A 230,686-nucleotide genomic window follows, 5' to 3' on the forward strand; every position below is an offset into this window, starting at 1 on the left:
TGGGCCCCGGCGCGGTGCTGCGCGGCTGCGTGATCGGCCGCAACAGCAGCCTGCGCCGCGATGTGCGCATCGAGGAGGGCAGCGTGCTGGGCGCGGGCTGCGTGGTGGAGGAGGACGCCCACGTCGCCGCCGACGTCCTGGTCTACCCGGGCAAGACCATCGAGGCGGGCACCACCGTCAACGACAGCCTGGTCTGGGAGTCGCGCGCCACCAAGTCGCTGTTCGGGCCGCGCGGGGTGCGCGGCGCCCTCAACAGCCAGGTCACCCCCGACCTCGCGGTGCGCCTGGCCAGCGCGTTCGCCACCACCCTGCCGCGCGGCGGCCAGGTCACCGTGGCCCGCGACCACGGCGTGGCCGCCCAGGTCCTGCTGCCCGCCATGATCTCCGCGCTGCGCGCGGCCGGCCTGGGCGTACGCGATCTGGGGCACGTGCCGCTGCCGCTGGCCCGCCGGCACACCGCCGAGGACAGCCACGGCGCCATCGTGGTCACCACCACCCCCGGCAGCGAGGAGAGCGTCGACATCCTCTTCCTGGACGCGCACGGCATCGACCTCTCCCCCACCGCCCAGCGCGGCCTGGAACGGGTCTTCTCCCGGCGCGAGTACCGGCGCGTGCTCTCCGGCGAGATGGGCCGCCTGCAGGCCGCGCCCACCAGCATCGAGGAGTACGCCGACGAACTCACCGCGCGCCTGGGCACCCTGGAGGGCCCCGGCCGGCGCCTGAAGGTCGTGGTGGACGCCGCCTGCGGCAGCACCGCCCTGACCCTGCCCGCCGTCCTGGGCCGGCTCAGCATCGAGGCGCTGACCGTCAACAACGCCCTGGTGCCCGCCTCCTCCACCGAGACCCCGGCCGAACGCCGCGCCGCCCTGCACACCCTGGGCCACTTCGTGGCCACCTCCGGCGCCGACTTCGGCGTGCGCTTCGACCCCACCGGCGAACGCCTGTCCCTGGTCGACGAACAGGGCCACATCATCGCCGACGACCGCGTCCTGCTGCTCCTGGTCCGCCTGCTGACAGCCGAGGCCGGCGGCGGGCGCACCGCGGTACCGGTCACCGTCAGCCGCGCGGTGGAGCAGACCGCCCTGGCCCACGGCGGGCAGGTGCGCTGGGTGGCCACCGCGCCGGGCGACTTGAACCGCGCCGCCGCCGGCGGCGGCTTCATCCTGGCCGCCGACGGCGACGGCGCCTTCGTCCTGCCCCAGTTCAGCATCTACGCCGACGGCGTCGCGGCCTTCGTCAAGATCGCCGCCCTGCTCTCGGCGGACCACACCACGCTCAGCGAGCTCATCGCCCCGCTGCCCGCCGTGCACGTGCGCCAGCGCGACCTGCCCACCGCCTGGCGCATCAAGGGCCAGGTCATGCGCACCGTCGTCGAGGCCGCCAGCGGACGGCAGATCGACACCACCGACGGGGTGCGCGTGCTGGAGGACGACGGCCGCTGGGCCCTGGTCCTGCCCGATGCGGCCGCCCCCATCACCCGCCTGTGGGCCGAGGGCCCCGACCCCGCGGCCGCCGACGCCCTGCTCGACGAATGGAGCGCGGCCGTACGCGGCTCCGCCGCCGCCTGACCCCCGCACCCCCGCGCAGCCGCCCGCCCCCGCCCCCGCACACCGGGTGCGGGGGCGGGGGCGCGGACAGCCCCGAAGGGGGTCAGGTGCCGTGCAGGCGGGTGCGGGTGCCCGGCAGCGGCTTGGGCACCGCAGCGGGCAGCGCCACCCCGGGCGGGGCCGGGGTCGTCATGTCCCACAGCCCCTGCCCCGCCCCCGCGCCCGGCCCGGCCGGCACCGCCGGCACGGACGGCACGGACGGCACGGACGGCGCCGCGGCGGCGGCGATGGCCTCCTCCACGGCCCGGGTCAGCTCATCGGCCGTGGGCACCCCGTCGATGCGCCGCTGCCCGGCCACGATCACCGGCACCATCGTCACCTGCGCCGGGCCCCGGGCATGGGCCAGGCTCTGCTGATGGGCGCGGGCATAGCGCGCCGACATGATGGCCGCGCGGAAACCCGCCCGGTCCAGGCCCGCCTCCACCGCAAGCCCGGCCAGGACCGTGGGATCGGAGATGTCCTGCCAGTGGTGGAAGTAGGCGCCGAAGACCAGGTCGGTGTAGCGGGCCCCGGCCCCGTGCTCACGCGCGTACTGATAGCCCAGCAGCGCCATCCGCGCCCGGCGCAGCGGGGTGCCCGGCGGCCCGGCCAGGTGCACGCCGCGCTCGGCGCCCAGTGGGCGCACCGAGTTCTCCCACACCCCGCGCGGGTACTCCCCCGCCTCCTCCACGCAGTTGGGGTTGACCTCGAAGGGATGGAAGGCGGGCGCGGCGTCCTGGCCGTGCAGGGCCTTGGCCAGCACATGCCGGGTGATCAGGCTGTAGGGGCAGATGAAGTCGAACCAGACGTCGACCGTGACAGTCATCGGGCCTCACTTGGACGCGGGAGCAGAACAGGAGTTGCCAACAGCCCCGGGAGCACCGGGAGTTCCAGGAGGACGGCAAGCCCCGGAAGTTCCGGGAGTGCCGGGAGTTCCAGGAGGACGGCAAGCCCCGGAAGTTCCGGGAGTGCCGGGAGTGCCGGGAGTGCCGGGAGTGCCGGGAGTGCCGGGGGTTCCGGGAGGGCGGGGGGTGCGGGGGGTGCGGCGGGGGGCGGCGTAGCGGCGCAGCAGGGGCTGCTCGACGGCCGTGTGCAGCACCCAGGCCGCCAGCAGGGTCAGGGCGCAGGCCAGCAGGAGCAGGCCCGCGGCCGCCCCGGTGCTGAACGTGCGGTGCTCGCCCAGCGCGCGGTGGCCGTGGAACTGGATCAGGCGGTGCAGCAGGTAGAAGGCGAAGGACAGCTCCCCCAGCCGTACCAGCAGGCGGCCGGCCAGCAGGGTGCGGGCCCCGCTCAGATCGGCGCGCGCGCCCGCGGCGACCAGCCAGGCCAGCGGGGCCGCGCCCAGGGCGGCGATGCCGTAGGCGACGGGCAGGGCCAGCGCCAGCAGGTAGGAGGCGGCCAGCGCCAGCACCGGCAGCGCCAGGCCGCCGCGGGCGCGGAAGCGGCCGGTGGCCACCAGGCGGGCCATCACCATGCCCAGGACGAATTCCGCCGCCCGCACCGGCGGGAAGGCCAGCAGGAACCAGTACTGCCCTTCGCTGATGGCCAGCCAGGACATGTCCGCACCCGGGGGCAGCAGCACGCCCGACAGCACCGGGAACGCGGCCACCAGGGCCGCCAGGGCCGCGGCCCACCACCACAGGCGCTCGGCGCGGATGCGGCGCACCCCCGCCCACAGGGCGGGAAAGGCCAGATAGAACAGGGCCTCCGCGCTCAAAGACCAGCTGACCGGGTTCGCACTGAGGATGACGTCGACATCCGGCTGCCAGGCCTGCACCAGCAGCAGGTTGCGCAGCAGCCCGGGCCGGGGCAGACCGGCGGCCGCCAGCAGCGCCACGGCGGCCGCCAGCGTCACCAGATGACTGGGGTAGATCTTGACCAGGCGGCGGCGCCAGAACGCCCGCCAGGTGTCCTTGGAGCGGGCGGAGAAGGCCAGCACGAAACCGCTCAGCACGAAGAAGAACGACACGCCCGTCCAGCCCGCCTGGCTGACCGCCCGGGCGAAGGCGTCGTTGACCTGCCGGTCGGCGAAGAGGTTCTCGTAGGAGGCGTGGAAGCAGAACACCAGCAGCGCCGCGGCGAAACGCATCCCGGTCAGCGACGGCAGCCGCCCCGCCCGGACCGGCTCCCCGCCCACACTCACGCTCACCCCCATGGCGTCACGGACACCCCAGGCACCCATGGCACGTCACCTCACAGCACAGACACAGACACAGACACAGACACAGCACGACAGGGCCCGCGGCACAGCCCGCAGCACACTCCGCAGCGGGGCCGGGGGCGGGGTGTCTCACGGCCGCGGGCCCGGCAGCGCACCGGCGGGGGCGGGGGTGCGCAGCAGGCGGGGCAGCAGGGCCAGCGCGGCCAGCGCCAGCAGGGCGGCGACCGCCAGGCCCGCACCGAAAGCACCGGACGCGCCGGACGCGGTGGACGCGGTGGGGCTGTCCGGGCCGGCCTGGGCGGTGAAGGCCAGGCCGGTGAGGGTGACGCCCAGGGCCATGCCGAGCTGGGCGGCGGTCTCCAGCACCCCCGAGGCCGCGCCCGCCAGCGGGGCGGGCACCTCGCGCAGCGCGGCGGCGAACAGCGGGCTGACCCCCAGGCCCTGCCCGAAGCCGATGACGGCCAGGCAGCCCAGGAGCACGGCGGTTTCGGGCCGGCCGGCCACCGCGGCGGCCAGCAGGGCCAGGGTGCCCGCGGCGTTGAGGGCGTAGCCGGCCGCCAGCAGCCGGGTGCCGATACGTTCCTGCAGCCGCGGGGCCAGCAGCGAGGCGAGGACGAACGCCAGCGCCAGCGGGGTGAAGCACAGCCCCGCGCGCAGCGCGCCGTAGCCCATGGTGCTCTGCAGGTGCCAGGTGAGCAGGAAGAACAGCCCGGCGTTGCCGGCGAAGAAGGCCACCGCGAGGGCGCTGCCCGCACGGAAGCGGCCGCGGGTGAACAGGCCCGGGTCGATCACCGCCTGCCCGCCGCGGCGGGCCAGGGCCCGCTCGTAGGCGGCCAGGAGGGCGGCGGCGGGCGGGAAGGCGGCCAGCATCGCCACGCTCCACGGCGGCCAGTGCGCGCCCTGTCCCAGGGTCAGCGGTACCAGCAGCAGGGCCAGGACGGCGCTCAGCAGCAGGGTGCCGCCCGCGTCCAGGCCCGCGCCCCGGCGGGCGGGGGCCGCGCGGCGGGGGGCGGGGGGCAGGGTCAGGGCGGCGCCCAGCAACAGCAGCAGCCCCAGGGGGACGTTGAGGAGGAAGACCGGGCGCCAGGACATCCCGAACAGGTCGGCCTGCACCAGCAGGCCGCCCAGGAGCTGGCCGGCCACCGAGGCGCCGCCGATGGCGGCGCCGAAGGCGGCGAAGGCGCGGGCCCGGCGGGCGCCGGCGAAGGCGGTCTGCAGCACCGACAGGACCTGGGGGTAGAACAGGGCCGCGCCCAGCGCCTGCACCGTGCGAAAGGCGATCAGTGCCGGGGCCGAGCCCGCCAGGCCGCAGGCCAGGGAGGCCGCGGTGAACACCGCAAGGCCCGTAAGGAACAGCCGCCGGAAGCCGTAGCGGTCGCCCAGGCGGCCGCCCGCGACCAGGAACAGGCCATAGGCCAGCAGATAGCCGGAGACCGTCAGCTGGGCCTGGGCGAAACTGGCGCCCAGATCCGTGCGCACGGCCGGCACCGCCACGTTGACGATGAACCCGTCCATGATCGCCATGAAGGTGCCGCCCAGGACCACCGCCAGCAGCCAGCCGCGGCGCCGCGCGCCCGCGCGTGCGGGCACGCGGCGGCCCACAGCGGCAGCGGGGGCGGGGGTGGGGGTGGGGGCAGAGACGTCTGTGTCCGCCACGGGGCAGCTCCTTGCAAAGACACCGGACAGCAGGGGGGTTCAACAGCAGGGGGTTCAGGGGGTGTCTCCCAGCCTCGGGCGCCCGGCGGCGGCGCGGCAACGCCGACTTGCGCAAGACGCAGCCGCCTACAGGCCGCGCCCGCGGCGGATGCCGTACAGGGCCAGCTCCCAGATGCGGGCCAGCTGTTCGGGGGCGCTCTTGTAGGTGTCGCAGCCCTGCGGTCCGCAGCTGCGCAGGTAGGACTCCACGCCGGCCACCAGGTGCTGCACCAGGGCCAGGACGGTGCGCGGGTCGCAGCCCGCGCGCAGCTGGCCCGCGGGCATGGCCTCCAGCAGTTCCTCGATGGCCGGCAGCCAGGCCCGCGGCCACGGGGCGGCGTCCTGGGCGCCCTCGCGTTCGCGGCTCAGGCGGGCCGCGGCGCGTACCGCGGGTTCCTCCTGGAGCAGGGCGGCCAGCTCCAGGGTGACGTCCACGACCGTCTCCAGGGCCGCCTCGCGGCCGTCCAGCAGCCGCTGGACGGCGTCGCGGGTGGTGGTGAGCCCGCGCAGCTGCACGGTGTCGGCCAGTTCGTCCTTGGTGGGGAAGTGGAAGGTCAACGCGCCCATGGAGATCCCCGCCGCCTTGCTGATCCGGCCAAGGGACGTGCCGTGAAAACCGGCGTGGTCAAAGGCCACGGCGGCTGCCTGCACCAGAGCCTCGCGGGTGCGTGCGGCGCGTTCCTGTTTCACTGTCGACTCCCTTGGGGACGTGGGACACCCCCGCGCACCACAGCGCGGCGCGGGGGGCGAAGGCGGTACACGAGCGGTCAAGTCCCGGCACACGGCCGGCAGCCACCGGCGGGCCGCCCGGCCCGGCCCGCGCACCGCCCCCGCCCCGCACACCGCGCACACCGCCCCGGCCGGAGGGGCCGCCCCGGCCGGGCGGGCGGGTGTCCGGGCCGGGCGCCGGGCGGGCGGGCACCGGGCCGGATGCCGGGCTGGCGGGCCGGGGGGTGCCGCTCGCCCGCCGGTGCGTGCGGCAGGCCGTCCCGTACGCTGCCCCCACCGGCGAAACCAGTGCAGACGGCAAGACCGGCGCAGCCAGCAGAACCGGCGGGACCCGTGAAGACAGCGGAGACGGCGGGACCGGCGCAGACGGTGAAGGCGCGGCGGGGCGGCGCCTGTTGACGCCCGCGGGCACCGGCCGCCCGCGGGCGCGGGCGCGGTGGGGCGGCGCGGACGGCAGGGGTGCGGACGGCGGGGGTGCGGGCCTGCGGGCGCGGCCCGCCGGTGCGCAGGCCACAGCCCCGGGACCGCGCCCTGCGTCCGCCGCAGCGGGCGGCGGGCCGCCGGGCACGCGGGCCCGGTGCGGCGGTGCGGGCGCCCTGCTTTGGGGGGCGGGTGCCGTGTGCGGCGCGCTGCGCGTCACCGGAGCCCTCCTTCCACCACGACCGACGTACCGGACTTTGAGCTTCCGACGCAGGAGGGGACACCACAACGCCAACGTGGGAAAGCCTCAGGCCTTTTTCTCTCCCCACTCCCCCTCTTTCCGCAGTTTTTCGCCCTTTCGTCCGACCAGACACCGAAAGCCCGGACTCTCCCGGCAATCCCCCAAAACACCACACCGCCCCCACGCCCGCGCCCCCACCGGAGCACGCACCGGACCCGGCCCGGCCCGGAAACGGAGTACGGAGTACGGCACAGCGCACGGCACACGGTGCGGCACGGCGCAGGGTGCGGGGCGGAGTGCGGCACGGGGTGCGGGGCGGGGCGTGCGAGGAGCGCGGGACGGGGCGGGAGGCGGCGGGAGGGGAGCGCCGGGGTCCGGGGGGCGTTCGCGCGGGCGTGAAGTCCCGTGCGGGGCACTGGAGTTCACCAAGTCGCACCGGTGCGCTCCCCTCTCTCGAAAACAAAGCGAACGTTCGCTACGCTTTTTGGGTCGGACACGTCACGGAGGGGAACGACCATGGCCGGACAGCAGCAGGTGGGGGTGGCGTCAGCGGCGGGGGGCGGTGATCCGCTGTCCGCGTTCGCCGCGGCGCTCTTCGGGCATCTGCCGCGCGCCGATCAGCGGCGCTGGGCGCAGGGGTATCTGCAGGGGCTGCTCTCGACGCCGGGCAAGAAGTCGGTGCGGCGCCTGGCGGCGGCGATCTCCGATTCGCCCACCGCCTCGCAGTCGCTGCAGCAGTTCATCAACGCCAGTCCCTGGGAGTGGGATCCGGCCCGCAAGGAGCTGATCCGCTATGTGGAGCAGCGGGCCGCCCCGCGGGCGTGGATCATCGCCACCGCGGTGCTGCCCAAGCGCGGGGGGCACTCCTGCGGGGTGCACCGCAGGTTCGTGCCCGAGGCCGGGCGCACCATCAACTGCCAGCTGGGGATCGGGGTGTTCCTGTCGCTGGGCGAGCTGCAGCTGCCGGTGGACTGGCGGCTGATGCTGCCCGAGCAGTGGAACGCCGATGAGCGGCTGCGCGAGCGGGCCCGTATCCCGGCCGTGGCCCGGCACCGGCCGCTGTGGGCGCACGCGGCGGACCTGGCGGGCTCGCTGGCCAGGCACACCCGGCACGCGCCCGCGCCGGTGGTGGCGGACATGAGTGACCACACCGATGTCGCGCAGCTCATCGAGCAGCTGCACCGCCAGGGCCGGGCGATGGTGGTGTCGGTGCCGCCGGGGATGGGGGTGTGCCCGGCGACCGCCCGCACCACCGCCTCGCACCTGGGCGCCCACAGCCCGCACGGCGCGCGGCAGTTCCTCTACCAGCACAGCACCCGCCATCCGCATGTGGTCACCGTCACCACGCCCGAGCACGGCCAGCGCCACATCCGGATCCTGTCCGGCCTGATCCGCCTGCCCGGCACCACCCACACCCTGCGGATCTTCACCCAGTGGCGGCCCAGCCTCCAGCGCCCGGCCCGGGTCTGGGTCTCCAACCTGCTGGACGCGCGCCTGGACGAGCTGATGTCCCTGGCCCAGCTGCACGCGCGCACCCGGGCGACCATGACCCATCTGGAGCAGGAGTGCGGGCTGCTGGACTTCGAGGGGCGCTCCTACCCCGGCTGGCACCATCACATGACCCTGGTCTCGGCCGCCTACGCCTACAGCCGGCTGTGCGCGCCGGCCGCCGACCAGCCCCTGCCCCGCACCGCCTGACCCACCCCCCGGCCGGTCCCCCGCCCCCGGGACCCGGCCCCCGGCGGGGCCCCCGGCCCACACCCGGCCCCGGGGCCCCGCCCCCTTCCCCCCGCCCCTGCCCCTGCCCCTGCCTGGTTGCGCCGCCCGGCGGCCGCAGCCGCCCTGAGCCCAGGGCGAGTTGCCACCCCCGCCGCCCCGCCGCCCCGGGGCCGGGGTCCGGGGGCCGGGGTCCGGGGCCTTCGTGCGCCGCCGCCGTCGCCACCGCCGCCGTCGCCACCACCGCCGCCGCCACCACCGCCGCCGCCGCCGTCGCCGTCGCCGCCGTCGCCGTCGCCGCCGTCGCCGTCGCCGTCGCCGTCGCTGTCCAGGCCTGGGGCCGCCCTCGCCCTCGCGGGTCCGGGGTCCAAGGCCGCCCCGCGCCCCCGCCGTCCGGAGACCGCAGCCGCCCCACACCTACCCCCGTCCGGGGACCGGGGCTGCTGCCCGCGCCCACCCGCCCGGGGCACAGGGCCCGTTGCGCGCCCTCACCCTCGCCCGCCTCCGGCCACCCGCTTTCGGCCTTCGGGGCCTGAGGCCGTGACCGCGCCTCCACCCGCCCCGGGCCCGGGGCGCCTTGACCACCCAAGGCCGGAAGGCGTTCCCCCACCGCCCGGGGGCCGGAAGGCCGGTCCTTCGCCGCCCGGGGCCGGAAGGCCGGTCCTTCGCCGTCCCGGCCCCCGGGCGGCCCGTCGCGCCTTCGCCCGCCTGGGGACTAAGGCTGCCCTGGGCCCGCACCCGTCCGGGGCCCGGGGGCCCGGGGGCCCGCGTGCGCCGTCGCTGTCGCCGTCGCTGTCCAGGCCGCCGTCACTGTCCAGGCCTGGGGCCGTCCCCGTCTTTGCCGGTCCGGGGCCCAAGGCCGCCCCGCGCCCTCACCATCGGCGAACCGGGGCCGTTCACGCCCCTCGTCCGGGGACTGCGGCCGTCCCGCACCCCTCACCCACCCGGGGGCCAGGGCCCGTTGCCCGCCCCCACCGCCCGGGGGCCCCGGGGGGCGTCCCCCGCCTTCGCCGGTCCGGGAGGGGCCCGGGCCCCCGCCCTCATCCTCACCCGTCCGGGAGCGGGCCGGGGGGTGCCCCTCGTCCTCGCCGGTCCGGGGACCAAGCCACACCCCTCCACCCGCCCTGATCCCAGGGCGGGTTGCCCGCCCTCACCGCCCGGGACCCGGGGGCGCCCGCGCCTTCACCCGCCCGAAGACCGCGCCGTCCGGGCCCAGCTCGGCGCCGGGCCCCGGCCCGGGCCTGCCATAAAGGGCACACCTCCGAGCCCGGCCCCGGCACCCCTGCCCCCTCCCGGCCGGGGCGGGTGCGCGGCGGAGCCCGGGCGCGGCGCGCGCCGGACCGCACGCCCTGCTTCACATACGCGGGCCAGGCCCCGGAGCGGCACACAGCAGACCCGGACCTGCCACGGTGCACCCCAGGCAACACCCGGCATCCGCCCCGGCCCAACTGCCGGTCACGGCCGGTCCGGCACGGGCACGGCCCGCTGTACCGCCCGGCCCGGCCGCGCACGGCCCGCTGCCGCGCACGGCCGGGCCGGGCGCGGGGCACGGGCGCGGCGCGGCCGGGCCGGGTACGGCGCGGGGCCGGGCTCCGCGCGCGCCAAGGCCGGGGCCCCGGCGGGGCGCGGCCCCGCCGGGGCCGGGGTGCGGCGGGGACTCAGGCGGCGGTCCAGCCGCCGTCGACGGCCATCGCGGCCCCGGTGACGAACGAGGCACGGGCGCTGCACAGCCACGCGGCGGCCTGGGCCACCTCCTCGGGACGGGCCATGCGCTTTTGCGCGGAGCGGGCCACGAAGGACTCCTCCAGCGCGGGCACCTGGGTCAGCACGTCGTCCATCAGCTCGGTACGGGTACTGCCCACCACCAGCGCGTTGACCCGGATGCCCTGGCGGCCGTACTCCTCGGCCGCGGCCCGGGTCAGACCGATCACCCCGTGCTTGGCCGCCACATACGGCGCCGCCGCCCCGGTGGCCACCACCCCCGCGACACTGGCGGTATTGACGATCGCACCCCCGCGCCCGCTCTCGAGCATCTGCGTGATCTGCGCCTTCAGGCAGTTCCAGGCCCCGCGCAGATTCACCTCCACGATCCGGGCGAACACCTCGTCGTCCGTCTCGTGCAGCCGGGTGCCCGCGGTCGCCCAGCCCGCGTTGTTGAACGCCGCGTCCAGACGGCCGAAGACATTGACCGCCTCCTTCACCGCCCGCGCCGCGTCCTCGGCGACGGTGACGTCCCCCGGCACCGCCAGCGCCCGCCCCCCGCCCGCCGTGATCTCCCCCACCAGCGCCCGTAACCGCTCCTGACGCCGCGCCATCAGCACCACCGCCGCACCCTCCGCCGCGAACAACCGCGCCGCGGCCGCACCGATCCCGCTCGAAGCCCCCGTAATCATGACCGTCGCCCCGCCCAGCAGATCCCGCCCCGCTCCCAGACCATCCCTCACCGGAAAACCCCTCCCCTATATGTGAAATCCGCTTCGACAACCGCTTCGCCACCCGCCGCGAAACCCACGGCGAAACCCGCGGCGAATCCCCGGCCCCCTGCCCCTACGAAACCCGCACCCGCCCCACACCTGCCGGACCCGCCGCACACACCCGCCCCGCCCGGCCCGGCCGCACACACCGGCAGCAGAAACCTTTCCCCGCCCCAGGCCCCCAGACCACCCCGCCAACCGGCCACCGCACCGGGCACACAGCACCGGCACACGCCCCCCGCACCCCACGAACAGCACGGGACCACAAGCAGGACCACGAACAGGACCACGAACAACGACCGGAACAGGAACAGGAACACGAACAGGAACAGGGCCCGGGGCCGGGGCCGGGGCCCGGGGCCGGGCGTACGGGCGGCAGGCCGCGTCCCGGGCGGGACGGACCGCCGCGCAGCGCACCCCCGGCACCCCCGGCACTCCTGGCACCCCCGGAGAACCGGCACCCCCGGCACTCCTGGCACCCCCGGAGAACCGGCACCCCCGGCACTCCCGGCACCCCCGGAGAACCGGTGCCCCCGGAGCACCGGTGCCGGGGACATCCCCGGGACGGAGCGCCGGCGAAAGGCACCGAGCACAGGGCACGCAGCGCCGGGCACGGGGGGGGCGGGCACGGAGGGGGCGGGCTGCGGCAGGCGCGCGGCAGGCCGCCCGCGCCGCGGCTAGCCGAAGAAACGGGCATGGCGCCGGGCCCAGTCGGCAAAACCCGCCGGAGCGCGGCCCGTGACCTGGCGCACCCCCGCGCTCACCCCCGCCTTCGCCCCGGCCCGCTGGCGCTCGGCGCTCTCCAGCAGGGCCCGCGCATAAGGCTCCGGATACCGGCCGCGCCACAGCCGCCAGGCCTCCTCCACCCCCATCTCCTCAAACCGCAGCGCCCGCCCCAGCACCCGCGCCAGCACCCGCGTCTGCTCCCGCGCGCACACCGGCCCCGGCCCCGTCAGCTCATAACAGCGCCCCCCGTGCCCGGGCGTGGTCAGCACCCGCGCCGCCACCGCCGCCACATCCCCCGGATCCACACACGCATTCACCGACGACCCGTACACCGCCCGCACCACCCCCCGCTCCCGCACCGACGGCGCCCAGGCCAGCGCCTTGGACATAAACGCCCGCGGACGCAGCACCGTCCACGCCAGACCGCACTCCCGCACCCGCTGCTCACACACCCGCTGCCAGCACGTAATCACATCCCCCGCCCCCGCATCCGTCACCGCCAGCGCCGACACCTTCACCACATGCCCCACCCCCGCCCGCACCGCCGCCTCCAGCACCCGCTCATCATGATCAGGACGCAACGGATCACTCGTGATCAGCAACAACGCCTCCATCCCCGCCAACGCCCGCTCCAACGAGGCCCGGTCACCGAAATCAGCACGCACCAAAACACCCCCCACCCCCGCCCGCACCGCCGCCCGCGGATCCCGCGTCAACGCCCGCACATAACACCCCGCCCCCACCAACTCCCCCACCACCAACCGCCCCACCGTCCCCGAAGCCCCCGCCACCACCACCCGCACACCACCCCCACCACCAGCAGAACCCCCGCCGCCAGCACCACCCCGGCCCACCACACCACCCCAGGCAGCCACCCGGCCAGCACCGCCCGCCCAGGCAGCCACCCGGCCAGCACCGCCCGCCCAGGCAGCCACGCGGCCAGCACCGCCCGCCCAGGCAGCCACGCGGCCAGCACCGCCCGCCCGGGCAGCCACGCGGGCGGCACTGCCCGTGCGGGCGGCCGTGGCCGTCCCCTCGTCCGCCGCGTCCTGGACCGTGTACGGCCCTGCCGGTAACGACACCCCGCCCCCCGCTTCCTCTTCGTCGGCTACCGGCCCCGGCCGGGATCCAGATCGATCGCGGCCGCGGCCTGCGCCCGCGCGATACCCGGCAGCAGCAACTGCCACATATGCACGATCCGCTGCGGCAACGCCGCCGTCGTCCCCGTCAGATGCGCATGCTGCTGCGTGCCCGTCATCGCCCCGACCACGAACTCCGCCACCACCTCCGGCTCCACCCCCGGCGCCAGCTCCCCCTGCTCCCGCGCCACCTCCAGCCAGCCCTGGAAAATCTTCTCCCACTCATAGAACGACGTATCGTCCTCGATCCCGTGACTGCGCTGCTCCACCGCCAGCCGCACCCCCGCCCGCAGCAACGGATTCACATTCAGCTGATGCGCCCACACCAGCGACAGATCCACCAGCCGCTGCAACCCCTGCGAATGCACCCGCGGCACCATCACCTCCGGCTGCGCACGGATCACCGCACGCGCCAGCGCCTCCTTGTTCTCGAAATGGAAATACACCGCCCCCAGCGTCACCCCCGCCCGCCGCATGATCTCCCGCATACTCGCCCCCCGGTACCCCAACTCATCAAAAGCCAGCGCCGCCGCCCGCAGAATGTCATCCCGGGTCTTCACAGCACGCTCCTGCTTGGGCTCCACCATCGAGCGTCCCCTGCCCTTCCTCGCCACAAAAACGAACGGCCGTTATTTTACGCCCCCGCCCCGCCCCCACACCAGGCCACCAACCCCACCCAAACCCACCCCCACACCCACACCCCCGCCCCGCCCACCGCCACCGCCACCGCCACCGCCACCGGGCAGGTCCAACCACCCGGCCCCGTCCCGGCCAGGCGGAAGACACCGGCACAGCCGCGGCAAGAGCAGAACACCGGACACAGCGACACCGCACAGCCAAACCCCAAAACAGCACAGGGAAGGCAACCAGCCGGACACCGCAGGCCAAGACCACAGACAGGAACCGAAGAGACCGCACGACGGCCCACCAGAACGCAGCCCACGGAACCCAAGACACCAGCCAGGAGACCCAGGACGCCACAGAGGGCCGGGACGCCAGCCAGCGGCGCCGACCAGGAGGGACGCCCACCACCCCACCACGAAGCCACACCACCCCATGACACACACCAACACCACAACCAGCAGCACAGGCGAACCACCGCAGACCCGCCCCCTCCCCCGAGAGGGGCTGCGGGTTCCCGGACAGGCCGCCCGCGACGGCCCCGGCACGGCCCCGCCCGGCCCAAAAGCGGTCCCGACGCTCCCCGGCCGCCCGCAAGACGAGCTCACCCTCAGCCCCCGACGGCAGCGCCCCGCACACCCGCAACTCCCGCTCCCCCTAAACGACATACGACAGCAGCGACAGCAGCACCGGCCCGCACCGCGCCGCAGAACAGCGCACGGCACGCCGGGCGCCCGCCCCACCGGCCAGGCCCCGGGCGCCCCGCGCCCCCGACCCGCCCCCGACCCGCCCCCGGCCCCGCCCCGGGCCGCTCCAGGCCGCCAAGGGCCCGCCCGGCAGCACCCGCAGACGCGTGCATCCCTGCGCACGCCCGCACCGCACAGACCCGCCGTCGAACCGGCGTTGACCGCCCATTGACCCACGCCCGCTCCACTGCGTACGTCAACCCCCCATTCACCCAAGACCCCGAAGGACTCTCATGATCAAGCACATAGCCATCGGCGCAGCAACAGCCGCCCTGTGCGCCCTGGGCACCACCACAGCCCTCACCGACACAGCCGCCGGCAACACCGCCCGCCCGGCCGCCACCCACACCGCCACACCCGCACACCAACCCGCCACCAGCCCCGCCTCGAACTCCGCCACCACCCCCCCAGACACACCAACACCACCCGGACACCCACCACATGACCACCACCAGCTGGCTCGACAAACCCCGCCCCGGCGAGCTGTAACCCACCACACACCCCACCAGCCCCACCAACGGCCGGCGGGGCACCCACCCCCACCACACAGCACCCAAGCAAGAAACCCGCCACACAAACAGCAGAACCACACCCGGCCAACGGGACAGACAGACACGGCCCTGCCACCCGGGCAGGACACAGCACGCCGAACCAAGAAGCACCCACCCCTTCCAGCCCCTGCAGACCAGCAACTAGCAGTCCAGACAAACCAGACCAGCACCAGCACCAAACAAGTCGGCGCCGCCACCGACACGTTCAGCCACCCAGCCCACACACCACCAGCAGCCCTACCCTGCCCCGCCCCCGCGCCCTACAGCCCGGCCAGCACCACAACGGCAAGCCGCTCGCGAGCACGGCAGGCCCGGAGAAACCCCCAACCACACCAGCCCGAAGCCCAGCACCACAGTGGAGACACTCCCGCAAGAACCACACACCACCACCCCTCCAACCTCGGCACACACCCCCAAAACTCCGTCGGCGCACCCGCCAGGACCACCAGCAGGCACAGCCCCCGCGCCCGGCACACGAACGGCGAGAAACACAACCACCACTCCCACCCGAACGGAACCGGCTCCGGCCCGAGCCAGAACCGGGGCCGGGGCCGGGGCCGGGGCCGGGAGAACGGGCAACCGCCAACGACGCGACGGGAACTTGCCCTTACGGGCTGACCCGCAATACGCCCCGCCTGAACGCCGGACCTCTCCTGCCGGCGGGCAGGACCTCCGCCGGACCCGCCGCCACCGCCGCCGCACCAGCAGGCAGGCGCCAGAGACCAACTACGAGGCCCACTGCCAGTGCACACCCAGCACAACCACCAGCAGCGGCCGCCCACACCCGAGCGCCGTCCACGCGACCAGCAAGGCCCGGCGCCGCCGTGACGAGGCCACCAGCCCCCGGCCCGACGGCGGGAAGAAATCGATCTTCACGCCTGTTCTGCACCAGCAGTGAACAACTCACCATGCTGAACGAAAGGGCGGGGCCATGCCGGAAAAACTGAACGAGCAGACACGCACACTGCTGGACGGAAGGAACTTCGCCACCGTCGCCACACTCAACCGCGACGGCGCCCCGCAGACCTCGGTGGTCTGGATCGCAAGGGAAGGCGACACCGTCCTCTTCTCCACCACAGCGGGGCGCCTCAAAGCCAGGAACCTCGCCCGGGACCCGCGGATCAGCCTCACCGTCTACGACACCGACAACCCCTACCAGTCCATCGACATCCGGGGCACCGCCGAACTGATCGAAGACCCGCAGAAGACACTGCCGCACACCCTCTCGCACAAATACCTCGGCGAGAACCCGCCGCCCGAACCCGACGACGTACTGCGCCTCATCGTCCGCGTGACACCCACCAAGATCACCGGCTTCTCCGTCTGACGGACCCCCCGCGACCGGCCCCGGCCACAGACAGGCACAGAGCGAAGGCCGCGCCAGCCACACCACACCGAGCCACGCCGGGCCGGGCCGGGCCGCAGCACGAACCGGCCCTCACCAGCTTCGCTGTCCGGCCACCGCCCGGGATGCGCCTTGCGTGCCCCGGTCCCGGCGAGGGCGGGGGGACACCACAAGCCCGGACCCGCGTGAGGGGCGTCCGGGCCGTGCGGTTCGGCGGTGTCCTGGCCGCCGGAGGTCAGGCGGCCAGGGCCTGGTGCAGGGCGTCGAGGCCGTCCGCGTATATCCCGGCGAACAGCTCCTCGGCCTCGGTGTCGCTGACACCGTCAGGGGTGAAGCGTCCGGACCACTGGACCTCGGCGAGGTCGTCCCGGTCCTCGACCGGGTGGACGCGCAGGGTGGAGAGGTAGCCGGTGACGGGGAAGGGGGCTTGAAGGATGGCGTAGGTGTAGTGGCGCTCGGCCTCGTTGAAGCCGACCAGCCGCTCGATGATGACGTCGCCGTCGGGGTTGGCCAGCTTGCGGACGCGGCCGCCTTCGAGCGCGGTGCTCTCGGGGATGTAGGGGAGCCAGTCGGGCAGGGCGCCGAAGCCGCCGATGAGGTCCCACACCTTCTGCGGGGAGGCGGGCAGGACGCGGCTGACGGACGTGGAAGCCATGATTGTTTCTCCTGAGGATGGTGCTGCGTGTGCGGGGGAGGATGAGGGTCAGGCGTTGTCGGGGAGTGGGGCGGTGGGGCTGATCAGGCCGCTGGTGCGCAGGTCGGTCCAGAACGCGGTGGGGATGTTCTCGTTCAGGGCGGCGGTGTCTTCGGTGATGCGGCTGGGGCGGGTGGCGCCGGGGATGACGGCGGCGGTGGCGGGGTGGGCCAGGGAGAACTGCAGGGCGGCGGCCTTGATGCTGATCCCGTGGCGCTGGGCGAGGGTCTTGAGCTTGCCGACGCGCTCGATGATCTCCGGCGGGGCCTGCTGGTATTCGAAGTGGGTGCCCCCGGCGAGGATGCCGGAGCTGTAGGGGCCGCCGACAACCATGTCGACGCCCTGTTCCTGGGCCATGGGCAGCAGGCGCTGGAGGGCGTGGGTGTGGTCCAGGAGGGTGTAGCGGCCGGCCAGGAGGAAGCCGTCGGGGCGGGGCTCGTCCAGGGCGAGGGTCAGCTCGATGGGCTCGGTCTTGTTGACGCCCAGGCCCCAGGCCTTGATGACGCCTTCCTCGCGCAGGCGGGACAGGACGCGGAAGGCGCCGGTGCGGGCTTGTTCGAACGTGCTCAGCCACCGGTCGCCGTGGAAGTCCTGGGCGATGTCGTGGACCCAGACGATGTCCAGGCGGTCGGTGCCCAGGCGCTTGAGGCTGTCCTCGATGGAGCGCTCGGTGGCGTCGGCGGTCCATTCGTGGACGATCTTGTTGGGGTTGCCGTGCGCGAACAGTCCGCCCTTCTCGCCGAAGTCGGGAGCGGCGCTCTCGTGCTCGTCGAGGATGACCCGGCCGACCTTGCTGGACAGGACGTAGGAGTCGCGGGGGCGGGCGGAGAGGACCTCGCCCAGCCGTGTCTCGGCCAGCCCGGCGCCGTAGAAGGGGGCGGTGTCGTAGAAGCGGATGCCCTGGTCCCAGGCCGCTTCGACCGTGGCGCGGGCCTCATCGCCCGGAATCGCGCGGAACATGTTGCCGAGCGGGGCGGTACCGAAGCCGAGCCGCCCGGGCAGAAGGGACGTGATGCCCATGAGGAAGATCCTTCTCTCGATGACGATACGCGGCATTGAGGAGGTTTCTCCTGGTCCGCGTCTCTTGCTCCACCGAGGTTAGGATCGTGCAGTCAGACTGTCCAAGACTCGCTTGGACACACTTGAGTCCCCCGAGGTCTTACATGCTTGACCTGCGACAACTCCGCTATTTCGTGACCGTGGCCGAAGAGGAACACGTCGGGCGGGCCGCCGAGCGCCTGCACATCTCGCAGTCCCCGCTCAGCCGGCAGATCGCCCAGCTGGAGAAGAACCTGGGCCTGACGCTCTTCGAGCGCAGCCAGCAGCGCATCCGGCTCACCTCCGACGGCCGCGTCTTCCTCGCCGAGGCCACGGCCCTGCTACGGCACGCGGACCGCCTGGAAAACCTGGGCCGGCGCCTGGGCCGCGGCGACGAGGGCGGCCTGTGCATCGGATACGTGGGCGACGCCATGCACACCGGCCTGCTGCCGCGGGCCCTGCGCACCCTGAACCAGGAGCGCCCCGGCATCCACGTCGCCCTCTACGACCTCACCGCCGCCCAGCAGTTCGAGGGCCTGCGCCAGCGCAGCCTGGACATCGCCCTGGTCCCCCAGGCCCCGCCCGAGCCGGATCCCGACCTGTGCAGCACACTGCTGCTGCAGGACCCCCTGCTGCTGACCATGCCCAGCGGCCACCCGCTCGCCGGCGCGGCCGAGATCTCGCCCGCCGACCTCGACGGCCAGCCGTGGATCGCCGTCCAGGACAGCCAGGACCACATCGGGCGGGACGACTTCGTCGCGGCGTGCGCCGCCGCCGGATTCACCCCCGACATCCGCTTCGAGGCGCCCGAACCCCTCACCGCGCTGGGCCTGGTGGCGTCCGGGCTCGGCAGCGCCTTCGTGCAGAAGAGCATGCTGCACGAAGGCCTCTCGGGCGTGAGGGTCCGCGAACTGCCCTGGTTCCAGAGGTCTGTTCCCCTGTGGGCCGTATGGCATCGGACCGATCTGCGCCCGGTCGTCGCCTCGTTCCGCACCACGGTCCTGGCCGCCGGAGCCGAGGACGCCACAACCCACCACTGACCCAGAAGGCATGGCGAGGCGTCAGGCCCATCCCGAAGCCCCCCCATGGCGCGCCCTGCCTGCAAGCCGCCCGCCCCATCAGGCCATGCGGCCGCGGACAACCGGGCAGCCGGCAGCCGGGCGGCAGCACCACCCCCGCACCCGCTCCCCGGCGAGCCCCCAGGGACAAGCCCCCGGCCGCCGCCCACGACAGCCGAACCGCCCCGCCCGCCCCGCCGCCGAGCGACGTCGCTCCGGAGACCCGCGCAGACACCTCGACGAGCGGGAGAGCGCCCTCCAGCCCCGGCCGATCCGGGCCCGGCACCAGCGGAACACCATCCGCCCGGCCCCGCCGCCCTGGCCTGACCAGCCGCCGCGCCCCCCTCACACCGCGCAGGACCTTGCCATGAGCTCCTCCACCAGAGCGCTCTTGGACGCAGAGCAGGCCGCCCCGCCCTCGCTGCCGGCCGTAAACCGCTGAGCCAAAGCCATCTTCCACGCGCTGCAGCGCCGGACTTCCGCGGGCCGCAGCCGCAGGCAGTCACGGAGCAGCACGTGACCAAGGCGGGGCTTTGTGCCCGCGCCCCCGCCGTACAGATGGTGCCCGAAAGCTCCAGGCGGGGTGGGGAATGCCTCCCGCCCCTGAATCCCGAGGCCGCCTTCGTGCTGGCAGCCCTGCCCTGCGAGCCCAGAGACCAACTCGGGCACGGACGCCTCCCCGGACAGCACGATACCGAGGTCGACGACCGGCTTGGCGGCACATCCGGGCACGCCCGTACCGCCGACGTGCTCGATGGACAACGCCAGACCCGCGACGTGAGGAGCCGGCCGCTGCCGCAGATCCTCCAACCGCTCGGACCATCGGGGGCCGCAGGCGCTCACCACGATCTCGTCCGTCATGCCGGCAGTCCCTCAGGGGCGCCGGAGCCCCATCGCATTCCTCAGGGGTCTGCGGCCAGCGCCTACCCGGTCGCTGGCCACTCCATACGGTGGGCGTTGCGTGCTGTCACCAGCGGGCGACAAGAGTCTCCTTCTTACCCCGGTTCCGGTAAAGCCATGTGGCGCCCGGAGCAGCAGCCCCGGTCAGGTAACCGACGATGGGCTCCCGCTGGGCTGCGCTGTCCAGTTCGCCAAGCAGTTCCAGGGCATCGGGCATGGAGAAGAAAGCCACTTGTTCGATGTCGCCGTCCTGCGGCGTCAGGTCCCCCGACCACTGCTCGACCTCGAAGGCCGCGGCCAACGCCGAGGGGTGCCGCTCGGAGTCGACGTGCACGAGGAAAGCAGTCCGCGCCGGATCACCGATCAGCAGCCCGGTCTCCTCCTCAAGCTCGCGCCGAAGAGCTTCATGCAGAAGCTCCCCGTCCTCGACTCCGCCACCGGGCAGCGACCACAGCAGCGCGCCGTCGGCACCGAGACTCTCTCGCACCAGCAGAATCTCGTCGCCCCGGCGGATGATGCCGATGACCAACTGCACGCGGGGTATAGCGTCCTTCGCCTCTTCAGCTGTCATCACCTGACGATACGTGATCCGCTCGGCCACTCGCCGAGCCCCGCACTGCTCACGAGAGACAAGGCGTCATCGCAGACCAGCCATCAGATGGATCACAGGTTCCCGAGCCAGCGATGTCCCGGGTGAACACGGATGAGAAGACCGGCCAGCGCCGAGCGCTGAGCTGACGTCATATGCGGCAGGGCCGCGTTGAAGTCCTCCTCATCCTTGGGGCGTACGTGCTTGGCCTTGAACAGCAGGACCAGTTCCGGCGCCAGGTAGGGGATTCCGTCCGGGGTAAGGCGGACGATCTCGCTGTAGGGAAGCCGGATCGTCTCATCGCGCCGGCAGATCCAGGTCCTGCCGTCGTGAGGTTCGCGGAACACATCAAGCAAGTAGCCGCCGGTGGCCGGCTCGCGCAGCCAGGTCTGGTGTGTGGCGGCCAACACGCCCGGTGTGGCGTTCTCCCAGATCCGGCCGCTGCCGACCGCATCGAAGACATATCCGGGAAAGCGGCTGCGAATCTCGGGGAACTCCGCGGCCGGGACCGCGATCTCGATGTCCCCGTGCTCGCGCGTCTGCGTACCGCGGAACAGATCCAGCGCCCAGCCAGCGGCGACACACCACAACGCGGCGACCCCGGCCAGGCGCTGCGCAACCTCACCCGGAGTCCAGCAGGACGACCACCTTGCGTCCAGGGCATCGAGCCCGGCAGCCGACAGCTCGACGCCCCCACGGGGAAGTTGCTCACTCACCCGAAGGAACCTACCAGCGGGAGGGAAGCGACCCCGCGGAATTCCTCCCGGGCAAGCCGACCCATCCGCGCCTTCCGGCGTTCGGCAGACCGGCCAAAGCCCCCCACCCCTCCCGGCAAAAGCACCCGGCAAGGTTCGAAGCGAAGGCGAAAGCACAGCACGGGCACCCCACTCACCGAGCATCAGGGGCCATGAGGACCAAGCACAGCCACCCCCACGCAAACACCACCTCCACACCGACCGGAACAACACCGAAGACGGCCAGAGTGACACCGCACCTCACAACACCGGGACCACACCGCACCGCACCGCACACACCGGACAGGCACAACACCCCACAGCAGACACAGACACCCCAGAACACCCACACACCCGGGGACACCCAGACACCCAGACACCCGGGGACGCCCGGGGACACCCGGACACCCGGACACCCGGATACCCGGACACCCGGACACCCGGGAATGCCCACACACCCGGCGGGGTGCGCAACCACCAGGCGGCGCTGACGCACCCTCACACCAGGGGCAGGGGGCGGGAAGCTGCCACCCGCCCCCACCACGGATGACGACCTTCCACTTTCAGCCACCCAACCGCCCCTCACACCCCGCCCCGCACCCCCAACTCCCCGCCCCGGGCGAACAGTTCCGGTCAACTCCGCCACCACCCCGCCCCCGCCGCACCCCGCACCGGCACTCGCCGCGCCTCCGGGTGCACCCGCCCGACGAGCCGCCCTTCCCCCACCGCCCCGCACCCCGCCCCCCAGCCACGGCACCCCGTGCCACGGGCAGGATCCGGACACCCCTCGACAACAAAAAGAACACTCGTTATGTTGCTGGACGGCGAGACAGCGCCAACCGAGCACAAGTGCAAGCGGTCACTCGCAACCACTCAACGGGGGCTCACCATGCCTGTCACCCAGCACCTCACCCACACACCCGCACACCCCGCCCACACACCCGCACAACCCACCCTCGCACCCCACCACGTGCACAAACACAACCCCGCCGAAGTCCTCCTCACCGGCTACGACACCCTGCGCCCCGACACCTACACCGTCACCGCCCAATGGCCGACACACCACCCCTTCTACACCCCCACCCCCCACCTCAACGACCCCCTCCTGTTCATCGAAACCATCCGCCAGTGCTTCCCCCTCCTCGCCCACAACGCCTACCACCTCCCCCACAACCACCACCTCATCTGGCAATACCTCACCGCCGACATCAACCCCCACGCCATGCACCACACCCCCCACCACCCCACCCACCTCACCCTCTACATCACCTGCTCCGACATCCGCCGCCGCACAAACGGCCACCTCACCGCCCTCACCCTCCACGCCATCGCCCTCCGAAACGGCACCCACCTCGGCACCGCACAAACCCGCTTCTCCGCCCACTCCCCCACCATCTACCAACGCATCCGCAGCAACCACCCCAAACCCCCACCACACCCCCACCCACCCCACCCACGTCAACCGCCGAAACCCCCACGACGTCGTCCTCCACCCCCAACCCCACCACTGGACCCTCCGCAACGACACACCACCCACCCCACCCTTCGACCACCCCGTCGACCACACCCCCGGCATGCTCCTCCTCGAAGCCGCCCGCCAAGCCACCCACGCCACCCACCACCACACACCACCCAACAGCAACACCAACCGCACCCAGCAGCCACAGCCCGGACACAGCCACCACCACAAACACTGGACCTGGACCGAGCCGGACAGGCACCGCCACCCTCACCCGCACCCCCACCCACACACACCCCGCCTCACCACCACCCACCCCACCCCCCTACCCACACATCCACGCCACCTTCCATCCACACCCACCCCCACCCACATCACCACCACCAGCACCACCGACACCCACACCACCGGCACCGACACCCACACCACCGGCACCGGCACCGGCACCGGCACCGGCACCGGCACCGGCACCACCCACATCACCGCCACCCAGAACAACCAAACCGCCTTCACCAGCACCATCACCACCACACCCCACCCCTAGACACAACCCACCCACAGCCCCACACCCACCCACCAACAAACAGCCACAGCCAGACAGCCGCGACATCAGCGGACAGCACAACGGCCAACCCGCCAGGCCCAGTTAGCCACGCTCCCCCTGCGCATACGCCCTATTCGCAATGGCTAACGCGACCTCCCCGCTGGGCAAGCCATAGACCCGATGGCCAGCCGCCCAGCGGGCCTCCGCGGACAAGCGAGCCCCTTCCCCCGAAGCGGAAGGAATGGCCTACTCCGCTCATCCGCCAACAGATCGTCCCAAACTTCCCACTCGTCACCCGAGCCTCGCCGTACCCGCCCCGTCGTCACGTCAGGGACCGTTGCAGTACTGATTACGGCCCACTTGGCGGCGCCGGGGCGCCGCGTGGATTTCGGCGGTCGGGGGGCGGCGGAAGGACGTATTCACAGGCCACACGGCACGTGCTCGTCGGTGGGGCGTCCGTGGGTGGTAACCAGCCGGTGGACTTGGCTTCAAAGCTTGCGCACAAATTGCACACACACCCCTCTCCAGACGGGCTCCGATGGTCTATGTTGACCGTGCTTCGCCTGCGTGGTCACGAGGCAACGGATAGTGATCTGCGGGTGCGGCGCCACGGAAGGCCAGCATTGCCGTCTCGGGCGGCGGACGTGGGGGTGATCAGTACTTGGGGCCCGGGCGACGGCCTCAGGCATGAGGGGGGCAACCTGGAATTCGACGGGTTCCCGCATGCCTGGAAGGGCCGGCAGGGCGTACGCGTCCGCCGCCCGGGTGGGGTGGTCAAGTAGCGCTGCAACAACCGGGATGTCATCGCGGAGGGCGACGGCGTCCCGAGGGGAGGAACGGTGCGGCGCGGGGGGCTGGGGGCCTCCCGAGGGGTGGACCAGTGCGGGGGGCGGGGGCCTCCCGAGGGGGGAGGAACCATGTGGAGCGAACACGTCGAGCCCACTGGCGACCTGCGGGGGGCTGTACAGCCGGGGGAATTAGTCAGCCCGTTCTCACCGGCGCGCGGGCGCCCGGTGAACGGGGCGCTCAGCCAGCCCGCGATCGACTGGGAGCAGCGGTACCGGCGTACCGTGATCACCAGCGACACCGTCGCCACAGCCTTCGTAGTGGCGGCGATCGGCAACTTCTTCGGGGCCCGGGACGCGGCCAACTGGCATGAGAAGTGGGGCATTCTCGCCTTCGGCACCGAGCTGCTCGTGCTGGGGGCCCTGGCGGTGAGCCGCTCGTGGGCTCCGGCCGTGCTCGGCCAAGGGGCCGAGGAATTCCGGCGGCTCGGACGCTCGCTGTTCGCGGCGACCGTCGTCCTGGCGCTCGGCGGGATCGCCTTCACCTCGCGCAACATCAAACTCTGGATCTTCGTCGCGATACCGGCGATCGCGATCATCACCATGACGGCGCGGTATCTGCTGCGCCTGTGGCTGCACAAGCAGCGCAAGGAAGGCCGGTGCCTCAGACCGGTGCTCGCCGCCGGGAGCCTGGCCACCGTGCGCGATCTGATCACCCGGGCCCGTAAGTTCCCGCACCTGGGCTGGCGGGTGGAGGCGGTCTGCACGACGGACGGTCTCGGCCCCGACGGTGACCACCTGGACGGCGTGCCGGTCGTCGGCCGCCTCGCGGACGTCGCGGGCCACGTACGCCGTGACGGCTACCGCGTCGTCGCGGTCACACCGGACCCGCACTGGTCGCCCGACAGCCTGCAGCGCCTCGCCTGGAACCTCGAGGGCAGCGATGCCGAGATGGTCGTGGCGCCCGTGCTGATGGAGGTGGCAGGACCGCGGCTGCACGTCGACGCGGTGCTCGGGATCCCGCTGCTCCGGGTCAGCATGCCGACCTTCACCGGGGGCCGCCGAGCCGTCAAGGAGGTCGTCGACCGGATGGGTGCGGCCATCCTGCTGCTGCTGTTCGCGCCCCTGATGGTGCTGGTTGCGCTGCTCGTCCTCCTGGACAGCCGGGGTGGGGCGTTCTACCGGCAGCGCCGAGTCGGCAAGGACGGCCGGGAGTTCACCATTCTGAAGTTCCGCACCATGGTCGTCGGCGCGGACGGGGCGCGGGCCGCGCTGGCCGAACGCAACGAGGGCGCGGGACTGTTGTTCAAGCTCCGCAGGGATCCGCGGGTGACCCGGGTGGGAGCGGTGCTGCGCCGGTACTCGCTCGACGAACTTCCGCAGCTCTTCAACGTACTCACGGGATCGATGTCGCTCGTCGGCCCGCGGCCTCCGTTGCCGGAGGAGTCCGCCGCGTACGGCCCGGACATCCGGCGGCGGCTGCTCGTCAAGCCCGGGCTCACCGGCCTGTGGCAGATCAGCGGGCGCAGCGACCTGCCGTGGGTGGAGGCGGTCCGCCTCGACCTGCGGTACGTGGAGGACTGGTCGCTCGCTCTGGACACAGTGATCTTGTGGAAGACCCTGCGGGCGGTGCTCCAGGGGCAGGGGGCCTACTGATGCGGGGAGTTCGTCGTCCGGCCGGTACACGGAAGGCAGGCCGGAAGGGCGTGCCTGGGGGGGAGGAACGGGTTATGAGAGTCAGCGTCCTGGGGCTCGGTTACGTGGGCTGCGTGTCGGCCGCGTGCTTGGCCAGCATGGGGCACGAGGTCATCGGCGTCGACGTGAACCAGGTGAAGGTCGACCTGGTCAACGACGGCAAGGCCCCGGTGATCGAGGAGCGGATCGGCGAGCTCACCGCCGAGGTGGTGCGGTCCGGCGCCTTACGGGCCACGCGCGACGTCCGTGAAGCGATCATGGGGAGTGAGGTGTCGCTGGTCTGCGTGGGTACGCCCTCGGAGGCCAACGGCAGCCTGTGCACCACGTACTTGGAGCGCGTCACCGAGCAGATCGGGGCCGCGCTCGCCGAGCGGGGCGGGCGGCACACGGTCGTGTTCCGCAGCACCATGCTCCCGGGCACCTGCCTGAACCTGCTGGTGCCGATCCTGGAGAAGTACGTGGGCGGCACGGCCGGGGTGGACTTCGGGGTCTCGGTCAACCCGGAGTTCCTGCGCGAGGGCACGAGCGTGCGGGACTTCTTCGACCCGCCGAAGACCGTGATCGGCGAGCTCGACCCGGCGAGCGGCGACGCGGTGGCGGCGCTGTACGAGGGCCTGCCCGGCGAGGTGTTCCGGGTGCCGGTGCCGACGGCCGAGGCGATCAAGTACGCGGACAACGCCTTCCACGGCCTGAAGATCGGCTTCGCGAACGAGCTGGGCGCGGTGTGCCAGGCGCTCGGGGTGGACTCGCACCAGGTGATGGACGTGTTCCTGGCCGACCGCAAGCTGAACATCAGCCCCGCCTATCTGCGGCCCGGCTTCGCCTTCGGCGGCTCCTGCCTGCCCAAGGACCTGCGGAGTCTGGTGTACGCGGCGCAGCGGGCCGACGTCTCGGTGCCGATCCTGTCCCATGTGCTGCCCTCCAACGCCGACCATCTGCAGCGCGCGGTGGAGCTGGTCGAGCGCACCGGCAAGCGGCGGGTGGGCCTGTTCGGGCTCTCCTTCAAGCCCGGCACCGACGACCTCCGCGAGAGCCCGCTGGTGGAGCTGGCGGAGCGGCTCTTCGGCAAGGGGTACGAACTCAAGATCTACGACGCCAACGTGAGCCTCTCCCGGCTGATCGGGGCGAACCGCGAGTACATCGAGACCCGCCTTCCGCACCTCGCGCAGTTGCTCGCCGACTCCGTCGACGAGGTGCTCGAACACGCCGACGTATGCCTGGTCGGGACCAAGGATCCGGCGGTGCTCTCGGCGCTGCCCCATGGTGACGGACCGGTGATCGTCGATCTCATCCGCCTTCCGGACGCCGAGGAGCGCCGGGCCGAAACGGGGTACTTGGGTCTTGCTTGGTAATACGACCAGCGGCGGCGCGCCTGCCCGGCGCGCGCTGATCCTGGTGGAGAACCTGTCGGTGCCGTTCGACCGGCGGGTGTGGCAAGAATGCACGACGCTGCGCGACGCGGGTTGGGAAGTGCACGTCATCTGTCCCCGGGGGACCAAGCGGGACACGGAACTGGAAGCGGAGATCGACGGGGTGCGGATCCACCGCTACCCGTTGCGCGCGGCCGCCGGCGGACCGGCCGGCTATCTGCGGGAGTACGGCTCGGCGTTGTGGCACACGCTCCGGCTCGCCCGGAAGGTCGGCCCGGTCCACGTGGTCCACGCCTGCAATCCGCCCGATCTGCTGTTCCTGCCCGCGCTCTGGCTGAAGCGGCGCGGCGCGCGGTTCGTCTTCGACCAGCACGACCTGGTGCCCGAGCTGTACCTCTCGCGGTTCGGCCGCGGCAAGGACCTGCTCTACCGCGCCGTGTGCGCGCTGGAACGGCGGACCTACCGGGCCGCGGACATCGTGCTCGCGACGAACGAGAGCTACCGGGACGTCGCGGTGCGCCGTGGCGGACGGCGGCCCGAGGACGTCTTCGTGGTGCGCAGCGCCCCCGCGACCGACCGGTTCCAACCGGTGGCGCCGGAGCCGGAGTTGAAGCGCGGCAAGCCTCATCTGCTGTGCTACCTGGGCGTCATGGGGCCGCAGGACGGCGTCGACTACGCCTTGCGGGCCCTGGCGAAGCTGCGCGACGAGGTCGGGCGGAGCGACTGGCACGCGGTGTTCGTCGGCGCGGGCGACGCCTTCGACGCGATGGTGGCGCTGTCCCGGCAGCTCGGCCTGTCCGAGCAGGTGCAGTTCACCGGGCGCATCCCGGATGCCGACCTGGTGCGCTACCTGTCCACGGCGGACGTCTGCCTCTCCCCCGACCCGCGCAATCCGCTCAACGACGTGTCGACCATGAACAAGGTCCTGGAGTACATGGCCATGGGCCGGCCGATCGTCTCGTTCGACCTGAAGGAGGCGCGGGTCTCCGCCGGTGACGCCGCCGTCTACGCGCCCGCCAACGACGAGGCCGCGTTCGCCGAGCTCGTCGGGCTGCTGCTCGACGACCCCGAGCGGCGGACCCGCATGGGCGAGATCGGCAAGGAGCGGATCAGCGGGGAGCTCTCCTGGCGGAACTCCCAGCGTTCGCTGCTCGCCGCCTACACAGCTGCCTGCCGTGACCATGCTCCGGTGCCGGCGGGCGACGCCCGGTCCGGACACGGAAGAGGCCGCACCGTTGAGCGATGACACCATACGCCTGGTCACGATCGGGCGGATCCTCCGCCGTCGCTGGCGGCTCCTGGCCATCCTCACGGTGGTGGGCGCGCTCGTCGGCTACGGCACCTCCCTGCTCTTCCCGCCGCGCTATACGACGTCGACGTCGGTGCTGCTGCCGGGGCAGTGGGAGGAGCGCGAGCTGCTGACCCAGGCGGAGATCGCCACTAGTTCGACGGTGGTCGACCGTACGGCCGCCGCGCTGCGCTGGGACGGCGTCAGCGGCAGCGACCTGCGGGGCCGTGTGAGCGCCAAGGCCGCGGACGGGAACATCATCAAGGTCTCCGGTACGGCGGAGACTCCGGAGCGCGCGCAGCAGCTCTCCGACCGGTTGGCCCATCAGTTCGTCTCCTTCGCCGCGCGGATCGCGGGCGACGGCTCCGACTCCGGGGCCGCCACCGGGCCCGAGACCCTGCGCAAGAAGGTGGCGGAGACCAACCGCCGCATCACCGAACTGGCCAATGCGGCGGATCCGGGGCAGACCGTGGAGAGCGTGCAGGTCCGCACCGAGCTCGAGAAGTTGCGTACGGCGCTGGCGGAGGCCATGAAGAAGCTCGACGAGGCCGACCCGGCGACCAGCAAGGCGGGCATGGTCGTCATGGGCCCCGCGGCCCGGCCTTCCGGTGAGGCGCCGCCGACGAGGATGCAGCTCACCGTGGCCGGGGCACTGCTGGCCTTCGTGTTCTCGGTCATCGGCCATCTCACCGCGGCCCGGGTGAACCGTCGGCTGCGCACCGAGCCGGAGATCGCCGCGGCGCTCGGCTCGGTGCTGCTCGGCACCGTCGACGTACCGGGTGAGCGGTCCGCGAACCGGCCCAAGGGCCGTGGTCTGCGGGCCTGGGTCCGCTGGTTCCTCGGCGTCGACACCCGGTGGGACCTGCCGACCCCGCAGTCGTCCGGCGACGAGGCCAGCAGACAGGTCCGCTACCGGCGGGTGTGCGCCCGCCTGCGGGATCTGGTGCCGGCCCCGCGGCGGCTGCTGGTCCTCGTACCGGACGGCGACGAGGTCGCCCGCCGGGCCGCCGGGCAGCTCGTGGCCGAGGCCAAGAGCGATCCGCTGCGGGTGGTGGGGGTTTCGATGTCCCGGCCGATGGTGCCGGACCGCGACATCGAGTCCGGTGTCCTGGTCGTGCTCAGCGCGGGCACCTGGACCGCGGGGGACCTCGCGGCCGTGGCCGAGGCGAGTGCGGACGCGGGGCACGAGGTCGTCGGCATCGTCGTGGCCGGCCCGGTCCGGGCCCGTCAGAAGGAGAAGGCCGGCCGTTCCGCGCGGCGCGCCACGCCCGCCATCGCGGTGGGCGACGACGCGGGGGGAGGTGCGGTGTGAGGGGCAGGACAACGGAGTCGCCGACGGCCGCTCCCCTCCTCGATCTGCAGACGCTGGTGGTGGCGGTGCGCAGGCGGCGCCGCCTCTGGTCCTCGCTCGCGGTCCTCGGGCTGCTGGCCGGCGCGGCGTTGGCGGTGCTGCGGCCCCCGCCGCCGAGCGCGATGACCAAGGTCCTGGTCGCGCACAAGGAGGACCAGCCGAACGACACCGGAACGCTGATCCGCACCGATGTGGAGCTCCTGGGAACCACCCGGATCGCCGCCAAGGCGCTGCAGGCCCTGAAGTCCCCGGACAAGCCGGAAGACTTCATGCGGGACTACCGGGGCACCGGCCTGACCAACAACCTGCTGCGGATCGATGTGACGGCCGCCAGCGAGGCGGACGCGGTGGCCCGGGCCAAGGCGCTGGCGAACGCGTTCGTCGCGGACCACGTGCGGCGGATGCGGGAGGCCGCGAAGGCCGAGGCCGAGGCCCTGCTGGAGCAGCGTGACCGGATGCGGAAGGAACTCGCCGAGGTCAACAAGGTGATCGGCGGCCGGTCGCCGCAGAGCGGGGAGAAGGCGCCGGCGAACATGGAGTCGCTCTTCGCCCGCCGGGCCGAGCTCAGTTCGCGGATCGCCGACTTCGCCCAGCGCGCCGAGGAGGCACGCGTCGGCACGCCCCGGCTCATCTCCGGCACGCAGATCGTGGACGACCCGCGCGCGGTGGCGCACTCCCTGCCCAAGGCCGCGGGCACGAACGCCGTGATCGGGGCGGTCCTCGGGCTCGTCCTCGGGCTCTCGGTGGCCGCGGTCGGCACGGTGGTGGCGGACCGCCCCGTGCTGCGCCGGGAGATCGCGGCGAACCTGGGCGCCTCGGTCATCGCGGAGCTGCGCCGCACGCGCCGCAGACCGGCCCGGCTGTGGCAGCGCCGCCGGACCCGTACGGCACACGAACGGCTCACCACGACGCTGGTCCGCACCGTGCGCAACTCCACGGAACCGGTGTCGCTGCTCGAACTCGGCTGTGCGCGCAGCACGAGCGTGCTCGCCCTGAACGTGGCCAGAGCCCTGGCGGCGGAGGGTCCCGTGGTCGTCGTCGACGGGCTGCCGGGGCCACAGCTCGCCAACAGCCGCAAGGAGTCGGGGGACCCCGAGGTGGTCAGCGGCGAGCGGGCCGCGACCGTGTCGCACGAGGTGCGCAGGATCGGCGTCGGCTCGGTGGCGCCCGGCACGGCGTGGACCGATCTGCAGTACCTCGGCGGTCAGACCGTGCTCGTCGTGCGGGCCGGGCACGGCAGTGCGGCATGGCTGCACACCGTGGCGCGGCAACTCGCGGACCAGTGCGTTCCCGTGATCGGTGTGGTGCTGATCGACCCCGATCCGCGGGACAGGACCGACGGCACGCTGTGGGACGGGCCGCACGCCGCGCTGCGGGGCCCTTTTGAGCGGCGGGCCCGGCAGAACGGAACGGGTCAGCCGCGCACGGAGCGGCCGCCCCGGCAGAACGGGACGGGCGGGCCGCGGACGGAGAGACCGTCGAGGCCGGCCGCGCGGGTCCCGGACAGCGACCAGGAGGCGCGGTAGGACATGTGTGGTATCGCAGGCACGTATCGATGGCCGGACGGGAAGGTCGTGACCGACCGGCTCACCGATGTCCTCACCCATCGCGGTCCGGACGGGGCGGGCAGGTACAGCCATCCCGCCGGTGACGGCGAGGTGCACCTCGGGCACCGCCGCCTCGCCATCATCGACCTGTCGGAGACCGGCGCCCAGCCGATGGTCTCGGGCGGCCTCGCCCTGACGTACAACGGCGAGCTGTACAACGCGCCGGAGCTGCGGGCCGAGTTGGCGGCCGCCGGGGTGCGCTTCCGCGGCACCTCCGACACCGAGGTGGTCTTTGAGGCCTGGCGGCGCTGGGGCACGGACTGTCTGCCCCGCCTGCGCGGCATGTTCGCGTTCGGGATCTTCGACGAGCGCACGGGTGACCTGGTGCTCGCCCGTGACCAGCTGGGCATCAAGCCGCTGTTCCTGCTGCGGCGCGGCGAGGGTCTGGTGTTCGCCTCCGAGCTCAAGGCGCTCGCCACCGCCACGGGCGGGTCGCTGGAGGTGGACCACGGGGCGCTGGTGGCCTCGCTCCTCTACTACTGGGTGCCGGACTCGCGGTGCGCGTACCGCGAGGCGGAGAAGCTGCCGCCGGGGAGCTGGCTGCGGTGCCGGGCCGACGGCAGTGTGGAGCGCGGCCGGTACTGGCACCTGAAGGACGTCGCCGCCGAGGGCCGGGAGCGGGCCCTCAGCGGTGAGCGGCCCGACCTGGCCGCGATCGTCGAGGAGTCGACGCGTCGGCACCTGCTCTCCGACGTGCCCGTGGCGACCTTCCTCTCCGGTGGTCTCGACTCCAGCTGGCTGACCGCGCTCGCGGCCCGCCACCAGCCCGGGATCTCCGCCTACACGATCGGGTTCCGCGCCGAGGACGCCAGGTTCGAGGCGATGCCGGACGACCTGCGCTACGCCCGGCAGGTGGCGCGGCGGTTCGGCGTGGACCTGCACGAGATCGAGATCGCTCCGAACGTGCTCGACCTGCTGCCGCAGATGACGTACCACCTGGACGAGCCGATCGGTGATCCCGCGGCGATCAACACGTTCCTGATCTGCTCGGCCGCCCGGGAGGCCGGGGTCAAGGTGATGCTCTCGGGGATGGGTGCCGACGAGCTGTTCGCCGGGTACCGCAAGCACCTGGCCAACCTCATCGCGGTGCGCTACCAGCGGGTCCCGCGGCCGCTGCGGCGCGGCGTGTCCAGGGCCGTGGACCGGCTGCCGGTGGCCACGGCCCGCCGGGGGTACCGGTCGGTGCGGTTCGCGAAGCGGTTCCTGTCCTTCGCGGATCTGCCGGAGGAGACCGCGTTCCGGCGCAGCTACACCATGTACGACCAGGACGAGCTGCTCGCCCTGGTCGATCCGGACCTGGCGGGGACGGTCGACGACGTGCTGACGGAGCACGCGGACGTCTACGAGGACAACGACCTCGACGACTTCGTGAACCGCATGTGCCTGGGCGACGCGCGGATGTTCCTGCCGGGCCTGAACCTCACGTACACGGACCGGTCCAGCATGGCCGCGTCGACGGAGGTGCGGGTGCCGTACGTGGACGTCGAGGTGGTCAGGGCGGCGTTCGCGGTGCCCGGCGATCGCAAGATCGTCGGGCGGCAGGGCAAGGCCGTCCTCAAGGAGGCGGCCACCTCGATCCTGCCCAAGGAGATCGTCTACCGGCCCAAGGGCCTGTTCAGCGCCCCGCTGCGCGCCTGGATGAGCCGGGACCTGGCACCGCTGGTGCGCGAGGTGGTGCACGACGGTGAGCTGGTCCGTTCCGGGCTGCTGCGCCGGGACGCGCTGGCGCGCATGGTCGCCGAGGACGCCGCCGGGCAGCGGGACTTCTCCAAACATCTGTGGCATGTGCTGACCCTCGAGTACTGGTATCGCGACGCGACCTCTGGGTCCGGCCAGAGCACTCGGTTAACGGCTTAGGAATTTCAGAGGAGTTCGGGTGAAGCAAGTTGTACAGAACTACAAGAGCGGCGAGCTGGCGGTGCTCGACGTGCCGGTGCCGGGGTGCAAGCCGGGCGGTGTGCTCGTCCGCAGCGCCTACTCGCTGATCTCCACCGGGACCGAGCTGATGAAGGTGTCCGAGGCCGGCATGTCGATGCTCGGCAAGGCCCGTTCCCGCCCCGACCAGGTGGCCAAGGTCATGCAGAGCGTGGCCACCAACGGGGTGCCCGCCACCTACCGCAAGGTGATGGGCAAGCTGGACTCCTACACGCCGCTGGGCTACTCGCTGTGCGGGGTGGTCGAGCAGGTCGGCTCCGGGATCGACGACGTGAAGGTCGGCGACGTCGTGGCCTGCGCGGGCAACGAGCACGCGCTGCACGCCGAGCTGAACTGGGTGCCGAAGAACCTCTACGCCCCCGTGCCGGACGGCCTCGCGCCGCGGCATGCCGCCTTCGGCACCGTCGGGTCGATCGCGATGCAGGGCGTCCGCCGGGGCGAGCCGCAACTCGGCGACGTGGCCCTCGTCATCGGGCTCGGCCTGATCGGGCAGCTGGTGGTGCAGCTCCTCGCCGCCTCGGGGGTCCGTGTCGTCGGGGTCGATCCCGACCCGGCGCGCTGCGAGCTCGCCGAGCGCCTGGGCGCCGCGGCCTGCGGCGATCCCGGGGCCGCGGCCGTGGAGGCGGCCGTCGCCGAGCTGACCGACGGTCACGGCGTGGACCAGGTGTACCTGGCCGCCGGTGGCGGCAGCAACCAGCCCGTCGAGCTGGCCGCCCGGCTCTGCCGGGACCGCGGCCGGGTCGTCGACATCGGCAAGTGCCGCCTCGACCTGCCGTGGAACGCGTACTACGAGAAGGAGCTCGACGTCCGGTTCTCCCGCAGTTACGGCCCCGGGCGCTACGACCCGGAGTACGAGCTGGAGGGCCGTGACTACCCGATCGGCTATGTGCGCTGGACCGAGCGCCGCAATCTGGTGTGCTTCCTCGATCTCGTCGCGCGCGGCAGCGTCGACGTGGAGCCGCTGGTCTCCCACGTCGCCGACTTCGACGACGCCGTCGAGACGTACCAGCGGCTGGGGGACGGCGACCTGAAGGCCGTGGCCGTGCTGTTCCGGTACCCCGACGCACAGCCGGCCGAAGCGGAGGCACCGGCGGTGGCCGTGCCCGCGGTGAGCGTGCGCCGGGGTCCGGTCCGGGCCGCCGGTTCGCCGGTGAAGCTGGCGTTCGTCGGCGCGGGGAACTACGCGACGTCGATGCTGCTTCCGCACCTCGCGCAGCGCGAGGGCGTCGAGCTGTCGACCGTCGTCACCACGACGGCGCTGTCGGCGGCCAACGCGCGCCGGAAGTTCGACTTTGCCGATGCGACGACCGATCTGGACGCCGTGCTCGGTGACGAGTCCATCGACGCGGTGTTCGTGGTCACCCGGCACAGCTCGCACGCCGAACTGACCCGCAAGGCGCTGCTGGCGGGCAAGGCGGTGTTCGTGGAGAAGCCCCTGGCCCTCACCGAGGACGAGCTGGCCGGGGTCCTCGCGGCGGTGGAGGAGTCCGGCAACGACCGGCTGCAGGTGGGCTTCAACCGCCGCTTCGCACCGCTGCTCCAGGAGGCCAAGGAGCGGTTCGGCGCCCGGACCGGTCCGGCGAGCCTGCGCTACCTGGTCAACGCGGGCCGGCTCCAGCACGGCAGCTGGTACCTCCAGCAGGGCAGCGAGGGCTCGCGGTTCGCCGGTGAGGGCGGGCACTTCATCGACACGGCGAGCTGGCTGCTGGGGGCCGACCCGGTCTCGGTGTACTCCGTCGCCTCGTCGGGCAACGAGGACCTCCAGGTGGTGCTGCGCTACCCGGACGGGTCCACCGCCACCATCAGCTACGTCACCACCGGTTCGGCCGCCTTCCCCAAGGAGACGCTGGACCTGGTGGCCGACGGCAAGGTGCTGCAGCTCGACGACTTCGTCCGCGCCTCGGTCTACGGGCGCAAGAAGTGGGTCTCCTCGCGGCTGCCCAAGGCCCGGGACAAGGGCCAGAACGCCGAGCTGGCCGCGTTCGTCAAGGCCGTGCGGAGCGGCGGGCCGATGCCGGTGCCGCTGGAGTCCCTCGTCGCCACCACGGCGGCCACCCTCGCCGTGGGGGCGGGCCTGGCCGGTGGCGCCCCGGTGACGTTGGCGAGGACGCGATGACGGTGAGTTCGGGGAGCGCGGGCTGGTACCTGCGGCGCCTCTCCCGGATGGGACCGCGGGAGGTCGGCGGCCGGGCGGGCGACGCGGTGCGCAAGCGGCGGTGGCGGTCGGCGCGGCCGCACTGCCCGCGCGTGACCGGCGCCCGGTTCACCGCGACGCTGCCCGCGGGGACGTTGGCCGCGGTGGCGCCGGACGCCGCGAAGCGTCTCGTCGCCGAGGCGGACCGGCTGCTCGACGGACACGCCACGTACTTCGGCGTTGACCGCGACGACCTGGTCGACCCGGACTGGTGGTACGACCCGAAGACCGGGCGCCGGGCCCCGTGGGGCTACGCCTTCGACGTGCCCTACCGCGACGAGGACGCGGCCGGGGACATCAAGCAGATCTGGGAGCTGTCCCGGCATCAGTACCTCACCGTGCTGGCCGCCGCCTACGCGGTGACCGGGGACGAGCGGTACGCCGAGCGCGTGGCCGCGCACCTGCGGTCGTGGTGGGCGGCCAACCCGCCGCTGCGCGGGGTCCACTGGGTGAGCGGCATCGAGCTGGGCATCCGGCTGCTCTCCTGGGTGTGGGTCCGCCGGCTGCTCGACGGCTGGGCGGGCGCGGCCGGTCTCTTCGAGGACAACCCGGTGGCGCTGAACCAGATCTGGCACCACCAGCGCTGGCTCGCCGCCTTTCCCAGCCGGGGCTCTTCGGCGAACAACCACGTCATCGCCGAGGCCGCCGGGCAGTTCGCCGCGGCTTGCGCGTTCGGGTGGTTCCCCTCCTCGGCGCGGTGGCGGGCCGACGCGCTGCGGTCGCTGGAGCAGCAGCTGCGCGGCAACACCTTCCCCTCGGGCCTCAACCGCGAGCTGGCCACCGAGTACCACGGGCTGGTCCTGGAGCTGGGTCTGGCCGCGGTGGCCGAGGCGGACGCCGCCGACGTGCCGGTGCCCGCCTCGCTCCGCCTGGTGCTGCTGCGGATGACCGACGCGCTCGCGGCCGTCGTGGACAACCGGCTGCGGCCGCCGCGCCAGGGGGACGCGGACGACGGACACGGTCTGGTCGTGGACGGCGCGGGCACCCACCGCTGGGGCTCGCTCCTGGCCACCGGGGAGGCCGTGTTCGGGCGGCTCGCCTGGTGGCCGGAGGTGACCGGCACCGATGTGCGCACCCCGCTGCTCGCCGCGCTCGTCCGGCCGTACGCGAGCGGGGCGAGCGCACGCCCGGTGAGCCGTCCCGCCCACTTCGCCGACGCGGGCATGACCATCCTGCGCGGTGCGGAGGAGATCTGGTGCCGCTGCGACGGCGGTCCGCACGGCTTCCTGTCGATCGCCGCGCACGCCCACGCGGACGCGCTGTCCGTGGAGGTGCGGCACGACGGGGTGGACGTGCTCGCCGACCCGGGGACGTTCTGCTACCACGGGCAGCCCGCGTGGCGGCAGTACTTCCGCTCGACCATCGGCCACAACACCCTGGAGCTGGACGGCGGTGACCAGTCCGTCTCCGGCGGCCCGTTCCTGTGGACCCGGCACGCCCGGACGCGCGTCCTGGCCGCGGACACGTCCGACGAGGCCGTGGCGCGCTGGTCCGCCGAGCACGAGGGGTACGAGGGCTCCGTGCACCGCCGCCGGGTGGAGCTGACGGCCGCGAGCCGGGAGCTGAGGGTGGTCGACGAGGTGCGCGGCCCGCGCCGGGCCGTGCGCCTGGCGTTCCACCTCGGTCCGGCGATCGCCGCCGACCTGGTGGGGAACTGGGCGCTGCTGACCTGGACGCGGGACGGCGAGGAGCGCTCCGCGGTGCTCGACCTGCCCGGGGAGCTGTCCTGGCGGGCGCACCGCGGCGAGAGCGAGCCGCCGCTCGGCTGGTACTCCGCGGGCTTCGGCCGCAAGGAGCCCGCCACCACGCTCATCGGCAGCGGGTTCACCGACGGCGCGGAGGGGTTCACCACCGTGCTCAGGTTCCGCGGCTAGGGGGCGCGTGGTGTTCAAGAGGCGGCACTGGGCGCTGGCGGCGGCACCGCTGGCGCTGGCCCTGCTCGCGACGGCCGGCTGCGACAGCGACAGCGACAGCACGTCGGGCTCGCGGGCGAAGTCGTCCGCCGCGAAGCCGTCCGCGACCGTGGCCCGGGTGTGCGCCAAGCCCGCGGCCGGCCCGGCGAAGGCGCCCGCGGGCGCGGTGACGGTCGACCCCGCGGTGGTCGGTGACCTGGCGGCGAAGACCAGGAGCAACCCGCCGCACACCACGTTCTGGCTGCGACCGGGCAGGCACCGGCTCGAGCGGGACCGCTACGCCCAGGTCATGACCAAGGAGGGGAACCGCTACCTCGGTGCGCCGGGCGCGGTGCTCGACGGCCGGAAGGTCAACCAGTACGCGTTCAGCGGCAAGGCCCGCGACGTCACGATCCGCCATCTGACCGTGGAGCGCTTCGTCGCGCCGAACAACGAGGGCGTGGTCAACCACGACATGGCCGACGGATGGGTCATCGAGCACGCGAAGATCCAGTACAACTCCGGTGCCGGGCTGATGGCCGGTGCCCGCCAGCGGGTCCGCGCCAGCTGTCTGCGCGGCAACGGGCAGTACGGGATGAACGCCTACAAGACCGGTGACTCCATCCAGCACCTGGTGGTCGAGGGCAACGAGGTGGTGGGCAACAACACCGACGACTGGGAGCGGCGCAAGCCCGGCTGCGGCTGCACCGGAGGGATCAAGTTCTGGGCCGTCAACGGCGCCGACATCCGCGGGAATTGGGTGCACGACAACCGCGGCGCCGGGTTGTGGGCGGACAACAACAACAATGACTTCCGCATCGAGAACAACGTCCTCGAAGCCAACGACGGTGCCGCGCTGATGTACGAGACCAGCTATAACGCGGTCATCCGGAACAACACGATCCGGCGGAACAACTGGGTCGAGGGCCGCAAGTACGCCCAGCGCGACGACGACTTCCCGTACGCGACGATCTATGTGTCGGAGGCCGGTGGCGAACCGCGGATCAAGGCCCGCACGAACAAGATCGAGATCTACCGGAACGTCCTGGAGAACAACTGGTCCGGGATCACCCTGTGGGAGAACGCCGACCGGTTCTGCAACAGCCCGGCCAACACCTCGACCGGCTACTGCACCTTGCTGGTGAAGGACCTCGACCGCTGCGCGCGGCCGGGGATCGCCACCGCGCCGCTGTACGCCGACTGCCGGTGGAAGACCCAGCGGGTGGACATCCACGACAACCGCTTCGTCCTGGACACCGCCGTCGTCAAGTGCACGGAGGAGTGCGGCCGCATGGCGGTCCTCGCCAACTACGGCACGTATCCGAAGTGGTCGCCGTACAAGGGCAAGCGGGTCGCCGACGCGATCACCCACAAGCAGCGCAACCGCTGGCACGACAACGTCTACCGCGGGCCGTGGAGCTTCGTCGCGGGCGACCAGAGCCGGAAGCTGGAGACGGGGCAGTGGCAGAGCGCGCCGTACCAGCAGGACGCCGGCAGCACCTTCGACGCCCAGGCCGGTGGTTGAGATGGGCGGGGACCTGATGCGCGGCGGGCCGCCGAACGGTCCTGACACGGCGGGCGCACGGCCCGAGGTGGAACAACGCCCGGAGGCGACGCCGAAAGCGGTCGGGATCGTCTGGGCGCTGCTCGGTCTCAACACGCTCGGTTCCGCCGGGGCGAAGACCATCCTGCCGCTGCCCCGCTCCCTCATCCAGATGGCCACCATGGGCGCGCTGGTCTCCGCCTTCGCGCTGGCGCTCGCGCTCAACCTGCGGCTGCGCATCCGGCCGAGCGCCTTCGTGTTCCTGCTCACCCTGCTCCTGGTGCCGAGCGTGATCTCCAGCGCGGATCTGGAGGGCGGGTTCGGCGCGCTGTTCCGCTGTTTCCGGTTCGCTCTCTTCGTCGGCACGCTGTGGCTGCTCAGCCGCTGGTGGGACGGGGGCATGACGTTCGTCCGCCATCACATCCGGATGTACTTCGCGGTGCTCGTCCTGGTGGCCGCGGGCCTGGTCGTCGCACCGGGCACGGCGAGGCCGGAGTACTACGGCGGGCGCCTCGTCGGCGCGTTGTGGCCGCTCACCCCGCCGCAGATCGGACAGTACGCCGCAGTGATCATCGGGCTCACCGTGCTGCTCACCCTCGGCCGTCTGACGACCGGCGCCAACGCGGCGATGATCATCGTGCCCTCGCTCGTCCTGCTCGCGCTGACCCACACCAGGACGGCCACGCTCGGCCTGATCGTCGGGTTGGTGCTCGCGATCGGCTCGCTCGTCCTGACCAGTGCCGCCGCCCGCCGGTTCTTCGCCTGGACGGTGGTGTGCGCGACGGTGGCCACGGTGGCGTTGAGCTCCGCGCTACAGGCGTGGTTCATGCGCGGGCAGAGCAAGGAGGGCCTCTCCAACCTCACCGGGCGGGCCAAGGTCTGGGACGCCCTGCTCGCCGCGCCCCGGACGACCGGGGAGAAGGTGTTCGGCACGGGCCTGGGCGACAAGTCCTTCGGCGGCCTTCCGATCGACAACAGCTGGCTGGCCGTCTATCACGAGCAGGGCCTGATCGGCATCACCCTGGTCGCGGCGTTCATCGGCATCCTCGGCGGGGTCGCGCTGCTGCGGCCGCCGTCGCTGCCGAGGGCCTGCGCGATCTTCCTGATCAGCTACTGCGCGATGTCCTCGTACACCGAGGCCGGGCTCGGTGACGCCTCGCCGTATCTGCTGCATCTGGCCCTGGCCGCCTCGCTGTTGGTGCCGGGCGCCGCGGCCCCGTCCCTCGCGACGGCCGGGGTTCCCGGTCCGGCGGCCGAAGTCCCTCGACGACGTATCCCGCGATGGGCCCGGAGGTAAGGGTGAGCATGCACGTCCTTGTAGTACACAACCGTTACTCATCGGCGCAGCCGAGCGGCGAGAACAGGGTCGTCGACGAGGAGGTGGGGCTGCTGCGCGCGGCCGGTCACCGGGTCGACGTGTTCGAGCGGCGCAGCGACGACATCGCCGACCGGTCCCTGCTCGCCAAGGCCGCGGTGCCGCTGCTCGTGCCATGGAACCCGGCGGTCCGCTCGGAGCTCACCGCCCGGCTCCGCGCCTCGCGGCCCGACGTGGTGCACGTCCACAACGTCTTTCCGCTCCTGTCGCCCGCGGTCCTCGCCGCCTGCGCCGACGCCGGTGTGCCGACCGTCGCCACGCTGCACAACTACACCCAGGTCTGCCCGCCCGGCACGCTCCAGCGGGACGGCCGGGTGTGCACCGAGTGCGCCGGGTCGCGGGTGCCGCTGCCCGCCGTCCGGCACGGCTGCTACCGCGGCTCGCGGCTCGCGACGGTGCCGCTCGCGGTCAGCCTGTCGGTCAACCGGCGGCGGTGGTGGTCCGGCGTGGAGCGGTTCTTCTGCATCTCCGCGGCGCAGCGCGACGTCCTGGTGCGGACCGGCATGCCGGCCGAGCGCCTCTCGGTGAAGCACAACTTCGTGCCCGACCCGGGCGCCTGCCGCACGGGCGACGGGGAGCACGTGCTCTTCCTCGGGCGGCTCGCGGAGGCCAAGGGCGTGCGGCTGCTCATGTCCGCGTGGGACGAGGTCGCGGCGCGCGGCGGTGTGGGCGTGCCGCTCGTGCTCGCGGGCGCGGGGCCGCTGGAGCGGGAGGTGACCGCCTGGGCCGCGGGCCGGGACGACGTGCGCTACGTCGGCCTGTACGACCCCGAGGAGTGCCGCAGGGCGGTCGCGCGGTCGGTCGCCGTGGTGGCGCCCTCGATGTCCATGGAGACGTTCGGCCTGGTGGTCGCGGAGGCGATGGCGGCGGGGGTCCCGTCCGTCGCGGCCGGTCACGGCGCCTTCGTCGAGCTCGTCGAGGACGGAGTGACCGGGTTGCTGCACCGGCCGGGCGAGGTCGCCTCGCTCGCGGACTGCATCCGCCGGGTCGCGGCCGACGGGGGCCGCAACCAAGAGATGGGCCAGGCGGCCCGGCGCCGTTACGAGAAGGACTTCAGTCCTGTCGTCGGCCTGGAGCGCCTGGTGGAGGGGTACCGCGCCGCGATCGCGGGGCGGTCGGGCGGCGGGGACAGCGCGCCGCCGTCAGGAAACACGAGCACTGGCTCGCGGCGGGGCATCCGCGCGAGCAGGGATGGGGGCAGTAGATGACACGATGCCGACTCTGTGGCTCGGCGGCGCTGGCGAGCGTCGTCGATCTGGGGGCGACCCCGCCGTGCGAGAGCTTTCTCGCCGCGGACCAGCTGGATCAGCCGGAGCCCGCGTACCCGCTGCACCTGCGGGTGTGCACCGACTGCTGGCTGGCGCAGATCCCCGCGCTGATCACACCGGAGGAGACGTTCAAGGAGTACGCGTACTTCTCCTCCTTCTCCACCTCCTGGGTGGAGCACGCGCGCACGTTCGTCGCCGACGCCGTGCGACGGGTGGGGCTCGGCGCCGAAGGCTCCGACGCCTTCGTGGTCGAGGTGGCGAGCAACGACGGGTACCTGCTGAAGCACGTGGTGGACCGGGGGATCCGCTGCCTCGGCATCGAGCCGTCGGTGAACGTCGGTGCCACGGCGCGGGACGCGGGCGTGCCCACGCTCACGGAGTTCCTGTCGCCCCGGACCGGCGCGGCCGTCCGCGCCGAGCACGGCCCGGCGGACCTGGTCGTGGCCAACAACGTGTACGCGCACATCCCCGACGTGGTCGGGTTCACCCAGGGGCTGCGCGCCCTGGTCGCCGACGACGGCTGGGTCTCCATCGAGGTGCAGCACCTGCTGACCCTGATCGAGGAGAACCAGTACGACACGATCTACCACGAGCACTTCCAGTACTACACGGTGGCGTCCGCGATCCGGGCCCTCGCCAGCGGCGGGCTCGCGCTCGTGGACGTGGAGCTGCTGCCCACGCACGGCGGCTCCATCCGGCTGTGGGCCCGGCCGGCCGAGGTGGCCGGTGAGCCGTCCCCCCAGGTGTCCGACGTGCTGGCCCGGGAGAAGGCCGCCGGGCTCCAGGAGCTGTCCGGGTACACCGAGTTCGGCGCGCGGGTGGCCAAGGTGCGCCGGGACCTGCTCAAGTTCCTCATCGAGGCGGCCGAGCGCGGCGACACGGTGGTCGGCTACGGCGCCCCGGGCAAGGGCAACACGCTCCTGAACCACTGCGGCATCCGGCCCGACCTGCTCGCGTACACGGTCGACCGCAACCCCTACAAGCACGGCAGGTACACCCCCGGCACCCGCATCCCGATCCTGTCGCCCGAGCGGATCGCCGCCGACCGGCCGGACTACGTCCTCGTCCTGCCGTGGAACCTGCGGGCCGAGCTGGTCGAGCAGCTGTCCTACGTGCACGAGTGGGGCGGCCGCCTGGTCTTCCCCATCCCGGAACTGAGCGTCGTCGAGGCCACGTCGTTGAAAGAGAGCACAGCATGAAGGTCGTACTGTTCTGCGGCGGTTACGGGATGCGGATGCGCAGCGGTGCCTCCGACGACGTGCCCAAGCCGATGGCGATGGTCGGCCCGAGACCGCTGATCTGGCACGTCATGCGCTACTACGCGCACTTCGGGCACACGGAGTTCATCCTGTGCCTCGGGTACGGGGCGCAGCACATCAAGGACTTCTTCCTCACCTACGAGGAGACGGCGTCCAACGACTTCGTGCTGCGGGGCGGGAAGACCGAGCTGCTCTCCACCGACATATCCGACTGGACGATCACGTTCGCGCAGACCGGCGTCGAGTCGCCGATCGGGGAGCGCCTGCGCCGGGTGCGCCACCACCTGGACGGCGACGAGATGTTCCTCGCCAACTACGCGGACGTGCTCACCGACGCTCCCCTGCCGCAGATGATCGACTCCTTCGCCCGGCGCGACGCCGGTGCGTCGATGATGGTGGTGCCGCCGCAGTCCTCGTTCCACTGCGTGGAGCTGGGTGAGAACGGCATGGTCGGGGGGATCACGGCGGTGAGCGACATGCCGCTGTGGGAGAACGGCGGCTACTTCGTGCTCCGCCAGGAGGTCTTCGACCACATCCCCGAGAACGGGGACCTGGTCGCCGACGGCTGCGCCCAACTGGCCAAGCAGGGGCGGCTCGTGGCGCACCAGCACCGCGGCTTCTGGAAGCCGACCGACACCGTCAAGGAGCGGGCCGCGCTGGACGCCGCCTACGCCCGGGGCGACCGTCCGTGGGCCGTGTGGGAGCAGGGCGGCGCGGCCACCGGCGCGCTCGGCGGCAGGGCCGGCGCCGAAGCGAGGACCGCGTGATCCGGCTCGGGGCCGGGCGCCTGGACCGGATCGCGGCGGTGGGCGCGCACTGCGACGACATCGCCATCGGCGCGGGCGGCACCCTCCTGACGCTGTGCCTCGCGCGGCCGGGCCTGCGCGTCGACGCCCTGGTGCTCTCCGGCGGCGGCACCGAGCGCGAGGAGGAGGAGCGGGCCGCGCTCGCCGCCTTCTGCCCGGGCGCCGACCTGCGCCTGACCGTGCTCAAGCTGCCGGACGGCCGGATGCCCGTGCACTGGGACGAGGCCAAGGCCGCGGTCGAGGAGCTGCGCGGGCAGACCGACCCGGAGCTGGTCCTGGCCCCGCGCACCGACGACGCGCACCAGGACCACCGCGGCCTGGCGCAGCTGATGCCCACCGCGTTCCGCGACCACCTGGTCCTCGGCTACGAGATCGTCAAGTGGGACGGCGACCTCGGCCGTCCGGCGGCGTACCAGCCGCTGTCGACGGAGGTCGCCGAGCAGAAGGTGCGGCTGCTGCAGGAGCACTACCCCTCGCAGCGGCACCGTCCCTGGTACGACCGGGAGGCCTTCCTCGGCCTGGCACGGATCCGCGGCATCGAATGCCACGCGCGCTACGCCGAGGCGTTCGCCGTCACCAAACTCACTCTGAACCTGGGGAACTGAACCATGCGCGTACTTCTGACCGGGCACCAGGGCTACCTGGGCACCGTCATGGCCCCGGTCCTCACGGCCGCCGGGCACGAGGTCGTCGGCCTCGACTCCGGCCTGTTCGCGGACTGCGTCCTCGGCCCGGCGCCCGCGGACCCGCAGGGGCACCGGGTGGACCTGCGGGACGTCACGGCCGAGCACGTGGCCGGGGTGGACGCCGTGATCCACCTGGCCGCGCTCTCCAACGACCCGCTGGGCTCGCTCGCGCCGGAGCTGACCTACGACATCAACCACCACGCCTCCGTGCGCCTCGCCGAGCTGGCCCGCGACGCCGGAGTGCGGCGTTTCCTGTACGCGTCGACGTGCTCGGTGTACGGCGCCGCGGGCGACCCCGACTTGTCGAACTTGGTGGCCGAGGACGCCCCGCTGCGCCCGGTGACGCCGTACGCGGAGTCCAAGGTGCGGGTCGAGGACGACCTGCACGCGCTCGCCGACGGCGACTTCACCCCGGTGTACATGCGCAACGCCACCGCCTTCGGCTACTCGCCCCGGCTGCGCGCCGACATCGTGCTGAACAACCTGGTGGGCCACGCGCTGCTGTCCGGCGAGGTCCTGGTGCTCTCCGACGGCACCCCCTGGCGCCCGCTGGTGCACGCCGCCGACATCGCCCGCGCGTTCACGGCCGCGCTGACCGCGCCGCGCGAGGCCGTGCACGACCGGGCGTTCAACATCGGCAGCGAGGTCAACAACGTCACGGTCGCCGAGATCGCCGAGCAGGTCGCCGACGCGGTGCCGGGGGCGAAGGTGAACATCACCGGGGAGAGCGGCGCCGACCCGCGCTCCTACCGCGTGGACTTCTCCCGGTTCCGCGCCGCGATCCCCGGCTTCGACTGCGAGTGGACGGTGCGCCGTGGCGCGCTCGAACTCGCCGAGGCCTACCGGAAGCACGGGTTGACCCGCGAGGAGTTCGAGCAGCGCTTCACCCGGCTCGCCGTGCTGCGCGCGGCCTCCGACGCCGGTGCCGTCGACGACACCCTGCGGCGGCGCCGGTGACCACCACGCTCGGCGCACAGATGCACGCCCTGGTGGAGCGGATGTACCCGCTGTGCCGGAGCATCACCGGCGACGGCGTGCGCGCCACCCTGGACATCGTCGGGGAGTACGTCCCGCTCCAGGTGCACGAGGTGCCGACCGGGACGCAGGTGCTCGACTGGACGGTGCCGCAGGAGTGGAACATCCGGGACGCGTACGTGGCCGACAGCTCGGGCAACCGGGTCGTCGACTTCGCCGCGTCCAGCCTGCACGTGCTCGGCTACAGCGTGCCGGTCTCGACGACCCTGCCCCTGGCCGAACTCCGCGGCCACCTGCACACCCTGCCGGACCACCCGTCCTGGGTGCCGTACCGCACCAGTTACTACAAGCCGGAGTGGGGGTTCTGTCTGGCACAGGAGACCCTGGACGGGCTGCCGGACGGCGACTACGAGGTGTGCGTCGACTCCACGCTGGCCGACGGCCACCTCACCTACGCCGAGCACGTGGTCCCCGGGCAGGTCGCCGACGAGGTGATCGTCTCCTGTCACGTCTGCCACCCGTCGCTGGCCAACGACAACCTGGCCGGCGTCGCGGTGGCGACGTTCCTGGCCCGGGCCCTCGCGGAGCGGGCGCCGTACTACACCTACCGGTTCGTCTTCGCGCCCGGCACCATCGGGGCGATCACCTGGCTGGCCCGCAACGCGGACCGGATCGACCAGGTCAAGCACGGCCTCGTCCTGGCCTGCGCGGGTGACCGGGGGCAGCTGACGTACAAGCGGAGCAGGCGCGGCGACGCGGAGATCGACCGGGTGCTGACGCACGTGCTCGCCGCCTCCGAACGGCCGCACCGCGTCACCGAGTTCACGCCGTACGGCTACGACGAGCGGCAGTACTGCTCGCCCGGGTTCGACCTCGGTGTGGGCTCGCTCAGCCGGACCCCGTACGCCGGGTACCCCGAGTACCACACCTCGGCGGACGATCCGGACTTCGTCTCCCCGGAGGCGATGGAGGACACCCTCGCCGTCTGCCGCGAGGCGTTCACGGTCCTCGACCGCAACCGGCGGTACGTCAACCTCAGCCCGTACGGCGAACCGCAGCTCGGCCGCCGTGGTCTGTACGACGCGCTCGGCGGCCGCAGCGACACCAAGCAGGCCCAGATGGCCATGCTCTGGGTGCTGAGCCTCTCCGACGGCGAGCACAGTCTGCTCGACGTCGCGGAGCGCTCCGGGCTGCCGTTCGACACCGTCGCCGCCGCGGCCGACGCCCTGGGCGCCGCCGAACTGCTCAAGGCGTGACGCCCATGACCACCGAAGGGGAGAAGACGAAGGCACCGGCCGGATCCGCCAGGCGCGCCCTCGTCGGACGGCTGTCCTGGGGGCTCGCCGACCAGGCGGCGTCCAGCATCTCCAACTTCGCGGTGGGCATCTACGTGGCCCGCTCGCTGGGGGTGACCGCGTTCGGCGTGTTCAGCCTGGCCTGGGTCACCTACGGCGTGGTGCTCAACGTCTCCCGGGGCCTGGCCACCGACCCGCTCGTGGTGCGCTTCAGCGGCGTGCCGGCCGCGTCCTGGCGCACGGCGGTGGCCAGGTCGTCGGGGACCGCGCTGGGTGTCGGTGCCGCACTCGGCGCGGTGTCCCTGGTGGCGGGGCTCGCTGTCGGCGGCCGTGTGGGGCTCGCGTTCGCCTGCCTGGGCGTGGTCCTGCCGGGGCTGCTCCTCCAGGACGCGTGGCGGTTCGCGTTCTTCGCCGCGGGCACCGGGCGGAAGGCGTTCGTCAACGACCTCGTGTGGTGCGTCGCGCTCGTCCCTGCCATGGTCCTCGCCGCCCGTGCGGGCAGCGTGGCCGCCTTCGTGCTGGCCTGGGGCGGGTCCGCCGCGGTGGCCGCGGTGTACGGCTGCTTCCAGTCCGGCATCCGGCCCCGGTCGGCCGGGGCGCGCGAGTGGCTGCGCGAGCACCGGGACCTCGGCTCCCGCTACCTCGTCGAGAACGTCAGCAACAGCGGCGCGAGCCAGCTGCGGGCCTACGGTCTCGGCGCGATCGTCGGGGTCGGCGCGGTGGGGGTGACCCGGGGAGCGGAGCTCCTGCTCGGCCCGTTCATGGCGGTCCTCATGGGGCTCTCCCTGGTCACCGTCGCGGAGGCGGCCCGGGTGCTTCGCAGGGCCCCGCACCGGCTCGGGGCGTTCTGCTTCCTGCTCGGCGGCGGGCAGGCCGCCGCCGCGCTGCTGTGGGGCGCGGCGCTGCTCCTCGTGCCGGACCGGTTCGGCGAGCTGGTGCTCGGCGGCGTCTGGCACTCCGCGTCGGAGCTGATCCTTCCGGCCGCGCTCGGTGTCGCGGGCGCGAGCCTCGGCACCGGCGCGGCGGCCGGTCTGCGCGCGCTCGCCGCGGCCCGGCGCAGCCTGCGCTGCCAGCTGATCGCCTCTTCCTGTTACGTCGTCGGCGGGCTCGGCGGCGCGGCCGTGGCCGGCACGGTCGGCTCGGCCTGGGGCGTCGCCGCCGCCACGTCGATCGGCTCCGCCGTGTGGTGGCTGCACCTGCGGTCCGCCCTGCGCGAGCGCCACCACTCCCCCATTCCCGAAGTGAGGACGTCATGACCGCCCATCCCCGGTTGAGCATCGGCCTGCCCGTGTACAACGGCGAGGAGTACCTCGCCGAGGCGCTCGATGCCCTGCTCGGCCAGACCTACGAGGACTTCGAGCTGGTCATCTCCGACAACGCCTCGACCGACGGGACCCAGGAGATCTGCCGCAAGTACGCCGCGCAGGACACGCGCGTCCGCTATCTGCGGCTGCCCCGGAACATCGGCGCGGCGCCGAACCACAACTACGTGTTCACCCAGTGCCACGGCGAGCTGTTCAAGTGGGCCTCGCACGACGACCTGTACGCCCGTGACCTGCTGCGGCGCTGTGTGGAGGCCCTGGACGAGCGGCCGGAGGTGATCCTCGCGCACGCCGACCAGGCGGTCATCGACGAGGAGGGGCGGGTGAAGGTCCCGTACGCGTACACGCTCGCCACCGACTCCCCGCGCGCCCCGGAGCGGTTCCGCAGCATGCTCTTCGAGCCGGGCGGCGACGACTTCTACGGGGTGATGCGGGCCGATGTGCTGCGCCGGGTGAGGCCGCACAACAGCTACCACCACGCGGACCGCACGTTCGTCGCCGAGATCGGCCTGCGCGGGCCCTTCCACCAGGTGCCGGAGCTGCTGTACTTCCGCCGCGACCACCCCACGCGCGCCGAGCGGGCGAACCCGTCCAAGCGTTCCCGGTGCGTCAATCTGGACCCGCGCCGGGCGGGTCTGCTGCACCCGACGCCGCGGCTGCTCGCCGAGTACGTCTGGGGCTTCGTCGCGGCGGTCCGGCGGACGCCGCTGTCCGCGGCCGACCGGCGCGCGTGCTACGGCCACCTGGCCGCGTGGGCGGCGAGCCGGGCCCGGCCGGGCGCCGGGGAGCGGGTCGAGGACCGCGCCCCGGTCGACCCGGCGAAGCTCGACGTCTCCCTCGACGCGCTCGTCGCCGGGCGCGAGGGGAAGCGGACGTGACGGCGGTACGGGTGGGAGTGTTCGGCCTGCTCGGCTCGGGCAACCTCGGCAACGACGGGTCGCTGGAGGCCGTGCTCGGCTATCTGCGCACCGAGCACCCCGAGGCGGTCGTGGACGCGCTGTGCGGCGGGCCCGAGCTCGTCGCGGCCCGGTACCGGATCCCCGCGACGCGGCTGCACTGGTACCGCGGGGAGTACCGGACCGCGTCGCGCGCGGGCGCGATCGCGGGCAAGGGCCTGGGCAAACTCGTCGACGCCGTCCGCACCGCCGCCTGGGTGCGCAAGCACGACGTGGTGATCGTGCCGGGCATGGGCGTCCTGGAGGCCACGCTGCCGCTGCGGCCCTGGGGCTTCCCGTACGCGCTCTTCCTGCTCTGCGCGAGCGGCCGGGTGCTGCGGACCCGGGTCGCTCTGGTCGGCGTCGGCGCCGCCCCGATCGCCGACCGGCCGACCCGGGCGCTGGTGCGGCGGTCGGCGCGGCTCGCCGCGTACCGGTCGTACCGGGACGCGATGTCGCGTGACGCGATGCGGGAGATGGGCGTGGACACCGCGCGCGACGGGGTCTACCCGGACCTCGCGTTCGCCCTGCCGACGCCCCCCGCGGGCACGCCCTCGGGCACGGTCTGCGTCGGCGTCATGGCCTTCCACGGCGGCAACGACGACCGCGCCCGCGCCGAGGAGATCCACCGGCGCTACCTCGACGGAGTGACCCGGTTCGTCCGCGCCCTCGTCGAGGACGGCAGGCCGGTCCGGCTGCTCACCGGGGACGGGGTCGACGCGACGGTGGTCACCGCGATCCGCGAGGCGGTGGACTCGCCGCTGGTCACCGCGGCCGAGGCGGCCTCGCTCGCCGACCTGATGAAGGAGGCGGCGGCCGCCGACGCGGTGGTGGCGACCCGGTACCACAACCTGATCTGCGCGCTGAAGGCGGGCACACCGACGCTCGCGCTCAGCTACGCGGCGAAGAGCGACGCCCTGATGGACCGGATGGGCCTCGGCGCGTACTGCCACCCGGCCCGCGAGGTCGACGCCGACCGGCTCCTCGAACAGTTCCGGGCGCTGGAGAAGCAGTCGGCGGAGCTGCGCCGGACCCTCACCGAGCGGAACGAACTCGCCGCCCGGCAACTCCAGGACCAGTTCGCCGAGTTGACCACGGCCCTGTTCCCTGCGACCGACCACGCCCACGCCCTGCGGGAGACCCCATGAAAGCAACCGAAGTCCCGGAGATCGACGGCGCGTTCCTGTTCGAGCCCACGCCGTACGCCGACGAACGCGGCTTCTTCTGCCGCACCTTCGACGCCGACGTGCTCCGCTCGGTGGGCCTCGACCCGAACGCGTTCATCCAGGACAGCGTGTCCCGTTCGGTCCGTGGCGTGCTGCGCGGCATGCACCTGCGCTCCGGGAGGGGCGAGGCCAAGCTGGTGCGGTGCTCGTACGGGAAGATCTTCGACGTCGTCGTGGACCTGCGGGCCGACTCGCCGACCTATCTCAACGTGGCCACCTTCGAGCTGTCCGGCGAGACGCAGAGGACCCTGTACATCCCGGCGGGGTGCGCACACGGCTTCCAGGCGCTGACCGAGACCACCGACACGTCGTACCGGATCGACCGCCCGCACGACCCCGCCGAGGACGTGACGATCGCCTTCGACGACCCGGAGCTCGACATTCCGTGGCCGCTGCCGGTCACCCTGATGTCCCAGCGGGACCGGGAGGCGCCGAGCCTCGCCGAGGTCCTGAAGCACAGCGAGAAGTGAGGCCGTCGTGGACACCCGACACACCGAAGGGGCCGCGGAGTTCACCCTGCCGCGGTCGCGCAGCGCGAACGAGCGGCTGCACGCGCTGATCCCCGGTGGCGCGCACACCTACGCCAAGGGCGACGACCAGTACCCCGAGGACCTGGCCCCGGTCATCAGCCACGGCCGGGGCGCCCACGTGTGGGACGTCGACGGCAACCGCTACGTCGAGTACGGCTCGGGGCTGCGCTCCGTCAGCCTCGGCCACGCCCACCCGCGCGTGACCGAGGCGGTGCGGCGCGAACTCGACCGGGGCAGCAACTTCGCGCGGCCGTCCATCGTGGAGGTCGAGGCCGCGGAGCGCTTCCTGGCGACGGTGCCGACCGCCGAGATGGTGAAGTTCGCGAAGAACGGCTCCGACGCCACCACCGCCGCGGTCCGCCTCGCCCGCGCCGTCACCGGGCGCCCCCGCGTCGCCCGCTGCGGCGACCATCCGTTCTTCTCCGTCGACGACTGGTTCATCGGCACCACGCCGATGTCGGCGGGCATTCCGGAGGCGACCACCGAACTCACCGTGGCGTTCCCCTACGGCGACCTGGTGGCCACGGAGGAGCTGCTCACCCGGTACCAGGACGAGATCGCCTGTCTGATCCTCGAACCCGCGGGCCACACCGAGCCTCCGCCCGGCTATCTGGAGGGCCTGCGCGCGCTGGCCGACCGGCACGGCTGCGTCCTGGTATTCGACGAGATGATCACCGGTTTCCGCTGGTCCGAGGCGGGCGCCCAGGGCCTGTACGGCGTCGTCCCCGACCTCTCCACGTTCGGCAAGGCGCTGGGCAACGGCTTCGCCGTCTCCGCCCTCGCCGGGCGCCGCGCGCTGATGGAGCGGGGCGGCCTGCGCCACTCCGGCGAGCGGGTGTTCCTGCTGTCCACCACGCACGGCGCGGAAACGCACTCCCTGGCCGCCGCGATGGCCGTGCAGGCCACCTACGCCGAGGAGGGTGTCACCGCGCGGCTGCACGCCCTCGGCGAGCGGCTGGCCGCCGGTGTGCGCGACGCCGCGGCCGGGATGGGTGTGGGCGACCACCTCGTCGTCCGGGGCCGGGCCAGCAACCTGGTCTTCGCCACCCTCGACGAGAGGGGGAAGCCGTCGCAGGAGTACCGCACCCTGTTCCTGCGCCAACTCCTCGCGGGCGGGGTCCTCGCCCCGTCGTTCGTGGTGAGCGGCGCGCTCAGCGACGCCGACATCGACCACACCGTCGACGTGGTGGCCGACGCGTGCGCGGTCTACCGAAAGGCCCTGGACGCGGGCGATCCCACGCCCTGGCTCGGTGGGCGGCCGGTGAAGCCGGTGTTCCGCCGCCTGGTGTGACGCGGCGTCAGAGCTGTTCCTGCCGACCGGCGTCGGCCGACCGGTCGTCCGTGCGGTCGGCCAGCCGGTCGGCGGTCCGGTCGATCAGCCACGCGGTCGCCGGTACCACCACCAGGGCGGTGCACCAGCCGCCGAGGACGTCGGTCGGGTAGTGCGCGCTGAGGGAGACCTGTGCCCAGCCCATGGCGGCACCGGCGACCAGCGCCGCGGCGAGCACCAGGAGCGTGCCGGCCGTCCTGCCGAGGCCGAGCCTGCCGGTCGCGACCAGCGCAAGGGCGAGGGCGAGCGTGGTCAGGAAGGCGGTGTGTCCGCTCGGGTAGGACAGGCTGCCGCCGTGGATGGTGCGTCCCGCCAGGTGCTTGCCCAGCGTCGTCGTCGCGACGGCCAGGAAGGCCCCGGCGACGACGAGCACCGCCGCGCGAGGGTGCCGCAGCAGCAGGCAGCCCGTCACGGCGGCCACGACGAGGAGCGCCGCTCCGGCGGGCTCCCCCAGGAAGTCCGTGGCCAGCGCGACGCGCCGCCACGGCGGCCCCACGCTGTCCGCCGTCGGATCGACGATCCAGGTGTCCACCGCGCCGGACTGGCTGTGGTCGGCGTACATGAACCCGATCACGACGGCCACCAGCGTGGCGAGGGCCGCGACCAGCGCGAGCCCGGCGCGCAGCGGTGGGGGCAGCACCGGGGGCGCCGTCCGGCCGTTCACCCGCTCACCGCGTCCGGTACGTGGCGGCGGTCCAGCCGTTCCCGTTCCGCTCCGGCCAGGCGTTCCAACGCGAGCCCCCCGTCGTGTCCGACGCACCTTCCAGCGGCCGTGACCGCGCCCGCTGCAGACCCGCACGGCTCCGTGGGAGCGTCAGGCTGCGCGGCCCCAACTCAGAGGTCCGGCCCTCGTCTTGGCCACCCTAACAACCCGATCGCGGCAAACCGCTGTTTCCCCGGCCTTGGCGGCCACTGATCGGCCGGGCGGTCGCTTGTCGGCCGGGGCTGTGCTGGTGAGGCTGGTAGGAGACCAGTCGTCACCAGTAGCCCACGGGGGTCGAGTCGATGAGTCTCACCGTGCTGCACAGTGCCGTCGTAGAGCCGGAGCACCGTTTCGAGTGGTGGCGCGACCTGATCAGCCAGGACGTCGCGCCCACCCGGATCACCACCGACCACGCCGAGGACTTCCCGGCCACCGCGGGCATGGCACAGCTCGGCGCCGTGCGGCTCACCGTCATGTCGTTCCCCGCCATCAGGTCGGAGCGCACGCCCGCGCTCATCCGGTACTCCGACCCCGAGGACTACCAGCTCACGCTGATCCGGGGCACGGAGATGTGGATCACCCAGGACCGCAACGAGGCCAGGATGGCGGCCGGTGACCTGGTGCTGTGGAGCACCTCGCTGCCGTTCGACGGAAGGGGCCTCGCGGGTTCGCACGACGGCATCTCCAAGGCCATCATCCTGCACCTGCCGCGCACCGGTCTGCCCCTGCCCACGGCCAAGGTGGACCGGCTGCTCGCGAACGCCGTGCCCGGCCGCACCGGCATGGCGGGCATCCTCGCCCGCCACCTCCTCGGCGTCACCGAGGACGCGGCCCATCTGGAGGAGTCCGCCGCGGCGCGGGTGGGCATCGCGACCTGGGAGCTCGCCACCGCGTTCCTCGGGGACTGGGCCGACGCCCGCGACCGGGTGCCGCCCGAGTCCGGCGACCGGATGCGGCTCGCCCGCGTCGACGCCTTCATCGACGCCAACCTCTCCGACCCGCGGCTGACCCCGGCGGCGATCGCCGCGCACCACCACCTGTCCGTACGCACCCTGCACTGGCTGTTCCGCCACCGCGACGAGACGGTGGCGGCCACCATCCGGCACCGCCGCCTGACCCGGTGCCGCGCCGACCTCGTGGCCGACCGCTACGCCGCCGTGCCCATCCACACCATCGCGGCACGGTGGGGATTCACCAGCGCGGCGGCCTTCAGCCGTGTCTTCAGGAGGGAGTACGGGGTGACTCCGCGGGAGTTCCGCGCGACGGCGGGCGGTGCGGGTGGTGCGGGCGAGGAGTGACGACGCGGCGCGTCAAGCCGGGCCCGGCGCCGACAGCACCGATTCCGCCGTCACGGGGTCGGCCGGGACGCCGACGCCCTCGATGTCGACCTCCATGGCCTGCCCGGCTCGGGCGGGTCCCTCCCCGGCAGCCACGAGGTCATGGTTTCCCTGACCCGGCCCTGATGTTTTCCGCCCTGGCCCCCGATCGCCCCTGAGAAGTCCCCGACTTGACCCGGATATGCCCCTGACAGGGGCATCGCAGGAGCGGCGGTGCGCCTAACGTGACGACGGTGCCCCGGCCGGGTCCGTCTGCCCGACACAACCGCTCTCTTCATGAGGTGAATCCATGCCGTTGAGGGACAGATCCGCTGTGCGGCGCATCGCCGCGCGGGGCACGGCCATGGCCGTGGGGGCCGCCGTCGCCGTCTCCGGCCTCGCCGCCGCTCCGGCGGTGCACGCGTCGCCGTCTGCCGCCGGGGCCCTGCGGTGGGAGCCGTGTGACGCCCCGGCTCAGCCGGGAGCCGAGTGCGCCGCTCTTTCGGTGCCGGTCGACTGGGCCCACCCGGGCGGGCCGAGGCTCGACCTGGCCGTGGCCCGCCGCAAGGCCACCGGCCCCGGCGCACACGTCGGCTCGATGGTGTTCGGCCCCGGCGGGCCGGGCGATTCAGGTGTGGACAGGGTGATGCGCGGCATCAGCCGGTTCAGCCCCGAGGTCCGCCGCAGGTTCGACATCGTCAGCTTCGACCCGCGCGGTGTGGGCGGCAGCAACCCGGTGGCCTGCTCCGTCGACCTGCTTGCCCAGCGCCCGTCACCGGAGCTGAAGAGCCAGGCGGACTTCGACGCCACCATGGCGTACAACAGGCGGCTCCGTGCCGACTGCCGGGCCCGCACCGGCCCGGTGTTCGACCACCTTGACACCACCCAGACGGTCCGGGACCTGGACGCCCTCCGGGCCGCCCTCGGCGAGCGGAAACTGACCTTCCACGGCAGCTCGTACGGCACGCTGCTCGGGGCGCAGTACGCCGAGACCTACCCGCGCCGCGTGCGCGCGATGGTGCTGGAGAGCGTCATGGACCACAGCGTCCCGACCACCCGTGGCTTCCTTCGCGCCGAGGCGGCCACGGCGGAGGATTCCTTCCAGGAGTTCGTGAAGTGGTGCGACGCGGCTGCGGACTGCGCGCTGCACGGTCGCGACGTCCACGACGTCTGGCAGGGCCTGCTGGCCCGGGCCGGGCGCGGCGAGCTGGAGGACCCGGCGAAGCCCGGGACCTCGCTGTCACCTTCGGACCTGGTCAACAAGGTCGCGTTCCGGAAGTTCTACCAGGCCGACTTCGCGGGCCTGGCCACCGCGATCGCGGGGATGGACGCGAGCAAGCCGCTGCCCTCGTCGCCCACCTCGATCGCGCCGCTGCCGCCGGCCACCCCGGTCTTCTGCTCGGACTGGCACCTGCCCGTGCGCGACTACCAGGAGTACGCCTCGCTCGTCACCATGACGAACACGACCGCGCCAGACCTGCCGCACCTCTTGCCGATCCAGATGGCAGCGGCATGCCTGGGCGCGCCGACCCCCAACCCGCAGCACCGCCTGGACACACACGGTGCCCCACCGATCCTGGTCTCCAACGCGCTGCACGACCCCGCCACCGGCTACCCGTGGGCGGTCTCGGTGGCCCGGCAGCTCGGCCGCAGCGGCGTGCTCCTCACCTACGAGGGCCACGGCCACGGCAGCGTCACCAGTGGCCCGTGCATGGAGGGCGCCGTGGACAGCTACCTCACCGACCTGGCGGTCCCGCCCCGGGGCACCAGCTGCCCCGCGCTGCCGTCCTGGCCGTCGAGGTGAGTAACCGGCTGCGCTAGGTCTGCACAGCGGCGCCCGGCACGCACGCTCATGGCGCTGCCGAAACGCCTCGGTCGACCGGCGTGGGGTGCGGTCCGGGGTAGACCGGCGTGGGGTGTGGTCCGGGATCGTGGTTGCCGACCAGATCACTCCTCCAGGGGAAGGCACTCGGCGAGCAGGTCGACGACGTCCCGCCAGGCTCGCTGCGCGTGCTGCGGGTGGTAGCCGACCCCGGGGCGCACGGTGTGGTCGACCGATGGGTGGTGGAAGGCGTGCAAGGCGCCGCCGTAGACCACCAGGCGCCAGTCGACGCCCGCAGCCTGCATCTCGGCGGTGAATGCCTCCCGTTGCGCGGGCGGCATGATCGGGTCCTGCGACCCGACCCCGGCCCACACCGGGCAGTGAATGCGCGCCGCCTCGCCCGGCCGGCCCGTGGTCAGCGCGTTCACTGTCGCGATCGCGCGCAGGTCGACGCCGTCGCGCCCGAGTTCCAGCGCGATCGCGCCTCCGGTGCCGTAGCCGACGGCGGCGATCCGGTCCGGGTCGGTCCGCGGCTCGGCACGGAGCACGTCGAGCGCCGCATGGCCGATGCCTCGCATCCGGTCGGGGTCGGCGAGCAGCGGCAGGCAACGGGCCAGCATCTCCTCGGGATCACCCAGATAGCGCCCGCCGTGGAGGTCGAAGGCCAGCGCCACGTACCCCAGCTCGGCGAGTGCGTCGGCCCGGCGGCGCTCGACGTCGCTGAGCCCCACCCCCTCGGGCCCGACCAGGACCGCGGGCCGGCGACCGCCACCGGCCGGGAGCGCGAGATGCCCGACCATCGTCAGGCCGTCGGCCGCGTATGCGATCGTGCGCGTAGTAACAACCATCGTCATGAACCTGGACTGTAGTGATCATCGAGCCCGGTCGGGCCGGTGTTCTCCCGCTGGCAGAAGGCAGGTCCCGTGACCCCGCGGCGGACGCGGGCCCGGGTGATGCTGACCGGTTCGACCTGGGTGCGGGCGGCGATCACGATCCATGTCCAGCGGCCTGCCGCCTCGGGGGTGTGGTTTGGCGGGGCGGGCCCCAGTCGGCCGTACCGCCAGCGTCCAGGGTGCTGCCCACGTCGATGACGGTCTCCAGGGCGTCGGGGAGCAGGTCCTTCTCCCGGTACCAGTCGCCGAGATGGTCGGGGGTGACGTGTTCGAGGTACTTGCCTCAGTCACCGATGCTCAGCTGGATGCGGTGCTCGTGGATGTGCTCCCAGTCCATGACCAGGCGGAACCGGCGGTGGGCCTCCAGGCGTTCCGCGTCGGCCGGCTCCTGGCCGCGCTGGACGCGGGCGTCGCCGGACTCCACGAGCTCCGCGAGGGCGAGTCGGACGTCGTCGACGTCCTGGCCGGTGGCTGTCGCCAGGCGGTCCAGGGAGGTGAGCGTCTCTTCCGGTTCACCCAGGTCGTCGGCCAGGTGGTTGATGAGGGTGTCGACGAGGGGGCCGGTGCGCATCGTCCAGCGGATCCCGTCGAGGCGCTCGGTGAGTTGGGTGTCCAGGGGCAGCAGGTCGCCGGGCAGCGGGAGCGCGGCGGGCATGGACCACCGGGTGCCGTCCGGCGTCTCCTCACGGCTGGCCAGACCCCATGTCAGGAAGAGCTCGGACAGGTCCCGCACCGTGGCGGGCACCGGGAACCCGGCCGTCGTCAGCATGGCGCCGAACTGCTCCCAGCGTGCCGCCTCGCACGCCTCTCGGCCCTCTGGCGCGGCCTCGTCGTCCCACTCCTCATCGGGCCAGGAGAAGGTGAGCGGGCCGTCGAGGTCGCCGCCGATCATGTCCCAGTGACCACCGAAGATCTCTAGGACCAGGTCGTCCAGTGAGCCGGCGAAGCCGGGCTGGCACGCGGTCCCGATCAGCATGGTCAGCGCAAAGCCCTGGCGGGGCAGGACGTGGTCCCAGCCCGAGGCGAACCAGTCGTTGTGCATCGCCAGGTCCCGGCGCGGGCCGGGCACAGACGGGTTGTCAGTCATCCGCACCTCTTCCTCAGGAACACTTCGATACTCGCAGCGTACGCAGCGAAGCGCCGGGCGATCTCACGAACTCCCCACCCGGGCCCGGCGGTCGGGGCCACGCGCAGTCGCTCGCGGAGGCGGCGTCCGCGGCCGCGACACCACCCGTGCCGCCTCGGCCGGGGTCGCCTGGTGGCGAGCGCGTGGCGGGTGAGGCCGGGCCGCCCTGGACATCGAGCAGCGACAAGACCATCGGGCGCCATCGTGCACGCGTCCCCGTCATCCGTTCGAGTTGGATCAGCACGAGAGCCGATGTCCCGCTGGGGCGGGGGGCGTGTCGCTCCTAGGGGCTGCGGGAGTCCACCCCCTGGGGCCAGGCGTCGAACCAGCGTGCTGTCAGCTGCAGTTGCAGCAGGCGGTGACGCCGCAGCAGGAGTCGCTGCCCGTGCTCGCCTCAGCCCTGTTGCTGACGGTGGGCTTCGTTGCGCGGACGATGGCGGAGTGCATGCCGTCGGCGACCGCGTGGGTGGGGCTGAGTTCGATGGTGGTGAACCCGGCGGCTTCGAGGCCCTGGCGGTACTCGGTGAAGGAGAGGGCGCCGGCGATGCAGCCGACGTGGTCGCCGCGCTCGGCGCGCTGCTCGGGGGTGAGGGTGTCGTCGGCGACGACGTCGGAGATGCCGATCCTGCCGCCGGGCTTGAGGACGCGGAACATCTCGGCGAAGACAGCGGGCTTGTCAGTGGACAGGTTGATGACGCAGTTGGAGATGACGACGTCGATGGTGTTCGCGGGCAGCGGGATGGCCTCGATGGCGCCCTTGAGGAACTCGACATTCGTGGCGCCGGCCTGCTGCTGATTCTCGAGCGCGAGGGCGAGCATCTCCTCGGTCATGTCGAGCCCGTACGCCTTTCCGGTGAGGCCGACGCGGCGGGCGGAGAGCAGGACGTCGATGCCGCCGCCGGAGCCGAGGTCGAGGACGCGCTCGCCTTCGTGGAGGTCGGCCACGGCGGTGGGGTTGCCGCAGCCGAGGGAGGCGGCGAGGGCCTCGGCGGGAAGGGTGTCGCGCTCGTCGGCGGCGTAGAGGGCGGAGCCGAAGTTGTCGTCGATCTCGATGGCGTCGGGGCCGCAACAGGCGGTGCCGCCCTCGGTGACCTGCGCGGCGGCTGCGGCGTAACGCCAGCGGACGGTCTCGCGCAGGTCGGCACTCGGCTCGGTCATGGCGGTGACTCCTCGGGGTCGGGGCGGGGCCCGTGCAGGCCATATAGACATCTCTCGATGCAACCTTGCGACCTGAATCGAAGACTGTCAACATAGAAGCATGTCAAAACAAGAGCTGGTGGTGCTGGGCCAGGACGAGGCAGGCTGCTGCCCGACCCTGCTGACCGCGCCGATGGAGCAGGACCAGGCCGTGGAACTGGCGAAGGTGTTCAAAGCCCTGGGCGACCCGGTCCGCCTCCGCCTGCTGTCGATGATCGCCTCGCGGGAGGGCGGGGAGATCTGCGTGTGCGACCTGACCCCGGCCTTCGATCTGTCACAGCCGACGATCTCCCATCACCTCAAGCTCCTGAAGCAGGCCGGGCTGATCGACTCCGAGCGCCGCGGGACGTGGGTGTACTACCGGCCCCTGCCTGCGATGACGGACAAGCTCGCGGCCGTCCTCACCCGCCCCCAAGGGGCCGGTCGCCCGTCCCCGAGCATCTCGGCCTCGGCGGCCTCGTGAGCGGATCGACCACCGCCTCCGCCGGTTCGGTGGCCGCGCGCTTGTCGCTGGTGGACCGGTTCCTGGCGGTGTGGATCCTCGTGGCGATGACCGTGGGCCTCGGACTCGGCCGTCTGGTGCCGGGCCTGGGCGACGCACTGGCGAAGGTGACGGTCGTCGGTGTCTCGCTGCCGATCGCGCTCGGTCTGCTGGTGATGATGTACCCGGTGCTGGCCAAAATCCGCTACGACCGCCTGGAGAGCGTCACCCGCGACAGGCGCCTGCTGGTCCCCTCGCTGGTCGTCAACTGGCTCCTCGGCCCGGCCGTGATGTTCGCGCTCGCCTGGATCTTCCTGCCGGACCTGCCGGAGTACCGGACCGGCCTGATCATCGTCGGGCTCGCCCGCTGCATCGCCATGGTCATCATCTGGAACGACCTGGCCTGCGGCGACCGTGAGGCCGCCGCCGTCCTCGTAGCGCTCAACTCCGTGTTCCAGGTCTTCGCGTTCGCCGCTCTGGGCTGGTTCTACCTCTCGGTCCTGCCCGGGTGGCTGGGTCTGGAACAGACCGCCCTGGACGTATCGGTGTGGGAGATCGCCTCCAGCGTGCTCGTCTTCCTCGGCATCCCTCTGATCGCCGGATTCCTGACCCGCCGACTGGGCGAGAGGGCCCGGGGCCGGACCTGGTACGAGACCAGGCTGATCCCCCGGATCGGGCCGTTCGCCCTGTACGGGCTGCTGTTCACGATCGTCGTGCTGTTCGCCCTGCAGGGCGAGGCGATCACCTCCCGGCCCCTCGACGTGGCGCGGATCGCGCTGCCGCTCCTTGTGTACTTCGCCCTCATGTGGGCCGGTTCCATGGCCGTCGGCAGGGCCGTCGGGTTGAGCTACCCGCGGGCGGCCACGCTGGCCTTCACGGCTGCGGGCAACAACTTCGAGCTCGCGATCGCGGTGGCGATCGCCACCTTCGGCGCGACCTCCGGCCAGGCCCTGGCCGGTGTCGTCGGTCCGCTCATCGAGGTGCCGGTGTTGATCGGGCTGGTCCACGTCGCGCTCGCCGTCCGCCGCTTCTTCCCCCAACCCGCCTCGGCGACCGGCCCGTCGGCCGCCTTCAAGGAAGAGACCTCTCGTGTCTGACACCGCCTCCGGCAGGCCGTCCGTGCTGTTCGTGTGCGTCCACAACGCCGGACGCTCCCAGATGGCCGCCGCCTTCCTCACGCACCTGTCCGGCGGCCGGGTGGAGGTCCGTTCGGCCGGGTCCGCCCCGGCCGAGACCGTGAACCCGGCGGTCATCGAGGCGATGGCCGAGGCCGGAATCGATCTGTCCACCGAGGTGCCCAAGGTGCTGACCTCCGAGGCGGTCCAGGCGTCCGACGTGGTGATCACGATGGGCTGCGGGGATGCCTGCCCGGTCGTCCCGGGCAAGCGGTATGTGGACTGGGCGCTCGCAGACCCGGCCGGTCAGGGCGTCGACGCGGTCCGCTCGATCCGGGACGAGATCGAGGCACGCATCCGCACTCTGCTCGCCGACCTCCTTCCCTCGCGGTGACGCCTCGCCGGCGCGTCAGCTGCAGGAGCCCATGGCCGGATCCCGGGGAACGGCAGCGAGGCGGACCGCAGTCGGCGTGCCAGTAGTGGACCGAGGCCCGCGCAGCCGGGCGGCCTCCTCGTTCTGGGCGCCGATGCGCTTCAGGCATCGGCGGCGGGTGTGAGTAGGGTGATCGTTGGTACTGCCGTGACTGTGGCCAGCACATTCGCTGAGCCGGCAGCACTGGCTCGTAGGGAAGACGACGGCGTGCGGACGCCGTCACCAAGGGGGATGTTGATGCGCAAGATCACGGCTGCGATGGCACTGGGTCTGTCCGTCGTGCTGCTGTCAGGCTGCGGCAAGAGCGACTCGAAGTCCGATGACCCCAAGGGGTCGGGGCAGCAGTCCAGTAAGAAAGCGGAGCCGGAGAAGGGCAAGGACGGCAAGGCCCCGGCGCCCGAGGCCAGCGGCGTCGACGGGACGTGGAAGCCCATCAACAAGAGCCCGATCGCAACGATGACGATCAGCGGCAACAAGGTCACCACCACCGGCAAACTCGCCTGCCCCGGCACCCTCAAGCCCGGCAAGAAGAAGTCGACCATCGCCCTGAACTGCACGTCGAAGGACCCGGAGCGCTCCCGCGGCACCCTGGAGCTCGCCAAGGACGGCAGCCACATCTACGTCGAGTGGGACGGCGCCGCCTGGGGCGGCATGATCGACTCTCTGCGCCGGGCCTGAACCCGGAAGGTTCGCGGCGACTCCTGGTCGCGGGCTGGCCGCCGTCGCCGCAGGCGGACCGTCGTCGCCGCGGGCTGGCCGTCGGCGCCGCAGGCGGACCGTCGTCGCCGCGGGCTGGCCGTCGGCGCCGCGGGTGAGCCGTCGCCGCCGCGGGCTGGCGGTCGGCACCGCGGGTGAGCCGTTGTTGCCGTAGGCGGGCCGCCGTCCAGGGCGGCCCGCCTACTCCGGCCAGTCGGACTGCTTGATGACCTCGACGAAGTCGCCGCGCTGGAAGCCGGGGACGTAGTGGGCGAGCACGTCGGCCTTGACGTTGCCGAAGGTGGTCTCCGGGCGGTCCTTGATGCCCTCGGTGAACGCGGCGAGGATCCGGTTCTTGAAGTCCGGGCGGGGGTGGGCCGCCACCACGGCCGCGCGCTGCTCGTCGGTGAGCGTGTGGTAGCCGATGCCCAGGACGTCCAGTTCCACACCGCGGGTGACCAGGGCGACTTCGGGGGCCATGCGCAGCGGGATCTCCGGCGTGGTGTGCAGGGCGATCGCCGTCCAGACGCGGTCGGCCGCCTCGGCGGCGATGCCGTGGGTGGTCAGGAACCGGCGGGCCTCGTCGGCGCCGTCGATCTCGAAGCGCCGGTCGGTGCGGCGGAAGCGCTCGGTCAGCCCGAGGTCGTGGAACATCGCCCCTACGTAGAGGAGTTCCGGGTCGAAGGCAAGTCCCTGCTCCCGGCCCCGCAGCGCCCCGAACAGGAACACGCGCCGGGAGTGGTCGAACAGCAGCGGCGAGGCCGCCTCACGGACCAGCTCCGTCGCCTCGCGCGCCAGGGCGCTGTCCGGGATCCGCACACCCGCGATCTCTTGCCTCATGATGGCTCCTCTCGTTCGTCTCGGCCGTTGGCCCCGGCCGGTGATCTCCTCCAGATTCGCTGCATGCCCTACCCTGGCGCCATGTCCTCAGCGCCGTGCGAACCACAGATTCAGACATGACCCGACGCGTGGGCTTCGTGGTGTTCGACGGGGTGACCCTGCTCGACGTCAGCGGTCCCCTGGAGGTCCTGCACCAGGCGTCCCGGCTCGGGCACGCGTACGCGTACGCGCCGGTGCTGATCTCCCCTCACGGCGGTGACATCGCTACGGCGTCCGGGCCGACGCTGGCCGCCACCACCCCAGCGGCCGACGCGGGCCCCCTCGACACCCTCGTGGTCGCCGGGGCCGACCACCTCGCCGAACCGGGCCCCGAGGACGAGCTCCTCGCAGCCGTACGCCCGCTCGCCGCCCGGACGGCACGGATCGCCTCCGTGTGCAGCGGCGCCTTCGTCCTGGCCGCCCTCGGCCTGCTCGACGGGCGCCGGGCCACCACCCACTGGCGTCACGCGGCCGTCCTCGCCCGCCGCCACCCCCGCGTGCGCGTCGAGCCGGACGCCCTCCACGTGACGGACGGCCCGTATGTCACCTCCGCGGGGATCAGCGCGGGGATCGACCTCGCTCTCGCCCTCGTGGAGGACGACCACGGAGCGGACGCGGCCCGGGAGATCGCCCGTGAGCTGGTCGTGTTCATGCAGCGGCCGGGCGGGCAGTCGCAGTTCTCCACCGCGCTGGCGACCCCGCCCGCGCGCAGCGGGACGCTGCGCTCGCTGACCGCCGCCGTGCTGGCCGACCCTGGCGCCGAGCACAGCCTGCCCGCCATGGCCGCGGCCGCCGCCGTCAGCACGCGGCACCTGACCCGGCTGTTCCGGACCGAGCTGCACACCACCCCCGCCCGCTGGGTCGAACGCGTCCGCCTCGACCGCGCCCAGCAACTCCTCCTCGACGGGCACAGCATCACCTCGGCGGCACGCCACAGCGGCCTCGGCAGTGACGAGACGCTCCGCCGCGCCTTCGCCCGTCACCTGGGCACCACACCGACCGAGTACCGCAGACGCTTCACGAGCGCGCACCGCCCCGACGTCACCGGCTGACGTCCGCGCGGCCGGGGCCGTCAGGAGCGGCAGGGCCCTCCCGGCGGCGCGCCACCGCGTTCAGGGAGCGCAGGGCCAGCAGCAGGACGCCGATGTCGTCCAGGTAGACGGGGTCCGGGAGCAGGTCCACCGGAGAGATCGCGTAGAGCACGGCGCCCCAGAAGACCGCCTTGTGCTCCATCGGAACTCCCGCTTCGCGCAACCGGCGCCGGGTGCGCAGGAGCCGCAGCAGCAGCACGAGTGCGACAGCTGCCGCCGCCACGAGCACGACCGCCACGAGCACGAGCAGGGCCACTGGCCAGTGGTGAGCACTCACGGTTCGCCTCCGGCTGTCCGGCCCGGCCTCCTGTGGCGCGGGCCGCGTGTCGCACGACGGGTACCCCGACGGCTCACGCCCCACGCGAGGGGGCGGGCAGATGGCGGTGCAGCCAGGGAGCGGTGGTGAGGACGAACAGGCCGAAGACGAGCAGCAGGATGACGTCGGCCGTGCCCGCGCCGAGGGTGCTGTGCCGCACCCCGTACACCGCGTACAGGTTGGACGCCAGGTCGGCGAGCATCGTCAGGCAGGTGAGGTACAGGCCGCCTCGGCGGGCCTTGAGGAGCAGGACGCCGGAGAGGGAGTCGAGGACGATCAGCGCGTTCCAGAAGGCGTTGAGCCACATCGGCGCCCAGGCGCGGGAGCGGAAGCCCCACAGCACGAGGTCGACGACGTGCACGCACGCGCCGTACAGCATGACGGCGCCGATGACGACGGCCACGGCGCGGGGCGCGGGGGGCAGGGCGCGCAGCCCCCGGGGCGGGCGGGGCGGACCTGGGGGGTACGGCGCGCGGCGGCGCGCCGGGGAGCTGTCCCCGGCGCGCCGCCGCGCCTCGTCGCTTCGCTGGTCCACCTGCGGTGGCTCCTCCTCCTGTCGCTGCCCGGCGGCCGGTCGCCGTCGGGCAGACACCCGTCGTCCCTGCTTTCCCGTCACACGGGGTCGGCCTCGCGGACCGGCTCGTGCGCGGTGCCGGTGGGCGTGGGCGGGGCCGTCCACCGCTGCTCCTGGCGCGTGAAGAGGTATCCGGCCGCCGTGAGGACGACCGCCGCCATCACGACGAGCAGTACCTTGAAGTTCACCACAGCGATGAGGGCGGCGCCGCAGGCCATGGCCAGCATCTGCGGCAGGGTCATCATGAGGCTGAACCCGGAGTAGACCCGGCCGACGAGTTCGGGCGCGGTGTGGCGCAGGCCGACCGTGGTCAGGCCGACCACGATCCACGGCATGCTCGCGCCGCACAGGACCATCCCGGCGCTGACCGCGGCGACCGCCGGAACGGTCTGCAGCAGCGCCCCGGCCGAGAAGGCCACCATGCCGAGGGCGACCAGTCTGCCCTCGCCGACGCGCCGTCCGATGCGGGCCGCCGTGATCCCGGCCGCGATGGCACCGGCGCCCTGCCCGGCGAGCAGTACGCCGAGGAAGGACGGGGGCCGTCCGAGGCCGTCGTCGACGACGGCGAGTCCGACCGTCTCGGCCAGGCCCATGGCGACCATCGTCAGCGCCGACGCGATGGTGAGCTGGCGCAGGACGACCGTCCTCGCGAGGTGCCGTACGCCTTCGGTGATCTCCCGCCGCCAGCTGTCGCCACTGCGTTCCGGAGTGCTCTCCCGGTGGCGGACCGCCGCCAGGAAGGCGACGGCGGCCAGCATCAGGGCGATGTTCACACCGACCACGGCGTGCGCGCCGAGTGCCGCGTACAGGCCCGCGCCGGCGAGCGGGGAGATCAGGCGCAGGCCCTGCTTGACCGTCTGCGTCAGCGCGTTGGCGTCGGCGAGCCGGTCCTCGGGCACGAGCACGCGCAGGAAGGCCGCCTGCGCCGGGTCCACGAAGCTGTACGAGAGGCCGTAGAGCAGCATCACCACGTAGATGAGCCAGACCTGCCCGCTGTCCTGGACCAGGAGCAGCGAGGCCACCACGGCGCCCGTACCGAGGTACAGGCCCATGAGGAGCGGACGTCTGCGGTGCCGGTCGGCGGTCATGCCGCCGACCGGTGCGCAGAGCGTCCCCACGATCACCAGGAAGAAGGTGAACGCGGCGGCGGAGTTGCTGCCCGTCAGCTCCTTGACCCAGATGCCCGCCACGAGCCAGAGCATCGTGTCGCCGAGGATCGCGCAGAGCTGTCCCAGGATGAGCCACCGGACAGTTCGGTCGGCCAGGAGCCGTCCCATGCGTTGTGCTTCCCTTCGTGGTGGTGGCAGGTCGTGCTCACGCGTCGCCGTCGAGGGCCTCGGCCAGGACCGCTCCGATCGCGGCGGCTCCCTCGGCTCCGAACAGGTCGGCGTGGCGGCAGTCGACGGGGTGGTCGGTGATCGCGCCCGCCACATGCGGCTGCCAGGCCTCCCGCGCGGTGACCGCATCGGCCGGGCGGCCGCGCGTCGCGGTCACGAACAGGACGTCGCAGTCGACGCTGCCGGGCGTGTGGTCGCGGATCAGGCGGCTGCTGTGCACGGCCGTGTCGAGCACGGCCGCCACGGTGGCCTCGTCCAGCTGGAGGCGCCGGGCCTGCTCCGCGCGCAGGAGCGCGAGCACGTCACGGCGGTCCGCGCCGCGCTCGGCCAGGTCGCGCACCGCGCTCCCCGCTCCCGGCAGGAGCGCGGCGAGCACTTCCTCCTCGGCTTCCGCGTCGAGGACGGCCGGGTCCTTGACCGCGTCGTCGGCCGGATAGGAGTCGAGCAGCGCGAGGAACGCGACCTGCTCGCCGTCCTTCTCCAGGAGCCGGGCCATGGCGTGCGCGACGGTCCCGCCGAGCGACCAGCCGAGCAGGTGGTACGGGCCCGTGGGCTGCACGGCCCGCACGCGGGCAACGTAGTCCTCGGCCATCTCCTCGATGGAGGCGGGCCTGGCGCCCGGCTCCGTGATGCCGCGCGCCTGGAGGCCGTACACCGGGCGCTCCGCGTCCACGTGCCCGAGCAGAGCCGCGTAGTTCCAGCTCAGCCCGAGGACGGGGTGCACGCAGAAGAGGGGTGCCGCGCTGCCGGTGGTGCGCAGGGGCAGGAGCACGTCGAGGCCGTTGTCGGCGGTTCCTTCGCCGAGCCGCGCGCCGATCCCGGCGGCGGTCGGGGTCTCGAACAGCGCCCGCAGTCCGATCTCGACGCCGAACGTCCTGCGCACCGCGCCCATCAGGCGTACGGCGAGCAGCGAGTGCCCGCCGAGCGCGAAGAAGTCGTCGTCGGGACCGACTTCCGGCACGCCGAGGGCGTCGGCGAACAGTGAGCACAGCACCAGTTCCTGCGGGCTGCCCGGGGCACGCCCCGCGCCCCCGACGGGCAGTGCCGGGGCGGGCAGGGCCCGCTTGTCCAGCTTCCCGTTGGGTGTCGTCGGCAGCGCGTCGAGGTGCACGAAGGCCGAGGGCACCATGTAGTCGGGCAGCAGGCCCATGGCGTACGCGCGCAACCGGGCCGGGTCCGTCGCCTCCCCCGTCTCCCCCGTCTCCGGTACGACGTACGCCACCAGGCGCCTGTCCCCCGGCCGGTCCTCACGGACGACGACGGCCGCTTGCCGCACGTGCTCGTGGCGCAGGAGTACGGCTTCGATCTCGCCGGGTTCGATGCGGAAGCCACGCAACTTGACCTGGTCATCGGCCCGGCCGACGAAGACCAGCTGACCGTCCGCGTCCCAGCGCACCAAGTCGCCGGTGCGATACATACGCTCGCCCGTGGCGAACGGGTCGGCCACGAAACGCTCGGAAGTCAAGCCCGGACGCTTCAGATAGCCGCGCGCCAACGCCTCACCAGAGACGTAGAGCTCACCCACGACACCCTGGGGAACCACACGCAGACGGCCATCCAGGACGTACAGGCGCGTGTTCCACACCGCACGGCCGATCGGGACCGAGCCACCCACTGCACCCGCACCCGTGCCGAAGGCGACCTGGATCGTCGTCTCCGTCGGACCGTACAGATTGACCGGCCCCACACCCCACACATCCACCGCCGAGGCGGCAAGGGAGGCACGCAGCGGCTCACCACCAGCGAACACCCGCCGCAGAGACGCCACTTCACCCGCCCCCGGCACCTCAAGCACCGCCGCGAGCAAGGTGGGCACGAACTGCGCGACCGTCACCTCATGCTCCCGCATGAACCCGACGAGCCGCTCCGGCTCCTTGGCCACCTCATCAGAAGCCACCAACACCGCAGCCCCCGACACCAACGGCAACCACGACTCCCACACCGCCGCGTCAAACCCCGGAGACGTCCGCGCCAGCACACGATCCCCGGACCCGACACCGAACTCCGCTCGCATCCACAACATGTGATTCACCGCAGCACCCTGCGACACCACCACACCCTTCGGACGACCCGTCGAACCCGACGTATAAATCACATACGCGCCATCCCCACCCGACACCGCAGGCAGTTCGGCGGGCGCCGTGCGATCCTCGCCGACGGCGACTCGCGGGAGGTCGGCGGGCACGAGGCTCGCCGTGTCCTCCGCCACGACGACCGCGACCGGCCGCGCCTCGTCGAGGACTCCGGCGATACGTTCCAGGGGCAGGCCCGCGTCCAGCGGCAACCACGCCGCACCCGACAACGCCACACCCACCTGCGCCACCACCCAGCCCACCGAGCGCGGCACCACCACACCCACCACGGACCCGGCACCGGCACCACTCGCCACCAGCCGCGCGGCCAAGGCACCAGCCCGAGCCCACAACTCCCCGTACGACAGCGCCGTTTCACCATCCGCAACGGCCACCACATCAGGATGCGCAGCGGTCTGCTCCCGCAGCAGCGACAGCAGCGTCGCCCCCTCAGGGGTCTCGGTCGTGTTCCCCGTGCCCCACGCGGCCAGCCGGTCGCGTTCGTCGTCCGCGAGCAGTTCCACGTCACTGACGCGGGCCTCGGGCTCCGTCACCGCACCGGCCAGGAAGCGCCCGAAGGAGTCGGCGAGGAAGCGCGCCGTGGCGGCGTCGAACAGGTCGGCGGAGTACTCCAGCTCGCCGTCCAGGTCCTGCCCCAGGGTGAGGGAGAGGTCGAACTTGGCGGCCGTGGCGGCGACGGGTTCGGGGCGGGCGGTGAGGCCGTCGAGTTCGGTGTGCGGCAGCTCCGTGTTCTGGAGGGTGAGCATGACCTGGAAGAGCGGGTGACGGGCCATGGACCGGGCCGGGTTGAGGGCCTCCACGAGGCGCTCGAAGGGCAGGTCCTGGTGGGCGTACGCGCTCAGGTCGCGGTCACGGACGCGCTCCAGCAAGGTGTGGAACGTGGGGTCGCCCGATACGTCGGTGCGCAGGACCAGGGTGTTCACGAAGAAGCCCACCAGGTCGTGGGTGGCTTCGTCGGTGCGCCCCGCGACGGGCGTGCCGACCGGGATGTCATCGCCGCAGCCGAGGGCGGTCAGCCATCCGGCCAGTGCGGCCTGGAGCACCATGAAGACGCTGGTGTGCGTCTGCCGGGCCAGGTCGGTCACGCGCTCGCGCACCTCGGCCTCGATGCGCAGCGGCACGCTGCCGCCGCGGCCCGTGGGCCGCGCGGGCCGCGGCCGGTCGGCGGGCAGGGCGAGCTCCTCCGGGAGTCCGTCCAACGCCGCCTTCCAGTAGGTGAGTTGACGTGCGGCCAGGCTGTCGGCATCGCCTTCGTCGCCGAGCAGTTCGCGCTGCCACAGGGTGTAGTCGGCGTACTGCACGGGCAGTTCGGGCCACGCGGGGGCCAGGCCCGCACGGCGGGCCGCGTAGGCGGTGGTGAGGTCGCGGACGAGGGGGGCCGTGGACCAGCCGTCGGTGACGATGTGGTGCAGGACGAGCAGCAGGACGTGCTCGTCGGCCTCGAGCCGGAAGACGGTGGCGCGCAGCGGCGGCCGCTCGGTGATGTCGAAGGTGGCCGCGGCCTCCCGCGCCAGGGCGGCGTACAGGGCCTCCTCGTCGTCGCGCACGTCCGTGAGGCGCACGTCGGGCGTCGCCGCGTCCACCGCCCGGACGACCTGGTGCGGCTCGCCCCCGGACTCGGGGAAGACGGTCCGCAGGCTCTCGTGCCGGGCCACGACGTCGGCGAGCGCCCCGCGGAGCGCGTCGAGGTCGAGGGTGCCGGTCAGACGCAGCGCCATCGGCACGTTGTAGGTGGGTGTGGGACCGGTGAACGCCTCCAGGAACCACAGGCGCTGCTGGGCGAAGGAGAGCGGGAGGCGTTCGGGGCGGGCGGCGGGGAGCAGGGCGGGGCGCCCGGACTCGTGCCGCTCGTCCAGGGCCGTGGCGAGCGCGGCGACGGTGGGCGCCTCGAAGAGCGTCCGCAGCGGCATCTCCGTACCGAGGACGGTGCGGATCCGGCTCGCGAGGCGAGTGGCGAGCAGCGAGTGGCCGCCGAGCGCGAAGAAGCTGTCGTCGATGCCGACCCCCGGCACGCCGAGGACCTCGGCGAACAGGCCGCACAGGATCTCCTCGCGGGGCGAGCGCGGGGCGCGCCCGGCCTCGGCGGCCGCGAACTCCGGCTCGGGCAGGGCCTTGCGGTTGACCTTGCCGTTGGGCATCAGGGGCAGCGCGTCGAGGGCCATGAACGCCGACGGCACCATGTAGTCGGGCAGGCTCGCGGCGAGGCGCTCGCGCAGGGCGGCGACGCGGTCGGGGGCGCCGACGGCGTAGGCCACGAGGCGCTTGTCCCCCGCCTCGTCCTGGTGCAGGCGTACGACGGCCTTGCCGATGCCGGGCTCCGCCTCGATCGCGGCCTCGATCTCGCCGAGTTCGATGCGGAAGCCGCGCAGCTTGACCTGGTCGTCGGCGCGGCCGAGGAAGACGAGCTGGCCGTCGGCGCCCCAGCGCACCAGGTCGCCGGTGCGGTACATGCGCTCGCCCGTGGCGAACGGGTCTGCCACGAAGCGCTCCGCCGTCAGGCCCGGGCGCTTCAGATAGCCGCGCGCCAGGCCGGTGCCGGAGACGTACAGTTCGCCGACGACGCCCGGCGGGACCAGGCGCAGGCCCTGGTCGAGGACGTAGACGCGCTTGTTCCAGATGGGGCGGCCGATGGGCGGGATGGTGGGGTCGGCGATCGGGTCGCTCATCGAGGCGCAGACCGTCGCCTCGGTCGGGCCGTACGAGTTGATCATGCGGCGGTCGCGGTACCAGCGCCGGACCAGGGCGGGCGAGCTGGCCTCGCCGCCGACGATCAGGGTGCCGCCCTTGGGCAGCGACCCTTCGGGCATGACGGCGAGCCCGGCGGGCGGCAGGTCGATGTGGGTGATGCCCTGCTCGGCGACGAGGGCGACGAGCGGGTCGCCCGGCATCATGCGCTCCAGCGGGGCGATGACCACGCGGGCGCCGCTGAGCAGCGCGGACCACACCTCGGAGACGTGGCTGTCGAAGCTGAGCGAGGAGAACTGCAGGACGCGGCTCTCCGGCTTGGTCGCGTACCACTCGACCTTGGACCGGCCGAGGCTGGGCAGGCCCGCGTGGGGTACGACGACGCCCTTGGGCCGTCCCGTGGAGCCCGAGGTGTAGATCAGGTACGCGGGGTGGTGCGCGCGCAGCGGCGCGGCCCGGTCGGCGTCGTCCAGGTCGGTGGTGGCGTACCCGGCGAGCTCCGTGCGCAGGGCGGGCGCGTCGAGGACGACCGCGGTGCGCCCGTCGAGCGGCAGTCGCCCGGCCACCTCGGACACGGTGACGACGAGCGCCGGGTCGGCGTCGTCGAGCATGTACGCGATGCGGTCGGCCGGGTACTCGGGGTCGACCGGCAGATAGGCGGCGCCGGACTTCAGGACGGCGAGCAGCGTCACGAGCATCCGCTCGCTGCGCGGCATCGCCAGGGCGACGAACCGCTCCGGGCCCGCGCCGCGCGCCACGAGGAGCCGGGCGAGGCGGTTCACTTCGGCGTTCAGCGCCGCGTACGACAGCTCCGTGCCTTCGTAGGCCACGGCCACGGAGTCCGGGGAGCGGCGCACCTGGTCCTGGAGGAGTTCGTGGATGAGCCCGTCCGGGATGTCCTGGCGGGTGTCGTTCCACTGGTTCAGGAGCAGGTCGCGTTCCGCGGGGGTGGCGAGGTCGTGGTGGGTGACGCGCCGGTCGGGTGCGGCGCACACCGCTGCGAGGAAGGCGGCGAGGCGGTCCGCGAACGCCTGGGCCGTGCCGTGGTCGTACAGGTCGGCGGAGTAGTCGACCGAGCCCGTGATGCCGCCGGGCGCGCCGTCGGTGAAGGTCTCCCCCACGTCCACGGACAGGTCGAACTTGGCTCCTCCGCGCGGCAGTTGCTCGGCGGTGACGCGCAGGCCGGGGAGGTCCATCGCGGGCAGGTCGGTGTTCTGGAAGGCCAGCATGACCTGGAACAGCGGATGGCGGCCCAGCGAACGGACCGGGTTCAGGACCTCCACCAGGCGCTCGAACGGGACGTCCTGCTGTGCGAACGCCGCCAGGTCCACTTCCCGCACCCGGCCGAGGAGTTCACGGAAGGTCGGGTCACCGGAGACGTCGGTGCGCAGCACGAGCGTGTTCACGAAGAAGCCGACCGCGTCCTCCAGAGCTTCGTCCGTGCGGCCCGCCACCGGTGAACCGATCGGCACGTCGTCCCCCGCGCCCAGACGGGCGAGGAGGGCGGCGAGTGCCGCCTGGAGGACCATGAAGACGCTGGTACCGCTGTCCTGGGCGAGCCGTGCGAGGCGTGCGTGCACGTCGGCGTCGACGGCGAAGGGCACGCTGCCGCCCCGGTCGCTCCCCGCGTTCGGGCGTACGCGGTCGCCGGGCAGGGTCACTTCCTCCGGGAGTCCCGCCAGCGCGGTCTCCCAGTACGCGATCTGGCGCGCGAGGACGCTGTCGGGGTCGCTCTCGTCGCCGAGCAGCTCGCGCTGCCACAGGGCGTAGTCGGCGTACTGCACCGGCAGCGGCTGCCACGCCGGAGCGCGGCCCTCGGCACGGGCCGCGTACGCCAGTGACACGTCCCGGGCCAGCGGCGCCAACGACCAGCCGTCACCCGCCACATGGTGCAGCACCAGGAGCAGGACGTGGCTGTCCGCCGCGACCGAGAACAGCACGGCCCGCAGCGGCAGCTCCGCAGCGAGGTCGAAGCCTTCCTGGACGGCGGCGCTCAGCGCGCCCGCAAGTGCGTCCTCGGCGATGTCCGTGAGGGTGAGCGGCACCGTCGCGGCCGTGGTGACGCGCACCACCTGCTCCGGTTCGCCGTCCCGCTCGGGGAAGACGGTGCGCAGGCTCTCGTGCCGCTCCATGACGTCGGCGAGCGCGGCACGCAGGGCTGCGGGGTCGAGACGGCCTGTCAGCCGCAGCGCCAGCGGCATGTTGTACGCGCCGCTGTCCGGCTCCAGGCGGTTCAGGAACCACAGGCGGCGCTGGGCGTACGAGAGCGGGAGGCGCTCGGGCCGGGTGGCCGGGAGCAGGGCGGGACGGTCCTCCGAGGCGGCCTGGTCCAGGGCGGCCTGCTCCAGGGCCGCGGCGAGGGTGGCCACGGTCGGCGCCTCGAAGAGCGTCCGCAGCGGCATCTGGACGCCGACGGCGGTACGGACACGGCTGGCGAGCCGGGTCGCGAGCAGCGAGTGCCCGCCCAGGGCGAAGAAGTTGTCGTCCACGCCGACACGCTGCTCGTCCAGGGCGAGCACGTCCGCGAACAGGGCGCGCAGCAGTTCCTCACGCGGTGTCGCGGGCGCGCGGCCCGCCTGGGCCGGGGCGAACTCGGGCGCGGGCAGGGCCTTGCGGTTCACCTTGCCGTTGGGCAGCAGGGGGAAGGCGTCGAGGGCCACGACGAGCGACGGCAGCATGTACTCCGGCAGCGTCCGGGCCAGGGCCGTGCGCAGCCCGGCTGCGGCGTCCGCCTCGCCGACGACGTAGGCGACGAGGTGCCGCTCCCCCGCGGGCGTCGAGTGCGGCGCCACGACGGCGCGGGACACCCCGTCCAGGGCCTCGATGGCGGCTTCGATCTCGCCGGGTTCGATGCGGAAGCCACGCAGCTTGACCTGGTCGTCGGCCCGGCCGACGAAGACCAGCTGACCGTCCGCGTCCCAGCGCACCAAGTCGCCGGTGCGATACATACGCTCGCCCGTGGCGAACGGGTCGGCCACGAAACGCTCGGAAGTCAAGCCCGGACGCTTCAGATAGCCGCGCGCCAACGCCTCACCAGAGACGTAGAGCTCACCCACGACACCCTGGGGAACCACACGCAGACGGCCATCCAGGACGTACAGGCGCGTGTTCCACACCGCACGGCCGATCGGGACCGAGCCACCCACTGCACCCGCACCCGTGCCGAAGGCGACCTGGATCGTCGTCTCCGTCGGACCGTACAGATTGACCGGCCCCACACCCCACACATCCACCGCGGAAGCGGCAAGGGAGGCACGCAGCGGCTCACCACCAGCAAACACCCAACGCAATGAAGCGACTTCACTCGCCTGCGGCACCTCAAGCACCGCCGCGAGCAAGGTGGGCACGAACTGCGCGACCGTCACCTCATGCTCCCGCATGAACCCAAGGAGCCGCTCCGGCTCCTTGGCCACCTCATCAGAAGCCACCAACACCGCAGCCCCCGACACCAACGGCAACCACGACTCCCACACCGCCGCGTCAAACCCCGGAGACGTCCGCGCCAGCACACGATCCCCGGACCCGACACCGAACTCCGCTCGCATCCACAACATGTGATTCACCGCAGCACCCTGCGACACCACCACACCCTTCGGACGACCCGTCGAACCCGACGTATAAATCACATACGCGCCATCCCCACCCGACACCGTGGGGGCCTCGGCATTCGCTGCCTGCTCGTGGTCCAGGACGACGTGGGTGAGCTCAAGCGGCACGAGGCCTGCCGTCTCCTCGACCACGACGACCGCGACCGGGCAGGCCTCCTCCAGAACCCCGGCGATGCGCTCCGGCGGCAGACCCGCGTCCAGCGGCAACCACGCCGCACCCGACAACGCCACACCCACCTGCGCCACCACCCAGCCCACCGAGCGCGACACCACCACACCCACCACGGACCCGGCACCGGCACCACTCGCCACCAGCCGCGCGGCCAAGGCACCAGCCCGAGCCCACAACTCCCCGTACGACAGCGCCGTTTCACCATCCGTAACGGCCACCGCATCAGGATGCGCGGCGGTCTGCTCCCGCAGCAGCGACAGCAGCGTCGCCCCCTCGGGGACCGCCACCTCGTTGCCCTGTCCGGCTGCGAGCGCGGCCTCGTGCTCGCTGTCCGTGAGGAGTTCGAAGGTGCCGAGACGGCGGTCCGCGTCCTTCACCGTGGCCGTCAGGAACGTGGTGAGCCGGTCGGCGATGCCCTGGGCCGTCGCCCGGTCGAAGAGGTCGGTGGCGAAGTCGAGCGTGCCTTCGAGGCCCGCGGCGACACCGTCCTCGTCGTGCCGTTCCCGCAGGTTGACCATGAGGTCGAACTTCGCGGCGACCGGTGCGCCCGGCCCTTCCTCGACTCGGAGGCCGGGGAGGTCCACGACGGGCAGCTCGGTGTTCTGGAAGGCCAGCATGACCTGGAACAGCGGATGACGGCCCAGCGAACGCACCGGGTTCAGGACCTCCACCAGACGCTCGAACGGGACGTCCTGCTGCGCGAACGCCGCCAGGTCCACTTCCCGCACCCGACCGAGGAGTTCACGGAAGGTCGGGTCACCGGACACGTCGGTGCGCAGCACGAGCGTGTTCACGAAGAAGCCGACCGCGTCCTCAAGAGCTTCGTCCGTACGGCCCGCCACCGGCGAACCGATCGGCACGTCGTCCCCCGCGCCCAGGCGCGAGAGCAACCCCGCGAGGGCCGCCCGCACCACCATGAAGACGCTCGCCCCGCTCACGCGGGCGAGGTCCACGAGCCGGGCGTGGGCCTCGGCGTCCACCGTGAAGGGCACGGTGTCGGCGCGGTGGCTGGGACGGGCGGGGCGGGGGCGGTCGACGGGAAGCGGGAGCTCCTCCGGGAGGCCCGCCAACGCGTCGCGCCAGTAGGCGACTTGGCGGGCGAGGAGGCTGTCGGGGTCGCTCTCGTCGCCGAGCAGCTCGCGCTGCCACAGGGCGTAGTCGGCGTACTGCACCGGCAGCGGCTGCCACGCCGGAGCGCGCCCCTCGGCACGGGCCGCGTACGCCACCGACACGTCCCGGGCCAGCGGCGCCAACGACCAGCCGTCACCCGCCACGTGGTGCAGTACGAGGATCAGGACGTGGCTGTCCGGGCCGGTCGCGCACAGGCGCGCGTACACGGGAAGGTCGGTGGCGAGGTCGAAGCGGTGGCGGGCGGCCTCGGCGAGGTCCGCCGCCAGGTCGGCCTCGGCGCACTCGCGTACGTCGAAGGGCACGGTCGCGCGGCCCGGGGGCAGGACCACCTGGTGCGGTGCGCCGTCGCGCTCGGCGAAGACGGTGCGCAGGCTCTCGTGGCGCTCGACGACGTCGGCGAGCGCGGCGCGCAGGGCCTCGCGGTCGAGGCGGCCCGTCAGGCGCAGCGCGAGGGGCATGTTGTAGGCGTCGCCGCCGGGCTCCAGGCGGTCGAGGAACCACAGGCGGCGCTGACCGACGGAGAGCGGGAGGTGCTCGGGGCGCGGGGTCACGGCGCGCACGGCGGGCCGGGTGCCGGTGGCGCCCTGGCGCGCGCGGGCGGCGAGGCCCGCGACCGTCGGGGTGTCGAAGACGGCGCGCAGCGGCAGTTCCACGTCGAGGGCGGCTCGGACGCGGCTGATCACGCGGGTGGCGAGCAGGGAGTGGCCGCCGAGCGCGAAGAAGTCGTCGTCGGCGCCGACCCGCTCCAGGCCGAGGACCTCGGCGAAGATGCCGCAGAGGGCTTCCTCGGTGGCGTCGGCCGGGGCGCGGCCCGTGCTCGCCGCGGTGAACTCGGGGGCGGGCAGGGCCTTGCGGTCCAGCTTGCCGCTGGGGGTCAGGGGCACGGCGTCGACGGCGATGACCGCCGAGGGGACCATGTAGTCGGGGAGCGCGGCGGCCGCGTGGGCGCGCAGCGCCGCCTCGTCGCCGGGGTCCTCCCCGTGCACGTACGCGACGAGGAGCTCGTCGCCCGCGGCGCGCTCGTGGACGACGACGGTCGCCCAGGACACGCCGGGGGCGGTGGCGAGCACGGCCGCTGTCTCGTCGAGTTCGACGCGCAGGCCGCGCAGTTTGACCTGGTGGTCGGCGCGGCCGACGAAGACGAGGTGGCCGTGGCGGTTCCAGCGGACGAGGTCGCCGGTGCGGTACATGCGCGCGCCGTCCGCGAAGGGGGCGGCCACGAACCGCTCGGCGGTCAGGCCGGGGCGTCCCGCGTAGCCGCGGGCGAGCTGGTCGCCCGCGAGGTACAGCTCTCCGGTGACGCCGGGCGGCACGGGGCGCAGGGTGCGGTCGAGGACGTACACCTGGGTGTTCCACACGGGGCGGCCGATGGGGACGGTGCCGCCGGTCTCCTCGGGGGACGCGCGGTGGTAGGTGACGTCGACGGCGGCCTCGGTCGGGCCGTACAGGTTGTGCAGGCGGGTACCGGCGGGGCCGAGGACGGCGTGGAAGCGGGCGGCGAGGTCGGCGGGCAGGGCCTCGCCGCTGCACACCACGTGGCGCAGGCTCGCGCAGTCGGCGGCGGCCGGTTCGTCGACGAAGGCGTGCAGCATGGACGGCACGAAGTGGGTCATGGTGACGCCGTGGCGCCGGACGGTCGCGGCGAGCCGGGCGGGGTCGCGGTGGGCGCCGGGCTCGGCCATGACGAGGGTCGCGCCGCAGAGCAGCGGCAGGAAGAACTCCCACACGGACACGTCGAAGCTCGACGGCGTCTTCTGCAGGACGCGGTCGGTGGCGTTCACGTCGTACTCGGCGCGCATCCACAGGAGCCGGTTGACGATCGCGTCGTGCGGGACGGCGACGCCCTTGGGGCGGCCCGTGGAACCCGAGGTGTAGATCATGTACGCGGCGTTGCGGGGCCGCAGGGGGGCGGTGCGCTCGGCGTCGGTCAGGTCGTGGGTGGCGTACCGCTCCAGCTGGGCGCGCAGGGCGGGGTCGTCGAGGACCAGGGGTGCGGGCGTCGGCGGGAGCTGGGCGGCCAGGCCTGCGGTGGTGAGGACGGCGACGGGGGCCGCGTCGGCCAGCATGTACGCGATGCGGTCGGCCGGGTAGTCGGGGTCGACGGGCACGTAGGCCGCGCCGGACTTGAGGACGGCGAGGAGGGCCACCATCAGCTCGACGGAGCGGGGCACGGCGAGCGCGACGGTCGTCTCGGGTCCGGCGCCCAGGGCGACGAGGTGGCGGGCCAGCTGGTGGGAGCGGGCGGAGAGCTCCCGGTAGGTGAGGGTCTCGTCGCCGAAGACCAGGGCGGGGGCGTCGGGGGTGCGGGCGGCCTGCTCCTCGATGACGGCCGGCAGGGTGGTGGCGGGGACCTCGCGCGCGGTGTCGTTCACGCCGGCGAGGACCCGGTGGTCCGCCGGTGTGGCGATGTCGTGCCGGGCGAGCGGCAGGTCAGGCGCGGCGCACACCGCGGCCAGGAAGGCGGCGAGCCGGTCCGCGAACGCCTGGACCGTCTCGCGGTCGTACAGGTCGGCGGAGTAGTCGACGCAGCCCGTGATGCCGCCGGGCGCACCCGCGGTGAAGGTCTCCCCCACCTCGACGTGCAGGTCGAACTTGGCTCCGCCGCGCGGCAGTTGCTCGGGGGCGACGCGCAGGCCCGGCAGGTCCACGACGGGCAGGGTGGTGTTCTGGAAGGCCAGCATGACCTGGAAGAGCGGGTGGCGGCCCCGCGACCGTGCCGGGTTCAGGGCCTCGACCAGGCGCTCGAACGGCACGTCCTGGTGTGCGAAGGCGGCCAGGTCCGCGGCGCGGACGCGACCGAGGAGTTCGCGGAAGCTCGGATCGCCGGACACGTCGGTGCGCAGCACCAGAGTGTTCACGAAGAAGCCGACCGCGTCCTCAAGGGCCTCCTCCGTGCGGCCCGCCATGGGCGAGCCGATCGGCACGTCCTCGCCCGCGCCGAGCCGGGCGAGGAGCGCGGCCAGGGCCGCCTGCACGACCATGAAGACGCTCGCCCCGCACTCCTGGGCGAGCCCCGCGAGGCGCGCGTGCACGGCGGCGTCCACGGCGAAGGGCACGCTGCCGGAGCGCTCGCTGCTCACGGCGGGGCGCGTCCGGTCGCCCGGCAGACCCGCCTCGTCCGGCAGTTCGGCGAGGGCGCCGCGCCAGTAGGCGATCTGGCGGGCCATCAGGCTGTCCGGGTCGCTGTCGTCGCCGAGCAGCTCCTGCTGCCACAGCGCGTAGTCGGCGTACTGCACCGGCAGGGGTTCCCACCCGGGTGCCCGGCCCCCGGCGCGGGCCGCGTACGCCACCGACACGTCCCGGGCCAGGGGCGCCATCGACCAGCCGTCACCGGCGACGTGGTGCAGCACCATCAGCAGGACGTGGCTGTCGGGCGCGACCGAGAACAGCTCCACGCGCAGCGGCAGATCGGCGGCCAGGTCGAACCGGTGGCCCGCCGCGGCGGTGAGGGCTTCCCCCAGCTCGTCCTCGGAGCAGGAGCGTTCGACGATGTCGAGGCGCACCTTGTCCATGCGCAGGATGCGCTGGCGCGGTTCGCCGTCGCGTTCGGGGAAGACGGTGCGCAGGCTCTCGTGGCGTTCGACGACGTCGGTGAGGGCGGCGCGCAGCGCCTCGCGGTCGAGGCGGCCGGTGAGGCGCAGCGCCAGCGGCATGTTGTAGAGCGCCGTGCCGTCCTGGAGGCGGTTGAGGAACCACAGGCGGCGCTGGGCGTACGACAGCGGGATCATTCGTCCTCCTCGGGACGGCGCATGCGGCGCAGGACGGGGCGGCTCGGGCGGCCCTGCTCCGTGGTGGTGCTTGCTGCGGTGGCGGCGGCCTGCGCGAGGCGGGCCACCGTGGGGTTCTCGAACAGGGCGCCGAGCGGCAGGTCCACGCCGAGGGCGGCGCGGATGCGGCTGATCACGCGGGTGGCGAGCAGGGAGTGACCGCCGAGGACGAAGAAGTCGTCGTCGACGCCGACCCGCTCCAGGCCGAGGACCTCGGCGACGATGGCCGCGAGGGTCTCCTCGCGGTGGTCGCGCGGGGCCCGGTAGGCGGTGTGCTCGTCCGCGCGGACGTCGGGCGCGGGCAGCGCGGACCGGTCGAGCTTGCCGCTCGGGGTGAGCGGCAGCGCGTCCAGGGTGATCAGGTGCGCGGGCACCATGTAGCCGGGCAGGGCGCGGGCGGCGTGCTCGCGCAGCGCGCCGGGGAGTCCGGCGTCCGGGGTGCCCTCGGGGACGACGTACGCGACCAGGCGCAGGTCTCCGGCGGGGCCCTCGGCGGCGGTGGCGACGCAGTGGGCCACGGCGGGGTGCGCGGCCAGGACGGACTCGACCTCGCCGAGTTCGATGCGGAAGCCGCGGATCTTCACCTGCTGGTCGGAGCGGCCGAGGTAGGCGAGCTGGCCGTCGGCGGTCCAGCGCACCAGGTCGCCGGTGCGGTACAGGCGGGCGCCGGGCGTGAACGGGCTGGCCACGAAGCGTTCCGCGGTGAGCGCGGGGCGCCGCAGATAGCCGCGGGCGAGTCCGGCGCCCGCGAGGTACAGCTCGCCCGCGACGCCCGGTGGCACCGGGCGCAGGTGCGCGTCGAGGACGTACACCTGGGTGTTGCGCACCGGCCGCCCGATCAGCGGGGTTCGGGCGCCCTCGGTGTCGGCGTGCCAGGCGGTGGCGTAGACGGTGGCCTCGGTCGGCCCGTAGATGTTGGCGATCCGGCCGCCGGGGACGGCGGCGCGGAGGTCGGCCACGGCCTGCGCGGAGAGGGCCTCGCCCGCGAGGACGACGGTGTCGGCGGTGACCTTGCCCGCGGCCCCGCCCAGCACACCCGCGAAGGCCGAGGGCACACCGCTGAGCAGTGTGCCGTCCCAGCGCGGGAGTTCGCCGAGCGCCAGCAGGTCCCGGACGATCTCGACGCGGCCGCCGCAGGCCAGCGGCCCGAACAGCTCGAAGACGGAGACGTCGAAGTTGAGGGACGTGGCGCAGAGCGTCTTCGCCAGGCGCTCGGGGCCGAACTCCTCGACCGCCCACAGCGCGAGGTTGACCGCGTTCGCGTGCGGCACCACGACGCCCTTGGGCCTGCCGGTCGAGCCGGAGGTGTAGATGGCGTACGCGGAGTGGCCGGGGAGCAGCGGGGCGCGGCGTTCGGCGTCGGTGAGCGGGGTCGCGGGGTGCGCGGCCACGGCGGCGGCCGTCGCGGGATCGTCGAGGACCAGACGCGGCACCTCGGCCGTGGCGGGCGCGGTGGCCGCCGTGGTGACGAGGAGCGCCGGACGGGCGTCGCCCAGGATGTGGGCGATCCGGTCGGCGGGGTAGGCCGGGTCCACCGGGACGTAGGCGGCGCCCGCCTTGAGCACGGCGAGGACGGCTACCAGGGTCTCGGCGGTGCGGGGCAGCGCGAGGGCGACGAAGTCCTCGGGTCCCGCGCCGCGCGCGACGAGGTGGCGGGCGAGCCGGTTGGCCCGCTCGTCGAGCTGGCGGTAGGTCAGGGCGGTGTCCGCCGCGAGGACCGCCGCGGCGTCCGGGGTGCGGGCCGCCTGCGCCTCCACGAGGGCGTGCAGGGTGGTGGGCGGGGTGGGGCGCGCGGTGTCGTTCCAGCCCTCGACGATCAAGGCGTACTGCTCGGGGGCGAGCACCGGGGCGGCGCCGACGGGGTGGTCCGGTGCGGCCGCGGCCGCCTCCAGGAGGCGGGCGAACGACGCGGCGAGGCCTTCGACGGTGGCGGCGTCGAACAGGTCCGTGGCGTACTCCACCTCGCCCTCGATGCCGAGGGCGGCGCCGTCGTCGGCGTACCGCTCGGTGAGGCTGAAGGCGAGGTCGAACTTGGCGGAGGCGCCACCGGCCCGCTCGACGGTCGCGTCGAGCCCGGCGAGGCCGACCTCGGCCGCCGTGGTGTTCTGGAACGTCAGCATCGTCTGGAACAGCGGGTGGCGGGCCATGGACCGGGCCGGGTTGAGCTGCTCCACGAGGTGTTCGAAGGGCACGTCCTGGTGCGCGAACGCCGCGAGGTCCGCCTCCTTCACCCGGGCCAGGAGCTCACGGAAGGTCGGGTCGCCCGACACGTCGGTGCGCAGCACGAGGGTGTTCACGAAGAAGCCGACGAGGTCGTCGAGCGCGACGTCGGTGCGCCCGGCCACGGAGGTGCCGAGGACGATGTCGGTGCCCGCGCCCCACCGCGACAGGAGCGCGGCGAGCCCGGCCTGTACGGCCATGAAGGGGCTGGCGCCGCCGTCGCGGGCGAGGCGTGCCAGGGCGGCGTGGGTGTCGGGCCCGAGCCGCACGGGCACGGTCGCGCCCCGGTGGCTCGCGGTGCGCGGGCGCGGCCGGTCGTAGGGGAGCTGGAGCTCGTCGGGTGCCCCGGCCAGCTCGGTGCGCCAGAACGCGGTCTGCCGCGCGGCCGGGCTGTGCGGGTCCGCCGCGTCGCCGAGCAGCTCGCGCTGCCACAGGGCGTAGTCGGCGTACTGCACCGGCAGCGGCTCCCACCCGGGCGCCCGGCCCTCGGCGCGGGCCGCGTACGCGAGGGAGACGTCCCGGGCGAGCGGGCGCATGGACCAGCCGTCGGCGGCGATGTGGTGCACGACGAGCAGCAGGACGTGCTCGTCGGCGTCGACGCCGAACAGATGGGCGCGCAGCGGGAGTTCGTCCGTGAGGTCGAACTCGCGGGCGATGGCGGCGGCCAGCTCGTCGTCCAGACGGGCGCGCGGGCAGTCGCGGACCTCCGGCTCGACGGGCGCGGCGGGACGCACGAGCTGCTGCGGTTCGCCGTCGGTCTCCGGGAAGACGGTGCGCAGGCTCTCGTGCCGTGCCACGACGTCGGTGAGGGCCGCCCGGAGCGCCGCGCGGTCGAGGGCGCCGCGCACGCGCACGGCGAGCGGCATGTGGTAGGCGGCGGAGCCGCCTTCGAGGCGGTTGAGGAACCACAGGCGGCGCTGGGCGTACGACAGGGGTACGGCGGCGGGCCGGTCGGTGGCGGTGAGCGGCGGCCTCGCGTCGCCCGCCGTGGCGGCGACGCGGGCCGCGAGCCCGGCCACGGTGGGCTGCTCGAACAGGTCCTTGATCTGCACCTCGGTGCCGAGTTCGGCGCGGATGCGGCTGGTGAGCCGGGTGGCGAGCAGGGAGTGCCCGCCGAGGTCGAGGAAGCTGTCGTCGATGCCGACCCGCTGCACGCCGAGCACGTCGGCGAAGAGCGCGCACAGCGCGGCCTCCCGCTCGGTGCGGGGCGCGCGGCTGCTCGCGGCGGCCTCGAAGCCGGGGCGCGGCAGGGCCTTGCGGTCGAGCTTGCCGCTGGGTGTCAGTGGCCAGCTGTCGAGGGTGAGGAACGCCGAGGGCACCATGTGGGCGGGGAGCTCGACGGTGAGGTGGGCGCGCAGCGCTTCGCCGTCCGGGGACGGGGAAGCGGACGGGGACGGGGCCAGGGACGGGGACGCTTCGGCGGGCAGGACGTACGCCACGAGCCTGCCGTCGACGACGGCCACGGCCGCCTGTCCGACCGCGGGGTGTGCGCTCAGGGCGGCCTCGATCTCGCCGAGTTCGACGCGCTGGCCGCGGATCTTGACCTGGTGGTCGGAGCGCCCGGCGTAGCGCACGCGGCCTTCGGCGTCCCACGACCCGAGGTCGCCGGTGCGGTACATGCGGGTGCCGGGCGGGCCGTAGGGGTCGGCCACGAAGCGTTCGGCGGTCAGGGCGCGCCGGTCCAGGTAGCCGCGGGCGAGCTGGGTGCCCGCGAGGTAGAGCTCGCCGGTGACGCCCGGGGGCACCGGGCGCAGGGCCGCGTCCAGGATGCGGATCTGGGTGTTCCAGACGGGGCGGCCGATCGGCACGGTGCGCGGTACGTCCTGCTGGGGGCAGGTCCAGTGGGTGACGTCGACGGCGGCCTCGGTCGGCCCGTACAGGTTGTGCAGCGGGGCGTCGGAGATCTTCCGGAAGTCCTCGACGAGGTCGGCGGGCAGCGCCTCGCCGCTGCTGAAGACGCGGCGCAGACTCGTGCGGCCCCGGGCGGCGGGTTCGTCGGTGAAGGCCCGCAGCATCGACGGCACGAAGTGCGTGGTGGTGACGCCGGTGTCCTGGATGAGCCGGGCGAGGAGCGCGGGTTCGCGGTGCGCTCCGGGCGGCGCGACGACGATCGAGGCGCCGCTGATCAGCGGCCAGAAGAACTCCCACACCGAGACGTCGAAGCCCGACGGGGTCTTCTGGAGCACCCGGTCGGTGGCGTCGAGGCCGTACTGGTGCTGCATCCACAGGAGGCGGTTGACGATCGCCGCGTGCTCCACGACCACGCCCTTGGGGCGGCCGGTGGAACCGGAGGTGTAGATGACGTACGCGGGGGTGCGGCCGGTCGGCCGCTCCGTGTCCGGATCGGTGGCGGGGCGGGACCGCACGCGCGCCATGACGTCGTCGCCGTCCAGGGCGAGGGCCGGGACGTGGCAGGGCAGCCCGGGGGCGAGCGCGGTGCTCGTCAGGACGAGGTCGGGCGCGGCGTCGGTGAGGATCTGCGCGGTGCGCGACGCGGGGTGGTCCGGGTCGAGCGGCACGTAGGCCGCGCCGGTCTTGACGACGGCGAGCAGCGCGAGGACGAGCTCGGGCGAGCGCTCCAGGGCGACGCCGACCTTCGTTTCCGGGCGGGCTCCGCGCTCGCGCAGGTGGTGGGCCAGCCGGTTGGCGCGCGCGTTGAGTTCGGCGTACGTCCAGGTGGTGTCGCCGTGGTGGAGGGCGGGCGCGTCGGGGGTGCGTGCGGTCTGCTCCTCGACGAGGGCGGGCAGGGTGGTGTCGGGCACCGGGTGCGCGGTCGCGTTCCACCGGGTGAGGACCTGGTCGCGCTCCTCGGGGGCGAGCAGGTCGAGGCGGGCGAGGGGGGTGTCCAGGTCGTCGGCCAGGGCTTCGAGGAGCCGGTGCAGGCGCAGGCCGATGCGTTCGGCCTCCTCGCGGCCTAGGACGTCGGGGCGGTGGTCGAGGGCGATGCGCAGGTGCCCGCCGTCGTGGTGGCCGGGCAGCACGACCAGGCGCAGCGGGTAGTGCGCGCCGTCGTGGACGGTGACGTCGGTGACGGCGAGTCCGCCGCCTGGCAGCCGCAGTGCCGCCATGTCCACCGGGTAGTTCTCGAAGACCAGGCAGGTGTCGAAGAGGGCGCCGAGGCCGGTCGCGGTGTGCAGGTCGGTGAGGGCGACGTGGTGGTGCGGGGTGAGCGCCGACTGCTCGGCCTGCACCGCGCCGAGGAGCTGGGCGGGGGTCGCGCCCGGCGTGGGGCGCACCCGGACCGGCACGGTGTTGATGAGCAGGCCGACGACGTCCTCGGCGCCCGGCAGGTCGGCGGGGCGGCCGGAGACGGTGGCGCCGAAGAGCACGTCGTCGCGCCCGGTGAGCGCGCCGAGCAGGATGCCCCAGGCGCCCTGCACCAGCGTGTTCAGGGTCAGGCCCCGGCCGCGCGCGGCGGCGAGGAGGCGCTGGGTGAGGTCGGCGGTGAAGTCGAAGGACACCCGCTCGGGCCGCTGGGGCAGGCCGGCGCCCGTGGGGGCGGCGATGAGGGTGGGTTCGTCGACTCCGGCGAGCGCGTCCGTCCAGGCGCGCAGCGTCTCGTCGTGGTCCTGGCGGGCGAGCCAGCCGAGGTGGTCGCGGAAGGGCCGCACCGCGGGCAGGGTGCGGGCGCCCTGGGTGTACAGCGTGAACAGCTCGCCCATCAGGAGCGCGGTGGACCAGCCGTCGAGGACGACGTGGTGGTTCATGAGGACGAGCACGTGCCGGTCGGCGGCGAGCCGCAGCAGGCCGAAGCGGACGAGGCGGGGCGTCGAGACGTCGAAGCGCTCGGCCCGGTCCGCGGCGAGGATCTCGTCGAGACGGCCGCGCTGGGCCGCCGGGTCCAGATCGCTGAGGTCCGTCTCCCGCCAGTCCAGGGGCACGTCGCGGGCCACGACCTGCGTCCAGGTGCCGTCGTCGCCGCGCTGCCGGAACGCGCTGCGCAGGACCGGGTGGCGGCGCACCAGCTCCTGCGCGGCGGCGCGCAGCGCCCCGGCCGCGGTCGCGTCGAGGGAGCCGGTGAGCTCGAAGGCGAACTGCGCGGTGTACACGTCGGCACCAGAGGTGTCGTACAGCGCGTGGAACAGGAGCCCTTCCTGGAAGGGCGTGACGGGCAGGACGTCCTCGACACCGCCGTAGGCGGGAGTGAACTCCGCCTCCAGGGCGTCGATGTCGGGCTGTGTCAGGGCGACGAGGTCCAGGTCGGACGGTGTGTGCCCGCCCGCGCCCGGGGTCTGAGCATGCCGTACGAGGGTCTCCAGGGCGCGCTGCCAGGTGTCCGCGAGCGCGGCGACCTCGTGTGCGTCGAAGAGGTCGCCGGGCCAGCGCCAGACCACGCCCAGCTCGTCGCCGCCGTCGCCGGTCTCCCGGGCGATGACCTCGATCTCCAGGGTGTGGGCGAGGGGCATCCGCGGGTCGGCGCCGCCGTGGAGTCCGTCGGCGTCGACGGCCCAGGCGAGGTCACCCACGTCGCCCGCCACGCCCGCGCCTTCGGTGACGAGGCCGGACGTGCGGCCGAGGTAGTTGAAGCCGATCTGCGGGTGCGGTCGTGTGCCGAGCACGGCGGCGGTGTCCGCGTTGAGGTAGCGCAGCAGGCCGTACCCCAGGCCGTGGTGGGGCAGGGCGCGCAGGTGCTCCTTGACGGACTTGATGAGGTCGCCGGTGGCCGCGCCCCCGGTCCACACGCTCGCGAGGTCGCCGGGCGTGTCGAGGCGGACCGGGTACAGGGAGGTGAACCAGCCGACGGTGCCGGTCAGATCGGCCGCGAGGCCACCAGGGGCTTCGGCGTCCCCGAGGGACCTCAGGGACTCCGTCTCACGGCCGTGCCCCTCGACGTCGACGCGGACCGGCCCCGGCGCGCGGCCGGTGGCGCCCCGCCAGTCGGTGACGGCGAGCGCGAGGCCCGCCAGGAGCACGTCGGTGGTGCCCGCGTGGAAGGCGGCGGGCACGGAGGTGAGCAGCGGGACCGTCAGGTCGGCGGGCAGGGTGCGGGTCAGCCGGGCCTCGGTGGCCACGGTGTCGCGGGCCCGGTCCAGCGGACGGCGGCCGAGGGGCTGCTCGTCCGCGCCGAGGACGTCCTGCCACAGGGCGAGTTCGGCGGTGTGCTCCGGTGCGTGGGCGAGGCGTACGGCCTGCTCGGCCCACTCCTTGAGCGGGGTGGTCGGCGGAGCCGGGTCCGGGGCGGCGCCCCGCGACTCGGCCTCGTAGGCGGCGACGAGTTCGGGCACCAGGATGCGCCAGGAGACGCCGTCGACGCACAGGTGGTGCAGGACGAGCACGAGGCGGCCCGGCGTGTCGGGGCCGCGGTCGCACCACACCGCTTCGACCAGTGCGCCGTCCCGGGGCGCGAGGCGGCGCGCGGCCCGCTCGCGCTGGTCGTCGGCGAACGCGCGCAGGGCGTCGCTGTCCAGGTGCGCCGCGTCGACGCGCGTGACGCACTCCTTGGCGGACACCGTGTCGCGCGGGGTCACCGCCAGCTGCCAGGCGCCGTCCTCGTCGGTGAGCCGCAGGCGCAGCGCGTCGTGCCGGTCGAGCAGGTGCTGCACGGCGCGGACCAGGGCCTGTTCGTCGAGGTCCGCCGGGACGCTGAGGACCGCCGACTGGTGGAACGCGTCGATGGGGCCGCCGCGTTCGCGCAGCCACTCGACGATGGGCGTGGCGGGCACGGGGCCGGTGCCCGCGTCCGGGTCGCGCTCGGCCGCGGCCGGCTCCTCGGTGCCGCAGACGCGGGCGAGGGCGGCGACGGTGCGGTGCGTGAAGACGTCGCGCGGCGTGAACACCAGGCCCGCGGCGCGCGCCCGGCTGGCGAGCTGGATCGCCATGATGCTGTCACCGCCGGCCTCGAAGAAGCCCTCGTCGACGCCGACGGACTCGACGCCTAGCACCTGCGCGTACAGGGCACACAGCGCCGTCTCGGCCGGGGTCGCCGGGGCCCGCCCGGTCTCGGCCGCGGTGAAGACGGGCTCGGGCAGCGCCCTGCGGTCGACCTTGCCGTTGTGGGTGAGCGGCAGCGTGTCCAGGGCGACGAAGGCGGCGGGCACCATGTACGAGGGCAGGTCGCGGGCGGCGTACGCGCGCAGGTCGTCGAGGTCGAGGGCGGCGGCCGCCCCGGCCCTCTCCGCGGCGAGGGGCCCGGCTTCCCCGGCGGGCGGGGCGCCCTCCGCGCCACGCGACGCGGCCTCCTCAACGACGACGCGCGACGCGGCCTCCTCGGCGACGTCGCGTGACCCGGCCTCCTCGGCGACGACGTAGGCGACGATGCGCTTGTCGCCGCGCGGGCCGGTGCGGATGTCCACGGCGGCGTGGGCGACGCGCGGGTGCGCGGCGAGAGCGGACTCGATCTCGCCCGGTTCGATGCGGAAGCCCCGGATCTTCACCTGGTCGTCGGCGCGGCCGACGAACTCCAGGTCCCCGTCGGTGTTCCAGCGCACCAGGTCACCGGTGCGGTACATGCGCGACCCCGCGGCGGCGAAGGGGTCGGCGACGAAGCGTTCGGCGGTCCTGCCCGCCTGCCGGACGTAGCCGCGGGCGAGGCCGATGCCACCGGCGTACAGTTCGCCGACGCTGCCCGGCGGCACGGGCCGGAGGCCCTCGTCGAGGACGTAGGCGCGCATGCCCTGGAAGGGGCGGCCGATGGGCAGCGGGTCGGGCACCTCGGCCTGCGGGGGCAGCCGGTGGTGGGTGATGAAGGTGGTGGCCTCGGCAGGGCCGTAGCCGTCGACGACGGTGAGGTCCGGGCAGGCCTCGCGGATCCGGCGCACGGTCGCCGCGGGCACGACGTCGCCGCCCGCCCACAGCTCGGTGAGCCCCTTGAGGCAGCCGGGGTCCTCCTCGGCGACGAGCCGGAACAGCCCGGCCGTCAGCCACAGCGAGGTGACGCGGTGCCGGGCGAGGGTGGCGCCCAGGGTGGGGATGTCCAGTTCGCCGGGGGGTGCGACGACGACCTCGCCGCCGCCCAGGAGCGGCACCCACACCTCGTACGTGGCGGCGTCGAAGGCGGCGGGCGAGTGGAGGAGCACCCGCTGCTGCGCGCCGCCGCGCCAGACGCTGTCGAGGGCGAGCCCGAGGATGTCCTCGTGCGTGATGGCGACGCCCTTCGCGGCGCCGGTCGAGCCGGAGGTGTACATCACGTACGCCAGCTGCGCGGGGCGGCAGACGACGTCGGGCTCGTCGACGGGCTGTCCGGCCAGGACGGCGGGGTCGTCGACGGCGAGGGCGGGCACACCGAGCGCACGGGCCCGCTCGGCGGTCGTGCGGTCGCAGAGCACCAGGGAGGCTCCGGTGTCCCGGGCCATGGCGCGCAGGCGCTGGTCGGGGTGGCGGAGGTCGACGGGCACGTAGCAGCCGCCCGCCTTGACGACGGCGAGCAGGGAGACGACGAGGTCGGCGGTGCGCTCCTGGAGCACGACGACGGGGGTCTCGGCGCGTACGCCGAGTGCGCCGAGCCGGTGCGCCAGCTGGTTGGCGCGCTCGTCGAGCTCGCGGTAGGTCAGGCGCTCGTCGCCCGAGGTCACGGCGGTCGCGTCCGGGGTGCGCAGGACCTGTGCGCCGAAGCGCTCGGTGAGGGTGGTGGCCGTGGGGTCCTCGCGGTGCGGGGTGCTGATGCCGCCGGTCAGGACGTGGCGGCGCTCGGCCGGTGTGAGCAGTTCGGTGCGGCCGACCGTGGCGCCGGGGTCGGCGGCCGCCGCGCACAGGAAGGAGAGCAGGCGCTGCTGGTGTCCGGTGGCCTCGTCGGGCGTGTACGAGGCGGCGTTGGCCTCGACTTCGAGGATGATGCCGTCGCCGCCGTGGTCCTGCACGACGACCGAGAGGTCCTCGGCGGGCCCGGCGAGGTAGGTCTGGGCGCCGACGGCGTCGCCGAAGCGCAGTCCACCGCCGAACGGCAGGATGTTGACCTGCGTCGTGAACAGGGCGTCGGTGGTGCCGAGGTCGGCGCGGATCTCCTCGGACAGGTAGCGCTGGTGGCGCAGTGCGCGCTTGGCCTCGGCGGACGCCTGCCGCACGAGGTCGGTCCAGGCGGCGCCGGGGTCGACCTCCAGGCGCAGCGGTACGACGTTGGAGACCATGCCGGGCGTGGCGCGCAGGGCCGCGTTGGTGCGCGCGGTCACGGGGAGGCCGAGCACCACGTCCCGCTCCCCCGTCATCCGGTGCAGATATCCGGCGGTGGCGGCGATGACCAGGGCGGGCAGGGCGCTGCGGGCCGTGCGCGCGGCCTGCCGCACGGTGTCCGCGTCCGCGGTGCCGATGCGTCCGACGCGGCGCGTCGCACGGCCCGCGGGGGCGACGGGCCGGCCCGAGAGCGCGAGGGGCGCCGGCAGGTCGCGCAGCCGCTCCGCCCAGTAGGCGCGGTCGTCGTCGTACGCCGCTGAGGCGCGGTAGTCCGCGTCCTGCGCGAGGAGCTCGGGCAGCGTCCCGAAGGTGCGGTCCGTCGGCTCCTCGGCGCGGGCGTACGCCGTGTAGATGTCGGCCGCGCGGCCGCTGATGAGGGCGCCGGAGTAGCCGTCGGTGACGAGGTGGTTCCCCTGGAGGTAGAGCAGGTGCCACTCCGGGGAGAGCCGGAGCACGGCGACCGTGAACAGCGGCCCCGCCACCAGGTCGACCGGGCGCTCCACGGACTCCCGCATCCACCGCTCGGCGGCCTCGCGCGGCAGCAGTTCGCCGCTGAGGTCGACGTAGGGCAGCTCCCAGTCGCCGGGGCGCTCGCGCCGGACCTGCACGGCGGTGGCGCCGCTCTCCTCGAACCGCACGCCGAGGGCCTCGGTCTCCGCGATCGCCTGCCGTGCGGCCCTGAGGAGCAGCTCGGGCGTCAACGGCCCGCGGATATCGGTGTATTGGGCGACGTTGTACGCGCTGCTCACCGAATCCAGCTGCTGCGCGAGCCACACGCCGCGCTGCGCGCGTGAAAGCGGCGAACGGTCCAGGCCAAGCATGACTAGCTCCCCCGTAATTCCTTTGCAGCCCGCTCGTCCCGACACGGGCGCCATTGCTGTGCAGACGCGGTTATGCGTACGCCCGATAGAGCGGGCGCATGAATACTCAACCAATCATTGAGCAATTGATTAAACGCAGGTGAAGGCGGCGACGGCAGCGACGGGAACCGCTACTGCCGCGCCGCGTCACACCGTGTTCAAGAACCCGCGGATTCCGTTTCCCGCACCAGGCTCAGCGGGCGCATATCGGCCCAGCTCTCCTCGACATGGGCGAGGCAGGCCTGGCGGGCGTCCGGCCCGAACTGCGCCTCCCAGCCCGCGGGGACCTCGATCGTCGCAGGCCAGAGCGAGTACTGGCCCTCATCGTTCACCAGGACCAGGTACTGGGCGTCATCGTCTTCAAATGGATTGCTCACACTGCACCTCTCGGCATGCACGGAGAGGGACGCGGGCGGGGACACACCTGCCCAAACACACAGCAAGCCGCGCCTGAACAGACGTCAGGCAGCGGTCATTTACTTCATGCCAGAGCGGCAAAATCCCCCGTAAGCGGCCGTTGCACACGATGGTGACGGCTCCGCACATCCCCCAAGTTCTGTTACTCAAGCGCCCGTTACAGGTCGCTCGACCAGCCTGCACTTCCCCCGTTCTCGGCGGCGATGATCACACTACGTGGGACGCGAATCAAGTTCAACCGTGACCGGCATCACGAAACACCGGGTACACATGGGCGAGTTAACCGGGAGAAGAGTGGGTACAGGAACCGTTAAATCCAGGAAATGCCAATTGACGGCTCACGGGCGACTGCGGTAGCGGGCCGCGCCGCGAAGCGCGTGCGCACCGACGACAAAGGCGGCCCGCACCGGATGACTTCCGGTGGGGCCGCCTCGTGTGCGGGCCTCAGTACCCGTCCCTCGCGTGCGGGCCTCAGTACCCGTCCCTCGTGTACGGGCGGGCCTCAGTACCCGTCCCTCGCGTGCGGGCTTCCGTGCTCGTCAGCGGACGTCGACGTAGTCCTCACGTCCGTGGTCCGCGTAGTGGGAGGCGTCCGTGTCGGTGTAGCGCATCTGCCAGGTGCCGTCCTGCCGCGCGGTGAACTTCTTGCTGAACGTGCCGTCGCCGAGCGTCTTGGTGCTGCCCAGCTCCTTCCACGCGGACCCGGCCGTCGCGGCCTTGAACCAGACGCGGACCTTCTGCCCGGCGTACGGCCGCCAGGTGGATCCCGACTTGCGCATCAGGCCTCCCTTGGCCGTGACCTTCGCCCCCTTGCGCACGCCCTCGGGCGTGACCCCGTCGTTCCACACCCGCGTGTACGCGCGTCCCAGCTTGGCGCTCGACCCGTCCACGTCGGCGTTGACGAGGCGGAGCCGCCAGTGCCCGCCCGCGTCGGCCTGCTGCGGCGAGGACGCCGTGAAGGAGGCGCCGTACGCGGCGTCGAAGGTGCCGGTGCTCGACCAGGCCCCTCCCTCCGGGCGGCGGTCGATGGAGACCTTCGCCGTGGCCCCCTTCGGATACGTCCCCCGGGTGACACCGAGCTTTCCGGTGAAGGTGACCTTGCGGTACTTGTCCACCTTGCCCTCGACGTTCGACAGCTTGCTCGTCCGCGGGGGCTCGGCCACCGTGAAGGTGTGCGGGGACGGCGGCGTGAACCAGTTCGACGCGGTCGGCCGGACGCTCACCTGCCCGCCCTGCTTGACCGTGTACCGCGTGGTGAAGCGGCCGTCCTCCCCGCTCCGCACGGTGCCGTCGGTGCCGACGTTCACCTCGGCGGCCAGGGGCTTCTCCGTGCCGTCGTCCGCGATGCGGGTGAGCTTGCCGCGGACCGGAATGTCACTGCCGTACGGTGCGGTGACCGTCCCGGCGGGCGTGTCCACCTTGAGCTTCAGCGCCTGCTGCTGGAAGGGCAGAGCGAGGGACTCGTACTGCTGGTCGAACATGTACTCGTACGTGGTGTCGGTGCTGCGCTCGTTGAAGTACGTGGTGGACGTGAACCGCCCCGTCTCGTCCGTCCACACCCAGCCCTCCCTGCGGGCCTCGCGGGCGCGGTAGTACATGCCCACCCCGGCGAACGGCTTCACCTCGTGGGTGGCGGGGTCCTCGGCCACCAGGGATCCGGAGACGTCGAGCACGGAGTGGTCGTAGGAGATCCGCGGGTGGCTGCTGCTGAGGGTCAGCTTGGGGTTGAGACCGTAGTTGAGGAATCCCGTCGACCGCTGTACGACCTCGTTCGGCCGTCCCTCCCTCGCCACGACGTCGATCACGTAGGCACCCATGGCGGGCAGGGTGACCGGCCCGGACCGGAAGGTGTCCTCGAAGCACTCGCTCGTGTCCGGGCAGGCCTCGGTGCCGTCGAGGCGGAGGCTGGCGAGGACCTTGGTGTCGTCGGGCGCGTGGATCTTGAGCGTGACGTCCCTCGGGTGGAAGCGCGAGGACAGGTGCTCGTAGAGGGCGTAGACCTTGCCGCCCTCCAGCAGGGTCTCCGTACGGCTGCGGGAGCCGCCGTCACCCGCGTGTGCCGCAGGCACGGCGACCAGTGTGGCAGCGCAGGCCACGAGGCTCGTGGCCAGCACCGCCGAGAACTTCTTCAAGGCTCCCCCAATGGGTGTTCCTGTTCGTGTCGCGGCTATGACCCGTGAGGCGGGCGGATGGTTGTGCGACCCCTGGGGCCTGCCGGCACCGCGCTGAGCTGGGCGGTTGACCGCGTGGTGAGCGAGCGCCTCGACGGCCGCCAGGTCGGTAAGGCCGGTTCTGCCGCTGGCGGTCATGTGGCGCCGGGCGTAGAGAAGGAAGCTCACCTTCTGGCACCCCCTGGGGAGACGCCGTGGACAGGACCATCGACAAGGCAACATTCCGGGACGCATTCAAGAACCGGTCCCTCGTGCCCGGTGACCTGCCGCCGGGCCCGGGTCGACGCCTCGCCGAGCAGGCCAACGCGACGGCGGGGCCCACCGACGCCGCGCTGCGCACGAAGGCCGAGTTCGGCACGTTGTTCGACCTGCTGGTCGCCGGGCAGCACGACGGGGAGGCCGCGGACGGGAAACTCGTACTCCGCGATCCGCAAGGGAAGTCCACCGAGGCCGGGAAGGCCGTGGACAGCTTCGTGGCGGCGGCGCGGGACAAAGCGGAGTTCTTCGCTCACGACCTGTATCAGGTCAAGGTGACCGGCTGGCCGCCCGGTGTCCTTACGGCGGACGAGGTGACGGTGGCACCGCCGGGTGCGCGGCTGACGCTCGCCCGCAGCGAGTCCCCCGGCGAACTGCTGCTCTCGACGCCCGCTTTCTCCCTGGTCAACAGCGGCAATATGACAGCGCGTGCGCCCAAGCGGTCCTGGAAGGTGGACTTCGAGGTCGGGGAGAGCGAGGACCGGCTGCACGGCATGGAACGAGTCAACCTCAAGGCGATGTACAACGACCCCTCGCAGATGCGCGAGGCCGTCGCGTGGCGGCTCCTGGAGCGCGCGGGGATACCCGCCTCGCAGCACACGTACGCGACGCTCTTCCTCAACGACCGCTACATGGGGCTGTTCTCCGTCATCGAGCAGGTCGACAAGAAGTTCCTCAAGGACCACTTCGGCAAGAACTCCGAAGGGAACCTCTACAAGGCGTACTGCGGTGACATCGGCTGCGCGACCCTGGAGCACCGCACCGGCACGGGCGGCTCGGACGGCGGTCACCAGTACTTCACCGCGGGCAGCCCGGCGGACGACAGGACGTACCGCCTCAAGACGAACGAGGACGATCCGGCCGCCAACACCTACGACGACCTCGCCGCCCTCGTCCGTACGGTCAACGGCGTCGAACTGCGCGGCAGCGAGGGCGCGTTCGCGTCCGACGCCTTCCGCTCGTCCGTCGAGGGAGTCCTGAACGTGCGGGCCTTCCTGCGCTGGGCGGGCGCCAACGTGCTCCTCGGCAGCTGGGACAACTACTTCGCGACGCCGTCGAACTACTACCTCTACAACTCGGGGCGGCTCGGCGACGCGCGGGGCTTCACGTCACGCCCGTACTTCACGTTCATCCCCTGGGACTACGACAACAGCTCAGGCGTCGACTTCTTCTCGACCCAGTGGCAGTACACGGATCTGCTCGACTGGCCCGCGATGACGCGCGGCTACTGCCGGATCACGCACGCCCCGCACGAGGTGTCACAGCTGCCGCTGTTCACCAACCTGCTGCGCCACCACGACTTCTGCCAGTACTACCTCGACCACCTGGAGTACCTGCTCGACACGGAGTTCGACCCCGGCCGTGTCGCCGCGCTGATCGGTGCGGAGGGCTCCGGGGGCGAGGGCCTGTGGCAGCGCATCGCGCCCTCGGCGTACCTCGAGTCGGCCAGCCCGCACGGACAGCCCTCCACCGGGCGGCAGTTCACCAACGACGAGGTGTACCGGGCCGCGTACCGCCAGTGGGAACTCAGCCGCGGCGCCCAGTTCACCTACGGGATCTACCACTACACACGGATGCGCTACGACAGCGCCCGACGTCAGCTCGCCGAACTCCGCAAGACCTACCCCAACGGCGCCAGCGGTGCCGTCTTCCCCGGCACCATGGAGGCCCTGCCGTCATGACCACCGCCAAGAAGCAGCCGAAGAACAACAAGGCCCCGGAGCTGCGCCTCGTCAAGGAGGCCAAGATCCGGGAACTGGTCGGCGACAGCGCGGGCGGCCGCCTCGAAGCGAGCGGCGTGCTCTACCGCGACGGCGTCTTCCTCGTCGTCTGCGACAACCTGACGTCCCTCATCAGGATCAGCAGCGAGCTGTCACCGAAGTCCCCGGAGAACGGCGTCCTGCCAGTGGCGGGCGGGCGCAAGGGCGCCGCGAGTTCCCAGCGCGGCAAGGGGACGGCGGCCGAGGGGTACGAGGATCTCGCTCACGACCCGGTCAAGGACCGCTACTTCACGCTCAGCGAAGCTGTTCCGGTCAAGCCCAAGGGTTTCCGCGCCCGCGTTCAGGAGCACGACAGCCGACTGCGGCCCCGGGGCTCGGCGTGGCTCGACTTCCTGCTGACGGACGCCAACAAGGGCATGGAGGGTCTGGAGTGGGTGGAGCGGAACGGGGTCGGGCACCTGCTCGCCCTGTGCGAGGGCAACCGCTGCACGGGCGGCAAGGAGGGTCGGCGGCCCGGCGGCGGCCGCATCCAGGTCTTCCGCCGCGGCACCGACCAGTGGGACCACACGGACACGGTACGGCTGCCCGCGTCCCTGCCCTTCGAGGACTACAGCGGCCTGTCCGTCCGCGACGGCCGCATCGCCGTCCTGTCGCAGGCCTCGTCCGCTCTCTGGGTGGGCCGCCTCGCCCCGAAGAAGTGGCAGGTCGACGAGGGCACGGTCTACCGCCTCCCCACGGACACCGAGGGGCACACCGTCTACGGCACCGCCGAAGGCGTCTCCTGGGTCTCGTCCGACCACGTGGTGGTGGTGTCGGACCGGGCGAAGAAGGGCGCGGCGAGCGACCCGTACCGCGCGAAGGACCAGTCGATCCACCTCTTCCTGGTCCCGGCGGCGACTGGGTAGGACCCGCCGGAGCGTCGCCGTTCCCGCCGTCGCTCTGACGCCATCCCACCAGAGGGGCCGAGCGCCCGGACCGGGCCGCGCCGCGTGCGCCGCGTCCGCCGCCAGTGCCGGGGCCACCTGGGGGGCCGGTCAAGGCGAGCCGCAATCCCGTGGAACCCATCTGCGCGGCGTGGAATGATCTTCGACGACCGCTGACGAAAGAGAAGGCTGGGAACGTGTACGTACCGTCATCTGCACGAGCTCTCGATGATGACGAGCGTGAGCTCGTGGAGCTGGCACGCCGCACCGTGGACGCGCATACCGACGCCGGGCCCGACGAGGACGGGATCCACACGATGGGCGCCGCGGTCATGGCCGCCGACTACCGGATGTTCGCCGGTGTGAACCTCTACCACTTCACCGGCGGGCCCTGCGCCGAACTCGTGGCTCTGGGAGCCGCACGAGCCCAGGGCGCCCGCCAGATGCGCTGCATCGTCGCCGTGGGAAACCACGGCCGCGGAGTCATCGGCCCGTGCGGGCGCGACCGGCAGGTCTTCGTGGACTACTACCCCACCATGCGCGTCATCGTACCCACGCCCGCGGGGCCCAGGTCGGTTCTCGCCGCCGACCTGATGCCGCTGACGCAGCGATGGACCCCGGAAGGCATGAACGGTCTCGACCCATCGGTCTACCAAGACCCCGAGACGGCCGGTCCCCCGATCATCCGGTTCAACCCCCGCTACCTCGACGACGTCCGCTCCGGCGCCAAGACCAAAACCACCCGCTTCCGGGACCCGGCCCAGCTCGGTCCGGCACGGCTGGTGTTCGAGAGCGACCCCGAAGTCGTCCTCCCGGCAGAGGTGACCGGCATCAGGCACTGCCTGCTCAGCGACCTCACCAACCAGGACGCCCAAGCCGAGGGACTCACGACCGCGACCGAACTCCGGGGAGTCCTCAAAGGCCACTACCCGGACCTGGCGGAAACCGACGAAGTCGACGTGATCACCTTCCAGATCAGCGACAGGACAGGGGCCGCTTGAACCGCGGAGGCACCAGTGAAGCGCTGGATTCCTCACGCCTTCGGCAGGCATCGCTGACCGGTGCCGGGCGCGGGAGATCCGCCGGCCCTTCAGCGGGGCCGGCGGCGCGGTGGCTCCCGGTCAGACGGTCGGGTGGAAGGTAGAAGGTTTCGTTCGCGACGGGAACTGGCCGATCTGGGCCGGCCATTGGATGACCCACGGCGCCTCCGCGCAGTGGGGCCCCGCCGGGCGGCCACCGCCGATGGCCCGGTCACCTTCCCTCGTCGAAGGCCATGCCCAGGAGCTGGGCCCGGGAGGCCACACCGAGCTTGGGGAAGGCCTTGTAGAGGTGGTAGCCGACGGTGCGGGGGCTGAGGAAGAGACGGGCGCCGATCTCTCCGTTGCTCAGGCCTTGGGCCGCCAGGCGTACGACCTGCTGTTCGCGCGCGGTGAGGGTGGGGTGGTCGGAGGTTCTGGCGGGGGCGGCCGCCTGGGCGGAGCGGTCGCCCGCCGCGGCCAGTTCCATACGGGCCAGCTGGGCCCAGGGCCGGGCACCGATCCGGCGTAACTGGATCTCGGCGAGGCGCAGTTGTTCGCGGGCGAGCTTGATGCGGCGGTCGCGGCGCAGGCGTTCGCCGTACAGGAGGCGGGTGCGGCCCGTCTCGAAGGGTGAGGTGTCGGCCTTGTCGAGGGCGGCGGTGAACAGCTCCTCGGCGCGGTCGCCCTGGGCGAGCAGGGCCTGGCAGCGCAGCCGGGCCGCGAGCAGGTGCGGTCCGTCGTGCGCCTGTGGGCCGCCCAGGCGGCGCATCGCCTTCTCCGCGCGCTGGTGCTGGCCCGCCCGGGTGGTGGCCTCCACGTAGTCGGGCAGGACCAGGCGGCGCAGCATGAAGTGTTCGGCCGAGCCGCCCGGCGCACAGACCTCACCGAGGACCTGCGCGGCGTGTGCGGGGCGGCGCTCGGCCAGGCCGTTGAGGCCGAGCGCCCAGTGGGCGAGCGTGACCGCGCTGGCGATGCGGCGCGGCACGGCGACGTCGAGGGACTCCCGGGCCAGGCGCAGGCAGCGGGCGCTGTCGCCCTGGGCTGCGGCCATCCAGGCGAGCATGGCGCGCAGATGGCTCGCGGCGCCGAGCTGGCCGGTCTCCCGCGCGAGGGTGAGCGCCTCGCTGCCGTTGGCGGTGGCGTCGGGCCAGGGCCCGGTCACCAGTTGGAGGGCGACGAGCGGGGCCAGGGACATGGGCAGGGCGCCGATCGCGCCGTGGCGGCGCAGGGTGTCCACGGCCCGCTCCAGGTCGTCGCGCCAGGGCAGGGTGGCGTTCAGGAGGTGGGGCAGGAACGTCGGAGGCCATACCCAGGGGTGGGGGTCGTCGGGGTCGAGCCAGGTCTCGGGGATGCGGGCGCCGCGTACGTCAGCGCCACCGCCGCCGTCACCGTCACCGCCGTCGCCGTCACCGCCACAGCCACCGTCGCCGTCACCGCCGTCACCGCCGTCACCGCCACAGCCGCCGTCACCATCACCGCCGCCGTCACCGCCGTCACCGCCACAGCCGTCACCGTCCGCACTCGCGGGCGTGGGCGCGGTGGTGGAATCGGCGGCGAGACCGCTGAGGTAGCGCAGGTGGCAGCCGAAGGCGTCGCGGGCACCGCGTGCCGCGGCGGCCTCCGCCCCTGCCGCCTCCGCCGCGGCCGTCGTGCCCGCCACAGCCGTCGTGTCCGCCGCGGCCAGCTCGTCCAGGACGCCCGCGATGTGCGCCAGGCGCCCGGGATCGTCCGCGACCCACGCCGAGCGGGCGGCCATGGCCAGGGACTCGCGGGCGAGGTGCGGGTCGGTGTCCTGGACCAGCGCGGCGCCTTCGAGGAGGGTCGCGCAGGCCCTTGACGGGTCGCTGGAGGCGTGCGCGATGGCGCCTCGCACCTGCATGAGGCGGGCGCGCAGGGCGGGTTGGTCGGCCAGCGGCTCGGCCTCGGTGAGCAGGGCGTGGGCCTGGCCGGCCTCGGCGGCGGTCCAGGCGCAGTCGGCGGCGTCGATCAGCAGACGGGCCCGCAGGCCGTTGGACGGCGCCAGGTCGGCGGCGCGGCGCAGCGCCTTGGTTGCGGTGGCGACGCCGCCGCTGCCCCGCACCCGGTCGGCGAGTTCGGCGAGGAGGTGGCAGACCTGTGCGTCGGGGCCCATCGCGGCCGCGGCCCGGTGCCAGACGTGGCGGTCGTCGCCGGGGTCGAGGGCCTCGGCCAGGGCGATGTGGGCGGCGCGGCGGCCGCTGAGGGGGGTGCCCTGGTAGAAGGCGGAGCGGACCAGGGGGTGGCGGAAGCGCAGGCGCTGCTGGTCGAGGTCGAGCAGTCCGGCGCTCTCCGCGGCGCCCAGTTCGTCCATGGCCCGGTCGGTGTCCTCGGCGGCGCGCAGGACGACGGCCAGGTCACCGTCGCCCTCGGTCGCGGCGAGGACGAGGGCGTTGCCGGGGCGGGTGAGGAGGCCGTTGACGCGGTGCCGGTAGAGGCGCTGCAGGCGTTCGGTGAGCGGGAGCTCCTCGGGCAGGACCGCGGCGCCGTCGAGCTGGGGGCGGCTGAGGGCACGCGGCAGCTCCGCCAGGGCGAGGGGGTTGCCGTCGGCCTCGCGCAGGAGCCGGTCGCGGATGGCGGGGGCGGCTTCCGGCAGGTGGTGGGTGAGCAGGGCGCGGGCGGCGGCCGTGTCCAGGGGGCCCACGCGCAGTTCGGGCAGGCCCGGCGCGGAAAAGGGGCGGGAGCCTTCGCGTACGGCGAAGACGATCCCCACGGCCTCCTCGCCCAGGCGGCGGGCGACGAACAACAGGGCGTCCGTGGAAGAGGTGTCGAGCCATTGGGCGTCGTCGATCAGGAGGAGCACCGGGCCGCTCTGGGAGGCCTCGGACAGGAGGGTCAGCGCGGCGAGGGCGACCAGGAACCGGTCGGCGGGGGCGCTCTGGAGGCCGAAGGCCGCACGCAGGGCGGCACCCTGGGGCGGCGGAAGCCGGTCCACGTCGGGGAGCAGGGGCAACAGGAGCTGGTGCAGGGCGGCGAAGGAGAGCTCGGTCTCGCTCTCGACGCCGATCGCGGTCAGTACCGTCGCCTCCGGCTTCAAGGCGTGCCGCAGGTGCTGCAGCAGCGCGCTCTTGCCGATCCCGGCCGGCCCGCGTACGACGAGGGACCCGCTGTGCCCCTCGGTCAACGCGGTGGCGACGCGCGCAAGTTCGTGCTGTTCCCGCTCCCGACCCACGAACATCCCAGATTGCCCTCCGCTGTGACCGCCCCCGTCGACTGATGCATTGACTGATGCACCTCGGTCTATCCCGCCCCGCGTGACGGATGGCCGGAGGTTTATGCCGCCATGTTGCAGAATTCCTGCCCCCTGCGCCGCCCGGAGAGGCTCGTCGTCCGACAGATGCCCGGGCGCCCCCTCCCGGCGGAGAGTGGCTGCCGAGGCCGGGCGCCGGTGCTCTGCACGGAGCAACGGCGGGGCCACACAAGGCTGTTCTCACAAGGAATGCACGCCTGGGCATGGGTGGACAAATGTCGGTATCTGAAATCGGTTCGAATCACGTTCAACAGGAGGAGGAGGTGTCGCAGTGCGGGCCGTCGGGCCCGTTCGAAGTCGTGGACGGCTGTCTTGATCCCGTCGCCGTCCTGGCGGCGGTGCGCACGGTCATCGCCGGTCAGACCTGGCCCAGGGAACCGGCCCGGCTGTACGAGGAGGGGCCCGGCCGGTGCGCGGTGCGCGTGGAGGGCACCGTCCTGACGGTGCGCAGCGCTCCCCTGCCCGCCGGACCGCCGGGAACGCTCGACGCCGTGGCGTCCGCGGCGGGCGGGCACCGGGTGCTCGTGTCGGCGTCCGGGCCGCTGCCGCCGCGCGCCCAGTCGGTGTTCGCGGCGCTCGTGGAGGAGCTGGGGCGGGGCGCGCGGTGCTACACGCAGGCCGAGGCCGACTCGATCGTGGCGGCGATGCCGCTGCTCGGCCGCTACGACGCTCCCGAGCCCGCCTTCGCCGACTGGGCGTTGATCTTCCGCGACCACTACGTGGAGAACAGCGTGGGCCTGCTGCTCGCCATGGAGCGGGCCGGGATCGCCCCCGAGTGGATCTACGCCCTGTCCAAGGGCGACCGCACGCTGCACCGGGACCGGGTGCACGCGTGGTTCCTGCACCGCGGCTACGCCAGCGACGTCCTGGACAACTCGGTGATCAACGGGACGGCGGACGAGGCCGCCCGGGCCGAGGCGCTGGCCGTCGACGCCCGCGTGGAAGACTTCATCCGCCGGGCGCACGCCGTCGGCCGCAAGGTCCTCGTCATCGACGACGGCGGGCTCCTCGCCCAGGGCCGGGGCAGCGACAACGGTCTCGTCGAGCCGGTGGACGCGGCCATCGAACTGACCGTCAGCGGTCTCAAGCGCATCCACGACGCGCCGGGGCGACTGGCCGTGCCCGTCCTGAACATGGCCCGCTCGCAGCTCAAGTCGCGCCTCGGCTACAACGAGATCGCCGACTCCTGCGTGCGCCGGCTGCGCGCGATCGTGCCCGGGGAGAAGTTCATCGGCCGCCATGTGCTGGTCCTCGGCTACGGCACGCTCGGCAACCGCGTGGCGCACGCCCTGCGCGCGCTCGGCTGTCGCGTCCACGTCGTGGATACCGACATCCTGGCGCTCATCACGGCAGCCGAGGACGGTTTCGAGACGCACCGCACCATCGCCGAGGCGCTCACCGAACACCGTCCCTTCCTCGTCATCGGCAGCAGCGGCGGCACGGCCGTCACCGAGCGGGACGTCCCGCTGCTCGCCGACGGCACGCTCCTCGCCGGCTTCGCGACCAAGGACTTCAGCGTGCTCAGCGAGGGCCGCTGCGGCGCGACGTCGACGCCCGTCCCCTACGTGGGCGTACGTCACCACCTGCCGCACGGCGCGACGGTCACGCTCCTCGGCGACGGCCGCTCGCTCAACCTGTACGAGTACGAGGGCATCGCCAACCGCGGGTACGACGCCTACCGGGCCGGAACCCTGCTCGCGGCCAAGCGCCTGTGCCGGGACGTGGACTCCTTCACCCCGGGGGTGCACCTCGACGTCGTCGACGAACTGATCGACGAGGCCGGTCTCTTCCCCGCGTACTACGACTGCTACCTGCGCGAAGGGCGGCCCGCGGGCGCCGGGCCGGGCGACACCGCGACGCCGGAGGGAGACGCGTATGTCCGGTAGGACGCATGTGTGCGTCGTCGGCTACGGCGTCGCGGGACAACTGCACCACCGGCTGCTCAGCGGGCTCGGCGTGCGCGTCTCGGTCGTCGACCCGGCCGCCCACCGCCTCTCGCCCTCCCTGCCCGCCTTCACCCGGATCGAGGACGTGCCGCGCCGGACGCCGGTCGACGTCTGGTCGGTGTGCACGCCCACCGCCGCGCACGTGGAGACGGTCGCCGCCGTCCTGGACCGGGACCCGCGCGCCCGCCTCCTCGTCGAGAAGCCGGTGTGCCGCTCCTGGGAGGCCGCCGACCTGGCCGCGCTGCTCGCCAAGTACGACGAGAGCCGCCTGGTCGTCATGAACCAGTACGCGCACGCCGCCGCGCCCGGCATCCTCAAGGCCGCGCGCAAGGAGTGGGCGCCGGGCCACCCGATCGACGCGGTGCGGATCGCCTTCGGCAAGGACCGGCGCGCGGACATCGCCTCGGGCCGCTTCGTCGACCGCGACTACGGCGTGTTCGGCTACGAGTGGCTGCACATGCTCGCCCTGCTCGGCACGGTCCTGCCGCCCGGCGTGCACGACCGCTACCTGGCGACCGACCCCGGCGCCCACGACCTCGGGGTCGCCCACGACCCGGAGCTGACGAGCGTCGCGGCCCACGACAGGACCCGCCCGCAGGACGGGCCGGCCGTGGAGCTGTACTCGACCATCGTCGGCCCGCAGGCGGGGCCCGGCTGCCCCGTGCCCGGCTGGTGCCCGCGGACGCCCCCGGGTGCCGAGAGCAGGCAGCGCCTCGTACGGGTCGACGCCGGTCCGGTGTCCTTCAGCCTCGAACTGGACCCAGTCGGCCTGCCCGGCGGCACTCCCCTGCCGCGCAACATGCACCGCCTGACCATGCGCCGGGCCGAGGGCGCCCGCGAGTGGCTCATCCACGACTCGCCCATGGAGAACGCCCTGCGCTGGGCCCTGTCCACGCTCTTCGCCCCGGGCGCGCACCCCGCGCCCGACCTGCGTGGCATCACCCGCATCAGCCGGCTCGCGGCCCGAGCGCGCGCCCAGGAACAGCTGCCCGTCGGCGCGCCGGCACCGGCGGCACCCCGAATCCCCACCGTGGAAGTGAAGCCGTCATGAGCAGCGTCTGCCTCGTCATCCCCAGCAACCCCTTCGACCGGTACTTCATCCAACTCCCCCTGGACGCGGTGACCGCCGCCGGTCAACTGCGGGCCGCGGGCCACTCCGTGACCATCTGGGACCAGCGCCTCCAGGACGCCCCGGCCGACGCGGGCCCGTTCGACGTCATGGTCGTCTACAGCGCCATCGCGGACCGGGCCCAGTGCTACCCCTTGGACCTCGGCCCGGTGCGGGCGGCCGTGGAGCGGGCCGTCGCCCGCTTCCCCACGGCCCGTACGGTCGCGGTCGGCCCGCACGGCACCCAGCTGCCCGAGTCCACCCGCGCCGACCTGGCCGTGGACCACGTGGCCGTCGGCGAGACCGACTCGGCGACCGTCGGCGCCGTCGCCGACCTGCTCGCGGGCGTCGAGGACCGGATCCTGTGCGACCGGAGCACGCCGCACAACCTGCTCGACTCCCCGGCCCCGCGCCCGAAGCCCTACCCGGCCGTCCCGCTGGACTCCTTCGCCTTCCCCGCCTTCGACCTGGTGCCCACCGCCGACTACACCGCCGAGGTCATCTCCGGCGGCCTGCCGCTGCCCGGCCCGTGCGGAATGGTCCTGGCCGCCCGTGGCTGCACGTACGGCTGCACCTACTGCCACCTGCCGTTCGGCACCCGCATGCGCACCCAGCCCCTGGACCGGGTGGTCGCGGAGATCGACGCCCAGCAGGAAGCCGGCCTCAAGTTCGTGTTCTTCCTGGACTACGTGTTCGGCATCAACCGCACCTTCTACGGCGACCTGTGCCAACGCCTCGAAGGCCGCGACCTGGGCTGGGTGGGACAGACCCGGGCGGAGATGGTGCTCAAGAGCGATGTGACGCAGTGGGCGCGGGCGGGCTGCCAGGGCATGTGGCTGGGCGCCGAGTCGCCCGCGGTCGCCGACACCGGCGTGCACAAGCGGGTCACCGAGGAGCAGATCAAGCAGGCCGTCCTGAAGCTGCGCGACGCGGGCATCGTGCCGTTCGCGTTCGTCCTGATGGGTCTGCCGGGCGACGAGGCGTGCATCTCGGGCCGCCTCGTCGACTGGGCCGCCGACCTGCCCGCCTGGTTCGGCATCAACCAGCTCTTCCTGCGGCCCGGCACCACGCTGTACGACCAGCTCGCGCCCGCCCACAACGGCGGCCGGACACCGACGACCTGGCGCGAGGTGGAAGAGGTCACCCGGCACTACCGCGCCACCTACCCGACCGACCTGGACGCCCAGCAGCAGCGCCTGACCGAGCTGCCGAACTTCCTGGGCAACTCCATCGTCCCGACGGCGGGGTGAAGGACATGCTCCGCTTCGGCATCATCGGCTGCGGTGTGCTCGGCTCGTTCCTGGGCCGACTGCTCACCCACGAGCGGGAGGGCCTGCCCGGCGCCGCCCGCCTGATGGCGGTGGCCGGTCGTGACCCGCAGCGCACCAAGGACACGGCCGCGGCCCTGCGCTGTGATCCGCTGACCGTCACCGACCTCCTGGACAGGCCCGACATCGACGCCGTGGTGGTCTGCACGCCGAGCGGCACGCACGCCGACGTGGGCGTACGGGCCCTGCACGCGGGCAAGCACGTCCTCGTGGAGAAGCCGGTCGACGTCACGCTCGACGCCGCCGACCGGCTGCTCGACGCGGCACGGGACAGCGGCCTGACCCTGGGGGTCGTCTCCCAGCACCGCTTCGACCCGGCCGTCCGCCTCGTCAAGTCCGCCGTGGACGAGGGCCGGTTCGGGAAGCTGACCTCCCTCGTCGTCGAGCTGCCGTGGTGGCGCGAGCAGTCGTACTACGCCTCCGGCTCCTGGCGCGGCACCCCGGACCTGGACGGCGGCGGCGCCCTGATGAACCAGGCGGTGCACCTGGTGGACCTGGCTCAGCACCTGGCAGGACCGGTCGCGGAGGTCGCCGCGCACACCGGCCTCCTCGCCCACCACGACATCGATGTCGAGGACGTGGCGAGCGCCAGCCTGCGCTTCGCCGGGGGCGCCCTGGGGGTGCTGCTCGCCACCACGGCCGCCTATCCGGGGCGCACCTCGCGCCTCGCGGTGCACGGGGACCGCGGCAGCGCGGTCATCGACAACGACGAGCTGGTCTACTTCCACGCGGCCCGCGAGGGCGAACGGGCCGCCGCCTACGGCGCGTTCGGGGCGGGCAACCAGGTCGCCGACGTCCTGCCGCCGCGGCGGGCCGAGCCGCCGCGCGACCGGGCCGGGCTGCTCTACCAGCCGCACCGCGACCAGCTCGCCGACTTCTGCGCCGCCGTGCGCGAGGGCCGTCCGCCGCTGGCCGACGGGGACGGCGCCCGCCGTGCCCTGGAGGTGGTCACGGCCGTCTACGCCTCGGCCCGCGCGGGAGCCCCCGTACGCACCGGGCGCCCCGCCCCGCCCAGCAGTTCACCCGCCCCCGAAGGGACCTCGCCGTGACCGAGACCGCCGCCTCCGCCCCGCCCGCCTCCCGCTCGGCCCGGACCGTCGAGCGGCCCGCCACCGACGCCGAGCGCAAGGCCGCGCTCGCCGGGCTCTTCGACCGCAGCGCCCCCACCTACGAGCGGGTCGGCGTCAACCACTTCGCCGACCTCGGCCAACGACTCGTCGCCCTCGCGGACGTGCTGCCCGGCGACCGGCTCCTCGACATCGGCTGCGGCACCGGCGCCGTCCTCGTCCCCGCGGCCCGGGCCACCGGCAGCACCGGCAGCGCGGTCGGCGTCGACCTGTCGGCGGGCATGGTCGCGCGCTCCCGTGCGGCGCTGCGCGAGGCGGACCTCAAGCACGCCCACGCCGTGGTCGCGGACGCCGAGACGATCGACTGGAGCCCCCAGGAAGGCGTGGCCCCGCCCGCGAACGGCTCGCTGGACGTCGTCTTCGCCGGCATCTCCCTGTTCTTCCTGCCCCATCCGCGCCAAGCCGTGGCCCGCTACCGGGAGTTGCTCGGTCCCGGCGGTCGGCTCGCCCTGTCCTGGTGGGGGCGGCCCGACCCCCGCTGGGATCCGGTCTTCGCGGCCAGCGCTCCCTACGGGCGCGGCGGTTCCTCGCACGCCCTGCCCGAGGACAGCCCCTTCCGTTCCGTGGAGGCGCTGCACGCGGTGCTGGAGGAGGCCGGTTACGCCACGGCGGAGACCGTCGAGCAGTCGTGCGTGACCCGCTTCCGGGGGGCGCACCAGTGGTGGGACTGGGTCTGGTCCACCGCCGGGCGGATGTTCTGGGAGGGCGTGCCCGCGGAGTCGCGCGAGCGGGCCGAGGCGGCGGTCAACGCCGAGCTCGACCGGCTGCGGGCCCCCGACGGAAGCCTCACCACCACCTCGACGGTGCGCTTCACCGTCGCGCGGGCGCAGCGGGCGCCGGACACGGGGGCGATGCGGTGACGGGGGTCGGTGCGGTGACCGGGATCGGGGACGTGACCGGTGTCAGTGACGTGGCCGGTGACGTGGCCGGTGTCGGTGACGTGATGCGGGCCGACGCCGCGCCGCGGGCTCAAGGGGCGCCTGCGGCAGACGCGCCGAGCCCGCTCTTCTCCGCGCGGTGGCTCCGACGCGCCGCCGACCTGACGGCCGCCGAACCGCTGGACGAGGGCTCGGCGGTGCGCCTCGGCCTCTGTCTGACGGACGCTCCCGCCGAAACCGCCGAGCGCGTCCTCGTTCAGGCCGATCTGTCCACCGGGCAGCTGCGGTTCAGCAGCGGGGACTGGGGCGAGCGGCCCGCTCTGGTGCTCACGCTGAGCGTCGCGGACGCCGCCGTGTTCCTCTTCGGCGACGGGGTGCGGCGGGTGCGGCTCTTCGAACGGGACGGGGTGCGTCTGGAGGGTGTGTTCCTGTTCGTCTTCTTCCTGGACCGGATGCTCCAGCAGGACCGGGCGGGCGTCCTGGCGCGGCTGCGCGCGGTGACCGCGGACCTGCCCCCGGCCGGGGATCCCACACCGCACGGCCGCCGCCCGCGCCCGGCGCCGGGCCGAGCCGCGACCGTGGAGCGGGAGTACGAGGAGGAGCACGAGGAAGAGGCCCGCCGCCGGGCCGAGGAGATCCTGCCGGGCACCCTGGCCGTCCTGCGCGCGGAGCTCGGCCGCAGCACACCGGGTGCCCAGCTCGCCGTCGTCCACCGCGCGTCGGGCACCCGCCTGTCGGTGGCCCTCGGCGACTGCCGCCCCGGTGTCCCCTTCACCCGCGCCGCCCTGCCCATCTGGTACTGCTGCTCCAAGTCGGTGGGTGCCGCGGCGGTGGGGCAGCTGTGGGAGCGGGGCCTGCTCGATCCGCTGGCGCCCGTCTCCGCGTACCTGCCGTGGTTCACCGGCGACGGCAGGGAGAGCGTCACGCTGTACCAGCTCCTCACCCACACCTCGGCCGTGCCCATGGGCCTCGATCCGCTGCACGGCACCATGGCCGCTCCCCTCGCCCTGCGCCGGGAACGGCTGCGCACGATGACGGTGCCGCCCGACGCCCGGCCGGGCACCCGGATCGCGTACGCGCCGTGGTGGGCGTGGTTCCTGATCGCCGAGGTGGTCCGGACGCTCGACGGGCGCGACTACGAGCGCTACCTCGCCGAGGAGGTCCTCGCACCCTGCGGCATGGACGCCACCCGAGTCGTGCTCAGCCCGCCGGAGTACCGCGAGCTGGCCGACCGGCTGCCGCTCATCCACCTCGCGGGCGGCGGCGCCCCCATCCAGCCCACGCACTGGTACGCCACCGAGGCGTCCTGCACCCGCCCCATCCCGGGCCTCAACATCCGCGGCCCGATGTCCGATCTGGCGCTGTTCTTCGAGGCCTTGATGGACGGCGGACAGGGCCGGGCGGGTCGCGTGCTGCGGCCCCAGACGGTGATGGCGCTCACCGCGCGCCACCGGGTGGGTCTGGTCGACGCCTTCGGCAACGCGGACTGGGGCCTCGGCTTCCGCAACGAGTCCCACCATCTGGGCGAGATCTGCACGGCCTTCAGCCGCCATGCCTCGCTGCGCGCCTTCGGCCACTACGGCCTGTGGACCTCCTCGGCCTTCGCGGACCCCGACGCCGGGCTCGTCGTGGCGCTGCACCTCAACGGCAAGACATGGCAGGAGGAACACCAGACACGCATGATCGCGATCGGTGACGCCCTCTACCGGGACCTGGGCCTGACGTAGACCACCGGTTCACCCCTTCGACACGCCTTCCCTTGAACGGAGTTCCGCATGACCGACCCCACCACGCCCGGGCCCACCACCCCCGACCCCGCCGGGCCCGATTCTCCGCACGCCATCATCGATCTCGCCGTAGCGTTCTGGAAGTCCAAGGTCCTGCTGAGCGCCGTGGAGCTGAAGGTCTTCGCCGCCCTGGCCGAACACCCTTCGACGGGCCAGGAGTTGTCCGCCCGTCTCGGCATCACCGGGCGCGGCGGCGCCGACTTCCTCGACGCCTTGGTCTCGATGGGCCTGCTGGAGCGGCGGGACGGCGTGTACCACAACTCCCCGCTCGCCGACCGGCACCTGGACCCGGCCAAGCCCGCCACCGACATCTCGGGCTACCTGGAGTTCCTCAACGCGGGCTTCCCGTGCTGGGCCGGTCTCACGGAGGGGCTGCGGACGGGCGGGCGGCTCGACTTCACCCGCGCCCTGGCCGCGTCCGGCAACTCCGAGGGTTCCGGTGAGGCGGCGCCGACCGAGCCCGCCCTCGTCGAGGCCGACGCCGACAGCGACACCTTCGGCGAGGCCTTCGCCGCGCCGGACCAGGTCACCGGCTTCCTCCGGGCGATGACCGGCTACAGCATGGGCGCCAACCACGCGCTCGCCGAGACCCACGACTGGCGGAACGTGCGCACGGTCGTGGACGTGGGCTGCGCCGAGGGGTCCCTCCTGGCCCAGATCCTCACCCGGCACGAGCACGTCGAGGGCATCGGCTTCGACCTTCCCGTGGTCGAGGAGGGGTTCACGGCGCACACCAAGCAGCTGGGCATCGCCGACCGGGTGCGCTTCGAGGGCGGCGACTTCTTCACCGGCCCGCTGCCCACGGCCGACGTCCTCGTGATGGGACACGTCCTGCACGACTGGGACCTGGGCATCAAGAAGATGCTGATCCGCAAGGCGTACGAGGCACTCCCCGAGGGCGGTTCGCTGCTCATCTACGAGTCCCTCATCGACGACGACCGCAGGGACCGCACCACCGGCCTGCTGATCAGCCTGAACGTGTCGCTGGTCTCCGCCGGGGGCCTGGGCTACACGGGGGCCGACTGCCGGTCCTGGCTGGAGGAGGCCGGTTTCACCGCGACCTCCGTACGCCATCTCGACGGCCCGGAGTACCTCGTCGTCGGCACCAAGACCGCCACGTGACGAACAGGTCGCGGAGCACACGGCACGCAGCCGGTTGACCGAAGAAGCGGCGGGGCGGCGGGGGTCGGGCCGGGCACTGACCGGTTCCACGCCCGCCGCCCGCCGCCCCGCCGCCCTCGATCGGGAGCACACGCGTACTCATGAATCCCCTGAACCTGCCGAGCCGGACCGCCGGCCAGCACGGGCCGCTTCCCGACTTCCTGCCCACCGGGGACGGCGTGGCGGACATCGCGCCCGTCGTCGCGCCCACGGGAGACCGCGTCTGGCTGGTCACCGCCTTCGACCTCGGCCGCGCGGTCCTCACCGACGAGCGGTTCAGCCGGGCCGCGGCCGTCGCCCCCGAGGCCCCGGCCATCCACCCGATGCGCCCGGACCCGGCGGCCCTGACCAGCCTCGACCCCCCGCAGCACACCCGGCTGCGGCGCCTGGTGAACCGTCCGTTCACGCCTCGGGCCGTGGCCGCTCTGGAGGAGGGCATCCGGCGGCAGGCCCGCCGTCTCCTGGCCGGGCGGGACCGGATCGACCTCGTCGCGCAGTACGCGATGCCGCTGTCGGCCGCCACGATCTGCCGCGTCCTCGGCGTACCCGAGGCCGAGCACGCCCGGTTCGCCGGTCTCGCGGACCGCGCGCTGGGCGTCACCACCGGGACCTTCGAGGAACAGGGCCCGGCCCGCGACGCGCTGCGCGCCTACATCAGCGAGCTGATCGACCGGGCCCGCCGCGACCCCGGCGAGCACGTTCTGGGCACCCTCGCGACGGCGTACGACGAAAGCGGCGCGCTGAGCCACGACGAGCTGACGGCCCTGGTCGAACTGCTGCTCAACGCGGGCTACGAGACCTCCATCGGCCAGCTGGGCCTGGCCGTCGTCTCGTTGCTCGAACACCCCGAGCAGTGGCACCGCTTGGCGACGGCGCCGCAGCGCGAGGCGGCCGCGGCCGCGGCGGTGGAGGAGCTGCTGCGCCACGCACCGGTCGTTCCGATGAGCTTCACGCGCGTCGCACGGCAGGACGTACGGCTCGGTGCGGTCGTGGTGCGGGCCGGGGAGGCGCTCGTGGTGTCGCTGCTGCACGCGAACTTCGACGCGCGCGCCCACCGCGACCCCGACCGCCTGGACCTCACCCGCTGCCCCGCCCGCCACCTGACGTTCGGCCACGGCGCCCACACCTGTCTGGGCGCCCAACTGGCCCGCACCCAGCTCCGCGTCGCCCTCGAAGAACTGGCCGCGGCTGCCCCCGACCTCACACCCCGCACCCCCCTGCCCTCCCTCCGCTGGCGCCGGCCCGAGGCAGTCGTCCGCGGCCCGCTCACCCTGCCCGTGAACCTGACTCCGCCCCGGCCGGAAGCCACTACCGGGCGACGGCACCCGTGACCGGACGCACGCGTCAACGGGCCAGGACCGGGCATCGTCCCCCGGCGGGCGGCGCGGTCTCTTCAAGGGCGGCCCGGCAGTTGGGCGTCCCGTGTGAACTCTTCGGCGTCACAGCCCTGCCTGCTGGCCCGGCGGGCCAGGCCTTCTGCCGCGCGCATCACACTCGCGTCCTCACCTCCAGGTCCACCTCGGGCCACCGCGCCCCTCCCGCACCAGTACAAGCACGTCCGCCAGCCGTTGGAGCAGCTCGCGCCGCATCCGCCACTCGCTGAGCTGGACCAGCCGCTGATACCGCCAGGCCGGGAAAGGACCCGGCAGGTCATCTCCCCTGGCCAGGGCGGGCAGATACTCCCGGTCGACCCATCCCACGGCAGCCTCCCCACATCACTACTGTCCGCAGCGTAGCGCTGGCACAGGCCGACAGGCAGGAGCCTGCCACCGTGAAGGTCACGCCCGGCTCTGCCCACCCGGTCCCCACAGCAAGAGACGGCCGCCCTGGCCAGCGCCTGGCGGGACCCTGGCAAAAGTCACTCGTGAACCCGCCAGCAAAAGTACGGACGGACAAGTGCTGTTGCCGGGGGGATCAGGCCAGGTGGGTGTGCTGGGTGGCGGGGGCGGATTCGGCCAGGTCGCGCAGTTGGTCGGCGGCTTCGAGCTGGCGGGGGGTGGTTGAGGCGGCTCAGGGCGGTGTGGGCGGCCGTCAGTTCCTGGCGGGCTTCGTCGGTGCGGTTGAGGTGGCGCAGGACGATGCCGAGGTCGAGGCGGACCCCCGCGCTCCAGACGGGCATCTGGGCGGTTTCGAAGCGGGGCAGTGCGTTGCGCAGGGGGGTCTCGGCCTCGTCCCAGCGGCGCAGGGCGGCGAGGTCGTTGCCGATGTGCTGCTGGACCGACGCCATGTACAGGTTGAAGCCGAGGAGTTCCTCCGGCTTGCCGGGGCTTCCGGCGGAGCAGATGGTTTCGCTGCGCCGGTGGATGGCCAGGGCCTCCTCGGCGCGGCCGGTGCGGCGCAGCTGGATGCCGAGGGTGAGGAGGGTGGACAGCTCGGCGAGGCGGCCCTGCATGCTGGTCTGGCGGCCGAGGCAGTCGGCTGCTTCGCGCAGGCGGGCGATGGCTTCGTCGGTGCGTCCGAGCCCGACGAGGGCTCCGGCCGCATAGTAGAGGGCCCAGCCGGTCTGGAGCTGGTCGCCGCATTCTCGGGCCACGTCCAGGGCGGTGTGTGCGGTGTGCAGGGCGCTGGTGTGGTCGTGCAGGCAGGTGCTGTGGGCCCAGGCCAGGTAGTTGAGGTGCACGGCCTCGTCCACCCTGTTGCCCAGGGCGCGCGCGGAGTGGACGGCGTGCTGGAAGACGTCCGCCCACAGCTCCCAGTGCAGGGTGCGGTCGGAGAACCAGTGCATCGCCTCGGCGGCGTCGATGACCTGCTGGTGCATCCCGGCGGTCTGGGTGCGGCGCAGGGCCGCGTACCACTGGTTGCGCTCCGCCTCCAGCCAGGCCTGGGCCTGCCCGTGGCCGGTGGGTGCGGTGGCCGGGTCGGGGTCGGCGCCGAGGGTGTCGCCGGGGTGGTCGGGGCGATCGGGGTGATCGGGGTCGAAGAGCCGTCCGGCGGCGGCTGCGCGGCGCAGCATCCAGGCGTCGGTGCGGCGCTGGGCGGCGGCGAGGTCGGAGGGCGTGTCCTCCTCGGTGGTCTGTTCGGTGGCGAACAGGTGGAGGAGGTCGTGGAAGCGGTAGCGCTCGGCGGTGGGGTGGGCCTGGAGGAGACCGGCGTCGGTGAGGTCTTCGGCGCAGCGGGCGGCCCGGCGTGGGGGCAGGCCGGTCAGCAGGGCGGCGGTCTCGGGGCTGAAGTCGGGGCCGTCGGCGAGGGCGGCGCGGCGGAAGACGGTGCGGGCCTGCTCGCTCAATTGCCGGTAGGACAGGGCGAAGGCGGCCCGGACCTGGAGTGAGCCGGCCCGCAGCGCGTCCAGGCGGTCTTCGTGGGCGGCGAGCTGGGTGACGAGCTTGGCGACGCGTTCGCCGGGGCGGGCGGCCAGGCGCTGGGCGGCGATGCGGACGGCCAGGGGCAGGTGTCCGCAGAGCTCGGCGAGGTCGCGGGCGGCCTGCTCCTCGCGCTGGACGCGGTCGGGGCCGATGATCTGGGTCAGCAGCTCGACGGCCTCCTCGCGGCGCAGCAGGGCGAGCTCGGTGCGGTGGACGGCTTCGAGTCCGGCCAGGCTGTGGCGGCTGGTGACCAGGGTGAGCGAGGGGCCGTGGCCGGGCAGCAGGGGGCGGACCTGGTCCTCGGTGGCGGCGTTGTCGAGCAGGAGCAGTACGCGCCGCTCGCCCAGGAGCGAGCGCAGCAGGCCGGAGCGGTCCTCCAGGCCGGTGGGCAGAGCGGCTTCGGTGGTGCCCAGGGCGCGCAGCAGCCGTGCCAGGGCGTCGCGCGGGTCGAGGGGCTGGGGGTCCATGCCGCGCAGGTCGAGGGCGAACTGCCCGTCGGGGAAGCGCGGGGCGAGGGTGTGGGCGGCGTGCACGGCGAAGCTGGTCTTGCCCAGGCCCGGCTGCCCGCAGACCACCGCGACCGGCGGATGCGCGGGGTCGAGGTCCGCCACCAGGGCCAGGAGCTCGTCGAGGGCGGGGCCGCGGGCGGTGAAGTCCTTCAGGTCACGGGGCAGGGCCAGGGGGTGATGCCCGCCCGTCACCCCGGCCCCGGCGGCGGGCTCCGCCTTGGTCCCGGGGTCCTCGCCCCCACCGGCCGGGCGGGTGGTCTTCCTGGTGGCCGGTCGGGGGCGGCCCAGGCTCGCCAGGTGCTCCAGTTCCCGGGCACCGGCGGCATCCAGACCCAGGGCGGTGGCCAGTGCCTGCACGGTGCGGCGCTGCGGCCCGCGCGAGCGCCCCCGCTCCATGTCCGAAAGGCCCCGCACGCTCACCCCCGCGGCCTGCGCCAGCTCCTCCTGGCTCAGCCCGGCCCGCGTGCGCAGCCCGTGCAGACGCGCGCCGAAATCGCCGGTGGCCGGTGTGCCGGTGCCCATCTGTGTGCATCCCCCTGATCAACGTGGTCCGGCCAGAACAGCGAAACCATCCGGCAGAAGTATGCCTGACCCTACTTCTGCCGGTGGAACTTCCTGTTCCACCTTGGATTCATCGGGTTGGCTAGAAGCAAGAGAGGCGAGAGACCGGCCCCGCCGGACCCCCCGCCCTGCCACCCCCTTCGCGAAGCGCCCCGCACCCGAGCGAGCCTTCGCTCTGAACCTCCAGGAAAGCCCCGATGCAACCGATCCTTGCCCTGCGCCGCGCCGGTCGGCGCCTGAGCGCCCTGTGCTTCGCTCTCCTCGCCACCTGCACCCTGGTCAACGCCGGCGGCACACCCGCCCACGCGGACACCAGCGAGATGTGGACCAAGCGTGTATGGGACATCTCGGACCTGGCGCGGGCGCAGCGCGCCGGAGCCGAAGGGACCTTGGGCGGCGCCAATAGCCACGCGGTGATGGTCGGCGAGCTCCGGCGGATCTCCAGTCACCCTTTCGTCAACGGGGTGCGGGAATCCATGCCGGAGGGAACGGGGCGCTACATCGAGCTGCAGATCCACGACGAAACCGCCTCGCCCAGCCACCGGCTGAGCCTCTACTTGCGGGCGGACAACCTCTACCTCGACGGCTTCACGGTCAACGGGCAGAACTACCGCTTCAACGACGCCCCGGCCGCGCTGACGACCGGCCTCCACAACGCCTACAACGGCCGGGGCAACCTGCTCTTCCGTACCCTCCCCTACAGCGGGCACTACGCTGACCTGGCCAACGCCGAAGCGCGCGGCGCGGCTTCCTTCGAACCTTCGAGCCTGTACGCACATCTCTCGGAGATGATGTACCTGGACGAGAACCACTGGAACAGCAGCCGGGTACGGCGCGCGATCGCCAACGTCATCGCCGCCACCTCCGAGGCCGCACGCTTCGGCTGGATCGAAAACCGCATCTACTTCTCGCTCCTGCAGGGCGGGCAGACCGACGGCGACAACAGCGGCGTCAGGTACAGCAACCTGGGCAGCTTCGGTGTGAGCCTGGAGAACAACTGGGCGCGCCTGTCGCGGCTCGCCCACCGCGAAGCGAACGGCAACCTCCTGGACTCCGACGCGGTCACCATCAACAACACGCGGTACCAGAACCTCGCCCATCTGCGGAACGGCGTCGGCACCGGAGGGCAGAGGATCGCCCCCCTGATCGCGCTCTACGGCGCGCGCTGACCCCACCGTCAGCCCTCGACCCGTCGGACACACCCTGCGGCTGTGTCCGACGGGTCGACGAGGTCCAGCGTGGTGGGCCAGGGCAGAGAAGGAGCCGGAGGCCGAAGGCTGGGGGGCGGGCTCGGAGGGGGGTCAGGCTGGGTGGTGGTCGGGGACGGCGTTGAGCTGGATGCCGTGTTCGAGCAGGGCCTTCATCGCGCACAGAGCGGTGGTGAAGCCGCCGACCGTGTCGTTCACCCAGCGGACGGTGTCGTCCCCCGAGCCCTGGAAGCCGGTCTCGGTGGCCTCGACGAAGGTGGCCTGTGCCGTGCGCGGGGTGAACTTCAGCTCGACCGTGGTCGGCTGCTCGTAGTTGCCCCACTCGAAGCGGATCAGGCGCCCCTCCTGCACGTCCCGCACGCGTACGTCGGCTGATGCCCCGTAGGTCTCCCACTCCCAGCGCAGCTCGGTCCCCGCGACCATGGGCCCGCTGCTCTTGCTGTACCAGAACCGCGAGGTGACGTCCGGATCGGCGAATGCCCGGAACGCCTCCGCCGCTGGCCTGCGCACCAGCATGCAGGCGTACGCGGAAGGGGCGTGCGTGAGGTGTCGGTTCTCCGTAGACATGATCCTTCTCCTCTGTGGGGTCGCGACCGGTGGGCGCGAACTGTTACGGCTCGTCTGCGGCTTGGGCGTCCCGCTCGGCCGCCTCGGCGATGTGCTTGATGCGCGCCAGCCGCCGGTCCCAGTCCGCGGCGAGCGAGGCCATCCACTGAGCCGTCGCATCGAGCGCCGCGGGCCGCACCGTGTAGCGCACCTCGCGCCCGATGCGACCGCCGGTCACCAGTCCGGCGCCGTCAAGGACCGCGAGGTGTTTGACCACGGCCTGACGTGAGACGGGAAGGTGTTCGGCGAGCGTCGTCGCGGTGGCTTCGCCCTGCGCGGCGAGCAGTTCGAGCAGTCGGCGCCGTGTCGGGTCGGCCAGAGCCGCAAGGACGGTGTCGACCGCCTCGACGGCGCCTCGGGTTCCGTCGGTCACGCGGTGGGCTGTTCGGCGCGCGCCTTGAGCGCGTCGAGTTCCTGCTGCCAGCCGCCGGTGTTGTCCTGGACCGCCTGGCCGCGCAGCTCCTCGGGTCCGGCCAGCGCCGCGAACCCGCTCTCGACCACGCGCAGTCGCGTCTTGCCGTCTTCCGGTGTCAGGGTGAACTCCACGAGGGTGCTGTTGTCCTCGCGCAGCTCTTCTCCCGGGTACGCGCTGGCCCAGCGATAGGCCAGGTAGGTGGGCGGCTCCACCTTCTCCACGCGTACCGGGAAGTCGCCGTACTCCGGGTTCCTCGCCACCATCGTCTCGCCTTCCCTGGCCACGGTGCCGGGCAGGCTCGCCTTGTCGGCCACCCAGAATCCGGGCTCGGCCACCAGCGACCAGACCCGCTCCAGGGATGCCTCGATCAGGGTTTCTCGTTCGATCCGGTCCTCGCTCATGAGGGGGCTCCTTGCGCTCCGACATCGCGTGCAACCCCAGGGTTGCACGTCACCTCATGATGTGCAACCTGGGGGTTGTGGCTCGATCGGGTCCGCCGTCTCGCTGTCCGCCATGGAGTCCGTCCGGCGCCCAACTCGCCATGCCCGCCATGGAGCCGAAGGCCGGCACCGCGCCCTCGAAGGCCATGGCCTGCCGGAGGCGCGGGCCTCATCGGCGCCCACCCCGGGCATGCGCCAGCGGCCACCGGTCGGGACGCGACGCCGACCCGGAACTGGAGGCTCTGCCCGCGATGCGGAAGGCATCGGGCGGCAGCCACGTGGCGAGCAGCGTTCCAGGCCTCCGCCACACCACCCTGCAAGCCGGTCCCGCTTCTGAGGTATGGAACCGCTCCGACCGGCAGACACAGGACTCGGACCCGGTCGGCCACGTGCATGGCCGACCGGTGGAGCCCACCATCGCGGCTTCGACGGACTCGGCGCGGCGCTCCACTCCGCCGAGTCCTGGTCGGCTAGGCGGCGGAGGTGAGTTCGGCCTGGCCGAACAGCAACGCGTAGCCGCCGGGGAGCTGGTGGAGGATACGGGCGATCAGGTCGGGGCCGGCGTGGGCGGTGATGGCGGCGAAGACGGAGCCGGTGTCCCAGCGGGTGGTGGCCAGCGAGGCGCCGGTACGGGCGGCGAGGTCCTTGACGAAGGCCCAGCCGGTCAGCGGCTGGGTGTCGGGGATCTGCGCGGTCAGCACACGTGCCGCCTCCAGGGGCAGGCAGGCGGCGAGGTCGACGCGTTCGTCGCCGGTCAGCTGACGTCCCAGCCCTGCGAGGACCAGGCGGACGGCTTCGTCGGCCCGCTCGCGGGTGGGGTAGGCGCCCTCGTAGCGGACCTTCTCCAGCATCTGCTCGTACGCCGTCGAGTACGGCTGCTGGCCCTCAAGCGGTACGCGCACGTCGGAGATCACTGCGGTGTATGCCTTTCATGAAGCCATGGGGGTGCCGGGTGCGGCATCCCGGTGTGGGTCGGGTGGGCTGAGGGGTGGCCGAAGGCGAGGCCTTGGCCGACGGAGAGCGGGAAGAGGGTCTGCCCGGTCACGTCCTCGCCTGCCGTATCGGCGACGGCGGGCAGAACGGTGCGGGCGTCCCAGGTCGCGGTCTGTTCGATGCCACCCTCGCAACAGGCGGCGATCGCGCGCACGAATCGCGCGGGGGCTGTCGCTCGGCGCTTCGCAGCGGATCGCGGCGGATCGCGGCGGATCGAGCAGGGTCAGGGCGAAACTTCCGGCAGGCGTGCCGCGAACTGGCCGCATGCCACGCGGGATGCACGCTCGTCTCCCCTGCCGCCTTGGCCGCGTTGCCGTACGCGGCCAAGAACGCTGCGTGTCACACGGCCAACCGGCCGCCACCCCATCCTTCTCTCAGCGTCGGCTGGCCATCGGCGCGGGTGCGGAGGACGGGGAGGGGGGCAGCTATCCGCCCTCCGCACCGTTTCCGGGCCGGTGTCAGCCGGAGATCTCCTTGTGGCCGGAGCCGACGCCGATGGAGATCTTGCGGGGCTTGGCGCGCTCGGCGATCGGGATGCGCAGGGTGAGCACGCCCGCGTCGTAGTCGGCCTGGATGTGCTCGGTGTCGAGGGTGTCGGCGAGCACGATCTGACGGGAGAAGACGCCCAGCGGCCGCTCGGACAGCTCCACCTTGACGCCGTCGGCCTTCGCCACGGGCCGCCGCTCGGCCTTGACGGTCAGCATGTTCCGCTCGACGTCGATGTCGATCGCGTCCGCGGTCACGCCGGGGAGGTCGAAAGCCACCACGTACTCGTCGCCCTCGCGGTACGCGTCCATCGGCATCACCGACGGCTTCGACCAGGTACCCGGACCCATCAGCTGCTGCGCCATCCGGTCCAGCTCACGGAAGGGGTCAGTGCGCATCAACATCGTGAAACACCTCCAGCAGGTTCGAGCAGTTGCTGCCAATGCGCTGCACTGACACCGTTGTAACATGTCATCCAATGGATGACAATCCTGATGTCGTCGGCCCGATGACAGACCGAGGGAGGTCCCCGTGACCGCAGCCGACCAGCCGCCCACGACCAGCACCGACGCCCACAGCCCAGCGTCCTTTCTCGCCGCCGCAGCGGCCCTCGCCGCCATAGACGACGCCCTGCGCGAGGCCCAGCACGAGCCGTCCGACGCGGCTGACCCCGGTCCCGACCAGGCGCTGGCCTCCTTGATGCTGCTGCGGCAGGTGCGCGAACAGCTCGCCGGCTGGGAGACCGGTCTGATCGAAACCGCCCGCGACGCGGGCGCGAGCTGGGCCGACCTCGCCGCCCCCCTGGGCGTCGCCAGCCGCCAGGCCGCCGAACGCCGCTACCTGCGCGGCCGTCCCGGGGCCGTCGGCACCACCGGCGAGCAGCGCGTGACAGCCACCCGCCAGGCCAGGGCCGCCGAGCGCGCCACCGCCACCTGGGCCCGCGCCAACGCGGCTGACCTGCGCCGCCTCGCCGGACAGATCACCGCGCTCGACCACCTCGCGCCCCAAGCGCACTCGGCCCAGGCCGCGCTGGATGCCGCCCTCGGCGCCACCGACGCCGCCGAGCTCATCACCCCTCTGGACAACATGCGCCCCTACCTCGACGCCCGCCACACCCACCTCGTCGAACGCCTGGACGCCCTCGACGACCGGCGCACGACGACAGCCACCGACGATGACTGACCCCGGGCGAAGCGGGGGCTGCCCGGCCCGTTCGCGTCCATCCCCGACCGGAGCGACCGGGGCAGCCTGTCACGGCCAGGGGGACGCGAGCGTCGCCGGATGGGCGAGCAGGTTCTGTACGTTCACCACCTTGCGGTAGAGCTCGGGGTGGTGCGGCACGCGGCTCAGACAGCGGCGCAGCGCCCAGTTGGTGAGGCGGGCCGAGGGGCGTTGCGTGTGGGGTCGCCAGGCCGCGTCCGAGCGGCTGGCGAGCAGCCACGGCACGCGGATGACGTCGGCGGCCGTGCGCTGGAAGCGGCGTGCGAGGCCGCGGCCCGGGTTCTGTGCGAGTAGGTCGCGCAGGGCCAGGGCTTCGAGCGCGGCGACGGTCAGGCCGTGTCCGTAGATCGGGTTGAGGGCGGCCACGGCGTCGCCCAGCGCGATGAGCCCGTCCGGCCAGTCACGCATGTGGTGGTAGGGGTTCCAGTGGTTGTGCAGGCCGCCGTAGCGGTAGGTGCGGCCGAGCGGTGTGCAGGTTTTGATCACGTCCAGTGGGTGGGGGCTGCGCAGCGCCGCGGCGTACTCCTCGAAGCCGTCGGTGTCGTACGGGGGACGCACTCCGTCCGCTCCGATCAGGGTGAGGAGCACCCGGTCTGCCTCGACGCGCTGGATGAGGCAGCCGCGGCGGATCGTGGGGGCGTAGGTCATCTCGGTGAACATGTGCCAGTCCTGGTCGAGCGTGTCCTCGTAGGCCCGGGTGACGTAGGTGAGACCGGCGAAGACGTGGGCTCGTGCCGGGACGGGTGTGCCGCTTCGGGTGAGCCAGTCGGTCAGTCGCGAAGTGCGGCCGGATGCGTCGACGACCAGCTCGGCGGGATGTGCCGCGCCCGTCGTATCGCGGACACCGGCGACGCGGCCGTCGTGCCGTATCAGGTCGGTGGCGGTGGCGGTGACCTGCCGCACGGGCGGCAGTACGGCGACTCGCTGGTGCAGGAGGTCGTCCAGCAGTGCCCTGCTGCAGGCGAGATGGTCCACTCCGACCGGTCCGGCCGGAGCCCAGCCGGAGGGGAACAGGATCCGGGTCCGTTCGCCGAAGTCGAAGGTGGCGGCTCCGCGTTCTCGCAGTTCGGCGCGGAGCCCGGGGAAGAGGGTCTCCAGGGCTTCCGCGCCGCGGTGCAGCAGGCCGTGGGGGTGGTGGAACTGCGGGACGCCCCGGCGGCGGGCGGCATCGGCCCGGGGGGCGCGTTCGATCACGGTGACCGTCGCGAAGTGCGCGGCGAGGGCGCGTGCGGCGAGCAGTCCCGCGAATCCGCCGCCGATGACGACGGCGCGGTCCCTGGTCTGTGGCATGCGCTCTCCCGGGAGACGGTCGTGGTGGCGTGGTTGATGGTCACCGCAGATGTGCGGGCAGGTCGGTGGCGGGTTCGCCGCCGAGCAGGGGGATGACGGCGTAGCTGACGACCAGGGCCAGGAAGCAGACCTGGGCGGTGCCGATGACGGCCAGCGTGGCCACCCACGGGCGCGCGGCGGGCGACAGGCCACCTGTCCCGCGCAGAACGGGTGCGCCCCGCTCGTGATGGCGGTGGTAGTGACAGATCAGGCCCGGGATCATGCCGTACACGAGCGCGGCGACCACCATGGCGTAGCTGGGGAGCTGGTACCAGTGCCCGGCGAACAGGGTCAGCTCGGGCACCGCGGTGACGTAGACGTAGCCGCCGGTGAAGACCATGATCGGCTCCAGGACCAGTTCGGCGGCCAGGGCCGTGACGAAGGCGAGCAGGGCCAGGCGCGGTCCGGACAGCTGAGGCCGCCCGCGCACCGCGGCGCCGAGCACCCAGACCGTCGGCAGGGTCCACATCATCACTTCGGCCAGCGCGAACCAGCCGACGAACAGCGGCACCGGGTGCGTATCGGGGTCCGGACCGTGCCAGCCGGGGATGAAGGAGCCCCAGTCGGTGGTGCCGATCAGGTACTTGCTGTAACCGGCCGCATGGGACGTGTAGTTGACGACCGGCATGAGCCAGAAGGCGCTCAGGTAGCCAAGGAGCACTCTCGCCTCGATGGTCAGGGCTCGCTGTCGGATGCTCCGGACGACGGGCCAGCCCACACTGGCCAGGACTCCTGCGATGCTCAGGATCTGGAACGCGCCCGCCACGACGCGCCGCGTGGGGCTCAGTCCGTAGTCTCCGGAGGGGAACCAGCGTGCGTCGGTGACGGCCCAGCGCACCATCACCCACGCCTCGGCCGCCAGGAACACGGTCCCGACCGCCGCCCAGGCCGTGACCGGCGAACACCAGGTCCGTGGGGCCGACGTGACGGGCACACGGGCGGCGCGTTCCGCGTCCGCCGGGGCCACGCCGGGGACCGGTTCCGGGACGGTCATCGCCGGACCGCCGACAGGTAGACCGAGTCCTGGGGTGCGAGGAGCCCCTTCATGAAGCGGCTCACGATTCTCGGGAACACCCGGGCGACGACCGGTCCGAACTCGCGGCGCAGCTGGTCGTTGCCCCGGGTGTCGTCCGCGAACGGGAGGCAGCTCTCGGCGTCGTACGCGTCGAAGCGGGTGAGCGACAGACCGGCCCCCTCCAGGGCGTCGCGCAGTTCGTCGCGGGTCGGGTACCAGCACAGGGAGCTGATGAGCGCCCGGTCCATGAAGCGGGAGAACGGTCGGACCCGGTAGGCGTCGAAGATCTGGAGCGGGGCCCCGGGTTTGAGCATGGCCGCCATGGCGCGCATCCCCTCCGCCTTGCGCGGCGGCGGGAAGTGCGGGACGACGCCCATCGCGGTGACGGCGTCCGCGCTCCCGGCCAGGTCGCGGGTGGTGGCGGGGTCGAAGAGGTCGCCGACCCGGAAGGTCACTCGGTCGGACAGACCGAGCCGTTCGGCGATGCGGCGCCCGATCTCGGCCTGGTCGCGTTCGATGGTGAGGGACACGATCTCGACCTGTGGGAGCAGGTGCGCGATCCGGGCCCAGCCGTCGCTGAGGCCGGTGCCGACCTCGATGAGCCGGCCGTCCTTCGGCGCACTCTCCACGGCCGGCTGCCAGCACCGGTCCACGGAGTTGACCTGGGAGAGGTGGATCCGCCGTTGAGGGTCGGCCACCTGCCGGATCTCAGCGGTGTAGGGGCCCCAGTCGAGCGCCAGCCAGATCATGGAGAACAGTCGGTTGTAGTAGAGGCGGTAGAGGTCGGGGACGGTGTCCTTCGCGCCCCCGCCCAGCAACCGGACCGCGGCCCGCAGGTCTTTCCGCTTGCCTGTGCGCGGGGCACGGCTGGTACGAGAGGTGCGGGAGCTGCGAGAGGTGCGGTAGAAGCCATGGATCACCTCGTTGCGCACCGGCAGGAACGTCTCCAGGAACTTCGTCTGCCCTTCGACGCGGAGGAATCCCTCCGGGGCTCCTTGGCCCGGCTCCCGCGGCGTCCCCGGCGAGGTCTCCTGTGGCATCTCCTGGCCTGTGCCGTGTGCAGACGTCATGCCCATTCCCTTCATCGGCTCGGAATTTCCCGGTCCGCGTCACGCCGTCGAAACGGTTGCGGCTGCCCGTGTCTCGATGAGGCGCAGGAGAAGGCTCGGGAGAAGGCGCGCGCGGCCGTAGCGGTCCGTCAGCGGCTCGCCTCCTGCGCCGACGTAAACCCCATGGACTGCAGGAGTGCCTCGGCCAGCGCCCCCGGGCTCGGCTTGACCCAGATGGTGCCCGGAGCGATCTCGCGGCGCAGCGCCTTGGCCAGCCGCTGCTGGAGCTGGACCGCGCCCAGCGAGTCCAGGCCGAGGACGACGAGGCTGGTGTGGGCGCCGATGTGGCGGGTCGTGCCGCCGAGCAGGTCGCGGACCTGGGCGATGATGAACTCCGTGAGGACGCGGTGGCGTTCGGCGTCCGAGGCGGCCTGGTGAAGGTCGTCGCGGACCGGGGAGCCGTCGGCCTCGGCGCCCGCCTGGATGCCGGTGAGGAGTTCTGTGTAGAGCGCCGCTTCGCGCAGAGCGGGGTACGGGGCGGTCCAGGCGGCCGCGTCGACGGGCGAGTAGGCGATCTGATGGTGGCCCTCGGCGAGGATGCGGTCGAAGGCGTCGAGGCCGTCGGCCGGGTTGATCATGACGAAGCCGCGTTCGGCGAGGTGCTGTCCGCGCCCGGCCTCGGACCAGGCACCCCAGTGGATGCCGGTGGCGGGCAGGCCCTCGGCGAGTCGGTGGGCGACCAGCGCGTCCAGGTAGGCGTTGGCGGCGGCGTACGCGCCCTGGCCGGGCGAGCCGAGCAGCGAGGCCACCGAGGAGTAGACGACGAAGAAGTCCAACTCGGCCTCCAGGGTTGCCTGGTGGAGCTGCCAGGCGCCCTCGGCCTTGCCGCGCCAGACCCGCTGGAGCAGTTCGTCCCCGATGTGTGCCACGGTGGCGTCCTCGACGACACCGGCGGCGTGCACGATGCCGCGCAGCTTCCCGCCGGCGGCCTTCAGGGCGCGGTGGACGGTGCCCGGCTCGGCGACGTCGCCGAGGACCGTCTCGATGTGCGTGCCGAACGTGGTGCGCAGCGCTTCGAGGGTGCGCTCGGCGTCCGGGCCGGGTGGTGTGCGGCCGACCAGGACCAGGGTGCGGGCGCCGTGTTCGGCCAGGCGCCGCGCGGTGAGCAGGCCGAGGCCGCCGAAGCCGCCAGTGACCAGGTAACTGCCTTCATCGTATGGGGAGTTGATGGGGGGAGAAGCCGCTCCGGGGCCGGTGCGTGCCCGTGCCACAGCCCGTACTCCGTGCCGCCAGGCGACCTCGGTGACCGGCAGGGTGTCGTCGAGCAGATCCCCCAGGACGTCGTCGAGCGGGGTGTCGCCCGCCACCTCCAGGCTTCCGGCCCGCAGTTCGGGGTTTTCGAAGGCGGCGACCCTCAGCAGTCCGCGCACGCCCGCGGCGGCCAGAGGGTGATCGCCGCGCCACAGCACCCACAGGCGCGGCGGTGCGGTACGGGCGGCCAGGGTCTGCAGCACCGTGAGGGTGCGGCGGACGGCGGCGCGGGCACGGTCGGGCGTGCCCTCAGTGTCCGGGCCGTTGAGGACCAGCAGCAGACGGGTCGCGGCCGGGCGGGTGTCGGCGGCCAGCGCCCGCTCCAGCCGCCCTGGGTCGAGCGGAGCGCCTGGCGGGTGCAGGAGCAGATGGCTTCCCGCCGACCGCTTGCCGAGCTTGGCGGCCAGGCGCTCGCCCCAGCGGGTGCCTTCGGGGGCCACGACGAGCCACTGCTGGCCGGTGGACTCCGGGGCCTCGCCGGCCGGGACCGGCTGCCAGGCCAGGTGGGCGAGGCGGTCGGCGTAGCGCTGTTCGGGCGGGGTGATGTTGGAAAGGCGCAGCGCGGTGATCTCGGCGACGACCGTGCCGTCGGCCGTGGTGAGCGTGCCCGACGCGGTGCAGGTCAGGTCGTCGGCCTCGTGCAAGGTCACCTCCGCGCGCCGGGCGTGGCCGGTCGGCCCGTATACGCGGAGCGCGCCGAAGCCCGCCACCACGACCGGCCCCGGGCTGGTCGCGCAGTGGCCGAGCCAGGCCGCCACCGCCGTCTGCACGAACTCGTCGGCCAGCACCGGATGCAGCCGCAGGGTGTGTGCCGAGACGCGCGCGGTGTCCGCGATGCGCAGGGCGGAGACGGCGCGGGTGCGTCCCGGGTCGAGGCGGATGCGGTCGACGGCGGCGAAGGACGGGCCGTGGCAGACGTTGTGGCGCTCGCGGAAGTGGCGGTGCAGGTCGGCCGGGGCGGACTCGGTCCACTCCGCGGTGGGGCCGTCCGCCGGGGTGCCCGGACGCCCCTCGTGGTCGGCGAGCGGGCGGATGGTGGCGCGGGCGTGCACGACCTGGCCCTCGGCGGTGCGGGTGAGTACCTGCCCGCGCACCACGCCGTCCTCCTCCACGAGCCGGGTGGACACCCGCGGCTCCGGCTCCAGGACGAGCGGCGCCTCGATCGTCACGTCCTCGATCGCGACCCGGTCGGTGGCGAAGACCTCGGCGCCCGCGGCGAGCAGCATCTCCGCGAAACCGGTACCGGGCAGCACCGGCACACCGGCCACCCGGTGGTCGGCGAGCCAGGGCAGCCGGGTCGCGGAGACCGGGGTCTGCCACAGGTGGCGGCCCGCCCGGTCGGGGTCGGCGACGTGGCCGCCGAGCAGCGGGTGCTGGCGTGCGGCGGGCAGGGCCGGTGCGACGAGGGTGTAGGGCTCGGTGGTGCCGCCGTGCCGGGTGCGGTTCCAGAAGGTGGTCGGCACGTCGGCGAGCCGCCCGTCGCCGTAGTGGGTGGCGAAGTCGATGCCGTCGAAGCCCGCGCAGTGGGCGGTGGCCAGCTGCGTCAGGAACGCCTCGGTGTCGTCGCTGCCGCGGCGCAGCGAGCCGATCGCGACCACGTCCTGGACGCCCTGCTCGGCGGCGGTCTCGGTGATGGGCCGGGCGGCCAGCGGGTGGGCGGTGCACTCGATGAACAGCCGGTACCCGTCGGCCAGGGCGGCGGTCACGGCACGCTGGAAGTGCACGGTGTCACGCTGGTTGTGCACCCAGTACGAGCCGTTCAGCGGGCCCGGATCGCGCGGGGCGTCGCTGACGGTGGAGTAGAAGGCGATGGCGCCCGGCCGGTTGTCGGGCAGCTCGGCCAAGGCGGCGTGCAGTTCGTCGACGACCGGGTCGACCTGCGGGGAGTGCGAGGCCACGTCCACATCGACCATGCGGGCCACCACGCCGTTCTCGTTCCAGTGCGCCACCAGGTCGCGCACCTGCCGCGCGTCACCGGAGATCACCGTGGTGCGCGGGGCGGTCAGCACGCCGAGCGCGACCCCCACCGCGCCGAGCGCGTCGAGGGCGGCCCGGGTCTCGGCGGCGCTCAGCATCACGGAGGCCATGGCGCCGTGCGCGATCCGGGCGAGCAGGGTGGCCCGGCGGCAGATCACCTTCGCCCCGTCCTCGCGGCTGAGCACCCCGGCGACCACGGCGGCGGCCACCTCGCCCAGGGACTGCCCGATCACCGCGGCCGGCCGCACCCCCCAGGAGCGCCACAGCTCGGCCAACGCCACCTGCACGCCGAACAGCGTCGGCTGGACGCGGTCGACGCCTGCCAGCAGTTCGGGCCGCTCGATCGTCTCCCGCAACGAGAAGCCGGACTCGGCCCCGATCAGCGGTTCGAGGGCGTTGACGGCGGCGGCGAACACCGGCTCGTCAGCGAGCAGCCCCTGGCCCATGCCCGCGTACTGGGAGCCCTGCCCGGTGAAGACGAAGACCGGGCCAGGATGGTCGGGAGGCAGCACCGGGACGCCGCTGACGGCGCCCTCGGGTGCGCCGCCCGCGGCGAACTCCCGCGCTCGGGTGGCAAGTTGCCCGAGCCCGTCGGCGACGACGCCGAGGCGGTGCTCGGCGTGCCGGCGGCGCAGCGCGAGAGTGTGGACGACATCGGCCGCGTCGGCCGGGGTGCTCTCGCTGAAGTCGGCCAGCCGCCCGGCCGCCCCCGCCAGCGAGCCTTCCGACGTCCCGGACAGCAGGAACAGGCGCTTTCCGGCGACGGGTTGCTTCCCCCGGCGCGCGGGGCGGCGGCGCGGGGCGGGCGCGGCCTCGAGCACGATGTGTCCGTTGGTGCCGCTCACCCCGTAGCTGCACACGGCCGCGAGGCGCCCCTTGCCCGGCACCGGCCAGCGGGTCAGCTCGGTCGGCACGAACAGCCGGGACTTCTCGGCTCGGTCGATGCCCGGATTCCAGTCGGTGAAGTTCCGGTTCGGCGGGACCACCCCGCGCCGCAGGCTCTCCACCGCCTTGATGACCCCGGCGACACCGGAGACCGGCTCGGTGTGCCCGATGTTCGTCTTCAGCGAACCGAGCGCACAGCGCCCCCGGCCGCCGCGTCCGTAGACCGCGTGGAGGGACGAGTACTCGATCGGATCACCCACCGAGGTGCCCGGCCCGTGCGCTTCCACCAGCCCCACCTCACCCGGGTCGATGCCCGCCGATTCCACGGCGGCCGCGAAGAGCCGGCGCTGCATCTCACCGGACGGAGCGGTCATCCTCGTCGCCTGGCCGTCGTTGTTGACCGCGCTGCCGCGGATCACGGCGAGGATCCGGTCGCCGTCGCGGCGCGCGTCGGCGAGCCGCTTGAGCAGTACGGCACCGGCGCCTTCGCCCCGCACGTACCCGTCCGCGCGCGCGTCGAAGGCGTGGCAGGCCCCGCGTCGCGACAGGAGTAACGGCGCCTCGAAGTAGTGCGTCTGCGGCGCCACCATCAGCAGCACCCCGCCCGCGAGAGCCATGTCGCACTCACCGAGTGTGAGCGCTCCGCACGCGGTGTCCAGGGCCACCATGCTGGAGGAGCAGTGCGTGGAGACCACCATGACCGGGCCGCGCAGATCCATCGAGAACGCCACCCGGCCCGCCGTGCCCGCCGTGTAGTTCCCGAACAGATAGGGGCTGTTGGGCGCGTCCTGAACCGGACGTGCTTCCCGGAACAGATTGTCCGGCGCGTACGTCCCCACATACACCCCGGTCCGTGAGCCCCGGATCCGGTCGACCGGAATGCCGGCGTGCTCCACGGCCTCCCAGGCGACCTCCATCATCACCCGGGACTGCGGGTCCACCCACTCCCGCTCGGCCGGGGCCACCGACAGCGCTTCCGGCTCCCAGGACCACACGTCCCCGTCGAGGAAGCAGCCGACCGCGGCCCGCTCGCCCAGCTCCGGGTCCTGCAGGGACGCGAGGGCCTCGGCATCCCACCGGTCGGCGGGCACCGGACCGGCGGTCGAGCGGCCGTCGGCAATCAACTGCCACAGTTCATCGGGGGTGTTCACGCCGCCGGGGAGACGGCAGCCGATCCCCACCACCGCGATCGGGACCTCGTGGGATGCAGACATGCTGGGTCACCTCCCTTGCCACTATTCGGCGATGGCGGTGCTGTAGGTGAACCTAAAGACGGGAACCCGCAGACCCTCGACGAGTTCGGTCGCGCTCGTCCGCTCGAAGTGCTGGTGCCGGCCGTAGTAGGCCACGACCCAGCGCTCGGGAATCTCTTCCTGGTCGATCCGGCGGACCCGTCCCATGTCCTCGGGGCCGCCATCGGTCACGATGGTGATCACGGGGAGTACCTCCTTGGCTGCGCGTCAGGCACCGCAGCAGAGAACTCCCACCTCACCCCGCCGAATAAGGGTGTGCGGAGGGCATACGCGAACACGCCCCACGCACCCGCGCCTCCGCGCACACCCGAGCCGACCGCCTACGCACGTCGGGGCCGCTTCTCACACCCCGTGCACGCCGTTCACCGACCACACGGTCATCCGGGCGGCCGGGCACCCTGCCCTTCCTGCACATGCGGAACCGCCCCGGAGCGCATCGGGGCAGGGTTGAAGAGCACGACGGAAGCGGGAGCTCTATCGCAGGCCGCAGGCGTCTCCGCGCACTGTGCTCCAGCCTCCGCACACGCCATGCGCCGCGACAACCGGAACCCGTTGGCCGTACGCCTCCTCGCCCGGACAATGGGGTGCGCCCTCCCCCGCCCGAGGTGAACTCCGGGGCGTCCCCGAACACCGTGTGCATGACGCTCCCGACACGGGCCCCAGCCGCGTGCGCCCCCGGCGCACGCCATTCCGCATGCGCCAACATCTGCCCTCGCCCTCACCCCCGCCATGGCCTGCGCCTCCGCCTGACCGCATGCGGTCCAGTGGAAGCCCTCCCGCGGACTCGGCGTGTCGGCGCCCCCGGGTTCAGGCCTTCTTGACCACGCTGGACTTGAGTTGCATGGGGCCGAATCCGTCGATCTTGCAGTCGATGTCGTGGCCGTCCACGCCGTCGACGAGGCGGATGTTGCGCACTTTGGTACCCGCCTTGATGCCGGAGGGACTGCCCTTGACCTTCAACGCCTTGACCACCGTGACCGTGTCGCCGTCGGCGAGTACGTTCCCGACCGCATCCCTGATCGCCGTGTCGGCGGTGGACTGCGCCGGTTCGGCGGCTGCGGGTGACCATTCGTGCCCGCATTCGGGACAGACCAGGAGCGCGCCCATCTCGTAGGTGTACTCGCCGGAACAGGTGGGGCAGGGCGGCAGGTTCTCAGACATCGGCTCAGTCCTCTTCAGCTGGGGAGCCGCGCTTCATCGGGTGAGACGGGCGCTGGCGCTGGGGCCTCCGCCGCGTCGTCGAACCGCTCTCGCGGCCTTGGCGCTGCTCTGTCGGAACGTGGGGTGTGCCCGGCCAGAATAGATCGACTAGCTGAATTGCGAAATTTTGCAATTCGTTAGATGGTGTGGTGGCCGTGCTCGTAGGTAGCCGCGGGCACGGCGTCATCACGTGAGGTTCTCCGGGGAGAGGGTCCGTGTCCGTTCCGCTCTATCAGGCCAAGGCCGAGTTCTTCCGGATGCTCGGTCATCCCGTACGGATACGGGTGCTGGAGTTGCTGCAGGACGGGCCGATGCCCGTGCGTGACCTGCTGGCCGCGATAGAGGTGGAGCCGTCGACGCTGTCGCAGCAGCTGGCGGTGTTGCGCCGCTCGGGGATCGTGAGCTCGCAGCGTGAGGGGTCGACGGTGGTGTACGCCCTGGCCGGCGGGGATGTCGCCGAGCTGATGCGGGCCGCGCGCCGGATTCTGACCGAGATGCTGGCCGGGCGGTACGACCTGCTGGAGGAGTTGCGGGAGGCCGAGGTCGCCGCGCGGTGAGTGCTCCGCTGCCCCGGGCCCGGGGCCTGGTCCACTCGTCTCTGCCCGCAGGCACGGATGTCGCCGGGATGGGCCGCAGCCCGCGCCGGGACCTGCTCGCGGGTCTGACGGTGGCGGTCGTGGCGCTGCCGCTCGCGCTCGGTTTCGGGGTTTCCTCCGGGCTCGGCGCGCAGGCGGGCTTGCCATTCCTCGCCGCCGCGCACCGCCTCGTGCACGGCCTGCGCCAGGCGGCCGACGTACGCGTGGTCATCCCGCGCATGTCGAGGGTGTCCACGATGGATACCACCGGCGCGCTCGCGCTCAAGGACGCGGTGCGAACGCTGAACCGGCGCGGCATCGACGTGCCGGCCTCCAGGATCCGCTCCGAGCACCAGCAGGTCCTGAAGGCGGTCGGCACCCTGGACCTGCCGCGGCACGAGGGCCATGCGTACACAACCGGCAACGAGGCTCTCGCCGGTGCCCGCGCCTGCCTGGAGCGCGCCGGGGTGCTGCCCGCCGTCCCCGCCCAGAACGCCCGCACCGACCGCTCCACTCGTGAGGGATCCGTCCGATGAGCACAGCTCCCGCCCCGCGTCGTCTGGTCCGAGTTTCCGGTGCCGAGGCCCTCTACTTGCTGGAGGGCAGCCGCACCGGCCGCCTGGTCCACGTCCGCAACGACACTCCCGTCCTGCGCCCGGCGGCTCATGTGCTGGAGTACGGCCGCCTGGTCGTCCGCGCACCCGTGCCACGAACGGCACTGCCCGCCGGCGCCACGGTGACGTATCACGTGGACGAGATCCGCACCGCGATCGGCACCGGCTGGAGCGTGAGTGCCAGCGGCCCCGTCGCGTTCGTCTCCGACCCCGACGAGGTGGCCCACTACCGGCGCACCCTGCCTGGCTGGACGCACGGCCCGCACGACACGCTCCTGCGCCTCGACCCGCAGACGGTGAGCGGGTTCCGCCTCGCCCGCGTGGAGGCGTGATGGCCCGGGTGGTGCCGCCCCACCGACACGTACTGACCCTGCCCACCGTGCCGTCCGCGGTGCGTGTGGCCCGGGAGACGGCCGAGCAGGTCCTGGACGAATGGGGCATCGGCCGCCGCCACCCGGCCGTCGGCCCGGCCCTGCTGATCCTCAGCGAACTGGTCACCAACGCCGTGCGGCACGCCGCCGCGACCTCCCCTCACGTCACCGTTGTCTACGCGGCCGCCAAGGACGCCTTCGCTTTCGCCGTCCACGACCGCCACCCCTACCAGCCCACCCTGCACGGCGCGGACACCGGCGACCGCGGCGGCGGCCTGGCCACCGTCGTCGAACTCACCCTCGCCCTGGCAGGAACAGCAGTCGTGCGCCAGGACGCCGACGGAGACGGCAAGAGCATCTGGATCACCCTGCCCCTGTGATCCGTATCCGTCACCCCCACACGCGGCAACGTATGAAAGGCAGTTGATGACGACCATGACCATTGAGTGGCGCTATACCGTCGAGCCGGACCTCGGCATCCTGTCCGTCGCCGGCCACCTCGGCCAGGACGCCGCCCGCCGTTTCACCGGCGCGGTCGGCTGGGTACTCGCCCGCGGCACGGGGCCGGTCATCGTCGACTGCACAGAACTGCGCGGCTGGTCCGTCCAGGGCCAGCTCGCCCTGGCCGAGGCGGCACGTCGCCTCGCCGAGCACGGGCGCCGACTGGAGTTGGCGGCCATCCCCGCCGACGGCTCCCTGGTCCCGGTCGGCGACTGCCCGCCCGTCCCCGTCCACTGCGACCTGACGACAGCACTCGCCGCGCACCGGACGCAGCGGCAGGCAGCGACCGGTCGACCGGAGGAGCAGCGGCAGGCAGCGACCGGCGGACCGGAGGAGCAGCGGCAGGAATGGCGCACCGGAGGCTGGTCCGGCTGAGCACGGGCAGCGGGCCTGCGCGAGGCCGTCCGGGCCGGGGCGCTTGAGTACGGACTGTCCGTGCCATGCGCCCTCGGGATCCGGCTCTCTCCGCCTTCCGACTTGCTAATGTCAGCAATTCTTGAGGTCATCATTCTGGTGGTCAGGGGCCAGGATGGTCCCATGCTGATGATTTGTGGGCGGAAGCGATGCGCGGAGCACTCACGGGGACGGCTCGGCCAGCCGGTCGCCTGCGGGCAGGACGGGAGGCCGGTTCGGTGAGCAGGCCGCTGTATCAACTCAAGGCGGAGTTCTTCAAGACGCTCGGGCACCCGGTGCGGATCAGGGTGCTCGAACTACTGAGCGTGCGTGAGCACGCAGTCGCGGAGATGCTGCCGGAGGTGGGCGTCGAGCCGGCACATCTCTCCCAGCAGCTGGCCGTGCTACGGCGCGCGAATCTGGTCGTGACCCGCAAGGAGGGCTCGACCGTCTACTACTCGCTGACGAGTCCGCATGTCGCGGAGCTGCTGAAGGTGGCACGCACCATTCTGTCAGGGGTGCTGGCCAGTCAGGCCGGGCTGCTCGCCGACCTGCAGACCGCCGCGGCGGAAACGGAACCGCCGTCGTAACCAGCCCTTCGCCCGGCGGGCCGCCCGGCGCTCGACTCGTGCCGGGACCGCCCGCGCCGCCCGAAGGGCAAGACGCCCGTCGCGCCATCCCACAAGGGGAGCGGCGGGCGGCCACCGCCCGCCAGCGCCCGAAGCGACATCGACGCGGGCGAAGGCACGCGCGTACGAGCCGCACCGGGCGAGACGGTCCCGGAGCCGAAGCCACGGCCGTGCGGCCTGGAGATTCCTCACGGACCGTGCGCCCACAGCACCGGGGCGGTGAAGGCTCGGCGCGCGCGGGGCCTCAGGTTCTGCGCCGGTGCGAGCGGTCCGCGAGTCGGTCGATGGTCCAGGCGGCACGGAGTGCCGGCGCACTGAAGACCGGCATGGGGACGAAGCGCGGCCGCGCGCGCCATACGGCGGCCAGGTCGTCGTGGGCCTGGTCACCGGCGAGCCGGTCGGCGAGGGGCGTACCGAGGTAGGGCGACTGGGCGAGGCCGTGGCCGTTGCAGCCGATGGCGTAGAACACGTTCTTCGTCGCTTCTCCCGCGACCGGCAGCAGCGAGGGCGTCATGGCGACCCAACCGCCCCACGCCCGCCGCGGCGGGATGTCGCTGAGCGCCGGGAACCGCTCGTGGAAGCCGCGGACGAGGTCCGCCACGACCGCGTCGTCCGGCTCGCGGGCACCCAATGCCCCTCGCACAGTGCGGAGTTGACGGGTGCCGAACATGATCGTGCCGCGCGGCGTGGGCCGGTAGTTCTCCAGGATCGTGTGCGGGGTGACGATGCCGACGCGTCGCGTCCAGCCGGTCGCCGCCAGGCGTTCGGGCTCGACCGGCTCGGTCTCGACCAGGCTCGTCCAAATCGGCGTGACCATCCGCCGCGGGGCGAACGGGAGGTCGCGGGAGTGAGCGCCACGCTCGCGCTGTCTCCGCCAGTGAGCTACTCGAAGCTTTCGACGGGGGCGACCCAGCCGCTACCCGTCGCCCTGATGACGAGCAGGGCCCGGCGCCCGACCACCGGGCTTTCGTCCAGTCGGCCCTGACGGGCGAGCCCGGCCGTGCGGCCCGCCGACAAGGGCGACTCGGCACTTATGGATAATTCACCCATAATGGGTGATATGGAACACATAGGTGAAGTGGGTCGCCCCCACCGGGGCGGCGCGGGTAACCCCCTGGAGCGGCTGGGCAAGGTCGCGTGGCAGGCCCTGATGCTGTTGGGCTTCGCCGCGATCGCGATCGGCGTGGTCGCGTTGGTGTGGCCGGGCCGGACGCTGCTGGTGCTTGGCGTGCTGTTCGGCATCTACCTGCTGATCAGCGGCGTGATGGAGATCGTGGCCGCGTTCGGCGCCTTCGTCAGCGCCGGGATGCGTGTCCTGCTCGTCGTCACCGGCGCGCTGTCGATCACGCTGGGTGTGCTGTGCTTCCGGAACTCGCTGCACAACTCGGTACTGCTGCTGAGCCTGTGGATCGGCATCGGCTTCCTGATGTACGGCATCGCCACCGCGGTGACCGCCGCCGAGATGCACAGCGGCTGGGGCGTGTCCCTGGGCCTGCTGGCGGCCGCGGGCGGCATCATCGTCCTCTCTTGGCCCATCGGTTCCATCGTCACCCTGGCGGTCTTCACCGGCATCTGGCTGATCGCGGTCGGCCTGACAGAGGTCATCCACGCGTTCACCCTGCGGAGCCTGGTGCGCTCGGCCGGCGGCTCCAGGCGGCACGCAACCGCCGTCGCCTGACTGGAGGCCGGGGGTCGGGCACGCCGAGGCCGATCCGGCCAGGGCCAAGGTCGCGCACGATCGGGCGGGCGTAGTCCATCACTACCTCAATGCGGTACGTGTTGAAGTCGTCGCGGGCCTGCGCGGATCCACCCAGCACGGCGGCTCCGGCCGACCCGGCCCCCACGCTCCAGCGCGCAGCAGGGCGCAGGCGGCAACGGTGCCGCACTCGGTGCGCAGCCGGGGGCGGCACCGTAGAAGCACGAACGGGCGCCGCAGCAGGGGCAGTGCGGCGGCAGGGCCACCAGGTTTTCACCAAGCCCCCAACAGTCGCACCGCCGAGACTCGGCGCGCCACCGCGAGCAGCTCCGCCACGTCCCCGCCCACGACCTCGTAAACCGCCGTTGCGCCCCTGCGATTCACCACAACGACCCCGCAGCCGAGCAACCCCGCCAGATGCTGCGACAACTCCGGAAGCTCGATCTCCAACCCGAGAGCGGCCAACAGCTCCCGCACCGGTACGGGCCCGCCCTGCAGCACTTCCAGCACGCGGATGCGCACCGGGTGCCCCAGCACCTGCAACAGCTCCGCCTGCGCCTCGTACAGCGAATTCGGCACCCGATTCACTCCTGGACCGTGCCCTTCTCATCGTCGGCCGCTTCACCCAACACGACTCCGTGGAGCCGGTCCCGCACCTCTTGAGCAAGCGCGTTCCGACCAAACGCACCCCCTCCAAGACTTGAGGGCCAAGGAAACTAACCAATTGCAGAACTATGCAAGTCTAAGCAATCGCATCCCGGCAGTCACTACGGCGATGAACTGCGACCTTCCAACCAGGCGACACCTGGCCGAGGTTGTGCACCCCGAAGCGCGGGGCCGATCGGCATCGCTCACCGCCCCCCAGCGACGCCACTCCCCCTCACCAGCACAGCAAGGCAGACTGCCGTAACCGCATGTCGCCGCACCCCCAGCACCGCGATAGCCCGCGGGAGAGGTGACTGGACCCACTCGAAGGCACCAGCCGCCCCGCAAACCGCAGAGCCATGCAGGAAGCGAAGCGGAACGCCACCGACCGAGACAGCGACAGATCCGCACAACGCGCGCTCGCGTAGCCCGGCGTCCGGATGGCCCGAGCGGTGCGGTGCCGCAGGCCCAGTTGCTGAGGGCTTGCGGCTCGCTTGACGCTTCGCTCGCGTTCCGTGCCAGTCGGACACAACCCCCGGCTGCGAGTCTCCCCGTGAGATCCGGCAACCGCTCGTCGAGGCCGCGTCCCTCCCCGTGTACCTCCGGGGGCGGCGACACGCCGGTGTGCCGATGACCATCCGCGAAGGAGCTCGCCTCATGTCCACATCCTCGGTGGCACGGATTCCCGGCTCGGACCGGACGGCGCGATGGGTCCGGGCCGACCGTGACCGGCTCATCCATCCCAATCTCCCGAGCGGCCTCACGGAGCGCACCGTGATGGTCGAGGGGCAGGGGTGCTACGTACGCGACAGTTCGGGCAGGCGGTACCTGGACGCCGCGGCGGTGCTCGGCATGATGCAGGTGGGGCACGGGCGGGGTGAGATCGTCCGGGCCGCCGCCGCCCAGATGGGCACCCTGGAGTGCTTCCACCTCTGGGAGTCCATGAGCAACGACAAGGCGATCGAGCTGGCCGTACGGCTGGGTGACCTCGCCCCCACCGGTCTGGACCGCGTGTTCTTCACCAGCGGCGGGGCGGAGGGCAATGAGATCGCCTTGCGCATGGCGCGGTTCTTCCACCACCGCAGGGGCGAGCCCGAGCGGACGTGGATCCTGTCGCGCAGGACGGCCTACCACGGCATCGCCTACGGCGCCGGAAGCGTCTCGGGGCTGCCCGTGTACCACGAGGGCTTCGGCCCCTCGCTGCCGCACGTGCACCACTTGACGGCCCCCGACCCGTACCAAGGCGTCGGGTACGAGGGCGAGGACGTCACCGAGTTCTGCCTGCGTGAACTGCGGGAGACCATCGAACGGATCGGGCCGGACCGGATCGCGGCCATGATCGGCGAGCCGGTCATGAGCGTCGGCGGCGCGGTCGTCCCCCCGCCGGACTACTGGCCCCGGGTCGCCGAGCTGCTGGACGCGCACGGCATCCTGCTGATCTTCGACGAGGTGGTCACGGCGTACGGGCGGACCGGGCACTGGTTCGCCGCCGAGCACTTCGGAGTGCGGCCGGACCTGCTGGTGACAGCCAAGGGCATCACCTCCGGCTACGTCCCGCACGGCGCGGTGCTCGTCACCGAGGAGGTGGCGTCCGCGGTGACCGCGGCCAACGGATTCCCGATCGGCTTCACGTACACCGGGCATCCCACCGCCTGTGCGGTCGCGCTCACCAACCTGGACCTCATCGAACGCGAGAAACTCCTCGACAACGCGACGGTGACCGGCGGCCACCTGGCCGACAGGCTGGCCGCGCTGTCCGAGCTGCCTGTCGTCGGCGAGGTGCGCCAGATCGGTCTGATGCTGGGCATCGAGCTGGTCGCGGACAAGCGGACACGGACGCAACTACCCACCGGCACGGCCCCGGTGGCGCGGGCGCTGCGCGAGGACGCCGGCATCATCCTGCGTGGCAACCCGCGGTCCCTCCTGATCAACCCGCCCCTGGTCCTGAACCGGGCCGAGGCCGACGAGCTGGCCGACGGACTCCACGCGGTCCTCGCCCGCGTCGACCCCGACGGCCGGGTCCGGCCCTGAACCCCCGGCCCCCTACAGGCCCTTGGACCCCGCAGACGGCCGACCCGTCGTCCGCCCCTCGCCCCTGGATCGGAGGAACACCCCATGACGCCCTTGGACCTCACCCCGGACGAACTGCTCACGACCACCCGCTCCGTACGCAAACGGCTCGACCTGACCCGGCCGGTCCCGCTGGAACTCGTCGAGGACTGCGTCCGTGTCGCCCTTCAGGCCCCGACGGGCAGCAACCGGCAGAGCTGGCACTGGATGGTCGTGACGGACGCACGGCAGCGGGCCTTGATCGGCGGCTACTACCGGCGCGCGGTGCGGGAGTACCTGCGTTCGGAGGGGACCTGCGCGTCGCTGTTCCCCGAGGACCCGGCACGCCACGCCGTGCAGCGGCGCGTGGGCGACAGCGTCGCCCATCTGGGCGAGCACATGGCCGAGGTGCCCGTCCACGTCATCCCCTGTCTCGACGTGAACGACGCTCCCGAGTACAACGAGGCGGGCAAGTGGGGCTCGATCGTCCAAGCCGCGTGGAGCTACATGCTCGCCGCGCGGGCGCGTCGCCTCGGGACCGCCTGGACCACCCTGCACCTGATGTACGAGAAGGAGATCGCTGAGCTGCTCGGCCTGCCGGACGGCGTCGTCCAGGCGGCGCTCATCCCGACGGCGTTCTCCCTCGGCACACGATTCAGGCCCGCCGCGCGGCAGCCTCTCGAACGGGTGCTCCACGTGGACACGTGGTAGGCGGAGGAACCCACACATGAGGCACGACGACGGATCACCCCTGCCCACTCGCGCACTCGGTGGGCTCACGCTGCCCGCGCAGGGCCTCGGCTGCCTGAGCATGACCTCCTTCTACGCGTCGGCCGAACCCGCCGAGGCGGTCGCCACCGTACGGCACGCCATCGACCGGGGCGTCACCCTGCTGGACACGGCGGACGTCCAGGGACTCGGCGAAGGCGAGCGACTGCTCGGGAAGGCGGTCGCGGGCCGCCGGGACCGCGTGCTGATCTCCACGAAAGTCGGTCTGGAACGCGACCGTGACGGGATGTTCCTCGGCGTACGGGGCGACCGGGCGTACATCCGGGAGCGCTGCCACGCCTCACTGCGCCGCCTGGGCGTCGACCACCTCGACTTCTACGTCAAGCACTGGGCGGCTCCCGGCGAGCGGGTGGAGGAGGCGGTCGGCGCCCTGGCGGAGCTCGTCACGGAGGGCAAGGTGCGCCATCTGTGCCTCTCCGAGGTCTCCGCCGACACCATCCGCCGCGCCCACGCGGTGCACCCCGTCACCGCCGTCCAGAGTGAGTGGTCGCTGGTGAGCCGGGGCATCGAGGCCCAGGTGCTGCCCGTCTGCCGGGAGCTGGGCATCGGCGTCATCGCGTCGTGCCCGCTGGGGCGCGGGCTGCTCACCGGACGGATCGCCTCCGTCGCCGACCTCGGCCCGGCGGCGGACTTCCGGCGTACGCTGCCCCGCTTCGAGCCGCTCCACCTCGCACGCAACCAAGCGGTCGTGGACGCGCTGAGGCCCCTGGCCGCGAGCCGTGACCTGTCCGTCGCCCAGCTCGCCCTGGCCTGGCTCCACCACCAGGGCGACGACGTCGTGCCCATCCCGGGCACCGGTCGCCGCGGCCACCTGGCGGAGAACCTGGGCGCCGCCTTCGTCGGACTGACCGCAGAGGAGCTGCGGACCGTGGAGAGCGCGGTGTCGGCCGCGGGTGTCCACGGCGAGCGGTATCCGCCCTTCCTGATGCGGCTCGTCGACAACTGAGCCGTCTTCCCGGCACGAGCGCACGAGCGGAGGAACGAGAACGTGAGATTCCTGCAACTCGACCACGAGGTCTGTGAAGAGCTCCTGCCCGGCCTCGCCGGCCGCCTCGCCGATGTGCCGTTCGACGAGCTGGAGTCCCCGGCGAGCCCGGCCATCGCGTTGTTCAAGGAGTACGGCGGCACCAATCTCCTGGTCCCCCGCGACTACGGCGGGATCGGCGCCTCCGCGCTCGACGCCGTCAGGGTGATCCGCGCGCTGGCGTCGCTCGCCCCGTCCCTCGCGGTGGCCACCGCGATGCACCACTTCTCGGTCGGCATGCTGTTCGCCGTCGGTCCGCTCTACGAGAGCGGCACCGGCATCCACACGTCCGTGCTCGACGTGGTCGCGAAGAACCGGTCGCTCATCGCGTCGGGCTACGCGGAGGGGCGCTCCGGGCGCGGCATCCTCACCCCCACCGTCGAGGCCCGCGAGACAGCCGGCGGCTACCTCGTCAGCGGCTCCAAGAAGCCGTGCAGCCTCTCGCGTTCGATGGACTTCCTCACGGCGAGCGTCGCGCTGCCCGGGGACGACGGCGACGCCGGGATGGGTCTCCTGGTGCTCCCCTCCGATACGCCGGGCATCTCCGTGCACGAGTTCTGGTCGACGTTCCCGCTGGCCGGAGCGGAGAGCCACGAGGTCCGCCTCACCGATGTGTTCGCCCGGGCGGAGCACGTCCTGCGGGCCCCGGCGAACGCCGCCGAGAAGCTCGACGAGCTCAACGAGGCCGGTGTGATCTGGTTCCAGATGATCGTGGCCGCCTCGTACACCGGCGTGGCCAGCGCGCTGGTCGATCTCGTCCTGCGCGAGCGGCGCGGATCGGCCGGGGAGCGCGCCCGGCTGTGTCTGCTCATCGAATCCGCGGCGTCCCTGGTGGAGGGGGTGGCCCGTCGGATCATGGACGGCGACCTCGGCAACGACTGTGCCGCCGCCTCCCTGTTCACCCGCTTCTCCGTGCAGGACGTCATCACCCGGGCCGTCTCCCAGGCGGTCGAGATGCTGGGCGGGATGGCCTTCGTCACCTCGCCGAGGATCGCTTGCCTGGCCTCCGCCGCGCAGGCCGTCGTCTTCCACCCGCCGTCGCGGATGAGCATGAGCGAGGCGGTCGTCGACTACTACGCGGGCAAGCCGCTGCTGTTCTCGTAGCGAGTCCGCCAGCGGCTCCCGTAGTGAGTCCGCCAGCGAGGGCAGCGAGTCCGGCAACGCCGTCACGGCCGCGGTCCGGCGCGACGCGCGAGTGTCCGGCCCGACGCGCGGGTGTGGGGGCGCCGGTGTCGGCGCCCCCACACCCGCGCGTCGGATCAGCGGCGCGGCACGAAGTCCACCACGTCACCGGCTCGTTCCCCGCCCGACAGCTGCCCGTTGCGCTCGGTGCGGATGTAGACGCGGTGCAGCCACCGGTCCTTGCCGTCCCAGCGCGGTACGAAGGGGGTACGGGCGTGTGTCGTACGGAAGTTGTCCACGACGAGCAGGTCGCCCGGGATCAGGTACACGGCCTCGCGGACCTCGTCGAGGGCCTTGGAGAGGACGGTGACGGCCTCGATGTCGGCGGCGTCCCGGGGGGCGAGCAGCTCGCGGTCGTACCCGAGGAACGGGTCCCGCGGGTCGCCGTAGAGCGGCTTGACGTTCGCCAGGGCGCCGGGATCGTCGGCGCCCCCGCGGAAGGCGACGTCCACACAGCAGGGCAGCGGCCGGTCGAAGAGGCGGTCGCGTACGGCGTCCGGCAGCAGGGGAAGCGCCTTGCGGACGGAGCCGACGAGGGTGGCCGCCGTGCGCTCGTGGTCCGCCCGGGAGCACGCGAGCAGCACGTAGTTCGGCTGGCGCACGTGGTAGGCCATCTCGGTGTGGAACTCGAGCAGGGTCTCGGAGGTCTCGGAGGACAGGTAGTGCGCGCCCGGTGACGGGTAGACGTCGTGGTACACGGTGGCGGAGCGCAGTTCCCGGTAGCCGGTGTGCAGGCCGAGGCGGCGTCCGACGATCGCGAGCATGGCCTCCTGGTTCAGGAGCGGCCGGTCCACGGGCGCGGGCGTGCTGTCGGGGGTGCGCGGCAGGGCGTCGTCCTCCTCCACCGGCAGACCCCGCAGCAGGAGGTATCCGTTCCGGTTTCCGTCGGCTCGGAAGTCGTCGAGCGTCCCCGCCAGCGGAGCGGGGAGCGCGTCGGCGGCCGTGCGCGCCGCGGCGAGGAATCCGTGGAGGTCCCTGCGGGGGACCCGGGGCAGCCGCGCGGCCAGCTCCAGCAGGCGCGCGGAGTACGGGGAGCAGTCGAGCTCGGTCATGGGGAGGTCCTCTCTCGGGTGTGTGCGCGGGCGTACTGGAAGAGCAGCTCGGCGCCGATCTCGGAGGCGAGGAGGGAGGTGACGCCGCCGTGGTCGTAGGGCGGCGAGACCTCCATCACGTCGAAGCCCACGGGCCGCAGCGCGCCGACGTGGCGCAGGAGGGCGAGCACCTCGCGCGAGGTGGGGCCGCCCGGGGCCGGGGTGCCGGTGCCCGGGGCGAACGCCGGGTCCACGACGTCGACGTCCACCGACACGTAGACGGGTGCGTCGCCGAGGAGGGAGCGGACCAGCCGCCCGGCATCCTCCGGTCCCAGGGCGCAGAACTCGTCGGAGGTGACGATCCGGACGCCGTGCCCGCGGGCGTAGTCGAGCGAGTCGGGCCGCGGGTTGTGGCCCCTGATGCCGATCTGCACCATGCGCAGCGGGTCGACGAGCTTCTCCTCGATGGCGTGCCGGAAGGGCGTGCCGTGGTGGTACTCGCCGCCGTAGACGGCGGGGTTGGTGTCGGAGTGGGCGTCCAGGTGCAGGACGGCGACCGGCCCGTGCCGGGCCGCGACGGCACGCAGCGCGGCCAGCGTCAGCGAGTGGTCGCCGCCGATCATGAGGAAGGCGGCGTTGTCGGCGAGCAGGCCGCTCAGCCTCTCCTGGGCGGTGGCCATGGCGATGTGCATGTTGAACGGGGTCAGGTCGATGTCACCGGCGTCGACGCAGTCGATGAGGTCGAAGGTGCCTGGCCCCCGGTCGATGCCGACGCCGTGGATGAGCCCGGACTCGCCGCGTACGGCGCGCGGGCCGAAGCGCGCGCCCGGCCGGTAGCTGGTGCCGCCGTCATAGGGGGCGCCGATCACCACGACGTCCTTGCCGTGCGGTGCCGGGTCGTGCGGCAGGCGCATGAACGTGGGGATCTGCGCGTAGCGCGGCGAGACGGTGGTGTCGATGCGGTCCACGGTGGGGTCCCTTCCTTCCTGACCTTCCTGACCTTCCTGGGCGACGTGCTGGTCGGTCGCGGGGCGGTTCTGTTCGTGGTGGTGGTGCGACCGAGGGCGGTGCGGCGACTGAAGGTGGTACTGCGATCGAAGGCGGTGCGACGACTGAAGGTGGTACTGCGATCGAAGGCGGTGCGACGACTGAAGGTGGTACTGCGATCGCGTGCGCGGTCACCGCGGGGCCGGGCGGGCGCCGCGCGGCTCGCGGTCGGCGACGAGGCGGGCGATCGCGTCGACGGCCACCTCGTCCGGGTGGCGTCCGCCGACGACGACCTGGTCGAAGATCTCCCTGACGACCAGCCGTTTGGCCTGGCGCACCCGGTCCTGCGGGACACCGGCGTCCTGGAGGAGCCGGGTGAACGACGACGTGGTGCCCGACCCCTCGTGCACGCCGAGCTTGGGGCGGACGAGGACCTCGTGCGGCAGGACGCCTCTCATGGCGGCGCGCAGCACCCATTTGTCCCGCCCGTGGCGGTGCTTGAGCCCGGCCTCCACCGACACGAGGAGGTCGAGGACGTCGCGGTCCCAGTAGGGGTGGGTCGACCAGTGGCCTGCCACCGCGGAGAGGGTCGGTGTCATCTCGTTCAGGCCGTCGAAGGTGTTCATGTCGCGGCAGACGGCCTCCTCCAGGTGGGGAAGCCGGCCCTCCCGGTGCATACCGCCGAGCGGGATGTCGGCCCCGTACCCGGTGAGCACGCGCCGGCCGGCGGCGCCGTCGGCTCCCGTGCCGCCGAGTCGCAGGTACAGCGCGGTCAGCGGCAGCAGGTACTCGACGACGTCCGGGTCGAGGCACTCCGCCGCCCAGACCGCGTACGGCAGTTGCCGCAGCAGTTCCGGCGTCGGGACGGTGATCTCCTGGTGCGCGGAGCCGATGTGCCGGGCGACGACGCGCGCCTGCGGGAACTCGTCGGCCTCGTCGGTGCCCATGGAGACCGTGTCGATGGGTCCCGGTGACCGGCGGGCGGCCAGCGCCGCGACCGATGAGGAGTCGATGCCGCCCGAGAGCACCACCAGGGGCGTGCCCGCACCCGTGCGGGCCGCCACCGCGCGCTCCAGCGTGCGGCGGACGGCGTCGGCCGCTTCGTCCTCCGGCAGGATCCGGCGGGCCGACGGCGGCGCCCAGGTGCGGTGGGTGACGCACTTCCCGGTGGCCACCTCGATGTCCAGGGCCGTGCCGGCCGGGACCTGGTGGATGCCGAGCCGCCCGCGCACCGGCCGGGCCGGGGCGGGCCGCCCCCGAGGGGCGGCCCGCAGCGCCTTCGCCTCCGTCGCCGCCAGGACGCGGCCCGGGGCGACGGAGACGTACAGGGGCACCGACCCCGCGTGGTCCGTGGCGAGCACAGCGCGCCGGGAGTCCGTGAACAGCGCGGCGAACCGCCCGTTGAGAAGCCGGAAGACGGGGGCGCCGTAGACGTCGAAGAGGGCCAGGATCAGGGCGGCGTCGCCGTCCGGCAGCGCGCGGCCGGGCAGAAGGCCGAGCAGTTCGCCCTGGTTGTACAGCTCTCCCGCGAAGACCAGGGTCCTGTCCTGGTGGTGGGCGCACGCCCGGTCGGGTGCCCCGGAGTGCAGGAGGACGGCGTGCAGCACGCGGTCGGCCGTCCGCTCGTGCCACCGGGCCAAGGAGCCGCGGGAGGCGAAGTCCGGTGCGAGGGGTCCGCCGCCGTCGAGGCGGACCTCCGCCTGGAAGCCGGTCGCGGCGGGAAGCGTCGCCTCCATGACTCAGATGGTCAGGGCGGCGAAGCCACCCGCACGGAAGTCGTAGTTCACCGGTACTTCGACCAGGAACGGCCGGCCGAGGCCCACGCCCTTGCGCAGCGCCGCGAGCAGCTCCTCACGGGTGGTGGCCCGGACCGCCTCCACCCCGTTGGCGCGCGCGAGCGTGGTGAAGTCGACTCCTGTGAACCTCACCGCGGGGCCGTGGGAACGGTGGTGGCCGATGTTCTGGTACAGCTCGATCAGGCCGTTGGCGTCGTTGTTGACGACGACGGTGACGATGGGCAGGTTCAGCCGGGCGATGGTCTCCAGGTCGGCGCTGTTGGAGTGGAAGCCGCCGTCACCGGCGATGAGGAAGGTCGGCTGTCCGGGCCGGGCGAGCTGCGCGCCGATCGCCGCCGGGATGCCGTAGCCGAAGCTGGAGCAGCCCGCGGAGGTGAGGAAGCCGTAGGGCTGGTCGGCGCGGGCGAACAGCACGCCGTAGTGGCGGAAGAACCCGATGTCGGAGACGATGGTGCCTTCCCCCGCCTCGGCGCTCTCCGCCATGACGGTGTTCATGGAGTCCATCACCTGGTGCACCCGCAGGCCGTCGTCGTACTGGCGGGGATCGGCGAGGAACTCCGCTACGCGCTCCCGCAGCGGCGAGACGTCGTGCGGGGTCTTCGCGGCGAGTCCGGCGGTGCGCTGGTCGAGGAGCTCCACGAACTCCCGTACGTCGGTGACGACGTCGAGGTCCGGGCGGTAGACCCGGGGCACGGGGTTGGCCGTGGGCGAGACCCTGACCGTGGTCTTGTCCGCCCCGCGCTGCCACATCGAGGGGCGCAGGTCCTCGGCGTAGTCGTAGCCCAGGGTGAGGACGAGGTCCGCGGGGCCGAAGAGGGTGTCCAGGGCGGGGAAGTCCAGGATGCCGTCCATGTAGCCGGTGACCGCGCCGTAGTCCAGCTCGTGCCCGTGCGGCAGGACGCCTTTGGCGGTGTACGTGGTGATGACCGGCGTCCTCAGCCGCTCGGCGAGGGCGCGGACGGCGGGCACGGCCCCGGACCGGATCGCGGCGGCGCCGACGACCAGGACGGGGTGGCGCGCCGCCCCGATCAGCTCGGCCACCCGCAGCGCGCTCCCCCGCCAGCCGTCCTCGACCGCGCCGACCGGCTTGGCCAGGACCCTGGCCCCGGGGTGCGGCCGTGCGGTGTCGACCTCGCTGCCGAGCAGGTCGACGGGCAGCGAGATGAAGCTGGGGCCGACCGGTTCGGTCATCGCCGCGCTCACCGCCGAGTCCACCAGGTCGGTGATGTCGTCGGGGCGTCGGAGCTCCACGCAGTACTTGGTCAGCGGACCCATGACGGAGACCGAGTCGAGGCACTGGTGCGTGTCGTTGGGGAAGATGTCGTGGGACTCGGACTGGGCGGCGAGCGCGACGACCGGCGAGCGGTCGAGGACGGAGGTGGCGACCCCCGTGGCCAGGTTGGTCATTCCGGGGCCCAGCGTGGCCCAGCACGCCTGGGGCCGGCCGGTGATGCGGGCCAGTACGTCCGCCGCGACACCGGCGGTGAACTCGTGCCGGGTCAGCACGAAGTCGACGCCGTCCGCCTCGTCGAAGAGGATCGACGCGGCCTCGCGGCCGACCACCCCGAACACGGTGCGTACGCCGTGGTCGTGGAGCCGTCGCAGCAGGGCGTGAGCGGTGGTCTGGGTGGTGCGGGGGCCGGTGGACACACGAGACATGGCGGTTCCTCTGCGTCGATGCGGATGGCGGCTGCGCCGGTCGTGATCCCGGCACGGGGGTGGCGGGAGCCGAGGGGCTCTTCGGCGGCCACTGGGCCACTGTGTCGACTGGGCCTTGCAGGGGGGTGGACGGTTCCCTTGCACCGTTCCCGCGCGTGGCCGGGGTGCCCGTTATGCGCGGTGCGCCCGTACGTCCGGTGTGCCGTGGTGCGGCCGGACCACACACGTCACCCGTCGCCGCGCGACCCGGTGGTGGACGCCGGGGCCGCCGGGTCAGGCATCCGGAGCCCGGTAGTCGGTCAGGGTCGGGCACAAAGCGCTCGGTTCCGGGCGAGTGGCGGGCGCCGTCGTCGGGGGGAAGGTGGTGGACGGCGCAGTGACGGCGCCGCGGAGTGGACCACGCGGCTGTCTCGCCGCACGTGCCGTCGGCGCCGGGCGAGCCCGCTGCCCGGCGCTCCACGCGGCCGCGGGACAGGCGCGGGACGCAGCCGCGCGGCGAGGCCCGGTCACCGCCGGTACGCACACCGTTCCGGCGGAACGGGGCGGGCCGCCGCGCCAGGCAGAGAGGACCGGATGACGTGAAGCCGACGAGCTGTGAGCCCCGTGCCGGGCTGCGCGATCTGACCGGAGCACCACCGATCGGGACGTTGGGCTGCCTGTCCGTGCACGTCCACGGCCGGCCCCTGGAGCTGGGACCGCCACGCCAGCGGGCCGTCCTCGCCCTGCTCCTGATCAGCGCGGGCAGCGTGGTGTCGGTCGACTCGATCATCACCCAGATCTGGGGTGACACCCCACCGGCGGCCGCCCACGCGACCCTGCAGTCGTACGTCTCCCGCCTCCGCAAGCTCCTCGCCGACTGTGTGCTCCCCGACGGCTCGCGGCCACGACTCCACTACCGGCAACCGGGGTACGCGCTGGCGATCGACCCGGAGCACGTCGACGTCCACAGCTTCGAGCGCATAGCGCGCGCCGGCGTCCGGCTGGCGCAGAAGGGGCGCGCCGAGGAGGCGCACGCGCTGCTCGGCACCATCCTCGACGACTGGCACGGAGCGCCGTACGACGAGCTGAACGCGTACGACTTCGCCGTGCACGAAGCCGCCCGGCTCGAACAGCTGCGGCTCAGCGCCCTGGAGGCGTGGGCCCAGTGTGCGCTGGGTCTTGGCGGGGAGGAGGACGCGCTGCACACCCTGGCTCAGGAGGCGCGGCGGAACCCGCTGCGCGAACGGCTGATCGGGCTCTATATGCACGCCCAGTACCGGCTCGGCAGGCAGGCGGACGCCCTGCACACGTACGAGCGGACGCGCCGCGCCCTCGCGGACGAGATCGGTGCCGACCCCGGCAAGGAGCTGGCGGCGCTGCACGCGGCGATCCTGCGGCAGGACGGCTGCCTCGACCGCGCGCCCGGGACCACCGCCGCCGCGGTGGGCGGCCACAGCTCCGCCGCGGCGGTCGCGCCCCGGTCCCCGGCCGCCACCGAACCGGGCCGGATCATGATCCCGCCGCCCCGCCTCCGCCCCGGGCGGGGCCGCGACGCGGGAGCGCGGCCGCGCGGGTGCGGCGGTACGCGACCGGTGTTCGTCGGGCGGGACGAGGAGGTGCGGGCCCTGTCGGAGTCCGCCACGGGTGCGTTCCACTCCTCCGGCCGGGTGGCGTTCGTCGTCGGAGAGGCCGGCAGCGGCAAGACACGGCTGGTGTCCGAACTCGCGGGGACCGTCCCGCACGGCGTACACGTGGTGTGGGGCTCCTGCTCGGAGAGCGAGGACAAGCCGGACTACTGGCCGTGGACGACGCTCTTGCGCCGGTTGAACCGGCTCTGGCCCGAACGGGTGCGACGACTGCCCGGCTGGGTGCGCCACAGCGTCGCCCGCCTGCTGCCCGAACTCGCGTCGGACGGATGCGACTTGCCGCACCCGCGACCGGGGCCGGGGCCGGGGCCGGAGCCGCTGACCAGGGACGCCCGGTTCACCCTGCATGACGCGGTGTGCCAGACGCTGCTCTGTACCGTCCGCGAGCCGACGATCCTCGTCGTCGAGGACGTGGACCGGGCCGACGCCCCGTCACTCGCCGTGCTGCGGCTGCTCGTCGAGCAGGTGCGGACCGTCCCCGTCCTCCTGGTGGTCACCTCCCGCACCTTCCAACTCGCCCACGACGGCGCGCTGCGGCGCGCCGCGGCGGTCATCCTCCAGTCGCCCGACGCACGCCGGATCCCGCTCAAGCCCCTGGACCTCCCGGCCACCCGGTCGCTCGTGGAGTCGACGCTGGGCGAGATCCCCGAACCCCACCTCCTGGACAGGCTCCACCGGCGCACCGCGGGCAACCCCTTCTTCCTCGGCTACCTGCTGCACGCGCGGCGGCAGGGGCTCTCCGCGGGCCCGGACGCCGCGATCCCCCATGAGCTGGCCGGGGTCGTGCTGCAACGCCTGTCGGGCCTTCCTCCCGGAGTCCGCCGTGCCCTCGAACTCTGCGCGGTCAGCGAGGAGGGCTGCGCGCCACGCGTCGTCGAGGCCGTGCTGCGCCGCGAAGGCATCCCCGCGGACGTTCTCCTCATGGCCGTGCACGGCGGACTGCTGGAGTTCGCCTCCGCCGGAGCGGACCGGCTGCGCTTCGTCCACCCGCTGGTGCGCGAGGCGGTCCGGTACGACGTGGAGAACGCGCGCGCGGTCGCGTCCACCGCCGACGGTGTAGCGGACGCCGCCCGCCGACCAGGCGCACGCTGACGGGCGCCGCGGGCGACGCCCCGATCGAGCCGTCGCCCGTTCAAGGGAGTTCAAGCGAACGGCGCAGCGGTCGGCAAGCGGTGTGTGTCACGGTGGCTGCGCGGTCGGCGGACGTGGCGCACGCGGCACGCCGCGCCGCGCCACCGGCTCGTACCGCGGGCTCCGTGGGACACCGGCTCGTACCGCGGGCTCCGTGGGACACGGGCCGCGACCGCCGTCGGCGCACGGAACGGTCGGCATCCGCTCCTCGGGAAGGGAAGTCCAGTCCGATGCACGCCTCTTCTCCGCAAGGTTTCCGCGTCCACCACGGCCGAGTCGGCATCAAGGAGGCGGGTCCGGACTTCGCCGTGATCGCCTCGGAGGTGCCCGCGACGGTGAGCGCGGTGTTCACCCGCTCACGCTTCGCCGGCCCCAGCGTCCTGATCAGCCGGGAAGCGGTCGCGGACCGGTCGGCCCGCGGCGTCGTCGTCCTCTCCGGCAACGCCAACGTCGCCACCGGAGCCGAGGGACACCAGGACGCCGAAGAGGTCCGCCGCCGTGTGGCCGCGTCGATCGGGGCGGACGAGAACGACGTACTGATCGCCTCGACCGGGCTGATCGGCCACCCCTACCCCATGCCACGTGTGCGCTCCCACCTCGCGTCCCTGCGGTGGCCGTTCCCCGGCGCGGACTTCGACGCGGCGGCCACGGCCATCATGACGACCGACACCCGGCCCAAGGTCCGCCGCGCGCGGTGCGGCGACGCGACGCTGGTCGGCATCGCCAAGGGGGTGGGCATGATGGAACCGGACATGGCGACGCTGCTCACGTTCTTCTGCACCGACGCACGGGTGGGTCCGGTCGTGCTCGACGACGTCTTCCGCCGCGTCATGGACCGTACGTTCAACGCGCTGAGCATCGACACCGACACGTCCACCAGCGACACGGGGGCCATCCTCGCCAACGGGCTCGCGGGACCCGTGGACCTGGTGGCGTTCGAAGAGGCCCTGGACGCCGTCGCCCTCGGCCTGGTGAAGGACATCGCTCGCGACGGTGAGGGCGCCACGAAGCTCATCGAGGTGCGGGTCACCGGAGCAAGGGACACCGGACAGGCCAAGCGGGTGGCCAAGGCCGTGGTCAACTCACCGCTGGTGAAGACGGCGGTGCACGGCGCCGATCCCAACTGGGGCCGGGTCGCCATGGCGGTGGGCAAGTGCCAGGACGACCTGGACATCGTGCCCGAGCGCGTCACGATCGGTTTCGGGGACCAGGAGGTGTACCCGGGAAGGCCCGGCCCGGAGCAGCTCGCGCACGTCGCGGAGCGCCTCAAGGGCGACGAGGTCGTCCTGAGGGTCGATCTCGGGGTGGGCGGGCACTCCCCCGGCGAGTTCACGGCCTACGGCTGTGACCTCACCGAGGGGTATGTGCGGCTCAACGCCGACTACTCGACCTGACCGCCGTCGGCCCGGTGACGTCATGACGTACGACTCCGATCGCCTCGCGGGATCCGAAGGCGGGGCCCGGCAGACGGACTTCCGCACGATACTGGGGCGTTACCCCACCGGGGTCGCCCTGGTCACCGCGCCCGCGGGGGGTCCGGGAGCGGATCCGCTCGGGATGGTCGTCGGCACGTTCACCTCGGTGTCCCTGGACCCGCCCCTGGTCGGGTTCCTGCCCGCGCGGACGTCGACGACCTGGCCGGGGATCCGGGCGGCGGGCCGGTTCTGCGTCAATGTGCTGGGCGCCGGACAGCGGGACGTGTGCGAGGCGTTCGCCACCAGGTCGCCGCACCGCTGGGAGGTCTCCCACCGCGGGTCGCCCTCCGGCTGCCCCGTCCTGCCCGACGCCGTCGCCTGGATCGACTGCGCGGTACACGCGCAGACCGAGGCGGGCGACCACTGGTTCGTCACAGGTCTGGTGCGTGCGATGGGCGTCGGGGGCCAGGGACCCCCGATGGTCTTCCTGGGCGGCCGCTACGGCTCCTACGCGCCGCGACCGCCCCGCTGGGACCAGGCTCTGGGGCCCGTCCAGGGACCCGCCCCCGCCCTCCGTGCGCGACGGCTCAGGCGGGACCCGTAGTCGCGTCGTGCAGCTTCTCCAGCAGGCGGTCGGCGTCGGGGTGGCCCCACTCGGCGAGGATGGCCGCCGCGTGCTCCCAGCTCGCCCGGGCGGCCCGGTGATCCCCTTGGGCGTGCAGGGTGTCGCCGACGTGGCCGATGCTCTCGGCTTCGAGGGTGCGCTCGCCGATCTCGCGGTAGAGGACCAGGGCCTGCCGGTAACAGGACAGGGCGTGCGTGTACTGCCCCAGGTGATGGTGCGCGTAGCCGATGCTGTCCCAGGCGGCGGCCTCACCGCCCGCGTCCCCGGTGTCCTGGTGCAGGGCGACGGCTGTGGCGCACCGCGTGAGGGCCTCGTGGTGGTCGCCGCGCAGGATGTGGGTCCAGCCGATCTCGTTGAGGACGTTGGCCTGGCCCCTGACGTCGGCTGTCGTCCGGTAGTGGGCCAAGGCCCGGGCGTAGTGCTCCAGGGCCTCCTCGTGGCGGGCGCGGCTGTTGGCGAGGAAGGCGAGGCTGCGCAGGGTGCGGGCCTGGCCGTCGCGGTGGTCGAGGGCGGTGAACAGGCGCAGGGCGCGGTCCAGGTGCGAGCGGGCCTCGGCGTCCGCGCCCGTACGGTGCAGGGCGAAGCCCAGAGTGCGGTGGAGGTGGGCGCGCCCGAGCGGATCGCCCAGCCGTTCGGCGGCCGCGAGGCCCGCGCGCTGGAGGGAGATCTGCTCGTCCCTGAGGCCCCGGCGGTCCGCGAAGAGCTCCAGGGCGAGCGCCAGTTGCCAGGCGTGGGTGAGGAAGCCGCCGGTGTCCGCGGACTCGACCAGGGCGAGCAGCGCCGGGAGCTCCACGGTGAGCCAGGCGGCGGCCGACTCCCGCCCGCAGAGGGGCGCGGGCGTGGCGCCGGTGTGGCGGGAGGGCGGGGGCTCGCGCTCGGTGCGGTGTGGATAGAGCAGGTCGACGGCGGTCTGCGCGGTGTGCAGAGCGTGGTCGAGGAGGCGCCCGAGGGCGTCGCGGCGCCCGTGCTCGGTCTCCTCGGCGCGGACGCGTTCGCCCGCGTAGGCGCGCAGCAGGTCGTGGCAGGCGTAGCGGCCCGGAGCGGGTTCGGTCAGGAGGTGCGAGCGGGTCAGGTCGGCGAGCGCCGCGCGTGCCTCGCGCGGCCCCAGGCCGGCCAGGCTCGCCGCGGCGTGCCGGGACACCTCGGGACCGGGGTGGAGCGACAGGAGGCGGAACAGCCGGGCGGTCGTCGGGGTCAGGTACCGGTGCGACCAGGAGAAGACGGCGCGGACGTCGGCCTCGTCGCCGGAGAAGGCGTCCAGGCCGCCGTGGCCCTCGCGCAGCTCGGCGGCGACCGACGCCAGCGGGAAGCCGGGGCCCGAACCGGCGCGGGCCGCCACGATCGCGAGTGCCAGGGGCAGTCGGCCGCAGAGAGCGATGATGGCCTCGGCGGCTGCCGCCTCGGCCGCGATCCGCTGGGCGCCGAGGCGACGGGACAGGACCTCGCGCCCCTCCGCCTCGCTCAGCGGGCCCAGGACGATCGAGCGGGCGCCTTCGGCGGCGATCAGGCCCTGGAGCCGGTTGCGGCTCGTGACCATGACGTGACAGCCGGGTGCGCCGGGCAGCAGGGGGCGCACCTGGGCGGAGTCCCGGGCGTTGTCCAGCAGGACCAGGACACGCCGGTCCGCCAGCAGATGGCGGTACAGCGCGGCTCGGGCGTCCAGTCCCACAGGCATGTCCTGCGGATGCACGCCCAGGCCGTGCAGGAAGGCGCGCAGGATCTCGCCGCTCTCCAGGGCGGCTCCGGCCGGGTCGAAGCCCCGCAGGTCCGCGTACAACTGGCCGTCGGGGAAGCGGGAGGCGACGCCGTGGGCCCAGTGCACCGCCAGGGAGGTCTTGCCGACCCCGGCCATCCCCTCGATCACAGTGATCGTCGGGGCCGGGGAGGCGGTGGCGCCGTGGGAGCCGCGTCGCGTCGACAGCGCCTCGGCGCGGGCGAGGTCGTCGTCACGTCCGGCGAACACCGGGAGGTCGGCCGGGAGGTGCGCGGGGCGGACGCGTGGGGTGCGGGGTGGGGACGGCGCGGCGGTTGACGGGGAGCGGGGCGCGGGCGGCGTGACGGCCGACGGGGTGCGGGACGGGCGCGTGACGGCCGACGGGGTGCGGGGTGGGGGCGGCGGGTCGCCGGTGTACGTGTCCGGGGCGGGGCGGGCGGTGGCTTCGGGCTGCGGGCGGGCTCGTCGCGCGGCGGCCGGGTGCTGGCCGAGCACCCGCTGCTGGGCGTCGGTCAGCTCCCGGCCCGGCCCGACGCCCAACTCCTCGGCCAGCCGCTCCCGCACGGCCCGGTATGCGGCGAGCGCCTCGGCCTGGCGACCGGTGGCGGAGAGCGCCAGCACCAGATGCGCCTGCACGGACTCGTCCAACGGGTGCGCGGCGGCGGCCTGCCGCAGGGGGGCCAGGACGCGGTCCGACGCACCCGCCGCCAGGGCCACCGCGGCGGCGGCGCGCACCGTGCTCACGCATTCCTCGTCCACGGCCGCGAACACCGGGTGCGTACGCACCTCCGCGGCGATGCCGCAGGCCGCCGGGCCCTGCCACAGCGCGAGGGCATCGGCGTAGAGGCCGGTCGCGGTCGGTGGCGAGCCGTCGCGCGTGGCCTGCCGAGCCCGCTCCGCGAGCTGCCGGAAGACCAGGAGGTCCAGGCAGTCGGCGTCGACGTCGAGGCGGTAGCCGCCGCAGCCGCGCGTCAGGGGTACGGCTCCGCCGCCGTTTCCCTCCGCGCTCAACAGGCGCCGCAACGCACTCACATGGTGGCGCACCACGTTGGGAGCGCTCCGCGGCGGTCCCTGCGGCCACAGTACGTCGATCACGTCACTCAGGCCCACCGGTGAGCCCGCGCGCACCAACAGCAGGGCGAGGAGGGCTCGTTGCTTGGGGGGACTCGGCGTCACTTCGGTCCTGCCGTGCCATGCCCTGACTGGTCCGAGCACCGTGAACCGCATGGGCACGCACTTTAGTCGGGCCCGGGCGGACTGTCCGGCCGCGGAAGGCGCCCCGGCTGCCGCCAAGGGCTTTTCGACACATTTTCGACACCCTGTCTCCTCTACCATCGCGCTACCACGGCGGCCGGAACGCCGCCCGCGCGAGGCAGTCGTGCCCACCGGGTGGCCCTGCGCCCCGTACCGGTGTGAGGCCTGGGGCGACGGGCCGCCGACGCACCAGGGCGGGTCCGGGTCCGGCCGTGACCGATGCCGGAGCTGACACGGGGAGGGCTACACATGACCGGTACAGCCACAGGCCGCGTGAGCGTGACGGAGGGCGAGGAACGCCGCCGCCACATCGTGGTCACTGCCCGCCGGGCGGGATCCGTCGACGTCACCGCGATCGCCGCGGACCTCGGTGTGTCCAAGGAGACGGTGCGGCGCGATCTGAGCTGGCTGGCGCGGCGCGGTCTGCTGCGGCGTACGCACGGGGGCGCGTACCCGTTGCAGAGCACGGGATTCGAGACGACGCTCGCGTCCCGCACGCGCACGCACGTCGAGGAGAAGACGCGGATCGCGGCGGCCGCCGCCGGGCTCCTGCGCGATGCCGGGACGGTCTTCGTCGACGAGGGCCACACTCCCCAGCTTGTCGCCGAGGCACTGCCCGACGACCGTCCGCTGACCGTGATCACGGCGTCGCTCGCCGCCGCCCAAGCCCTGGCGACCCGGCCCCGGGCCAGGGTCCTGCTCCTCGGCGGCCGGGTCCGGAGCGGCACGATGGCCACCGTCGACCACTGGGCGGCCCGGATGCTGTCGGAGTTCGCCGTCGACCTGGCGTATCTGAGTGCCAACGGCATCTCCCGCGAGCACGGCCTCACCACCCCCGACCCGACCGTCAGCGAGGTCAAGCGGCAGGCCGTACGCGTCTCACGCCGGCGCGTGTTCTGCGGGGTGCACGCCAAGTTCGGCGCGGTGAGCCTCTGCCGGTTCGCCGAGGCGCGCGCCTTCGAGACGATCGTCACCGACATCCGACTCCCCCAGAGCGAGGCCCGCCGCTACGCGCTGCTCGGACCGGAGGTGCTGCGGGTGTGACGGCGACGGCCTGGGATCGGCCGACTTCGTCGCGCGCGACCGGGGGTGGGCGGGGGCCCGTACCGCCCCGCGGCCGACCGTTGACCGGCGGCAACGACTCGATCTTCCGCCACTGCGCGCGCCCGTGCCTGCCTGACCACGAGGCCGCCCGAGGAAGACCTCCGGCAGCTGCTACAGGCCGCCCAGTCGCTTGCTCATCGTGTCGAGTGTCGGCCAAGGAGGGCCTTCGTGCAGCGCGCGCAGGAGCTCTTCTCCGAATAGCCTCCCTTTCGGGAACTGGTCGCCGAGCTCCCAGCGCCACGCTGCGACCATCGCGAGGACGAGCTGGCGGCACTCGTCCAGCAGCCCTTGGTCGATGTCCGGGTAGTGCTCGCAGACCTCCTCGGGAACGTGGGCGAGGTCGAACTCGACGGGTCCGCGGCAGCACGTTTCAAGGTCGATGAACAACGGGCCGGTTTCCGTGCTGAGCACGTTGCCTGGATGCGGCTCGCCGTGGAGCAGTTGTTCCGCGGCGCCGCGCTCCTCGATCGCTCGTCGCAGGCTTGCCAGTCTGCCGCTGAGGAAGACGCGGTCTGCGTCGGCGAGCTCCGGCGAGCGCTCCGGGTCGGCGACGACTTCTTCCGCCTCCGTGATCCGGTCCGTGAACCGTGGGCTCGGCACATCGACCTTGCGCATGCCGGCGTGCAGCAGTTCCAGCGCCTTGGCGCAGTCGGCTGGTGAGACGTGAGGGGTCACGGGCTCGTAGTAGGTCCACAGCGTCACGGTGAAGCCGTCGCGCGTGTACACACGCGGGGCCGCCCGAGGCTCCAAGGGGCACACCGGGCATCCGGTCCCGGTGAGCCGCTGAGCGAGCTCGACTTCGAACTGTGCCACCTCCTGTCCCACGGGGGCGACGCGGGCGAAGACGTCGCATGGCGTCAGCCGCAGTGCCAGCTTGTTCGAGTTGTGGAGCACGATGGCGCCGCTGGCTGGCAGGCCGAGCGATGCGGCGATGGAAGTCGCTGCCGCTGTCGCACGCGTAACGTCGGACATCTCCATTCTCGAATCCTGGCGAACCGGCCGCCGGAAGTCTCCTCGATTACCGCGTCGGACGCGGGTCGGCTGCGGGAGGCCAGTGCCCTCGTGGCGTGGAACGGACAGTGGCGGCCGCGGGCACCACGCCCGCGGCCGCCACCGCTGTTCATCGAGCTCAGGGGTGTATGAACAGCGGTCGGCTGTCGTGTGGTGAACGGTGGTGCGGCTGGTTCATGCCTGGAACTCGGTGAGGTCGATGGTGTGGACCTGGAGGGGGTAGGCGTACTGCGGGTGTGTCGTCTCCCGTTCGGGCACCATGCCGAGCTTGCGGATGATGTTCTCGGAGGCGTGGTCTCCCACCCGGCTGATACTGATGACGCGGTCCAGGCCGCGGTCCTGGAGTGCGAACTCCAGCGTGGCGTGGGCGGCTTCGGAGGCGTATCCCTGGCCCCAGAACGGTGAGCCGAGCCGCCAGCTGATGGCCACGGCGGGCCCTGCCTCCGGCAGGAACTCGGGTACGGACAGACCCGTGAAGCCCGCCAGTTCACCCGAGGCCAGCAGTTCGACGGCGAAGAGTCCGAAGCCCTCCTCGTCCCATTCCTCCTCCCACCGCTCGATTTCCTCTGCGGTGTGGTCCAGGTCGCGTACCGAGCCGTCGTCGATCCAGCGCATGACCCGCGGGTCCGCGTTGATGTCCGCCATCGGCGCGAGGTCGTCGTCGTGCCAGCGACGCAGGAGGAGGCGGGGGGTGCGGATCTCGGTCATGGCCCCCATCCTGCCGAAGGAAACGGCCATAGCGGTAATCCGGCGCTCAGCCGCGCGGGCACCGCGGGACCGCACGCTGCCCGCAGCGCACACCATGACGGGTGAAACGCCGGGCCGACCGCTGAGCACATGACGTGCCACTCCGGCAGCGAGGTGAGACCGATGCCATCGCCGTGGCGGCCACCGGAACGTCGGCGCCTACTACGCGATCGCCTGCCTCGGCTGCCGCTCCGCCTCCGCGCAGAACGGGCAGCGCACCTACATCACGCGCGAGCGGCTGCACGCCTGGGTGAGCGGCGCCCGCCGCCCCGCACACGTCCGGACCGCGTCCGCGCGGCAACCGGGCGGCCCGCGCCCTTCATTCGCAGGGAGTGGCCGAATGGCCACCTGCCAAGTCCAGCGTGTTGAAGACGTTCCTGGCCACCTGAGCAGACCTCAGGACGGCCGCAGTGCGTCACGCCGTGCGGTAGGCAGCGGGAGTGACGCCGTAGGTGCGGGCGAACCAGCGGGTGAGGTGGGCCTGGTCGGCGAAGCCCGCCTCGGCGGCGGCCGTCGCCGGTGGCGTGCCCTCGGCCAGGAGGGCACGGGCTCGGCGCAGCCGCAGATCGCGCTGGTAGTCGCTGGGGGCGAAGCCGTACGCGGTGCGGAAGCCCCGGTACAGCGTGAAGCGGCTGCATCCGGCCGCTCGCGCCAGGTCGTCGGCGGAGATGTTGTCGGCGAACCGTTGCCGCAGCAGAGTGCGGGCCCGGTCCAGGGCGGCGAGGTCCGTGCGGCCCGGCCGGTCCGGTCCGGGCGTGGGCTTCGTCGAAGCGTGACGGCTCAGGAGCAGGACGGCGGCGGTGAGGCGTTCCTCGACGACCAGGCGCGGCGCGTTCTCGGTGACCGCGGCGTGGAGGCGGGCGACGGCTCGGGCCAGAGCCGGGTTGTCCACGACCGGGGTGTCGAAGAGCGGCAGCCGCGCCTCGGTGGGCAGCGCGTCGGCGAGTACGTCCCGGACGTGGTCTTCGCCCAGGTGCAGCATCCGGTAGCGGTAACCGTCGCGGACGGCCGACTGCCCGTCGTGAGGGTCGTCCGGATTGAACACCATGACCAGCCCGGCCGCGCTGACGTGGCGCTCTCCCCTGCACACGAAAGACTGCGCACCGTGATCGGTCACCCCGAACGAGTACGTGTCGTGGGCGTGCATCGGGTACGCGTACCGCTCGAAGCGGGCGTCCATGGCTTCCAGCGCGAGCTCGGGAACCCGCCAGTAGGCGGCGCGCTCTGCGGACGACGTCATGTCCCCATGGTCCCGCACGAGCGTTCAAGCCCCCGCCCCTGCCCAGGGAGCACGCTGGACTCATCGTCTCCACCAGCGAAGGAACCACACGCATGACCGAGAACGCCTCGACAGCACCGGCGAGCCCCGATGAGACCGAGGGGGTGCGCCTGGCCGTCTACCGCGGATTCGCCCGTACCGGACGCGCACCGAGCGTGCCGGAGCTCTCCGCGCTCACCGCACTCGCCCCCGGCCGGGTACGCCGGGAACTGCGCACCCTCCACGCACGCCACGATCTGGTCCTGGACCCGTACGACGAAGACCACATCGTGATGGCCCACCCCTTCGCCTCCGTACCGCTCGGCTTCTCCGTCATGGGGACGCGGGCCCTGTGGTGGGGTGGCTGCGCCTGGGACTCGTTCGCCCTGCCCCACCTGCTCAAGGACGAGCCCGACGTGCTGGTCGCCACCCGCTGCCCGGCCTGCGACGCCCCGCACGCCTGGGTCGTCGGCCGCCAAGGACCCCCGAAGGGCGACCAGGTGGCCCACTTCCTCACCCCCATGAGCCGGGTCTGGGACGACGTCGTGCGCACCTGCGGCAACCAGCGCCTGTTCTGCTCCACCGACTGCGTCGACACCTGGCTGCACACGACGGGGCACGAGCGCGGCTACGTCATGGACCTGGCCACGCTGTGGCGCTTCGCCAGCGACTGGTACACCGGACGCCTGGAGCGGGGCTACGTCCGCCGTGACCCCGCCGCCGCGGCCTCCTACTTCGCCGAGGTCGGCCTGCACGGCTCTTTCTGGGGGCTGCCCGACTGACTCTCTTCGGGGCAGGAGGATGTGGTGCGGGGCCGGATGAGGAGGAGCCCGGTGCCGGTGCAGTGTCAACCGCAGTGCCTGGGTACGAATACGAAGCCGTCCACGGCCAGTTCGCTGGACATGCCGTTGGCGGAGTTCGCGACGACGGCCAGGCATATGAAGGGGCGTGGCCTTCTCGCCCTCGACCACCGCAGCCCGGGCCCGAGTCCTCGATATCCGGGGCGGAAGCATAAGTGCTCAGTGCAGAGGCGCTCCTGGGCGCTGGCGGGGTCGCGGCTCATGGCTCCTCCATGTCCGGCACCTGTGAGACCGTCGCACCGGCCGACAGCAGTCTCTCCGCCAGCGCGCGGCAGCGCCTTCCGAGCTCCGGAGGGTCGAGTACCTCGAAGTCGTGCCCCAGCAGGAGTACGTGCATGAGCACGAAGTCGAGGCTGGCGGCGCCACTGAGCACCTCGCAGAGCTCGCTCCCCCGCCGTCGCACGACGGCCGCCGACGCCGGAATCTGCGCGCGCACCGTGTCGGCCGACGCGTGCACGAGGAAGCGCGCCTGGTGCGGGTAGGCCCGGCTCGCCACACCCTCCTGCACGTACGTCGCCGCGTCGGGCGCAGCACGCGGGCAGAAGCGCCAGGTCCGTGCGGACGCGTCGGTCATCCGGTCGACACGGAAGCTGCGCCAGTCGTCGCGATCGAGGTCGTAGGCGAAGAGGTACCAGCGCCGGTCGGAGGCGACCAGGCGGTAGGGCTCGACCCGTCGCCGTCGCACCTCGCTTCCGGACGGGTAGTCGAAGTCGGCCTCGACCTCGTCGCGGCAGGCTCTGGCCAGTGTCATGAGCACCTCGGGGTCGACGGGTGTGCGGCCTCCCCCGAAGGACTCCACCGAGCCGGAGAGTGCGCGCACCTCGTACTGAAGCCGGGTGGGCAGCACCTGGTCGAGTTTGGTCAGCGCCCGGAGCGCGGCGTCGCCGGCGCCGGCGACCGCGCCGCCCGCGCCGGCGAGCAGCGAGACCGCGGTGGCGATCGCCTCTTGGTCGTCGAGAAGCAGCGGCGGCAGGTGCTGCCCCGGGCCGAGTTGGTAGCCGCCGCCGACGCCCTGGCTGGCGTGCACCGGATAACCGAGCGTGCGCAGCCGCTCGACATCACGCCGTACCGTGCGCGGTGTGACCCCGAGCCGGTCGGCGAGCTCGGGGCCGGTCCAGACCTGGCGCTGCTGCAGCAGCCCGAGCAGGGTGAGCACCCGCTCCGTCGTACCCCGCTCGTTACCGCTTGCCGCGTCCACGCCGCCCACCCTGCCAGAGATAGCGGACCGATCCTGTCCGCTAGGAGCGTCAGGGTGGGCGGCATGGACGCAGACCACCTCGACTGGAACCGGTCGCTGCGCGAGCAGCGGGAGGTCCACGGGAACCATCAGCTCCGAGCCCGGCTCGAGGGCCTCACCGACGACGAGTACTTCTGGTCGCCGGTGCCGGACGCCTGGAGCGTGCGGCCGCGCGGCAGCGTCCCGATCGGCGCGAAGGAGCCCTTCCCCGAGGCGCCCACGGCCGATCTGGTGCTGCACGTTCACCGCGAGCTGATCCACCGCCTGTCCGAGGTCTGCCTGCCGCGCGACCTCTACCGGCACACGAAACCCGCTACGAACGGAGCAACCCGATGAGCCGCCACATCCAGATCACCTTCGACGCCCACGACCCGCGGGCGCTGTCGTCCTTCTGGCGCGACGCACTGGGCTACGTCCACCCCGGCCCGCCCGGAGTCGACCTGCCCGAGGGCGCCGACCCGCTGGCCGCATGGGACGACTTCCTCGCGCGGATCGGCGTACCGGAGGAGCAGCGCACCACGAGATCGGCCATCGAGGACCCGGACGGACACGGTCCACGGCTGTTCTTCCAGCAGGTGCCGGAGGACAAGGTCGCCAAGAACCGCGTCCACCTCGACGTCCGTGCGGCTCCCGGGCTGCGGGGAGAGGAGCGGATGGCGGCACTGGAGGCGGAGTGCGAGCGGCTTGTCGCGCTGGGAGCGACGCGGGTACGTCGCCACGAGCCCGCTCCCCCGATGAACGCCGGCTTCATCGTGATGACCGACCCCGAGGGCAACGAGTTCTGCCTGGACTGACGCGGCTCGGCTGTAGTCGCCGAGCCGCGGTCGGCCTTGACCGCGCCGCCGGTGTTTCCCGGGGCCGCGGTCAAGGTCGCGGTCATGCTGGCCGACGGCCGTGGAGACCCGGCTGCCGCCAGCCCTGAGCCTGCCCGGAGGCGCTGGAGCTCGTCCAGCTCGCTGCCCGGCAGATCGAGGACGACCTCTTACCGCACTACGACGTTGTCCGCGGCCGAAGTCGACGGCCCGGTGGTGGTGTTGCCGTAGTACGCCCAGCGCCACGCGCCCGTCTTGGACGCCTTCACGGTCGCCTTGAGAGCACCCGAGCCGTTGGCGTGCACCTTCTTCACCGTGGTGTAGGAGGTGGCTCCGCTGGGCTTGAACTGCAGGCTCACCAGACGGCTTCCGTAGGAGGTGTACTTCTTCGTCTCCCAGTCGGCCCGCGTGACCTTGCCGGTCACGGTGAGGGTCTTGCCCTTGGCGACCGGCTCGGGCGCGGCGTTCACACTCAGGCGGGAGTTGCGCTTGACGTAGGCGGTCAGGCCCGCGTTGTCCGTGTCACCGCCGCCGCCCTTGAAGGACACCTCGGCCGCGACCTTCCAGGCTCCGGCCTCGCTGTTGCGCATGTCCCACTCGGTGGGGTCGAAGTACATCGTCTCGTTGAAGTCGCAGACACCCGAGCTCACCTCGTGGCAGTCGCTCGTTTCGATGGCGTGCCACAGCTGGTCGCTCGTGGTACCGCGGTACAGGAACACGGCCGACCACTTCCACTTGCGGGTGGTCGCCATCCGGAAGGAGGTGGGCACCGCGACCTCGGACAATCCGATCACGATCGGCTTGCCGCCGTTCACCTTGACGCGGGTGAAGGAGGCCCCGCCCTCGGCCGCCCCGGCCGGCACCGCGGCCAGGCCCGTGAACACCGCCGCCGCGCCACCGGCCACGACAGCTCTCCAGACGTTCTTGCCCACCTGATCTCCGATCTCTGTACTGAAGGGCGCCGGAGAGCCCTCCTCCGGCGCCCTTCAGACCGCCGGGACCCGTACAGGGTTGTGCACCCGTAGATCACGATCGGGCCTCAGTGGATCTCCGCCTCGTCCCCGACCTCGCACTGAATCTTCGCCTTCAGCGCTGGGCATCAGCCGGGGCGTCGAAGGTGATCCAGGTATCGGGTGGCAGGTCTGGGCGACCGGCTACCGGCCTGCGTTCCTCAGTCCACGCGTCGCCAGCGATCTCCGTAGCGACGCGACGCCAGAATGCGACTGCGGCGACGTTGCTCTCTTGGAAGGCGACTTCCCACGGCCCCGGGTGCTTCGCCAGGACCTCGTGAACCGCTCGCAGCCCGATCCCTGACCTGCGCGCCCCACGGACCACGAAGAAGCTGTTCAGGACGCGCGTCGGAGCAGTCAGACTGCGGACGAACGCGAGGCCAACAGGGGATGCGCCACTGGTCAAGAGATAGGGAGCCCAGTCGGCCTGCGTGAGGGCGGCGTGGAGCCATTCGCTCCGGAAGGTGCCGTCGGGGTTGGGCAGAGCGCTGTTGAACTCCGACATGTCGTGCCGGAACAGCAACCAGAGGCGCTCCAGTATTGGCTGGTCGGTCGCATCGGCGAGGCGCGCAGATACGTCGGTCATGAATCTCCTTCGTGGTGCGTGAAATCGTGGTGCGTGCGTGGGCCCTCGTGGGATCGCGTGACGGGGATGGGCTCGCGGTGGTGGCCCGGTGAGTCCGGGGGTGAGCCCGGGCATGAAAAAAGCCTCCCTGGCGGAGGCGAGGCCCGGCCAGGAAAGCTTGAGTACTGACAGGCAACGTATCACTGTTCCCGATGTGCCCCTGTCCTATGGGGACGGGGCCGGGCAGGGGGCAACATCGGCTGATGCTGACGCGGAAGGCCGCATCGACCGGTCCATGGTGAGCGTGGACTTCACCTCCCGCCGGGCCCACCAGCACGCCCCGGGAGCACGCAGGAAGCCCCCGTGGCTTCCGGGAAAGGGCACACGCCTCCGCAGCGCCGCCCCGATGAGGGTCTGGGACGCTCACTCGGCCGGGAGTGCGGCCCATCGCTTGGAGGGAACCGGACGCGCACCACCGGCCGTGGTTCAGGCCCGGGTGTAGCCGCCGTCGGCGAAGAGTTCGGCGCCGGTGACGAACGACGAGGCGTCCGAAGCCAGGAAGAGGGCGGCCTCGGCGATTTCCTCGGCGTCGGCAAGCCGCCCCAGTGGCACGACGGCCTCGGCGAACCGGTCGGCGTCCGGCCCCGCGGCGCCCAGCAGGCCAGGAGTCCGCGTGGGTCCGGGGCTGAGCACGTTGACCCGGAATCGGCGCTCGCGCGACTGCCGGGCCCAGTTGTGTACGAGGTTGCTCAGTGCGGCCTTCGAGGCGCTGTAGACCTCGAGTTGCTCGTTGGGCCGCACGCTGTTGCTGGAGCCGACGACCAGGATGGAGGCGTTCTCCGCCAGCAGCGGAAGCGCCTTCTGGACGGTGAACAGTGGGCCCTTGACGTTGACGGCGAGCGTCAGGTCGACGTTCGCCTCGGTGTGGGCGCCGAGCGCGGCGTCCGCGACGATTCCCGCGTTGGCCACCAGAACGTCGATGCGTCCGGCCTCCTCGCGGACGCGCGCGTAGAGCGCGTCCAGGTCGGCCAGGACCGAGACGTCGGATCGTACGCCGGTGGCCGCAGGGCCCATCTCCTTGACTGCCGCTTCGAGGCGGTCGGTGTCCCGGCCGGTCACGAAGACCCGCGCGCCCTCCCGGACGAAGCGGTGGGCGATGGCCAGTCCGATCCCGCTGGTCCCTCCGGTGATCACGGCCACCTTCTCTTGCAACACGCCTGGCATGTCGAACCCCTTCAGTTGTGGAACGGATCGTCCATAACGTAGGCAGTAATGGACGATCGAGTCAAGAATGGCTAGGCTGCGACCATGCCGAGACCACGCGCATTCGACGAACGCCAAGTCCTGGAGCGGGCACGGGAACAGTTCTGGGCGACCGGCTACGCGGGTACCCGGATGGACGACATCGCCCGGGCGACCGGCCTGGGCAAGGGCAGCCTGTACGGCGCGTTCGGCGACAAGGGCAAGCTGTTCCACCGCGTGTTCGGCGACTGGTGCACCGCGGTCGTCGAGGTGGCCGAAGGGCGGCTGGCAGGCGGCCCGGACGCGGAGGCCCTGACCCGGCTGTCGGGATACGTGCACCTCATGGCGGAGAACACCGCTTCCGACACCGAGCACCGCGGATGCCTGCTGGCCAAGGGCACGGCGGAACTGGCCCAGCACGATCCGACGGTCGCCGGGCGTTCGGCCGAGACCATGACGGCGCTGCTGGCCCTGCTGCGGACGGAGATCAGCGCCGCCCAGCGCCACGGCGACATCGACAGCGCTGCGGATCCGGAGCGGTTGGCGGCCCTGCTGCTGACGGTGGTCCGCGGCATCGAGGCGGTGGGCAAGGCCGGCCTGACCCCGGAGGCGCTGCGGAACGTCGCAGACACCGCACTGGCGGTCCTGCCCAGGCCCGAGGGGCAGAGACGCCGCGGGCGCAGCCCGGCCCGTGAGAACCAACTCGATGGCACCACGGCCACATGATCCGCCGGACAGCACCCAAGCCTGACCCAAGGATTCTCTTGGGTCAGGCCAATAAATTCCGAGGATTGACTTGGCTTTTGCCTGCGCTCGATGATCGTCTCGGGCCCGAGGCGGCAACCTGACCCGCCCTCCTGTCACGTCCGGACGAGGCCGGGGCAGCGGGGCAGGTGCCGACCCGTGAATCGAGAGGACCCCCATGCCCCACACCACGCCGCCGCTCAGCAGCGGCTCCCACCCCCTCCCGCCCCGCTCGACGGTGGCGGTGCTCGGCCCCGGAGGGATCGGCGGCCTCCTCGCCGCGCTGCTCTCCCGCGCCGGGCACCGCGTGATCTGCCTCGCCACCGAAGGGACCGCACGCACCCTGCGCCGCAGCGGCATCCGCGTACACAGCGCGCAGTTCGGTGACTTCACCGCCGCGGTCGAGGCGGACACCGTGCTGCGGGAACCCGTCGACCTGTGCCTGGCGACCGTCAAGCAGACCGCGCTCGCCGCGGCGCTCGACCGTGTCCCGCCCCGTCTCCTCGACGGCGGATACGTGCTGCCCCTGCTGAACGGCGTCGAGCACCTGGACACCTTGCGGAAGCGCTTCGGCGCGGAACGGGTGGTACCGGCCGTGGTGCGCGTCGAGTCCACCCGAACCGCCCCGGGCGTCGTCGAACACGGCAGCCCGTTCCTGGAGATCGACCTGGCCCTCCGGCACGAGCCCCACGTCCCGCTCGCCGCGTTGCTCGCCTCCGCCGGAGCGGACACCCGCGTCGTGCCGGACGGGAACGCCGTGCTCTGGGCCAAGCTGGCGTTCCTGGCCCCCTTCGCCCTGCTCACCACCCGCTACGGCCTGCCGATCGGCGGCATCCGGTCCGCGCGGCGCGAGGAACTGGTGGCCCTGGTCGAGGAGACCACCGCCGTCAGCAGGGCCTGCGGCGCGTCCACGGACGCCACCGGGGTCCTGGCCCGCTACGACGCCTTCCCTCCCGGCAGCAAGTCGTCGATGCAGCGCGACGCGGAAGCGGGCCGCCCGCTGGAACTCGACGCGATCGGCGGAGCCCTGCTCCGGGCGGCGGAGCGCCACGGCATCCCCGTACCGCTGGCGGAACGCCTGATGGCCGAACTGGAAGGCCGCTGAGCCCCGCTCCCCCACGACCGGCCCCGGCGGGGCTCGGCCCGATCGAGCCCCATTCAGCCGAGCCCGTTCAAGGGGATCGAGGGCAGCACGGGGGGCCGCCTCCAGTGATCGCCCGTCAGGGCAGGAGCAGCAGCTTGCCGGTCGTGCGGCGGGACTCCAGGTCCGCGTGGGCGCGGGCCGCGTCCGCGAGCGGGTAGCGGCCGGTGACGCGCGGGACGAGCCGACCCGCGAGGATCAGGTCGAACACCTCCCCCGTCCGCCGCAGCAGGGCCTCGCGGGTGGGGACGTGGTGGTGCACCACGGGGTAGGTCAGCAGGATGCTGTTGGGCAGGTCGGTGGGGCGCAGGGTGGGGACGCCCATGAAGGGGCCGTAGTAGGCGTGCACGCCGTGCGGGCGCAGGGACAGCTGCGAGGAGCGGAACGTCCCGGCGCCGCCGCCGTCGTAGACGACGTGGGCACCCTGTCCGCCGGTCAGCTCCCTGATCTGCTCCTCGAAGCCGCCGCCCGAGTGGACGAGCACGTGGTCGGCACCGGCCTCCTTGGCCATGGGCGCCTTCTCCTCGCGGGAGACCAGTCCGATCACCCGGCCGCCGCGCGCGCCGATCATCTGGGTGAGCAACCGGCCGACCCCGCCCGCCGCGGCGTGCACCACGGCGGTGTCACCCGGGCGGATCGGGTAGGTCTCGGTGCTCAGGTGGCTGGCGGTGAGGCCCTGCATCATCACGGCGGCGGCGGTCTCGTCGCTGATGCCGTCGGGCACCTTGACGAGCGAGTCCACCGGTACGGCGAGCAGTTCGGCGTAGCTGCCCGGGTGGTAGAACCAGGCCACCCGGTCACCGACGGCCAGGTCCCGGGCGCCTTCGCCGAGGGCGGTGACGCGGCCCGTCCCCTCGACGCCGAGGACCGCGGGCGCCGCCCAGCCGGGGCCGCCCTCGGCGCGGGCGCCGACGTCCATGTAGTTCACCCCTGCGGCACCCACCCGCACCAGCGCCTCACCGGGGCCGGGCGTCGGATCGGGCAGCTCGGTCCACCGCATGACCTCGGGGCCGCCGTGCTTCTCGATTCGGATGGCGCGCATGGGGTGACACCTCTCTGCGTCGACGGGAGCGTCTTGTCGGGAACGGCAGCACCGTAGGTCGCCGAAATTGGACCAGCAAGTCCAAACCCGGGCCGGGGCAAGGGCGTTGCTCGGCCACCGCTCACAGGCGTCGGCACTAGCATCCGAGGCATGCGGGAGTACTTCACGGCAGGGAAGCAGCAGTTGTCCTTTCTGGACGCCGGTGGTTCGGGCCGCCCACTGCTGGCACTTCACGGGCACTACAACGAGGCGTCGGTCTTCGCCCCGCTGGCCGAGGCGCTGGCGCCGGAGTGGCGCGTCATCGCCCTGGACCAGCGCGGGCACGGCGAGTCCGACCGCGCCGAGAGCTATCGAAGGGCCGACTACGTCGCCGACGTCGCGGCCTTCCACCGCCATCTGGGACTCGGCCCGGTGCCGGTCCTCGGCCACTCCATGGGCGGCGCGAACGCCTATCAGTACGCCGCCCGGCACGCGGACCAGGTCACCGCCCTGATCGTCGCGGACGTCGGCGCGGTGGTGGACGCCGACTGGTCGATGGCCACACAGCTGCCTCTCGGCCAACCGTCACGCGAGGCCCTGGTCACGGCTCTCGGCCCGATGGCGCCCTACCTCGCGTGCTCCTTCCGCTCCTCCGATGCCGGATGGGGCTATTCGTTCGACATCGAGCACACGGTGCTGTCCAGTCAAGCCCTGACCGGCTCCTACTGGGGCGACTGGGACGCCGTGACCTGCCCGACCCTGCTGATCCGGGGAGCGGACAGCCCCGTACTGACGCGGGACCACGCCCGGGACATGGTCGCCCGCCGGTCCGGCCGGGCCCAGCTGGTCGAGCTTCCGGCCGGGCACGTCGTGCAGTGCGACGCCCCTGCCGCGTTCGCCACCACCGTACGTACGTTCCTCACTCAACTGCCACCGGCGTAAAGGCGCTTCCGCACGCGCCCAACCCATCAGGTCCCACCAGGTCAGTGCCACGACCGGGTGATACTTCGGTCAGAGGCAGAGATTCCCATGCATAAGATCTGCCCCGTGACAGAACATCAGCACATGCCCACCGCCGACGGCTCTGCCGACGTGGTGATACTCGGTGCCGGTCCAGCGGGACTGGTTCTGGCCAATCTGCTGCTCACGCGCGGCGTCGACTGCGTCGTGCTGGAGCGGGCCGAGCTCGAGCACCTCCACGCGCGGGCCCGGGCGGGATTCCTCGCGGCCAACACCGTACGGATCCTGGACCGGCACGGGCTGGCCGACGGGCTGCTCCAGCGCGGGCACACCCACAGCACATGCGAGTTCCGAACCGAGGACGGCCGGTTCCAGTTGGACTACAGCGGGCTCGGCCGCGGGGAAGTGCACACCGTGTACCCCCAACAGGAGCTGGTGGGCGACCTGTTGTCGCACTACCTGGCGGCGGGCGGCCGGATCAGCTTCGGCACGGAAGCGGTGGCCGTACGGGACGCGGACGGCGAGGAGCCGTCGGTGAGCGTGCGGACCGCGGACGGGCGGCCCGGGCGGTGGCGGGCGCGGTACGTCGCCGGATGCGACGGCCGGCACGGGGCGGCGCGGCGCTCGATCCCGGACCACTCGGTCCGCCGCTTCCACCGCGATCACGGCGTGACCTGGCTGGGCCTGCTCGCCGAGGCACCCCCCAGCCTCGACGCCGTCGGCTACGCGGTCCACGAGCGGGGTTTCGCCGGGCACATGGCACGCACCTCCGCCATCACGCGCTACTACCTCCAGTGCGAGCGCGGCACCCCGGCCGACTCCTGGTCGGACGAGCGGATATGGGACGAGCTGGACCTGCGCATGGGGGCCAAGGAGTACGGCCCGCTGCGCCGTGGCCTGATCGTGCAGCGCAGCGCCATCGACCTGGAGTCGGACGTCCTCGAACCCCTCCGGTACGGCGCGCTGTTCCTGGCGGGTGACGCCGCGAGCCTGATCAGCCCGTCCGCCGCCAAGGGGGCGAACCTCGCGGTCCTGGAGGCCGAACTCCTCGCGCGCGCCCTCGTCGACGACCTCACCCGCAAGGACCCCACCGGCGTAGAGAGCTACTCGGCCCGCTGCCTCGCCCGCATCTGGAGCGCGCAGGAGTTCTCGCACTGGATGATCGAGCTGCTGCACGGCGCCTCCGGCAGGGACGACGCGTCCCTCTTCCTCAACCGCACGCGACGCTCCCGCATGGCGTCGCTGCGCACCTCGCGCAGCCAGCAGGACTGGTTCGCCGAGCGCTACGTCGGCGTGTGAGACGCCGCGCCTCCGCCCCCCTGCCCCCGCCCCCCGCCTTCGGCCATCCCCACCTGACACCACCTCCGCCTGAGACCGCTCTCCTCTCAGGCCACTTCCCCTCGGTTCTCCCACCTCAGCTCTCCCCGGAATGAGGACGCCCCGTTGATCACGGCGTTGTCGGACGACACCTCGCGCCTGCGCGCGACGGTCGACTTTGTCACCCAGCAGGACAGCGAGTCCCTCCTGCCGCTCCTGCTCCCCGGGCTCGACGGCCCGGAGCTGCGCGCGCTGGTGGAGCGGTGCCGCTTCGCGCACGCCGCGCTGCTCGTCTTCCCCGTCCACGCGCTGGCACTGGAGGCCACGCTGGCCGAGTGCGGCCTGGTCACCCGGACACCGCCGCAGCCGAGCGTGGTCGTACGCGAACGCCTGGCGCTGCGGCACCGTCGCACGGCCGACGACCTCGACGTGCGCATCCTGCGCCCGGCGGTGCTCGGCCGTGACGGGCACCGCCGCACGGTCGAGGTGTTCGCCCTCACCGTGCCGCCGGGCTCGGACCTGGAGGAGATCGCCGCGCTCGAACTCGCCCGGCACGACGAGGCGCACGTCGCCTTCGAGGTGCAGGCCCCCGACCCGCTGGTGCTGCGCGGGCTGCGCGCGTCCTTCGCCTTCCACGGGGCGCTCCCGGACGGCGGCGGATACAACCCGCACGAGAACGGCACGGTCTTCTACTTCGCCGCGCCCACCACGTCCCGGGCCGGATACCGCCGCATCGAGCTGTACGCCCCCGGTGACCACCGCTGTCAACTCGCCGCGCACCTGGCCGACTTCCACCGCCAGCAGCCGCCCGAGGCGCTGCTGCGGCTGCTCACCGGGGCCTGGACCACGCAGGCCCTGGCCACCGCCGCCCAGCTGCGGGTGCCCGACGCGATGGAGACCGACCGCGCCGTCGACGCCGGGGCCCTGGCGGGCAAGGTGGCGGCGGACCCGGACAGCCTGACGGTGCTCCTGCGCTACCTCGCCTCGCTCGGCGTCGTCGCCGAGGAGGCTCCCGGCAGCTTCCGGCTCACCGCCCTCGGCGCGCTCCTGCGCACGGAGGGCCCGGGCTCGATGCGGCCCCTGGCCCTCTTGTACGGCGGACCGTTCTACCAGTCCTTCGCCGCCCTCGCGCACACGGTGCGCACCGGGCAGGTCGCCTTCGAGTACCTCTTCGGCGCCCACCACTTCGACCACTTCGCCGCCGACCCCCGTCTCGCCGAACTCTTCGACCAGTCCATGGCCGCGAACTGGCGCATGTTCGAGCCGCTTCCCACCCATCCGGTCCTCACCGCGGCGGCCCGCAAGCCGCGGGGAGCCACCGTGGTCGACATCGCGGGCGGCAACGGGGAGCTGCTCAGCCGCATCCTCGCCGCGCATCCGGGGCTCGACGCCGTGCTGCTGGAACGCCCGCACGTCGTCGCGGCCGCCCGCCGCCGCCTCGGCGGCGCCCGGTGCTCGTACGTGGCGGGGGACTTCGCGGACGTACCTGCGGGCGCGGACGTGTATCTCCTCTGTCGCGTGCTGCACGACTGGGACGACGAGCGGTGCCGCGACATCCTGCGGCACTGCGCCCGCGCCATGCCCGCCGACGCCGACCTGCTCATCGTCGAGCGCCTGCTGCCCACCGACAACTCGCCGTCCCTCGCCACCGCCTGGGACCTCCACATGCGGTGCAACGTCGGGGGGCGCGAGCGCACGGCCGACCACTACGGCCGGCTGCTGGCCGACGCGGGCCTCACCCTGGCCGGGCACCGGCCGCTGCCGCTGGACGGCCATGTGCTGCACGCCCGCAAGTGAGGTCTAGCCGGTCGGCGGCGGCCCCGCGTCCAGCAGGGCGCGGCCGAGCGGGGTCAGGGCGTGCCTGACCCCCGGGCCCTCCCGGCGGGTGGTGAGCAGCCCGGCGGTCCGCAGCACCGAGGCGTGGTGGCTGGCCGTCGCGGCGGAGGTGCCGATGCGCCGGGCCAGCTCGACGGTGCCGACCGGGCTCCGCACCTCCCGGAGGGTCCGGGCCCGGGTGGCACCGAGGAGAGCGCTCAGGCCGCCCTCGGCCGCCTGTGTCTCACACGTCACCACGGAGGCGCGGTCGAGGAGGGAGCGCGCGAGCGGGTAGCGCAGGACGAAGGGCCGCTCGGGCTCGGCGTTGTCGACCAGCACGAGCGGCCTCGGGCAGAAGAACGTCGGGACGAGCAACAGCCCGCGGCCGCCCAGGTCGAGGTCGGTGTCCATGTCGCAGGGCACGCTCAGGACGCCCCGGCTCCAGGAGATCTCGGGGTGCAGGGTGCCGAGCAGCCCCTCGACGCCCGTGTCGACGGCGGTCAGGGCCCGCTGGGCACGGTCGTTGTGGGCGCACGCGAGGAGTTGTGACCAGTAGGGCGCCACCGCGAGGGCGTGGTAGGAGCGCAGCTCACGGCGGACGAGCGCCGCCCAGGTGCGGTCCCCGTGGTGCAGTTCGTGGATCCAGCGCGGCGCGCGGGGCCGCAGCAGCCGGGTGGCGCGCCAGTCGGCGGCCCACTGGCCGCCCGGCAGCGACCAGGTGTGGTCGAGGCTGTCCGCGAGACTGCCGGTGACGGCGTGCGTGAACACCTCGGGGACGTACTCGCCGACGCCCGCGGGCGCCAGGTCGAACAGGAGCCCCATCTCGGGCCGCAGGGCGCGGCGGGTGCGCTCGCGCCAGCCGGACAGGGCCGCGGTCGCCGCCCGGTCTGGCCGCTCCGCCTGGAGCAGCGGCAGGCTCAAGACGGTCTCGGCGAGGGGGTCGGGGCGGTCCGCGACGCGTACCCGGGACAGGTCGTCGGCGGTGAGGTGGATGCGTAGCACCGTCGTGTCTCCAGGCGCTCGGCGGGTCGGGGCGCGCGCCCGGCGGCGGTCGGTCCGGCCGTCGTCGGCCGAGCCGCGCGATCACGCTAACCGGCGCTGCGCCCACCGGGGCGGCCGCGCACCCCATCTGGCCAAAGTGCTCCGCCCAGGCCTACGGAATGTCCAATTTCGATGCGCCTCGAAGGGCTTTGAGCGGCGGCTGGGTCGGGGGCGAGACTGGTTCACGTACAGGGGGGGGAGGACCCGGTCGGCGCCGCCGCGCGGTGTCGGCCGGGCCCCTCGCACCCGCTGGTCTCAGTGGTCGTCCGCGGCCTGGGCCAGCGCTGCCTTGAGCAGGGCCACGGTTGAGGCGGTCGTGGCCGCGCGGACCGCGTCCTGGTCGGTGTGCTCGGCCTCTTCGAGGAGGATCACAGCGGCCTGGAGTACGCCGACGTGCACCGGAACCGTCCGCAGCGCGGCGAGCGCGGCACCGGCCCGGTCCGCCGCGGACACGGAGTCGCCGGCCTGGGGAATGAGCGCGAAGACACCGCGCCCCAGCGCGCGGTCGCGGGAGGAAGGCGTGGTCACCCGGGGATTCTCCCCTACGGGGCCCGCCCGGTGACAGCCGGTCGCGGTCCCGCGACAGGAGCCCTAGGGCCGCCGTGCCTCGGCAGAGCCCTCCCGGGGTCGTGCCGGAAGGCGGCCGCGGCCCCTGGCCGAGGCTGGGCGCTACCAGGTCGTCGCCTCCCAGTCGTCCGTGTGGAGGGAGTGCGGCTCGCCCTTCAGGTAGTGCTGGATGCCGAGCGCGTTGTACCGGACGGTGTCCTTGGGGAGCGGGTCGACGGGGGCCCAGAGGAGTTCGCTGCACTTGTGGGGTTCGGAGTTGACGACCGTGCCGGTGAAGTCCCGCTCGACGGTGAAGAACCAGCCCACGCGGTCGCGCCCTTCAGGACTGCGGAAGAACATCACATGCGCGAGGCGCACCGCCGCGCGGTCGAGCTGGACGCCGATCTCCTCCCGCGCCTCGCGCACGATCGCGGCGCGGGGGTCCTCCCCCGGATCGACCTTGCCGGAAGGGAGGTTGAGCAGCCCGTCGGCGTATCCGGTGTTGTCCCGCCTGGCCAGGAGGACGGTGTCCCCGCGCCTGAGGATGAGCATGACGTCGTTCTGCGGCTGCCCCACCGGGTCCTCCCGCGATCGTGTGGTCGATGGTCCCTATCGTGGTCGACGGGACCTCGCCCCGGTCGCCGGTCCCGGCGCAGCGTCCCGGGTGAAGGCCCACGCCACGAGGCCGAGGCCGCTGAACGCGGCGCCCAGGACGCAGACGGCGCCCCAGCCCGCCGCCTCGTAGAGGGAGGTCGCGGCGATGGCGCCCGTGGCGCTGCCGATCGAGTAGAAGACCATGTATCCCCCGATGAGGCGGCTGCCCGCGTCCGGGTGCAGGGCGTAGATCAGGGTCTGGTTGGTGACGTGGACCGCCTGGACGGCGAGGTCGAGGAGGATCACTCCGGCGGCCAGGGCCCAGAGGGAGCTGCGGGTGAAGGCCAGGGGCAGCCAGGAGGCGGCGAGCAGGGCCAGGGCGATGCCGGTGGTCTGCCGGGAGCGGCCGCGGTCGTTGAGGCGGCCCGCCACGGTCGCGGCCAGGGCGCCGACGACGCCGATGAGGCCGAACGCCCCGATCTCGCTGTGGGACAGGGAGTACGGGGCCTCGCTGAGCGGGAGCGCGACGCTGCTCCACAGGGTGCTGAAGGAGGCGAAGATCAGCAGGCAGAACAGGGCGCGCAGGCGCAGCAGCGGTTCCCGTACGAACAGGGTGACCGTGGAGCGCAGGAGCTGTCCGTAGCGCAGGGTGGTCGGCGCGGCGGCGCCGTGGCGCGGCAGGACGCGGTACAGGACGACGGCGAGCAGGGCGGTGAGCGTCGCCGACGCGAGGTAGACGGCGCGCCAGCCCGCGAGGTCGGCGATGAGGCCGGAGGCGGTGCGGGCGAGCAGGATGCCGGTGACCACGCCGCTGGTGACCAGGCCGACGACCCGGCCGCGCCCGGCGGCGGGTGCCAGGGAGGCCGCGAAGGCCACGAGCGTCTGCGTGACGACGGCGAGCAGGCCGGTCGCGGCCATGCCCGCGAGGAGCAGCGCCGCCGTGGGGGCGACGGCCACCGCGGTCAGCGCCCCCACGAGGAGCAGCAGTTGGGCCACGATGAGCCTTCTGCGGTCCACCATGTCGCCCAGCGGTACGAGGAGGAAGAGGCCCAGGCCGTATCCGACGTGCGTGAGGGTGACCACGCTGCCGACGAGTGCCGGGCTCATCGCGAGGTCTTCGCCGATGGTCACCAGGAGCGGCTGGGAGAAGTAGACGTTGGCCACCGCGGCTCCGCAGGCGACGGCGAAGAGGATGACGACGCCCCGGGTCAGGGCGAACGCGGGCCCTTCACCCGCGCGCCCCTCCCCCACGCGCCCGCCCCCGGCGGGTCCTTCCCCGGCGGGTCCTTCCCCGGCAGGCCCCGACCCGGAGGCCTCACCTCCTCGCGCCCCGGTTCCTCGCGTCACGGCCTCACCGTTTCCGGGCATGGCTACCCCTCCGCAATCTGGTTTCATCTTGCCACCAACTAACGATGACGGCGACGGTAGGCCCTCTTGGTAGCATGTTGCAACCAGCATGAGCGTGGACGAGGCCGTGTGAGAGCGAGGGACACCATGGTGACCAGGACGCGTTTCGACGACAGTGAATGTCCCGTCGCCCGGTCCGTGGACGCGATCGGCGACTGGTGGTCCCTGCTGATCGTGCGGGACGCCTTCGACGGGAGCAGGCGCTTCGGGGAGTTCCAGCGCAGCCTCGGCGTGGCGAAGAACATCCTCACCGCGCGGCTGCGCACCCTGGTCGACGGGGGCGTCCTCGCCTCCGTCCCCGCGTCGGACGGCAGCGCCTACCGCGAGTACGTCCTGACCCCTAAGGGCAAGGCCCTCTTCCCCGTCATCGTGGCGCTCCGGCAGTGGGGCGAGCAGAACTTCTTCGCCCCGGACGAGCCCCACTCACGACTCGTCGACCGTCGGCAGGAGCGCCGGCTGCGCCCTCTCGAAGTGCTGGCCGCGGACGGGCGGCGCCTTGACCCCGAGGACACCACGGTTCACAAGGTCTCCCCCACGCAGTGAGGTTCGGCTCGCGAGGGCGTCTCCCGGGAAATCCCGCCCCGCGCACCCTGTCGGTTCCTTTTCTTGATCAATAGGGTGGCCCCGCCACGCAGTTGTTCCCCTAAGGAGCCCCGTGTCCACTGCTCAGTCCATACCGGACATCCTCTCGGCCGAGTTCGCCGCCGACCCCTACCCCGTCTACCGCGCACTGCGGGAGCACGCACCGCTCCTGTGGCACGAGCCCACCAAGAGCTATGTCGTCTCGCGCTACGAGGACGTGGCACGCGTCTTCAAGGACAAGGAGTCGGTGTTCACCACCGACAACTACGACTGGCAGCTGGAGCCCGTGCACGGCCGGACGATCCTCCAGCTCAGCGGGCGCGAGCACGCGGTGCGCCGGGCCCTGGTCGCCCCGGCCTTCCGGGGCAGCGAGCTCCAGCACACCTTCCTGCCGGTCATCCGCCGCAACTCCCGCGAGCTCGTGGACGCCTTCCGGGACCGGGGTTCGGCGGACCTCGTGGCGGAGTACGCGACCCGCTTCCCCGTGAACGTGATCGCGGACATGCTCGGCCTGGACAAGGCGGACCACGCGCGGTTCCACGGCTGGTACACGAACGTGATCGCCTTCCTCGGCAACCTCGCGGGCGACCCCGAGGTGACGGCCGCCGGTGAGCGCACCCGTGCGGAGTTCGCCGCGTACATGCTGCCCGTCATCCAGCGGCGGCGCGAGGAGCCCGGGGACGATCTGCTGTCCCGGCTGTGCGCCGCGGAGGTCGACGGCGTCCGCATGAGCGACGAGGACATCAAGGCGTTCTGCAGCCTGCTGCTCGCGGCGGGCGGCGAGACCACGGACAAGGCGATCGCGAGCATCTTCGCGAACCTCCTCGCGCACCCCGACCAGCTCGCCGCGGTGCGCGCCGACCGGTCCCTGATCGACCGGGCGTTCGCGGAGACGCTCCGCCACACCCCGCCGGTCCACATGATCATGCGGCAGACCGCGGCCGAGGTGGAGCTCGCCGGTGGCACCGTCCCGGCCGGGGCGACGATCACCTGCCTGATCGGCTCGGCCAACCGCGACGGCGAGCGCTACGGCGACCCGGACCGCTTCGACCTCTTCCGGGACGACCTCACCACCACGACCGCCTTCTCCGCGGCGGCCGACCACCTCGCCTTCGCCCTCGGCCGGCACTTCTGCGTGGGCGCGCTGCTGGCCCGCGCCGAGGTCGAGACCGGCGTCAACGACCTCCTCGACGCCCTGCCCGACCTGCGCTTCGCGGACGGCTTCGCCCCCGAGGAGCACGGCGTCTTCACCCGGGGGCCGCGGGCGCTGCCGGTGGTCTTCACCCCGGTGGCGCGCCGAGCGGCCCCGGTCTCCTCTCTCTGACCCACGGTGCGAAGTAGCGGAACGCCACCCCGTCGGCGTTCGGCGGGCCCCGTGGCGGATCAATGCCCGTTGTGCTGCGTCGCCTGCTCGCGAAGGGCGTGAATGAGCGTCGTGACGTGGGGCCGGTCACGGCCGTTGATCGCGGCGACGCCGATGTGCCGGATCGGGACCGGCGACTTGAGCGAGACGGTGCTCAGCCCTGGGATCTCGGGGGTGAGCGCGATCGAGGGAATCAGGGAGATTCCCATGCCCGCGGCGACGAGGGAGCGGGCGAAGAAGTAGTCGGTGGTGGTCCCGCGGATGTCCGGATCGAAGCCGGCCTGCTCCGCGTAGCGGCGCAGGTAGGCCTCGGTCTTCAGACAGCCGAGCACCCAGGGTTCCGCGGCCAGTTCGGCGAGGTCGAGCGAATCGTGGCCGACGAGTCGGTGCCCCTGGGGCAGGACGACGTGCAGGGGGTCTTCCAGCAGGGGCGTCCACTCCAGGCTGGTGCCGGGGCGCGGGCCGACGGGGAGCGGGCCGTCGAAGTGGTAGGCGAGGGCGAGGTCCACGGCGCCCTGCCGGACCAGGGGAAGGGTGTCTTCGGGTTCGCCCTCCCTGACGTGGAGGACGGTGCGGGGATGGGCTGCCATGAGCCGGGCGAGCGCGGAGGGCAGCAGGAGCCTGCCACCGCTGGTGAAGGTGGCGACGGTGAGCTGGGTGCGGCCGGTGCTGAGCTCGGCGACCTGCTGTCGTGCGTGTTCGAGCTCGGCGGCGACGGATTCGGCCGCGCCGACCATGATGTGGCCTGCCGGCGTGAGGGTGACGCCTCGGGTGCTGCGCGCGACGACCTGGGCACCGAGACCGCGTTCCAGTGCGGCCACCTGCTGGGAGACGGCCGAGGGGGTGAGGCGGAGCACCGCGGCCGCCTGGTTGAAGCTGCCGTGCTCCGCCACCGCCCGCAGGACGCGGAGCCGCTGCACATCGATCAACAGTTTTCCTTAATGCGTACCAAGCAAGTCGGGACTTCTCCTGATGACGATAGGTCCCCAGGATGGGGGCATGCAAAGGATCTGCGTCATCGGCGGAAGCCGGTACTTCGGAAAGCTCCTGGTGGAGCGCCTGCAGGCCGCGGGCCACCAGGTCACCGTGGTGAACCGCGGCTCCGCCCCGCCGCCCGTCGGCGTCGAGCACCTCGTCGTCGACCGCGACGACGAGGCCGCCCTGACCGCCGCACTCGACGGCCGCACCTTCGACGTCGTGGTGGACCAGGTTTGCTACACCCCGGTACAGGCCGCCGTCGCCGCTCGCGCCCTTGCCGGCCGCACCAGGCGCTACGTCATGACCTCCACGATCGAGGTCTACGACCCCGACACCGCCGCCCTGCCGCCCGCGCCCTCGGGGACGCCCGTGCCCGAGGAGAGCGTGTACCCGACCACGTGGCAGGTGGCCATGGACCTGCCCTGGCACGACGACGCCTACCTGGAGGCGCACTACGCCGAGGGCAAGCGGCAGGCCGAGGCCGTCTTCGCCCGCGCCGGCAGCTTCGCCTTCGCCACTGTGCGCAGCGCCCATGTGCTCGGCGGCGGCGCACGGGAGTTCACCGGTCGGCTGGCGCACTATGCCGGGCGCATCGCCCGGGGCGAAGAGATCACTGTGCACGCGCAGGCGCTGCCCACGGTCTTCATCCACTACGAGGAGCTGGCGGACGTGCTGTTGTGGGCGGCCGCGGCCGACTTCACCGGCCCGGTCAACGCCTGCTCCGACGGCCCGCTCGACGTGCGCGATCTCGCCGAGATCGTCGCCACGCAGGCCGGCCGGGAGGCCGGCTACCGGACCGTCCCGGCGGGCGAGAAGGCTTCGCCGTTCTCCTTCGACCGCTACTACGCCATGAGCAACGCCCGCGCGAAGGCGCTGGGCTTCGCCTTCTCCCGCACTACCGACTGGCTGCCCGGCGCCGCCGCCGAAGCCCTCGCCGCATCCGCAGCTCCCCCCGCGTAAGGAACAAGGCCACCATGCAGTACCGCCCCCTCGCCCACACCGCCGTCAGCGCCATCGGCCTGGGCGCCATGCCGCTGTCCATCGAGCACCGCCCGGACGAGACGCGGGCGATCGCCACCGTCCACGCCGCCCTCGACGCCGGTGTCACCTTGGTCGACACCGCCGATAGCTACCACTGGCACGCCGACGAGGCGGGCCACAACGAACTGCTGATCGCCCGCGCCCTGGCCCGCTACGGCGGCGACACCTCCCATGTCCTGGTGGCCACCAAGGGCGGGCGCGGCCGCCCCGGCGACGGCAGCTGGACCGTCACCGCCGCCCCCGCCCACCTCAAGCGAGCCGCTGAAGCCTCCGCCAAGCGTCTGGGCGTCGACGCGATCGGCCTGTACCAGCTGCACAAGCCGGACCCGACCGTGCCCTGGGCGGAGTCCGTCGGGGCGCTGCGCGAGCTCCTCGACGCCGGCACGATCCGCGCCGCAGGCATCTCCAACGTCACCACCGTCCAGATCCGGCAGGCACATCAGATCCTCGGCGACGGGCTCGTCTCCGTGCAGAACCAGTACTCGCCCGCCGTCCGCGACAGCGAGCCCGAGCTGCGGCTCAGTGAACAGCTGGGGCTGGCCTTCCTGCCCTGGAGCCCCCTCGGCGGCATCTCCCGCAGCTCCCTCGACGGCCCCTCAGGCCACACCTCCGTCGGCACAGCCTTCCACCGCGTCGCCGCCGACCGCGGCGTCAGCCCCCAACAGATCGCCCTCGCCTGGCTGCTCGCCCGCTCCCCGGCGATGATCCCGGTGCCCGGAGCCAGCCGCCCGGCCACCATCACCGACTCCGCCGGGGCCGTGGAACTCACGCTGGACACGCAGGAACTGGCGGAACTCGAGGACGTTCTGCCGAGCTGAGCCGGGTTGACGGGCACGAGCGCCGCGTCGGTGTTCCGCCCCGGTGGGCGGAACGCCGACGCTACTGGGCCACCGGTGTGAACTGGACGGGCAGGGCCGTCAGTCCGCGCATCCACACCGAAGGGCGCCAGGTCAGGGCCGCCGGGTCGACGCCGAGGACCAGGTCGGGCAGCCGCTCCAGGAGGGTTTCGACGGCCGTACGGGCGATGACGTCGGCGAGCAGCGGAGCCGGGTAGGGGCAGCGGTGTTCGCCGTTGCTGAAGGACAGGTGCGCGGAGTTCTCCGAGCCGACGTGGGCGCCGGGCCACAGCTGCGGGTCGGAGTTGGCCGCGGCGAGGCCGAGGACCAGGCAGTCGCCCGCGCGGATCTGACGGCCGCCCAGCTGGGTGTCGCGCACCGCCCAGCGCCCGATGAAGTTCTGCGTGGGGGTGTCGAGCCAGAGCACCTCGTTCAGGGCCTGGCCGACGCTGAGGCGGCCGCCGGAGACGTTCAGGGCGAACCGCTCGTCGGTCAGGAGCAGCCGCAGGGTGTTGCAGATCCAGTTGGCGGTGGGCTGCTGGGCCGCGGCGATCACCGAGATGAGGTCCTGGACGACCTCCTCGTCGGTGAGCCCGGCCGGATGCTCCAGCATCCGCGAGGTGACGTCGGCCGCGGGCCGCTCGCGCCGCTCCTTGACCAGCCGGTGCACGCGCTCGCCCACCCGCCCGTACGCGGCGACCGGGTCGTCGCCCTCGGCGGTGTCGAGGGACATGCGCAGGTCCTCGACGAGGCCCTCGGTGTCGGCGGTGCCCGGCGGCATGCCGACCATGTGCACGGCGGCGCGCATGGCGAGCGGGTGGGTGTAGGCGCTCATCAGCTCGGCGGCGCCGCGCCCGGAGAAGGAGGCGATCAGCTGGTCGGCGATGTGGACGCACTCCCGGCCGAGTTCGAACTGGTCGACGCCCTCCAGCGCCTCGGTGATGACACCGGCGCGCTGCCGGTGCTCGGCGCCCTCGGTGAACAGGACGGACGGCTGGTAGCCGACGAAGGGCAGCAGCGGCCAGTCGGCGGGGATCCGGTCCCACTGGTTCCAGCGCCGCGAGTCGCGGGCGAACAGCTCGTCGTGCGCGGTGACGTAGCTGACCTCGGAGTAGCCGAGGACCAGCCAGGCGGGCACGTCACCGTCGAGGAGGACGGGGGCCACGGAGCCGTACCGGCCGCGCAGGTCGCGGTAGAGCTCGAAGGGCGTCTGCTGGTACTCCAGGCCGCTGAGGGGCACCGCGTCACTGTGTGCGGGGCAGCCGGGCGGCGGGGTGCCGGGCGCCGCCGGTCCGGTGGCTTCGGTCATGCTGTCAGTTCCCGTTCCCGTGCCAGGTGGTGGAGGTGGTCGACGAGGGTGATGAGCACGTTCTTGCCGGACGAGCGGACCCGGGCGTCACAGTCGACCAGGGGGACGTGCGCGGGCAGTGCGAGGGCGGTGCGGATCTCGTCCAGGGAGTGGTAGGCGTGCTCGCCGTCGAAGCGGTTGACGGCGACGACGAAGGGCGTGCCGTGGTGTTCGAGCCGGTCGATGGCGTACCAGGAGTCGTCCATCCTGCGGGTGTCGACGAGCACCACCGCTCCGAGCGTGCCGGAGAAGAGGCGGTCCCACAGGAACCAGAAGCGCTTCTGGCCGGGCGCGCCGAACAGATAGAGCACCAGGCGCTCGTTGAGGCTGATGCGGCCGAAGTCGAAGGCCACGGTGGTGGTGGTCTTGGCCGACTCGGTCGGTACCGGGTCGACGTCCTCGCCCGCCCGCGTCATCACCTCTTCGGTGTTGAGGGGGCGGATCTCGCTGACCGAGCGGACCAGGGTCGTCTTGCCGACCCCGAAGCCGCCCACCACGACGATCTTCAGACCGGACTCGGCCGTGTCGCGCAGCGGTGTCCGGGCCTCGGGCGGCAGCTCAGAGGTTGCGGAGCCCATGGAGCACCTCCGTGAGAAGAGCGGAATCGGGCAGCGCGGCGGACGCCGCCACGCGCGGGTGTCGGGCCGTGATGCGGCCGGTGTCCTGGAGGTCCTCCAGGAGGATGCGGACGACCGTGACGGGCAGCGACAGCTCGGCGGCGATCTCGACGACGGCCGTCGGGTGGCGGCACAGGTCCAGGATGCGGGCATGCTCCGACTGCTGGCCGGGCGACGGCTCGCACTCGGCCACGATCAGCGTCACCAGGTCGAACGCGCCGCCGTCGGACCGGCTGCGCCCACCGGTGATGGTGTACAGCCGGTCCGGTTCGCCCACGTCGACGGGCCGCCGGGTCATGACGCGGGGTTCGTGAGGCCCTGGCCGCGGGGCTCGGCGCTCAGGTGGTCCCCGATCTGCGCCACGAGCTGGGACATCTGGTTGCCCACCACGCCGGGGTCGGCGTCCTCGTCGGCTATCACGGCGAGGTGCGCGCCCTGGCCCGCCTCCACGACGAACAGCAGGCCGCCGTGGAACTCCGTCATGGAGTGCCGTACGCCGCCCGTGCCGTCCCCGAACTCCATCGACGCGCCCTGGGCGAGCGCCTGCATGCCGGAGCAGATCGCGGAGAGCTGGTCCGCCTGGTCCAGCGTCAGGCCGGGGCTCCAGCACAGCTTCAGGCCGTCCCGGGAGAGGACGAGGGCGTGCCGGGTGCCGGGGGTGCCGTCGAGCAGGCTCTCCAGGAGCCAGTTCAGACTGTTGTCGGTGGTCGTCATCGTGTGTCGGGGCCGTCACCGGGGGGTGCGAACGCCCGTGCCTCCCTTTCGGTGTGCGGGGCGGGGGTCGAGAAGCGGTCCTTGGGGTCCCACGGGGCGGGCCGGTCCGCGAGGGGGCGGGCGGCTACTCGGCCCGCGGCGGCTGTGGGTTCTCAGCCGTGTCGTCGGCGGCGGCCCGGCGGGCGCGGTGGAACGCGCCGAACCGGTCCCCGATGCTCTGCCCGGAGCGGTGCCGTTCGTCCGGCGAGGCGCTGCTCGCGCCGGTCCGCTCGGCGTCGGGGCCGGTCTGCTGGGCGTCCTGCCGCTCGCTGGAGTGCCGGTTGTCGGGGTGCCGTTCCGCGGTGCGCCGTTCGGTCGCGGCGTGCGCGGCGGCCATCGTGCGGCCGGGCCGCCGCACGGGCAAGCCGCCGGGGGTGGCCTGCGGGGCGCCGGGGGCCTCGGGACCGTCCGCGGGGCCCTGCTCCGGAAGCACCGGCGACACCGGGCCCGCCGAAGCGGGCGCCGACGGCAGGGACGCGGAAGGGCCCGCCTCGGTGGCCTCCGGCCCGACGGCCTGTCCGGGTGCCGGGAGGGCCGGGGCCTCGGTGACGGAGGCCTCGATCGAAGGGGCCTCCGCCGAAGGGGCCGCCACCGTGCGGGCGCTGTCCGGCTGGGGCTGCTGCGCCAGGAGCTGCGGGGGGAGCAGGATGACGACGCCGGTGCCGCCGCGCGAGGAGGGGCGGAAGTTCACGCTGACGCCGTACTTGACGGCCAGTCGGCCGACGACGGCGAGGCCGAGCCGGGTGCCCTGGAGCAGCGCGAGGTCGGCGGCCTGCCCGGACACGGACTCCTTGGCGCGGCGCAGCGCCGCCTCGGACATGCGCAGGCCGCTGTCCTCGATGGTGACGACGACGCCGGTGCGCGACTCCTCGACGTAGACGTGGACCTCGTCGGTGGGCGGCGAGAAGTTCGCGGCGTTGTCCATCAGTTCGGCCAGCAGGTGCATGACGCCTTCGGCGGCGAAGCCGACCACGGCGGCCTTGGTGGAGCTGTGCAGCCGTACGCGCTGATAGGCGGCGATGCGTCCGACGGCGCCGCGCAGGATGCTCTCCATGACGATGGGCTTGTTCCAGGCGCGGCTGGAGCGGCCGCCCATCAGGAGCGCGAGCCGGTCGGTCATCAGGCCGAGCTGGGACGTGCTGTGGTCGAGCCTGAGCAGGTCGCCGAAGACGTCCTCGCCGTGGCGGTCCTGCATCTCGCGCAGGTCGGCGAGCATGCTGACGGACTTCGCCTGCACCCGGCTCAGCGCCTTCGCGCTCGCGGTCTGGGCGGCGGCCGCGCGCCGCTCGCTCAGGGCGAGTTCCCGCACGGCGGCCTCGGTGAGGTCGCGCAGCGTGGGGTCGGCGGGCCAGGTCACGTTCGCGAGGACGCGGTCCGCCGAGGCGCCGCCGCGCAGCGCGCCGACGACCGCGGGCAGGGTCTCGGTGGCGAGCAGCCGTACGTCGTCGGTCACCCGGGTCAGGTCACCGGCCGTGTGGTGCTGGGCGGCGGCCGCGCCCGCGGCGCGGCCCTCGGCGTCGGCGAGGAGGGTGACGCAGACGTTCAGGAGCTCGCGGTACGCCGGTTCGGCCGGGGGCCGGGTCTGGTGCAGGGCGTCCTGCGGGCCCGCGCCGTCGCGCAGGGACCGGGCCACGGTCGGCAGGGTCACCTGCGCCATGTGGATCACTTCGGCGCCCCGGGCGCCCAACTGCGTCTGCGCGCCGGTCAGCTGGCTCTCCAGCTGCGCGGCGTGCGCCCGCAGCCGGGCCGCGCCCGCGCGCCCCGTCCAGACGACGACGGCCAGGAGCAGCCAGCCGACCACGGCCACGGCGGCCACCCAGCCGCGGGCGGCCGACGGCGCGAGCCCCGCCGCCACGGCTCCCGCCACGGCGGCCGCCCCGAGCAGGAGCAGCGGTAGCGAGGACGCCGTTCGCGGAGTGCCGGCTATGCCGGACGGACGCCCATCAGCGGACAAAGTCATTCCGTGACCCCTCGGTCTCGGCACGGGGATGCAGGCTGTCGGCCCGCCCTCACATCGGTGCCGTCGCGAAGGAGGCCCGCTTCGGGCCGCGGCCCTCCGACGGCTGCGCATGGTCATGCTAATCGCAAGATCGTGTGGCTGTGGCAAGCACCCTGAACTGGAGCCTCCGCCTAGCGGCGTTCGTCGCGAAAGGAGCCCGCGGCGCCGGGCATGTGTTATAGGGCCCGCCGCCGGTTTTCGGCGCGCGGGCCGCACCCGCCCTGTCGAGCCGAACGTTTCTGCACTCCGTCAGATGCCCTTCCCCCGCGCCCCGTAGAAGAACACCCCCACTCAAGTCCGGACAGCGGGCGACTATTTTCAGCCGCACGGGGCGCGTGCGGCGATCTCGGCCCCGGCACCGCACGCGCCCACCCGCTGTCTCGTACCGTCAGATGCCACGCCCCGTCAGACGCCCCGCCCCGTCAGAGCAGCAGCCGCGGGCTGTAGAGGTCGATCCAGGTGTGGAGGTCGAGGAACTTCTCCAGTGCGGCCCGGAGCGCCTGGGGGCGCGGATGGTCGGTGGGGCCGACGTGCGCGGCGCGGGTGGCCGCCGCCCGGTCGAACAGGGCGAAGACCTGGTGGTCCGGGTCAGCCAGGACGTCGCGCACCTGCCTCTGGAGCGCGGGGACGTAGTGCCGGTCCTGCGTCATCGGGTAGGGGCTCTTCCGCCGCATGAGCACACCGTCGGGTACGACGTGGCGTGCCGCGGCCCGCAGCACGCTCTTCTCCCTGTTCTGCGCGGTGTGCAGGGACCAGGGGACGTTGAAGGCGTACTCCGCGATGCGGTGGTCGCAGAACGGCACCCGCACTTCCAGTCCCACGGCCATGCTGAGCCGGTCCTTGCGCTCCAGCATGCCGGTGAGGCTGCGGGTGAGGTGCAGATGGAGCAGTTCGCGTGACCGACGTTGCGCGGGGCTCTCGCCGTCGAGCGCCGGGGTCGCGGCGAGGGCTTCGCGGTAGCGGTACGCCGCGTACCCGGGCAGGTCGAGGACCGGCGCCAGGTCCTCGGGCAGGAAGGCGCGCTCCTGCCGTGTCCGGCCGAGCGCGGCCGTCAGCCAGGGAAAGCCCGCGGTCTCCCGCAGGGCGGGGTCGTGGAACCACCAGTAGCCGCCGAACATCTCGTCGGCGCCCTCTCCGGACAGCGCGACTGTGGACTGCTCGCGTATCGCGGTGAAGAGCTGGAGCAGGGAGTGGTCCATGTCTCCGCAGCCGATGGGGAGGTCCCGGGCGCGGACGGCAGTGCGGCGTACGTCGGGCCTCGCGAGGTCGCCTGCGTCCAGCACGATGTCGGTGTGATCGGTGTCGAGGTGCTTGACGACCTCGTGGACGTGGGGCGCGTCGGGGCTGACGTTGTGGTGGTCGGGCGTGAAGTGGTCGGTGTGTCCCTGGAAGTCCACGGAGAAGGTGCGCAGCCGCTCTCCGTACCCGCTCAGGGTGTCGGCCGCGAACCCGGCGATCGCGCTCGAATCGAGCCCCCCGGACAGGAGCAGGCAGCGCGGCACGTCCGCGACGAGCTGCTCGCGCACCGAGCCGCTGAGGAGTTCCTCGACGTGTGCGGTGGTCGCGTCCGGGTCCTCGGTGTGGGGCCTGGCGGTCAGGCTCCAGTACGTGCGCTCGCGTGCGCCGCGGCGGTCGAGCGTCAGGAGGGAGGCGGGGCGCAGTTCCCGCATCCCGCGCCAGATCGCCGCGCCCGGCGTCTTCACGCCGAGGAAGATCTCGCGCAGCCCGTCGTGGTCGACGGCGGCCTCGACCGACGGATGCGCGAGGAGGGCCTTGGGCTCGGAGCCGAACAGGAGGCCGTGCGGCGTGCGGTAGTAGTAGAGGGGCTTGATGCCCAGGCGGTCACGGACCAACAGGAGGCGGTCGGTGCGGCCGTCCCAGATCCCGAAGGCGTACATGCCCCTCAGGTGCTCGACGAGGCGGTCCCCCCACTCCAGGTAGGCCCGCAGGACCACTTCGGTGTCGCCGACGGTACGGAAGTGGTGACCGCGGCCGCGCAGCTCCTGTCGTAGGGCGACGAAGTTGTAGACCTCTCCGCTGTAGGTCATGACCACGGGTCCGTCCGGCGTCGCCGCGGTCATCGGCTGTGCGCCTCCGTCGAGGTCGATGACCGCCAGGCGCTGGTGCCCCAGCGCGGCGTGCCGGCCGGTCCAGGTCCCCGAGGCGTCGGGGCCCCTGGTGCGCAGCGACCGGGTCATGTCGAGGACGGTCTCTTCCTGATGGGTGAGGTCGGCGTCGAACGCGACCCATCCCGCGATGCCGCACATCAGGTCTCCCCGTTTCGTCGTTCGGCCGTGGCTCCGGGACTCGTGCTGGACGGTGGAGGCGCGGCCATCAGTCGACGAAGACGTGGTCGCCCCGCATGGTGTCGCTGCCGGGAGGCGGCTCGGCCGGGTCGGACCCCAGTGCGCGGATCTTGTTGTCGTGGTCGACGTGGACGACCTTGGGCGCGAAGCGGGCCGCGTCCTCGTCGGGGACGTGGGCGTAGGCGATGATGATGACGAGGTCACCGGGGCTGATCAGCCGGGCCGCCGCGCCGTTGATGCCGACGACGCCGGTGCCGCGCGGGCCTTCGATGAGGTAGGTGGACAGACGGCTGCCGTTGTTGATGTCGACGATGTCGACCTTCTCCCCGGGCAGGAGGTCGGCCGCGTCCATCAGATCGCGGTCCAGGGTCAGCGATCCGACGTAGTGCAGATCTGCCTGAGTGACGGTGGCCCGATGGACCTTGGACTTGAACAGGGTGCGGTAGTACATGGTGTCTGCCTTTCTCATGCGGTGTTCCGGTCTCATGCGGTGTTCCGGCGCGGGGAGGTCGCCCGCGGGTGTGCGGTGGATCAGCTCTGTACGGCCTTGGTCTCCAGGAACTCCTCAAGGCCCGCGGTGCCGCCCTCGCGGCCGTTTCCCGACTGCTTGTAGCCGCCGAAGGGGGCGTTGGGGTCGAAGGGCGCTCCGTTGACCTGCACCTGTCCGGCGCGCAGTGCGCGGGCCACGGCGAAGGCGCGGTCCTCGTCGGCCGACCACACGGCTGCGGCCAGGCCGTACACCGTGTCGTCGGCGATCCGCAGGGCCTCTTCCTCGGTGTCGTACGCCTCGATGGCGAGGACGGGACCGAATACCTCGTCGTGGTGCAGGGCCATGTCCGGGGAGACGCGCGACAGCACGGTGGGGCGCACGAAGAATCCCCGGGGCAGGTCGGCGGGCGGGTCCTCTCCCCCGGTGACGAGGACGGCTCCGGCGGCCCGGGCGGCGGTGATGTGGCGCCGTACCCGCTGGAGTTGTACGGCGGACACCAGTGGCCCCAGCCGCGTCCGCTCGTCCTTGGGGTCTCCCGGTGCCCAGCCGGAGGCCGTGTGGCGGGCCAGTTCCTCCACCTCGGCGAGGGCGGGGCGGGGCACGATCAGCCGAGTGAGGGCGGAGCAGGTCTGGCCGTTGTTGAGGAACGCCGACGCCATGACCGCGGGGACGACACGGGCCGGGTGGGCGTCGGCGAGCATGACCGCGGGGCTCTTGCCGCCGAGTTCGAGCGTGACCTTCTTCAGGGTCTGCGCGGCCAGGACGCTGACCCTGCGGCCGGTGCGCGTGGACCCGGTGAGGGAGACCACGTCGACTCCGGGGTGGGCCGCCAGGGCCTCGCCCGCCCGCGGTCCGCTGCCGCCGACGAGGTTGAACACCCCGGGAGGCAGCCCGGCGGAGGCGATGACGTCGGTCAGCTCCCAGACGCCCAGGGGGGCGACCTCGCTGGGCTTGAGGACCACGGTGTTGCCCGCGGCCAGCGCGTAGGCGACCTTCGCCGCCGCCTGGTGGACCGGGTAGTTCCACGGGGTGACGGCCGCGACCACCCCGTAGGGCTCGCGGAGGAGCCGTGAGGGTCCCTGTTGCCGCTCGAAGGGGTACGCCAGGGCCGTACGGGCGGCGTGGTGGAAGCTGTTGACGGGCAACGTGACCTGTACGGCCCGGGAGAAGGACAGCGGGGTGCCGACGTCCCGGGTGATCAGCTGGGCCAGGGCCTCCGTGCGGCGGCCGAGCTCCGCGGCGATGGCGCGCAGATGCCCGGCCCGCTCCTCCACGGCCGTGGCCGCCCACCCGTCGGCGGCGGCGCGTGCCGCGCGCACGGCGGCGTCGACGTCCCGCTCGGTGGCGTCGGGCACGGAGGCCAGCGGCTCCTCCGTCGTGGGGTCGACGACGGTGAGCGAGCCGGTGTGGTGGGACGGTACCCAGGCCCCGTCGATGTACAGACGGTCGTAGGCGGGCATGTGGATCTCCTCAGCCGGCACGGCCCGGGGCCACGCCCTCGGTGGGGAAGCGGTCGTGCAGCCACGCGGTGATGTCGGCCCGCGCCCGGGCCGCGGCGGACGACTCGCACATCAGGAAGAAGACGTGCAGGGCGCCGTCGTAGCGCCGGACGGTGCCGGGGACGCCGCTGGTGCGCAGGAAGTGGCCGTAGGCCGTCGCCTCGTCCCGCAGCGGGTCGTACTCCGCGACCAGGATGAGGGCGGGAGGAAGCCCCGTGCGCTCCTCGGCGAGCAGCGGCGCCGCGTACGGATGCGCCGCGTCCTGCGGGGAGGCGAGGTAGAGGTCCCAGAAGTGGGCCATGGCGGCACGGGTGTTGAGGTACCCCGTGGCGTACCGCCGGTAGGAGACGAAGGGAGAGTCCGCCTCCGGAGCGAGGCTCGGGCAGATCAGCAGCTGCGCGGCGATCGCGGGTCCGCCGCGGTCCCTGGACATCAGGCAGGCCGCCGCTGCCAGGTTGCCTCCCGCGCTCTCCCCCGCGACCACGAGGCGCCCGGGATCGGCACCGAGGTCCTCCGCCCGCTCCGCGAGGGCGGTGATCGCGGCGTACGCGTCCTCGGCGGGGCCGGGGAACTGGGTCTCCGGGGCACGCCGGTACTCCACGCTGGCCACGACCGCGCCGCACGCGTTGGCCAGCCTCCGCAGTGGCTTGTCCACCAGCTCCACGTCTCCGGCGATCCAGCCGCCGCCGTGGAAGAACACCATCAGCGGACGGGGACCGGGGCGCGCGGAAGGGTGGTAGACGCGCACCGGGAGCAATCCCGCCGGGCCCGGCACACGGGTTTCGGTGATCGCCGCGACCGGCTCGGCCTCGCCCTGGACCTGGCGCAGGCCGCCCAGCAACTCGCGGACCGCGGGCACGCCGACCGATTCCAGAGGGGGCATGCGCAGCCGGGAGAGGTGCTCCAGTAACGCCGCGGCTTGCGGGTGCAAGGGCATGGGGACTCCTACGGTGACGTCAGAGGGTGCGCGGACGGCTTCAGGTCCGCGGCGCGTGGGCGTGGTGGTCCGCGGGATCGGCGGGCCGGTAGTGGGCCAGGTTCACCCGGCGGGTGCGGCGGCGGTACTCGGCCGTCTGGCCGGGCCAGTTGGTGGTGACGGAGGCGTTCTTGCCCCGGTACCAGTTGCGGCAGGTCGACCAGACGGTGGACCGCAGGCGGTGGCGCATCTCCGCCGTGAAGACGTCCTCGGCATCGGCGCGCACGTCGAGCAGTTCACGGGTGCCCCGGCCGATGACGCGCAGCGCGTCGAGGACGTAGCGGATCTGGCTCTCGACCATGTAGACGACGCTCCCGGCGCCGACGTTGGTGTGCGGTCCGTACAGGACGAACATGTTGGGGAAGCCGGGCACGGTCATCCCCAAGTACGCCCTGGCCCCGTCGCGCCAGTGGTCGGCGAGTGCGCGCCCCTCGCGGCCGGTGATGTGCAGCGACGCCAGGAAGTCCGTGGCCGAGAAGCCGGTGGCCTGGATGATGACGTCGACCGGATGCTCCCGGCCGTTCTCGGTGCGGATCGCGTCCTCGGTGAGGTCCGCGACGGGGTCGGTGACGAGCTCGACGTGGGGTTCGTTGAAGACGGGGTAGTAGTCGCTGGAGATCCCGATCCGCTTGCAGCCCACCTCGTCGCGCGGGGTGAGGCGCTCGCGGACCGCGGGGTCGTGGACCTGTCTGCGCAGTTGGGCCGCGCAGCCGAAGGCGGTGAATCCCCGGGTCCGCCACCGCCGGGTCAGGCCGGGCACGGTCAGCTCGTTGAACAGCCACCACCCGAGCCGTGCCGCCTTCGCCCCGAGTCGGCCGCGGGCGCCCGGCCCGGGGCGGTAGGCGCGCTGCCAGCGGGGCACCACGTAGGGGGCGGAGCGCTGGAACACCGTCAGGTGCGCTGCCTGCCGCGCCACCTGGGGCACGATCTGCAGGGCGCTCGCGCCGGTCCCGATCACCGCGACTCTGCGGTGGGCCAGGTCGAGGCCGTGGTCCCAGCGTGCCGAGTGGACGATCCGCCCCGTGAAGCGCTCGCTGCCGGGCAGTCGGGGCGCGGCGGGGCGGCTCAACTGGCCGCAGGCAGGCACCAGGACGTCCGCCTCGTGGATCTCACCGGTCCGGGTGCGCAGCCGCCAGCGCCGGGTGCGCTCGTCGAAGTGGGCCGAGCGGACCTCGGTCCCCAGGCGCAGATGGCCGCGCAGCTGGTGGGCGTCCGCGCAGCCGCGCAGATAGTCCAGGATCTCCCGCTGTCCGGCGTAGCGTTGTGACCAGGCGTGCGGCGCGAACGAGTAGGAGTACAGCGGGGCGGGGATGTCGCAGGCGGCGCCGGGGTAGGTGTTGTCGCGCCACACCCCGCCGATGTCGTCGGCCCGCTCCAGGATCGTGAAGTCGTGGTGGCCTGCCCGCTTGAGGGCCATGCCCAGGCCGAGGCCGCTGATGCCCGCTCCGACGATGACCACCTGGACCGGACGGCCGTGGTGCCGAGCGCGGCGGGAGCGGTTCACGGCGCGGCCCGTCGTGGGGCGGGCGCGATGTTGTGGTTGAACCGCAGCACGTTGTCCGGGTCGTACGCCGCCTTGACCCGGGCGAGGCGCGCGAGGCGGGGCTCGTCCCAGAAGGCACGGACGCGGTCCGTCTCGTCGTCCTCCGACGTGGTGTTGAGGTAGGTGTTGCCGTGGCCGAAGGCCTTGAGCTGGGAGCTCGCCTTCTTGACCCACGCGCGGCAGCGGTCCGACTCGGCGGGGTCCTGCCACTGACAGATCACATGGATCAGCCAGCTGTCCTCGCGGTGCGCGAACGCGGTGGCGTCCGCGGGGACGTCCGTGGCGGCCGTGTCGAAGGGGTGGACGTTGATCGTGGTGAGTGACGACGGCAGATCGCTGCCGATGGCCGCGACGGCCGCGATCTGCTCCGCCCCGAAGCCGGGCAGGAACTCACTGGTCCAGTAGTGCAGATTGCCTGCCGGGGTGAAGGTGTCCAGCATCGACTGCACGGCCACCAACGGCATCGGGCCGAGGCTGTCGTACAGCGGGCTGCCGAAGTCCCGCAGGGGCTGCACGGTCCGCCAGGCGTCCGCCATCGGGCCGAAGTAGCGCACGAACAGGGCGACCATCGGCATGCCCTGGAACTCCTCGGGCACGAAGTCCGCCTCGGGGGCGTGGATGAACAGCGCGTCCGCGCTCAGGTACGCGGGGCTGCTCGCGCTGAAGTCCCGCAGGAACGTGAGGACTTCCTCGGCCCGTTCGACGGGGTGGGCGAGGAAACCGGCCAGCATCATCGGCCCGACCGGGTGTGCCCGGAACTCGAAGGAGGTGACCACGCCGAAGTTTCCGCCGCCGCCGCGCAACGCCCAGAAGAGCTCCTCGTGGCTGTCGGCGCTGGCGGTCAGCAGCTCGCCGTCGACGGTGACCACATCGGCGGACAGGAGGTTGTCGCAGGTCAGGCCGTACTTGTGGAGCATCATGCCCACGCCGCCGTTGAGGGTGAGCCCGGCGATGCCGGTCTCCGACATCTGCCCCGTCGGGATCGCCAGGCCGTGCAGCTGCGTCTCGCGGTCCACGTCACCCAGCAGCGCTCCGCCCTGTACGCGCGCGGTGCGGCGCTCGGGGTCGACGTGCACCCCGCGCATGAGGGACAGGTCGATGACGAGCCCGTCGTCGCACATCGCGTGCCCCGCGACGCTGTGTCCGCCGCCCCGCACGGCGATCAGCAGCCCCTCTTCCCGGGCGAAGCGCACCGCTGTGACGACGTCCGCGGTCCCCAGGCACCGGGCGATGACCGCGGGACGCTTGTCGATCATGGCGTTGTAGACCCGGCGTGCCGAGTCGTACCCGGCGTCCCGCGGTCCCACCACCTCGCCCAGCAGCTTGCCGCGCAGGCGGTCGAGCGCACCGTCCTTCATGACGTCTCTCCAGACTTTCGAGGCGAACCCGCGGGCAGGTGCTCTGCGGATACGGAGCACGATTCCGATCCCTCGGCCGGGGCCGGGTCGTTCTTTCGCTTTCGGTAGCTCTCCAGGAATTCCACGAAGGCGTGATGCATGTCGTCGGGAATTTTGGTCAGGACCCCGCGCTCAGCGTCGACGAACGCGTGGACGGTGCGCGCCTCGGCGAGGAGCTGCCCGCCATTCTTCCGGTAGATCTCGTAGTAATAGGTGAGGGTGCCGGGCGCGGCCGCCCACGTCCTGATCACCAACTCGTCGAGGTACTTGGCGGGCTGGTGGTAACGGACGTACAGATCGGTGGTCGCGATCTGGTACTTGCGGTAGTCGGCGCCCACGTCCAGGGCGAACTTCTCGCGCCCGAGGTCGAACCAGGGAATGTAACTGGCGTAGTAGGCGTGCCCCTGAAGGTCGCATTCCCCCCAGCGGACGCGCGCCGCGGCCGCCACGCTGACGTCACGCATGATGTGGGTGGCCGACTGCACGAGACGTGGCATGGTCTCCTCGCTCCTCTCCTGAGGCACTTCCGCGCCTCGGGGCCGTGACGCAGCCGTGAGCGCTGCGCCGTCCGCCGCCAGCCAAACGCAGGAAGACGCAGCGGGCCCCGAACCTTTCCCCTTCGTTTCTTGAATTGCGCGAATCTTTCGGCGGCCGTGCACGGCACTCCGGAGCCTGACGGAGATATTGCGGCTTCGTTGACAGGCGATCGGCGCCGACCTTAGCTTCGGGGCGTCTGGAGAAGCCGCCCCCGAAGAATCCGGAGTCCTTGAAGAATCCGGAGTCCTTTCCGTGCGGGGTCCTCTTCCTTCTCCGAAATCGCCTCCCTTCCGAACGGGCGGAGACCAAGCCATGAACATTCCTCACGCAGCCGGGCGGATCCCGGCGGCCCTTCATTCAGCGGGTGTGGATCTGGTGGACCTGCGCCGCTGGGAGCTCGCCCTCGCACGGTGCGGCGAGGGGCTCGCGCGGCGGTACTTCGCACCCCAGGAACGGTGCGCCGCGCGGGAACTCGCCACCGCGGAGCGGGGTTTCGTGGAAATCCTCGGCCACCTCTTCGGTGTGAAGGAGAGCGTCGTCAAGGCGGTGGGCGGCCTGCCGCCCACCGCGCGCCTCGCGGACGTCCACGTCGAGATCCCCGCCGACGGCGACGACAAGGAGCCCTGGACCGTGCGGCTGAGCGGCCCCCTGGGCGAGTGGGCCCGGGCCGAGCGGCTCGACGTGGTCGGGGCGTCGGCTCCCCTGGAGTCCGGCATGGCTCTCGCCTGGGCGGCGACTCAGGATGCGGGGCCCCGCGCATGAGCCCCACCGTGGCCTTCGTCTTTCCCGGGCAGGGAAGCCAGTTCCCCGGCATGGGCTACGAGATGGAGCGGTGGGGCCGCCGGGCCGACGCCCTGGGCAGCCGGGCGGAGGACGTCACCGGGCTGCCGGTGCGTGCCCTGATGAAGCGCGCCGACACCTCGGCGCTCGCCGACCCCGAAGTGGCTCAAGTACTGGTCCTCACCTGGTCCCTCGCCGCCCTTGAGCAGCTGCGCGGGCACGGCTGGCGGCCCGCCGTGGTCGCCGGCCACAGCCTGGGCGAGTACACGGCGCTGGTGGCGTGCGGCTGCATCGACCAGGAGACCGCGCTGTCCCTGGTCGCCCGCCGCGGCAGGGCGATGGCGGCCGCGGCCGCCGCCCGCAGGGGCGCCATGGCCGCGATCGTCGGCCTCGCACCGCAGCGGGTGCAAGGGCTGTGCCACGCCGCCTCGGCCGACGGCGAGGTCGCGGTCGTGGCCAACTGGAACTCGCCGCGCCAGGTGGTGGTGGCCGGGAGCCGGACCGCGGTCGAGGGCGTCGTCGCCGCCGCGCGGGCCGCCGGTGCCCTGCGGGCCCGGCTGCTGCCCGTCGGCGGCGCGTACCACTCGCCGCTGATGGACAGCGCCCATCAGCGGCTCACCGAGCACCTCGCCGACGTCGCGCTCGCCCCGCCCGCCATCCCGTTCGTCTCCAGCACCACCGGTCTGCGCGTCACCGACGTCGAGGCCTACCGCCAGGACCTCCTGGCACAGATCATCTCCCCGGTGCGCTGGCAGGACGTCATGCGCACCCTGGCCGACTGCGGCGTGGACACCTACGTCGAAGCGGGACCGGGACGCGTCCTGCACGGCCTCGCCCGCGAGATGGCCCGCACGGCAGAGCACCTGACGACCGGGGACGCGCTGCGTCGAACGCCCGCGCCGACCGAGCCGGTGGACGCCCGCGGCGCCGTACCCCCCTCCAGCAAGGAACAGTGACGTGAGCGATCTCCAAGGGCGCGTCGCCCTGGTCACCGGAGCCACCCGCGGCATCGGACTCGCCGTGGCCGTCGAGCTGGCCCGCGAGGGCGCCACGGTGCTCATGAACCACCGCGGGAAGCCCGAGCGGGCCCAAGAGGCCCTGGCCCGGGTCCGGGCGATTCAGCCCCGGGCCCGGCTCCTCCAGGCCGACATCGCCGACAGCGCCGCCATCGAGGACATGTTCCGTTCCATCAGGCACGATCACGGCCGTCTCGACGCCTTCGTCAACAACGCGGGCATCACCCAGGACGGCTACGCGCTCATGATGGGCGAGGCCAAGTGGCGCAAGGTCATCGACACCAACCTCACGGGCGCGTTCCTGTGTACGCGCGCCGCCGCCCGCCTCATGGCGCGGCGCCGCACCGGTGCCATCGTCACCGTGAGCTCGACGAGCGCCGTACGCCCTCCGGTGGGGCAGGCCAACTACGCGGCGGCCAAGGCAGGCACCGTCGCCCTGACGCAGGCCCTCGCCAAGGAACTCGGCCCCTACGGCGTCCGCGTGAACTGCGTGGTGCCCGGCTTCATCGACACGTCGATGACGCGGCAGATCCCTTCGGACCGGCTCGCGGAGAACCTGCGGCACGTGCCGCTCGGCCGCATCGGCCGACCCCAAGAGGTCGCGTCCGCCGTGCGGTTCCTGCTCAGTGACGCGGCCGCGTACGTCACCGGGTCCTCCGTCGTCGTCGACGGCGGCCTCATCTGCTAGCGCCGCGGGACGGCTCACGCCCCGCCGTGCGTCCCTCGCGAGGGCTCACGCCCCGCGACCGACCCCGCCCCTCACCCACCACCCCAAGGGAGAACACCATGGTGATGACACTCGACGAGGCGACCCGCCGGGCAGCCGCCCGGCAGGACCTGTGCGCACAGGTCAAGACGCTGCTGGTCGAACGGCTCGCCCTGAACGTCGATCCGCGCTCCATCGGCGACGACCAGCCGCTGTTCGGCCGCGGCCTGGAACTCGACTCCATCGACACCCTCGAACTGGCCATGGCCGTGGAGGACACCTTCGGCGTGACCGTCACCGACGACGACACCCACAGCCTGCTGTCGCTCAACCGGCTGGTCGACCACATCGAAGGCGCCCGCGCATGACCGGGCCGCTCCCCCTGCCGCCCCGCGACGCGGTGCTCGGCGCCGACGACATCGCCCGGCTGCTGCCCCACCGCTATCCCTTCTTCCTCCTCGACCGCGTCACGGCGCTCGAACCCGGCACGAGCGCGGAGGCCGTCAAGAACGTCACCGCCTCCGACGCCGTCCTGGCCGGTCACTTCCCCGGCCGCATGCTCTACCCGGGCGTCCTCCTGGTCGAGTGCGTGGCACAACTCGCCGCGGTCATCTACGGCAGCGCCGCCGCCCGGTCGGCGACGGGAGACCTCGTGGGGGACGTGGCCGACCGGGTGGGCTACCTCGCCGAGATCCGTCAGGCCAAGTTCCTCAAACCCGTGCTTCCCGGCGACCAGGTGACCGTACGCGCGCACAGCGGTCCTCGCCTGGGCGGGCTGATCTCGGTCACGGGCCAGGCGGCGGTGGGCCGGGAGCTGGTGATGACCGCGCGTCTGGCCGTCACCGAACTCGCCCCGTGACAACACCGTGGCGCCCTCCTGCCACGCCGCGCCTCTCCCTCCTTCCGTACCGAGTACCGAGTTACGTACCGAGTACCGAGTTACGTACCGACTCCCGTACCGGCTTCCGTACGACTTCCCTCCTTCCGTACCGACCGCATCTGTCGAGCCCTCTTGGAGACGCCACCATGACAACCCACCACCACACCAGCACCGATGAGGAGTACGCGGCCCTGCGCGAGGGGGTCGGTCTCGTCGACTACGAAGGCGCCGGCCTGCTGACCGTCACCGGGCCCGGGGCGACGGCCTACCTGGGGCGGGTCGGGACGCGCGGCGTCGACTTCCTCCTCGAGGGCCAGAGCACCTCGTCGCTGTTGCTGCGCGAGGACGGCACCATCGTCGCCGAGGCGCTCATCCACTGCCGGGGAGCCGACTACCTCGTGGAGATCTGGCCGGACCAGGCCCGCGCCGCCACCGCCCATCTGCTGGCGGCCGCCGCAGAGCGCCCCGGTGTCACCGTCGAGGACATCAGCACGCGGTGCGCGGTCCTCGGCATCGAAGGCCCCTCCTCGTTCAAGATCGCGCAGGCGTACCTCGACTTCCCCATCGCCTCGCTGTCGTACCGCAGTTGCGTCGGCGTCGAGTGGGCGGGGAACGCGGTGACGCTCTCGCGGACCGGGGTCACCGGCGAGTACGGCTACAAGTTCTTCGTCCCCTCCCCGCGGGCGGCGACGCTGCGCGCGGAGCTCGGCGCGAAGGGCGCGGTGGAGTGCGGCAGGCAGGCGCTCGACATCTGCCGCATGGAGGTCCGCTTCGCCAGCCACGAGCACGAGCACACCGGCGGCCCGGTGACCCCCTTCGACGTGGGCCTGCAGTGGATGCTCGACCCCGAACAGGACCACGTGGGACGCGAGGCCCTCGACGAGCGGCGCCCGCACGAGCACCGCTCCCCCGTGTGCTGGACCGCGGCATCCGACCTGGACGCGGCGCCCGGCCGAGGCACCCCCGTCGCGGTCGAGGACGCCGAGGTGGGCACGGTGACGCACTGCGTGTGGTCCCCGCGGCTCGGCCGCTTCATCGGCACCGCCGCCGTCGACCCCGGGGTGGCCGCCTCGGGCCAGGAGTTCCGCCTCGCGGGGACCGGCGCCGTGGTGCGCACCGTGTCCGCGCCCTTCCTGACGGCCACCAGCCTCGGCGTCGCGCTCGACTGAGCCCCTCACACACGCGGCTCACCCCGGCCACGGCAGTGGCCGCAGCGAACAGGAGAAACCATGAGCTCCAGCACACGGCGCGCGCAGAGTGTCGCCGTCACCGGAATCGGCATCAGCTGCGCGCTCGGCACCGGCGCGGAGCACGTCTGGCAGGCCGTACAGAGCGGTGCCCACGGCATCGGCAAGACCGAGCGCCTCGACGTGTCCAGCCTCAGCTGCCGCTACGCGGGCGAGGTGCGGTCGGTGCCCGCCGGGGTGCGGCGCGTCGGCATGCGACCCGACCGCGCGACGCGCCTCGCCCTGGCCGCCGTGCAGGAGGCCGTCGAGGGCGCGCGCCTGAGCCTGGCCGACCACGACTCCTACCGGGTGGGTGTGGCGGTCGGCACCTCCGTCGGCGGTCTGGAACACGGCGAGCGGTTCCACTGGGACGTCCTCAAGGACGGCCCCGGCGCGGCCGGGCGGCACCGGCTCACCAGCTACCCGCTGTACACCTCGGCGGACGCCATCAGCGTGGCCTTCCAGCTCAGGGGCCCCAAGGTGGTGCTCTCCAACGCCTGCGCCGCCGGGTCCAACGCGATCGGCTACGCGGTGGACGCCATCCGTGAAGGGCGCGCGGACATCATGATCGCCGGTGGGGTGGACGTGCTCGACATCCTCTCCCTCGCCGGATTCGACAGCCTCAACGCCCTCGACACCGAGCCCTGCGCCCCCTATTCGCGCAGCACGGGCACCAGCCTCGGCGAGGGATCCGCCTTCCTCGTCCTGGAGGCGGAGTCCCTCGCCCGGGGCCGCGGCGCCACCGTCCTCGGCCACGTCCTCGGCTACGCGACCACCAGCGACGCCTACCACGCCACGGCCCCCGACCCGGCCGGCAACGGCGCCTACCGCGCCATGCGCCGCAGCCTCGCCCAGGCCTCGCTGACTCCCGAGGACGTGGACTACGTCAACGGCCACGGCACGGGCACCCCGACCAACGACAAGGCCGAGACCAAGGCGGTGGCCGACCTCTTCGCGCCCGCCGCCCCGGTGCCCATGAGCAGTACCAAGTCCCAGGTGGGGCACATGCTCGGGGCCGCCGGAGCCATGGAGGCGGCCACCTGCGTGCTGGCGCTGCGCGACGGGGTCCTGCCGCCCACCGTCAACGTCGCGGAGCCGGCCGGCACCGCGCGCGACCTCGTCGCCAACCACGCCCGCCCGCAGGCTCTGGACGTGGTCGTCTCCAACTCCTTCGCCTTCGGCGGCAACAACTGTTCCCTCGTCCTGGGCCGTCGCCCGGCACCCCCCGCCGACGTGCCCGACCACCGCGTGGTCATCACCGGCGCCGGTCCCGTCACCGCGCTGGGCAGCGGCCGCCAGGCCTTCCTCGACGCGCTGCGCGCGGGGACCAGCGCCGTCGGGGCCGCCCGTCTGACCGATGTGTCCCTGTCCCGCACCCGCCGGGCCGCGGAACTCGACAGCGCCGAGTGCCGACGCCATGTGGACCCGGCCTACGCCCGCCGCCTCGACCAGATCGGCCTGCTCACCCTCGCCGCCAGCCGACTCGCCGTACGCGACGCCGGTCTGCGGATCACCAAGGCCGACGCGGAGCGCGTCGGCATGGTCTTCGGCACCTTCAGCGGGCCCATGCAGACCGTCGCCCAGCTCAGCGAGACCATCGGCACCGTGGGCCCGCACCGGGTCAACCCCCGGCTGTTCCCCAACTCGGTCATGAACGCGGCGGCCGGTCACGCCTGTCTCGCCCTGCAGATCCGCGGCCCCCTGTCCACCCTGGCCACCGGCTGCGTCGCCGGCCTCAGCGGCCTGGCCTACGCCGCCGACCTGGTGCGGCGCGGGGAGGCCGACGTCATGCTCGCGGTCGGCGCGGACGAGCTGACCCCCCTGCTCCACTGCGGCTTCGACCGCCTGGGCCTGCTCTCCGACGACACCGTCCGCCCCTACGCCGACCCCGCGGGCGGCACCGTCCTGGGCGCGGGCGGCGCCGCGCTGGTCGTGGAGTCCCTGGAGCACGCCCTGCGGCGCGGGGCGACGGTCCTCGCCGAGGTCAAGGGCCACGCGATGACCTCGGACGCCTACCGCGTCGCCGGGAACGACCCCTCCGGCGCGGCCTGGGCCGAGAGCTTCACCCGCACCCTCGACCACGCCGGCCTGGCCGCGGACGACATCGGCACCGTGTACGGCGACGCGCGCGGCACCGCCGCCATCGACGCCGCCGAGGCCGCCGCCGTGAGCCGGGTCTGGCAGCCCGGACAGGTGCGGCTGAGCAACCTCAGCCCGTACGTGGGGCACGTGCACAGCACCACCTCGCTGATGTCCGCGGTCTGCGCCGTCGAGACCGTCCGCACCGGCTGGAGTCCCGACGTCCCGCCGCCGTCCACGCCGGGGAACGTGAGCACGTACCTCCGGGCCGGTGCCGAGGCGGGCCGGGCCTGCCTGGTCACGGCCGCCAACTGGGGCGGTACGTACGCCTCCCTCGTCCTCGCGCCGTACACCGGCCCGGCGGCGACGGCCCGGACGGCGGTGGGGTGATGGCTCCACCCGCCCTCGTCCTGCTCGCACCGGCGCAGATCCCCGATCCGGACGACGCGTGCTGGCGCGACTGGCTCACCGCCGAAGAGATCTCGTTCAGCCGCGGCTTCCAGCGCGCGCACGAGCACCTGGCGGCGCGCAGGGCCGCGAAGGCCGCCGTCGCGTCGCTCCTGGGCCTGCCCGCCGACCACCGGCTCTGCCGGGCGCTCGAAGTGGTCCGGGCGCCCGGTTCCGGGCCCGTGCTCCGGCTCGGCGGCGCCCCCGCACACCTGCTGCGCGACGCGGGCCTGCCGCACCCCCGCGTCTCCTTGACGCACGCCAGGGGCCACGCCGCGGCGCTCGCCTGGCTGCCGGTCCCGAAGGCGGGTGCGCGATGACCGCGGGCAGCCAGGTCGCCCTCGTCACGGGCGCGCTGGGCGGCATCGGCCGGGCCGTCACCGAGCACTTCCTCGCGCGCGGCATGGGCGTGCTGGTGACCGACCTGGACGGCGAGGCCTGCCGCCGGGCCGCGCGCGACCTGAACGGTTCCGGCGGCCCGGGCCGCGCGCTGGGCTGCGGGCTCGACGTCACCGAGCCCGAGGCGTGGGAGCGGGCGACCCGGCTGGCCCGGCGCCGCTTCGGCCGCCTCACCGTCCTGGTCAACAACGCCGGAGCCCTGGGGCACCAGCCGTTGGAGGGCACGGGCGAGCAGGAGTGGGCCCGCGTGGTCCGCGTCTGCCAGCGCGGCACGTTCCTCGGCATGAAGGCCGTGGCGCCGTGTCTGCGCTCCGCGGGTGGCGGCGCGATCGTCAACGTCGCTTCGGTGTACGCGCTCGTGGGCTCGGGCGCCTCGTTCGCGTACCACGCGGCCAAGGGCGCCGTCCGGGCCATGACGACCGCCGCGGCCGTCGAGCTCGCTCCCGGCGGGATCCGGGTGAACGCCGTCTACCCCGGCATGGTCGCCACCTCCATGACGAGCTCCGCCCCGGCAACGGTCGTACGGCGGGCCGTGGACGCGACACCGCTGTGCCGTGCCGCCCGTCCGGAGGAGATCGCGGCCGCGGTGGGCTTCCTGGCGTCGCCCGCGGCCTCCTACGTCACGGGCGCCGAGCTCGTCGTCGACGGCGGTTACACCGCCCGCTAGGGCCTGCCCGGTGCGGCGCCGCGCCGGCCCATCGGGCAAGACCCCGGCGCTCCCGACCAGCAGTACCGCACTCATGAAGGGCCGTAGCGCTCATGCCCCCTGCGTCTTCCCGCCGACCGTGGTCGGTCCTCGCGGTGCTGTGCACCGGCTTCTTCGCGATCGTCATGGATACGACGATGGTCAACGCCGCTGTCCCCGTCATGATCGGCGAGTTCGGGGCGGGCCTCGGTGCAGCGCTGTGGGTGGTGAACGCCTATGTCCTGACCTATGCGGCGCTGCTGATCACCGGCGGGCGGCTGGGTGACCGCTTCGGTCCCAAGCGGCTGTATCTGGCGGGCCTCGCGGTCTTCACGGTCGCGGCGGGCTGGTGCGCGGCGGCCGACAGCATCCGCGAGTTGATCGCCCTGCGCGTGGTGCAGGGCCTGGGTGCGGCTCTTCTGACGCCGCAGACCAGCGCGTTCATCACCGTGCTCTTCCCGCCCCGGCTCCGGGGCACGGCGTTCGGCGTCTGGGGCGGTGTGATCGGGCTCTCGGCCGTGGCGGGGCCCCTCGCGGGCGGGGGTCTGATCGCGTGGGCGGGCTGGGAGTGGATCTTCCTGGCCCATGTGCCGCTGGGCTGCGTCGCCTTCGTCCTGGCGGCGGTGGTCGTGCCGGACCACCGTCCGCGCGTCCCGCACGGCTGGGACGTCACCGGCACGCTCCTGGTGACGGCCGGTCTCGCGGCCTTCTGTTACGGGCTGTTGGAGTACGGCCGCCCCGGCGGCACGGCGTCGGTGGCCGCCGGGACCTGGGTGGGCGTCGGCGCGGTCCTGCTGGTCTGTCTCCTCGTGCAGCAACGGCGCACGCGGGGCGAGCCCTTGGTGCCGCGGGCCCTGTATCGGCGCCGCGCTTTCGTGAGGGTGGCGGCCATCGGTGCCGGGGTCCACTTCGCCGTGGTCGGCACCGCGCTGCCGCTGCTGCTCTACCTCCAGAGCGTCCTGGGCAACGACCCGCTCGCCGCCGCCACGATCACCGCTCCCTCCGCCCTCGCCGTCGGTGTCGTCGCCGTCGTGGTGGGCAGGTGGAGCCAGGGCGCGCGCACGGCTCGGCTGCTCGGCGTCGGCGTACTCGTCTACGCGGCGGGACTTGCGCTCACCGTCCTGTGCGCCCGACCCGGCGTGAGCGCATGGCAGTTGCTCCCGCCGATGCTGATTGCCGACGCGGGCATCGGCTGCACCCTCGCCCCGGTGACGGCCATCGCCTTTCAGAGCGTGCCCCCTTCCCTGGCGTCCGGCGCGTCGGGGGTGCTCAACACCGCGCGGCAGATCGGTGGCGTCCTGGGCGGGGTCGGCGTCGGGGCCCTGCTGCGCCTTCGGCTCTCCGCCGACCTGCCGGCGCACACCCATGCCACGGCGGAGGACCTGCCTTCCCCGCTGCGTGCGCCCTTCACCGACTCCCTGCTCCGCCTCTCCGGCGACAGCCTCACGCGGCCCCCCGCGCCGGCCGGCCTGTCCCCGCGCGAGGCAGGCCTCTTCGGCGACTTCACCGACGCCGTCTTCCAACAGACGTTCATCAGCGCCTGGCGCACCACGATGGCGCTTCCCATCGGCGTCCTGCTGCTCTGCTACGTGCTCAGCAGGCGTCTGCCGCTCGAATCCCCTCTCCGAATCCCACCGCAAGGAAAAGGAAAGAAAAGCCCTCAGCATTCACAGAGCTCCTAATCTGGCCGAGGGTAGAAAGCAAGGCCCCGCCGAGAAATCCCCGGCACATTCCGCAGCACATTCCGCAGCACATAGAGAAAGCAGGACTTCCATGCTGAACACCTCCAGCAAGATCGCCCGGTTCCTCTGCTCCGCCGCCCTCGTGGGTGCGGTCGGCGTCGCCGTCGCGGGCCCCGCGCAGGCGGCCTCGCAGGCGCGCTCCCCGCAGGCCGGCGACGCCACCCAGGGGCAGTACGTGCACCTCCAGGGCAAGCTCACGGCCGTGGCGGACGACCACGTCAAGGTCACCACGGGCGGGACGGTCGTGACCGTGCTGCTCACCGATGACGCCTACTGGATCGGCCACCTGAAGGTCGGCGCCCAGGCCGACGTCACGGCAACCCTCGCGGACGGGGTCTACACCGCCAAGGTGATCGTCACCTGGTAACCCCGAATCCCACCGCCCGCCCGGGATCCGCGTCAGCGGACCCCGGGCGGTTCTCCTTGCCCACGACCCGCTCCGGAGAATCAATTCCTCACCATCGCAAGAACAACGAAAGAAAACCTTTCAACGAAGCGGAGGGAGAATACCCTTCGGAATGTCACATCACCGTCCGGATCCCCACCCATTTCCCGCAAGGGAATCCGGCACCGACATCGAGGAGTGCAGTATGAACAGATCCCGGAACCTCATGGTCAAGCTGGCGTCAGTCGGCATCGGCCTGGTCGCCACCGTGGGCGCGTTCGCTTCGACGGCGCACGCCGCTCCGGCAGACCCACGGCCCCTCAAGGCCACGAGCGCCCAGGCCGCCAACCCGGCCCAAGTCACGGTGTTCTTCGGCAGGATCACCGCCTTCAAGGACGACTACCTCGAACTCGCCACGCAGACGGGGCAGATGCGTTTCAGCCTCCGCTACGGCGCCGAGTACTACGGCCCCATGCGCGTGGACGTCTACGCACGGGTGGAGGCCTCCTTTGCCAACGGCGAGTGGTACGCCAAGCGGATCTACGCCCGGGCGTAGCGGATACCTGATCGGATGCGGCCTCTGCCGGAGAAGTCTCCGGCAGAGGCTCACGTGTGCCCGCGCCCTCCTGCTCCGCCGTACCGCACCGCCGTGGTGGCGCGCGCGTTCACCGGGGCGGGCCGTCGCCGAGGTGGGCGGCGAGGGCCCGGGACACCTCGGCGCGGTTGACGACCCGCAGCTTCTTCAGGGTCCGGGCGACGTGGTGCTCGACCGTGCGCACCGAGAGGCAGAGCGCCTGGGCGATGTCGCGGTTGCTGGCACCTTCGGCGAGGAGCCTGGCCACCTCGATCTCCCGGGGTGAGAGGCCCTCCCCATAGCCGCGCCTCCCCGGTGTGGCGGGGCGCTTCGCACCCGCCTGCCGCAAGGCGTGCCGACACCGGGCGAGGTCGGCGGTGGCCTCCAGCCTGCTGTAGGTGTCGAGCGCTTCGTCGAGCGAAGCGGACTCCGCCGGTGCTCCTGGGCCGCTGTGGCACAGCGCGAGCAGTTCGGCGGCCCGGGCGGCGAAGTAGGGCCTGCCGATGGTCCGCCACATGTCGCGGGCCTGCTGGAACCACCGGGCCGCGCTCGCGGGGTCGGTGCTCTGCTCCAGTACGCCACGGGCGACGCAGAGTTCGGCGTCCGCAGCGGGTGCGACGTAGCCGCCCCGTGCCGCCAGGGCTTCGGCCACCAGGTCCTGCGCCTCGGCGCGGTGACCGGTCGCCAGGCCCGCGCGGACCGCCGCCTGGACCGTGCCCAGCGGCTTGTACCAGATGCCGGCGGACCGGAGCAGGCGGAGCGCGGGCCCGAGGGTCTCCCACGCCTTGTCGGGCTCGTCGCGGGCGAGGTGGACCTCGGCGGTCGCGGCCGCGGCGTGCAGGGTGCACACGGCCCCGCCGATGCGTTCGCCCGCGCGGCGGGCGAACTCCAGGTGCTCCATCGCCGTGCCCCACTGCCCCTTGCAGACCGCGAGGCTCCCGCCGATCAGGGCCTGTTCCCGCTGCGCGATCGCCATGTCGGGGCAGGTCGTGTTCAGCTCGTCGAGGCGCTCTTCGAGGCCCGACCAGGCTCCGGCGAACCAGTCGCACCGCAGCAGCTGGGTCCGGGCGAAGCATTCCAGGGAGGGGTTGACGCCGTCGGCCGTCAGCTGCGCCGCCTCGTGCAGCACCGCGGCCGCCCGCGCGTCCTCCCCTCGGTTCAACGCGTTCGACCCGACGTTGTACAGGGCGATGAGTCGCTGTCTTCGCGTCTCGGGGTGCGGGGAGGTCCGCGGCAGGGCGTCGACCAGTTCCCACAGGCGGGCGTCGCCCTTGCGGGACATCAAGAACAGTTTCGCGCCTTCGAGTTCGGCCATCCGGGCCTCGTCCTGGCAGCCTTGCAGGGCGCTCTCGGCCCGTGCCACCCACTGGTCGAGCTCGGCGGCGGTCTGCGTACGCTCGTAGAAGATGGCGCTGAGCATGCCGGACGCGGCGAGCGTGGGCCACGGTCCGAGCTCCTCCACCGCCTTCATCAGCTCGCGGTACGAGGCCTTGTCGCCCGCGTGGTTCACGAGGACCGCGGCGAGCGTGAGCCGCACGCGGCCGCGGGTCTGGACGGGCAGGGTGGTGTCGTCCACGAGCCGTCGCATGATGGCCAGGTGGTGCGCGAAGCGCGTGAATTTGTGCGCGATGTCGCTGAGGGCGAGCGCGGCGCGCGACCGCACCTCGGGGCGCACTCCGTCCTCGCTGAGGATGCCGTGCAGGAGTTGGGAGGCGATGCCGTCGTCCCCCATGGCGACGGCTTCGCGGGCCGCGGCCTCCGCCTCGCGCAGCCACGCCTGCTTGTCCCCCAGCGCTTTGGTGTGGTGGGCGATCTGGACGAGCGCGGGCCGCGGCTGTCCGCGCAGTACGCCGTGGGCCCGCTGGTGCAGGTGGATCCGCTGCGGGCCGGGAAGGTCTCCGTAGACGGCTTGCTGCGCGAGGACGTGCCGGAAGGCGTACTTGGCGGGTTCCGACTCGTGCAGGAGGGAGCGGTGCAGGGCTTGGGTGAGCGCGGCGGTGGCCTGCTCGGCCGCCAGTCCGGCGACCTCCGCCAGGACGTCCTGTGCCGCGGGTACCGCGAGGACGGCCGCGGCCTCGACGAGGCGGGCGGCGGACTCCGGCAGCTCGGCCAGCCGCTCGTGGACGGCTTCCCGCAGGGAGCGCGGCGCCGGTGACCGGCCCAGGAACTCCACTTCCTGTTCGAGCCCTTGGGCGGCGTCCTGCGAGGTGCTCCTCTTGCGCCGGTCCAGGAGCGTGAGCAGGTCCTCCTCCACCACCAGGGGGAGTCCGGCGCTGCGCCGGTGCAGCACCCGGCCCAGGGTGTGGCCCGCCACGCGTCCCACGACGTCCGAGGCCAGGGCCGTGACCTCGCGCGCGCTGAGCGGCTGGAGCCGGATCTCGCCGCCCGACACACCGATCGGCCGCCGGTAGGCGTTGCCCAGGACGGGCTCGGTGGGCGGCAGGTCCTCCGCGCGGTAGGTGAGGACGAGGCCGAGGCCGCCGGGGGGTTCCCGGGCGATGAGGAACAGCAGTTCGCGCGTGGCCTCGTCCGCCCAGTGCATGTCCTCGATGACCAGCACCACCGGCTCGACCGCGCGCAGCACGGCGCGGATGCCCAGGACGAGCCGGAGGCGCTCGGGCATCGCCGAGGTCGCCTGGCGGGAGTCGTCGAGGTGGGGGGCCAGGTCCGGCAGATAGGCGGCCAGCGTGCCGGTTTCGGGGGGCAGCAGACAGTTCTGGGGCAGGTGCTCCGCCGCCTTGCCGACGGCTTGGAGGACGGGGCCGTACGGGAACGGCTCGCGCAGCGGATAGCAGAGCCCCGTCGCGACGTGCGTGTTGGAGGCCGTCAGCAGCAGTTCCGCCTCGCGGACGAGGCGGGACTTACCGGATCCGGCCTCGCCTTCGATCATGACCACCGAGGGCGGGCCGCGCAGGGAGGTCATGAGGTCTTCGAGCTCGCGCTCGCGGCCGACCAGGGTGAAGCCGTCTCTCCGCATCCCCGAGATGTCCGCGGAAGTCACCGCCTGAGCCACCGGTTCTCGTCCTCTGCAGGGTGTGAACGGCCTACCCGAAACACCAGACCAGACCGCCCAGTTTAGCCAGCGCGGCCCCCTTCGTCCGTCCGGCCGCCGGGGGCGCGCGAAGCGTGGAACGGGCGGGCCGACGCGCCCCGAGCACCCGGCGAATCGGCATGCGAACACCCCCACCCCTGCTCCACACCACGTAATCCGTGCTCCACACCACGCAATAGGTGGTGCCCCGCATTGAATGCGCATCTATCCGCGCGGTCCTCTGGGTGTCGACAGGCGCGATCCCTCACAGCTCCGCTCAGCGGACCGAGGAGGCAGAGATGACTCCGTTCTTCGACAACCGCAGCAACGTGGCACTGGAGACCAGGCCCGTGCTCAGCGCCCGCTCCGAGACCGGGCAGGCCCGGCACCCGCACGGCGCGGAGCCGCCGGTGGCCGCCCCTCCGGGCCCGGCGCCGCACGCCGAGGACGGCCGTACCGACCGGCACTACCAGCGAGATCGCCGACGGCCGGGGGGCTTTCGCGCCCTGCGGCTCAGGCTTCCGGCCGCCGCCGACGCGGTGCCCGGCGCCCGTCACCGGGTGCGCCGCTCCGTGATCGAGTGGGGCTGGGGCGACCAGGTGGACACCGTGGAGCTCCTGTTCTGTGAGCTGCTGTCCAACGCCGTCAAGCACGCGTCGACGGGTTCCGGGGCCGAGGAGACGGTCGAGGTCTGCGTCCGGCAAGGAGACGCCTCGCTCATCGTCACGGTCGACGACTCCGGTTCCAAGGGCACTCCCGCGGTCGCCGGCTCCCCCGTGGACGAACTCGCGGAGAGCGGTCGGGGGCTGCTCCTGGTGGAGGCGATGGCCTCCGCGTGGGGCTGCGGCCGGACCCGGAGGGGGACCAGGACGTGGTTCCTGTTGGACCCGGCCGGTTCCGGGCCCCGCTGAGGCGGACCCGACCGCCGAGGGCGGCGACGCCCAGGCCCTGCGCCCGGCTCTCCTCCCCGCGCCCCGGCCCTGCGATGCCCGGCCCCCTCCCCAAGGGTGCTCGGCCGGGCGGTGAAGCCTCCCGAAGAGCACACGTCCCCCGCGCCACAGGAAGACGCATACATGATCCGCTTTCCCGCACCGCTTCCCCCGCACCCAGACCATCCGGCCGGGCCGGCACGGCGCACGCCGCAGGCCGTGCCCCCCGCCACGCCAGGACGTCGGAACATCCACCGCGCGACCGGCGGCATCCCGACGCTGCGCTGGCCGGAGCAGGCCGCCGTGGTCCACGAGCTGCGTCTGCGCAAGGTGCCCCGGCTCCTCCTGGTGCTCCCCGGGGAGCAGCCGCCCACGACCGTGGACCCGATGGAGGACTGGGCGCGCCTTCCGGTCGACGAGAGGGAACTGCAGGTGCGCTGCGACACCTTGCGGGCCAGGGCCTCGCTGCGCAAACCGGTGATCGACGCGCAGGACGTGCTGCGCTTCGCCGGGCGGCACCTGCCGCTGGCGGCGGGCGAGGCGGAGATCGCGCGCCCGCTCGCCGAGTCCTACGGATCCGTGGTCAGCCGCGAAGAGCTGGCCGCCCGGCTGTGGCCCGACGAAGAGAACGGCCGGCGGAACGCGCTGGACGTCAGGATCCTGCGCACGCGCCGCCGGGTCGCCCCACTCGGCTTGATCATCAGCACGGTGCGGCAGCGGGGCTACCTGCTCCACGCCGAGCTCGACGAAGGAGCGGTATGAACGCCGAAGGCAACATCCCGATCGTGAGCTACGGCCAGGTGGTCCCCGGCGACGGCTGGGACAGTCCGACCGACCCCGGCGAGACGCTCGCCCACCTGGCCCGCCGCAACGCGGCGCTGTGGCCCGACGCGGCGGCGCTGCGCTGGCGCGACCTCGTCGGCGACCGGTGTCACCTGACCTACGCCGAGGCCTGGAGCGACAGCGAGGGCACGGCGCGCGGTCTGCTGTCCCTGGGCCTCGCTCCGGGCGATCGCGTGGCGGTGCTCAGCGGGCTGCGGTCCGAGTGGACCACGACGCTCATGGCCGCCGCGACGTCGGGCCTGGTCGTGGTGTCCCTGCTGCCCTCGACCGTCCCCGAGGAGATCGTCCACGTACTCGGTGACTGCGGCGCCCGCGTGGTGGTGTGCGAGAACGCGGCGCAGCTGGCGAAGGTCGAGGCCGCCTGGCACCGCCTGCCTCGGCTGCGTCACGCCGTGCTGATGGACGCCCCCGCCGAGGCCTCGGACCCCGGTCCCGCGGAGCACCCGGCGCGCACGGTGAGCCTCGGCGAACTCCGTACCCGGGGGCGGGCCGAGGTCAGCGCGGCGGAGCTGCGACGGCTCTCGGACGCGGTCCGGGCCGAGGACCTGCTGGCCATCATCTACACCTCGGGCACCACGGGCCCCAAGAAGGGCTGCGCCCTCACCCACGGCAACTACGTCAGCGTCCTGCGGGCGCACCCCCGGCCGCCGCACCGCCCCGGGGCGGCACGGGACCACAGCAACGGCACGATCTTCGTCGTCACGGGGCCGCACACCATCGCGATGCTCATGCAGGTGTTGGCCTGGTGGTCGCGGTACACGCTCGCCTTCCGCCGCGGCGGCCCCGACGACAGCCTGGTGGACGAGATCCGCGCCGCACGCCCGCAGATCCTGCCGCTGGTCCCCCTGGCGCTGGAGCAGATCTACAGCTCGGTCCTCGCCACCAGGTCCGAGGCGGAAGCGTCCCAGGCCCTGGAAGCGGCGCGGGCGGGCCTGGACGCACGTGAGCGCGTCCGGCGCGGGGAAGCCCTGCCACCCCGCCTCCAGGAGTGGTTCGACGCGATGGAGGAAACGCTGTTCGCCGAGGTCCGCGGGCACTTCGGGGGCGCGCTGCGGCGGGCGACGGTATCGGGCGCGCCGGTGTCCGAGGAGATCCTGTCGTTCTTCCTCGGCTGCGGAGTTCCCCTCGTCGAGTGCTACGGGATGACGGAGACGGCGGCGGTGGCCACCACCAACACCCCCGACGCCTACCGCCTCGGGACCGTGGGCAGGCCCCTGCCCGGCGTCGAGGTCGCCACGGCGCCCGACGGGGAGGTCCTGATCCGGGGCGCCAACGTCTTCAGCGGCTACTGGGGTTATCACGAGGACGCGTTCGGCAGCGTGCGCGACGGCTGGCTGCACACCGGCGACCTCGGCAGCATCGACGCGAACGGCTATCTGACGCTCACCGGACGCAAGAAGGAACTCATCCAGCTCTCCCACGGTGTGGCCGTGACACCGCATCCGCTCGAGAGCGCCTTGCGCAGGCATCCGCTGATCTCCCATGCGGTCGCCTATGGGGAAGGGAAGCCGCATCTCGTGGTCCTTCTGACGCTCGACGAGCGCTACGCCCCGAAGTGGGCGGCCGAGCGGAGCCTGCCCACCGACATCCCGCGACTGACGCGGGAGCCGGTCCTGTTGGAGGAGCTGGAGCGGACGCTCGCGGAGGCGAACGCCACCCTCCAGGACTACTACCGAGCCCAGGCGATCACGCTTCTTGAGCGCGATCTCTCCCTGGACGAGGGGGAGCTGACCATTTCGATGAAGGTCGTGCGACCCGTGGTGCACGCGCGCTTCCGCACGTCCCTCGAAGCGCTCTACCGGTGACGTTCCCACTCTCACTTGGTGAAGCCGATGTCCTGATAGACGACGGAGGCGAAGCCTTGGGCTCCCAGGTTGGCCAGCGAACGCTTCGACGCGACGATTCCCGGATCCTGGTAGAGAGGGATGTCCGCCGCCTCCTGCCAGATCAGGCGATCGGCCCGGTTGATGACGTCGAGGACCTTCCGCTTGTCCGTCTCGGTCGCCGCCTCGTCGAGCAGCGCGTCGATCCGCGCTGTCCCGGTCCGTGAGAAGTTCAACTGCATGTCCTTCCCCTTGGGCTTCACGTAGAGGCTGCGATTGACCGACACCGGGAAGGGCCGCATGGTCCAACTCACCGTCGTCAGATCGAAGTTGCCGGGGATGATGTAGCGCTCGAAGAGCACGTTGAGCGGAACGAGCGTGAGCTTCAGCCGGACACCAGCTGTGCGGAGCATGGCCTGGATGACCCGTCCCTCGTTCTGCGCTTCGGCGTCTCCGCTCACGGCCAGGTAGTCCAGTTCGAGCTTGCGGCCGTCCTTCTCGCGGACGGCGCCGTCGAGATGCCACCCGGCCGAGGCGAGCGCCGCCCGGGCGGCCGCGGGGTCGTAGGCGCCGACCCGGCCCGCGTTGTCCTGGTAACCGGCCTGCTGGGGCAGGAGGAAGTGGTTGCCGAGCGGTTGTGCCTTCCAGTCGACCCCCTGGAGCGCGACCTCTGCGATCCGCCGGCGGTCGATGGCCCGCGCCAGCGCCCTCCGCACACGGGCGTCCCGCAGGACGGGGCTCTCTCCGTTCATCGTCAGCTGGTGGTGGCTCGACGATCCGGCCCGCAGGATCCGCGCGTGCGGCGTGTCCTGGGCGGACCGGTACGCGGCGGCCCTCGTCCCGACGTCGAAGAAGTCGACCTCTCCGTTGGCGAAGGCCCCCGCGTGCGCGGCCGGGTCGAGCGCGCGGAATACGATCTTGTCGAGCATCGGGGTGTTCCCCCACCACTTCTCGTCGCGCACCACGGTGAGCGTCTTCGCGGTCTCGTCCCGCTGGGCGAACTTGAACGGCCCGGCCGTGACGCGCGCCTTGCCCCTGAATCCGTCGTTGAAGCCGCGGGCCGTGCGGATGACGGACGCCGGGTACAGGGGCGTGAACAGCGAGCGCCACTCCCCGAAGGGTCTGGCGAAGTCGACGGTGACCTCCCGGTCTCCCCCGGGCCCCCTCGACACCTTCGCGATCAGGTCGTAGCCCGTGTGGGACACCGCGTGGAAGTCCGGGTCCCTGCCGTTCTGCGCGCGCCAGCTCGCCAGGAAGTCCCGGTAGGTGATCGGGGTCCCGTCGCTCCATCGCGCGTCGTCGTTGACGCGGTAGGTGACGCGCTGCCGTCCCGCCTTCGTACGGGACACGGCGGAGAGGAGGTAGTCGGGGTCCGGCGCCACCCGGCCGCGGTCGTCGCTCTTCATGAGGACGGGCATCATCGACTCCATGATGCGGCGTGTGTCGATGTTCCCGCCGTCGAGATGGCGGACGTTGAGGTTGTCCTGGATGACGCCCAGCGGCCAGTCGAGTACGCCTCCCTTCCTCAGGTCGGCGCGGTCGACGCGGTTGACCTGGCTCGCGGCAGGGCCCGCCGACGGGGGCTCGTCCTGGCGGGTCGCGCACGCGTTGACGAGTGAGGCGCAGACAGCGGCTGCGAGCACCGAGGTGACTGCCGTGCGAGAAGGGCGCATGGGGCTGCCTTCCTGTGGACGTGACTGCCGATACCCGCCCCTGTGCGCCGGTCGGGCCCTTCCGACGTGGGCGGCTGTTGCTGGTGGCCCTCAGCACCGGCCCTCGCCGGGGGCGGCGAAGTGACAGGCCGCGGTGTGGTCCTCTCCCTGCGCCGAGGGCATCGGGTCCTCGGCCTCACAGCGTCTTCGCTGCTCGGGCGGCAGGTCGGCGTAGCGGGGGCAGCGGCGACGGAAGCGGCACCCCGCGTGGACGTCCGCCGTTCCCGGCTCCTCTCCCACCACCGGGAGGCGGGTCCGGGCCCGCTCCCGTCTCGGCTCGGGCCGGGGCACCGCGGACAGCAGGACCTGGGTGTAGGGGTGGCTGGGCCGGGCGAGGACCGTGTGGGCGGCTCCGGTCTCGACGACGCGTCCCCGGTGCATGACCGCGACGCGGTCGGCGAGGTATCCGGCCACGGCGAGGTCGTGGGTGACCAGCAGGCAGCTGATCCCCAGCTCCGCGCGCAGCCGGTGCAGCAGGTTGAGCACGGTCGCCTGGGCGGAGACGTCCAGCGCCGCGACGGGCTCGTCGAGCAGCAGCAGCTTCGGCCGCAGGGCCAACGCCCGTGCGATGCCGACGCGTTGGGCCTGGCCGCCGGAGAGCTGTGCGGGGTAGCGGTCCTGGTGCTCCGTGCCGAGGCCCACGAGGTCGAGCAGGCCGACGGCCCGGCGGGTGCTCGCCTCGCGGGTCCAGCCGTGCGCGAGCAGCGGCTCGGTGAGGATGTCTTCGACGGTCATGCGCGGGTCCAGGGACGCGACGGGGTCCTGGAACACCATCTGCACCTCACGGCTCAGCCGCCGTCGCAGGCCGGGGGTCGCACAGCGGCCGTCCTGACCGGCCACCAGCACGGTGCCGGTCGCGTGCCCCTGCTGCGGCAGCGGCTCCACGACCTGTCTCAGCAGCGTGGTCTTGCCACTGCCCGATTCGCCGACGAGGGCGAGCGTCTCGCCCTCCCTGATGTCCAGGCTGACGCCGTCCACGGCCCGTACCAGGTCCGTCCTGGACCACCCCAGGGACGAGCGGCGGCCCGGGTAGTGACGCACCACCCCGTCCATCCGCAGCACGACGGGGCGCTCGTCGCGGGGCGTGCGCTCCCAGGGCGTTCCCGGACCCGACGTGACGGATGCCGGGCCGACCGCCGTGCGGGCCCGGCCCTGGCCCTGTTCGCCCGTGTGCCGACGGCCGAGCTCTTCGCCGCGCAGGCACGCGGTGGGGTGGCCGACGCCGTCGCGGACCTTCAGGGCGGGCTCCTCCTCGCGGCAGACGTCGTCGGCCAGGGGGCAGCGCGGCGCGAAGGGGCACCCCTGGGGCAGGTGGAGGGCGCTCGGCGGACTTCCCTCGATCGGTGTCAGCGCGCGCCGACGGGCTTCCAGACGGGGCACCGCGCCGAGCAGGCCGACCGTGTACGGCATCCGCGGCCGTTCGTAGACGTCGTCCACGGCGCCTTCCTCGACGAAGCGGCCCGCGTACATGACGTGGATCCGGTCGGCGAGGCCCGCGACCACCGCCAGGTCGTGCGTGATGATCAGGACGGCTGCCCCGGTGGCCGTACGGGCCTTGCCGATCAGGTCCAGGATCTGGGCCTGCGTCGTCACGTCCAGGGCGGTCGTGGGTTCGTCGGCCACGAGCACCGACGGGTCGTTGGCGATGGCCATCGCGATGGCGACACGTTGCCGCATGCCGCCGGAGAGTTCGTGCGGATAGGCGTCGATCCGCCGCTCCGGGTCGGGCAGGTCCACGGTGCCCAGGAGCTCGATCGCCCGCCGTCGCGCCGCTGACCGGGACAGCCGCCGGTGTGTGCGCAGGGCCTCCACGATCTGGCTCCCGACGGAGTACACGGGAGTCAGCGAGGAGAGCGAGTCCTGGAAGACGATGGCCAGGTCCTTGCCGCGGACGCGGCACAGGCCTGCCTCGTCCAGGGCCAGGAGTTCTCGTCCGTGCAGTCTGACGGAACCGCGGACTTCGGCGTGCTCGGGGAGCAGGCCGAGGACGGCTGCTGCCGTGACCGACTTCCCGGCCCCTGATTCGCCGACGATGGCCAGGGCCTCGCCCGGGCGCACCGTGAAGGACACGCCCCGCACCGCGTGCACGGTCCCGCCGGGGCTCGGCAGGGAGACGTGCAGATCCCGCACCTCCAGCACCGGTGGCTCTTGTACGTGCGTCTGCTCGCTCGCGGGCGGGGCTTCGGCGAAGGGCGTGGCACGCCGCGTGGTGCCGCGCGGGCCCCGGGTCGCCACCGACCGCGGGTCGAGTGCGTCGCGCAGGCCGTCACCGATGAGGAACAGCGACAGGCACAACAGCAGCAGACAGCCTGCGGGGAAGTAGAAGAGCCAGGGATACGCCAGCGCGTTCGGCGTTCCCGTGGCGATGAGGGCCCCGAGCGACACCTCCGGCGGGTGCACCCCGAAGCCCAGGTAGGCGAGTCCCGCTTCGGCGATCACTGCGGATCCGAACTGGAGCGTGGCGTCGATGACGAGGAAGGACGCCAGGGAGGGAACGACGTGCCGGCGGATCACCGTCCGGCCGGGCACTCCCAGGTAGCGGGACGCCCGCACGAAGTCGCGCTGCTTGAGCGACCTCGTGCCGGTGCGGACCGCCCGCCCAGTGATCATCCAGCCGAACGCCGCCAGGAACACCACGAGGAGCAGCCACGTCGTGTCCTCGACGACCGACGACAGGGCCGTGACCAGCAGGAACCCGGGCAGGACCAGGAACAGTTGGATGCAGCCGAGCGCGGCGCGGTCCGTCCAGCCGCCGGCGTAGCCCGCGACGGTCCCGATGGCGACCGCGATCGCCGTACAGAGGAGCGCGGTGAGCAGACCGACGACCAGCGATCTCTGGGTGCCGCGCAGGACCAGGGCGAAGACGTCCGCTCCCGCGCCGTCGGTCCCGAACGGGTGGCTGCCGCCCGGGGGTCGGCGCAGGGCCAGCGGGTCGAGATCGCGGTGGTCCCAGGGCTGGAACAAGGGTCCGCAGCAGGCCAGTGCGGCGAGCCCGACGAGCACCGTCGAGCCGACGAGTGCCGCCGGGTGACGTCCCAACTCGCGTACCACCTGTACGACTCGGCGGCTTGTGCTCCTGCCGGCGAGGGCGTCGTCCTGAGCAGCCGTCAGGAGGCCTCCGGGGTCCGGGAACACGCTCATGGTGTCCTGCTCCTCGGATCGAGAACGAGGTGCAGGACGTCGGCGGCCAGGCCCGCGACGAGAACGAGGACCGCGGTGAAGAGCCCGACCGCCGCTACGCCGTTGACGTCCTGGGCGAGCACGGAGTCGACGAGCCATTCCCCCATGCCGTGCCAGCCGAAGATCTTCTCGATGAAGACCGCTCCGGTGAACGTCAGCACCGCGTTGTAGGTCAGCAGCGGCAGCAGCGGCAGCACCGCCACCGGCAGCGCGTGCCTGCGCAGCGCCGCGCGCCGGGAGAGGCCCTTGGCCCGGGCGGTGCGGACGAAGTCCTCGTGCACCACGTCGAGCATCGTCTGGCGCTGGTACAGGCTGAAGAGCGCGGCTTGGAAGGCGATCAGCGTGGTAGCCGGGAGAACCGCGTGCTGGGCTCTGCTGACCAGCCTGTCCCAGGTCCCCGTCGTCCCGGGCGCGTACTCGCCGGTGTACTCGAAGACGGTGCTCCCCACCAGGTCGTTGATGTTCCGTGCCCAGAGCTGGAGGGCCAGGGCGAGGACGAAGACCGGAGTGGCGAGGACGGTGAAGGCCGCCAGGGTCGGGGCGCGGCCGCTGCGGCGCCCCCGCAGTGAGGCGCTCCAGGCCCCCAGCAGGATCCCTCCGGCCGACCCGATGACGGTGGCGGCCAGCACGAGCCGGGCGCTGGTCGCCGCGCGGCGCAGGAACTCCGGGCTCACCGGTGCGCCGGACACCGTGCGGCCCAGGTCTCCGTGGGCGACCCCTTGTGCCCAGCGCGCCAACCGTTCGACGACCGGGGTGTCGGGGTTGAGGTTGTACGAGTCGAGGAGGGTTTCGACCTCCGCCGGGGACGGCGGCGGGTTGCGGTCGACGTAGGTGGCTCTCGGGTCCAGACTCAGTGCGGCGAGGAGGTAGGTGCAGCCGACCGCCACCAGGACCAGGAGGAGAGTGGCGGTCAGTCGGCGAGCGCAGCAGCGGAACACGGACGAGGCCCCTCGATTCGATGCCGTATGGGACGATCGAATGGCGCTTGCCTCGGACCGGCTCGCGGGCCGGGGCACCGAAAAGAGTAGCTATCTGTCCGTCACTTGCGGCCCTGGGCTGAGTATCCGTACCCGTAAGGGGGACGCCCGGAGAACAGGTGCCCCTCGGGACCCATCCGTACGGGGATCCCGTACTCCGGCCGTGGGCACGGGCGTTCAGCGCAGACGGCGCAGGAACACGTCGGGTGCGCTGTTGGTGTCGTCGGGGACGAGGTTCCCGGCCGGGGAGTCGAACACCGCCGCGCCGCCGTCCTCGGTGACTCCGGTGCGCGGGCCCGGCGCGGTGTCCTCGGAGGCAAGGTCGGTCTCGACGCTGACGAGGGTCACCTCGCCGGTCTGCATGTCCTTCAGGAAGACGTCAGTGCTGCTGTCGCCGTCGTTGCCGGGGTCGAGGTTGGTGGCGGCGGAGGTGAACACCGCGTAGCGGCCGGTGCGGCTCAGCGAGACGTCGTCGCTGTCGCCGTCGGCCGGTGTGCCGTCCGCGGCGGCGCTGACCAGGCGCATGCGCTGGGCCTCGCGGTCGTAGAGGAAGACGTTGTGGCGACTCTTCGGCGCAGGTCCCTCGGGGCGGAGCACGCTGGAGGTCGAGGTGAACGCCACAGCGCGGGCGTCCCCGCTGAGGGCGGCCCCCCAGGACGGGGTCTTGCGGTTGTAGCCGTGCGGAACGGAGATGAGTTCCGTGGTGTGCTTCTCGCGGTCGCGCAGGAAGACGTCCGTTGCCGAGAGGTGGTCCTCCACGTCGGTCAGGCCGGAGGCGTTCGAGGTGAAGGCGACGTAGCGGCCGCCCAGGTCGCCCGCGAACGCGGGCCCGAACGCGTCGCCCTCGCCGTGCTTGCCGTCGTTGCCGAGCTGCGCGAGCTCCGTGGTCTTCTTCTTGCGGTCGTAGAGGAAGACGTCGTCCCGCTTGTTCGCGTCCCCCGTGACGAGGTCCTCGGCGCCCGACGCGTACGCGACGTACCGGCCGTCGCCGCTGACCGCCGGGTCGTAGGTCAGAGGGCCGCGCAGCCCGTCGTAGGAGGCGCGGGTGGGGCTGATCCGTTCGGTTCTGCCGGTGCGACGGTCGTGCAGGAAGACGTCGTCGAGGTCGTTGGGGTCACCGCGGACGAGGTCGTCGGCGGTGGAGGTGAAGACCACGTACCGTCCGTCGGGGCTGAGGGAGACCTCGCGTACGACGCCGTGGCTCGCCTTGCCGTCGCTCTGGACGCTGACGCGTTCCGTCGTCCCGGTGCGCAGGTCGCGGACGAAGGCGTCGGGGGTGCCGTTGGTGTCGTGCGCGACCAGGTTGCGGGACGCCGAGACGAAGGCGACGTAGCGGCCGTCGGCACTGATGGCGGGCCCGCTGGAAGCCGCGTTGCCCTGGGCGCCCGTCGGGCCGACGCTCAGCCGCTCGGTGTGCGGCGCGGCGGCGGGGGCGGCGGAGGCTCCCGGGGAAAGCACGGCCATGGCGCAGAGGGCGGTGAGCGCGGCGCCGACAGCCGTCACGCGCTGATGAACGGGCATCCGGTTCCTCCTGTGTTGACGGCCGTCTCCGTGTGCTGTCCGGGCGCGCGTCGGCTGACGAAGGCGACGCCGGATACCGCGGACACTCGGATATCCGTCACTGCGGAGTTCGTCCTGTCCCCGCGCACCGTAGGCGAGCGAACACGGTGAAGCCCAGGAGGTCAATGTGCCGCGTGCCCTCCACGGTGTGGATGCGTCGGTTGCATCAGGTGGCAGAAGCGTTACAGCGGGCTTTTGTGCCGTACTCCCGTGGAATGGGCAACCATTGGCGCCGATTCGGCCGCCGGGGCCCGCCCGGTCCCGGGGAAACCGCCTAGCCGCGGATGTTCACGTCGATGCAGGCGTAGAACGCATTCTCCGTTTCGGCGATGTTCCAGACCGCAAGGACCTTCTGCGGGCCGCGAAGGCTGCCGAAATTGACGGTATGGCGGACAAACTGGGGCGGCTGCGCGCCGCCCTGGTCGAACTCGGCGACTTTCTGGGAGCCCACGAAGTACTGCCACGTGGTCGTGGAGTGCTGCGCGGTCAACCGCCAGGTGAACGTGGTCGAGTTGGCGACGCCATGGACGGCCCAGCCCTTTCTGTCGTCGTCCAGGTCGGCGAACTGGGCATTGCCGCCGCTGCAGCTCTTGAGGCCTTTGGGCCCTTCGACCGCGTCGGGCTCCCATTTGATGGGACCGCACTCCACGCTCCCGTTGAAGCACTGGTCCTGTCGGCTGGCGGGTGAGGTCACCCAGCCGTGCGCCTGGGCCGGAGCGGCCGGGAGGCTCACGGCGATCAGCGGGGCGAGGCCCAGGACGAGGGCGGCGGCCAGGCTCTTTTTCGCGAACATGACAACTCCTTCCGTCATTAGTCCGGACCATAGCGCGCGGCGATGGGCGGTCAAGGAGCACGGGACGGAAGTGGCCATGAACGCGTTCCGGGGCGTGGCAGGCGCATGTGGCTCGTCCGGCCCGCCAGTGCACGGAACCGTTCCGCGATTGCACGGAGCCGATCCGCGAACGATCATGGCCGCCATGGTGCGACCGAGACAGCTCATCGCGTGCGGAGACTTCGTCCTGCGACGCTGGCGGGGGCAGAGCGACTTCGAGCGGGCGTTCACGTTGATCGAGGAGTCCGTGGAGCATCTGCGGCCCTGGGAACCGTGGGTCGAAGCACACAGCGCGGAGCACACCCGGACCTTCCTCGCGCGGGCCGAGTCGAAGTGGGCGAGCGGAGACGTGTACAACTACGCCATCGCCGAAGGCGGCACGCCCATCGGCATGTGCCAGTCCTACCGGGGCTCCGAGCCGCAGGGCCGGCTCATGGGGTACTGGCTGCACCCGGCCGCCACCGGCCGGGGCATCGCCACGCGGGCGACGGCGGCCGTGGCCACCGAGATGTTCGCCCTGCCGGACGTGGCGTACCTGGAGATCACGCACGACGCCGCCAACACCTCCAGCGCCGCCGTACCGCGACGGCTGGGCTTCACCGAAATCCGCCGCGAGCAGGCGCCGTTGCCCACGGCCCCCTCCGGCAGCGGGATCAACGTGGTCTGGCGCCTGGAGTCGGCACGGTGTTCGCCGATGGAGCACCGCAGGTCAGCTTCGACCGGGTACAGATCAGCGGCGTGGTGGACCGCTTCGTCGAAGGCGCCGAGGCCCACGCCATGATGGACCGGCTGGCGCGCAAGTACCTGGGCAGCGAACGCTTCGAGTGGCTCATGCCCGGCGAGGAGCGGATCGCGGTGATCGTGCGCCCCACCAAGGTCCGTCACATCGTCGGTGTCGAGCGCTTCCGGCCCGGCGGTCCCGTACCGGCTTCCTGACCGGCGGCGCGCGGGTCCGGGGGCTCCGCAGCCGCGGCCAGGCCCTCGCGTCAGTCGGAGACTTCGATGCCCCAGGCCACCGCGCGCGCCGCGGCCGCCGCACGGTTGGGCAGGTCCAGCTTGGCGAGGATGTGCTCGATGTGGGTGCCCACGGTGCGCGGCGTGACGTACAGCCGCTCGGCGATCTCGCGGTTGGTGCGGCCCGTGGTCAGCTCGGCGAGGACCTGGAGCTCGCGGGGCGAGAGTCCCCCCGGTCGGCCGGGGGCCGCCGCGGGGGCCTTCGGGGGCGGCGGGTCCGCCCGCGGGGCGACGGCCGCGGCGAGGGACTCCGTGAGCAGCGTGACCACGGCGCGCGCCGGGTCGGGCGCGCGCCTCGGTCGGCGGGTGCTGACGTTCAGCATGCCGACGTACCGGCCGTCGGCGGCGAACAGGCACTGGGCCACGCCGTCCTCGATGCCGAGGGGGGACAGCACGTCCTGGAAGCCGGGGGACGCCGCCAGGAGCTGCCCGGGGACGTCCCTGAGCCAGAGGCCGCCCCGCTCCGGGCTGCGGAGCACGGGGAACACCGGGTCGCGGTGGAGGCGGTTCTCGATGTAGGCCGTGGCGTCGTCCGGGTAGCTCCCGGCGAGGGTGGTGTGGCGGCGGTGGAGCGGATCCCACCGGGTCAGCGAGGCGTGGTCGTACTCCATCACCTCGGACAGCGCGGTCAGGACCGGGGCGAGACCGCTCGCGCCGGCCGCGGCGCTCCTGGCGGCCTCGCGGACGTGGACGGCCGCGTCCAGGATGTCCGCCGTGCTCCGCCGCGCTGCCATCCCCCAAGGATGATCATGTGTCTGGAATACGTCAAACGCGCAGGGTGTCGTGCACGACCTGTCCGTCCACGACGGTGAGGACGACCGGCATCGCGGGGATGTCGTGGGGGTCGGCGGTGAGCAGGTCCCCGTCGAGCACGCACAGGTCGGCGGCCTTGCCCGGCTCCAGGGAGCCCTTCCAGTCGTCGGCGAAGTCCTGCCAGGCCGCGTTGATCGTGTACGTACGGATGGCCTCGGCCAGGCCGATGCGCTGCTCGGGACCGCTGACCCGGCCTGCGGCCTTCGACTCGCGCAGCACCATGGTGGCGACGCCCTGGCGCCAGTCCGGGTGCGTGACGGGGGCGTCGGACCCGCTCGCGACGCGCACGCCCGCGTCGATGGCATCGCGGTAGGGCCACGCGTACGCGGCGCGCTCGGCGCCGACGAAGTCCTCCTCCATGTCGGCGACGGTCCACTTGATGGTGGGGTTCATGTTGACCCCGAAGTCGTGCGCGGCCAGCACCTTCATGCTGTGCGCGGTCAGGAAGTCGCCGTGGATGATGTAGTGGCGGGCGTCGGACCGCGGGTGTTCGGCCGCGGCCGCGGCGAAGGCGTCCGCGACGGTGTCGCAGGCCCGGTCGCCGGTGACGTGGATGCCCAGCTGGTGCCCGGCGACGTGGGCGTGGCGGATGATCGCGTCGATCTCCGCGGTCCGCTCGCTGTCGCTGGCGCCGCCGACGCACAGGGAGCCGCAGCCGCCGCCGACGTACGGCTCGTGCATCCAGGACGTCTTGTTGGGGACGACGCCGTCGGCGAAGACCTTGACGCCGTGGATCGCGAGGCGGCGCGGGTCGGCGTCGCCCTGTGCGCCGATGGCGGTGAGGGTGCGGGCGAACTCCTCGGCGGTGCTCGCCATTCCGGTGGGCAGGAGCAGGACGCCGACGCGGGCGGTCAGTTCGCCGTCGGCCAGGAGCTGCCGGTAGACCTCCAGGGTCTGGGCGCCGAGGGCGCCGCGCATGATGCCGTCGCCACCGGGGCCGAGTCCGGGCTCGGTGTAGCTGGTGATGCCGAGCCGGGCGAGGGCGGCGAGGGCGGACCGGATCGCCTCGGTCCGCTCCTGGCGGCTGAGCGGCGGCAGCGCGTTCTGGATCAGGGCCTGGGCGCCCTCGTGGAGCAGTCCGGTCGGCTCCCCCGCGGCGTCGGTGACGATGGCTCCGCCGGGCGGGGCGACGGTGTCCCGGTCGATGCCGATGAGTTCCAGGGCCTTGGAGTTGACCCAGGTGGCGTGGCCGGAGAAGGAGTACAGGACGACGGGGTGGTCGGGGCTCACGGCGTCCAGGTCGTGCCGCGAGGGCGTCCGCGACGGGTCGGCGACGCACTCGTCGAGGTAGCCCGGGTCCCAGCCGTGCCCGGTGATCCACTGCCCGGCGGGGGTGCGCCCGACGGCTTCGCGCACCGCGTCGGCGGCGTCCGTGAGGGAGGACACGGCGGGGTGGCCGAGTTCGACGGAGAGCGGCGGGGTCGACATGCCGAACGCGCATCCGTGCAGATGGGAATCATTGATTCCGGGAAGCAGCGTCGCCCCGCGCAGGTCGACGACCCGGGTGTCGGGCCCGATGAGCGGGGCGACGTCGTCCCGCTCGCCGACGGCGCTGATGACCCCGCCGGTCACGGCCAGGGCCGAGGCGAGGGAGAACTCCGCGTCGACCGTGACCACTCGGCCGTCGAGAAACACCAGGTCCGCATACGTGTCCACAGGGGGTCCTTTCGGGTAGCGGGCGCGCTGCGAGCGCCCGAGAACGATCTCCCGAGGACTATGGCCGCGCCGCTCTCCCCCGCACATCGGTCATCCAACCGATACGTCCTCTCGGCGCGGCCGCCTGGTCGGGGCCGGTGTCAGTCGGCGGACCTGAAGTGGGCGGGGCGACGCCGGAGGGCGGGGGTGGTGAGCGACGGCGGTGTCCACGCGCCGTCTGGGTGGTAGACGTCCGTGCCGGGCGGCACGATCTCGTCGATGCGGTCCAGGACGGCGTCCTCCAGGACCACGGACGCGCCCTTGAGGGTGTCGCGCAGTTGTTGCGGCGTGCGCGGGCCGATGATGACCGACGTGACGGCCGGGTGCGCGAGCGGGAAGGCGATCGCCAGCTCGGGCAGCGTGCAGCCGACTTCGTCGGCGACGGCGACGAGCTGCTCGACGACGTCCAGTTTGGCGGCGGTGCGCGGCGCCGCCGGGTCGAAGCGGTCCGGGTTCAAGGTGGGGCGGCCGCTGCTCAGGTCGAGGGTCCGGCCCTTGCGGTAGCGCCCGGTCAGGAATCCCGAGGCCAGGGGGGACCAGGTCAGGACGCCCATGCCGAGGCGCTGCGCCACGGGCAGGACGTGCCGCTCCACGCCTCGGGCGAGGAGGGAGTAGGGCGGCTGTTCGGTGCGGAACCGCTGGAGCCCGCGGCGGTCGGCGACGTGGTGGGCCTCGACGATCTGGTCGGCGGGGAACGTGGAGCAGCCGAACGCTCTGATCTTGCCCTGGCGCACCAGGTCGGTGAGGGCGGAGAGCGTCTCTTCGATGTCGGTGGTGTGGTCGGGCCGGTGCATCTGGTAGAGGTCGATCCAGTCCGTTCCGAGGCGCCGCAGGCTGTCCTCGACCGCCTTGACGATCCAGCGCCGGGAGTTGCCGCCCCGGTTCGGGCCCTCGCCCATCGGGAAGTGGACCTTGGTCGCGAGGACCACGTCGTCGCGCCTGCCCTTGAGGGCCTTGCCGACGATCGTCTCGGACTCGCCCGCCGAGTACATGTCGGCCGTGTCGACGAAGTTGATTCCCTCGTCGAGGGCGGTGTGGACGATCCGGGCGCAGTCGTCGTGATCGGCGTTGCCGACGAAGCCGAACATCATGGTGCCCAGGCAGTACGAACTGACTTCCATGCCGGTGCCGCCCAGAACGTGGTAACGCATGCCGCTCTCCTCGCAGATCGCCTTCTCGGACCTCGGCGACCTTACGAGTTCAAGTGCGCTCCAGGGCAAGCACGGTCTCGGGCTCCCTCAGGGCGGCCCGGCCGTCAGCGACCGCCGGTCGGGGTGAGCCGGGGGCTCCGGCTCCCCCGTGCGCGGCGGCCGCACGGTTCGCGTTCTCGCCGAGCGGCCGATATCAGGCGGCGGCCTTCTCGTAGGCCTCGCGGATGTTCGCCGGGACGCGGCCGCGGTCGTTGACCTCGAAGCCGTTCTCCTTCGCCCAGGCGCGCATCTTGGCGGTGTCCTGTCCTGCGGCGCTCTTTCCCTTGGCCGCGGGCTGCTTCACGCCGCGGCCGCCGCCGGTCTTGCGGCCGCCTTTCAGGTACGGCTCGAGGAGACCGCGCAGCTTGTCGGCGTTCTTGGTGCTGAGGTCGATCTCGTACGCCTTGCCGTCCAGGCCGAACGTCACGGTCTCGTCGGCCGTCTTGCCGTCCAGGTCGTCAATCAGCTTGATTTCAACGCGCTGTGCCATGGTTGTGCCTTTCGTAAAGGGGTTCGCCGATGAGGGGCGGCCTACCGGCCACCGGGCTTGTCGTGGCCGCTATCCGCTGACGCTCACGCCGACCGGTCAGCGCGCTGGTCCGAGTTTCACACGCTGCCGTGGGGCGTCTTCGTCCGCATACAACTTGTCTACCCCCCAATCCATTTGGGGATCATCTCAGAGGAATGCGGAGTCCGCTAGCGGTAATCCTGATGATGTGGAACCGCGACGCCTCTCAATCTTCAAGCCAAGCCGGTCCGACGGAATCGCTCAGGCGTCCAGCAGCCGACATTCGCCGCCTTCCGGCGAGGAGGATACGCGGATCGACCAAGGTCGTCCGGGACCTGAACAGAACACGACTCTCCCATGTCAATGAAGTACGACCGGCCGCCTCGATGTGGCGATCTCCCATTCGCCCGTTCTCAGCACGCCGCTCTCATCGCCTCGAAGTCACCGCCTCGAAGTCATCGCCTCGATCGCTTCCCTCGATCTCTCCGCCTTGATCTCTTCTCCTCGATCACCGAACGTGCCTGTTTGATCGCGCCATGGGCTTCGTCGTCCACCGCGTGCCCGACCCGCAGGACGAGGCTGCGGACGCACCGGTCCGCAGCCTCGGGAGGAATACCCTGTCGCGCGGCCCAGTCGGTGAGCGTGGCCAGATACCAGTAGTGGCCAGATACCAGTAAGGGACGCGACACCCTGGTTTTCCGCGCACACCTCCGCGTTGGGGCACCGCCGGGAGAGTTCGGCGGCGGTGCCCGGTCAGCCGCGCTGCGGTCGGGGCGTGGCCGGGAGGGGGACGCGCAGTGCGCTGCGCCCCTCTCGCCAGGCGGCCAGGAGGTGGGCCGCCAGGCGGGCCTCGACGAGGCCGGTCGCGTGGACGCCGAAGGCGATGTCGGCGTCGAGCTCCGGCTCGGCGGCGAGCAGGCCGCCGACGACGTCGCGGCGCACCACCTGCTCGTGCACGGCGTCGGCCTCCACGTGTTCGTCGTAGAACCGCTCGGCCGCGGGGCCCGCGCCGACGCGCCGCAGGGCGGCGGCCAGCCGCCGGGAGCCGGGCGACGAGGTGACCTCCACCGCGGCGAAGTGCCCGACCAGTGCGCCGCGCAGGGCCCGGTGGAGCCCGAACAGGGACATGAGGTTGACGACGGCGAGGGCTTCGGCGGGCGCCGCGTCGAGGTGGTGCCCGTAGGAGGTGTCGAGGCCGAGGTCGGTCATGAGGTCGGCGAAGAGCCGCGCGTGGATGTCCTCGGGCCGTCCGGCACCGAACTCGTCGAACTCCACGGCCACCATCGCGGCCTTGGCGCGGCCGTGCAGCCGGGGGATGACCCAGGCGTGCGGGTCGGCTTCCTTGAGGTGGTAGAGGGACCGCAGGGCGGCGTACTCCCTCAGTTGCCACAGCTCTCCGTCGCGCTGGAGGTGGTGGCTGACGCTCGTCCCGTCGTATCCGGCGGGCTCGGTCAGCAGCGCGTCGAGGGCCTCCGCCGCGTCACCGGGCCGGGTGGCGTCGGCCCGCAGGGACCGGACGAAGCGCTGTTCCAGTGTGCGGCGCAGGGACAGCAGGTCCGGGTCCCACTCCCGCTCGTCGTCCACTCCCGCGAAGCCCTGGTAGTGGAGTTCGTACAGGACGTAGAGGGCGAGTTGCAGATCGTCGCCGTAGGGGTCGGCGTGCCGCGCCGCTTCGTGGGGCACGGAGGTGCCGTCCTCGCGCAGGGCGGCGATGACGCCGTCGGACACCTCGCCCCTCGCTGCCGGGAGCTCCGGGCTGCGCCCACGGGACTCCGGGACCTCCGTGGCCCCTCGGGAGGGGCAGGGTGCCTCGGGCGCGCGGTCGCGCGGCGGCTCGGCGCGGGCGGTGGGCATGACGGCTGCCCCTTCTTCGGCGTTCCCGGAGGCCCGCTCCGTGTCCGGTCGGGTCCGCCGGCGGTGACTGGTGTCGCACCAGGGAGACGTACGGCTGCGGCGGCAGGTGCAGATCGCGGCCTGGAAACGGTCCGAGACGCACACGGTCCCGTCGTCGCCGACCACTTCCACCGGCCCTTCCACCAGGAGGGGCCCCTCGCGGCCGACGGTGACGCGGCGGGGGTGTTCAGCGGAGTTCGGCACGGATGACCACCAGCTCTTCCCTGGTCTCGGAGTCGCCGAGCAGTCCCGCCCGGCACAGCCAGGCGCGGCGGGACCGCAGGACAGGGCCGAACGGAACGTACGCCCGGTCGATGACCGCGGCGTCCATGCCGAGGCGGGCGAGGCGGGCGAGGGTCGCCGTGACGCCGCACAGCCCGGAGTGCACCATCAGGAGGGCACCGCCGGGGTGCAGAACGCGGGGCGCCGCGTCGCAGACACGGTTCACCACCGCCCTGCCTTCGGTTCCCGCCTCCCACGCGCGCGCCGCCCCCCGTCGGGGCAGACCGGAGGACGGGCCGGGCACGTACGGCGGGTTGCTGACCAGGAGGTCGCAGCAGGCGCCGGGGAGCGCGTCGGCCAAGTCGCCGCGGTGCGCGGTGACGCGCAGCCCGTTGCGCAAGGCGTTGAGACGGGTGGTCAGCACGGCCCGCCGCGAGATGTCGACGGCGGTCACCCGGGCGCCCAGCGCGGCCGCCGCGACGGAGAGCGCCCCCGAGCCGCTGCCCAGGTCCAGGACCGCGGTGTCCTCGTCGATGGCCTCACGGCGCAGGGAACGGGTCAGGAGGTCGGTGTCGTACTGCGGCGCGTAGACGCCCGGCAGCGTGAAGAGGCGGGCCGGCCTGGCGGCCCCCGACGGCGTACGCGTGGGGGGCGTCGGCTGCCTGCTCGGATGGGCAAGCGGCTGCGGGTGCGTCTCTGCGCTCATCGGCATCTCCCGTCGGTCGGTGTCCACGAGAGGGCGCCTGATCCCACCATCCGCCGGTTCTCCGCCGCTCACCACCAGAGCGTTCACAGATGGTGACTAAGTGAGAACTATGCGGATTTGTTTGCCGTCTCGGTCGTGTCACTGAGTGCCCACTGGATTGCCTCTGAACCCCGAGCGGCCCCGGATCGACCGACGGTCCGGGAGGCCCGGTGCCCGCTCAGGAGAAGTCGAGCACCAGTCGACCGCGCAGGCCGCCCGCCTCCAGCAGGCGGTGGGCCCGTGCCGCCTCCTCGGCGGGCAGGACCTCGGCGACGCGCATGCTGAGCACGCCCTTCTCGGCCTGGCGGCGCAGCGTGTCCAGCAGGTCGGTGTCGAGCATGACGTCCGACACCATCACGGGGTGCACCCGGATGCCGCGCTCGGCGGGCCCGGCCCAGCCCCGCAGTTCGGCCAGGGCGCCGCCGTCGGCCAGCGCGGGTACGGCCTCGGTGGTCTGCGCGGAGCCGTCGAGCAACGCGGCGACGCCGTCGGGGCGCACCTCGCGGACCTGGGCGGCGAAGTCCCGCCCCCGCGCCACGACCTGGTCCGCTCCCAAGCCGCGCACCAGGTCGGTGTCGCGCGGGGCGGCGTCGGCGATGACCGTAAGCCCGTCGGCCTTGGCCAGCTCGATCGCGTACGCGCCGACGGCGCCCGCCGCGCCGGTGACGGCGAGGGTCCCGTCGCTCGGCACGGCCAGCACGTCCAGGGCGAGGCGGGCGGTCGCCGCGTTCATCAGCAGGGTGGACGCTTCGGCGAAGTCCGCTCCGCGGGGCGCGGGCACCACCGCCGCGGCGGGCACGACGACCTGCTCGGCGTAGGCCCCGCCGCGGGGGCCGGTGAACGGCACCATCGCGATCACGCGTTGGCCGACGGCGAGCCGGTCATCGCTCCCGGGGCCGAGCTGGTCGATCACGCCCGCGGCGTCCATGCCGGGCACGAACGGCGGTTCCACGCCCTCCATGCGGACGGCGTGACCGCCGGTGCGCAGCAGTACGTCCGTCGGATTCACGGCGGCCGCGTGCACCCGGATGCGGACCTCACCGGGGCCTGCCTGCGGTGCGGGAAGGTCCAGCACCCGCAGGACCTCGGGGCCGCCGAACGCGTTGACTCCTATGGCTCTCACGGCATCGGCAACCGGCCGGGGCCTTCCTTCATTCCGCGACGCTGTGCCCGTCAGGCGCGGCAGCGCAGCATCTCCAGGGGCGGGTTGGCGAGGCAGTCCGCCCAGAAGTCGGCCCCGAACTCGCGCACGCCCGCCTCCGACACCGTCACGGGCACCCAGGCCACCTCGCTGAATCCGGCCGCCCGCAGGCACTGTTCGTAGACCTCGCGGCGCGGACAGGCGCCGACGAACGAGATCGGCGGGTCGAGGAGCGCCGTGACCCGGACGCGCGGCCCGGTCTCGATCTCCTCGCCGGTCGCCTCGCAGAGGAAGCCGTACTTGGCCAACGACGGCCCGTCGAAGCGGTAGTCGGGGTTCTGCGCGAACACGAAGAAGTCGCCGCCGGGCTTGAGGCTGCGGTGGACGTTGCGGCACATCCGCTCCATGGCGGCGATGTCTTCGGCGTAGTTGAGCAGCTGCACCCCGAGGGCCACGTCGAAGTGCCGTCCCAGCGGCCGCAGTTCGGCCACGTCACCCACTTCGTAGCGCACGCCCAGCGGATCGCGCTCCTCGAACGCCTGGGCCGCGGCGACCATTTCGCCGGAGATGTCGACGCCGAACACCTCGCTGGCGCCACGACGCTTGAGCTCCCTGCTGTAGAAGCCGGTGCCGGAGGCGAGGTCGAGGACCGCCTTGCCGCGCACGTCCCCCACCATGCCCAGGAAGCTCGGCGTCTCCCCGTACCGTGCCAGCGGCAGGGCCTTGAAGCCCTCGAACGCCTCACCGATCTCGTCGTACTGCTGCACGCTCATCGCACTGCACTCCCCTGCGTTTCGACATGCCTGTGGCCACAGCCCCCGTCCCAGGGCACGCCATGGCGATTTCTGCTGGGCAGTCTCTACGGATTCCGACGGGCCGCCGTACTGGCAGAAGCCACAAAGATCGGGGGGCTGCCCCGGGCTCCCGCACAACGGGAGCACGCTGGGGCTGTGCCGTCGCCGAGGCCGGGAGGATCCATGAGCGACAGCGATCCGCACATCCACGTCGAGGCGCGGGTGGGCCGCGGCGACGCCGCCACCCGCACCATGATGGCAGCCACGTTCGGCCTGGCCGGTGATCTGCCGAGCGTCGTCACCACGGGCTGCGGGCTGCGGGTGCCGTACGCGATGGCCTCGGCCCGCCCGGACCGTGTCACCTGTCTCGCCTGCCGTGCGCACGCGCGCCGCGAACACCTGCGGCTCGCGGAAGAGGTCGAACGCCTGAGCCGCATGCCCGGATCGACGATCACCCCTGCCCAGGGGAGGCTGGCCGCGGACAGGCATCGCGGCCTCGCCCAGGGGTTTTCGGACACGGAGAGCTGAGCCCGCGCCTCGCATCGCCCCTGCCGCTCGGCGCGGTCCACCGACCGGACGGCCCTCTGCGCTGGCCTGGCCGGGCCGGATGTGGGCACATGGCAGGGACGGCGCGACCGTGCGCCGTCCTCTTCCCGTACGCATTCCCGTACGAAAGGACTGGTCATGGGCAAGCACGAGCGCGGCCGGGGCAGGGCCCGGCAGGACGAAGAGGCCAAGAAGGCCCTCGCGGAGAAGGAGCGGGCCGAGAAGGAGGCGGCCAGGGCGTCCGAGTCGGACGCCGCCAAGGCGCCCGGACAGGACCCCGGCGATTCCGGGACGCCCGGGTAGCCCGGGACGCCTCGATGCCCCCGGCTGGCGCGGATGGTGTGGCGGTCCGCCCCCTGCGGCGGGTGCGGGTCCGCCTCGCCGGGCGGCGGTCAGGGCGCGGCCACGGCCGCGTCCTCGCCGAGGGTGTAGGTGTCCTTGACCTTCACCTGGGTCACGCCGCGGCCCTCCTCGAAGACGGCGCGCCATTCGCCGATGACGTGGAGTTCGTCGGTGCCCATCGCGCGGACCACCATCAGGCCCTCGTCGTAGGCCTTGTAGGTCTTCATCCAGAGGTTGGCGAAGGCCTGGGAGCGGATGAGGTGCATCCAGTCGGAGCGGTACAGCTCGCGGTTGTAGTTCGACTCCCCCAGCGTCGAGACGAACTTGGAGTACATGGCCTTGACGTACTCCAGCGTCACCTCGTCGTCCTCGGCGATCGCGCGGTCCCGGGCGTCCTTCAGGGCGACGCGGAACTTCTCCAGGAGCCCCTCCGTGGCACCGGAGGTGAACGACTCGTGGATCTCCGGCGGGTCGCACAGGCCGTACTTCGGTCCGGACAGGCGCAGCAGCAGGCGCAGGGTCGGTTCGGTCACCCACAGGGGGCCCGGCTCGTCGCGGCTGCCGAGCGGGTTGGGGAGTACGTGGTCGTGCTCCCACGCGGGCGGGGTGATCAGGTGGACTCCGGCCCGGCGCCGGTCGTGGGGGGTGCCCGTGGAGTGTTCCAGCTGGCCGATCGGCAGATGGGTCTTGAGCGCGGACAGGTACGCGCCGTTGATGTCGAGGGCGGTCACCTCGTGCTGCCCGGCGGGGAGTTCCGGGCGGGTCCACTTGGGGCGCGCCTCCCAGATGCGGTCGGCGCCACGCGCGCTCTGCCTGCGCAGGATGTCGGGCATCCAGGGGTGGGCGACGATGTCGTAGCGGCCGCCGGTACGGGTGTGGTCGAGGAGCGCCATCGCGTCCGGGATGGCGCGCTTGATCAGGGCCGCGGTGGCCGCCTCGACGTCGCCGTGGTGCTGCGCGAGGGTCTCGGCCACGGCCGTGCCGATCAGGTCCGGGGAGGCGGCCGCGGCGGTCTGGGCGCGGCGGCCGACGGGGACGACCTTCACGCCCCGGCCCGGGCTGCGGACGGTGCGGGTGATCGTGGCGGGCGCGGTGCCCGGCTCGGCCGCTGAGGGGCCCGAGGGTGCGGTGTGCGGCTCGGCCGCTGGGGGGCCCGCGGGGGCGGTGTCCGGCTCGGCCGCTGAAGAGCCCGCGGGGGCGGTGTGCGCAGGCCGTGCCGGGGCCGTGGCCGTGTCGGCCTCGGCGTGGGGAGCGGAGGCCGCGCACTCGGCGGCGTCCAGGTGCTGCGGGTAGCCCTCGACCTGGTCGCGGGCGGGTCGGCCGCACAGAACGCAGGGCTGGGGCTCGGGGAGTTGGTCCTGCGCGGTTGGCCCAACCGGCTCGGCGGGCTGCTCATCAGGCCCGGCGGCGCTCAGCCGGGCCTGGACCTTCTCCTCCGCCTGGCCCAGGAAGTACGCGTACTTGCCGCGGACCTCGCCGCTCGGGTCGCGGCCCGCCTCCCAGCCGCCGACCGTGGACGGGCTCACCGCGAGCGCGCGGGCCACCTGTGCCCGGGACAGGCCCAGTGCCTCGCGCAGCGCGCGGCGGCGCTCGGCGGGCGGCAGCGGGGCGGGCTCGGCCGCCGAGGCGAGCAGCGCGTCGATCGCGTCGAAGTCGCTCATGCCATCTCTCCGTGGGGGTGCGGGGAAGCCGTCTCGTCGCGGGGGTGCGGGGGCGACTTGAGGTAGGCGATCGGGCCGCCCGATCTCGCCTCCTGGACCCGGGCGCCCAGCAGCGTACGCGTGAGTGCGGCCAGCGCGGGGTCGGCGGTCAGGACGCGGAAGCCGCCGGGGTCGTCGAGGGCCGTGATCCGCCCGGCGACGCTCGCGTCGAAGGAGTGCCGCACCTCCCGCCCTCCGTGCCGGGTGCCGCCGCGGCCGCGGATGGCCAGGACCCCGGTGACCCAGCCCGCGACCGCCACGGCCAGGACTCCGGCGGCGGTGACCTTGTCCGGTTCGCACCGCCACCACTGACGGGAGGCTTCGAGGAACTGTTCGTCCGTCAGGTGCGGGGCGTCCCCGATGAACTCCCGGTCGTCGTCCGCGTGCGGCGGCGGCCCCGCCGGCCCGGTGCGCAGCACCGGCAGCTCCCCGCGCGTGACGCCGATCTGCGGGGCGCGGGCCAGGGCGTGCACCCGGGCGGCGGCGAGGTCGGGCAGGAATCCGCTGGCCAGGAGCTTGCCGACGGTATTCGGCGAGAGCCGGAGCACGGCGGCG

The 230,686-nt window shown here is 72.8% G+C and carries 177 protein-coding genes and 3 pseudogenes (2 of these 180 cut by a window edge); 93 read left to right on the forward strand and 87 right to left on the reverse strand.

From position 1 onward, the window contains the following. Positions 1-1,568 carry the 3' portion of a sugar phosphate nucleotidyltransferase gene (locus C9F11_RS00510; protein WP_138957355.1) on the forward strand. It extends 931 nt beyond the left edge of the window, so the window shows 1,568 of its 2,499 coding nt (coding positions 932-2,499); its start codon lies off the left edge, out of view; its stop codon occupies positions 1,566-1,568. An 82-nt stretch (positions 1,569-1,650) separates the two neighbouring features. On the opposite strand, the gene C9F11_RS00515 is transcribed toward C9F11_RS00510, so the two are convergent. The 4 genes from C9F11_RS00515 to C9F11_RS00530 form a co-directional block, all read right to left on the reverse strand. Next, the gene (locus C9F11_RS00515; RefSeq protein WP_212767779.1) at positions 1,651-2,412 is read right to left on the reverse strand and encodes a DsbA family protein; all 762 of its coding nucleotides are present in this window, start codon (positions 2,410-2,412) and stop codon (positions 1,651-1,653) included. Positions 2,413-2,418: 6 nt separating this feature from the next. After that, positions 2,419-3,768: an acyltransferase gene (locus C9F11_RS00520; RefSeq protein ID WP_269078064.1), complete on the reverse strand. Its 1,350-nt coding sequence runs from the start codon at positions 3,766-3,768 to the stop codon at positions 2,419-2,421. Positions 3,769-3,876: 108 nt separating this feature from the next. Next, the gene (locus C9F11_RS00525) at positions 3,877-5,403 is read right to left on the reverse strand and encodes an MFS transporter (protein ID WP_249401526.1); all 1,527 of its coding nucleotides are present in this window, start codon (positions 5,401-5,403) and stop codon (positions 3,877-3,879) included. Between the two features lie 126 nt (positions 5,404-5,529). Continuing rightward, positions 5,530-6,132: a TetR/AcrR family transcriptional regulator gene (locus C9F11_RS00530; protein WP_138957356.1), complete on the reverse strand. Its 603-nt coding sequence runs from the start codon at positions 6,130-6,132 to the stop codon at positions 5,530-5,532. A gap of 1,216 nt (positions 6,133-7,348) precedes the next feature. On the opposite strand from C9F11_RS00530, the gene C9F11_RS00535 reads away from it, so the two are divergent. After that, complete coding sequence (locus C9F11_RS00535) at positions 7,349-8,530, forward strand: transposase (RefSeq protein WP_138957357.1); 1,182 nt, start codon at positions 7,349-7,351, stop codon at positions 8,528-8,530. Between the two features lie 1,676 nt (positions 8,531-10,206). On the opposite strand, the gene C9F11_RS00545 is transcribed toward C9F11_RS00535, so the two are convergent. The 3 genes from C9F11_RS00545 to C9F11_RS00555 all read right to left on the reverse strand — a co-directional run bounded on the left by C9F11_RS00545 (position 10,207) and on the right by C9F11_RS00555 (position 13,474). After that, positions 10,207-10,992: a glucose 1-dehydrogenase gene (locus C9F11_RS00545; protein ID WP_269078065.1), complete on the reverse strand. Its 786-nt coding sequence runs from the start codon at positions 10,990-10,992 to the stop codon at positions 10,207-10,209. Positions 10,993-11,699: 707 nt separating this feature from the next. After that, positions 11,700-12,605: an NAD(P)H-binding protein gene (locus tag C9F11_RS00550; RefSeq protein ID WP_346347443.1), complete on the reverse strand. Its 906-nt coding sequence runs from the start codon at positions 12,603-12,605 to the stop codon at positions 11,700-11,702. 251 nt (positions 12,606-12,856) lie between these two features. Further along, complete coding sequence (locus tag C9F11_RS00555) at positions 12,857-13,474, reverse strand: ScbR family autoregulator-binding transcription factor (RefSeq protein WP_138957358.1); 618 nt, start codon at positions 13,472-13,474, stop codon at positions 12,857-12,859. Positions 13,475-15,736: 2,262 nt separating this feature from the next. Between C9F11_RS00555 and C9F11_RS00570 the strand changes: the two genes are divergently transcribed. Next, positions 15,737-16,132 (forward strand): PPOX class F420-dependent oxidoreductase, encoded by a 396-nt coding sequence (locus C9F11_RS00570; protein WP_138957359.1) that lies wholly within the window; start codon positions 15,737-15,739, stop codon positions 16,130-16,132. Positions 16,133-16,385: 253 nt separating this feature from the next. On the opposite strand, the gene C9F11_RS00575 is transcribed toward C9F11_RS00570, so the two are convergent. Both C9F11_RS00575 and C9F11_RS00580 read right to left on the reverse strand, forming a co-directional pair. Continuing rightward, entirely contained in the window at positions 16,386-16,805 is a 420-nt protein-coding gene (locus tag C9F11_RS00575; protein ID WP_138957360.1) for an SRPBCC family protein, read from the reverse strand. Between the two features lie 48 nt (positions 16,806-16,853). Next, the gene (locus C9F11_RS00580; RefSeq protein WP_138965846.1) at positions 16,854-17,864 is read right to left on the reverse strand and encodes an aldo/keto reductase; all 1,011 of its coding nucleotides are present in this window, start codon (positions 17,862-17,864) and stop codon (positions 16,854-16,856) included. Between the two features lie 143 nt (positions 17,865-18,007). Between C9F11_RS00580 and C9F11_RS00585 the strand changes: the two genes are divergently transcribed. Continuing rightward, the gene (locus tag C9F11_RS00585) at positions 18,008-18,922 is read left to right on the forward strand and encodes a LysR substrate-binding domain-containing protein (RefSeq protein WP_138957361.1); all 915 of its coding nucleotides are present in this window, start codon (positions 18,008-18,010) and stop codon (positions 18,920-18,922) included. Positions 18,923-19,285: 363 nt separating this feature from the next. Here C9F11_RS00585 and C9F11_RS00590 read toward each other — a convergent pair whose 3' ends face one another. The 3 genes from C9F11_RS00590 to C9F11_RS00600 all read right to left on the reverse strand — a co-directional run bounded on the left by C9F11_RS00590 (position 19,286) and on the right by C9F11_RS00600 (position 21,145). Then, on the reverse strand, positions 19,286-19,801 hold the full coding sequence (locus C9F11_RS00590; RefSeq protein WP_138957362.1) for a GrpB family protein: 516 nt from the start codon (positions 19,799-19,801) through the stop codon (positions 19,286-19,288). Between the two features lie 106 nt (positions 19,802-19,907). After that, the gene (locus C9F11_RS00595; RefSeq protein WP_138957363.1) at positions 19,908-20,411 is read right to left on the reverse strand and encodes an NUDIX hydrolase; all 504 of its coding nucleotides are present in this window, start codon (positions 20,409-20,411) and stop codon (positions 19,908-19,910) included. Between the two features lie 92 nt (positions 20,412-20,503). Next, the gene (locus tag C9F11_RS00600) at positions 20,504-21,145 is read right to left on the reverse strand and encodes a hypothetical protein (RefSeq protein WP_138957364.1); all 642 of its coding nucleotides are present in this window, start codon (positions 21,143-21,145) and stop codon (positions 20,504-20,506) included. A gap of 911 nt (positions 21,146-22,056) precedes the next feature. On the opposite strand from C9F11_RS00600, the gene C9F11_RS49610 reads away from it, so the two are divergent. The 22 genes from C9F11_RS49610 (at position 22,057) to C9F11_RS00720 (ending at position 51,794) form a co-directional block, all read left to right on the forward strand. Continuing rightward, positions 22,057-23,166, forward strand: coding sequence for an AfsA-related hotdog domain-containing protein (locus tag C9F11_RS49610; protein ID WP_269078121.1), 1,110 nt, complete (start codon positions 22,057-22,059; stop codon positions 23,164-23,166). Between the two features lie 917 nt (positions 23,167-24,083). Next, on the forward strand, positions 24,084-25,607 hold the full coding sequence (locus C9F11_RS00620; protein ID WP_138957365.1) for a sugar transferase: 1,524 nt from the start codon (positions 24,084-24,086) through the stop codon (positions 25,605-25,607). A gap of 74 nt (positions 25,608-25,681) precedes the next feature. Continuing rightward, positions 25,682-26,998, forward strand: coding sequence for a nucleotide sugar dehydrogenase (locus C9F11_RS00625; RefSeq protein WP_138957366.1), 1,317 nt, complete (start codon positions 25,682-25,684; stop codon positions 26,996-26,998). Further along, positions 26,988-28,262 carry a glycosyltransferase family 4 protein gene (locus tag C9F11_RS00630; RefSeq protein ID WP_138957367.1) on the forward strand — a complete coding sequence of 425 codons (1,275 nt, stop codon included), beginning with the start codon at positions 26,988-26,990 and terminating at the stop codon, positions 28,260-28,262. The genes C9F11_RS00625 and C9F11_RS00630 overlap by 11 nt, the downstream gene beginning before the upstream one ends. Further along, entirely contained in the window at positions 28,252-29,616 is a 1,365-nt protein-coding gene (locus C9F11_RS00635; RefSeq protein ID WP_138957368.1) for a Wzz/FepE/Etk N-terminal domain-containing protein, read from the forward strand. The genes C9F11_RS00630 and C9F11_RS00635 overlap by 11 nt, the downstream gene beginning before the upstream one ends. Continuing rightward, positions 29,613-31,181, forward strand: coding sequence for a Wzz/FepE/Etk N-terminal domain-containing protein (locus C9F11_RS00640; protein WP_138957369.1), 1,569 nt, complete (start codon positions 29,613-29,615; stop codon positions 31,179-31,181). Before C9F11_RS00635 ends, C9F11_RS00640 begins: the two co-directional genes overlap by 4 nt. Positions 31,182-31,184: 3 nt before the next feature. Beyond that, on the forward strand, positions 31,185-33,119 hold the full coding sequence (gene asnB, locus C9F11_RS00645; RefSeq protein WP_138957370.1) for an asparagine synthase (glutamine-hydrolyzing): 1,935 nt from the start codon (positions 31,185-31,187) through the stop codon (positions 33,117-33,119). Positions 33,120-33,138: 19 nt separating this feature from the next. After that, positions 33,139-35,313: a bi-domain-containing oxidoreductase gene (locus C9F11_RS00650; RefSeq protein ID WP_138957371.1), complete on the forward strand. Its 2,175-nt coding sequence runs from the start codon at positions 33,139-33,141 to the stop codon at positions 35,311-35,313. Next, a complete protein-coding gene (locus C9F11_RS00655) occupies positions 35,310-37,265 on the forward strand; it encodes an alginate lyase family protein (RefSeq protein WP_138957372.1) in 1,956 nt (651 codons plus the stop codon). The genes C9F11_RS00650 and C9F11_RS00655 overlap by 4 nt, the downstream gene beginning before the upstream one ends. Positions 37,266-37,272: 7 nt before the next feature. Then, a complete protein-coding gene (locus C9F11_RS00660) occupies positions 37,273-38,808 on the forward strand; it encodes a right-handed parallel beta-helix repeat-containing protein (protein ID WP_138957373.1) in 1,536 nt (511 codons plus the stop codon). A gap of 1 nt (position 38,809) precedes the next feature. After that, positions 38,810-40,123, forward strand: coding sequence for an O-antigen ligase domain-containing protein (locus C9F11_RS00665; protein ID WP_138957374.1), 1,314 nt, complete (start codon positions 38,810-38,812; stop codon positions 40,121-40,123). Positions 40,124-40,131: 8 nt separating this feature from the next. Continuing rightward, complete coding sequence (locus C9F11_RS00670; RefSeq protein ID WP_138957375.1) at positions 40,132-41,409, forward strand: glycosyltransferase; 1,278 nt, start codon at positions 40,132-40,134, stop codon at positions 41,407-41,409. Further along, on the forward strand, positions 41,406-42,668 hold the full coding sequence (locus C9F11_RS00675) for a class I SAM-dependent methyltransferase (RefSeq protein ID WP_138957376.1): 1,263 nt from the start codon (positions 41,406-41,408) through the stop codon (positions 42,666-42,668). Before C9F11_RS00670 ends, C9F11_RS00675 begins: the two co-directional genes overlap by 4 nt. Beyond that, entirely contained in the window at positions 42,665-43,495 is an 831-nt protein-coding gene (locus tag C9F11_RS00680) for a glucose-1-phosphate cytidylyltransferase (RefSeq protein WP_138957377.1), read from the forward strand. The genes C9F11_RS00675 and C9F11_RS00680 overlap by 4 nt, the downstream gene beginning before the upstream one ends. Then, on the forward strand, positions 43,492-44,139 hold the full coding sequence (locus tag C9F11_RS00685; RefSeq protein WP_138957378.1) for a PIG-L family deacetylase: 648 nt from the start codon (positions 43,492-43,494) through the stop codon (positions 44,137-44,139). Before C9F11_RS00680 ends, C9F11_RS00685 begins: the two co-directional genes overlap by 4 nt. A gap of 3 nt (positions 44,140-44,142) precedes the next feature. Further along, on the forward strand, positions 44,143-45,177 hold the full coding sequence (locus C9F11_RS00690) for an NAD-dependent epimerase/dehydratase family protein (RefSeq protein ID WP_138957379.1): 1,035 nt from the start codon (positions 44,143-44,145) through the stop codon (positions 45,175-45,177). A 20-nt stretch (positions 45,178-45,197) separates the two neighbouring features. After that, a complete protein-coding gene (locus tag C9F11_RS00695) occupies positions 45,198-46,451 on the forward strand; it encodes a DUF4910 domain-containing protein (RefSeq protein WP_138965848.1) in 1,254 nt (417 codons plus the stop codon). 5 nt (positions 46,452-46,456) lie between these two features. Continuing rightward, positions 46,457-47,746: a hypothetical protein gene (locus C9F11_RS00700; protein WP_138957380.1), complete on the forward strand. Its 1,290-nt coding sequence runs from the start codon at positions 46,457-46,459 to the stop codon at positions 47,744-47,746. Further along, positions 47,743-48,690 carry a glycosyltransferase family 2 protein gene (locus C9F11_RS00705; RefSeq protein WP_138957381.1) on the forward strand — a complete coding sequence of 316 codons (948 nt, stop codon included), beginning with the start codon at positions 47,743-47,745 and terminating at the stop codon, positions 48,688-48,690. Before C9F11_RS00700 ends, C9F11_RS00705 begins: the two co-directional genes overlap by 4 nt. Beyond that, positions 48,687-49,895 (forward strand): polysaccharide pyruvyl transferase family protein, encoded by a 1,209-nt coding sequence (locus C9F11_RS00710; RefSeq protein WP_249401528.1) that lies wholly within the window; start codon positions 48,687-48,689, stop codon positions 49,893-49,895. Before C9F11_RS00705 ends, C9F11_RS00710 begins: the two co-directional genes overlap by 4 nt. Further along, a complete protein-coding gene (gene rfbC, locus C9F11_RS00715; RefSeq protein ID WP_138957382.1) occupies positions 49,892-50,443 on the forward strand; it encodes a dTDP-4-dehydrorhamnose 3,5-epimerase in 552 nt (183 codons plus the stop codon). Before C9F11_RS00710 ends, rfbC begins: the two co-directional genes overlap by 4 nt. Positions 50,444-50,450: 7 nt before the next feature. After that, positions 50,451-51,794, forward strand: a complete 1,344-nt coding sequence (locus tag C9F11_RS00720; RefSeq protein WP_138957383.1) for a glutamate-1-semialdehyde 2,1-aminomutase — start codon at positions 50,451-50,453, stop codon at positions 51,792-51,794. 7 nt (positions 51,795-51,801) lie between these two features. Here the strand turns inward: C9F11_RS00720 and C9F11_RS00725 are convergent, their stop codons facing one another. Then, on the reverse strand, positions 51,802-52,497 hold the full coding sequence (locus C9F11_RS00725) for a phosphatase PAP2 family protein (protein WP_138957384.1): 696 nt from the start codon (positions 52,495-52,497) through the stop codon (positions 51,802-51,804). A 341-nt stretch (positions 52,498-52,838) separates the two neighbouring features. Between C9F11_RS00725 and C9F11_RS00730 the strand changes: the two genes are divergently transcribed. After that, positions 52,839-53,834: a helix-turn-helix domain-containing protein gene (locus tag C9F11_RS00730; RefSeq protein WP_138957385.1), complete on the forward strand. Its 996-nt coding sequence runs from the start codon at positions 52,839-52,841 to the stop codon at positions 53,832-53,834. Between the two features lie 12 nt (positions 53,835-53,846). On the opposite strand, the gene C9F11_RS49615 is transcribed toward C9F11_RS00730, so the two are convergent. Further along, complete coding sequence (locus C9F11_RS49615; protein ID WP_269078066.1) at positions 53,847-53,969, reverse strand: hypothetical protein; 123 nt, start codon at positions 53,967-53,969, stop codon at positions 53,847-53,849. A gap of 193 nt (positions 53,970-54,162) precedes the next feature. Between C9F11_RS49615 and C9F11_RS00735 the strand changes: the two genes are divergently transcribed. Continuing rightward, positions 54,163-55,656 carry an alpha/beta hydrolase gene (locus C9F11_RS00735; RefSeq protein ID WP_138957386.1) on the forward strand — a complete coding sequence of 498 codons (1,494 nt, stop codon included), beginning with the start codon at positions 54,163-54,165 and terminating at the stop codon, positions 55,654-55,656. 143 nt (positions 55,657-55,799) lie between these two features. Here the strand turns inward: C9F11_RS00735 and C9F11_RS00740 are convergent, their stop codons facing one another. The 3 genes from C9F11_RS00740 to arsM form a co-directional block, all read right to left on the reverse strand. Next, entirely contained in the window at positions 55,800-56,528 is a 729-nt protein-coding gene (locus C9F11_RS00740; RefSeq protein WP_138957387.1) for a dienelactone hydrolase family protein, read from the reverse strand. Between the two features lie 322 nt (positions 56,529-56,850). Beyond that, the gene (locus tag C9F11_RS00750) at positions 56,851-57,654 is read right to left on the reverse strand and encodes a DUF6042 family protein (protein WP_138957388.1); all 804 of its coding nucleotides are present in this window, start codon (positions 57,652-57,654) and stop codon (positions 56,851-56,853) included. 375 nt (positions 57,655-58,029) lie between these two features. Beyond that, complete coding sequence (gene arsM / locus C9F11_RS00755; protein WP_138957389.1) at positions 58,030-58,851, reverse strand: arsenite methyltransferase; 822 nt, start codon at positions 58,849-58,851, stop codon at positions 58,030-58,032. 100 nt (positions 58,852-58,951) lie between these two features. On the opposite strand from arsM, the gene C9F11_RS00760 reads away from it, so the two are divergent. The 4 genes from C9F11_RS00760 (at position 58,952) to C9F11_RS00775 (ending at position 61,597) form a co-directional block, all read left to right on the forward strand. Beyond that, entirely contained in the window at positions 58,952-59,353 is a 402-nt protein-coding gene (locus C9F11_RS00760; RefSeq protein WP_138957390.1) for a metalloregulator ArsR/SmtB family transcription factor, read from the forward strand. Then, positions 59,350-60,468, forward strand: a complete 1,119-nt coding sequence (gene arsB, locus C9F11_RS00765) for an ACR3 family arsenite efflux transporter (RefSeq protein WP_138957391.1) — start codon at positions 59,350-59,352, stop codon at positions 60,466-60,468. Before C9F11_RS00760 ends, arsB begins: the two co-directional genes overlap by 4 nt. After that, positions 60,461-60,880 carry an arsenate reductase ArsC gene (locus C9F11_RS00770; RefSeq protein ID WP_138957392.1) on the forward strand — a complete coding sequence of 140 codons (420 nt, stop codon included), beginning with the start codon at positions 60,461-60,463 and terminating at the stop codon, positions 60,878-60,880. Before arsB ends, C9F11_RS00770 begins: the two co-directional genes overlap by 8 nt. Positions 60,881-61,156: 276 nt before the next feature. Continuing rightward, positions 61,157-61,597, forward strand: a complete 441-nt coding sequence (locus C9F11_RS00775; RefSeq protein ID WP_138957393.1) for a hypothetical protein — start codon at positions 61,157-61,159, stop codon at positions 61,595-61,597. Positions 61,598-61,816: 219 nt separating this feature from the next. On the opposite strand, the gene C9F11_RS00780 is transcribed toward C9F11_RS00775, so the two are convergent. Next, positions 61,817-62,455 (reverse strand): HD domain-containing protein, encoded by a 639-nt coding sequence (locus C9F11_RS00780; RefSeq protein ID WP_138957394.1) that lies wholly within the window; start codon positions 62,453-62,455, stop codon positions 61,817-61,819. A 116-nt stretch (positions 62,456-62,571) separates the two neighbouring features. Here C9F11_RS00780 and C9F11_RS00785 point away from each other — a divergent pair, with 116 nt between their 5' ends. Further along, a complete protein-coding gene (locus C9F11_RS00785; protein ID WP_138957395.1) occupies positions 62,572-63,546 on the forward strand; it encodes a GlxA family transcriptional regulator in 975 nt (324 codons plus the stop codon). Here C9F11_RS00785 and C9F11_RS00790 read toward each other — a convergent pair. The 7 genes from C9F11_RS00790 to C9F11_RS00820 form a co-directional block, all read right to left on the reverse strand. Continuing rightward, a complete protein-coding gene (locus C9F11_RS00790) occupies positions 63,536-63,862 on the reverse strand; it encodes a YkvA family protein (protein WP_171075587.1) in 327 nt (108 codons plus the stop codon). The genes C9F11_RS00785 and C9F11_RS00790 overlap by 11 nt on opposite strands. Positions 63,863-63,935: 73 nt before the next feature. Further along, positions 63,936-64,436: a hypothetical protein gene (locus C9F11_RS00795; RefSeq protein ID WP_138957396.1), complete on the reverse strand. Its 501-nt coding sequence runs from the start codon at positions 64,434-64,436 to the stop codon at positions 63,936-63,938. 77 nt (positions 64,437-64,513) lie between these two features. Then, complete coding sequence (locus tag C9F11_RS00800) at positions 64,514-65,752, reverse strand: MFS transporter (protein WP_171075588.1); 1,239 nt, start codon at positions 65,750-65,752, stop codon at positions 64,514-64,516. Between the two features lie 37 nt (positions 65,753-65,789). Further along, complete coding sequence (locus C9F11_RS00805; RefSeq protein WP_138957398.1) at positions 65,790-79,229, reverse strand: non-ribosomal peptide synthetase; 13,440 nt, start codon at positions 79,227-79,229, stop codon at positions 65,790-65,792. Continuing rightward, positions 79,226-90,415, reverse strand: coding sequence for a non-ribosomal peptide synthetase (locus tag C9F11_RS00810; RefSeq protein ID WP_171075589.1), 11,190 nt, complete (start codon positions 90,413-90,415; stop codon positions 79,226-79,228). Before C9F11_RS00810 ends, C9F11_RS00805 begins: the two co-directional genes overlap by 4 nt. A gap of 197 nt (positions 90,416-90,612) precedes the next feature. Then, positions 90,613-90,831: an MbtH family protein gene (locus C9F11_RS00815; protein WP_138957400.1), complete on the reverse strand. Its 219-nt coding sequence runs from the start codon at positions 90,829-90,831 to the stop codon at positions 90,613-90,615. A gap of 579 nt (positions 90,832-91,410) precedes the next feature. After that, positions 91,411-92,940, reverse strand: coding sequence for a hypothetical protein (locus C9F11_RS00820; protein WP_138957401.1), 1,530 nt, complete (start codon positions 92,938-92,940; stop codon positions 91,411-91,413). Positions 92,941-93,236: 296 nt separating this feature from the next. On the opposite strand from C9F11_RS00820, the gene C9F11_RS00825 reads away from it, so the two are divergent. The 3 genes from C9F11_RS00825 to C9F11_RS49885 all read left to right on the forward strand — a co-directional run bounded on the left by C9F11_RS00825 (position 93,237) and on the right by C9F11_RS49885 (position 96,942). Further along, entirely contained in the window at positions 93,237-94,979 is a 1,743-nt protein-coding gene (locus C9F11_RS00825; RefSeq protein WP_138957402.1) for a CotH kinase family protein, read from the forward strand. Next, positions 94,976-95,923 (forward strand): hypothetical protein, encoded by a 948-nt coding sequence (locus C9F11_RS00830; RefSeq protein WP_138957403.1) that lies wholly within the window; start codon positions 94,976-94,978, stop codon positions 95,921-95,923. Before C9F11_RS00825 ends, C9F11_RS00830 begins: the two co-directional genes overlap by 4 nt. A gap of 266 nt (positions 95,924-96,189) precedes the next feature. Further along, on the forward strand, positions 96,190-96,942 hold the full coding sequence (locus tag C9F11_RS49885; protein ID WP_212767780.1) for an ASCH domain-containing protein: 753 nt from the start codon (positions 96,190-96,192) through the stop codon (positions 96,940-96,942). Positions 96,943-97,192: 250 nt separating this feature from the next. Here the strand turns inward: C9F11_RS49885 and C9F11_RS00840 are convergent, their stop codons facing one another. Further along, complete coding sequence (locus C9F11_RS00840) at positions 97,193-100,153, reverse strand: helix-turn-helix transcriptional regulator (RefSeq protein WP_138957404.1); 2,961 nt, start codon at positions 100,151-100,153, stop codon at positions 97,193-97,195. Between the two features lie 335 nt (positions 100,154-100,488). On the opposite strand from C9F11_RS00840, the gene C9F11_RS00845 reads away from it, so the two are divergent. The 8 genes from C9F11_RS00845 to C9F11_RS00880 all read left to right on the forward strand — a co-directional run bounded on the left by C9F11_RS00845 (position 100,489) and on the right by C9F11_RS00880 (position 110,891). Further along, on the forward strand, positions 100,489-102,111 hold the full coding sequence (locus tag C9F11_RS00845) for a hypothetical protein (RefSeq protein ID WP_249401529.1): 1,623 nt from the start codon (positions 100,489-100,491) through the stop codon (positions 102,109-102,111). After that, positions 102,101-103,222 (forward strand): Gfo/Idh/MocA family oxidoreductase, encoded by a 1,122-nt coding sequence (locus C9F11_RS00850; protein ID WP_138957406.1) that lies wholly within the window; start codon positions 102,101-102,103, stop codon positions 103,220-103,222. The genes C9F11_RS00845 and C9F11_RS00850 overlap by 11 nt, the downstream gene beginning before the upstream one ends. Then, complete coding sequence (locus C9F11_RS00855; RefSeq protein ID WP_138957407.1) at positions 103,219-104,529, forward strand: radical SAM protein; 1,311 nt, start codon at positions 103,219-103,221, stop codon at positions 104,527-104,529. The genes C9F11_RS00850 and C9F11_RS00855 overlap by 4 nt, the downstream gene beginning before the upstream one ends. Before the next feature lie 5 nt (positions 104,530-104,534). Continuing rightward, positions 104,535-105,656 (forward strand): Gfo/Idh/MocA family oxidoreductase, encoded by a 1,122-nt coding sequence (locus C9F11_RS00860; RefSeq protein ID WP_138957408.1) that lies wholly within the window; start codon positions 104,535-104,537, stop codon positions 105,654-105,656. Continuing rightward, positions 105,653-106,594 (forward strand): methyltransferase, encoded by a 942-nt coding sequence (locus tag C9F11_RS00865; protein WP_138957409.1) that lies wholly within the window; start codon positions 105,653-105,655, stop codon positions 106,592-106,594. The genes C9F11_RS00860 and C9F11_RS00865 overlap by 4 nt, the downstream gene beginning before the upstream one ends. Before the next feature lie 32 nt (positions 106,595-106,626). Next, positions 106,627-108,339: a serine hydrolase domain-containing protein gene (locus C9F11_RS00870; protein WP_249401530.1), complete on the forward strand. Its 1,713-nt coding sequence runs from the start codon at positions 106,627-106,629 to the stop codon at positions 108,337-108,339. 48 nt (positions 108,340-108,387) lie between these two features. Beyond that, positions 108,388-109,521, forward strand: coding sequence for a methyltransferase (locus C9F11_RS00875; protein WP_138957410.1), 1,134 nt, complete (start codon positions 108,388-108,390; stop codon positions 109,519-109,521). Between the two features lie 140 nt (positions 109,522-109,661). Continuing rightward, complete coding sequence (locus C9F11_RS00880) at positions 109,662-110,891, forward strand: cytochrome P450 (RefSeq protein WP_138957411.1); 1,230 nt, start codon at positions 109,662-109,664, stop codon at positions 110,889-110,891. Between the two features lie 527 nt (positions 110,892-111,418). Here the strand turns inward: C9F11_RS00880 and C9F11_RS00885 are convergent. Next, entirely contained in the window at positions 111,419-113,893 is a 2,475-nt protein-coding gene (locus C9F11_RS00885; protein WP_249401531.1) for an XRE family transcriptional regulator, read from the reverse strand. 236 nt (positions 113,894-114,129) lie between these two features. Between C9F11_RS00885 and C9F11_RS00890 the strand changes: the two genes are divergently transcribed. Further along, the gene (locus C9F11_RS00890; protein ID WP_138957412.1) at positions 114,130-115,101 is read left to right on the forward strand and encodes a ribosome-inactivating family protein; all 972 of its coding nucleotides are present in this window, start codon (positions 114,130-114,132) and stop codon (positions 115,099-115,101) included. Between the two features lie 132 nt (positions 115,102-115,233). Here the strand turns inward: C9F11_RS00890 and C9F11_RS00895 are convergent, their stop codons facing one another. The 5 genes from C9F11_RS00895 to C9F11_RS00920 all read right to left on the reverse strand — a co-directional run bounded on the left by C9F11_RS00895 (position 115,234) and on the right by C9F11_RS00920 (position 118,484). After that, positions 115,234-115,707, reverse strand: coding sequence for an SRPBCC family protein (locus tag C9F11_RS00895; RefSeq protein WP_138957413.1), 474 nt, complete (start codon positions 115,705-115,707; stop codon positions 115,234-115,236). Positions 115,708-115,750: 43 nt separating this feature from the next. Beyond that, a complete protein-coding gene (locus C9F11_RS00900) occupies positions 115,751-116,119 on the reverse strand; it encodes a metalloregulator ArsR/SmtB family transcription factor (RefSeq protein WP_138957414.1) in 369 nt (122 codons plus the stop codon). Continuing rightward, on the reverse strand, positions 116,116-116,562 hold the full coding sequence (locus C9F11_RS00905; protein WP_138957415.1) for an SRPBCC domain-containing protein: 447 nt from the start codon (positions 116,560-116,562) through the stop codon (positions 116,116-116,118). Before C9F11_RS00905 ends, C9F11_RS00900 begins: the two co-directional genes overlap by 4 nt. A 509-nt stretch (positions 116,563-117,071) precedes the next feature. Then, positions 117,072-117,515, reverse strand: a complete 444-nt coding sequence (locus tag C9F11_RS00910) for a DUF2267 domain-containing protein (RefSeq protein ID WP_138957416.1) — start codon at positions 117,513-117,515, stop codon at positions 117,072-117,074. Between the two features lie 537 nt (positions 117,516-118,052). Next, the gene (locus tag C9F11_RS00920; protein ID WP_138957417.1) at positions 118,053-118,484 is read right to left on the reverse strand and encodes an Hsp20/alpha crystallin family protein; all 432 of its coding nucleotides are present in this window, start codon (positions 118,482-118,484) and stop codon (positions 118,053-118,055) included. A 127-nt stretch (positions 118,485-118,611) separates the two neighbouring features. Here C9F11_RS00920 and C9F11_RS00925 point away from each other — a divergent pair, with 127 nt between their 5' ends. After that, on the forward strand, positions 118,612-119,262 hold the full coding sequence (locus C9F11_RS00925) for a type III effector protein (protein WP_138957418.1): 651 nt from the start codon (positions 118,612-118,614) through the stop codon (positions 119,260-119,262). Between the two features lie 69 nt (positions 119,263-119,331). On the opposite strand, the gene C9F11_RS00930 is transcribed toward C9F11_RS00925, so the two are convergent. The 6 genes from C9F11_RS00930 to C9F11_RS00955 form a co-directional block, all read right to left on the reverse strand. Then, a complete protein-coding gene (locus C9F11_RS00930; RefSeq protein WP_138957419.1) occupies positions 119,332-120,591 on the reverse strand; it encodes an FAD-dependent oxidoreductase in 1,260 nt (419 codons plus the stop codon). A 40-nt stretch (positions 120,592-120,631) separates the two neighbouring features. After that, on the reverse strand, positions 120,632-121,624 hold the full coding sequence (locus C9F11_RS00935; RefSeq protein ID WP_138957420.1) for a spirocyclase AveC family protein: 993 nt from the start codon (positions 121,622-121,624) through the stop codon (positions 120,632-120,634). Beyond that, complete coding sequence (locus C9F11_RS00940) at positions 121,621-122,715, reverse strand: class I SAM-dependent methyltransferase (RefSeq protein ID WP_171075590.1); 1,095 nt, start codon at positions 122,713-122,715, stop codon at positions 121,621-121,623. The genes C9F11_RS00935 and C9F11_RS00940 overlap by 4 nt, the downstream gene beginning before the upstream one ends. Positions 122,716-122,843: 128 nt before the next feature. Beyond that, positions 122,844-128,081, reverse strand: a complete 5,238-nt coding sequence (locus tag C9F11_RS00945; RefSeq protein WP_138957422.1) for a type I polyketide synthase — start codon at positions 128,079-128,081, stop codon at positions 122,844-122,846. Between the two features lie 21 nt (positions 128,082-128,102). After that, positions 128,103-128,303: a DUF5988 family protein gene (locus C9F11_RS00950; protein WP_138957423.1), complete on the reverse strand. Its 201-nt coding sequence runs from the start codon at positions 128,301-128,303 to the stop codon at positions 128,103-128,105. 624 nt (positions 128,304-128,927) lie between these two features. After that, on the reverse strand, positions 128,928-129,281 hold the full coding sequence (locus tag C9F11_RS00955; protein WP_138957424.1) for a zinc ribbon domain-containing protein YjdM: 354 nt from the start codon (positions 129,279-129,281) through the stop codon (positions 128,928-128,930). A 254-nt stretch (positions 129,282-129,535) separates the two neighbouring features. Between C9F11_RS00955 and C9F11_RS00960 the strand changes: the two genes are divergently transcribed. The 6 genes and pseudogenes from C9F11_RS00960 to C9F11_RS00985 all read left to right on the forward strand — a co-directional run bounded on the left by C9F11_RS00960 (position 129,536) and on the right by C9F11_RS00985 (position 132,364). Beyond that, positions 129,536-129,877, forward strand: a complete 342-nt coding sequence (locus C9F11_RS00960) for a metalloregulator ArsR/SmtB family transcription factor (RefSeq protein WP_138957425.1) — start codon at positions 129,536-129,538, stop codon at positions 129,875-129,877. 185 nt (positions 129,878-130,062) lie between these two features. After that, positions 130,063-130,431 (forward strand): annotated as a pseudogene (locus tag C9F11_RS00965) (sodium-independent anion transporter); the annotation flags it as partial. Beyond that, positions 130,428-130,841: a pyridoxamine 5'-phosphate oxidase family protein gene (locus C9F11_RS00970; RefSeq protein ID WP_138957426.1), complete on the forward strand. Its 414-nt coding sequence runs from the start codon at positions 130,428-130,430 to the stop codon at positions 130,839-130,841. The pseudogene C9F11_RS00965 and the gene C9F11_RS00970, both read left to right, overlap by 4 nt. Next, positions 130,841-131,260 carry an ATP-binding protein gene (locus C9F11_RS00975; protein WP_138957427.1) on the forward strand — a complete coding sequence of 140 codons (420 nt, stop codon included), beginning with the start codon at positions 130,841-130,843 and terminating at the stop codon, positions 131,258-131,260. The genes C9F11_RS00970 and C9F11_RS00975 overlap by 1 nt, the downstream gene beginning before the upstream one ends. 55 nt (positions 131,261-131,315) lie before the next feature. Continuing rightward, on the forward strand, positions 131,316-131,756 hold the full coding sequence (locus tag C9F11_RS00980; RefSeq protein WP_138957428.1) for an STAS domain-containing protein: 441 nt from the start codon (positions 131,316-131,318) through the stop codon (positions 131,754-131,756). A 257-nt stretch (positions 131,757-132,013) separates the two neighbouring features. Beyond that, the gene (locus C9F11_RS00985; protein WP_138957429.1) at positions 132,014-132,364 is read left to right on the forward strand and encodes a metalloregulator ArsR/SmtB family transcription factor; all 351 of its coding nucleotides are present in this window, start codon (positions 132,014-132,016) and stop codon (positions 132,362-132,364) included. 283 nt (positions 132,365-132,647) lie between these two features. Here the strand turns inward: C9F11_RS00985 and C9F11_RS00990 are convergent, their stop codons facing one another. Continuing rightward, positions 132,648-133,316: an FAD-binding oxidoreductase gene (locus C9F11_RS00990; protein ID WP_269078122.1), complete on the reverse strand. Its 669-nt coding sequence runs from the start codon at positions 133,314-133,316 to the stop codon at positions 132,648-132,650. A 165-nt stretch (positions 133,317-133,481) separates the two neighbouring features. Here C9F11_RS00990 and C9F11_RS00995 point away from each other — a divergent pair, with 165 nt between their 5' ends. Further along, the gene (locus C9F11_RS00995; RefSeq protein WP_249401533.1) at positions 133,482-134,081 is read left to right on the forward strand and encodes a DUF308 domain-containing protein; all 600 of its coding nucleotides are present in this window, start codon (positions 133,482-133,484) and stop codon (positions 134,079-134,081) included. A 291-nt stretch (positions 134,082-134,372) separates the two neighbouring features. Here C9F11_RS00995 and C9F11_RS01000 read toward each other — a convergent pair whose 3' ends face one another. Next, entirely contained in the window at positions 134,373-134,678 is a 306-nt protein-coding gene (locus tag C9F11_RS01000) for a metalloregulator ArsR/SmtB family transcription factor (protein WP_138957431.1), read from the reverse strand. Positions 134,679-135,401: 723 nt separating this feature from the next. Between C9F11_RS01000 and C9F11_RS01005 the strand changes: the two genes are divergently transcribed. From C9F11_RS01005 to C9F11_RS01020, 4 genes are all read left to right on the forward strand, one after another. Next, on the forward strand, positions 135,402-136,775 hold the full coding sequence (locus tag C9F11_RS01005; RefSeq protein WP_138957432.1) for an aspartate aminotransferase family protein: 1,374 nt from the start codon (positions 135,402-135,404) through the stop codon (positions 136,773-136,775). A gap of 84 nt (positions 136,776-136,859) precedes the next feature. Beyond that, positions 136,860-137,504, forward strand: a complete 645-nt coding sequence (locus tag C9F11_RS01010) for a nitroreductase family protein (protein ID WP_138957433.1) — start codon at positions 136,860-136,862, stop codon at positions 137,502-137,504. Between the two features lie 16 nt (positions 137,505-137,520). Further along, positions 137,521-138,528, forward strand: coding sequence for an aldo/keto reductase (locus tag C9F11_RS01015; protein WP_138957434.1), 1,008 nt, complete (start codon positions 137,521-137,523; stop codon positions 138,526-138,528). A 42-nt stretch (positions 138,529-138,570) separates the two neighbouring features. Next, positions 138,571-139,710, forward strand: a complete 1,140-nt coding sequence (locus C9F11_RS01020; protein ID WP_138957435.1) for an acyl-CoA dehydrogenase family protein — start codon at positions 138,571-138,573, stop codon at positions 139,708-139,710. 155 nt (positions 139,711-139,865) lie between these two features. Here C9F11_RS01020 and cs1 read toward each other — a convergent pair whose 3' ends face one another. The 4 genes from cs1 to C9F11_RS01040 all read right to left on the reverse strand — a co-directional run bounded on the left by cs1 (position 139,866) and on the right by C9F11_RS01040 (position 145,261). Then, positions 139,866-140,840 carry a clavaminate synthase Cs1 gene (gene cs1, locus C9F11_RS01025; protein WP_138957436.1) on the reverse strand — a complete coding sequence of 325 codons (975 nt, stop codon included), beginning with the start codon at positions 140,838-140,840 and terminating at the stop codon, positions 139,866-139,868. Then, on the reverse strand, positions 140,837-141,787 hold the full coding sequence (speB, locus tag C9F11_RS01030; protein WP_138957437.1) for an agmatinase: 951 nt from the start codon (positions 141,785-141,787) through the stop codon (positions 140,837-140,839). The genes cs1 and speB overlap by 4 nt, the downstream gene beginning before the upstream one ends. Before the next feature lie 210 nt (positions 141,788-141,997). Further along, positions 141,998-143,542 (reverse strand): asparagine synthetase B, encoded by a 1,545-nt coding sequence (locus C9F11_RS01035; RefSeq protein ID WP_138957438.1) that lies wholly within the window; start codon positions 143,540-143,542, stop codon positions 141,998-142,000. Positions 143,543-143,545: 3 nt separating this feature from the next. After that, positions 143,546-145,261, reverse strand: a complete 1,716-nt coding sequence (locus tag C9F11_RS01040) for a thiamine pyrophosphate-binding protein (RefSeq protein WP_138957439.1) — start codon at positions 145,259-145,261, stop codon at positions 143,546-143,548. Positions 145,262-145,839: 578 nt separating this feature from the next. On the opposite strand from C9F11_RS01040, the gene C9F11_RS01045 reads away from it, so the two are divergent. The 3 genes from C9F11_RS01045 (at position 145,840) to C9F11_RS01055 (ending at position 150,036) form a co-directional block, all read left to right on the forward strand. Next, complete coding sequence (locus C9F11_RS01045) at positions 145,840-147,978, forward strand: AfsR/SARP family transcriptional regulator (protein ID WP_249401534.1); 2,139 nt, start codon at positions 145,840-145,842, stop codon at positions 147,976-147,978. Positions 147,979-148,247: 269 nt separating this feature from the next. Then, on the forward strand, positions 148,248-149,411 hold the full coding sequence (gene argJ / locus C9F11_RS01050) for a bifunctional glutamate N-acetyltransferase/amino-acid acetyltransferase ArgJ (RefSeq protein ID WP_138957441.1): 1,164 nt from the start codon (positions 148,248-148,250) through the stop codon (positions 149,409-149,411). 22 nt (positions 149,412-149,433) lie between these two features. Further along, positions 149,434-150,036: a flavin reductase family protein gene (locus tag C9F11_RS01055; RefSeq protein ID WP_138957442.1), complete on the forward strand. Its 603-nt coding sequence runs from the start codon at positions 149,434-149,436 to the stop codon at positions 150,034-150,036. Here the strand turns inward: C9F11_RS01055 and C9F11_RS01060 are convergent. Next, positions 150,020-152,947 (reverse strand): BTAD domain-containing putative transcriptional regulator, encoded by a 2,928-nt coding sequence (locus C9F11_RS01060; protein ID WP_249401535.1) that lies wholly within the window; start codon positions 152,945-152,947, stop codon positions 150,020-150,022. The genes C9F11_RS01055 and C9F11_RS01060 overlap by 17 nt on opposite strands. A gap of 327 nt (positions 152,948-153,274) precedes the next feature. On the opposite strand from C9F11_RS01060, the gene C9F11_RS01065 reads away from it, so the two are divergent. Next, positions 153,275-154,069, forward strand: a complete 795-nt coding sequence (locus C9F11_RS01065) for a DeoR/GlpR family DNA-binding transcription regulator (RefSeq protein WP_171075591.1) — start codon at positions 153,275-153,277, stop codon at positions 154,067-154,069. A gap of 171 nt (positions 154,070-154,240) precedes the next feature. Here the strand turns inward: C9F11_RS01065 and C9F11_RS01070 are convergent, their stop codons facing one another. From C9F11_RS01070 to C9F11_RS01080, 3 genes are all read right to left on the reverse strand, one after another. After that, on the reverse strand, positions 154,241-155,107 hold the full coding sequence (locus C9F11_RS01070) for an aminoglycoside phosphotransferase family protein (protein WP_171075592.1): 867 nt from the start codon (positions 155,105-155,107) through the stop codon (positions 154,241-154,243). A 207-nt stretch (positions 155,108-155,314) separates the two neighbouring features. Beyond that, positions 155,315-155,848: a GNAT family N-acetyltransferase gene (locus C9F11_RS01075; RefSeq protein WP_138957444.1), complete on the reverse strand. Its 534-nt coding sequence runs from the start codon at positions 155,846-155,848 to the stop codon at positions 155,315-155,317. Between the two features lie 454 nt (positions 155,849-156,302). Beyond that, the gene (locus C9F11_RS01080; RefSeq protein ID WP_138957445.1) at positions 156,303-157,127 is read right to left on the reverse strand and encodes an AraC family transcriptional regulator; all 825 of its coding nucleotides are present in this window, start codon (positions 157,125-157,127) and stop codon (positions 156,303-156,305) included. A 92-nt stretch (positions 157,128-157,219) separates the two neighbouring features. On the opposite strand from C9F11_RS01080, the gene merB reads away from it, so the two are divergent. After that, on the forward strand, positions 157,220-157,927 hold the full coding sequence (merB, locus tag C9F11_RS01085) for an organomercurial lyase (protein ID WP_138957446.1): 708 nt from the start codon (positions 157,220-157,222) through the stop codon (positions 157,925-157,927). Between the two features lie 277 nt (positions 157,928-158,204). Here the strand turns inward: merB and C9F11_RS01090 are convergent, their stop codons facing one another. Further along, positions 158,205-159,203: a YafY family protein gene (locus C9F11_RS01090; RefSeq protein ID WP_138957447.1), complete on the reverse strand. Its 999-nt coding sequence runs from the start codon at positions 159,201-159,203 to the stop codon at positions 158,205-158,207. A gap of 63 nt (positions 159,204-159,266) precedes the next feature. Between C9F11_RS01090 and C9F11_RS01095 the strand changes: the two genes are divergently transcribed. Both C9F11_RS01095 and C9F11_RS01100 read left to right on the forward strand, forming a co-directional pair. Further along, positions 159,267-159,578, forward strand: coding sequence for a hypothetical protein (locus C9F11_RS01095; protein WP_138957448.1), 312 nt, complete (start codon positions 159,267-159,269; stop codon positions 159,576-159,578). Then, on the forward strand, positions 159,575-160,036 hold the full coding sequence (locus tag C9F11_RS01100) for a VOC family protein (RefSeq protein ID WP_138957449.1): 462 nt from the start codon (positions 159,575-159,577) through the stop codon (positions 160,034-160,036). The genes C9F11_RS01095 and C9F11_RS01100 overlap by 4 nt, the downstream gene beginning before the upstream one ends. Before the next feature lie 188 nt (positions 160,037-160,224). Here C9F11_RS01100 and C9F11_RS01105 read toward each other — a convergent pair whose 3' ends face one another. Further along, positions 160,225-160,986 carry a hypothetical protein gene (locus C9F11_RS01105; RefSeq protein ID WP_171075593.1) on the reverse strand — a complete coding sequence of 254 codons (762 nt, stop codon included), beginning with the start codon at positions 160,984-160,986 and terminating at the stop codon, positions 160,225-160,227. Between the two features lie 154 nt (positions 160,987-161,140). Beyond that, positions 161,141-161,650, reverse strand: a complete 510-nt coding sequence (locus tag C9F11_RS01110) for a GNAT family N-acetyltransferase (RefSeq protein ID WP_138957451.1) — start codon at positions 161,648-161,650, stop codon at positions 161,141-161,143. Positions 161,651-161,888: 238 nt separating this feature from the next. Between C9F11_RS01110 and C9F11_RS48425 the strand changes: the two are divergent. Further along, positions 161,889-162,055, forward strand: a pseudogene (locus tag C9F11_RS48425) (IS5/IS1182 family transposase); the annotation flags it as partial. Positions 162,056-162,115: 60 nt separating this feature from the next. Here C9F11_RS48425 and C9F11_RS01120 read toward each other — a convergent pair. Beyond that, positions 162,116-162,853 (reverse strand): SDR family oxidoreductase, encoded by a 738-nt coding sequence (locus C9F11_RS01120; RefSeq protein WP_138957452.1) that lies wholly within the window; start codon positions 162,851-162,853, stop codon positions 162,116-162,118. A gap of 84 nt (positions 162,854-162,937) precedes the next feature. Between C9F11_RS01120 and C9F11_RS01125 the strand changes: the two genes are divergently transcribed. Beyond that, positions 162,938-163,597: a TetR/AcrR family transcriptional regulator gene (locus C9F11_RS01125; RefSeq protein ID WP_138957453.1), complete on the forward strand. Its 660-nt coding sequence runs from the start codon at positions 162,938-162,940 to the stop codon at positions 163,595-163,597. Between the two features lie 196 nt (positions 163,598-163,793). Next, positions 163,794-164,720 (forward strand): 2-dehydropantoate 2-reductase, encoded by a 927-nt coding sequence (locus C9F11_RS01130; protein ID WP_138957454.1) that lies wholly within the window; start codon positions 163,794-163,796, stop codon positions 164,718-164,720. 115 nt (positions 164,721-164,835) lie between these two features. Here the strand turns inward: C9F11_RS01130 and C9F11_RS01135 are convergent, their stop codons facing one another. Beyond that, positions 164,836-165,798 (reverse strand): quinone oxidoreductase, encoded by a 963-nt coding sequence (locus tag C9F11_RS01135; protein ID WP_138957455.1) that lies wholly within the window; start codon positions 165,796-165,798, stop codon positions 164,836-164,838. A 150-nt stretch (positions 165,799-165,948) separates the two neighbouring features. On the opposite strand from C9F11_RS01135, the gene C9F11_RS01140 reads away from it, so the two are divergent. The 3 genes from C9F11_RS01140 (at position 165,949) to C9F11_RS01150 (ending at position 169,851) form a co-directional block, all read left to right on the forward strand. Further along, positions 165,949-166,719, forward strand: a complete 771-nt coding sequence (locus tag C9F11_RS01140) for an alpha/beta hydrolase (RefSeq protein WP_138957456.1) — start codon at positions 165,949-165,951, stop codon at positions 166,717-166,719. 123 nt (positions 166,720-166,842) lie between these two features. After that, a complete protein-coding gene (locus C9F11_RS01145; RefSeq protein ID WP_171076040.1) occupies positions 166,843-168,036 on the forward strand; it encodes a 4-hydroxybenzoate 3-monooxygenase in 1,194 nt (397 codons plus the stop codon). Between the two features lie 144 nt (positions 168,037-168,180). Continuing rightward, positions 168,181-169,851: a methyltransferase gene (locus tag C9F11_RS01150; RefSeq protein ID WP_138957457.1), complete on the forward strand. Its 1,671-nt coding sequence runs from the start codon at positions 168,181-168,183 to the stop codon at positions 169,849-169,851. A 3-nt stretch (positions 169,852-169,854) separates the two neighbouring features. On the opposite strand, the gene C9F11_RS01155 is transcribed toward C9F11_RS01150, so the two are convergent. The 4 genes from C9F11_RS01155 to C9F11_RS01170 all read right to left on the reverse strand — a co-directional run bounded on the left by C9F11_RS01155 (position 169,855) and on the right by C9F11_RS01170 (position 173,301). Then, the gene (locus tag C9F11_RS01155) at positions 169,855-170,871 is read right to left on the reverse strand and encodes a winged helix-turn-helix domain-containing protein (protein ID WP_138957458.1); all 1,017 of its coding nucleotides are present in this window, start codon (positions 170,869-170,871) and stop codon (positions 169,855-169,857) included. 294 nt (positions 170,872-171,165) lie between these two features. Next, on the reverse strand, positions 171,166-171,438 hold the full coding sequence (locus C9F11_RS01160) for a hypothetical protein (protein ID WP_138957459.1): 273 nt from the start codon (positions 171,436-171,438) through the stop codon (positions 171,166-171,168). A gap of 141 nt (positions 171,439-171,579) precedes the next feature. Then, on the reverse strand, positions 171,580-172,032 hold the full coding sequence (locus tag C9F11_RS01165) for an NUDIX domain-containing protein (RefSeq protein WP_249401536.1): 453 nt from the start codon (positions 172,030-172,032) through the stop codon (positions 171,580-171,582). 33 nt (positions 172,033-172,065) lie between these two features. Beyond that, positions 172,066-173,301 carry an MFS transporter gene (locus C9F11_RS01170; RefSeq protein ID WP_249401537.1) on the reverse strand — a complete coding sequence of 412 codons (1,236 nt, stop codon included), beginning with the start codon at positions 173,299-173,301 and terminating at the stop codon, positions 172,066-172,068. A gap of 243 nt (positions 173,302-173,544) precedes the next feature. Here C9F11_RS01170 and C9F11_RS01175 point away from each other — a divergent pair, with 243 nt between their 5' ends. Next, on the forward strand, positions 173,545-174,000 hold the full coding sequence (locus tag C9F11_RS01175) for a helix-turn-helix domain-containing protein (protein WP_138957461.1): 456 nt from the start codon (positions 173,545-173,547) through the stop codon (positions 173,998-174,000). Positions 174,001-174,112: 112 nt separating this feature from the next. After that, the gene (locus C9F11_RS01180; protein WP_138957462.1) at positions 174,113-175,363 is read left to right on the forward strand and encodes a cytochrome P450; all 1,251 of its coding nucleotides are present in this window, start codon (positions 174,113-174,115) and stop codon (positions 175,361-175,363) included. 59 nt (positions 175,364-175,422) lie between these two features. Here C9F11_RS01180 and C9F11_RS01185 read toward each other — a convergent pair whose 3' ends face one another. Then, positions 175,423-176,331 carry a LysR family transcriptional regulator gene (locus C9F11_RS01185; RefSeq protein ID WP_138957463.1) on the reverse strand — a complete coding sequence of 303 codons (909 nt, stop codon included), beginning with the start codon at positions 176,329-176,331 and terminating at the stop codon, positions 175,423-175,425. A 70-nt stretch (positions 176,332-176,401) separates the two neighbouring features. On the opposite strand from C9F11_RS01185, the gene C9F11_RS01190 reads away from it, so the two are divergent. Together C9F11_RS01190 and C9F11_RS01195 are read left to right on the forward strand one after the other, a co-directional pair. Beyond that, positions 176,402-177,340 (forward strand): NAD-dependent epimerase/dehydratase family protein, encoded by a 939-nt coding sequence (locus tag C9F11_RS01190; protein ID WP_138957464.1) that lies wholly within the window; start codon positions 176,402-176,404, stop codon positions 177,338-177,340. 14 nt (positions 177,341-177,354) lie between these two features. Continuing rightward, positions 177,355-178,239, forward strand: a complete 885-nt coding sequence (locus tag C9F11_RS01195; RefSeq protein WP_138957465.1) for an aldo/keto reductase — start codon at positions 177,355-177,357, stop codon at positions 178,237-178,239. Between the two features lie 61 nt (positions 178,240-178,300). Here C9F11_RS01195 and C9F11_RS01200 read toward each other — a convergent pair whose 3' ends face one another. The 12 genes from C9F11_RS01200 to C9F11_RS47190 form a co-directional block, all read right to left on the reverse strand. Then, entirely contained in the window at positions 178,301-179,566 is a 1,266-nt protein-coding gene (locus C9F11_RS01200) for a cytochrome P450 (RefSeq protein ID WP_138957466.1), read from the reverse strand. Next, on the reverse strand, positions 179,563-180,183 hold the full coding sequence (locus tag C9F11_RS01205; RefSeq protein ID WP_138957467.1) for an ATP/GTP-binding protein: 621 nt from the start codon (positions 180,181-180,183) through the stop codon (positions 179,563-179,565). The genes C9F11_RS01200 and C9F11_RS01205 overlap by 4 nt, the downstream gene beginning before the upstream one ends. Continuing rightward, the gene (locus C9F11_RS01210) at positions 180,164-180,520 is read right to left on the reverse strand and encodes a DUF742 domain-containing protein (protein WP_138957468.1); all 357 of its coding nucleotides are present in this window, start codon (positions 180,518-180,520) and stop codon (positions 180,164-180,166) included. Before C9F11_RS01210 ends, C9F11_RS01205 begins: the two co-directional genes overlap by 20 nt. Continuing rightward, positions 180,517-180,936, reverse strand: a complete 420-nt coding sequence (locus tag C9F11_RS01215) for a roadblock/LC7 domain-containing protein (RefSeq protein WP_138957469.1) — start codon at positions 180,934-180,936, stop codon at positions 180,517-180,519. Before C9F11_RS01215 ends, C9F11_RS01210 begins: the two co-directional genes overlap by 4 nt. A 124-nt stretch (positions 180,937-181,060) precedes the next feature. Further along, a complete protein-coding gene (locus C9F11_RS01220; protein ID WP_138957470.1) occupies positions 181,061-182,935 on the reverse strand; it encodes an ATP-binding protein in 1,875 nt (624 codons plus the stop codon). A gap of 461 nt (positions 182,936-183,396) precedes the next feature. Continuing rightward, positions 183,397-185,241 carry an asparagine synthase (glutamine-hydrolyzing) gene (gene asnB / locus C9F11_RS01225; protein ID WP_138957471.1) on the reverse strand — a complete coding sequence of 615 codons (1,845 nt, stop codon included), beginning with the start codon at positions 185,239-185,241 and terminating at the stop codon, positions 183,397-183,399. Between the two features lie 67 nt (positions 185,242-185,308). Further along, the gene (gene panD / locus C9F11_RS01230) at positions 185,309-185,731 is read right to left on the reverse strand and encodes an aspartate 1-decarboxylase (RefSeq protein ID WP_138965868.1); all 423 of its coding nucleotides are present in this window, start codon (positions 185,729-185,731) and stop codon (positions 185,309-185,311) included. Between the two features lie 80 nt (positions 185,732-185,811). Then, positions 185,812-187,230 (reverse strand): aldehyde dehydrogenase family protein, encoded by a 1,419-nt coding sequence (locus tag C9F11_RS01235; protein ID WP_138957472.1) that lies wholly within the window; start codon positions 187,228-187,230, stop codon positions 185,812-185,814. Between the two features lie 10 nt (positions 187,231-187,240). After that, a complete protein-coding gene (locus C9F11_RS01240; RefSeq protein ID WP_138957473.1) occupies positions 187,241-188,206 on the reverse strand; it encodes an alpha/beta hydrolase in 966 nt (321 codons plus the stop codon). 40 nt (positions 188,207-188,246) lie between these two features. Then, complete coding sequence (locus tag C9F11_RS01245; RefSeq protein WP_212767782.1) at positions 188,247-189,749, reverse strand: NAD(P)/FAD-dependent oxidoreductase; 1,503 nt, start codon at positions 189,747-189,749, stop codon at positions 188,247-188,249. Beyond that, entirely contained in the window at positions 189,746-191,146 is a 1,401-nt protein-coding gene (locus C9F11_RS01250; RefSeq protein WP_138957474.1) for an FAD-binding oxidoreductase, read from the reverse strand. The genes C9F11_RS01245 and C9F11_RS01250 overlap by 4 nt, the downstream gene beginning before the upstream one ends. Further along, positions 191,143-191,682: an acyl-CoA thioesterase gene (locus C9F11_RS47190; RefSeq protein ID WP_171075594.1), complete on the reverse strand. Its 540-nt coding sequence runs from the start codon at positions 191,680-191,682 to the stop codon at positions 191,143-191,145. Before C9F11_RS47190 ends, C9F11_RS01250 begins: the two co-directional genes overlap by 4 nt. Positions 191,683-192,088: 406 nt before the next feature. On the opposite strand from C9F11_RS47190, the gene C9F11_RS01260 reads away from it, so the two are divergent. From C9F11_RS01260 to C9F11_RS01315, 12 genes are all read left to right on the forward strand, one after another. Beyond that, entirely contained in the window at positions 192,089-192,484 is a 396-nt protein-coding gene (locus C9F11_RS01260; RefSeq protein WP_171075595.1) for a 4'-phosphopantetheinyl transferase superfamily protein, read from the forward strand. After that, positions 192,481-193,458 carry an ACP S-malonyltransferase gene (locus C9F11_RS01265; protein WP_138957477.1) on the forward strand — a complete coding sequence of 326 codons (978 nt, stop codon included), beginning with the start codon at positions 192,481-192,483 and terminating at the stop codon, positions 193,456-193,458. Before C9F11_RS01260 ends, C9F11_RS01265 begins: the two co-directional genes overlap by 4 nt. Before the next feature lies 1 nt (position 193,459). Further along, complete coding sequence (gene fabG / locus C9F11_RS01270; RefSeq protein WP_138957478.1) at positions 193,460-194,206, forward strand: 3-oxoacyl-ACP reductase FabG; 747 nt, start codon at positions 193,460-193,462, stop codon at positions 194,204-194,206. Positions 194,207-194,304: 98 nt separating this feature from the next. Continuing rightward, the gene (locus C9F11_RS01275; RefSeq protein WP_138957479.1) at positions 194,305-194,592 is read left to right on the forward strand and encodes a phosphopantetheine-binding protein; all 288 of its coding nucleotides are present in this window, start codon (positions 194,305-194,307) and stop codon (positions 194,590-194,592) included. Beyond that, entirely contained in the window at positions 194,589-195,083 is a 495-nt protein-coding gene (gene fabZ / locus C9F11_RS01280; RefSeq protein WP_138957480.1) for a 3-hydroxyacyl-ACP dehydratase FabZ, read from the forward strand. Before C9F11_RS01275 ends, fabZ begins: the two co-directional genes overlap by 4 nt. A 167-nt stretch (positions 195,084-195,250) precedes the next feature. Continuing rightward, entirely contained in the window at positions 195,251-196,273 is a 1,023-nt protein-coding gene (locus C9F11_RS01285; RefSeq protein ID WP_138957481.1) for a glycine cleavage T C-terminal barrel domain-containing protein, read from the forward strand. 60 nt (positions 196,274-196,333) lie between these two features. Continuing rightward, positions 196,334-198,799 carry a beta-ketoacyl-[acyl-carrier-protein] synthase family protein gene (locus C9F11_RS01290; RefSeq protein ID WP_138957482.1) on the forward strand — a complete coding sequence of 822 codons (2,466 nt, stop codon included), beginning with the start codon at positions 196,334-196,336 and terminating at the stop codon, positions 198,797-198,799. Continuing rightward, the gene (locus tag C9F11_RS01295) at positions 198,799-199,176 is read left to right on the forward strand and encodes a hypothetical protein (RefSeq protein WP_138957483.1); all 378 of its coding nucleotides are present in this window, start codon (positions 198,799-198,801) and stop codon (positions 199,174-199,176) included. The genes C9F11_RS01290 and C9F11_RS01295 overlap by 1 nt, the downstream gene beginning before the upstream one ends. Continuing rightward, entirely contained in the window at positions 199,173-199,922 is a 750-nt protein-coding gene (locus C9F11_RS01300) for an SDR family oxidoreductase (protein WP_138957484.1), read from the forward strand. The genes C9F11_RS01295 and C9F11_RS01300 overlap by 4 nt, the downstream gene beginning before the upstream one ends. 92 nt (positions 199,923-200,014) lie before the next feature. After that, complete coding sequence (locus C9F11_RS01305; RefSeq protein WP_138957485.1) at positions 200,015-201,622, forward strand: MFS transporter; 1,608 nt, start codon at positions 200,015-200,017, stop codon at positions 201,620-201,622. 91 nt (positions 201,623-201,713) lie between these two features. After that, entirely contained in the window at positions 201,714-202,049 is a 336-nt protein-coding gene (locus C9F11_RS01310) for a hypothetical protein (RefSeq protein ID WP_138957486.1), read from the forward strand. A 223-nt stretch (positions 202,050-202,272) separates the two neighbouring features. Further along, positions 202,273-202,623 carry a hypothetical protein gene (locus C9F11_RS01315; protein ID WP_138957487.1) on the forward strand — a complete coding sequence of 117 codons (351 nt, stop codon included), beginning with the start codon at positions 202,273-202,275 and terminating at the stop codon, positions 202,621-202,623. 109 nt (positions 202,624-202,732) lie between these two features. Here C9F11_RS01315 and C9F11_RS01320 read toward each other — a convergent pair whose 3' ends face one another. Further along, on the reverse strand, positions 202,733-205,642 hold the full coding sequence (locus tag C9F11_RS01320; protein WP_171075596.1) for a LuxR family transcriptional regulator: 2,910 nt from the start codon (positions 205,640-205,642) through the stop codon (positions 202,733-202,735). A gap of 329 nt (positions 205,643-205,971) precedes the next feature. Between C9F11_RS01320 and C9F11_RS01325 the strand changes: the two genes are divergently transcribed. From C9F11_RS01325 to C9F11_RS01335, 3 genes are all read left to right on the forward strand, one after another. Continuing rightward, positions 205,972-206,583 (forward strand): ATP-binding protein, encoded by a 612-nt coding sequence (locus C9F11_RS01325; protein ID WP_138957489.1) that lies wholly within the window; start codon positions 205,972-205,974, stop codon positions 206,581-206,583. Positions 206,584-206,820: 237 nt separating this feature from the next. Beyond that, the gene (locus C9F11_RS01330) at positions 206,821-207,363 is read left to right on the forward strand and encodes a winged helix-turn-helix domain-containing protein (RefSeq protein WP_171075597.1); all 543 of its coding nucleotides are present in this window, start codon (positions 206,821-206,823) and stop codon (positions 207,361-207,363) included. After that, positions 207,360-209,249, forward strand: coding sequence for an AMP-binding protein (locus tag C9F11_RS01335; RefSeq protein WP_138957491.1), 1,890 nt, complete (start codon positions 207,360-207,362; stop codon positions 209,247-209,249). The genes C9F11_RS01330 and C9F11_RS01335 overlap by 4 nt, the downstream gene beginning before the upstream one ends. A gap of 11 nt (positions 209,250-209,260) precedes the next feature. On the opposite strand, the gene C9F11_RS01340 is transcribed toward C9F11_RS01335, so the two are convergent. The 5 genes from C9F11_RS01340 to C9F11_RS01360 form a co-directional block, all read right to left on the reverse strand. After that, positions 209,261-210,940 (reverse strand): ABC transporter family substrate-binding protein, encoded by a 1,680-nt coding sequence (locus C9F11_RS01340; protein WP_138957492.1) that lies wholly within the window; start codon positions 210,938-210,940, stop codon positions 209,261-209,263. 90 nt (positions 210,941-211,030) lie between these two features. Continuing rightward, positions 211,031-214,120, reverse strand: a complete 3,090-nt coding sequence (locus C9F11_RS01345; protein ID WP_138957493.1) for a dipeptide ABC transporter ATP-binding protein — start codon at positions 214,118-214,120, stop codon at positions 211,031-211,033. Further along, a complete protein-coding gene (locus C9F11_RS01350; RefSeq protein ID WP_138957494.1) occupies positions 214,117-215,097 on the reverse strand; it encodes an ABC transporter permease in 981 nt (326 codons plus the stop codon). The genes C9F11_RS01345 and C9F11_RS01350 overlap by 4 nt, the downstream gene beginning before the upstream one ends. Before the next feature lie 216 nt (positions 215,098-215,313). After that, positions 215,314-216,657: a PD40 domain-containing protein gene (locus C9F11_RS01355; protein ID WP_138957495.1), complete on the reverse strand. Its 1,344-nt coding sequence runs from the start codon at positions 216,655-216,657 to the stop codon at positions 215,314-215,316. A 313-nt stretch (positions 216,658-216,970) separates the two neighbouring features. After that, positions 216,971-217,489 (reverse strand): lytic polysaccharide monooxygenase auxiliary activity family 9 protein, encoded by a 519-nt coding sequence (locus C9F11_RS01360; protein ID WP_138957496.1) that lies wholly within the window; start codon positions 217,487-217,489, stop codon positions 216,971-216,973. Between the two features lie 184 nt (positions 217,490-217,673). On the opposite strand from C9F11_RS01360, the gene C9F11_RS01365 reads away from it, so the two are divergent. Further along, positions 217,674-218,309: a GNAT family N-acetyltransferase gene (locus tag C9F11_RS01365; protein WP_249401538.1), complete on the forward strand. Its 636-nt coding sequence runs from the start codon at positions 217,674-217,676 to the stop codon at positions 218,307-218,309. Next, positions 218,267-218,464, forward strand: a complete 198-nt coding sequence (locus C9F11_RS01370) for a hypothetical protein (RefSeq protein WP_249401539.1) — start codon at positions 218,267-218,269, stop codon at positions 218,462-218,464. Before C9F11_RS01365 ends, C9F11_RS01370 begins: the two co-directional genes overlap by 43 nt. Before the next feature lie 50 nt (positions 218,465-218,514). Here the strand turns inward: C9F11_RS01370 and C9F11_RS01375 are convergent, their stop codons facing one another. The 9 genes and pseudogenes from C9F11_RS01375 to C9F11_RS01410 all read right to left on the reverse strand — a co-directional run bounded on the left by C9F11_RS01375 (position 218,515) and on the right by C9F11_RS01410 (position 227,522). Beyond that, the gene (locus tag C9F11_RS01375) at positions 218,515-219,276 is read right to left on the reverse strand and encodes a LuxR family transcriptional regulator (RefSeq protein ID WP_138957498.1); all 762 of its coding nucleotides are present in this window, start codon (positions 219,274-219,276) and stop codon (positions 218,515-218,517) included. A 31-nt stretch (positions 219,277-219,307) separates the two neighbouring features. Next, a complete protein-coding gene (locus tag C9F11_RS01380; protein ID WP_212767783.1) occupies positions 219,308-221,011 on the reverse strand; it encodes an amidohydrolase in 1,704 nt (567 codons plus the stop codon). 140 nt (positions 221,012-221,151) lie between these two features. After that, the gene (locus C9F11_RS01385; protein WP_138957500.1) at positions 221,152-222,201 is read right to left on the reverse strand and encodes an aldo/keto reductase; all 1,050 of its coding nucleotides are present in this window, start codon (positions 222,199-222,201) and stop codon (positions 221,152-221,154) included. Positions 222,202-222,394: 193 nt separating this feature from the next. Further along, entirely contained in the window at positions 222,395-222,730 is a 336-nt protein-coding gene (locus C9F11_RS01390) for an Lsr2 family protein (protein WP_138957501.1), read from the reverse strand. Positions 222,731-223,501: 771 nt separating this feature from the next. Then, positions 223,502-224,602, reverse strand: a complete 1,101-nt coding sequence (locus C9F11_RS01395; protein WP_171076041.1) for an iron-containing redox enzyme family protein — start codon at positions 224,600-224,602, stop codon at positions 223,502-223,504. A 72-nt stretch (positions 224,603-224,674) separates the two neighbouring features. After that, positions 224,675-224,845: pseudogene (locus C9F11_RS49620) on the reverse strand (CDGSH iron-sulfur domain-containing protein); the annotation flags it as partial. After that, entirely contained in the window at positions 224,829-225,569 is a 741-nt protein-coding gene (locus C9F11_RS01400; RefSeq protein WP_249401540.1) for a HemK2/MTQ2 family protein methyltransferase, read from the reverse strand. The gene C9F11_RS01400 and the pseudogene C9F11_RS49620, both read right to left, overlap by 17 nt. Positions 225,570-225,786: 217 nt before the next feature. After that, positions 225,787-226,731, reverse strand: a complete 945-nt coding sequence (locus tag C9F11_RS01405; protein ID WP_138957503.1) for an NADP-dependent oxidoreductase — start codon at positions 226,729-226,731, stop codon at positions 225,787-225,789. A 50-nt stretch (positions 226,732-226,781) separates the two neighbouring features. After that, positions 226,782-227,522, reverse strand: coding sequence for a class I SAM-dependent methyltransferase (locus C9F11_RS01410; protein WP_138957504.1), 741 nt, complete (start codon positions 227,520-227,522; stop codon positions 226,782-226,784). Between the two features lie 204 nt (positions 227,523-227,726). Here C9F11_RS01410 and C9F11_RS01415 point away from each other — a divergent pair, with 204 nt between their 5' ends. After that, entirely contained in the window at positions 227,727-228,071 is a 345-nt protein-coding gene (locus tag C9F11_RS01415; RefSeq protein ID WP_138957505.1) for a hypothetical protein, read from the forward strand. A gap of 156 nt (positions 228,072-228,227) precedes the next feature. Next, complete coding sequence (locus C9F11_RS47200; protein ID WP_171075598.1) at positions 228,228-228,392, forward strand: hypothetical protein; 165 nt, start codon at positions 228,228-228,230, stop codon at positions 228,390-228,392. Positions 228,393-228,481: 89 nt separating this feature from the next. Here C9F11_RS47200 and C9F11_RS01420 read toward each other — a convergent pair whose 3' ends face one another. Next, on the reverse strand, positions 228,482-230,092 hold the full coding sequence (locus C9F11_RS01420; RefSeq protein ID WP_138957506.1) for a helix-turn-helix transcriptional regulator: 1,611 nt from the start codon (positions 230,090-230,092) through the stop codon (positions 228,482-228,484). Continuing rightward, a protein-coding gene (locus C9F11_RS01425) for a helix-turn-helix domain-containing protein (RefSeq protein WP_138957507.1) crosses the window boundary here: on the reverse strand, positions 230,089-230,686 show its 3' portion. 107 nt of this gene lie beyond the right edge of the window; the window shows 598 of its 705 coding nt (coding positions 108-705); its start codon lies off the right edge, out of view; it ends in the stop codon at positions 230,089-230,091. Before C9F11_RS01425 ends, C9F11_RS01420 begins: the two co-directional genes overlap by 4 nt.

It is taken from the genome of Streptomyces sp. YIM 121038, assembly GCF_006088715.1.
Classification (GTDB): domain Bacteria; phylum Actinomycetota; class Actinomycetes; order Streptomycetales; family Streptomycetaceae; genus Streptomyces.

Coding starts and splice junctions, on each gene's coding strand:
- C9F11_RS00515 (WP_212767779.1), bottom strand. CDS start 2,412: ATGACTGTCACGGTCGACGTCTGGTTCGACTTCATCTGCCCCTACAGC.
- C9F11_RS00520 (WP_269078064.1), bottom strand. CDS start 3,768: ATGGGTGCCTGGGGTGTCCGTGACGCCATGGGGGTGAGCGTGAGTGTG.
- C9F11_RS00535 (WP_138957357.1), top strand. CDS start 7,349: ATGGCCGGACAGCAGCAGGTGGGGGTGGCGTCAGCGGCGGGGGGCGGT.
- C9F11_RS00555 (WP_138957358.1), bottom strand. CDS start 13,474: ATGGTGGAGCCCAAGCAGGAGCGTGCTGTGAAGACCCGGGATGACATT.
- C9F11_RS00570 (WP_138957359.1), top strand. CDS start 15,737: ATGCCGGAAAAACTGAACGAGCAGACACGCACACTGCTGGACGGAAGG.
- C9F11_RS00575 (WP_138957360.1), bottom strand. CDS start 16,805: ATGGCTTCCACGTCCGTCAGCCGCGTCCTGCCCGCCTCCCCGCAGAAG.
- C9F11_RS00580 (WP_138965846.1), bottom strand. CDS start 17,864: ATGGGCATCACGTCCCTTCTGCCCGGGCGGCTCGGCTTCGGTACCGCC.
- C9F11_RS00585 (WP_138957361.1), top strand. CDS start 18,008: ATGCTTGACCTGCGACAACTCCGCTATTTCGTGACCGTGGCCGAAGAG.
- C9F11_RS00590 (WP_138957362.1), bottom strand. CDS start 19,801: ATGACGGACGAGATCGTGGTGAGCGCCTGCGGCCCCCGATGGTCCGAG.
- C9F11_RS00595 (WP_138957363.1), bottom strand. CDS start 20,411: ATGACAGCTGAAGAGGCGAAGGACGCTATACCCCGCGTGCAGTTGGTC.
- C9F11_RS00620 (WP_138957365.1), top strand. CDS start 24,084: ATGTGGAGCGAACACGTCGAGCCCACTGGCGACCTGCGGGGGGCTGTA.
- C9F11_RS00625 (WP_138957366.1), top strand. CDS start 25,682: ATGAGAGTCAGCGTCCTGGGGCTCGGTTACGTGGGCTGCGTGTCGGCC.
- asnB (WP_138957370.1), top strand. CDS start 31,185: ATGTGTGGTATCGCAGGCACGTATCGATGGCCGGACGGGAAGGTCGTG.
- C9F11_RS00655 (WP_138957372.1), top strand. CDS start 35,310: ATGACGGTGAGTTCGGGGAGCGCGGGCTGGTACCTGCGGCGCCTCTCC.
- C9F11_RS00665 (WP_138957374.1), top strand. CDS start 38,810: ATGGGCGGGGACCTGATGCGCGGCGGGCCGCCGAACGGTCCTGACACG.
- C9F11_RS00670 (WP_138957375.1), top strand. CDS start 40,132: ATGCACGTCCTTGTAGTACACAACCGTTACTCATCGGCGCAGCCGAGC.
- C9F11_RS00675 (WP_138957376.1), top strand. CDS start 41,406: ATGACACGATGCCGACTCTGTGGCTCGGCGGCGCTGGCGAGCGTCGTC.
- C9F11_RS00680 (WP_138957377.1), top strand. CDS start 42,665: ATGAAGGTCGTACTGTTCTGCGGCGGTTACGGGATGCGGATGCGCAGC.
- C9F11_RS00690 (WP_138957379.1), top strand. CDS start 44,143: ATGCGCGTACTTCTGACCGGGCACCAGGGCTACCTGGGCACCGTCATG.
- C9F11_RS00695 (WP_138965848.1), top strand. CDS start 45,198: ATGCACGCCCTGGTGGAGCGGATGTACCCGCTGTGCCGGAGCATCACC.
- C9F11_RS00700 (WP_138957380.1), top strand. CDS start 46,457: ATGACCACCGAAGGGGAGAAGACGAAGGCACCGGCCGGATCCGCCAGG.
- C9F11_RS00705 (WP_138957381.1), top strand. CDS start 47,743: ATGACCGCCCATCCCCGGTTGAGCATCGGCCTGCCCGTGTACAACGGC.
- rfbC (WP_138957382.1), top strand. CDS start 49,892: ATGAAAGCAACCGAAGTCCCGGAGATCGACGGCGCGTTCCTGTTCGAG.
- C9F11_RS00730 (WP_138957385.1), top strand. CDS start 52,839: ATGAGTCTCACCGTGCTGCACAGTGCCGTCGTAGAGCCGGAGCACCGT.
- C9F11_RS00735 (WP_138957386.1), top strand. CDS start 54,163: ATGCCGTTGAGGGACAGATCCGCTGTGCGGCGCATCGCCGCGCGGGGC.
- C9F11_RS00740 (WP_138957387.1), bottom strand. CDS start 56,528: ATGACGATGGTTGTTACTACGCGCACGATCGCATACGCGGCCGACGGC.
- C9F11_RS00750 (WP_138957388.1), bottom strand. CDS start 57,654: ATGACTGACAACCCGTCTGTGCCCGGCCCGCGCCGGGACCTGGCGATG.
- arsM (WP_138957389.1), bottom strand. CDS start 58,851: ATGACCGAGCCGAGTGCCGACCTGCGCGAGACCGTCCGCTGGCGTTAC.
- C9F11_RS00760 (WP_138957390.1), top strand. CDS start 58,952: ATGTCAAAACAAGAGCTGGTGGTGCTGGGCCAGGACGAGGCAGGCTGC.
- C9F11_RS00775 (WP_138957393.1), top strand. CDS start 61,157: ATGCGCAAGATCACGGCTGCGATGGCACTGGGTCTGTCCGTCGTGCTG.
- C9F11_RS00780 (WP_138957394.1), bottom strand. CDS start 62,455: ATGAGGCAAGAGATCGCGGGTGTGCGGATCCCGGACAGCGCCCTGGCG.
- C9F11_RS00785 (WP_138957395.1), top strand. CDS start 62,572: ATGACCCGACGCGTGGGCTTCGTGGTGTTCGACGGGGTGACCCTGCTC.
- C9F11_RS00800 (WP_171075588.1), bottom strand. CDS start 65,752: ATGGGACGGCTCCTGGCCGACCGAACTGTCCGGTGGCTCATCCTGGGA.
- C9F11_RS00805 (WP_138957398.1), bottom strand. CDS start 79,229: ATGATCCCGCTGTCGTACGCCCAGCGCCGCCTGTGGTTCCTCAACCGC.
- C9F11_RS00810 (WP_171075589.1), bottom strand. CDS start 90,415: ATGCTTGGCCTGGACCGTTCGCCGCTTTCACGCGCGCAGCGCGGCGTG.
- C9F11_RS00830 (WP_138957403.1), top strand. CDS start 94,976: ATGACCACCGCCAAGAAGCAGCCGAAGAACAACAAGGCCCCGGAGCTG.
- C9F11_RS00840 (WP_138957404.1), bottom strand. CDS start 100,153: ATGTTCGTGGGTCGGGAGCGGGAACAGCACGAACTTGCGCGCGTCGCC.
- C9F11_RS00850 (WP_138957406.1), top strand. CDS start 102,101: ATGTCCGGTAGGACGCATGTGTGCGTCGTCGGCTACGGCGTCGCGGGA.
- C9F11_RS00855 (WP_138957407.1), top strand. CDS start 103,219: ATGAGCAGCGTCTGCCTCGTCATCCCCAGCAACCCCTTCGACCGGTAC.
- C9F11_RS00860 (WP_138957408.1), top strand. CDS start 104,535: ATGCTCCGCTTCGGCATCATCGGCTGCGGTGTGCTCGGCTCGTTCCTG.
- C9F11_RS00875 (WP_138957410.1), top strand. CDS start 108,388: ATGACCGACCCCACCACGCCCGGGCCCACCACCCCCGACCCCGCCGGG.
- C9F11_RS00880 (WP_138957411.1), top strand. CDS start 109,662: ATGAATCCCCTGAACCTGCCGAGCCGGACCGCCGGCCAGCACGGGCCG.
- C9F11_RS00885 (WP_249401531.1), bottom strand. CDS start 113,893: ATGGGCACCGGCACACCGGCCACCGGCGATTTCGGCGCGCGTCTGCAC.
- C9F11_RS00890 (WP_138957412.1), top strand. CDS start 114,130: ATGCAACCGATCCTTGCCCTGCGCCGCGCCGGTCGGCGCCTGAGCGCC.
- C9F11_RS00895 (WP_138957413.1), bottom strand. CDS start 115,707: ATGTCTACGGAGAACCGACACCTCACGCACGCCCCTTCCGCGTACGCC.
- C9F11_RS00905 (WP_138957415.1), bottom strand. CDS start 116,562: ATGAGCGAGGACCGGATCGAACGAGAAACCCTGATCGAGGCATCCCTG.
- C9F11_RS00920 (WP_138957417.1), bottom strand. CDS start 118,484: ATGTTGATGCGCACTGACCCCTTCCGTGAGCTGGACCGGATGGCGCAG.
- C9F11_RS00930 (WP_138957419.1), bottom strand. CDS start 120,591: ATGCCACAGACCAGGGACCGCGCCGTCGTCATCGGCGGCGGATTCGCG.
- C9F11_RS00935 (WP_138957420.1), bottom strand. CDS start 121,624: ATGACCGTCCCGGAACCGGTCCCCGGCGTGGCCCCGGCGGACGCGGAA.
- C9F11_RS00940 (WP_171075590.1), bottom strand. CDS start 122,715: ATGACGTCTGCACACGGCACAGGCCAGGAGATGCCACAGGAGACCTCG.
- C9F11_RS00945 (WP_138957422.1), bottom strand. CDS start 128,081: ATGTCTGCATCCCACGAGGTCCCGATCGCGGTGGTGGGGATCGGCTGC.
- C9F11_RS00955 (WP_138957424.1), bottom strand. CDS start 129,281: ATGTCTGAGAACCTGCCGCCCTGCCCCACCTGTTCCGGCGAGTACACC.
- C9F11_RS00970 (WP_138957426.1), top strand. CDS start 130,428: ATGAGCACAGCTCCCGCCCCGCGTCGTCTGGTCCGAGTTTCCGGTGCC.
- C9F11_RS00975 (WP_138957427.1), top strand. CDS start 130,841: ATGGCCCGGGTGGTGCCGCCCCACCGACACGTACTGACCCTGCCCACC.
- C9F11_RS00980 (WP_138957428.1), top strand. CDS start 131,316: ATGACCATTGAGTGGCGCTATACCGTCGAGCCGGACCTCGGCATCCTG.
- C9F11_RS01005 (WP_138957432.1), top strand. CDS start 135,402: ATGTCCACATCCTCGGTGGCACGGATTCCCGGCTCGGACCGGACGGCG.
- C9F11_RS01010 (WP_138957433.1), top strand. CDS start 136,860: ATGACGCCCTTGGACCTCACCCCGGACGAACTGCTCACGACCACCCGC.
- C9F11_RS01015 (WP_138957434.1), top strand. CDS start 137,521: ATGAGGCACGACGACGGATCACCCCTGCCCACTCGCGCACTCGGTGGG.
- cs1 (WP_138957436.1), bottom strand. CDS start 140,840: ATGACCGAGCTCGACTGCTCCCCGTACTCCGCGCGCCTGCTGGAGCTG.
- C9F11_RS01035 (WP_138957438.1), bottom strand. CDS start 143,542: ATGGAGGCGACGCTTCCCGCCGCGACCGGCTTCCAGGCGGAGGTCCGC.
- C9F11_RS01040 (WP_138957439.1), bottom strand. CDS start 145,261: ATGTCTCGTGTGTCCACCGGCCCCCGCACCACCCAGACCACCGCTCAC.
- argJ (WP_138957441.1), top strand. CDS start 148,248: ATGCACGCCTCTTCTCCGCAAGGTTTCCGCGTCCACCACGGCCGAGTC.
- C9F11_RS01055 (WP_138957442.1), top strand. CDS start 149,434: ATGACGTACGACTCCGATCGCCTCGCGGGATCCGAAGGCGGGGCCCGG.
- C9F11_RS01065 (WP_171075591.1), top strand. CDS start 153,275: ATGACCGGTACAGCCACAGGCCGCGTGAGCGTGACGGAGGGCGAGGAA.
- C9F11_RS01070 (WP_171075592.1), bottom strand. CDS start 155,107: ATGGAGATGTCCGACGTTACGCGTGCGACAGCGGCAGCGACTTCCATC.
- C9F11_RS01075 (WP_138957444.1), bottom strand. CDS start 155,848: ATGACCGAGATCCGCACCCCCCGCCTCCTCCTGCGTCGCTGGCACGAC.
- C9F11_RS01080 (WP_138957445.1), bottom strand. CDS start 157,127: ATGACGTCGTCCGCAGAGCGCGCCGCCTACTGGCGGGTTCCCGAGCTC.
- merB (WP_138957446.1), top strand. CDS start 157,220: ATGACCGAGAACGCCTCGACAGCACCGGCGAGCCCCGATGAGACCGAG.
- C9F11_RS01095 (WP_138957448.1), top strand. CDS start 159,267: ATGGACGCAGACCACCTCGACTGGAACCGGTCGCTGCGCGAGCAGCGG.
- C9F11_RS01100 (WP_138957449.1), top strand. CDS start 159,575: ATGAGCCGCCACATCCAGATCACCTTCGACGCCCACGACCCGCGGGCG.
- C9F11_RS01110 (WP_138957451.1), bottom strand. CDS start 161,650: ATGACCGACGTATCTGCGCGCCTCGCCGATGCGACCGACCAGCCAATA.
- C9F11_RS01120 (WP_138957452.1), bottom strand. CDS start 162,853: ATGCCAGGCGTGTTGCAAGAGAAGGTGGCCGTGATCACCGGAGGGACC.
- C9F11_RS01125 (WP_138957453.1), top strand. CDS start 162,938: ATGCCGAGACCACGCGCATTCGACGAACGCCAAGTCCTGGAGCGGGCA.
- C9F11_RS01130 (WP_138957454.1), top strand. CDS start 163,794: ATGCCCCACACCACGCCGCCGCTCAGCAGCGGCTCCCACCCCCTCCCG.
- C9F11_RS01135 (WP_138957455.1), bottom strand. CDS start 165,798: ATGCGCGCCATCCGAATCGAGAAGCACGGCGGCCCCGAGGTCATGCGG.
- C9F11_RS01140 (WP_138957456.1), top strand. CDS start 165,949: ATGCGGGAGTACTTCACGGCAGGGAAGCAGCAGTTGTCCTTTCTGGAC.
- C9F11_RS01145 (WP_171076040.1), top strand. CDS start 166,843: ATGCCCACCGCCGACGGCTCTGCCGACGTGGTGATACTCGGTGCCGGT.
- C9F11_RS01175 (WP_138957461.1), top strand. CDS start 173,545: ATGGTGACCAGGACGCGTTTCGACGACAGTGAATGTCCCGTCGCCCGG.
- C9F11_RS01190 (WP_138957464.1), top strand. CDS start 176,402: ATGCAAAGGATCTGCGTCATCGGCGGAAGCCGGTACTTCGGAAAGCTC.
- C9F11_RS01195 (WP_138957465.1), top strand. CDS start 177,355: ATGCAGTACCGCCCCCTCGCCCACACCGCCGTCAGCGCCATCGGCCTG.
- C9F11_RS01200 (WP_138957466.1), bottom strand. CDS start 179,566: ATGACCGAAGCCACCGGACCGGCGGCGCCCGGCACCCCGCCGCCCGGC.
- C9F11_RS01205 (WP_138957467.1), bottom strand. CDS start 180,183: ATGGGCTCCGCAACCTCTGAGCTGCCGCCCGAGGCCCGGACACCGCTG.
- C9F11_RS01210 (WP_138957468.1), bottom strand. CDS start 180,520: ATGACCCGGCGGCCCGTCGACGTGGGCGAACCGGACCGGCTGTACACC.
- C9F11_RS01215 (WP_138957469.1), bottom strand. CDS start 180,936: ATGACGACCACCGACAACAGTCTGAACTGGCTCCTGGAGAGCCTGCTC.
- C9F11_RS01220 (WP_138957470.1), bottom strand. CDS start 182,935: ATGACTTTGTCCGCTGATGGGCGTCCGTCCGGCATAGCCGGCACTCCG.
- asnB (WP_138957471.1), bottom strand. CDS start 185,241: ATGTGCGGCATCGCGGGATGGGTCGCGTTCGACGCCGACCTCACCCAT.
- panD (WP_138965868.1), bottom strand. CDS start 185,731: ATGTACTACCGCACCCTGTTCAAGTCCAAGGTCCATCGGGCCACCGTC.
- C9F11_RS01235 (WP_138957472.1), bottom strand. CDS start 187,230: ATGCCCGCCTACGACCGTCTGTACATCGACGGGGCCTGGGTACCGTCC.
- C9F11_RS01240 (WP_138957473.1), bottom strand. CDS start 188,206: ATGCCCTTGCACCCGCAAGCCGCGGCGTTACTGGAGCACCTCTCCCGG.
- C9F11_RS01250 (WP_138957474.1), bottom strand. CDS start 191,146: ATGAAGGACGGTGCGCTCGACCGCCTGCGCGGCAAGCTGCTGGGCGAG.
- C9F11_RS47190 (WP_171075594.1), bottom strand. CDS start 191,682: ATGCCACGTCTCGTGCAGTCGGCCACCCACATCATGCGTGACGTCAGC.
- C9F11_RS01265 (WP_138957477.1), top strand. CDS start 192,481: ATGAGCCCCACCGTGGCCTTCGTCTTTCCCGGGCAGGGAAGCCAGTTC.
- C9F11_RS01275 (WP_138957479.1), top strand. CDS start 194,305: ATGGTGATGACACTCGACGAGGCGACCCGCCGGGCAGCCGCCCGGCAG.
- fabZ (WP_138957480.1), top strand. CDS start 194,589: ATGACCGGGCCGCTCCCCCTGCCGCCCCGCGACGCGGTGCTCGGCGCC.
- C9F11_RS01285 (WP_138957481.1), top strand. CDS start 195,251: ATGACAACCCACCACCACACCAGCACCGATGAGGAGTACGCGGCCCTG.
- C9F11_RS01290 (WP_138957482.1), top strand. CDS start 196,334: ATGAGCTCCAGCACACGGCGCGCGCAGAGTGTCGCCGTCACCGGAATC.
- C9F11_RS01295 (WP_138957483.1), top strand. CDS start 198,799: ATGGCTCCACCCGCCCTCGTCCTGCTCGCACCGGCGCAGATCCCCGAT.
- C9F11_RS01300 (WP_138957484.1), top strand. CDS start 199,173: ATGACCGCGGGCAGCCAGGTCGCCCTCGTCACGGGCGCGCTGGGCGGC.
- C9F11_RS01305 (WP_138957485.1), top strand. CDS start 200,015: ATGCCCCCTGCGTCTTCCCGCCGACCGTGGTCGGTCCTCGCGGTGCTG.
- C9F11_RS01310 (WP_138957486.1), top strand. CDS start 201,714: ATGCTGAACACCTCCAGCAAGATCGCCCGGTTCCTCTGCTCCGCCGCC.
- C9F11_RS01315 (WP_138957487.1), top strand. CDS start 202,273: ATGAACAGATCCCGGAACCTCATGGTCAAGCTGGCGTCAGTCGGCATC.
- C9F11_RS01325 (WP_138957489.1), top strand. CDS start 205,972: ATGACTCCGTTCTTCGACAACCGCAGCAACGTGGCACTGGAGACCAGG.
- C9F11_RS01335 (WP_138957491.1), top strand. CDS start 207,360: ATGAACGCCGAAGGCAACATCCCGATCGTGAGCTACGGCCAGGTGGTC.
- C9F11_RS01340 (WP_138957492.1), bottom strand. CDS start 210,940: ATGCGCCCTTCTCGCACGGCAGTCACCTCGGTGCTCGCAGCCGCTGTC.
- C9F11_RS01345 (WP_138957493.1), bottom strand. CDS start 214,120: ATGAGCGTGTTCCCGGACCCCGGAGGCCTCCTGACGGCTGCTCAGGAC.
- C9F11_RS01355 (WP_138957495.1), bottom strand. CDS start 216,657: ATGCCCGTTCATCAGCGCGTGACGGCTGTCGGCGCCGCGCTCACCGCC.
- C9F11_RS01360 (WP_138957496.1), bottom strand. CDS start 217,489: ATGTTCGCGAAAAAGAGCCTGGCCGCCGCCCTCGTCCTGGGCCTCGCC.
- C9F11_RS01365 (WP_249401538.1), top strand. CDS start 217,674: ATGGTGCGACCGAGACAGCTCATCGCGTGCGGAGACTTCGTCCTGCGA.
- C9F11_RS01375 (WP_138957498.1), bottom strand. CDS start 219,276: ATGGCAGCGCGGCGGAGCACGGCGGACATCCTGGACGCGGCCGTCCAC.
- C9F11_RS01385 (WP_138957500.1), bottom strand. CDS start 222,201: ATGCGTTACCACGTTCTGGGCGGCACCGGCATGGAAGTCAGTTCGTAC.
- C9F11_RS01390 (WP_138957501.1), bottom strand. CDS start 222,730: ATGGCACAGCGCGTTGAAATCAAGCTGATTGACGACCTGGACGGCAAG.
- C9F11_RS01395 (WP_171076041.1), bottom strand. CDS start 224,602: ATGCCCACCGCCCGCGCCGAGCCGCCGCGCGACCGCGCGCCCGAGGCA.
- C9F11_RS01400 (WP_249401540.1), bottom strand. CDS start 225,569: ATGAGCGCAGAGACGCACCCGCAGCCGCTTGCCCATCCGAGCAGGCAG.
- C9F11_RS01410 (WP_138957504.1), bottom strand. CDS start 227,522: ATGAGCGTGCAGCAGTACGACGAGATCGGTGAGGCGTTCGAGGGCTTC.
- C9F11_RS01415 (WP_138957505.1), top strand. CDS start 227,727: ATGAGCGACAGCGATCCGCACATCCACGTCGAGGCGCGGGTGGGCCGC.
- C9F11_RS47200 (WP_171075598.1), top strand. CDS start 228,228: ATGGGCAAGCACGAGCGCGGCCGGGGCAGGGCCCGGCAGGACGAAGAG.
- C9F11_RS01420 (WP_138957506.1), bottom strand. CDS start 230,092: ATGAGCGACTTCGACGCGATCGACGCGCTGCTCGCCTCGGCGGCCGAG.